Genomic DNA, 230,686 nt, shown 5'->3' on the forward strand with positions numbered 1-230,686 from the left:
AAAAAATCTGCTTCATTTTTTAAATAGATATCACCGATCAGCCGTTCATCTAAAGTGTGCACAACTGCTAAATTTTTGCCTTCAGAAAAACTTTTTGTATGCAGCAATTCTTTGATATACGCAGCTTTTTCCATGTTTTTGAAACCTTGGTACTTCATCCACTCTAAATCATTTCTATAGGTCATAACTGTTGGGATATCTTCGATCCTAAAATCACGGATAAAACAACGTGGTGTGCAAAAATACATGATACCCCTCCTCATTGCATCTTGACCCTTATCTCAAGTAGAGAGTCAACTGACGTTTTGCTTATTGAAAATAAACTCGCTAGTTCCTTGATCTTGGGTGAACAAAAATTTTTTCGTAAGAAAGAACCTTGACTTTCTTTTGATTCATTTGAGCAATGGTTTCTTTAGTGGGCCGAAAACCTAACGATCGCCAAAATTTACCCGCTGGTTGATTATTCAATAAAACGGCCAAGGCTAGTTTCGTCATCCCTTCAGAAAGAAGAATTTCTTCTAATTTATGAACGATTGCTTTCCCGTGTCCTTGCCTCTTTTCATTGATCAGCAATAATCCAATATAAGCGGTTTGCTCTTCTGGATAGTCAACTAAGTAGTCAAGGATCGCCACCGGCTTTGTATCCTTTCTAACTAAAAAAAAGCGTTTATTTTCTTTCTTTACTGATTCAGGCTTATCTACCATATCTTGTTTTAATAACTGCAAGGAAGCCACATCATCCGTTAAAGAAAAATACGGCTGATTATTTAAATAGATGGAAACAGCTTCCTGTTCATTTGCGTCAGTCACTCTCTCGAAAGTAAACATTGGTCAACTCCTTTAAAACTTTTTCTTTTGTGATTGTCTCAAGTCATTTTCTTGTCTGTTCTATGCTTGATGTGCTGCAGTCTGCTGCGGTTGGCAGCCAGCAACGAAATACATTTCAATGGGATTTTTCCGTAACTTCTTTCTCTCTTTTTAGGATTACTGTCAAATCTGCGAGATATTTCTCCTGTTGCTTCTTCAAATATCTTTTAGCAAATGGTTTCAAATAAAACTTCTTCAGCGTTACCTCTTCCGTAAAGATCATATCTGTCTGAGCACCTGATTTGGTGAATTTTCCTTGCCAACGCCCTCGCATATTTGTGTTTTCCATCGTAAATGAATACAACGTGAAAGGCTCTTTGTCGATAATCGTAAATGTTGTGGGATACCCGCTTTTTGTGTATTCGATAAACTGCCTTTCATTGATCACCTCAATTTTACTTAAATCACTTCGCCAAGAATAGTCCTGAAGATTGGTGACAATTTGCCAGATCTTTTGGATATCCTGATCAATACTGGCACGAATCGTTGCCTTGACCATAGAGTTCCTCCGTTATCATTAATTTGTGTTGGTATCTGTCCAAGAAATGCTCATTCGTTCAACGTTCTTTTAAGAAGATTCTCATGGAACGCAGTCGCCGCTCCTTTCCATTCGTCCCTTCAATAAGTGAAGGGCTCAGACTATCTCTGTCAGGACAAATGGCTTCACATACGTTTCTACAAAGTCGACCCGATCAAGGACCGTAGGTTTGAAATACGCGGTTACAGCAATAACCAGTTTGTTTTTCGAATCAACGTAAATGACATTGCCGCTATTGCCAATTGCTGAATAGACATTCTGCTTTGGGTCTAGTATCCACCATAAATACCCATAGTGCATCTGCTGAAATTGGATTAGAGCTGGCTGCGTTGGTGTACTCATTTCTGCGATCCATTCAGCAGAGACAATTTGTTTTCCTTTGTGTCGGCCTTGGTTCAAGCAGAGTTCGCCAATTTTCGCCATATCGCTGGCTGACAAGCACAAACCATAACCAGCTGTACCAACACCCAATGGATCACAAAACCAAACCGGCTCCTTTGGCTCTTTTCCGATAGTGAACTGCTTGTGTTCTGCTGCTGTTTCGGCATGGTAATTGTGATGTCGACTAACGCCGATGGGTTCAAATAAATAGCTGTTTGCAAAATCAACCGTGGTCATTTTTGTTGCTTGGCATAATAAACCAGTCAAAATATGCAGACAAACTGTTCGATAATCAAATTGATTCGTCAACCCTTTTCTTCCACCCAAAAAGTCTAAAGAAGCTTTCGTCCAATCTTGGCTAGTACAGACTTTTGTCCAAGGATCTCCTTTTCCTTTATAAGGTGCCTGCATGGTGAGTAAGTGTTTGATGGTCACGTCATAGATCGTTTTTTCTCCTCGTTTCACGCTATAATCAGGAAAATAATCAAGGACTTTATCTTCAATACTATAAATTTTTCCCTGATCGATGGCGATTCCTATCAACAACGATACTACGCTTTTTGTCGCCGACATCACATGGCAAGTATCATTTCTCTGATAATGATTCCATTCATCTGAATAGACTTCTTCGTGGTTCTTGTAAGCAACAATTTGACAAATATTTGGCTGGGTACTCGTAATCAACTCATGCAATTCTGCTTTTTTCATCATCATTCTCCTTTCAAGAATAAGCATAAATCCATTAAAAATAGATTACAAGGCTCCTTCTTCGGAGAATTAAAATTTTCAGAATAGTTTTGCATTCAATTGATTTCTTCCATGCTTTGAAAAAAGCGACACTCAAAGTCAATTTATGACCAATAAAACCCAGTAATTAGAGAACACTACCTAAACCTTTCACAATGAGTTTAAGAGCGGAATCAGCCAATAATTGACAGGACTTTCTTTGATCACATGTCAACAATTTTTCTTACAGTATTGGCTGTTCGGATGGTCAGTTGATCCTTTACCTTTGGCTTTGCGGTCTTTGCCCACCAATTTGTTTTTTGATGTTCTTTGCGAATAAAGGACCAAAAGACAATGTCTTTATAAGGATACACTCTTTCAAAGTCCGCTTTTGGTTCACCAATCTCAGTCAGTAAAACTTCAAAAGACAATGGCTTCATCATAAATATGACGTTGTCATAAATTTCTTTGTTCTCATCTCCCCACCATTCAGGAGCATTTGCTAATAATTCTTTTAGTTCGGCTTGTAAAATCACATGAATGGGAATGTCTAACTCAAAGCCGAGCTTGATCCTTGTTCTCATTTTATTGGCTAAAATCTGTGGGTCCTCTCTGTTACTGGAAAAGATAACATTGCCACTGTTTAGATAAGTGACAACATCTGTAAATTCGTCTTTCTTTAATTCTTCTTTTAATTCAGACATACTCAACTTATTTTTCCCGCCGACATTGATTCCCCTTAATAAAGCAACATATCGATCCATTCTTCTGACTCCTTTACCAGGTTCACTTTCGTTTCTGCACCAAGAACACTTTTAAAGAAAAGTTCTTTTCGTCTCTAGTCCACTTCAACACACCTATTTACTTCTAGATAAAAAGCATAGTTTTCGTAACTGCCTTGCTTTTCAACATTCATTCTGAAAGATCTTTGAAATAAAGCCCAGTTCCTTCATCCAATTCAAAGCCGTTTTTTTCCAACACAGCGATTGAAACTTGATTTTCTGGCACTGGATCTGCAATGATTCGACGAGCCTGTTCATGGCTCATGATATGGATGACGAGTGCTTTGATCAGCATATTTCCAAATCCTTTTTTGAGATACGTCTCTTCCCCAATGAAATAATCAATGCCAAATGTTCCAGCCGGCTCATGTTCCCATGGATACCCTTTAACGGTCTTTTCACACACGTAATATTGGCAGAATCCGATGGGCTTATCATCAAGAAGGACGATAAAATGATGGATATAATCAAATTCTCCTGTTTCATTTCTGATTTCCGTCAACCAATCTTCTGCCGAACCAAGCCATTTCTTGATATACTCTTTTCTTAACCAGCGATCGACTAGTTCGATCTCATTGGTCAATGGACGAAGTGTCAAACAAGTTTCTGTCATTTTCTTGCCTCCTGTTCTGCTGAATTGCCAAAAATGCTATGCTAAGTTGGTTAATATTTCTTGATAACGTTTCGTTGCTAATTGACTGGCCTGTCCCTTTTTACAAAAATTCATCTTTCCTAACTTCGGCACAACACGTTCTACAATGACTTTGCCCTCTACTAATTTTGTTTCAAATTGGTGTAACGCTTCCAAAAAGCGCTCATCTCGTTTCGCATAAGGGTAAAAGGACAAAACATACAGATAATAAAAGAGATTATATCCCCTAAAAGGATATTCCGTCTGCATAAACAGCGTGCCAATGCCATAATGACAAGGACTGATTGGCTTTTTCAGTCTCCAATGCGTCAACAGAAACTCGATCGCAGGATGGATAACCGCTTGATTCTTTGCGAATGGACTATAGCGAAAGGCATCTAATACCGTTAAAGTCGTCATCGGTGTAGAATACTCCGTTTCAGGTCCTCGACCAAAGCTATACTTGTTGCATTTCCAACCCCCATCTTCTTGCTGTGTGGAAATAAAATAGTCGAAGGTCTTAAGAAGCCGTTGATCTTCCGCATAACCGAGAGCACAAAGGTTCCTTAGGGCTAACGCCGTATGGCAAGGATACAGCCCACCAGATGGGGAAGTTTTGAAACGGCCATCTTCTCTCCAAGTGCTGAAAATCAGCTCCGCTGTTTCTGTTAGGATCGCATCCTGGGGAGACACTCCCAGTTCAAGTAAGTACATTGGACTTTCTAACGTGGTAAACGGAGCCCCTTTCAATAATTTTCGGTCCTCAGTCGTCCAGTAATCGGCGCCATTGTCGTATCGATGTGCGATAATCTCTTCTATGTCTTCCAAATAAAGTTTATCCATAGCCTTCTCCTCTGCCTAAATTAGACTGCAAGCAAATATAAACTGGATTTCCTGTAAAAAAACTTAGTAGCACGTCTCTAGCAACTCTCCTTGTTTCTCTGGTCAATCCTGTTCGAAGAAAACCCGATAAGCATTCGTTTTGCAGGATTTTTGTCATTTTTTCAACCGAATGTCTTGAACGGTGAGTGAAAAACTATCGCATTGATTTTCCTCAAGTTTACTATTTCCCTGTTTGAAAGTAAAATGGAGAATGAATCAATCATCTACTTCAGAAGTTACCAATTTTGATTAAATTGGTTTGCCTTTGAAAACAAAAAGACGACTCTTTTGTAGAGACGTCTTTAACAATCCATTCAATCCACATGTAAGATGAATCATCCACCTCATTAAGTATATGATTTTATCGGTTTAACTTTCCTTCTCAACTAACTTTCTTACATAAGCTACCAACGGTTCAATAGCGGTTCTATCACTAAAATCGACCGTCTGTCCATATGTTTCAATCAATGCTTTGTTTTCCGAAGTAAGTTCAGCATCAGGTACTTTTTTTAACGAGTTTATTATCATTTTTAACAGCAGTTTATTTGCCATGCTTAATTGTGTATAATCGATTCCGCCTCGAAAATGAAACATACCTTCGGGAATGCTTTTTAATTTTTGAAGACTCTTATCTAAATCAGCATAATCCGTACCGACGGGATCGCTCAGACCAACTGTAAATACAACCAGATGATCGAAAAGGTTTCGTTTCAGTAAATCAACACCAGTGATTTTCCCAGCATAAATAGGACCGCCAAAAATGACAAATGAATATTTACGCAATTCTACGTCTTTGACTTTTTTCCCGTCGATAAGTGCTGCGTTCAACTCTTCTGCAATCCATCTGGCATATTTTTCTGTCATCCCATGTTTAGAAAAGTATACAACCGCTAGGTTATCCTTCATCATGATCCATCTCCTTGATTATGCGTTCCAGATTCTCTATCATCTTTAGTGTGACTTGAGAAGCAATTGCCAATTCATTGTCTGTTATTCCTGTAAAAACTTTATCTCGAAAATCTTGACTTTCTTTTTCACTTTGTTTTGCCAACTGTTGTCCTTTTTTTGTCACGAAAACTTCTTTGACCCGCTTATCCTGGGCACTTTGATTAACTGATACAAGTCCTTCTTTTTCCATTGTGTCGAGCATCTTGGCAATATTTTGTCTTGTTGTATTCATCGTACTCGCTAATTCATTGACGCTAGGTACACTCACTTTAGAAAGTTCTCTAAGATTCATTAGTAAAAACCATTGTTTCGTGGTTAATCCAGTGACAGATTTGTCTCCTGCAAATTGGAGCTTGTTCGCTAGGATAAATGTTCCGCCAAATAATAGATGTCTAGGATTTTCTGGGGCCTTCATCAGCATTTCCCTTTCATAATAGGTAATAGGTTACCTATATTATATGCACCCTATTGCTTATTATCAAGATTAAGTTGTCGCGTTTAGTTTATTACATTAAAATGCGCCTTCTTCTCGTAATCGCTAGCTTTTGTTCATCTACTTAAAAAGAACGGCTCAGGATATTTCCTGAGTCGTTCTGATATTTGTTTAATCTTACTTGGTCAACAAGACCACACATTCCACATGAGTGGTTTGTGGGAATAGATCAACTGGCTGGACTTGTTTTGTCACATAGCCTTCTTCTGCAAATAGCGCTAGGTCACGTGCTAGTGTGGCTGGGTTGCAAGAAATATAGACAATGCGCTCTGGCTTAACCGCAGCCGTTGTCTCGATAAAGCTAGCTTCTAGACCTTTTCTTGGCGGATCGACAAAGACAACAGTTGGCTGAATGCCTTCACGTAACCATTGAGGCATAATCTTCTCCGCTTTGCCTACAAAGTAATGAACATTTTCTAAGCCATTTCTCGCAGCATTTGCTTTGGCATCTTCGACCGCTTCAGCAACAACTTCCATTCCGAGAACTTCTTGGACACGATCAGCTAAACTGATTCCGATGGTTCCGATTCCGGCATATGCATCCACGACAATGTCATCCGGCTGTAGATCTGCTAATTCAAACGCTTTTTGATACAGCACTTCTGTTTGGGCCGTATTGACTTGGTAGAAAGATTTGGCAGAGATTTGGAACGTCTTATCGAACAATTGGTCATCAATCGAAGCTTTTCCATAAAGGACTTTCTCTGCATCACCCATGATGACATTGGTTTTTTCTTCATTGATATTTTGGATCACCGATACTACTTCAGGAAGCTCTTCATGAATGACTTCAGCAATCTCTTCTCCTTTGAAAAACTTCGCTTTTCGTGTGACTAAAACGACCATCATTTCACCTGAGTGGTGTCCGCGACGGATCACAACGTGTCGTAAAAAGCCTTCGTGAGCTTCTTCGTTGTAGGCTTTGACGTTAAAACGCTGCAAAATGTTCCGCACGGTTACGATCGCTTGATCGATCGCCGGATCTTGGATATAGAAATCTTCGATTGGCACCAAGGTATGACTATTTTTGCGGTAAAAACCAGTAGTCAACTGCCCTTTGATTTTTTGTACGGGAATCTGCGCTTTGTTACGGTAGCCAAAAGGTTGTTCCATGCCGATCGTAGGCAATACCTCAACTTGCGGCATTTTCGCGACTTTTGCTAAAACATTCTCTACTTGTTGTTGTTTGAATACCAATTGCTTTTCGTACTTCAGATGACTCAAAGGTGCGATACCGGTTCGCAATAAATCTTCATTTGGCAACTCTTGACGATCTGGACTCGTTTGTAACAGTTTCATCACTTTGGCAAAACCAAATTTGTTGCCAACTTTCAAGACTTTGACTAGCGCACGTTCGCCGGGTAATGTGTTTTCAATAAAAAGTAAATAGCCATCGACTTTGGCGATGCCGTTTCCTTCATGGGAAAGATCTAAAATATCGACCTCAAGCTCCTGGTTCTTCTTAACAGGATAATTTTTCATAGGTTTCTCCTTTGTGCTTGCTTTTCTCATTTTAAAAAGGAATCGCTGAAATTGCAAGCGCTGTTTATTTTGATGATGGCTCTTCGCCAACATTTTGAACAAAAAACAGCCGAAGGACAGAATCGGCTGATTGCTTTTAGGCTCTGCGGCGAAGAGCCGCTGCACCACAAGAGCAATTCCTTTTCTATCCTTCGGAAAATCATCTACACGAGAAGTCTTAGACTTCCTTAGGTGTTTTATTTATCAGCTGTTTTTCTTTTTCTGTGATTTTTCCCGTTCGCTCTTGTTCAAGATTTGTTTTCTCAAACGAATGCTTTCTGGGGTTACTTCACAGTATTCATCATCGTTCAAGAATTCCAATGATTCTTCCAAAGAAAGAATACGAGGTTTCTTGATAACGGATGTTTGGTCTTTGTTTGCTGAACGAACGTTAGTCATTTGTTTTGCTTTCGTGATATTAACGGTTAAGTCTTTGTCACGAGAGTTTTCACCAATGATCATTCCTTCGTATACTTCGGTACCTGGTTCAACAAAAACAGTTCCCCGTTCTTCAATACTCATGATCGAGTAAGTCGTTGCTTTACCTGTATCGATAGAAACCAGTGCCCCTTGATGACGACCACCGATTTGACCTTGGATCATTGGCAAATATTGATCGAAGGTGTGGTGCATGATGCCGTAACCGCGAGTCATAGATAAGAATTCTGTCGTATAACCGATCAATCCTCGAGCAGGTGCCAAGAAAATGATCCGCACTTGTCCATTTCCTGTATTGATCATGTCTTGCATTTCTGCTTTACGCATGCCCAATGATTCGATGACTGATCCCATGTATTCTTCCGGTGTATCGATTTGAACACGTTCAAATGGTTCACATTTCACACCATCAATTTCACGTTCAATGACTTCTGGACGAGAAACTTGCAATTCAAAGCCTTCACGACGCATATTTTCGATCAAGATCGACAAATGAAGTTCTCCACGGCCAGAAACGATCCATGAGTCAGGTCCAATTGGATCAACACGCAATGACACGTCTGTTTGCAATTGAGCCATCAAGCGCTCTTCGATTTTACGTGCTGTAACGAATTTTCCTTCACGACCAGCAAAAGGAGAATTGTTCACGATGAATGTCATTTGCAATGTTGGTTCATCAATATGCAGCACAGGTAATGAATCTTGGTGATCAATTGGTGTCACTGTTTCACCAACGAAGATATCTTCCATTCCGGAAACCGCGATCAAATCACCGGCTTTGGCTTCTTGGATCTCTAAACGTTTCAAACCAAAGAAACCGAAAAGTTTCGTTACACGGAATTTTTTGACTTCTCCATTTAATTTCATCAATGCAACTTGGTCGCCGACTTTGATTGATCCGCGGAAGACACGACCAATTCCGATACGTCCAACATAATCATTATAATCAAGCAATGATACTTGGAATTGCAAAGGTTCGTCACTGTTGTCGATTGGTGCTGGAATGTGTTCAATGATCGTATCGAACAATGGCGCCATCGTTTTTTGCTGATCAGCTGGATCGTCTGATGCACTAGATGTACCGTTGATTGCAGAAGCGTAAATGACTGGGAAATCTAATTGGTCGTCATCTGCCCCTAATTCAATAAATAATTCCAACACTTCATCGACAACGTGTTCTGGACGAGCAGATGGTTTATCAATTTTGTTTACAACAACGATCGGCACTAAATGTTGTTCCAACGCTTTTTTCAATACAAAACGTGTTTGCGGCATCGTTCCTTCATACGCATCAACAACTAAGACAACACCGTCGACCATTTTCATGATTCGTTCCACTTCTCCACCGAAGTCCGCGTGTCCTGGGGTATCCATGATGTTGATTTTTGTGCCATTGTATTCAACAGCCGTATTTTTTGCTAAGATCGTGATACCACGTTCTTTCTCGATCGCATTTGAATCCATCGCCCGTTCTTGTAATTGGGTATGGCTATCTAACGTTTGGGATTGTTTCAATAATTCATCAACTAATGTAGTTTTTCCGTGGTCAACGTGGGCAATAATAGCGACGTTGCGGATATCATTTCTAATATTCAATTTATAAACTCCTTTTTTGGTGACATTGCACTCGACAAGCCATTATACCAGAATTTCTTTCTGAAATATAGTGCAAAGTTTTCATTTTTACAGAAAAAAACAGATACCCGTAGATATCTGCTCGTCATTTATTGATTTGCGATCGTCAATAATTCTTGAAATGCTGTTGGTGTGCCACCAATAAACAATTCCCGACCATCTAGAGCAAGTTCCTCTCCGGTGATATTCGCCATCTTCAAACCTAATGTTTCCATTAAGATACCGCCAGGGGCATAGTCCCATGGCGCTAGGTTGGAAATATAGCCTGCGCGCTGACCTAAGACCAGCGCAATCAATTCGATGCCCGCACAACCGGTCATCCGTACACCTAGTGCCCGTTCACTCATTTCGACTTCATGATGACGATTATGCATCAACATGGGCGCATTTAATCCGATCAATCCTTCCTCTAAAGCGATATCTTTCGGCGGATCGATTTTTTTTCCGTTGCAAAAGACCCCAATTTCCGGACCACCCCAAAGAAATTCATTTTTCATGACATTATAAACAAAGCCAAAACGTCCTTGGCCTTCTTCATATACAGCAATCATGATACAGAAATTCTCTTTTTCCAACACGAAATTCATGGTTCCGTCAATAGGATCAATGATAAATACTCGTCCACTAAAATCTGAAAGTCGATCTAAACCATTTTCTTCCCCTAGAATTTTTGCTTCTGGGTCAAAGGCTTGAATCTTCTCAATTAGAAAATCCTGCGTCGCCTTATCCAGTTCAGTCACCAAATCTTTCCGACCTGATTTTGTTTCAACGATCAGAGACTCTTTATTTAGGTTTTCTTTGATTTTTTCCCCTGCTGCAATCATCCAGCTATGGATTTCACTAACGATTTCTTGCATGGTTGATTTCTACTCCTTCATTTTCAGTTTACCGCTTGTCGTCTTGGCCGCTTGAACCGTTCGATACAATGAGTATCCGCTCAAGTCTTCGAAATCTCTGCCTAAACGGCGCTCTTCCCCAATACTTGGCACAACTTTCTTAAACTGCTGATAAGCTTCTAAAAACTCCGCTGCCGGGATCCCTTTCTCGTAGGCTTGTTCTAAGCGATCCCATAGATTCATTACAATAACCATTTCATCTGTTGACCAGTCCAGATCTAGAGGATATTGATAATCACGCATTTTAATCACCCCTATTCGTCCTATTCAGTGTACCATAAAAATACAAATTGGTCAGAGACTCTGTCGCAAAATAAAAGAGGACACCTCTCAATGAGAGATGCACCCCCTATTTAAAAAAATGAACGAATGTTTTGAAGAAGACCCCATGATGCCTAGGCCATATCGCCTTTTACAGACTTAATCGAGCTTAGTCCTAGCTCTAACTAAAATACGAGATACCTTAACTCATTCTACGTTGGTTCATTTAGATAGTTGTGCTAGAACTTCAGTAAAGTCTTTAACATAATAGCGTAGGTTTTTTCTTCCCTTAATAAGGATCGTATGTCCCTCGTTTTCCAAAGCGCTTTTTTGTTTCTCGATTCCGCCTGGATACTTAGGGTTTAACTCCCCATTCGCTTTTAATGTCCGCCAGAAAGGAATTTTATCTGTTTTTCTTTGTTCACTAGCCCATGCTGCGATGGAGACAAAAATACCCGCGGTGATTGGATCTGTGAAATCGGCACCATACCTTTCTGCCAGATACTCGCGAATCTTACTAATCGTCATCACTTGGCCTAATGGGATACGCCCCATGATTTGATTGTAATCCACTGGAGGAGCCAAAAGCATTCTCTTTCCCCCATATTTCTCAATACTCTTTTCATCTGTGATTTGCTTGATTTTCGGCATTCCTTTCGTTTCATGGAGCATCTTATTGAAATCTTTCTTTTTTTCATCGACCATACTAGTCCCTCCTTTACTTTCAAAGTACCGCCTCCTAAATCAAACTGCAATGAGAAGCTTCAAATTATTTTGAAAAAGCATGCAAAAATAAAAAGTTCTTGATGATCTGAACGGATTTCCACCAATTCACGCTGATATAAAACTCTGTATATTCTGTGCCCTATTGCCATGGAATAGGGAAAGAACCATCTTCTAGCTGGTTCTCAGAGATTTTAGCGGCTTCTTGCTGACAAAGTTCTTTATCAAAAATGGTGAGCAGTTGTTCTTTCGAGAAAAAAAGTCCGATGGTTTGCTGGTGTAAGAAGTAAACCATTCTTCTGGGGCTTTCGAGACGGTTTGACGAATTTGTTGGCACAACACTTCTTGAAAATTTATGTTCTCCAAAAGAGGTTGATCATGTGTTTTTTTACAATAGTTTAGCATTTCCAAATAAACGACTAACGTATGCCTATCATCGTTGTCTCATTGAGAAAGCTATCAATGGCGGTTTGAAGGATTCCCTCCGCTTGTTGAGATAAACCAGTATCTTCCACACGGATGATCATACCAGCAAAACTCACGGTGGGATTATTAGCCGGCACACCTACAGGACTCTCCTATCAGATGGCATGGGAGTAAAAAGCAGTCGAAGGTACTTGGTTCCGCCATTTCCCTTCAGAAAAATCTTTCCCACTGGACAAGCACCTCAAGATCCCCTGTATTATAGGATTTTTAGCATCAAGGCAATTGATCTCTCGTAAAATACTGCAGGCAGCTCACGCCGCAATCGGGGTGCTGTTGGGTTTCCAATTGTCTGGCTCTAAGCCGTGACCAAAGCCGCCATCCTCGTTTTGATAGACCTCTAACATCTGTATAACATTCTCCCGGCTACCGTCTTCAAAATGAATCTGCCAGCGTGCAAGTTCCAATGGACGTGCATTTTGATAAATAGATTGTCTAGCTTTTTCAAAAGGTTCCTTATTTTCACGCTCTTATTCAGTCTTGTTCAGATCTGTTCAGACTTGTTAAGGCTTGCTAAGACTTGCTAAGACTTATTGGTTACTTTGATTATGACCTAATTTATTATTCGTTACAACGCTGACACTACTAGAACTATCCCTTACAGATAAATGCTAGTCGTCTTTCTTGAAAAGCATTCTTTTGGTGTTTCCTTTTCCTTGATGTTACAGTAAGAATAGCAAGAATAAAGGAGGATTTCATTTGCGCTTAGAAAATAAAAAAATCATCGCGTTAGTCGACAATGATTTCGAGGATTTAGAGCTTTGGTACCCTGTTCACCGTTTGCGAGAAGAAGGCGCTCAAGTGTATTTAGTTGGCGAAGAAGCCCATAAAAGCTATAAAGGAAAATACGGAGTTCCTGCAGAATCTGCGTTTGCTTTTGACGACATCCATGTGGCTGATTATGATGCCATCTTAGTCCCAGGCGGTTGGGCACCGGATAAACTGCGCCGATTCCCACAAGTCATTTCTTTTGTTCAAGCAATGGACAAAGAAGAAAAAGTCATTGGTCAAATATGTCATGCCGGCTGGGTCTTGATTTCCGCGAATATATTGCAAGGAAGAAAAGTGACTAGCACCCCTGGCATAAAAGACGACATGACAAACGCCGGAGCTACTTGGATGGATACACCAGTTATCACCGACGGTCACATCGTTTCTAGCCGTAGACCACCTGACCTGCCCGATTATATGCGGGAATTCATCGCTGTTTTAGAAAAGAAATAACCCGGCTAGGCTGATTCACTTTAACGAAAAAGAGTGGCGATGATTGTTCGCCACTCTTTTTCGTTATCATTTTTGAACATTGCTCTAGCTATTTTTGTCATTCCTTGTCTGCTATTCGGAAAGATCGGAAACAACAGAGGCCTTTGGCAGCTTACGGATCCCCCATAGCGTCAATAACGCTCCAATCAAAGCAAAGCACGTGCCGCACAATAACATCTGCCAGACACCGAAGTTCTGTAAAAGGCTGCCGCCTAAGATATTCCCCAGCACACCGCCTAATGTCGTCGCAATAATGATCAGCGTTTGTCCAAATACCCGATCTTCATCTGCCAATACGTGATTGAAGAGATAAGCAGACGCTGGGATAAATAAAGCAAAACTAAAGCCCTGCAATAGGTGTGTCATTTCCATCATAACAATCGTGCTGGTAAGCAACATCATTACTCCTCTGACTGCAAATGCGATACTAGAAAACAAAAGCCAAAACTTGCTGGACTTTCTTTTGACCAAACGTTCGAAGAATATCATTCCTGGCAACTCGCATAATGCAGCAATCATTAATGAAATTCCTACTTCTTTGCTGCCGCCTCCGATCGAAGCAAAAATCTGTGCCAAGAAGCTATTGATCATTGTGTGAAAGCTGAACAGAAAACTGAATCCTATGAATAACAAAAGTAAAAATGGATATTTTTTTCCTAACCCACCCGAATGCTTCTCTTCTATCTTCAACGGCAGAACCCTTGTTTTCACTGTGGGCAGCAAAAGTAAGAGGACAAAAAACAGTCCTGCTTCTACTAATGCCATTATTGGGAGAAGCGCAGCCGAATAGCTCGCCAACAACTGCCCTAATAAGAAAGAGGTTGCGGCATATCCTAGTGAACCACCTGCTCTCGAAAAACCAAAATTAATCCCATAGCCGGTGTTCACATACTCAAATGCAAGAGCATTGATAAATGACTGCATGGAAACTAGCACGATTGCACCAATGATAAAACTGATAATCGTCAGTGCTGGCAGTAATAACCCTACTAGAAGAGCGATAATCAGGCTCAGTGTCATCCCTTTTAGGACAGCAATCAAGGGAATCCTTTTTCTTTTAATGATCACTTGACTGATGAAAGGCTGAAGCGCGGCTGAAAAAATATTGATAAGTGCTAAGATCCCACCGATTTTTGCTGGATCGATCTTAAAATAAATCAGAAATAATGTGGCAAATCCATAAATTGAACAAAACATCATCCAATAAAGAAATTGCAGACTTGTATAATAGAGACGAATCGTTTTCCCACCCAATTGTTTACGCATACAATCCCCGCCTTCATCCGTTTTAGATAGCAACTTAATATAGCATAATTCAGACAGATTTGCTACAGCAATCAAGTAGGCAACCGTCAGTATTTTATGCCTTTCACTGATACTTGATCCCATAAAAAAACTCGCTCATCGAAAGGATGAACGAGTCTTCTATCATTAAATATGGATTGGTAAGCCTAATGCCAACTCAGCAGCATCCATGGTGATCTCACCTAAAGATGGATGTGGGTGGATCGTTAACGCGATATCTTCTGCGTTCATACCTGATTCGATTGCAAGAGCCAATTCTGAAACCATGTCACTTGCACCTAAACCAGCGATTTGCGCACCGATGATCACATTGTCTTCTACTGTTGTTACTAAGCGGATAAATCCTTCGGTTTTACCAAGAGACAATGCACGACCATTTCCAGAGAATGGGAATTTGTAAGCTTTCGCTTCAATTCCAGCATCTTTTGCATCTTTGATCGTCATACCGACAGAAGCTAATTCTGGATCAGTAAAGGCAACCGCTGGCATTGCTTTATAATCAACAGCAACTTTTTTACCAGAAATGGCTTCAGCAGCAATTTTTGCTTCATAACTTGCTTTATGAGCAAGTGCTGCACCAGGTACGATATCTCCGATTGCAAAGATGTTTGATACGTTCGTACGGCCTTGTTTGTCAACTGTGATCAATCCACGTTCGCCAACTTCAACACCGGCTTGCTCTAAGCCCATGTCATCTGTATTCGGACGTCGACCAACTGTAACCATCACATAGTCAGCTGTCACTGATTCTTCTTTGCCATCAACAGCGTATTTAACCGTTACACTATCGCCATTATCAACAGCTTCTTTAGCCATTGCATTAGTAACGATCGTTACGCCTTTTTTAGCGAAGTCTTCTTCAACTAATTTAACCATATCTTTTTCATAAGTTGGCAAAATTTGAGGAGAACCTTCAAGAATCGTTACTTCTGCTCCAAGGTTTGCATAAGCAGCACCAAGTTCAGAACCGATGACACCGCCACCGATAACAACGAATTTTTTAGGCACTTCTTTCAATGCCAATCCGCCAGTAGAATCAAGCACACGTCCACCGAATTTGAAACCAGGGATTTCAATTGGGCGAGAACCTGTCGCGATGATTGCATTGTTGAAAGAATAAGTTTGAGCTGAATCAGGATGAATCACACGTAATGTGTGATCATCAACAAAGAAAGCTTCCCCTTCAATTGTTTCAACTTTGTGTTTTTTCAATAGGAAGCCAACACCTGAAGTCAATGTTTTCACAACTTTGTTGTCTTTCCATTCTTGTGTTTTAGCAAAATCAAGAGATACGTTTTCGCTTGTTACACCAAACATTGTCGAATCTAGTGATTCTTGGTAATGATGTCCTGCTGCAATCAATGCTTTTGAAGGGATACAACCAACGTTCAAACAAACACCGCCAATGTATTCTCTTTCAATGATCGCAACTTTTTGTCCCATTTCCGCTGCGCGGATGGCAGCTACATAGCCGCCAGGTCCCGCACCGATTACAACTGTATCTAATTCAACAGCAAAATCTCCAACTACCATTTGTTAATCATCCTTCCATCATTAATAGCTCTGGATCAGCTAATAGACGTTTGATATTATTCATTGCTTGTTGCGCTGTTGCACCATCAACGATTCGGTGGTCAAAGCTCAATGAAAGTTTCATTACGCGGCCGACAACGATTTCGCCCTCAGCATTGACGATTGGTTGTTGCGCGATTGTACCAACACCCAAGATAGCTACTTCAGGGTAGTTGATTACTGGTGTGAACCAGCCACCGCCTACAGAACCAATGTTACTGATAGTGATCGTTCCGTTGCGCATGTCATCTGCAGAAAGTTTGCCGTCATGAGCAAGTTTAGCTTTTTCGTTGATTTCATCAGCGATAGCAAACATTCCTTTGCGGTCTGCATCTTTGACATTTGGTACATATAACCCATGATCCGTATCCGTAGCAATACCGATATTGTAGTAGTTTTTGTACACAATTTCTTGTTTTGCATCATCGATTGAAGCATTCAAGATAGGGAATTTTTTGACTGTAGCAGTCAATGCTTTTACAACATATGGCAAGAAAGTAAGTTTTGTGCCATTGGCAGCAGCAACTTCTTTAAATTTCTTACGATTATCCCAAAGATTTGTTACTTCTACTTCATCATGCAATGTTACATGAGGTGCTGTATGTTTGCTGTTGACCATTGCTTTCGCAATTGCTTTACGTGTCGGAGTTAATGCTACACGTTCTTCTAAATCACCCAAGTTAGACTTGAAGGCTTTAGCTGGTGCTGCTGGTTTGCTTTCAGCTGCTGGTGCTTGCGCTTCTTCTTTTGCTGGAGCTGCTGCTTCTGCAGTTGCTGAAGCTCCGCCACCAGATAGGAAGTTCTCAATGTCTTCTTTTGTCACGCGGCCACCTTTGCCAGTTGCAGTTACTTGTGTGATGTCGACATCTTTTTCACGAGCAAATTGACGGACAGAAGGCATTGCTAATACACGTTTGTTTGGATCAGCAGCTTCAACGACACTTGCTGAGCCAGAAGTTTCAACTTTTTCTGGCGCTGCAGTTGGCGCTGCAGAACTAGCAGCTGGTGCACTGTTGTGTCCTGGAGCATCGATTTCTACTAATACATCACCAACATTGGCAACTGTTCCTTCTGATACAAGGATATTTTTTACAGTACCTGTGACTGGAGATGGGATTTCTTCAACTGATTTGTCGTTTTGAACTTCCAATAAAGTATCATCTTCATTGATGGTGTCGCCAGCTTTAACGAACCATTTTACGATTTCGCCTTCTGCAATTCCTTCACCGATATCTGGTAATTTGAATTGGAATACGCCTTCGCCTTCTGAAGAACCAGCAGATGCAGCTTCCGTTGTTGGAACAGCAGCTGGTTGTGCAGGAGTTTGGGCTTGCGCTGCCACACCTGCATCTCCTTCATTGTCTTCATGGCCAGGTGCATCGATTTCTACTAATACATCACCAACATTGGCAACTGTTCCTTCTGATACAAGGATATTTTTTACAGTACCTGTGACTGGAGATGGGATTTCTTCAACTGATTTGTCATTTTGAACTTCCAATAAAGTGTCATCTTCATTGATGGTATCGCCGGGTTTAACGAACCATTTTACGATTTCGCCTTCTGCGATCCCTTCACCGATATCCGGTAATTTAAATTGAAATGCCATTTTCTATTCTTCCCTTCTTCAACTATTAAAAGTTCACGATTTCTTTCACTTTGTCTTCGATATCTTTAGCATTTGGCAACCAGATATTTTCTGCTTGACCGAATGGGAAGATTGTATCTGGAGCAGATACACGTCCAATTGGTGCTTCTAATGAAAGAACCGCACGTTCAGAAATTTCAGAAACGACTTGAGCGCCTACGCCTGCTTGTTTTTGAGCTTCTTGAACAACAACCACACGACCTGTTTTTTCAACAGATTTAATGATTGTTTCCACATCAAGAGGAGCAACTGTACGCAAATCGATAATTTCAGCATTGATGTTTTCTTTTGCTAAGTTATCCGCTGCTTTGATTGCTTCACGAACCATTGCACCATAAGTGATGATCGATACGTCTGTTCCTTCACGAGTCACCGCTGCTTTATCCAATGGAACTTCATACGCTTCTTCTGGCACTTCTTCACGGAATGAACGGTAAAGTTTCATATGTTCTAAGAAAACAACAGGATCATTGCTGCGAATAGAAGCAATTAACAATCCTTTTGCATCGTATGGGTTTGATGGAATCACGACACGGATACCTGGTGATTGAGCAATCAATCCTTCCAAGTTATCTGAGTGCAATTCTGGTGTATGCACACCACCACCAAATGGTGAACGAATCGTAATTGGCAAGTTGCGTGTGCCGCCCATACGGTAGCGAGTACGTGCCATTTGTCCAACGATTTCATCAAATGTTTCAAAAACGAATCCGAAGAATTGAATTTCTGGAACTGGACGGAAACCTTCTAGTGCTAAACCAAAAGCTAAACCGCCGATACCAGATTCAGCAAGAGGGGTATCGAAAACACGATCTTCACCGAATTTTTCTTGTAAACCTTCTGTTGCCCGGAAAACCCCGCCGTTTTTACCGACGTCTTCACCAAAGACTAAAATTTCTTTGTCGTTTTCCATTTCAACAGCTAAGGCATCTGTAATTGCTTGAATCATTGTTTTTTGTGCCATGACTATTTCGACTCCTTCGCTTCGTAAGTTGCAATTTGTTCTTTAATGTTTTGAGGTTGTACTTCAAACATATTTTTCAAGAAATCAGAAACTTTTTGTTTAGGTACACGGTCAGCTTCAGCGATTGCAGCTTTGATTTCTTCTTTAGTTTGTTCAATGATTTGTTCTTCTTTTTCTTCAGACCATAGTCCTTTTTCAGTCAAGTACGTACGGAAGCGAACCAATGGGTCTTTTTGTTGCCATTCGCTGTCCATATCTTTTGAACGGTAACGCGTTGGGTCATCCCCTGATAATGTGTGTGGACCATAACGGTAAGTCAATGTTTCAATCAAAACTGGTCCATTGCCGTTTGCTGCCCATTCACGAGCTGCTTTTGATACAGTGTAAACTGCTAATGGATCCATACCATCCACTTGGATTCCTGGGATACCAGCTGCAGCTGCTTTTTGAGCTAATGTTGGCGCAGCACTTTGAACTTCACGAGGTGTTGAAATCGCAAAACCGTTGTTTTGGATGTAGAATACAGCGTTTGCATGGTAAGCACCAGCAAAGTTGATTGCTTCATAGAAGTCCCCTTGTGAAGAACCGCCATCACCTGTATAAGTGAAGACAACATTTTTCTTGTTGCGCTTTTTCAGACCAAGAGCTACACCAGCAGCTTGCACGTATTGCGCACCGATAATGATTTGTGGTGGTAAAGCTTGCAAGTCTTCTGGATAAAGGTTTCCAGCTACGTGTCCGCGAGACCATAAGAACGCTTCTTTCAATGGAAGGCCGTGTTGGATCAATTGAGGGACATCACGGTAACCAGGTAAAAGCACATCTTCTTTTTCAAATGCAAAATGACTTGCTAATTGACTTGCTTCTTGACCAGCTGTTGGCGCGAAGAAACCTAGACGACCTTGACGGTTTAACGCAGTAGAGCGTTGGTCTAATACACGGGACCATACCATGCGAGTCATCAACTCGACTAATTCGTCGTCACTTAGATCAGGTACTAAATCTGGATTTACGATTTTTCCGTCTTTATCTAATGCTTGATAAGTTGGAAAATCTGCATTGACTTGCTCCAAAATTGCTTGGAAATCAAGTGCTTTTTGTTTTTTTGCCATCTTGACACACTTTCCTCTCTGATATAAAAATTCACTTTCGAATGTAACAGGGATAAAATCTGTATCATCGAAAAATCATTTACTACTATAAATTATCATTTAAACGAGAATAAGACAAGTGAAAAGGTATTTTTTTTTAATAAAACGATTCCCATTAGACCAACTCTTAAGAAACGATTAGTGAAAACAATCACATTTAAGCAATCGCTTTCTTGCTTTGCTCCTTATTAAATTCTTTTTTTCTTTTAAGAATAGTACAGACTTCGCCTTTTAACTAAACAGAAACGTAACACCTCGAGGACTTTCCCTTGTGAATGTTCCGACTTAGTAAAATTAGTTTTTTTGATAATGAGAAAAAAATAATACAGAAGAGAATAAAAAAGAAACAGATAGCATAAAAGTTAAAATCTTTTATGACTATCCGTTTCTTTTCTCAGATCCACTCTTTTGTATAATGAATATAGATTCTCTTAGCTACTTCTACGCTTACCAGGTAGGCAAGAATAATGCCGACAAACCATGGCCAGTAAGAAGATGGTAGCGCTGCAAAATCAAAGACTGTGTGCAGCGGCGACAAGATAATACCGAAACCTACCAAAATCGCAAGAACGCTTGACAGTAAGACTGCTGGCGATGCGATACTTTGGAAAAATGGCAGTTTACGCGTCCGGACCATATGCACGACTAATGTTTGCGTCACAAGACCGATCATGAACCAGCCGGCTTGGAACAGCGCTTGTTCTTGAATGGTATTTGCTTGGAACACATGCCACATCACGAAGAATGTCAAGATATCAAAAATACTGCTGACTGGTCCAATGCTTACGGTGAATTTCAATAAGCCTCTGACTTGCCACTTGACTGGTTTTTCTAGTTCTTCCACATCCACATTATCCCAAGGAATAGTCAACTGTGCCATATCATAGACTAGATTTTGCACCAGCAATTGAATAGAAAGCATTGGCAAGAAAGGCAAGAATGCACTAGCGACAAGGATCGAAAAAACATTCCCAAAGTTTGAACTCAATGTCATCTTGATGTATTTCATCATGTTTGTGAAAACTTTACGGCCTTCAATGACCCCTTTATCTAACACATTCAAGCTTTTTTCTAATAAAATGATCGAACTTGCGTCTTTGGTAATGTCTGCGGCCGTATCTACAGAAATACCGACATCAGCAGCCCGCAGTGCAGGCGCATCATTGATTCCATCTCCCATAAATCCGACAGTATGACCATCGGCTTGCAGCGACTGAATGATGCGTGACTTTTGCATAGGATTCAACTTAGCAAATAGATTGACCGCTTCTGCTTTTTCAGCCAATTCTTCATCAGAGAGACGATCAACGTCTATCCCTAGAAGATAGTCGTTCACTTCGATCCCCACATCTTTACACACCTTTTGCGCCACGATCGCATTGTCACCAGTCAAAACTTTCACGTTGACACCATGACCATGTAATGAAGCAATAGCTGTTTTTGCGGACTCTTTCGCTGGGTCTAAAAAGCCCATGAATCCGATCATGATCATATCTTGTTCATCTTCAACTGAGTAGACGGCTTCTGCGTGAGCATCTCGCTTGATTGCTACTGTTAGGACACGCATGCCCTGTTTGTTCAAGCGGTGATTTACCTCACGAAGTTTTTCTCTTAATTCATCTGTCAATTCCAGAACTTGTCCGTTGACTTCCACGTATTTGCAGACTTTCTCCATTTCCTCAGCAGCACCTTTTGTGACCATGATCTGGTGCCCATCTGCTTTGACAACCACTGTTAAACGCCGGCGGGAAAAGTCAAAGGGGATTTCATCCACTTTGATGACTTCTTGATAAGGCGCTTGGCGCTCTGTATCTTCGAAGTAGTTCAATACCGCAATATCCATCAAATTTTTCCAACCTGTTTGATAGTAGGAATTCAAATAGGTCATATCCAACACTTGTTGGTCTTCTTTACCAAACGGATTCAGATGCTGCACTAATACGACGCGATCTTCAGTGATCGTGCCGGTTTTATCCGTACATAAAACGTCCATACTGCCCAAGTTTTGAATCGAAGGCAATTCTTTGACGATCACTTTTTCTTTAGCTAACGACATGGCACCTTTTGCTAAATTACTTGTGACGATCATTGGCAACATTTCCGGAGTCAAGCCAACAGCTACAGCGATTGCGAAGAAAAGGGCTTCTCCCCAGTCGCCTTTTGTCAATCCATTGATCAAAAAGACGATGGGAAACAAAACCATTACCATTCGCAGCAACAATTTACTGACTTTCGTCAAACCATCCTCAAAAGTAGTCTTTCCTCGTTTTGACGTTGCATTTTTGGCAATATCACCAAAAAAAGTACTTTGACCGGTTTTTAAAATAATTGCTTTACCTTGTCCACTAAGGACATCCGTTCCCATGAAAACCAAATCTTGCATATCTAATGCGGAAATCGTTTCTTTAGAATCTTTGATCCCAGCATCGACAAATTTTTCCACCGGCATAGATTCTCCGGTCAGAGAAGATTGATTGATAAATAAATCTTTTGTCCAAATCAAAATAGCATCTGCCGGAATCATATCCCCGGTTGCCAATGTCACGATGTCTCCTGGTACGACTTCATCCATCGGAATCTCGATCGTTTCGCCGTCTCGAGTGACAGAACATGTATTTTCAATTAATTCTTTTAAGGCCAAACTTGCTTTTTGCGAACGATATTCTTGCACGAATGTGATCGTAACACTTGCTAAGATCATGATTCCCATCACGACCACTGCTTCATAATCACCTGTGAAAAAAGAAATGACCATCAGCAAAGCCAAAACTAATACAAAAGGATCTTTGAAAGCACTTAAAAACATCAGCCAAGCAGGTGTTGGTTTTTGTGCATCTACTTGGTTTGGTCCATATTCGTCCAGACGTTCTGCTGCATCCTCTTTTGATAGTCCATTAAACGAAGTCCGCATTTCCATCAGTAACTCTCTTTCCGAAAGTTGTGCAAGTAATTTTAATTCTTGGTCTTTAGATAATTTTTTTAACATCTTCTTTTCCTCCTATAACTAGGAGTTGCATTTGCTACCCCTAGCATTCTTTTTATTGTTCATCTGGGGACTGGGGTATTCCATGTTCATCTTCCTCTCTGTTTATCAAGCAAGAAACTCTGGATCATGCAGAAGTGTTGGTCAAAAATAAAGGCAGTCAGCAATTGTCTTGCAGCACCTCATAAAGGTCTGTATGTATCAGCTAAAATAAAGGCATCAGTGACCATTAACACAAAAAAACGCATGCTCCCAATAAGCATGCGTAAAAAACTCATGATCATTGTAGAGCTTTAGCACTATAGGGCGTAGATAACTTGACGTTATCAGCTGCTTTGGGTTTAACCTTCACGATTAGACCTGTCCTACCAACTAAGCATCTCTCGATACTTTTGCGGCAGCAGCTTGTGTCCATATAGGAGCCTCACCTAACAATTATTTATTTCTATCCTCACTATAGTCTATCTAATTATATAGGTCAACCATTATGTGAAAATACTTTTGTTATTTTTCAATTCCATTTTCAGTTTTTGGATCATTGGATCGAAGGATCTGCCATTCCGGACAGACGGTAATATTGAGCCAACACTTCTTTGATTCGCTGACTTGCTTTACCATCACCATAAGGATTTTCAGCATGCGCCATTGCGGTATATGCAGCGTGATCCTGCAACAACTGCTTCGTTGCTTGATACACATCCTCTTCCCCTGTACCGACCAATTTCAACGTTCCTGCCGCAATGCCTTCTGGACGTTCAGTTGTGTCCCGCAACACCAATACAGGAACACCGAGAGAAGGGGCTTCTTCCTGGACACCGCCGGAATCAGTTAGAATCAATGTGCTTTGGTTGGCAAAATTGTGAAAATCGATGACATCTAAAGGTTCAATCAATGTAACATTCTCTAAAGCACCCAGAGTTTCTTGGGCAATTTCTCGAACTTTGGGATTTTTATGCATCGGAAAAACGACTGAGACTTCTGGAAACTCGCCTGCAATTCGAGCCAATGCCTGAAAAACATTCTTCATCGGCTGACCTAAATTCTCTCTGCGGTGCATCGTCAACAAAATCTTTCGCTGTTTTTTGTCTGTTAGTGTAGGATGCTGATAGTCTTGAGAAACAGTGTAGCGCATGGCATCAATCGCGGTATTGCCAGTGACAAAGATGGCTTCTGGATCATGATTTTCCGCAAGTAGATTTTCTTTACTTTGAAGCGTTGGAGCAAAGTAAAGATCCGTTAGCACATCGATGAGTTGCCGGTTGGCTTCTTCCGGATAGGGTGATCGTTTATTCCACGTCCGCAAACCAGCTTCAACATGACCGATCGGGATCTGAGCGTAAAAAGCTGCGGTTGCTGCGGCATATGCCGTTGTTGTGTCACCATGAACAAGCACAATTGACGGTTTTTCTTGGTGGAGAATCGGTTCTAATTCCAGCAAGACTTTTGTAGTGATGCCGGTCAACGTCTGTCCCAATGTCATGATATCCAAGTCGTAATCAGGTTCGATCGCAAAAACCTCTAATACTTGATCTAACATCTCGCGATGTTGGGCTGTCACCACGACAATTGATTGAAATCGAGGATCAGCCTCTAATTCTTTTACCAAAGGCGCCATCTTGATGGCTTCCGGTCTTGTCCCAAAAACGGACATTACTTTGATAGTCAAACACTCACCTGCTTCTTTCTGCATGTTTACTTTATTGTTATTGCTCTTACTCACTTAGTCAACTGAATATCCGCTTTTAGCTCAGAATATTTTTTAGTTTTTTTCATCATTTCTTCTATTATAACGAAAGATTAAGAAAAACCAAATAGTCGATAAAGATGATTCCACAAAAAGCAGAAGGTCAGCGCTGAAAATAAAAAAAACAAAAGACTTGTTGCCCTCAGCAGCAAGTGATAAGAATGTTTTCCTATCGCTTGCTGCAAGACCAAGAAATCTTTTGGATCGAACTTTTATTCATGCCACTGTCAATTCTACAGCCGAAGCAACTTAAATTGTATCGCCATTGAAAATCGAGTTTTTCACGATCACATAATCAACTTTTCGAATCGATTCGAGGTCTTTGCCACCGGCATAGGAGATCGATGATTGTAGATCTTGCTGCATCTCAACCAAAGTATCTTTCAAAGAACCTTTGTAAGGGATCCAGATTTTTTTCCCTTCGACGTTTTTCTTTTCCCCTTTTTGGAATTCAGAAGCAGAGCCAAAGTATTCTTTTAAAACGACACCATTTTCGACTTTTGTTTCCCCGGGAGATTCTTCATGTCCAGCAAACAATGAACCAATCATGACCATCGTTGCCCCAAAACGAACAGATTTTGCGATATCTCCATGGGTGCGGATTCCCCCATCGGCGATAATCGGCTTGCGAGCTGCTTTTGCACACCAGCGTAATGCAGCTAATTGCCACCCACCAGTTCCAAAACCAGTTTTGATTTTAGTGATACAAACTTTCCCTGGTCCGATCCCGACTTTCGTTGCATCCGCGCCGGCATTTTCCAATTCTCGGACCGCTTCAGGTGTACCAACGTTCCCTGCGATCACAAAAGCATCTGGTAAATGTTTTTTGATATGTTGGATCATATTGATGACAGCATTGGAATGTCCATGGGCAATATCGATCGTAATATAATCAGGCACCAGTCCTTCAGCAGCCAATGTTTCGACAAAAGTATACTCATAATCTTTGACACCGACACTGATCGAAGAGATCAGGCCTTTTTCCTTCATTTTTTTGATAAAAGGAATGCGGGCTGCTTCGTCAAAGCGATGCATAATATAAAAATAGCCATTTTCAGCTAAAAATTCTGCGATTGATTCATCAATGATCGTTTGCATATTTGCAGGAACGACCGGCATTTTAAATGAATGTTTGCCTAAAGTAACCGTCGTATCACATTCTGAACGGCTATTCACGATACATTTGTTAGGGATCAATTGTATATCTTCGTAATCAAAAACTTTCATGTCAAACATAAAAATATCCTCCAAATCTTGATAAGAGTGAAGCAAGCATCAAATGGCTGTCGCCTATTTTTAATGCCCACAACAATTTAAACCAGCTCACTCATAAATACAAGTGTTTTAGAATCTTTTTTAAAAAAAGCAACAGGAATGTTCGTCTTTTACGAACATTCCTGAGATAGTTTCCATTAAATAAAGGGTTTCTTCTTTTTTTTAAGGTAAAATATTGCCAGCTGCCAAATATACTTCATACCATTCTTGGCGTGTCAACACAATCGTAGATGCCTTAGCGATCTCTTCGATACGATGCGGCGTCATCGTGCCTGCGATCACCTGCATATTTGCTGGGTGCCGTAGAATCCAAGCAGATGCGATTCCTGTCGCAGTCGTTTGATACTTCTCAGCCAATTCTTCCAGTTTTGCATTCAGTTCTGGGAATTTCTCATTTCCGATGAAGACACCTTCAAAGAATCCATATTGGTATGGCGACCACGCTTGGATCGTCATATCATTCAGCCGAGAATACTCAAGAATGCCGCCATCATGATCGACACTGCCGCTATCCGTCATATTGACATGGATGCCTCGATCGATCATTCCAGTATGCATGATGCCAAATTGCAATTGATTGGCCAGCAATGGTTGAGAGACATATTTTTTCAACAATTCGATTTGACCAGGATTTTGATTGCTGACTCCAAAATACTTAACTTTTCCCGCTTTTTCCAGCTCGTCGAAAGCAGCAGCGACTTCTTCGGGCTCCACTAACGTATCCGGGCGATGCAACAGCAACGCGTCAAGATAATCCATTTTCAAGCGTTTCAAACTGCCTTCAACGGATTTAATAATGTGTTCTTTCGAAAAATCGAACATTTTCCCTGGGACGATACCACATTTCGATTGAATGAAAAGATCTTCCCTTTTATATTCGGTTTGTGCAAGGGCATCTGCAAAAATACTTTCGCATTCGCCACCGCCATAGATATCTGCATGATCAAAGAAAGTAATACCATTATCGATTGCTGTCGTCAGTACAGCTACAGGATCTTTTGCATTATTGATTCGCATCAATCCCAAAATGACACTTGAAACTTCTAAATCGGTTGAACCAAATTTAATTTTTTTCACGTATTTTTCCTCCTCTGTTTGCTCTTCTATTTTAGCATATCCGTTTGAAAACGCTACCTCTTTTTAAGAAAAAAAGATCGCTGTTCTCTCATCAGCGATCTTTTGTTTAAACGATGGAACCAAAGAGAAGTTACGGTTACTTTAATGCTTTGGCACCAATATCTTTTCGATAAAACATCTTGTTCAAAGGCATTTTTGCTAGCGCTTGGTAAACTTTCTTTTGCGCTTCCTCCAAAGAAGCACCTTGCCCTTCCGCTAAAAATACTCGCCCGCCTGCTGCCACCAATTCTCCTGCTCTTTCAGCAACCCCTGCATAAAACAGTTGAACATCTTCAGCCGCTTTTTGCGGAATGATCATTCCCTGTTGATAGGTTTCTGGATACCCTTCAGCCGCCACGACCACACCAACAGAAAACTGCTGATTCCAAGTAATCTCCGGCTGTCTTCCATTGAGCAATGCATCAATAATCTGAGCTAACCCACTCGTTAGCCGACTCAAAACGACTTGCGTCTCTGGATCTCCAAAACGAGCATTGAATTCAATCACTTTAGGTCCTTCAACTGTAGCAATCAGCCCCGCATATAAAATACCCGTAAAGGGTGTTCCTTGATCAATCATTCCTGTAGCAGCCGGGATCAAAACCGTCTCGATTGCTTGATCGATCATTGACTGAGGAATTTGCGGAACAGGAGAGTAAGCTCCCATTCCACCAGTATTCGGTCCTTCATCCCCATCAAACGCTCGTTTATGATCTTGCGCAATCACCATGGGATAAACTTGCTCTTCATGAACAAAAGCCAGCAGCGAAAACTCTTCTCCTTCCAGAAAATCTTCGATCACAACTTTGGCACCACTTTGACCAAATTTTTGTTCTTCCAACATTTCTTCTACCGCAGCCAGTGCCTGATCCACTGTTGCTGCGACAACGACCCCTTTTCCAGCAGCTAAACCGTCTGCTTTGATTACGATTGGGGCACCTTTTTCTTGGATATACGCTTTCGCTTTTTCACTATCTACAAAAGACTGGTATTCAGCGGTTGGAATCTGATATTTTGCCATCAATTCTTTGGCAAATTCCTTCGAACCTTCAATCATCGCCGCTGCTTTATTTGGGCCAAAAATGTTCAATCCTGCAGCTTGGAAATCATCAACGATGCCATTAAGCAAAGGAACTTCAGGGCCTACAAAGGTCCAATCGATGGCCATCTCTTTTGCAAACGCGATCAAGCTTTGATGGTCTGTTTCAGGGATAGCAACTACCTGAATGCCATCGCTGACCATGCCCGGATTCCCTTTCGCGCAGTAGACTGTTTCTACGATCGGATCTGCGAGTAATTTCTTGGCGATTGCATGTTCCCTACCACCACTACCAATAACTAAAAGCTTCATCTGCTCCTCCTGAATTTAATGTCTTTTAATGTCTAAAATGCCGAACGCCAGTAAAGATCATCGCTACTCCGTATTGATCTGCCATTTCGATAGACGCTTGGTCTTTAATACTGCCTCCAGGTTGAATGATCGCCTTGATTCCCCGTTTTGCAGCATATTCCACGCTATCATCCATTGGGAAGAACGCATCGCTAGCTAAAACTGCATCCGTTAATTTTCCAGCTTCAGCAGCTTGTTCAATGGCGATTTTTACAGAACCCACGCGATTCATTTGGCCAGCACCAATTCCAACTGTTTGATATTGGTTCGCTAAAACGATGGCATTTGATTTGACATGTTTTACCGCTTTCCAAGCAAAAGCCATTGCTTCCAACTCATTCTTGCTAGGCTGACGTTTCGTTACGACCGTCCAATCCTTAGGAGATTCTGCTAATGTATCTTGTTCTTGAACTAATAAACCACCTAATACAGAGACCATTTCTGTTTCGACAGGATTTGCTACAAAATCTAACGTCATCAAGCGAATGTTTTTCTTCTTCGTCAAAATATCCAGCGCCGCTGGTTCAAAAGCAGGCGCAATCACGATCTCAAGAAATATTTGATGCAGTGCCGCAGCTGTTGCTTCATCAACGGGGCGATTCAATACGATGATTCCTCCAAAAATCGAAACTGGATCTGCTTCGTATGCCCGTTCAAAAGCGTCAAAAATCGTCGTCGCTGTTCCGATACCACAAGGATTCATATGTTTAAGAGCGACTGCAGTGGGTTCCGTAAATTCTTTTGCGATTCGCAAAGCGGCATCCGCATCTTTGATGTTGTTGTAGGACAATTCTTTGCCGTGAAGTTGTTTTGCACTAGCGATCGAATAAGGAACTGGCAATGCATCTTGATAAAAAGCAGCAGTTTGATGGCTATTTTCTCCGTAGCGCAACGTTTGTTTCAATTCATACGTCAGTGTCAACTTCTCCGGTTCAGATTCTTCAACTGCTTTTGTCAAATAATCGGCGATCAAGGCATCATAAGCTGCTGTATGGCGAAATACTTTAGCCGCTAAGCGTTTGCGCGTGGCAAGCTGCGTCTGACCGGTTTCCGTCAATTCATCTAGAATGAGGGGATAATCTTTAGGATCAACGATCACTGTCACTGCAGCAAAGTTTTTTGCAGCGGAGCGCAGCATGCTTGGTCCACCAATATCGATATTCTCAATGGCTTGCTCTTCTGTCACATCCGCTTGGGCAATCGTTTCCTTAAAAGGATAAAGGTTGACAACAACCAGATCGATCGGCGCAATGTCATGTTTTTCCATTGCTGCTAAATGTTCAGGCAGGTCCCGGCGACCCAGCAAACCACCGTGGATCTTTGGATGCAATGTTTTGACACGTCCGTCCATCATTTCGGGAAATCCTGTGACCGTTTCTATCGCAATCGGTTCAAGACCAGCCGCTTCCAAAGCAGATTTTGTCCCTCCTGTCGAAATGATTTCGTAGCCGTTTTGTACTAAATTTTTGGCAAAAGATACGATCCCTTGTTTATCTGACACACTGATCAACGCTCTTTTTTTCACGATTGATGGTCTCCTTTATGAATGATTTCAGCTATGACCGCTGGATAGACTCGATGCTCTAATTGATGGATCTTTGCTTCTAAGCTTTCTAATGTATCTTCCGATTCGATACGTACCACTTCTTGCGCAATGATCGGCCCCGTATCGATACCACTGTCAACGTAATGAATGGTGATCCCAGTCACCTTCACTCCATAATGAAAGGCATCGGCAATACCGGATTTTCCAGGAAAACTAGGCAGCAATGAGGGATGCAGATTGATGATTCTATTGGGAAAAGCGGCTAGCAACGTAGGTCCAACGATCCGCATATAGCCTGCCAAAACGATCAGCTCTATCGAATGTTCCGCCAACTCGTTCAACAGTGCAGCTTCGAACGCTGCTTTCGAAGGAAATTTCTGCGGGGATAACTGCAATGTCGGTACCCCCGCGTCTTTAGCCCGTTCCAAGACAAATGCGGCGGCATTATCTGAGAACAGCAGCGCTAATGTAGCCCCTTTGAGTTCTTCTCCTCTAATCGCATCGGCAATTGCGGTAAAATTACTGCCGTTTCCTGATGCAAAAACAGCGATCCTCATAGCGGATCTCCTTGTAAAAGAACCGCATGTTCTTGAGCCTCCGTTACTTTACCAATAACGTAAGCCGCTTCATTCTGCTCGTTTAACAAAGCTAGCACTTGTTCTTTCTTCTCTGGTGCAACAGCAAGAACCATCCCTATCCCCATATTGAAGATCTCATACATTTCATGGGCCGGGATTTTTCCATAAGAAGCTAGAGCCTCAAAAATCGGCAGTTGCGGCCACGTTCCCAGTGTGATTTCTGCTGTTGTCTGCGGCGGCAACATCCGGGGAATATTCTCGATAAAGCCGCCACCCGTGATATGCGAGATACCGTCAATTAATTGTTTTTCAAGTAACGGCAGTACAGCGGATACGTAGATTCTCGTTGGTGTTAACAATTCTTCTCCGAGAGTTTTTCCGCCTAATTCCGGCAACTTCTCTGCCATTTGAAAACCTTGCTGTTCAAAAAAGATCTTGCGAACCAATGAATACCCGTTTGAATGGATACCAGAAGCAGGCAGCCCGATCAGAAAATGTCCCGGTTCAATCGATGCTCCCGTGATCAGACGAGATTTTTCAACAATTCCCACCGCAAAACCAGCCAAGTCATAGTCCTCTTCCGAGTACATCCCTGGCATTTCTGCTGTTTCACCGCCTATCAGAGCCGCTCCCGACTGAACGCAGCCCTCTGCAACCCCGGCGATAATTTGTTCGATTTTTTCGGGATCATTCTTGCCCACTGCGACATAATCCAAAAAATAGATCGGTTCTGCTCCTTGAGCGACAATATCATTGACACACATCGCAACACAATCGATTCCAATCGTTTGGTGTTGATTTTGTTGGATCGCTACTAATAATTTCGTTCCTACACCATCAGTACCGGATACCAGCACTGGTTCTTTCAGCGGATAGTTTGACAAGTCAAAACAGCCGCCAAAACCACCGATGGCACCCATTACACCTAACCGTTCTGTTCTTTTGACATGTTTTTTGATTCGATCAACGACTTCATACCCGGCGTTCACATCAACACCAGCCTTTGCATAAGCATTTGCCACTTTGAGTTCCTCCTGTACCATTTATTCGAGCGACGCTAAATAGCTTTCTTCATAATCATAAAGCGGTGTAGGATAATCACCATTGAAATAGGCCATGCACAATCCAGAATAGGGGGCATCTAAATCTAACCCGATTGCTTCGATCAAGCCAGTCTCACTGAGAAAAGCCAACGAATCGGCACCGATCGTTTGGCGAATTTCTTCGACACTTTGCCGAGCAGCGATCAGTTCTTTCCGCGTCTGAATATCGATTCCGTAAAAACAAGGATATCTTAATGGCGGTGAAGCAATCCGAACGTGAACTTCTTTGGCACCGGCTTCTTTTAACAATTGAACGATTCGTCGGCTAGTAGTGCCGCGAACGATCGAGTCATCCACCATGATCACTTTTTTTCCTTCAACCACACCGCGGACGGCAGAAAGCTTCATCCGAACGCCTTGTTCCCGTAATTCTTGAGTGGGCTGGATAAATGTTCGTGCAATGTATTGATTTTTGACTAATCCTAATTCGTAAGGAATGCCAGATTCTTCTGCAAACCCGCTGGCGGCCGATAAGGATGAGTTCGGTACACCGATCACCATATCTGCTTCGATCGGTGCTTCTTGGGCAAGATTACGTCCCATATTTTTTCGTGCAGTATGGACATTGACGCCGGCAATATTCGAATCTGGTCGTGCAAAATAAATGAATTCCATTGAGCAAATCGCTGGTTGGACTTCTTCCGTATATGTCTCAACACGGTAGCCCGCTTGATCCACAATGACAACTTCCCCAGGACAGATATCTCGAACAAATTCAGCTCCGATCACTTCTAAAGCACAAGTCTCTGAAGCAATCACATAAGCACCATTGACCATTTTTCCTAACGAGAGTGGCCGAAATCCATTTGGATCAAGAGCAGCGATCATCGCATCTTCTGTCAGCAAAAGATAGGCAAATCCACCTTTCACTTGATTCAGCGCTTCTTTGATGCGATCCAGCAAATTCGCTTGACCACTGCGGCGAATCAGATGCATCAAAATTTCGGTATCTGAATTTGAATGAAAAATGGCTCCTTCAGACTCAAGTGATTTCCGCAAACTCTTGGCATTGGTTAAGTTCCCGTTGTGCGCCAACCCAATCTGCTGATCAAAAAACTTAAAAAGAAAAGGTTGGATATTATCGACGCTGCCATTGCCTGCAGTAGCATAGCGAACATGTCCGATTGCTGCTTCACCTGTCAATCGTTGAAGAAGTCGTTCATCGGAAAAAACTTCTGCTAATAAGCCAAGATCCCGATGTCCGGCAAGTTTGCCTTGCTGATTTGCGACGATCCCAGCGCCTTCTTGTCCCCGATGCTGTAAACTGTGCAAGCCAAAATAAGTAACTCGGGCAGCATCTGGGTGACCCCAGACACCAAAAACCCCGCATTCTTCATTCAAGCTTTTTACTTCAATAGACATGGAATTGCTTCCTCCCATTTCTTACGTGCTAAGGCTGTTTCCACTACGATCATTCCATCGCTACCTTGGATTTTTAGTTGCGGTTCTGCTGTAACTTTTCCGATGAGACAAGCGCTATCACCTGCCAAAGCTTCAAAAGCGGTTTGATTTTCTGGAGCAATGGACAGCACAAATCGCGATTGTGTTTCTGAAAAAAGCCAAGATTGCGGCAAATCTAGTTGAACAGATATACCGACATTCTTCTTAAACGCAGATTCAGCTAATGCAACAGCTAATCCGCCTTCTGCACAGTCATGGGCACTTTTTACAAGTCCAGCCTGGATCGCAGATAAGACGATTGCCTGATTCTGTTTTTCTTCTAATAGATCAAATGCCATCAAACGGCCATTGATCGACCCATTTTGTAATTTTTGGAGTTCACTGCCGTTAAAGTCGGCCTTCGTTTCTCCAATCAAATAAATCAAATCCTCCGGTGTCTGGAAATGTTGTGTGGTGATATGTTCGACCTTTTCAATCAGCCCTACCATACCAATCACTGGTGTTGGATAGATTGCCTGCCCGTTGGTTTCATTGTACAGCGAAACATTACCTGAAATAACAGGAGTTTCTAGAATTTCACAAGCTTTGGCAATCCCTTCTGCCGATGTCCATAACTCCCAAAAGCCTTCTGGTTTATCCGGCGAGCCATAGTTGAGACAGTCTGTGATCGCTAGTGGTCGTCCCCCAGAAGCAACAATATTGCGAGCTGCTTCTGCTACAGCAATCTGTCCGCCTTGTTCAGGATCAAGGTACAAGTAGCGAGCATTACAGTCCGTGGTCATAGCTAAAGCTTTGTTGGTCCCTTTGATCCGCAGGACTGCAGCGTCACTTCCTGGGCCAACAACGGTATTGGTTCTCACTTGAGAATCATAGGTTTCAAAAATCGATTTTTTTGAAGCAATCGTGGGTTGCTGCAACAATTGTAAAAGTATGGCTGTTGCATCATCAATGACTGGTTCAAAATCAGGCTGTTGACGAAATGCTTGGATTCTAGCAGGTTCTGCTTTTTCTTTATGATAAGTTGGCGCATCTTCTGCCAAAGCATCAACAGGTAAATTGGCAACTTCTTTTCCCTGATGGTACAAGCGATACGCACCATCATCGGTTACTTCACCAATCACTACCGCTTCCAATCCGTATTTTTGAAACAACGCTTCAACTTCTGCTTCATGTCCTTGTTTCACACAGATCAGCATCCGCTCCTGGGATTCTGATAGCATCATTTCATAAGGTGTCATACCAGTTTCTCGTTGCGGTACATCATCTAAATAAAGTTTTAATCCTGAACCAGCTTTTGAAGCCATTTCAGAACTGGAAGAAACGAGACCGGCTGCCCCCATGTCCTGAATACCGATCAAACTGTCTGAATGTTCAAGGATCAGCTCAAGACAAGCTTCTAATAACAATTTTTCCATGAAGGGGTCTCCTACTTGGACAGCCGAGCGCTGCTGTTCTTCTCCCTCCACGAACTCCTCGGAAGCAAATGTTGCACCATGGATCCCGTCTCTACCTGTTTTTGCTCCCACATACATGATTATGTTACCAACGCCTTTGGCCTGTCCTTTTTGAATATCTTTGTGGTCGATCAAACCGACACACATCGCATTGACCAATGGATTCCCTTCGTAACAGGCATCGAAGGCAACTTCACCACCGACTGTAGGGATTCCGATACAATTTCCATAGCCGCTGATTCCTGCCACGACTTCTTCTAAAAGGTATTTGGTCCGCTCATTCGTCAATTCGCCAAAACGCAACGAATCTAGGATCGCGATGGGCCGCGCCCCCATACTGAAAATATCACGAATAATCCCACCGACGCCGGTTGCGGCGCCTTCATAAGGCTCCACGGCCGAAGGATGGTTATGACTTTCTGCTTTAAAGACAACTGCTTGGCCATCACCAATATCGACGATTCCCGCTCCTTCGCCTGGTCCTTGTAAAACTTGCGGGCCTTCGGTTGGAAATTTGCGCAAGACCGGCTTGGAATTTTTATAGGAACAATGTTCGCTCCACATTACTGAAAAGAGACCCGTTTCTGTATAATTAGGTAGTCGACCTAATATTTCTTCTGAAATCATTTGGTATTCTTCATCAGTGAGCCCCCATTGTTGATAAAGCTTGGTTTCTTTGATTTCCTGTGGTGTTGGCTCTGCTATGATTGCTTTATTCATGTACTGGCACCTTCCCGAAATTTTTCAATAAAGACGCAAAGAACTTCTTGCCATCCTTTGAGCCAAGCAACTCTTCCATTGCCCGCTCAGGATGGGGCATCATCCCTAAAACATTGCCTGCCTTGTTGCAAATGCCGGCAATACCATGTAAACTCCCGTTAACGTTATCCACATAACGGAAGACAATCTGGTTATTGGCTTCCAGTTCCTGGTAGGTTTGTTCGTCGCAATAGTAATTTCCTTCTCCATGAGCGACAGGGATCGTGATCCGTTCATCTTGCTGGTATTCAGAGGTAAAAGGCGTCTGGTTATTGACTTGCAACTGTACCGGCTTGCAAATAAAGTGCAGCGATTCATTTCTGCGTAAAACCCCTGGCAGCAAGCCAGCTTCTGTCAAGATCTGGAAGCCATTGCACGTACCAAAGACCGGTTTTCCTTCTTCTGCAAAACGAATGACTTCTGCCATAATATTCGAGAAACGTGCGATGGCTCCGCAGCGAAGGTAATCCCCGTAGGAGAAACCTCCTGGAAGCAATACACCATCAAAGCCAGCTAACGAGGTCTCGTCATGCCACACATATTCGGCTTCTGCGCCCATCACATCTTTGATGGCATACATTAAATCGACATCACAATTCGAACCAGGAAAAACGATTACTGCAAATTTCATTGTTCCTTGTCCTCCATCTCAATGATTTCATAACGATAAGTCTCCATATTGACATTTGCCAGTAACTTGTCACAAACTTCTTCAATTTCTGCCGCTACCGATTCTTTGTTGCTGTCTGTAACTTTGATCTCAAAATATTTCCCAATACGTATTTCAGAGACATTTTGATACCCCAAACGATGAACCGCTCCTTTGACTGCTTCTCCTTGAGGATCCAAGACCGACTCTTTATAAGTGACATAAACTTTGACTAAATACATGAACTATACTCCTTTTCTAAGCGATTTAATACTTCTTGATAAACAGGAATCAGATCCCCGATTTCACGACGATAGACATCTTTATCCAAATGTTCTTTCGTTGTCAGATCCCATAAGCGACAAGTATCCGGCGAAATCTCATCCGCTAAAAGAATTTTCCCATCACTTTTTCCGACTTCAATTTTAAAGTCGACCAAGTGGATCTTAATTTTCTCAAAGAGTTGGCACAATGCGGTGTTGATTTGTCGAGCAAGCATTTTGATTTGAGCAACTTCCTCAGGGGTGGCGATTCCCAAATAACGAATGTGATCTTCATTGATGAAAGGATCGTCTAAGCGGTCTTCTTTGTAATAAAATTCAATAATCGGAAAAGGCAGCTGCTCCCCTTCAGCAATTCCCAGGCGCTTAGAAAAGCTGCCGGCAGCCGTATTACGGACGACGATTTCCAACGGGATCATTTCAACTTCACAAACTAATTGTTCGTGTTTAGACAATATTTTGATAAAATGACTTGGAATACCCTGCTTTTCTAATTCTTGAAAAATAAGACTGGTAATCTGATTATTCAGCGCTCCTTTTCCTGAAACTGCATCTTTCTTCAATCCATTCAACGCGGTAGCCTGATCGAGATACTCCACACGGAGCTCTTCATCTTTGTTAGTCTTGAAGAGTTTCTTTGCTTTCCCTTCGTAAATCAATTCTTCTTGCACCACCGGACACCTCACAAAAGTTAGTTTTTTCACATAGATTTTTAGTCTCTTCTTGTTGTTTTCTATTCTAACAACGCAAAGAATAAGGGTCAACAAAATAATGTACATTAACAACTAATTTTTCTTTAAACGTTCGTGTTTAACTTAAAATCATTTTTTGTTCTGCTGATTTCCGACTTGTTCACACGCTATAAAGCGTTTACATTTATTTTTTTTCATGTTATATTGATTTTGTGAATACTGGTATCTCCAAGGAGGAATTGATTCATGTGGTCACTGAAAAATCAAGCGCAACGATTTATCGCTCATTTATCGGACAGCGACAGAAAACAGCTACATAATGAACTACTTGCCGTTCAACAAGTGTTGACCGCAAATCAAATGACATCTTTTTATTTATTCAGTCCATTCAAAAAACATGCCCGGCCTCATTATTCCGAACATCGAAAACGGGTACTCCAATATAAAAACGGATTAAACGAAGAATTGATTATCCATCAAATCCATCAGCAGACTTTCTTTAAACACACCTATTGTTTCCGTATTTATTTCAATATGGAAGAAATGCAAACTGCCTTTTTGGATGTCTTGCTAAACTTACTCAATGAGGAAAAGACTTTCACTCCTTTAAAACCTAATTTTATAAATAGTTAAACACACTCTTAAAAAACGCCTAAATTGCGATTTTAAGGGTGTTTTTTTGCTATACTATCTCTTAGAATACAAGAAAGGAATTTTACTCTATGTTATTTACTAATAAAAGCTTTCACGTCTTCCAAGCTTCGAGCTTGGAAGAACGAATGCAGGAAATTCGTAAAGAGATCCAACCGATTTTTCAGCAAATTGGTGAAAAAGTCTGCCCTTTTTTCACAGAAAAGCTAGACACTCCTTTTTATCTGCATATCGCACAGCACCGACGGCGAAGTGTCTATCCTCCAGAAGAAACTTGGGCAGCTTTTGGACCAAACAAGCGAGGTTATAAGATGGATGCCCACTTCCAGATCGGTATTACTCGTGAGTATGCTTTTGTCTGGTTAAGTGTGATTGATCAGCCGAAAAACCAACAGCAAATCGCTCGCTGCTGGTCAGAGAAACCGGCACTGTTTGAAACTCTACCTCAAGATTTTGTCCTCTCTCTGGATCATACGCAATATGGCTATCAGCCGATCCGAGAATGGCCCGCTGCTCTAGAGCGGCTGACTACTGTAAAAAAAAGCGAATTACAGATTGGCAAAGTCTATCTCAAAGATCAGATTTCTACGCTCACTATGGAGCAACTGTTAGCAGATTATTGCTTGCTGCTGCCGCTTTATCGGAATCGCGAAGAGTTACCGATACTTAACCAAGAAGGGAATTAAGAAAAATGGAACGACAAAATCGCCGCTCTCAAAATCAACCACCAAAAAAACGGAAGACTTTACTGATTGTTCTTCCTCTGCTCTTATTGCTTGTAGTAGGTGGCTTTTTCGGCTATCGCTATTATGACAAACAGCAACGACAAAATCAGGCAGAGAAAGTCGTCCACTCATTCATTGAGAACCTTTCAAAAAACAAATTCGACAAATTACCATCCTTGATTCTTTCTGATAGCGCAGAAAGAAATGGTTATACCAATGATCAAGTAGCAGAAAAATATCAAACAATTTTCAGCGGAATTGATGCTGCCAACATCAAGGGTTCCAAAATCACTTTAAGCGATGATGTCAAAGATGCAGATTATCAGTTTACGTATCAGTTATCTCTCACTACTAGCTTGGGGGAAATCAAAGATCTGAATTATTCCGGAACCATCAAATTTGAAAAAGATCAGCCAAAAATCGATTGGGCTCCAAACCTGATTTTCCCTGACATGGCTGGACAAGATAAAGTAAGTATTTCTGTTGATGAGGCTGTTCGAGGTGAAATAGTGGATCGCAACAAAACACCACTGGCTGCTAATGGCACCTTGTACCAGCTTGGGGTGATTCCCGGACAATTAGGAGATGGAGAGGATAAAGAGTCAAGAATCAAAGCGATCGCTAAGCAGTTTGACCTGACTGAGAAAGCGATCCAGCAAGCATTGGATCAATCTTGGGTGCAAGACGATTACTTTGTTCCTTTGAAAATCGTGGAACCCACAGCTGATCTCCCAACCGGTGCAAGCATTCAAGAAACCGCGGGCAGAACCTATCCATTAGGTGAAGCCGCTGCACAATTGATTGGTTATGTAGGAGACATTACGGCTGAAGATGTTGAAAAAGATGATACATTAGCCAGCAATGGAAAAATTGGCCGCTCTGGTCTCGAGGCAGCTTTTGACAAAGAACTTCGAGGAAAAAACGGTGGTAAGATAGCGATCACCGATGAAAAAGGCACAGAGCGAAAAGCATTGATCGAAACGAAAAAAACTGACGGCAAAACGATTCAACTCACGATCGATGCCAAAGCACAGAAAATCGCTTTTGATTCCCTTAAGGATCAGGCTGGTTCTACCGTGGTCACTGAACCAACCACAGGGGATCTGCTCGTTCTAGCTAGTTCTCCAAGTTTTGATCCCAATAAAATGACCAACGGAATTTCACAAGAGGACTATGATGCTTACCAAAACAACAAAGATCTACCATTTATCAGCCGCTTTGCAACTGGTTATGCTCCCGGTTCAACCTTCAAAACAATCACAGCAGCCATCGGTTTAGACAATGGAACGATCAATCCAGAAACCATCCTTTCAATCAACGGATTGAAATGGCAAAAAGATAGCTCTTGGGGAGATTACTTCGTGACTCGGGTCAGCGATGTCGCATCCGTTAACTTGCGTAACGCTCTCGTCTATTCGGATAATATCTATATGGCTCAACAAACATTGGCGATGGGTGAAGACAAATTCCGTGCTGGTTTGGAGAAATTTATTTTCGGTGAAGAATTGGACTTGCCGATTGCCATGAACCCTGCACAAATCAGCAATGACAAATCCTTCAATTCTGAGATTTTGCTGGCAGACACTGGCTATGGCCAGGGAGAATTGTTGATCAATCCAATTCAACAAGCAGCGATGTACTCTGTTTTCGCCAATCAAGGATCTCTGGTTTATCCACGATTAGTGATGGGTGCAGAAACAAAGACGAAAAAAGAGTTGATTTCACCAGAGACGATTTCACTGATCAATGAGGATTTGAAAGCTGTCGTTACCGATGAGAATGGGACAGCCCATTCCCTAGCAGCTCTCGGTTTGCCTCTTGCTGCCAAAACTGGAACAGCTGAGATCAAGGAGAAACAAGATGAGAAAGGACAGGAAAATAGCTTCTTATTTGCTTTCGATGCCCAGAATCAAAAGTATTTGATGGTGTCCATGCTAGAAGATCGGCAAGAAAACTCTTCTGCTACAGCATTAGCCCCAGATCTTTTGTCTTATCTTTCCGAAAACTATAACTAAATAATAAAACTACCCCAAAAGGCACGCTGCTTACTGAAGCAGCGTGCCTTTTGTTTTTTCGGGGTTTATTCCCTATTCACCTAAACCTACGCGCGCAAAAATCGTATCCACTTGCTTTAAATGATGATGATAATCAAATGCATCATCCAAGTCTTTTTCACTTAACGTAGACATAATGGTTTGGTCAGCTTCTAACAATGGTCGAAAATCCCGCTGTTCGTCCCAAGCTTGTGCCGTCTTCGGCTGAACAAGATCATATGCCTGTTCTCGAGTCATGCCATGATCGATCAATTTCAACATAACACGTTGACTATAGATCAAGCCAAAAGTCGCATTCATATTACGTTTCATATTTTCTGGGAAAACAGTCAGATTTTTGACGATCGTTCCAAAACGATTGAGCATATAATCAATCAAAATCGTTGTATCCGGGATAATAATCCGTTCAGCAGAAGAGTGAGAGATATCTCGTTCATGCCAAAGAGAAACATTTTCATACGCCGTCACCATATGGCCGCGGATCACTCGTGCTAATCCCGCCATATTTTCTGAACCAATAGGATTGCGTTTGTGCGGCATTGCGGAAGACCCTTTTTGCCCTTTAGCAAAAAACTCTTCAACTTCTCTTGTTTCTGATTTTTGCAATCCACGGATTTCTGTCGCAAATTTTTCAATGCTTGTTGCAATCAGTGCCATGGAAGCAAAATATTCTGCATGGAGATCTCGCGGCAATACTTGCGTAGAGATTTCTTGAGGACGAATCCCCAACTTGTTACATACATATTCTTCAACAAATGGCGGAATGTTGGCAAATGTTCCTACTGCACCGCTGATTTTCCCAGCTTCAACTCCAGCCGCCGCTCGTTCGAAACGTTCAATATTGCGTTTCATTTCAGAATACCACAAGGCAAGCTTCAACCCAAATGTCGTCGGTTCGGCATGCACCCCATGGGTCCGTCCCATCATGACAGTATATTTGTGTTCTTTTGCTTTTTCACCAATGATAGCTGTGAATGTTTCTAGATCTTTACGGATTAAGTCATTCGCTTGCTTCATCAAGTAACCATAAGCCGTATCTACCACATCAGTAGAAGTCAGCCCATAGTGGACCCACTTACTTTCGTCACCAAGCGATTCAGAGACAGCCCGGGTGAATGCGACCACATCATGACGCGTCTGTGCTTCGATCTCTAAGATACGGTCGATATCGAAAGTTGCCTTCTCTCTAATTTTTTCCACATCTTCTTTGGGAATCTCACCAAGCTCGGCCCACGCCTCATCAGCTAAGATTTCGACTTCTAGCCATGCTTGGTATCGATTTTGATCTGTCCAAATTTTGCCCATCTCAGGTCTTGTATAACGTTCTAACATGCGTTACTCTCCTTTAATCCCAAATATTCGTTTGATAGATTTCTTCCAATGAAGCAGTAATGTCTTCGGTCAACAACGTAATGTGTCCCATTTTCCGACCGCTCTTTGCTTCTTCTTTGCCATAATAATGGAATTGCCAATCTGGCTTATGAGCAATCAGGTCATATGTTTCAATGAGTTCATCACCTAAGATGTTCACCATGACCGCATCACTCAACAGTTTAACCTCTGCAAGCGGCCAACCGCAGATCCCACGTACATGGGCATCAAACTGGCTCATAGAACAAGCTTCAATCGAGTAATGACCTGAATTATGTGGGCGTGGTGCCAACTCATTCACATATAGTCCGCCGCTTTTCGTTAAGAACAGCTCGATCGCTAAAACACCGCGTAAATCAAGGGCTTGCGCAATCACACGCGCGATCCGTTCTGCTTCCTCCGCTACCTCAGAATCGATTCGAGCAGGTGCAATCGTTTGATGCAAGATATTGTTGCGGTGGATATTTTCAACCACTGGGAAAGTGGTGATTTCACGACCATTCCCTGCCACCATGATCGAGAGTTCTTTTTCGTAAGGGATCCATGCTTCTAATTCACAAGTTCCTTCTCGCAAAAGATTCATCGAAGGCGCTAAATCAGCTGTGCTGTATAAAACATATTGCCCTTTGCCATCATAGCCTCCTCGAGTCGTTTTCAATACACAAGGATAGCCGATACTCTCGATGGCATCTTGAATATCGGTAGGACTGATGATTGTCGCATAAGGTGCAATAACAATATTATTGGCTTCTAAAAAAGATTTTTCTAACAAGCGATCTTGGGTGATTGCCAATAGATCAGTTCCCTGAGGAATATTTGCATAGGGCAAAATCGAATTCAAAGCCTCTACGCTGACATTCTCAAATTCATAAGTAATCACATCAGAACGCCGCGCCATTTCTTCCAGTGCAAAGACATCGTCATAAGCAGCAACAATATGCCAGTCAGCTACTTGTGCTGTCGGACAATTGGCTGTTGGATCCAGCACGCCGACACGGAAACCCATTTTTTTGGCACTCATTGCCATCATACGCCCCAATTGTCCGCCGCCAACGATTCCGATCGTCGCATTGGGCATCAAAGGTTTAATCAAGTTGATCACTACTTTCCACTACTTTTTCTTTCAACGTCTTTCTTCGTTGATCCAACTTTTCCGCTATTCCTAAATCATACATGGAAAGCATCTGAGCTGCAAGTAGTCCCGCGTTGATTGCACCAGCTTTTCCAATCGCTGTCGTTGCCACAGGAACGCCTCCCGGCATCTGTACGATGGAAAGTAACGAATCCAATCCATTTAATGTTCGTGATTGAACGGGTACGCCAATCACGGGTAACGTTGTTTTTGCAGCGACCATACCTGGCAGATGAGCGGCACCGCCAGCACCAGCAATGATTACTTTCAGCCCTTTTTCTCTTGCATTTTCGGCAAAGGAAAACATCAAGTCCGGTGTCCGATGAGCCGAAACAACCTTTTTGATATAGGGAATCCCAAGCTCCTCTAAAATCTCACAACTGTGTTTCATCGTCTCCCAATCCGACGTACTGCCCATAATGACTGCTACTTGTTCCATAAGACAACTCCCTTCGATTATTCACTTAAATACTAGCAAGTGACATCCATAAAGTCAAAAGAAAATCGAACTATAGAAAAAATACGAGACATATTGTTCGTCTTTTAACAAAAGATCATTTCTTCTCTCTAAAACAAAAAAGCATCCTGTTGACCAGAATGCTTTCGTAAATCAAACTTCGTTAAATTCTCCTGATTCGACCGCTTCTTTTTTTGGTAAGCCATTGAATAAAAGATTCAAGATAATCGCAGTCATGCTGCTCATAACAATTCCGTTACCAGTAAACATTTGCAAGGTTTCAGGTAAGCGGCTAAATAAAGTTGGCATAATGTTGAACCCTAAGCCGAATCCCAGTGAAACAGCGATAATCAGCAAATTTTTGTCATTTGAATAGTCGACTTTCGACAACATTCTCATCCCTTGGACAGCTACCATGCCGAACATGACTAACATCCCGCCACCCAATACAGCTTCAGGAATGATTTGCGCCAAAGCACCAACTTTCGGAAACAAACCTAATATAATCAAAAAGACCGCAGAGAAATAAATCGGTTTACGGGTTTTGATACCAGATAACTGTACGAGCCCTACATTTTGTGAGAAGCCCGTATAAGGGAATGTGTTGAAGATTCCGCCCAGAATCACTGCTAACCCTTCAGCCCGATAACCTTTTTTCAATGATTCTGATGAAACAGGTTGTCCTGTAATATCTCCCAGTGCAAAATAGACCCCCGTAGACTCCACCATACTAACGATTGAAATAATGATCATCAATAAAATCGACCAAATATCAAAGGTTGGTAACCCAAAGTAAAACGGCTGCGGCAAATGAAAGACAGGCGCGTGAGAAATCGCGGATAAATCAACTAACCCTAAGACAGCTGCTAGCAAAGTTCCGCCGATCAAACCGATCAAAACAGCAATCGAACGAAGGAATCCTTTGGCAAAAATCTGAATACCAATAATTAATGCAATCGTGACAAAACCTAAGAGTAAATTGTCTGGTGCGCCAAAGGAAGCTGCGGCAGCATCCCCACCACCGATTTTGGTAATGGCAACGGGGATCAACGTCAAACCAATCACTGTAATGACAGTTCCCGTAACCAATGGCGGAAACAAGACTTTGATTTTTGAGAAGACACCGGAGATCAAAACAACAAAAATACCAGAAGCAATAATGGCTCCATAAATGGCACCGATCCCTGACTTAGTTCCGATCAAAATCAATGGTGAAACAGCTTGGATGGCACAGCCCAAGACAACCGGCAATCCGATCCCGAAGAAACGGGTGACGGTCAATTGCAGCAATGTTGCTACCCCGCACATAAAAATATCAATGGAAATCAAATAAGTCATTTGGGCTTCATTAAATCCTAACCCGGTTCCAATCAATAGTGGTACTGCGACAGCACCCGCATACATCGCGAGCAAGTGCTGCAACCCTAAGACAGCAGAGCGTCCATTTTGTTCGTTCATTAAGCGTCACCCTCCAAGAAAGTTGCTTTACCCTCGGATAAGGAAGCGATCCGCGCGAGAGAAACAACAGGAATCGACATTCCTTCAAGCAATGCTCGCCCAGATTGGAAAGATTTTTCAATGACGATTCCGATACCAGCAACCGTTGCACCGGCTTGCTGGCACAATTCGATCAATCCTTTTGCTGCTTGGCCATTTGCTAAAAAGTCATCGATGATCAATACATTGTCTTCCGCAGACAAAAATTTCCGAGAAATCGATACTTGACTCGTGACTTGCTTGGTAAAGGAATAAACCGAGGCTGTCAATAATTCTTCGTCCATTGTCAGACTTTTGGCTTTACGGGCAAAAATCATTGGCACACCTAATGTTTGTGCCGTAAATAAAGCTGGTGCAATCCCTGAAGCTTCGATAGTCACTACTTTAGTAATCTGCTCTGCTTGAAATCGTTTGGCAAATGTCGTGCCGATTTCCTGCATTAATTCCGGATCCACTTGGTGCGTTAAAAAACTATCAACTTTCAGAACGCCATCACCTAAAACATTTCCGTCTTTTTCGATCCGTTCGATCAACTTTTTCATCCTATACCTCTTTCCTTTCCATTTAGACCTATCAACAAAAAAACACCTTTTTTGCTAAAGCAAAAAAGGTGCATCAATGGCACTTTTTTTACTTATAGTCCGATATTTACGGTATCGGGTAGAGACTGTCGACCTTATTACGACGATATACAAGTTAAATTTTATGAATGATAGGTTCGATTATGCCGAAGATTGATTAAAAAGGCAAGTTTAGAAAACTCTTCCAAAATAAGAATGTTCTCATTTTATTTCTCAACGCTCACTAATCAGGTTTTTCCATTTCCCGATAGTGCTGCATTTTTTTGCTGAATAACTCTCCATTGGAAGGTGGTGTATAGGTGATTGCATTGGCGCCTGCTTCGATCGTTTCTAAAATACTTTCATCTGTAGGGCCTCCAGTAGCGATGATTGGCAATTCAGGATACCGCTCGCGAAAATAACGAACAGTCTCAGCGGTTTTTTTCCCAGCACTGATATTGATCACTTTGACACCTAACTTCAATTTTTCATCAATTTTGGTATATTTACTAGTTACGGTACTGATCACAGGAATATCAATGACCTTACAGACCTGCTCCACAGTTTTCAGTGGTGTCGGACCATTTAGCACCACACCAATGGAACCTTGCGCTTCTGCAAACATGCTCATATAAGAAGAACGAAATCCTTGAGTCAAACCTCCTCCGACCCCCGAAAATACGGGAATATCAGCTGCCTCGATAATCGCTTTGGTAATCGCAGGGTGCGGGGTAAAGGGATAGACGGCAATCACCGCATCTGCATTGGTATTGCGGATGATTGCAATATCTGTAGTAAAAATGATCGAGCGGATCTGTTTGCCAAAAATTTGAATCCCGCTTGCTTGTCTGATAACTTTAGGAACTTTCACGATATCTTTTCGCAGTTCCGTTGTGATCTTTGGCATGTATTTTTCTTCCATGGGCACCCACTTCTTTCCGTCTATTGGTCGTATTGATTTAAATGATAGGTTTCAATTACACGAATGATTTTCTCTGCATAATCCGGATCTGTGGCATAACCAGCTTCTTGCAATGCTTTGGCAGCTGTTTTGTAGTCTGTTGCCGACAAAACATTTACATAGAGCGCTGGATTCCAGTCTACGCCATTGACAAAGAGCATCGTGTGGTCATCCATGGACTCTTCCCACGAATCATAGACTCGAAAATCGCCTTGGATCGTTACCCACTGCTCATTATAAAACTCTTGGGTATCTAATGTCACTTTTTTACTATGTCCAAATGCTTTGATTCCAAAAAGATTATTGTATTCACTAGCTAGTGTACTTTTGCCCCAATCAGACTCCAAGATGGCTTGCCCTAAAATAATGCTCGGTAAAATACCGTACCCCTTTTGCAATTCCTGTGCATGAGGTGCAATGCGATCAATAAATTCTTGCTGAGTCATTTCTTCACTATCCTCTTGTTTCGGCAAGGGATCGGCTAAACTGTTCATTGAAAAAATAAAAGCAAGTCCAATCAAGAGGATACCTAAAAAGACAAACGGCAGTCGAGTCTTCGTTGTTTTGCGTCGTTTACTCATTTTCTTCCTCCTGTTCTTTTACTTGCTCTAGAAATTCTTCCAGAGTCAGTTGATGTTTTTCAATATATGTAGCAGTTTCTACACCAACATAGCGTAAATGCCAAGGTTCATAATCGATCTGAGTAATGGCCTGCTTTCCTTCTGGGTAACGAATGATAAAGCCGTATTCCCGGGCATGCGCTTGCAGCCACTTGCCGCCATCTGTCTCACCAAATCGGTGGTCCAATACGGTTTCTGGATAAGAATCATACCATTGTCGATCAACTACGTCTACGGCTAAACCCGTATGGTGTTCACTGTAACCTGGTTCTGTCATCGTTCGTTTGGTTGTTTCGATTGCCTTCTCTTTGCTTTGTCCTTGACTCATCAGCATCGTGACATTCTGATCAAAAACAGCCTTTTGCGAGGCGATGGAGCGAAAGGCGGAGATCATCACTAAAGGATGACCAGCTTTTTCTGCGGCAGCTTTTAATTTTTCATAGTCAGAAACGATTCGTTTGTCCACGAGATAGCCATTGGTTAATTTTGCTAATCCCCCCGTATCGATTTCAGTTCCTTTATTCAGGGGGCCCACTAAAACAAGCGCCCAATCATCTAAAGATATTTTGGGAAAATCTTTACTCTTCTGAGAGACTCTTGCTTGTTCTTTTTCACTGCTAGACGCCACTGTCTGACTACTTGCGATTGTTTCGCTGCTCGCTGAATGTTCCTGCTGCAGACTAGCTACCAAACTAATTAATAGAAAGCCAGCAGCAGCTAAGATACCTAAATATTTTTTCAAAAAAACCCTACCTTTAATTATATGTCTCTTCTAAATTCTCTTTGACCCATGCCAACAACTCAATTTTCTCATTCTTGATTTGTTGTTGGACAAAAGCAGGCAGACGGAAGTTCAAAATGTCGTCATAGCCCCATTCATCATACGTAATACTGACTCTTAAATCAAGGTATTGGGTACTTTCTTCAGATTGTGTTAATAATTCCACTTTTGCCAAATCATTTGAAAGCCACGTGCGTGCAATCTGTGTCTTCATTTTCTTGAATTCAGCTACCGCACTTGTTCTCTTTTCGGGATAGATCACCGTTTGACGAACAATTTTTTGAATCAGCATCCATTCATAATCAGAGAACAGCAATTTGATTTTCTGATTTTCAGCAGGTGTCAAACTCGCTGTCCCATTTTTCCAAGCCTCCCATTGTTCTCGATCGATTCCAAGCTGCGTTTCATAGAAACGAGCTTCCGTAGAATATTGTTCAATAACTGTACTTAAAATAATTGCAATAGACACGTTATGCATCATACATCCCTCCTGTATCTATTTTACTGAAAGCTGGACATAAATGGAACTTTTAACTTTGGCTTTGCAATATTTTTAAGATTCACTAAGTTTTGTTATACTAAAAACGAAGGAGCTGATAGAAAATGAAAAAATATCGTTGGGGCATAATTGGCCTTGGAGACATCGCCACACAATTTGCCGCTGGATTTGCAAGCGATGCTAGCGATTTGTACGGTGTCTGTGCCCGCCGTTACTCAAAAGTCAAAGCATTTGCGGAACGTTTCTCGATTCCTCAGGCTTATGAATCTGCTGAAGCAATGTTGGCTGATCCATCGATCGATATCGTCTATATTGCGGTACCAAATGATATCCACCATCACTACATCATGGCAGCACTGGCAGCAGGGAAACACGTTCTTTGCGAAAAAGCGATCACTACAAGTGGCGATGAACTTGCTGAAGAACTGGCCTTAGCCAAAGAAAAAGGATTGGTTTTAGAAGAGGCGATGACCATCTACAACATGCCGCTTTATCACCGTCTAAAAGAAATCGTAGCCTCTGGCAAACTAGGAAAATTAAAAATGATTCAAGCACCTTTTGGCAGTTACAAGGATCCTGATCCTCAAAATCGTTTTTTCAATCCTGATTTAGGCGGCGGTGCACTGCTTGACATTGGTACTTATGCCGTCTCTTTTGCCCGCTTTTTCATGAGTGAGTCACCAAAGGTAGAATTCAGCAGCATGAAGCCTTTTGAAACCGGCGTTGACGAACAATCCGTGACGATTTTGCGTAACCCAGCTGATGAAATGGCCAGTGTGACCCTAACTTTCCAAGCTAAAATGCCAAAAACAGGAATCGTTGCTTTTGAAGAAGGCTATATCACAGTCGAAGAATATCCGCGGGCTGATAAAGCAACCATCCACTATCGTGATGGCTCCAATGAGTTTATTGAAACAGGCGATACGACCCAAGCACTAAATTACGAAATCGCCAATATGATTAAAACTATTGAAGGGACTTCTAAAGGATCGATCCATCTAACAAGCGACGTCATTGCCGTCTTAGACCAGATGCAACAATTTTGGAAGCAAACAAAATAAAACAATTGACTGCCCAGCGAATCAAATCGCTGGGCAGTCGTATTCTTTCCTTTTCTTAATGATCCCGTTCAGCAAATTCGGCTTTGATTTCAATAAAACGTTTAAACGACTGCAAAAATTGAAACAATTGCGCGCGATTTTCAAACTCCTCGCGATTTCTAGGCAGCGGTTTTTGTCGATAATCTTGATACAACTCTTCGATCCTTAGCAAAAGGTCTTCGCCGTCGTTAGCTTCATCAAATGTTTCTGCGGTATACAGCAGCAAGGCACGAAATTTCTCTGTATAAACTTCTTCTACCCAAATGGATCGCAAGAGACCAATCATTTCTGTCAACAAACGAACTTGCGCACGCCGCATCGCAAAATACGCTTCATAGTAACTATTCTTTTGGCTCCATTGGTTTTCTTGATGAACCTGTGCTTTTTCTTGTCCTTGTCGAATCTTTGCCAATAATGATTGACATTGCCCTTGCAAGGTCAATCGAGAAGGTTGATTTAAGTGTTCAGACATATCTTTTAAAAGTCTTTTAAACGTCTTTTCTGTTTCTTGCTGCAATTCTTTCAGTTCTTTTTCTCCATCTGGCATATAAAGATTAAATACTAATGCAAAGCCAACTCCGAGAATCATGAGCAAGAATTCATTGACGATCAAGCGCCAAGCAAAGGATTCTTCCAGTAAATAGTGCGTTACTAAGACTGAATTGACCACGATGCCATCTGTCAATGAAAAACGGACAGCCATTGGGATGAACAAAAACAAAAAGAGCACAAACCCTAATGGATTATATCCGAGAAGCGAAAAACTGCAAAATGCCAGAATTGTCGCCAGTGCCAGTGAGATCAAGCGTCCAATGCCCGTATAAAGCGATGTTTTCTTTGTGTTGCCTACGCTCAAAATCGCAATGATCCCTGCGGCTGGCGCATATAATAACCCAATCGCTTGAGCCACTGCCATCGATAAACCCGAAGCAATCGCTGTCTTGACTGTTCTCATTCCAATTTTCATTCTGCACCTCCTTTCAAAGTATACTAAACAAAAAAGGATTTCACTAGAATTTATCGGTTATTTTGGTTATGATTAAAGAAAAGGAGGAAATCGATCATGCAATTTGGCCGCTTTCGTCTAGGGATGCGAACGATAAAAACCGCAATTGCTGTCATGTTGTGTATCTTGCTGTTTCGATTTTTGAATCGCGGACAGCCTTTGATCGCTGCCCTTTCCGCTGTCTTCTCACTACGTCAAGATTTAACAACGACCCTTTCTTTTGGGAAATCACGAGTTTTAGGAAATTCGATTGGTGGGGCTACTGCCATCATCTACTTCTTCATGAAACAATATTTCCACAATGATTTTTTGATCGAGTTATTGGTGCTCCCTGCTTTAGTGGCCTTCATTATCGTTCTTTCGGATGGGATCAATAATAATTCCGGTATTATTTCTGGGATTGCTACGATGTTATTGATCACTCTTAGTGTTCCACAAGGAGAGTCTTTTATTTTTGCATTAGATCGCGTGTTAGACACTTTTATTGGTACGCTGATTGCGATCTTCATCAATTTTGTCTTGAGGCCTCCCGAAAAAGAAAAACAAGCAGAAATCAAAGAAGACTTGGTTGTATTGAAGGAAAGAGAAACGGAATTGAAAACTATGCTGGAAGATGTTCAAGAAGAAATCTCCAAGCAGCAAGAACAAAAATAAACGCCCTCTCACTACTTAGCTTTTTACGTATCAAGACAGCTTGTGAGGAAGGCGTTTTTGCTGTTTTCTTTTGTTGGGCAAGAAAAATTTGATCTACCTTCCAGCTATTGATGAAAATCGATAAAACAATTAAACGTTTTTACAAAAAAAGCACAGATCACCAATTGGCGATCTGTGTCTTTTTTCTGCTTAAGCTTCGTACCGGCAAACACCATCTAAAAATGTCGCTTGCAGATTCATTTGAGGGTCCAACACGATAAAGTCAGCTGCCCGACCTTTCTTGATCATGCCGCATTTGTCGTCGATTTTACAACTGATTGCTGGCACTAGACTTGCCATCATGATTGCTTCTTGCGGGGTAGCAATCTCCCACTCAACAACATTTTTGATGGCTTCTTTTAATTTCAAAATACTTCCGGCCAAGTTTCCTTCTTTTAGACGAGCTGTTCCATCTTTTACGACAACAGGGAATTCTCCAAGAATATAATCTCCATCCGGCATACCTCCTGCCATCATACAGTCGGTGATCAAAGCAACATGGTCATGCCCGGCTTTTTCCATCAAGATCTCAGCCGCTTGCGGATGAACATGATGTCCATCACAGATCAATTCAGAGAATACTTCTTTTAATGATAGCAATGCTCCTACCATCCCTGGTTCACGGTGATTTAGTCCTCTCATTCCGTTATAGGCATGAACAAAAACACTGGCTCCTGCTTCAACAGCAGCTTCAGCTTCCTGTAAAGTCCCATTACTATGACCTAAGGCAACCACAACACCTTCTTCTGTCACTTGAGACACAAAATCGGTAACGCCTTTACGTTCAGGAGCTAAGGCAATTTTTTTGATAATCCCACCAGAAGCTTCCTGCCATTCGTGGAATGTATCGATGTCTGGATCACCAAAATAGATTGGATTTTGAGCGCCTTTGTGTTCTTCAGTAAAGAAAGGTCCTTCAAAATAAATCCCTTGGATTTTCGCACCGGTAACAGAATCTTTCACTTGTCCGACAGTTTCTGCTACATCTCTTAGACGTTCTTTGCTGGAAGTCAATGTCGTCGGCAAGAAAGAAGTTACACCACAAGACAATAAGCCTTCTGACATAGCTTTCATCCCTTCTGCATCGTTGTCCATGACATCGTGGTTCATGAACCCATGGATATGGGTATCTACGAGTCCTGGAGCTATCCATTGCCCAGAATAATCAGTTACTTCCGCATCTTCCGGTACTTCATTGACGATATCGCCAAATTTGCCGTCAATGATCTCCAGATAACCTGCCCCATGAACAGCTGACTTCAAAAAGAATTTGTCCGCATAAATATATGTTTTCATCTTGATCGCTCCTTATTTCTTTTCTTCCTTAAAATTACTCTTATTTGAGTAAGAAGTCAAGAAAGGTCTACACCATTTCTCGATAAATTTCGAATATCGACGACCGCTTGATAAAGAGCAAAACTTTCATCGGCTGCTTGCTGATTGTCAAGAGCGACAAAGACATGGCCTTTCAGTTCAAATAATTCTTCTAAAAAATAGAAACTGTTCTTTTCTCTGGCAAGATCGATACCTTCTTCTAGAATTTGTAAAGCAGTGGTGAATTCTTCTTGTTTCGCTAAAAAAACTGCATAGTTGTAGAATACTTTGGTCAAGGTTGTGGTCATCCGTTCTGCCGGCAGCACTTGCACCCCATGGTAACTTTTTTCTAGATGAAAACGTGCTTCTTCTAATTGCTGCATATCATTATACACTCGCCCCATACAACTTAAGAGTCGAATCTCCATCACAGAGATATTGATTTTATCTTGCTGATAAGAGTAGGATAAGCCTTTTTTAAGGCTTTCAATCGCTGCTTCATAATCTTGGAACAAGAAATATTCGCAACTCCCTAAAAAGTAATAGTACATTTGCATGTCTGCGTCCAAATATAGATAGTCCATGATCGTTTTATCCTGCAGTTTGGTCAATAACTCTTGGTACTCTTTATGAACAAAATGGCTTTCCATTTGAGCGAACACTTGATTCGTTCGATTGATCTCTTCAGCATGGAGCATCATTACTTGATCTAAGGTAACGCCTAATCGTTGACAGATTTGATGCATGACCAATACATTCGGTAATTCTTCATTATTTTCGATCCGGCTCAAAACACTTTGTGAACAGATATCTTCTGCCAACATCTTTTGTGTCATCTTGCGCTTTTTGCGGAACGTGCGAATGATTTGGCCAAAGGATTCTTGTGAATTTGCCATGACTCTCCTCCAACTTTTTCAACATTAAAAAAAATGCGAATTCGCATTTTTAATTTTCTTCATTTTAGCACATAATAGCAAAAAGGAAAGCAATTCAAACAATATCTTGGTATTTTTTAACAATTTAAAACGAGGTGTTTCTATGACGATTAACAGCACCATTACCTTCACTTGGGAAGGCAAGGTCTATGCAGGAAAAGTCGAAAGAGAATATGAAAATTCGGTTCTTGTGCAAGTGACAGACCCTAGCGAAGAAATGCTGGAAAAATTCAATGATCGAATGATCATCAGTAAAAAAAAATGTCAGCAGACTGCTGACTAAGCATATGCAATAAGCGCTATGATTTTAAGATATTCGATCAATCAAAAAAACGAGCAGTTGGATCTGGTCCGATGCCTTGCTACAAGGTACAGGATAAGGAGCCAACTGTTCGTTTTTTTTACTATTGTTCATTCCTACTATTGCTTACTTATTTTTGCTGATAAGTGGCTAAAAACTCCCGCATCTTTTCGGTCGTTGCTTTCAAATCATCCATATTCGGTAAATAAACGATTCGGAAATGATCTGGTTCTTGCCAATTAAATCCGCCCCCGTGCACTAATAGCACATGGTGCTCATGCAGAAAATCCAACACAAACTGTTCATCATTCTTAATATTGAAGCGTTTGACATCGATCTTAGGGAAAATATAAAATGCCGCTTTAGGTTTAACAGCTGATAAACCAGGAATGTCATTCAATGCTTGATAAATATACTCTCTTTGCTCATAGATCCTTCCTCCTGGAAGCAGCAGTTCATCCGAACTTTGATAGCCACCTAACGCCGTCTGAATGATCTGCTGAGAAAGAACATTTGAACAAAGCCTCATAGAGGAAAGCATATTCAAGCCCTCAATATAATCTTTAACGTTTCTCTTATCCCCGCTAAGGACCATCCAGCCAACCCGGAATCCGGCTACACGATGTGATTTAGACAATCCACCAAGAGTCACAACAAAGCGATCCGGAGCTAATGTAGCGATTGGGACGTGAACATAATCATCCATCACTAACCGATCATAAATTTCGTCAGAAAAAATAATCAAGTCATGGTCGCGAGCCACATCAACAATTTGCTGCAATACTTCTTTTGGATAGACAGCACCTGTAGGATTATTAGGGTTGATGATCACGATGGCTTTCGTTTTACTTGTGATTTTTGAACGAATATCTTCAATATCTGGGTTCCAGTCAGATTGTTCATCGCAAATGTAGTGTACAGGTTTTCCACCAGCTAAAGAGATCGATGCCGTCCATAAAGGATAATCAGGCATCGGCACCAACACTTCATCACCATTATTACATAGCCCTTGCATACACATGGTGATCAGTTCTGATACACCATTTCCGGTATAAATATCATTGATCGTCACATTTGGAAACTTTTGTAATTGATAATATTGCTCGATGGCTTTGCGGGCTGAAAAAATCCCTTTAGAATCAGAGTAGCCTTCAGACTCCCGCACATTCATAATCAAGTCACGGACGATCTCATTTGGCGCTTCAAAACCAAATGGTGCCGGATTACCTGTATTCAATTTCAAGATGCTGATGCCTTCTTCTTGCATCCGTTCTGCTTCTTCTAGGACTGGTCCCCGGACATCATAACTTACGCCTTCTAGTTTTGATGACTTTTCAAATTTTCTCATTCGAATTCTCCTTTGACAGTAGAATCAATGCAAATTACCTTGGTTCTAGTGATATTCTTTTTTAAAAGATTGCATTTATTATAGCAAAAAGTTTAGAAAAAAAACGGTCAAATTGACAGAACTTTACGACTTTTAAATAAATTCTTTTCTAAAAGAAACGAATGAACGCTCTTTTATTGCCTAGCCGTTCATTCGTTTTTGTTCAGTCATTCTCTGGAAAGAATTTTAAATAGCGTTCAGCTAATGCGAGATGGCCAATTGAAAATTCTGTAAAACCAGCTTCAATAAAGCGTTGCGGCAGCTGAGGATCACTGATTTCGATTAAATAGACTTGTTCTTGAAGATCGATTGTCAATGTTGTTAATTCGGGAAATGAAACCAAAAACTCTGGATCTTTTGCTTTTAAATAAATTGGTTCATCTACTAAAGAATTCTTTCCCAGGTATTCATGGATAATCTTGCCATCTTTCAAAAACAAAACGCGATCTGCATAACTATCCAAATTGGTCAAAATATGGGAAGCAATCAGGATCGATTTCTTTTTCTCCCGCAACCCTTTTAAAACGTTAGAAATCAATTCCACATTGGTCGGATCCAACCCATTCATGACTTCGTCCATCAACATATAGGGCGTGTCTGTCACGATCTGCATCGCAAAACACAGTCTTTGACGCATCCCCAACGAATAGGTTCCAACCGGCCGCTTGATATAGTCAGTCATTCTTAATTGATTCACGGTTTGATCAATCAGCGCTTCCTCTGATCGCCACATTCGTTGATAAAGTTTTAAATGTTCTAATCCGCTGAGATCATTATATAGATCGTTCTGATCAGGGAAAAAAGAGATTTTCTGGTGAGCTGCCATTTCTGACTTCTTGGACGTGTAAAGCTGTGTTTGATCGAGAAAGATCTCCCCACTAGTCGGCTGAACAAAATTCATCAATACATTGAGTAGTGTTGATTTTCCAGTACCGTTCGGCGCCACTAAGCCGACGATTTCTCCAGGATGAAAGGCCATCGTTAAATCATCCAAAACATTTCGTTTAAATGTCACAGTTACGTTTTTCATTGCTAACATTTCCAAACCTCCTAAACAAGCTTAAATTGCTTCTGCTGTACACGAACAAAAAGACCGATCTCGATCAGCAGCCACACTACACCAAAAAGCAGCAGTCCTTTCGCAAGGACAAACTCAGAGGACCCAAAATAAAAACGGCTGAATCCTGAAAGGATCTGACCATAATTTTGATACAAATAGGCATCATTTGATTTATCCAAGAATGCACTAAACCAGCGTCTCTGAAAAATAAGTGGACTAATCAAGCCAAAACCAGCAAGAAAGAGATTGGCTAATTCTGAGCGCCAAAGTGTGCTCAGCAAAAGAATGCCTCGGATATAGATCAATTGCAGCACGATTCCTACCCCCATACACTGAAGTAAGAAAACTCCAACAGGACGTGTATAAAAAACATCGGCAGAAGAAATAGGATAACGGGCATCAAAGGATGAAGACAAGATACTGACGGGTAGGTCCAATGAGCCAAAGCCGAATTGGCAGCCGACACCGATCCAAATCAAAACGAGTGTACTGATCATCATCAGTGTTGACACAATAAACAGTGCCGCTGTCTTCGCCCAAAGAATCTCATCTACCGTCACCGGCAAAGATAAGAATAAGCTTTTGTGTCGACGATCCTTGGTCAGACTATCGATTGCCAAAAAGATCGTCACGCCAAGAAAGAGAAACGGCAAGTAATTCGTAAATGCCCGCTGAACAGATTGGATACCCGTTTTTTGTTCCAACACATACTTGGAAAGCTTTTTGTTTGGTAATTGGCTGGCACTTTCCATCCATTTTGCAGTGGAGGCATAGCCGTATTTCCCATCATAAGCCGCATAATAGTTCTGATAAGTATAATAGTCAGGCGTGAAGAAAATTGTTTCATCATCGGTATATTGGAGACTCAGCTGATACCATTGGCTCGTTGCTTTGGCATACTTTTGCCAATCATTGGCAGCTAGGGAAGTTAATCGTAAGCTATCTGCTTGATTCCATGGCTCGAACATCGCTACTGCCATGGCGGCGGACCAATGATCTGAGGGATTTTCTGCTTGTTCATCCAAAAAGGATTGTCTAGTCAAATACCGCTGTTCAATTTCATTTTTGTCTATTCGCTCAATTGGCCGATAGGTGCGATCACGAAAACTGTATACGCCAGCAACGATTACTAACAAGCACCATAGCCCGATCGTTTTTTTACTTTTGATTAATTGCTGTAGTTCAAAGAGAAAATAATTTTTCATTATATGACTCCTTTCGCTAGCCAGTTTTTCTTATCTGCGATCAACAAGAAGGCGACCGCTCCCACCCCCCATAAGAAAAGAAGGATGAAAGCTGTCCCTAACCCGACTGTCGATTGCGATCTGACTGCAAACTCACCTGTGAGGATCTTTTGCAAATCAAAAACAGCAAAAGGGGAATATTTACTGAATGGTGTACTAGCTATTGTACCGAGACCATAGCAAAGACAAAGGAGAAAAAAAGAAACATAGCGATTTGGAATCAAAACATTGGCCACAAAGCCCAGTAATTCTGTCACAATAATCAAACTTGTCAAAAGCACGAGTACCAATAGAAAGTATTGCCAGAAAGGTACGGCATGCCAAGTATGATGATAATAGACAGCCGTTGGATAGTGCCAATCCCCCCATCGTCCGATCACCGACATGGCCGCAGTGATTCCTAGAAGCAACAGGCTGATCGTTGCCAGATGACCAATCATCTTTACCCCGACTTTACTGATCATCCTTATAGGGAAGACTTGTGGATAGGAATGGATCAGAGAAAAATGGCGCTTTTCTTCCAGCAAATTATCGCTAGCAAAAAATGCCAGGAATAAAAAGCCAAATCCCAATAACACTTGAATAGTCAACGCAACAGCAGTCTGCGCATTGTCAACAGTAAGAAAAGGAGCTTTTTCCTGTTCTTCTAATTGCGCTGCTACCACTTTATTTTGCTGCAATTGCCAGATCGATGGTAAAAAGGCTTTATCTGGTAAAGCGGTTTCCCATAATTGCAGCTGAATTGTTGCAATCTCTTCACTGGTCCGATTGAAACGAGGAAATTCTTCCATGATTAGATTCGAGGCTTGCCGATTAGATAATGTGTTGTTTGCCAGCAGCAGTTGATAGGTTTCTTGCTTGTCCTGAGATTCATTTGGATAATTCTGATAATTGTCTACAAGCCGTAATGCTTGCGCTTTTTGCATAGTGATTTCTGCCTGTACATTCACTGGTTCCATGAATGTAAGATAAAAAGCGAGCCCCACACCAATCAAGAACGCTGCCATCATCGTAAACAAAAAACGGCGCTGCCGAATCGATTTAGCCAGCAGATTTTTAAAGTAGTTCATTTATCAATCTCCTTAAAGCTCCAAAGTTATTTTCTCATTATACCAGATTCTGCCACTTAAATATTTTTTTTCAATAAAAAGCGAGAAAAATGCCCTTTTATAAATCCCTAAAATAGCATTGACAAACGTGAAGATAATCGGTAACATGTTTTTTAGACGTGATGGCTGCAATCAGCTGTCAGTCTACAAAAACAATAAGCAGACGTGGTGGAACGGCAGACACGCACGCTTGAGGGGCGTGTGAGCTTAGCTCGTGTGGGTTCAAATCCCATCGTCTGCATCGTACCGGCAAATTACTTCGGTAATTTGCTTTTTTTGTATTTCCAGTTCAATTAGTTGTATGCAATTGTTATTTATAAATCTATGACAAAAACACAACTAGGACGAAATTGCCGTCCTAGTTATGTGGTTTTGTCATTTTCGGTTATACTGTTTCTAAGTATTTCTTCTATTTGTCTATACGTTGAGTCAAACACATAGAAGATTGCATGGAAATTCTATCTTGATCAAAGGAGCGAGAACATGTCTGATGAACGATGGCTGCAATTGAGGAGACGCCGAAAAATCGAATTGTATCTTTGCTTGATCGTGGTTATGCCGATGGTCTACGGATTATGGTTCAATCTAATTTTTCTTATCAGATATACGACTTTACTTTTTTGCATTGCAGTACTCACGGCTCTCTATGAGTTGCTCAAACTTCTCTATGATAAAAGAAACCAAAAAAAAGAAACTAGAGTCAGCAAATAATTGCTTTTCATTTAGACCGTCGTTAGTCAGGTCTCACTAATTAACAGCACTCGATTGACCAGTAAAAAAGAATGAACTTGTCTATAAAAAGACACAGACAACCGAGCTGTTTTGGTTTAAACATTGTTTAGTAAATACGTGCAGGACACTTTCTTGATCCTTTAGTATTTTTACACCATTCTCATCGATCTCCCCCTTAACATATACGTACGAATAAAATCATAAAAAAGGAGAAATAAGATGAAAAAAATCTGTTTCGTTTTGACTGCAAGTAATGGGCTCAGTTATACCACATTGTCACCAGCGTTCTTTTTTGCAGATTATTCTGAGCTTAAGAATTATTTCGCCAATGATTATGATGTCTCAATCAATTATTTCCGCGATAAAGACCAAGTGGATTATTTGGTTGTACCTGATCCATTTGTCCCGTTTGACAACGAAAATGATCTGCCGATCATCAATGTCCCAGCCAACTATTTTGTTACAAAAGACTATGAACAAATAAAAAACACACTAGCTGCGTTTTTTATTAACAATCCCTAACTATCCCAGTACAATAGCTACGGCTTTGAGCCAATCAATCGATTACAGGAGTTCATATTGAAAAATCAAATAAAGCTACATTATTACCCAAAAGTTTGGGCATCTTTACTCTATTTACTACTGATTTTTTTGGCACTATTTGCCTATTTATCAAAATATCTAGATATAACCTTTTTTACAGCGATTTACCCCGACTTTTATTTACACATTTCCAATTTCTCTATTAGCTTGATCATTGGTCTGCTAGGGTATTTTTTGTTATTGATGGGCGTCAAATTCACCTATACTCTCGGATTGACTATTTTCTTGCTGATTGCCAATTTATTAAGCGAAACGGTATTAGGCGTTATGAATACCCCCGATCCCCTAGACATGTTTTTTGGATTTGTTGGTACCCTGATTGCTGCTGTTCTACTGTGGGTGATCTCTAAATTTGGTCTCAAACTTGCAGCCGAAGAATCTCAGTAACTTTCTGCTTATGAATCTTTGGAAAAATAATTTGGTAACGAGACGCTTACTTGCTCTTTATCAAGCAAAAGGGGTTATTTTGACAACTAATGGCAGAATCAGCCTGTAAAAAGCAGCTTCTGCTCACTGACAGACGCTCGATCCATGCGCATGACGAAAGCTCTTTGCTCCTCAATTCTTTATGAGAAATTTTTTCAGATCTGTTTTCAGATTTCGATCACTAAAGTTAACGACCTAACGACCTACACTAGCAGCTACGCTGCTTTTTTGTTACTCTCTCTATCTTTCATGCGATTGAATAGGCATTTTAAAACTTATACTTATGATATAGTAATAAAAAAGAGACTAGGAGTTGATCGTATTGGATCCTTTTGAATCTGTTGCTGCAAGACTGACCGACTTGAACATTTCCTTTGAAGTGATCGAACACCCGCCTGCAAGTACAACTGCGGAAGCAGACAGCTTTATTGCTGGAATTGATGGGGTTCGAACAAAATCGATGTTTTTAACCAATAAAAAAAAGACCGCCTATTATCTCCTAATAATGGACGATCAAAAACGGCTTGATCTAAATCTGCTCAAAGAAATCACTGGTGAATCACGAGTCAAATTAGCTTCTCCTGATCTTTTGTGGAAAAAAATGCACTTACCACCTGGCGTTGTCTCCATATTTGGGCTCTTAAACAATCCAGAGCGAGATATTCAGATTTTCTTTGAGCGCGAAATCACTAAAAAACCACGAATGAGTTTCCATCCTAATACAAATACCAAGACGATCTTCCTTGCTACCAAGGATGTATTCAACTTTTTAACGGTCAATGGCTTTTCTTATCAGATCATAGATATCTCCTGATTTTCATGGGGTTGTGCTGGAATCAGTCCGCACAGCCCTGATACTTTTTACTGGCATCTATTTTGTCAAACCCGCCAGTCACCCCTCATCAATGTGCACAAAACTTGCTGCCCGGCAAACTATCATCTAAAAGGTATTTTTTGCTTCACATCCGCAACTGACTTTCAAAAACAAAAAAGGACCCGCTGGCGGGTCCCCGCTTATTTTTTTGTCATTGATACTTTCATTAATTGATGTTTCCAGACGGATTGGACGCCATATAATCCAATCGCAAGAATACCAATCAATGCCAAGTAAGCAAATTTCGCCATTGGATCGATGCCATAATTAGTCATAAATGGGTCTTGAACAAATAGTACCAGCAAACTAGTTAAAATCAATGAAACCCATAGCGTATTCATCAGATGCCACCATTTCATGTTCCTGCACTCCTTTTTTGATATGCCAAGTATCTCATAAAGCCGATCTTTCCCCATCCGTCTTTAGACTGAAACTGCTATCAAGGATTCAAAAACATCAAAAGCTATCATTTTTACCTAGTATTCCATTTTGACTTGGATACCATTTGGATCCAATAAAGCCAAACGCCTACTTGATTCAAGAGTAAAGGATACATTTTCCTTCTCAAGATGCGTGAGCAATGACTCAAAGGCTTCTTTGTCTGGGAGCACAAAGGTATAATAAGCCAATCCTAGATCATTGTCTGCCATAGGAGTCACACCTTTGCCCATCCAAGTATTCGAGCCAATATGGTGATGATAATCTCCTGCCGCAAAAAATTTTGCTTGGTTCCCAAAATTATTTTTTAAGCTCAGTCCTACGACTTGGGTATAAAAAGTTTCTGTCTGGGCTAAATCAGCAACTTTTAAATGAACATGTCCCACAATAGTACCTGTGGGGAAACTTGATTGTTGGCTGTCTGCTGCTGCGACAACCCCCTCTGCATCCATTTCTTTTGTAATTCCAACAATTTCGCCATCTTCTCGAATATCCCATTCAGATTTTGGTTTATCACGATACACTTCAATCCCATTCCCCTCGGGATCTGTTAAGTACAATGCTTCGCTGTAGCCATGATCACTGGCGCCATCGATCGGTGCATTGCTTTGCAAATAATGGATCAGTGTATTGCCTAAATCTTTGCGAGTCGGCAAAAGGAAAGCGACATGAAACAGTCCTGTTTTCCTTGTGAGAGGCAATGGATTTTCGACTTTGATCAATTCAAGCAGTATTTTCTCTGTCGTACCTAAGCGAGCTGTCTGCTGATTTTTTTCGATCAATGATAGTCCGATCACTTGAGTATAAAAAGCAATCATTTTTTCTAAGTTGGCTACTTTTAAGACAACTTTCCCAATTTGAGTCTGTTCATGAAGTTGAAATTCTGGAATAATCACCGTCATTGTTTCTGCTCCTTTTCTCATCTCGAATGGATGACTTGTTACTTTAATAATAACACTAACTTAAAGTAAGTAAAGAGATTTGCTTGACTAGCAGAATTCTTCATTTTTTGCCAAAACACGCATCCTTCTCCCAAAGCGATCGGTGGCTGTCTCAATTTGTTGATAGCCCAATTTTTCATACAAACCTGTCAGCTGAGTGACAATATAGATCGTATCAAAACCGATCTGATGCAAGCGCCGTTCTGCAGCAGATACCAATTGCTGACTAAGATGATTGCCGCGATAGCTGGGAGCAACATACACGGTCGCAATAAAAGGAGCGACTTGAAGAGGGACAATATCCTCTTTGACGATCGTACAAAATCCAGCTAATTGATTGTGGGCAACAGCCACAAAAACGCCTTCCCAGTCGTTATAGCTTCTCTGACGCATCTTATTTGCTACAAATGTAGCAGCTTTCCAATCGACGCTGGCAATTTGATCCGCATAAGCCAACCAGTTTGGTTGATCTTTTTGCAAAAATTTAATTTCCATTTCAAAAACCCTTCCTTATTGAAATTAAGCAGCATTCGCATTATTTTACCACTTTCGGCTTGATAATTGTTTATTCGGAAACCCCTTTTGGCGTAGTTGGCTTCTCTAATATAATAAGTTCTTATAAAGCACAGACGATATAAAACGGCTGGCAAGCCCCCTCTAGGCTGCCAGCCGTTTTTATATCTGATTTACTTTCTGATCCATCAATACGCTTCATTGTAGATTCAGAACTGTTGATTGTTATTGAGTATGGTGGTCCAGAGTGGTTTGTTCTATGAACTAAAATTTTAAAACACCGTACTTTCACCATGTTTTCTCTCACCAAATTCCCAAATATCGATTGCTCCACCTGCATAGCCCTCAGCGATCAATGTTTCTAGAAAACTTTCTGGCTGCAAATAATGACTGCTACTGCGTAATTCTTCTTTGTCAATAGAAAAACTGCCTCCATGAGAGTGGTTGAAAAGAACAAAAGGCACTAGCTTTTTCTCATAAGGATAGGCAAAAATAAGCCGACACTGGTTCTTGTTAATTGAGTTCTAACAAAAACTTTTCGAGACAATCGTTTTCTCATAAAAGAACTTTCTTACAAGAACTATTGGTTCCTTTCTATGAAATGATCCAAACCTTTGCAACGTTTGCCGCTGTTTCACGAAAAATCACCATGAAGCACGAGAGGCTTACCATTTTCTTGGGAACGGTCAACTTCAATCCCCTGGCTATTCTCGATATGGAAGGCATGTTCAACATCGACTAATTCTAAACGGTCAAAATGAACATTTTTAGCACAGCCAATATAGAATCCTTGACTGGTCATCTCTTCCATTCCAGTCATCATAGCTGGTTTTCCGGGTATGGGCTCTTTTGCCATGGAAATTGCTACTTCATGAAACGAGATATCTGAAATGAATTGTTCAGATAAACCATAAATAAAACCAGCAGCAGCATGAACATTTCGCGCGGAGATATTGGCAAAATGAATTCTCCTAAACTGAGGAGTCTCCTCAGAGATTGGGTAAGGATTTTTATCCCAAACATACTTTTCTTTTCCTTTGGGACCACAAAAATAATACAAATTCAGCGTAAATGGGCAAATCACATTGTCCATAATTAGGTTGTTCACTCGAATATCCTCAATAACCCCGCCGCGTCCTCTACGAGATTTCAAACGAATGCCGCGATCGGTGTCTTGGAATATACAATTTGAGATGGTCACATTGCGAATATCTCCGCTCATTTCGCTTCCTAAAACGACCCCACCATGACCATGGAGCATTTGACAGTTGCTGATCGTGATATTTTCACAGGAAACGCGTTCTTTTGTCTCTTCTGTTCCTGATTTAATGGCAATACAATCATCCCCTACATCGATCAAACAATTGCTGATACGAACATTTTTGCAAGACTCCGGATCAATGCCATCAGTATTTGGCGAGTCTGCAGGATTTTTGATCTTAATATTATCCACAGTGATGTCTTGGCATAAGATTGGATTGACTGTCCAGCTAGGAGAATTAACCAAACTAACATCTCGCAATGTGATTTGCTGACAGGAATCAAAACTGATCAGTTTTGGTCGCGGATATTCTAACTGCTCTGGATGATTGCGAAAGACATCCCACCATTTCTGACCTTGACCATCTATCGTGCCAAAACCTGTGATTGCAATATTTTCGGCACCGTCGGCATAGATACAAGAAGCATAGACTTCCCGTTTCACCCCTTCCCAACGCGAAACCACCACTGGATACTCTTTGGGATCATCCGAGAATCGAAGAACAGCTCCCGGTTGTAGATGGAGTTCAACATTACTTTTTAACATCAGTGAACCTGTTGGATACACACCCGAGGCAAACATCAGCCTCCCTCCTCCTGCCTGATGAAGCTGATCGATATACCCTTGGATTGTTGCTGTCACTGACTTTTCATTTAAATAATCGTTGATGTCAATACTAATTTCCATTCTTTTCCCCTTCCTTCTTTAAAGGTTCTATTAAAAGGCTAGTTTGCACAGCTGTGCAAATCCTTTAAAGCGATCTGAATTTTTTGATCGAGATTTCCTTTGACTTGCTGAACGAAATTTTGCTGATTTTGGACCAATGTTTTCTGAATATCCTTATACGTGCGATGATAAATGAAACTTCCAAACCCTATTATTAAAACGTTTCCAATTATAGAAAATGGAAGGAAAATGTTATAAAAAAGGTTGAATGTTTCTGAATAGCCCCTACCCTTTTCATGGGATTCCTCCTGTAATTACTGACAAAATCATTTCTTAAGATATGTCCATTCTAGCATAAAAAAATTCACATGAACACAGGTCTATAGAAAAAAGTTAACGTGTGCATTATTGATATATTGACATTCCTCTCTTTAGGATATATGCTAAAACCAATGAGAAAGTCGAGGGATACATATGGTCACTATCAAAGATATTGCAAAAATCGCAGGCGTCTCCCATACCACGGTTTCAAGAGCGTTAAATGACAGTCCACTAATCAAGCCAGCCACAAAAAAGAAAATTGGTGACATTGCGCGTTCTTTAAATTATACGCCGAATGTCAATGCCAAAAGTCTAGTCAATCAGAAGTCGTATATTATTGGCCTTTACTTTTCTAATTTATCGGCAGGTACATCGGATCGCTTTTTGGTTGAAGTGATCAAGGGGATCAATACCACCCTACCGCCAGAGTATCGCTTAGCGGTCCACGATATGACGACCCTCACCAGTCCAGTTGAGGACTTGCCAAGGATGGATGGCATCATCGTTATGAGTCAAAGCGATCAAGATGACACTTTCATCGAAGAAATCAGTCACTTAGATTTGCCGGTGGTCGTTCTCAATCGGCAAATTGATAAGCCATCATTTTTAAATGTCACAAGCAATGATGCGCAAGGCGTTTATCAAGCCATAGACTACGCGATTCAGTTAGGCTATAAAAAAGTTGCGATCATTGAAGGCAAGCCAACTTTTCGTTCCAGTATAGAGCGTAAGAAAGGTTTCATGCGGGCTCTTACTGAGCACGGGCTAGCGTTTCCAACAGAATACGCTGTCACTGGAGACTATTCTATCGAGAGCGGTCGAAAATGTGCCAAACAATTACTGGAACTTGCAGAGCCGCCAGAAGTGATTTTCTGTTCCAACGATGACATGGCCATTGGCGCAATCAACACTTGTCTTGAATATGGCCTTGCAATCCCTGCCGATATCGCCATTATTGGATTTGACAATGTCCCGTTTTCAAAATATACGAATCCCCCGTTGACAACCATTAGCAAGCCCGTTTTTGAAATGAGTCAGCTTGGGGCACAACTGCTTCTAGATTCAATCAACGGCTCTGTTTCACAAAAACAATACCTTTTAGATACAGAACTAACAATCAGAGATTCCCTCTAGCATTCGCTTCTTGAATGCTTTTGGCTGTTGCCAAAAATGTTAACGTGTGCAAAAATGGCAGACGTTCATTATAAATCAATGAATATTGGAGGTTACAATGAAAAAAATAACTGAAATGACTCATCCTACTCGCAAGTCGGAAAAAGTGATTCAATTCGGCGAAGGAGACTTTATGCGAGGCTTTTTTAACTGGCAGCTACAGCAGATGAATAAGCAAGGTCTCTTCAATGGCAGCGCTGTAGTAGTCCAACCAATTCAACAAGGTCTAGGATCTCTATTGGCGGAGCAGAATCATTTGTATACGGTAATTTTAGAAGGATTAGCAGACGGCCGTCCTGTCCAAACCTCTGAGATCATCACGACGATTAGCCGCGTATTGAATCCCTATGAACAATGGCAGGATTATTTAGCTCTAGCTGAAATTGATGACTTGGACATCATTGTTTCCAATACGACTGAAGCAGGAATTGCCTTTGATCCTCAAGATAAATGGACAGATATGCCGCCAAAAAGTTTTCCGGCTAAATTAACTGCGCTGCTCTATCAACGATACCAAGCGAATAAATCAGGTTACACGATCATTCCCTGTGAGTTGATCGATCGAAATGGAGAAAAATTAAAAGCGTGTATCCAACAATATTGCTCACTGTGGCAACTAGAGGACAGCTTTCATACTTGGTTAGAAAATGAAAACACTTTCTGCTGTAGTTTAGTCGATCGAATCGTTCCTGGTTACCCCCAATCAAAAGCAGAGAAGTTGAATCAATTACACGGGTATGAGGACCGTTTGATGGTCACTGCCGAACCATTCATGTTGTGGGTGATCGAAGACCCATCGCATACCGTATCTCAGAAACTTCCATTGCCAGCTGCGAGTTTGAATGTAATCTTTACTGAAGACCTAACCCCCTATCGTGAACGGAAGGTGCATCTTTTGAATGGCCCTCATACAGCCATGGTCCCTCTGGCCCTTCTAGCTGGTTTGGCAACGGTTGAAGAGGTGATGCTTGATCCTGATTTTACATGCTTCATTGATGAGCTATTCAATGAAGAACTGATTCCTATGCTAGACCTGCCGCAAGAAGAATTGATCCAGTATGCGGAACAGATCAAAGAACGGTTTAAAAATCCTTATGTTCATCATCAACTGCAGTCGATCGCCTTGAATAGCGTCTCAAAATTTAAAGCACGTCTCTTGCCGTTGTTGCTCCGTCATCATCAGCAACAGTTACTGCCGCCAAGAATCATTGCATCATTAGCCGGACTGATTTACTTGTATTTAACGACCGATTGTCAAGACGATGAAGCTGTGCTAGCTCTCTTTGAAAAGGCACGGGCCCTCGACTCTTCTGAACAAGTCAGTTTTATTCTAGGACAAGAAAAGTTATGGGGAGTGGACTTGAGCGTGTTCAACAAAGAAGTTTCACAAATGGTAGTGCTACTTTCAAACAAGGGTTCTCGACACCTCGTTGACTCATTAAAAAATGAGCCGACTCAAAAAAAGGCGGAATGATTATGACAGAAATAAAAAACAAAACCGATTTTCTCAAATTGCATCCAAAAGACAATGTTGCGGTTGCTCTGCATGCAATCACGAAAGAGACACAGCTTACATTTGAAGGGCGATCCTATAGTTTTACAGAGGAGATTCCTCAAGGTCACAAGATCGCACTTATTGATTTGAATAAAGGCGATCACGTCATCAAGTATGGTTACCCTATTGGTCATCTTTTGTCCGATGTAAAAGCTGGACAGTGGCTACATACTCACAATGTCAAGACCAATCTTTCAGGAACGCTGGCTTATACCTATGAGCCGAACCTACAACCAGTAGTGTATCCAAAAAGTCAATTGACTTTTAAAGGCTACCGGAGAAAAAATGGCAAAGTCGGGATTCGTAATGATTTGTATGTCGTACCCACAGTGGGCTGTATCAATGGAATCGCTGAGATCATCGTCGAAAATTTCAAACAAAGTCATCCCGACTTAGGAACCTTTGACTCGGTCACGATTCTCAAACATCCTTATGGGTGTTCGCAATTAGGGCAAGATCACCAAAACACCCGGCAAATTTTGATTGATGCTGTGCAACACCCAAATGCTGGTGGAGTGCTCGTTTTCGGACTCGGATGTGAGAACAATACGGTCGCTGAATTTAAAGAAAAGCTAGGTGATTATGACACAGATCGTGTCAAATTCTTAGTCGCTCAAGAAAGCCAAGATGAAATCGAAGCGGGTGAAGCATTATTGCACGAATTGCTGCAAGCTACCAAAGACGACCGGCGGGAAGATGTGCCTTTAAGTGAATTAAAAGTTGGCTTAAAATGCGGCGGCTCAGATGGATTTTCTGGTATCACTGCCAACCCGTTATTAGGAGCATTTTCAGATTTCTTGGTTTCTCAAGGTGGCAGCACTGTGTTGACGGAAGTACCGGAAATGTTTGGTGCCGAGCAAGTATTGATGTCTCGTGCCAAAGACCAAGCAACTTTTGAAAAGATTCTTCATCTGATCAATGACTTTAAAGATTATTTTCTTTCGTATGGCGAACCTGTTTATGAGAATCCTTCTCCAGGCAATAAAGCGGGTGGAATCACCACATTGGAAGATAAGTCTTTAGGCTGCACGCAAAAATCCGGCACCTCTGCGGTCGTCGACGTCTTGAAATACGGAGATAAAATCCGCGAAAGCGGTCTCAGTCTTCTTGAAGGACCTGGTAATGACCTAGTGGCTGCTTCTGCTCTCGCTTCGGCTGATTGTCAGTTGGTCTTATTTACGACAGGACGAGGAACCCCCTTTGGTGCGTTTGTCCCTACGATGAAAGTTGCCACCAACCAAGAATTATTCGAGAAGAAACCCCATTGGATGGATTTCAATGCAGGTCGGTTATTATATGAACCAATGGAAGACGTTCTCGCTGATTTTATTCAAGCGATCATTGCGGTCGCTAGTGGGACCAAAACCCGTAATGAAGCAAATAATGTTCGAGAAATCGCCATCTTCAAGAATGGTGTCACTTTATAAACGAAGAAAAGAGGAAGCCAATGTTTTTAAATGATGATTTTTTACTAACGAATGACTTTGCCAAAGATTTGTATCATCAATACGCCAAGAAAATGCCTATCATTGACTACCACTGCCATTTAGATCCCCAAGAGATTTATGATGATCATCCTTTCCGAAATATCACCGAAGCTTGGTTGGCCGGTGACCACTACAAATGGCGGTTGATGCGGGCATGTGGAGTAGATGAATCGTTGATTACTGGCGAAGCAGCGGATTATGACAAATTTATTGCTTGGTGCCAGACAGTTCCTAAAATTATCGGCAACCCCCTTTACGTCTGGACCCACTTGGAGTTAAAACGTTTCTTTGGTGTCGATCTTATGATTAATGAAGAAAACGCGCCAGAAATCTGGCAAATCGTCAACCAAAAATTGCAATCAAAGACCTTTAGCAGAAGAGAAATCATCGCCAACAGCAATGTGCAACTCATTTGTACTACCGATGATCCGACAGATTCACTAGCATTTCATCGCAAATTGGCTAACGAAGAAAGCCGCTTTCGGGTATTACCAACCTTTCGTCCTGATAAAGCCTTAAATATCCAACAAAGTGGGTTTAACCACTATATCGATCAATTGGCAACAGTTGTTGGCCACAGGATCGATAGCTATGAAGACTTGTTAACAGCACTTGACTGCCGAATTACTTTTTTTCACCAAATGAATTGTCGCTTATCCGATCACGCATTGGATCACTTGCATTTCCTAGAAAACAGCGTGTCTCCTCAAGCTATCTTTGAAAAAGCGAGAAATCAGGAAATCATTACAGAAGCAGAAGCAGCAGTCTATCGCTCTGCCCTCTTGCTTCATTTATTTGAACAATATCACAACCATGGCTGGACAATACAACTGCATCTTCATGCTTATAGAAACTGCAACACGAATATGCTCAATCAATTGGGACCTGACACAGGTTATGACGGCATCAACGATCAGCCGATCACTAGCCCACTTCAAGCATTACTGGATGCTGCGGAGAGGAAAGAGGCTCTTCCGCAAACGATTTTGTATTCATTGAATCCAAATGATTATGATGTGCTGGTAGCGCTGATGGGCTGTTATCAAAAAGAAGGCAACAACAAACTTCAACTCGGTTCTGGCTGGTGGTACAACGATACCCGTGCCGGCATGCGTCGGCAATTGACGAAGTTTGCAGATGGTAGCGTGTTAACAAATTTTGTTGGTATGCTGACTGATTCCCGTAGTTTTCTTTCGTATACCAGACATGAATATTTCCGAAGAGTTTTTTGTGAATGGTTGGGAGAACTCATTCTTCGCGGCGAAGCACCAAGTGATACCAGACAGTTAAAAGAATTTGTTGAAGGCATCTGTTACCAAAATGCAGCGGATTATTTTGATTTTTAGAGGTGGATGATGATTAAACTAATTATTGCCGGTGATTCAACTGCTGCAACTAAAATGACTGACAAGCGTTCTGAAACTGGCTGGGGTGAAAAATACCAACCTTCCTCTCCCCAGAGGTTACGGTCATTAATTTAGCTATGAATGGACGTTCAACCAAAAGCTTCATTCAAGAAAAACGCCTCTTAGCAGCCGACGAGCAGCTTATACCCGGAGACTATTTCTTGATTCGGTTTGGCCACAACGACCAGAAAACAGATCCTGAACGAGGAACGACGCCAAAAGAACATCAAGAAAATTTAACACAGTTTATTGCTGTTGCACAAAAAAGCAAGCAAATCCAGTTTTACTGACTTCTATCACTCGCTTGAAGTTCCATCAGCATAATGACTTGGATCCCCTAACCGTGGGACCTTATCCAGAAGCTATGAGAGATTTTGCTGCTGCCTTTGAGATTCCTTGTCTGGATATATTCACGATGACGCAAAACTATTTTTCCACATTTGCAACTAGGCAAGCTCGCCAGTATTTTTTGCATCTTTCAAAAAACGAATATCCGAATTATCCCGAAGGTATCAGTGACAATACTCACTTGAATGATCAAGGGGCTTTAATCGTTGCTCGCTTGATTTGTCAAGCAATCAAAGAAGCGAATCTTTCTCTCAGCAGTGAGATATTGCTGTAATTCGGTTAGAATTCTTTGTTTACCAATCAACAACAAGCAACGTGTTTCCACAGGGAGAAAAACACGTTGCTTGTTTATTTCAGCTATGTGAATGCCGCAGCCTTAGTGAATTAAGGGCTTGTTTCTTACTTTGTTTTATTATGAAAAAAGGTTGAACTTTACGGATAGAAAATTTTTTTACTGAGGCGCATCTTCAAACATCCAAACCAGCGAGCCGTGATACTCCCCGACATGATCCGTTGGTCGCAATAACAGCTTCAATCGATTCTCAGCTAATGTGGCGGATCCACTGCCTTCCCAGACCGGCTGTGCTTTGTCCGACAAGAGAATATCCCCTGTTTTATCAACAAAAATCAGCGCATCTCGCAGCTCTTGTTGCTGACTGTTTTTAAGCGGCGTATCGATTTTTACTTTCACTGTCCATTTGCTTTTTTCTAAGCGACTGTTATCTTCCACTTTGATTGGCTGACTTTCAGCAAAAAGATACTGATTAAAAGCTGGAATAGGGTGTGTTCCAAAAGATAAGACTGCCGGCACTTGCAGCCTTGGTCCTGACTCAGGAACAAACACGCGAGTTTCTGCTGCTGATTGATCCCCCTCTTTATTCTCTAGATATAATTTTACCTCTTTATTAAGCCATTCTTCTGGTACTTCGAAAACGACCGAGTCTTCCGTTTGTGTATTTCCCACATCATAGTTTCTTAGCACCTGTTTTTTCTCTCCATATTGGGCAACAACTTGGACGCTTTGATGGCTGTCATGGGAAAGGTCATAAGATAACTTGACTTCTTTAGAAAAGCGTGGAATCACGATTCTTTGTTGTCGGTCTTTTAATGTAAAGAGTAGTGGGACACCTTTTTTGTAATGATGGAAAACTTCTTGAGAACCTGGCATGACAATGATGTGGTCTTTTTCTTCTCGGATCGGATAGTAACCAGTAATGGTGGGATAGAACGAAGATAAATCAACAGAATGGGTGATCAGCCCTCTGATTTCCCCCGAATCTAAGAGTGGTTGATTGTTTTCATCAACAAAATTGATCTTCACTTCGTTATAGTAGTAAATGGACGCAGAAAGTTTTCCGATTAACTGTTCACCATCACCAATATCTTCATAAAGAATTGGTTGAAGTTGAAAACAGTCATTCTCGATCAGTGCAGGATCGACCGGTTGTTCTGCACTTCCAGTGAAGGTGTGGTGAATGATAAACTGATAACTATTGTCATAAAAGGCCCGGTTTTTTAGTGTAGAAGCTTTTGCATGAACAAGCAAATTCCCCTCATCATCGATGGTCTGGTCAAACCAATTTGTTCGATCCGTTCCAGAAAAATCTTTGATCTCGACTCCTTTTAATTGAAACTGATTTTGATCTGGATTTTCGATTCTGTAAGATAAAGTTGTTCGAGAATTGTTTGTTTCAGTGTAAGGAACTGTTTGTTGGAAACGAGTGATCACTTCATTGTTTTCAATGTTCTGAGTGGCTAGTGTTTGTGGATAGGCATAAGGAAATTCAACTGCTGGGAAAAAAACGGATAAATACTTTAATTCAGATATCCCAGCGATAGAAGATCTTGAGTCATTATTTTTGACAATAAACTGAAACTTCGAGATAGATTTTGTTGTGATTGCCAGTTTACAAGCATCATCTGACCAATTATCTGCGTTTCCTTGTCCTTTTAACGTCAAAGTGCCTTGCTCGTCTTCGCTGTATTGGATCGTGGAATCGGGAGCAGCAAAGATATGTTCTATGGCAGTAGCAGCCTGAGGAATTCGTATGTCTTTCCATTTGTTCAAACCCATTTCATTAAAAGTCGTCTTTAGTTGAATTGGCTGCATCTTATCGTCTAAAAATTCATAGGTGATTTCTGAGGTACCATTTGCCCATATTTTCAATCTTAGAAATTCGTTTTTCGTGATAAGCATATCCGCACCTGAAGGTTCCAACATCTTGACAGTCACCTTGACATTGACCGGATGCCCTTGATAATACCCAACATTTCTTATCAGAGCAGCGCTCTCTTTTACAGAATTAATCCCAGTAACTATTCTTTCACTATTCACGACTCCAGACACTTTTTCTATCGTGGTTGATTCACCATTTCTCATAATAAAAGCATTATCTGCAGGAATCTTCTCGGTTAAAGCGTTGCGATAATAAGAGGAATCTGTGATCGAGCCCTCCGTTTGGGCAGCTGCCTTTTGCGTACTAACAAAGACACTACAAATAAATAGCATTGCTACTAGAAACCATTTTTTCATCTTAATCCTCCTAATTTAATTTGTTCTTTCTATCAATTGATTTAGTGGAAAATCGATAGAACCCCTAATTTATTTACTCATATCCACTGACAATTGAATAGTCTAAAAAATTTATCAAATAAAGAAAAAAACTAGAGCAAAGCTGCAAGAAAACTAACTGTTTGTTCTTTAGTAAGCGGCTCCCCCCCTTCTTCTTGATCGAACTTGGCTAGAACCACGATCCGCCTTCTCAGAGAAGAGGTTCTTCCATTCATTTTTTTATCGGAAAATTCGACAAAGAAAACCCCTACTCTTTGCAAAATCCATTGAGGATGTGCGAAGAATAGGAGCTTTTTTGATTGCTAAGTTCGCCTGTTTTAGAAATCAGGAACTTAGGAGGATTACTCAGGCTGTTTGCCAATATAAGCCAAAATACCACCGTCCACATAGAGAACATGTCCGTTGACAAAATTAGAAGCGTCAGAAGCCAAGAAGACAGCAGGACCGGCTAAGTCTACGGGCTCTCCCCAACGCGCTGCTGGCGTTTTTGCCACAATGAACTGATCAAAGGGATGACGAGATCCATCTGGTTGGATCTCTCTTAAGGGTGCAGTTTGCGGTGTCGCGATATAACCAGGGCCAATGCCGTTACACTGAATGTTTGCTTCACCAAACTCAGAACAGATGTTTTTGGTTAGCATTTTAAGCCCACCTTTAGCAGCTGCATAACCAGCAACGGTTTCGCGGCCAAGTTCACTCATCATAGAACAAATATTGATAATTTTGCCATGTCCTTTTTTGATCATGGAAGGCAAAACGGCTTTAGAAACGATGAATGGCGCATTCAAATCAACATCAACTACCTGACGGAAATCAGCGGCTGACATCTCCAACATTGGGATCCGTTTGATGATCCCTGCATTGTTGACTAAGATATCAATGACACCTACTTCTTCCTCTATGGTTTTGACCATTTCATTGACTGCTGCTTCATCGGTGACATCACAGACATAGCCATGGGCTTTGATGCCGGCTGCTTGATAATTTTTTAAGCCTTCATCGACTGATTCTTGTGTTAAATTATTAAAGACGATCGTTGCACCAGCTGCTGCCAAAGATTGGGCGATCGTAAAGCCAATCCCATAAACTGCGCCGGTAACTAATGCAATCTTGCCATCTAAACGAAAGTGATCCATTGAAAAATCCATCTTCATCCTTCTTTCTTTTATTATTTCAACTCATCCATGGGAACCATGTCCATATCTGTGTATGTGATGTTCTCCCCGCACATTGCCCAAATAAAGGAATAGTTGCTTGTTCCGACTCCAGAATGGATCGACCAACTTGGGGAAATGACTGCTTGCTCTTCTGCGACTACTAAATGTTTGGTTTCATCTGGTTTACCCATCATATGGAAAACTTTTGTGTCCTCATTGGCGAAATCAAAATAAACATAGGCTTCCATACGGCGTTCATGGGTATGACAAGGCATCGTATTCCAAGCGCTACCTGGTTCTAAAATCGTATACCCCATTTGCAGCTGGCAACTTTCACACACATTCGGATGAATATACTGATAAATCTTCCGTTCATTCAGCGTCAAGCCTTCACCTGTTTCCATTGGTTTGACCTGATCGATACTGATTTTTACATTCGGGTATTTATGATGTGCCGGTACACTGGATACATAGAATTTCGCCGGATCATTTGGATCTTTTGAAGAAAAGACTACATGTTTCGTTTCTTTTCCGATATAGTATCCGTCTTGCTTTTTCATGTCTTCTTTGGTGCCGTCAATTTCAATGGTTCCTGCACCGCCAATATTGATCACACCTAGTTCACGGCGTTCCAAAAAGTATTCTACGCCTAACTCTTTGCTCAATTGAATCTCTAATGGTTGATCCGTAGGCGTTACTCCGCCAAAGATCATGCGATCATTATGGGTATAAGTCAACTGGATCGTTCCGGGTACAAAAATTTTCTCTACCAAAAATTCATTGCGTAATTGTTCGGTACTATAGTATCGAATATCTGCTGGGCTGTGTGTATAACGGGTTTCCATTTCTTGCATGCTGGTTCCTCCTAGCGAATGATTTTTCCAGATCCGGCTGCTAAAAATTCAGCTACTTCCGCTTCTGTAAATTGATTACAATCTCCATGAATCGTGTGCTTTAATGCAGATGCTGCGGTAGCAAAGTCAATGGTTTCCTGAGAGGAATACCCACTTAGAATGCCATGCAGGACGCCTGCACAAAAAGCATCCCCTCCGCCTACTCGATCAACAATAGGATCGATGCGGTGTTCTTGAGAAGCTGCATATTGGCCGTTATGCCAAAGAGTACCCATCAATGTATTAGCACTGGCGGAAAGCACTTCTCGTTTTGTCGAATAAAACAGTTCAATATTCGGATAACGCTGGTTCATTTGTTGGTAATAATACAGCAACTCATTTCCTTGCCCTGTATAGGCTGGAATCTCCATAAAAACTTGTGCATCCAACTTGCCCGCCGAACAATAATCGACCAAAGGAAGGATTTCCTTTAGAAAGGCGGCGGCTTCATTTGTCGTCCACAGTTTGCCACGATAATTGATATCGAAACTGATTTTGCAACCTGCTTTTTTCGCACGCTTAACAAGTGAAAGGGTCAAATCCCGCCACGTCTCGGATAACGCTGGTGTAATGCCGGATACATGGAAAAGTGCGACATCTTTAAAGATCGCTTCTGACCATTCATTGGTCTTGATTTCCGCAAAACTTGACCCTGCACGGTCATAAATGACTTTTGCTGCACGTTCTCCTACACCAGATTCCATATAGTAAGTACCCAGCCGGGGACCACCGCTTAGAAGCAGACTGCAATCCACTCCGTAATTGCGTAAATGATGGGTAACAGCTTTTCCGAGATCATTTGCCGGGACTTTACTTGCAAAAGAGACGTCGTGCCCATAGTTAGCTAAAGAGATAGCAACATTTGCTTCACCACCGCCATAGTGTGCAGCAAAATGTCCGCTTTGCTCCAAGCGTACACCAGAACTAGTCGATAAGCGCAACATAATCTCGCCTAAGGTAATAATTCTAGTCATCTCAGTTACCTCGAATGTCATTTAACTTGGCCACATATTGTGAAGCAACCGCTGTCACTTTCTCGAAATCACCACTAGCAGCTGGCGCTAACAAATTACCACCGACACCAACAGCGACCACTCCGGCATTGAACCACTCAGACATATTTTCCAAGCTGACTCCGCCAGTAGGCATAAGATTCAATTGGGGCAATGGTGCTTTGAAAGCGGAAATGATACTAGGACCATAGGCACTTCCTGGAAACAGCTTGATGATGTCTGCGCCTGATTTCAAGGCTTCTTTCATTTCAGTGATCGTCATACAGCCTGGCAAATAAGGTACTTGATACAAATTACAAATCTCAGCTGTATCGCGATCAAATGTCGGACTGACGATATACTCTGCGCCAGCCATAATCGCTAAGCGGGCAGTCACTGCGTCAAGTACCGTGCCAGCTCCTATGATCACTTCTTGGTCCTCTTGATAGTCATTGACTAACTCTGCAATCACTTCAGCAGCTTGCGGAACCGTGAAGGTCAATTCAATTCCTTTAATACCGCCTCGGACGATGGCACGACTAGCTTCCAGCGCTTCTTGCCTTGTAGTGCCTCGAACGACTGCAACGATTCCACAGGCTTTTAACTTTGATAATCGCTCTACTTTTTTCATAAACCCCTCCATCCTTAATTTCCTATTTGGAAATTAAGTTTTATTATAAAGAAATCTTATCTTTATTATACCTGGTCTTTTTTCTTTTGCAAGGGGTTTCCAAAAGTATTTCAAATAGCTGCTTCGATTTTATCTTTTGTGGCACGTATTTCTTGAAGCAATGTTTGTTTATAGCTCTCGGTCAATCGGTATTTTGGCAGACTGACTGAGAAAGCACCGACAATTTCCTCATCTTTCAAAAGAGCCGCGCCGATACAAAAAATCTCTTTCTCCATTTCTTCATCATCAAAAGCGATCTTCAGCTGACGCACTTCTCTTAACTCTTGATTTAATTTAAGAACATTCGTGATGGTGTTCTCAGTATAAGGTTGTAAAGGTGTTTCATCTAAATAAGCTTCATAGCTTGTCTCATCGAATTCTGCCAATACAGCTTTCCCCATCGCTGAGCTATATAAAGGTCTTGAAATTCCCACCTTCGACGACATGCGAATAGTTTGATTTTGAGGTTCCAGTTTATTGACATACAAGATTTCATTCGCTGTCAAAACCCCCAAATGGATGGTCTCATCGGCTTTTTCCTGCAATTCTTCCAAAAATGGCAGACTGATCTCTACCAAGTCAAGTTCTTGAATATTTTTATTGGCATATTTGACGAGTTTAGATCCTAAGCGGTATTCTTTTTGCTTGTCCTTTGCAACATAGCCGATCAGCTGTAATGTTTCGAGAATCTTTAACGCGGTTGAATTGGTTAAGTCTGTAGCAGCTGCAATCTCTTGCAACGATTTGTTGGGTTCTTCCGCAAGATAATCCATGATTTTCGCGGCTTTAATCAAAACAGTCCCATAGGGTTTCGTCATTTGTATTCCACCTTTGTTTTTTCTATATAAGAAATTATAATCTCTTATAATGAAATAAACAACCAAACTTATCCATCTTCTCTTGCGAAGACGGTATAAGAAGGTTGTTTAAAAAAAGGATAAAGAAAAAAGTTTTACTTTCTGTTTCTCTTCATTGTATGATGATATTACCACGAAAAGGAGCAATAGCATGGACTTAAATGTATTGACCAAAGGAAAAAAAATTTCCGAAAGCGAGCAGCACATCCTCACTTATTTGGTGTCTCATACGGACAAAATCGAAGGCGTCCCTTTGCGAAAAATCGCGCAAGAGCTTTATACTTCTCCAGCAACACTGGTGCGATTAGCACAAAAATTAGGTTTTTCCGGCTATTTGGAATTACTTTATTTCTTAAAAAATCGGCTGAATCGTCAAATGACCACTGAAGCAGCCATTGACTATCAGATCAACACAGAAGGCATTGCAGCCTCTATTGATGCGATCAAAGAAATTTATGCTCAAAACAATGATAAATTCATTACCATTTATGCCACTGGCTTTTCTGGTATCATAGCAGAATACCTTCATAAAAAAATGTTGGTTAATGGTATTAAAACTTTACTGGTGAGTGCTTCTGATTCCGGCGGTATCATTAGTAATAATATCGACAACATCAGTATGCTGATTACGATTTCTAAATCGGGGGAGACACAGAAAGTGCTAGAAAAAATGCAACTAGCGAATGACCATCAAATCCCCACTGTCCTTTTTTGCGGCAATGGTGAACACCGAGCCCATCAACTAGCAAATTTTTCTTTTGGTGTCACTGATGAACGACCATATGATACGCAGAACATCCAATATACGAGTTTTTACGGAAAGCTTTTACTGCTAATGGAGTACCTCGTAGAGGCATTTACTGCCGAAATCAACTAAAAGAGTCCAGGGCTTCAACATATGGAATAGCCAAAAAACTCTAGGATCACCCCTGCTATCTGGCTTTCCCGCTTCGCATCTACTCGATAAATGAAGCCATTCAGTTGCTTTCAGGTCGTTCAATCTTGTTGTTCAATCTCGCTGATACTTCAGCCGCAACCTTTTCTGCTAGTCAAAATAATGTTCAGCGAGCGACGCGTAGGCAGCGCTCGTTTTTTGATTCGGCGTAATGGTCTGCAAGTGGTCTCTTGCTGCCAAACGATGACCAAAATAAAGATCATAAAGACCAAAAATTGGTTCGTTTGCCGGTGACAAATAACATGTCACGCCCAAGATATCAGCTGTTAATTGTGCAATGGCTTTCGATTGGAAAACGCCACCGCTGATCGTCACTTCATCAGTAATTGCTGCCATTTCTTTTAAAACACCAATATTCAACAACATCCCCTCAATTGCTCCACGAATCATATCTGCCCGAGTATGTTGAATCGTCAAACCATGATAAGACGCCTTGATATCAGATGTCCAATAAGGAGCCCGTTCCCCATTGATAAACGGAAAAAAGCGCAGACCATGGCTACCGATTGTGGTTTCTTCAATGATTCTTGGGAGACTCTCATAGAAAGTGTCAGGATCTTGTGCCAATGTTTCTTTGATCCAAGCAAGGACGCACCCCCCATTATTCGACGGAGCACCAATGACATATTGACCCTCTTTAAGGTAATAACAAAAATTTTGCCGCTGATCGAACACCGGTTGATCCGTCACCTTTCGAACAGCAGCACTAGTGCCGATCGTCAAACTATTTTTGATTCCAGTCGATACATACCCTGCATAAGCCGCCAAACAGCCATCACTGGCGCCGCACATGATCTCTACTGTTTCATTCAATCCATAGCGAGCGGCAGCGGACGCAGCAATAGGAAACCGATCGGTCGTGTCACAGATTGGCGCAAACTGTTCAATGGAAAGGTCCAAATAGTGAAGAATCTCTTGACTCCAATTTTTTTCTTCAAGAGAGTAGAGGCCTGTTGCCGATGCAGTACTTCGGTCGATCCAAGGAGCTCCGGTAAATAAAAGCATCACCAATTCTTTCAGCCCATACCATTTTGTCTTGCCATCAAAACCGCCAGCGGATTTGAAGTGAAGCAACTTAGCAAATGGCGACATCGCATGGATCGGTGTCCCAGTCTGCCGATAAAACGATTCTGACAATGAGGATTGACGAAACTCTGCAATCACTTGGCTAGCCTGATTATCTGACCAAATATAGATTTCTTCAAATTTCTCATTTATCACTGGCATTAGACTATGCATCGCTGTACTGAACCCAATCACTGTTATTTGCTCTCGTAAAGAGGAGGGAATCTCCGTGATCCCTTTCAAAAGTACAGCTATAATTTCTGACGCAGACTGTGTGCGACCTTTTTCTGTTTTGGTATAAATAGGGAAAGAACGTTGATAAATGATTTTCCGTTCTTCCAACAAACCGATTTTTATTGCCGTCGTTCCAATATCAATCCCTAAAAACATTCCTCTCGCTCCCTTATCTCTGCTAATTCATTTCTATTTTAGCATACTTAAAAAAGATCCCCGCAAAAAGACCATTGCTCATCTCCCTTTGGATTCTTGATAAACATTTAGAATGTCAGTGATTCCAGCAAAAAAATCCGAATGATTGACAAGAGGGTTGGCAAACATCCAGCTTGCAGCCATCAACTACTGCACCACAGATGCACTCCCTCTCGTTTATCATTCAGATCCTCTATCTCCTCTGTCATCCTCAGACTTTTTAGCGAACACTAATTGTTGTAAGGTTTTTCAAAGTGAAATCTTTTGATCAGAAATGTTTCTCAGCATGTGAAACATTTTAGTGGAGTCCCGGCCAATAATCACCATTTTCTGAGACCAGATCATCTAAGAGATCTTTGGCTACTTTTGCGCTAGGAATGGTTTTGGAAAGGGTTAACGCCTGCCACATTTTTTGGTAACTCTTTTCCACATATGCCTCCACCACTAATTTTTCCACAGTGACTTGTTGGAACATCAAGGCTTGTTGGAAAGATGGTATCTTGCCTTGTGCCAAAGCTTCTGGTCCATCAGAGCCAACAATACAAGGAACTTCCACCATGGCATCATCAGGAAAGTTAGCGATTGCCCCGTTATTCTCAACAATCATGACCATTCGTTCATGCGTATTGAACGCAATTGCTCGTGCCAGATCCACAATAAAGGTTGCATGAGCATCGATTTCAAATGCGATACCCTCTGCCGATCCTTGTTCGATGATTTTTTTCGCATGGTCGAAGACTCGCTTTTCTCTTCCTTCCATGACCTCATTCGAACGCGTATATTCGGGATGCTCTTTCATATGATCATAAACGTAATCTGGGTATAAGTAATATTTTAAATACGTATTTGGCAAATACTCTGGTGTCAGAGCCAAAAGATCTTTGGCTTTTTTGTGGGTTTCTTGCCAACTAGGATCTGTATGTTGGGTGTCCACTTCAACTTGAGTAAGATAGCCATTCTGTGCAACATATTCCCTGATTTGTTGGATGTATTCGTTGCCTTCTTTGTCCTTGATGCTGGTCCACCAGCCAAAATGATTCAAGCCAAAATAACGAACTTCTAAGTCTGCTGGATTTTTATCAATAATTTGCGACATCCGTCGCAAGGTGCCCACTGGCATATCGCAAATATTCAATACTTTTGCGTCAGGTCGCAACACACGACAGGCTTCTGCTACAATCGCTGCCGGATTCGAATAATTTAACATCCAGCAATCTGGCGAATACGTTTCCATATAATCAATGATTTCCAACATTCCGGTGATACTGCGCATACCATAAGCGATACCGCCAGGTCCGCAAGTCTCTTGACCGAACACACCATGGCGTAGAGGAACCTTCTCGTCTTTTTCCCGCATGTCATATTTGCCTACTCGAATATGAGCCATACAAAAGTCAGCACCAGTAAAAGCTGCTTGCGGATCCGTCGTATAAGAAAATTCGATCTGTGGTGCCTGTTCTTTTAATAAGATCGTCAATGCTTCACCTAAAGTTCTTTGTCGCGCTTCATCATTATCATAAAGTGTCAGCTTTCTCAATGGGAAGCGGTTTTGATTATCTAACAGCATCATCACGATCCCTGGTGTGAAGGTACTTCCTCCACCGGCAATCACTACTGAAAAATTCTTCATCATTCAATCTCTCCTTCTCGTCCAAGAAACTTTTCTAATTCTTCTCGTACTTTTGGTACAGTCAATCCATAAACAACATGGACATTCTCACCATTCTTGATAACGCCTTTGGCTTGGGTTTCTTCTTTTAGCAATGTCTCATCCACTAGTTCTGGATTTTTTAGTTTCAAACGCAATCGTGTGTAACAGTTGTCAATCGTTTTAATATTACTGTCTCCACCTAAACCTTTCGTGATCAATGCTGAAATCGAGTCCGTTGGTACAGATGAAGGGATTACTTCTGCCGTCACTCCAACACCAGCTCCTGCTAACCGTTTCTCTTTGTACTCTTTTTTTGAATACAATTTTGTTTCATTCCCTTCATCTTCCCGACCGACTGTTTTCAAATTCATTTTGGTAATCAAAAAGCGGAAAAGAGCATAATAGAGAAAGAAAAATACTACGCCAACGGCGATATAGATGGGCCAGCGAGTCTTTTCAATCCCTAACGGCAAGTTATACAAAAGGAAATCAATAAAGCCATTCGGACCAATCGCTCTTGAGCCAAAAATATTCAAAGCAACCATACTCAGTCCACTTAATGCGGAATGGATCACGAACAAAACTGGCGCAACGAACATAAACGAAAATTCGATCGGTTCCGTTACCCCAGCAATAAAGGAAGTCACCACTGCTGGGATCAAAATAGCTTTGACCTTGACTCTATTCTCTGGTTTTGCGGTCTGATACATAGCTAGACAGGCACCAAGCAAGCCAAACATTTTTGAAATTCCTCGTGCATCCCAGATGACACTTTGCGAGAGAACCTTTACTGCCGGATCCGCAATTTCTGCAAAGTAAATGTTACGGGCTCCTTCAAAGACTTGACCACCGACTTCAGCGACTCCTCCAAGTGATGTATAGAGAAATGGCGTATAGATCAGATGATGGAGTCCAGTTGGAATCAATAATCTTTCTAGCGTCCCATACAAGAAGATGCCGAAGTTTCCTGTTTCTTGAATGATTCCACCTAAGCCATCAATACCCGTTTGAATCACTGGCCATACGATCGAAGACAGAATGGCCAACAAAACGACGACTGGAATCAAAATGATAAACACAAAACGAGCACCACCATATACCTGAAAGGCGTTATTGAACGTGGTATCGATGAAACGATTATGAATCAATGCAACAATAATTCCTAAAATGATTCCTAAAAAAACACCCATGTCTAAAACTTGAATCCCTAAGACCAGTGCTTGTCCTGATCCTTGAAGTGCATCTGCCGCTACTAGCATCCCTCGAAGTTCCAAGAATTTATTCATGGCATATAAGAATACCAGATAGCCTAATAACGCTGTAAAACCGGCTTCTGCCTTTTTCTTTTTGGCAAGACCAAGAGCGATCCCTACACAAAATATGATGCCGAGATTCGTCAAAATCGGTAGGAGCGAAGCAGATAATATACTCCCAAAACCAGTTGTGATCGGATTATCCAAAAATGGGAAACGCTCAATCAAACGAACGTTTGTGAAAACATTACCAATTGCGATCAAGATTCCGGCAATCGGCAATATCAGTACCGGAACAAACATGGCTTTCGAAAACTTCTGCATCGCATCCATCACTTTTTCTTTCATTGATGAAACTCCTTTACTTTTTTATCGGTAGGTTTATTATAGGGAAGTTTGGCGTCCATTGGAACAGGAACCGCTTTCAAATCAACCTGTTGCAAAGTTTGGAATGCGTTTCAGCATTCTAACAAACTCCGCACAAGAAAAATAAAAAAGCGAACCTCGAATTGGCTCGCTTGAGATAACGTGATAGACGATTTTTTGATCATAACGGCTTCACAAAAAACAATTCCAACGGCTGTTCAAAACCTGGTACGTCCATAAGCAACCCACCGGCATCTTTGTAGCCACATTTTCGATAGAAATGCTGACCGCTCTCATCAGACTGAGTAGAGGTCATACACATCCCATACCTTTGTTTCCGCATTTCTGCTTCCCAAAGGCGGAGGAAGTGCCTTCCTCTCCCTTTTCTCTGCTGGGATTCGTTGACCACCAGCAGGGTACAAAAGGGAATGGTATCCCAAAACAATTGGTAGCGAAGAATCCCCACAGGTTCTTCCTCATCGGTTAAGATCAACGCCTGTTGATCTTGGAACTTTTTTGCTAATCCTGCTTTTGACAAATGATTATCTAGCTCTAGCCAGAATGTCGTATCCCTTTTTTGCGCATAACGAATCTTCAGCATCTTGGTTTCTCCTTGTTTTTTCCTGAATCGTAAAGCAGCACTATTTTTCTGTTGTTTCTCGGTATTCTTTCAACACAGCCAGAAACGCATCACCGTATTTATCTAACTTGTTTTGACCAACACCTTTGATCTGTAGAAATTCGATAGGAGTTTTAGGCTGCTGCTCCGCAAGTTCCCGCAATGTCTTGTCCGAAAAGACGACATACGGCGGCAAGTTTTGTTCTTGTGCGAGCGTCAATCGCAGGGAACGTAATTGGTCAAACAATTCGTCATCGACGACCAATTGACGTACTTTGGCTTGTTTTCGGTAAACCTTTGCCTTGCCTAAAAGAACCTCTACACCGGCAGCTGACACACTGAGCAGGGGGTATTGTCCTTCCGAAGGGACTAAATAGCCTGATGCGGTTAAGTAGTCAATGAGTTGATTGACTTCTTTTTGTGACCAATCTTTCAACAAACCATAGGTTGGCAATTTTTCAAATCCCCATTGGGTGACTTTCTGATCTGCTGATCCGGTCAACACTTTCCCCACTAACGCTTTGCCAAAACGTTCACCCATTCGTTTCACACAGGACAACACTTTTTGCGTCTCAACGGTGATATCTACCTGTTCTCGTTCATCTAAGCAATTGCTGCAGCGGCCACAATCGGGACCGTCTTCCCCAAAATACCGCAATATGTAACGTTGAAGACACATTTGTGTATGCCCATACTGACTCATTTCTCTCAACTTGAGGTATTCATTTTGACGATACTGAATATCGGACTCAGATTGATCGATAAAAAACTGCTGAATCTGTAAATCCTGCGGAGCGTATAATAAAATGGCTTCGCTAGGTTCACCATCTCGTCCGGCACGTCCGGCTTCTTGATAATAAGATTCTAAATTACCGGGGATCTGGGCGTGGATCACAAAGCGCACATTGCTCTTGTTGATTCCCATACCAAAAGCATTGGTTGCTACCATCACTTGAAGACGATCAAAAAGAAAATCTTCTTGGTTTTGCGTACGTTCTTCTTCAGTTAATCCGCCATGATAGCGTCCAGCATTGATAGATTGTTGTTTCAATAAACGATAGATTCGTTCGACTTCTTTGCGTGTGCTGGCATAAATAATCCCTGATTGCCCTTTGTTCATCTTTAAATAGGTCAGCAAATAAGTATCTTTCTGCTCTTTGATAACTTCAAAAGATAGATTTTCGCGAGCAAAACCCGTTTTCACTTGGTTCTCTGGTGGAATCAGCAACAGTCGTTCAATATCTTGGGCAACTTTTGGCGTTGCTGTAGCTGTCAATGCCACCACCGTTGGCCGCTGATCAAAACTATGGATCGTTTCCGCTAAGCGTAAATAGCTAGGACGAAAATCATGTCCCCATTGTGAAATACAGTGGGCTTCATCAACAGCGAGTAGGGATATAGGAACATAGCGCAGCAATTCGCGAAAATGATCTGATTCCAAACGCTCTGGAGCGACATACAGGAGTTTGATTTCTCCTTTCGATGCTTGCCTTAACCGTTGGTTGATTTCCGGAGCTGATAAGGTACTATTGATATAAGCGGCCGGGATACCCATGTCATTCAATGCATCTACTTGATCTTTCATCAATGAAATCAATGGTGAAATAACTAATGTCAGACCGTCTAACAATAAAGCCGGGAGCTGATAACATACAGATTTTCCTCCGCCAGTCGGCATGATGCCTAAAACATTTTGATGAGAAAGAATGGCATTGATGATTGATTCTTGACCTTCCCGAAAGCTGGTATAACCGAATTTATCTCTTAAAACTTGATTGATTGATTGCATAATATCCTCTTTTCCATGTCCATTATACGAGAAAATCCAGTCATTTGAAATGGAAACAGTTTGGGAATCACTTTCGACAGGAACTTTCAGTCTTTGATTTTTTGAGAAGAATATGGAACAATGATTGAAACAAAAAAGGAGTTTGCAATTTTATGGAAAAAATCGTAATTATCGGTGGCGGCATCATTGGGATGACCTTAGCAAATTATCTAGATACGACGAAGTACCAAGTGACCGTGGTTGACGACCCTACGGGACAAGCTACTAAAGCGAGTGCCGGGATCATTTCCCCCTGGCTTTCGAAACGGCGAAACAAACGATGGTATCAATTAGCTAAAGATGGGGCTGCTTTTTTCGAAAAATTGGCACAAGATTTCTCACTGACCACAGATATTTATCAACGCTCAGGTACATTGATCATTCGCCCAGAAAATCAGTTGGCAGCATTAGCGGAACTGGCGGAGGAACGGCGCAAAGAGGCACCGGAAATCGGTCAAATCACCTGTCTTTCTCCTGCTGAAACGCAGCAAGCTTTACCTTTACTCAAACCACTACCGGCTTTGAAAATTTCCGGAGGAGGTCGACTAGATGGCGCTGCTTATCTAGCGTTCCTAGAAGAACGGGCCCGTACCAATGGGGTCGTTTTCATCCAAGGGAAGGCTAGACTTTATAAAGAAAAAAATTGGGTCGTTTCTACTACATACGCAGAAATTCCAGCGGATCATGTTTGTTTAACCGCCGGACCAGGATTAGGCCAACTGTTAGAACACTTGAACTACCACGTCGATGTTCGTCCCCAAAAAGGACAGCTACTCTCCTTCGAAACGACAGCGTCAGCAAAAGATTGGCCAGTGGCGATGTTAGAAGGCGAAGGCGATTTGATTCCTTTTGCGAATGGGAAGATCCTTTTAGGAGCAACTCACGAAAATGATGGCGGTTGGGATCTGACTCCCACTGAAGCAGCAAAGCAACAATTGCTGACTGGCATCGGTTCATTTTTGGCAGCCCCAGAGAAATTGTTTGCTGCGCCAATGACAGTTCGCGTAGGAACACGGGCCTATACTTCTGACTTTGCGCCATTTTTTGGACTGCTTCCCAGTGAGCCAGGATTAGTGGTCGCCAGCGGACTGGGTTCTTCTGGATTAACCACAGGTCCCTATATCGGTTATTTACTGGCTGAATATTTTAATCAAGGTCAGAACCCTTCTGAAAAGCAAAAACTTTTTGAGAAATATAGTAAACCTATAGCTGCCTATATTACTCAACGTCACTGATGGTAAAAAAAGGAGCTGTGACAAAAGTCTTGTCGCAGCTCTTTCTTTCGAACAATTGGACAGAATATACCGCAGCTGCTTTTGCCAGGTGCATCTCCCCTCTTGTTAAACCTCTTTTTTTTTGAATTTAAGCGTTTAAAATTACCTTTTCTAATAGGGCACCGGCTTGATGATTTCCTTCAAGACCGATCGTTCCTGAAAATTGTTGGACACGTTCCATGTTCGTGATTAGGACGATGACCATCGTTTCTTTGCCTTGTTGTTCGATATAAGACAAGTCCATCGCTGCTAGTTTCGATTGTGGGGTTACTTGCTCTCCTACTTTTACGAATACTTCAAAGCCTTTGCCATCAAGAGAAACTGTATCGATTCCCATATGGACTAGAACTTCCACACCATTCGATGTGGTGACTCCCACCGCATGTTTGGAAGGGAAAACCGAAGTGACTTCACCACTGACTGGCGAATAGATTTGGCCGTCTTTAGAGTGAATGGCATACCCTTCACCCATCATTTTTGTTGAAAACACTTCGTCGGGTACATCTTCCAATGGAATGTATTCTCCTTGCGTTACAGCATGCAAATCAAGTTCGTTGGTGAAGGTTTCTGTTTCTGCTTGATTAGGGACTAGGAAATAAGTCAGAGCAAAAGAGGAACCGATCGCCAAGACAATGCCTAGGACCGCATAGATAAAGTATTCACCAATATAAGCCGGCAAACTAAAGATACTGGATAAAATATAGCCATAGATCCTTACGCCAAAAAAGCTGATGAACGCTGATGCAATCGAACTACCGATGGTAGCTGCTAAAAATGCTTTTTTATATTTTGATAAAATCCCAAACAATGCTGGCTCAGTGATGCCCAGCAATCCTGACACAGCTGAGGACAAAATGATTGATTTTTCTTCTTTTGATCTTACTTTAAAGTAGATCGCTGCGGTTGCGCCGGTGATCGCCATATTTGCCATGAACATCATTGGCATCAACATATCATACCCTTGATTGGCAAAGTTTTGTAATGCGATTGGCGTCATTGCATGGTGTAATCCGGTAAAGATCGCAATTGGACGAATAGCACCTACAACAATTCCTGCCAATACAGGAGAAATCGTAAACAAGCCAGCTACACCATCTGCAAGCAAATTGCCTAAATGAATACTGATTGGACCAATAACTGTCAGTGTAATCAGTCCAGCCACAAACAAGGAAATCGTCGGTGTAAAGACGGTCCGCAGAACTTGCGGCAATACCTTGTCTACCCAGCGATAAATGTAGCTTAATGCTAAAACAGCAAAAATGATTGGAATAACGGTACCCGCATAATTGAAAACGGGAACTGGTAAAACCCCAAACAGTCGAAAGGCCGAAATATTGCCTTCAGCAACTGCATTCGTCATCGTTGGAAATTGTAATGTTGCAGCAATGGCGATCGCCAAGTATTGATTCGTTTTAAAGATGCGCGCAGCAGAAGCAGCAACAAAAAATGGCAAGAAGGTAAATACGCCGCTGGCGATCATATCAATGACTAAATACGTATCTGTTTGATTGGAAATCACATTTAAGGCAACCAATCCTGCCATCAACCCTTTAATCATTCCTGCCCCAGCGATTGCTGGAACAATTGGTCCAAATACACCGGAGACTGTATCCATAAACAACGAGACAGCGCCTTTTTTCTCTGAAGACTCTTGACTCTTTTCATCCAAACCAAGTTCTTTGGCTAATGGAGCATAATAATCCGCTACATCTGTACCGATCACCACTTGGAGCTGATTGCTTTGATATTTCGTTCCCACCACTTTAGGTATTTTTTCTAAAGCAGTATAGTCAACTTTCTTTTCATCCTTCAAATCAAAACGAAGCCGCGTCATACAATGCCAAGCATTATTGATATTCTCGGATCCACCAACATCTTTTATGATCTGTTTTACGATGTCTTCTTTCATCATCATTTTTTCCTCCTGTTGTTTGCTAACGGACTTGAATCTTGAGGCGCCTTTTCAAGTGGGTCCGTTTTCACACACATAGTAGCATGGCTGCACCCGCTTGTAAAACCAGTCCTTTTATTAAAAAAACCGACCAAAAAGGCTATGTATCAACAAATAAATAAGAATCTATCTAAAATTGGACTGGTTTTATGAGCCATAGCCATCTTTTTTTGGACCAAATTGACAGCGGTTGCTCTGCGTGTTTCAATGGCTATATCAACTAGATACAAAAATTGGAGTGAATAAAATGACACCAACGATCATCACCGACGTCAAATCCTTTGCGATCAAACCTGATCGCCATAACCTTGTTGTCGTTAAAGTAGAAACCAATAAAGGAATTTCCGGACTAGGCTGTAGTACGTTTCAATTTCGTCCTTTAGCAGTCAAAACAGTCGTTGACGAATATTTACGTCCCCTTCTGATGGGTAGAGACGCGAATGAAATCGAAGACATCTGGCAAGTCATGAATGTCAATTCCTATTGGCGCAACGGTCCAATCACAAACAATGCCATCTCTGGTGTTGATATGGCATTATGGGATATCAAGGGACAGTTAGCTGATATGCCTCTGTATCAACTGCTGGGGGGAAAAGCAAGAACCGCGATCCCTGCTTATACTCATGCGGTAGCAGATAATTTAGACGATCTCTATCACGAAATCGATCGTTTTTTGGCAGCCGGCTATCGCTATATTCGTTGCCAGCTCGGGTTCTATGGCGGGAATCCAAGCCAGTTGCAAACACCCGAAGAACCAATCTCCGGCTCTTACTTTGATCAGACAGATTATATGGAAACGACTTTGAAGATGTTCGCAGCGATCAAAGAAAAATATGGCAACCAATTTCAAATGCTGCATGATGTTCATGAACGCCTCCATCCGAATCAAGCCATTCAGTTTGCCAAAGCAGCAGAACCTTATCAGCTCTTTTTCTTGGAAGATATTCTGCCGCCTGACCAAAATCACTGGCTGACACAATTACGCAGTCAGTCAGCAACCCCCATTGCAACAGGTGAATTGTTCAATAATCCAATGGAATGGCAAGAACTAGTCAAAAATCGGCAGATCGATTTCATGCGGGCCCATGTATCACAGATTGGCGGCATTACGCCAGCATTGAAGCTAGCTCATTTTTGCGATGCGATGGGGGTTCGAATTGCCTGGCATACGCCTTCTGATATCAGTCCAGTCGGCTTGGCAGTCAATACGCATTTGAATATCCATCTGCACAATGCCGCGATCCAAGAAACGATCGAGTTGCCGGCAAATACCCAATCCGTGTTTGTTGGCAGTCCCCAACCCAAAGGCGGCTTCTTCTATCCAATGGAAAAAAGCGGGATCGGTATTACATTTGATGAAGAAGCTGCGGCTGATTTTCCGGTCGTTTACCGCCCCCATGAGTGGACACAAAGCAGAACGCCGGATGGTACACTAATCACACCTTAAATAATAATCCTAAAAAACTCAGCAGCCTGACTCAAATTGTTGAATCAGAGCTCTGAGTTTTTTTGATTTATCGTCTAGGAAATTTGTGGCTCTTCCTCTGCCGATCAATCGATGCGTGAACGATGGATTTCTCGATCGAAAGGTCGAATATAGGTGACTGCATAGTCGATGGCGACGATGTTGCTGAATTCATAGACCCGCCCATCTTCCAAAATTGCCCGATTCGTGATTTGCATCGCTGGGGTCCCCCGTTTGCACAGCAAGATTGCCGACTGGGCCATTGAAGTCGCAATCGGGGTATAACTGCTGATGTAGTGGGAAATCCGATATCCGCAACTCTCAACATAGCGCTGAATTGAATGTTCTACTACCTCTTGAGTGACATTAGGAAATAATCCTACCGGTAGCTTCGACGTTTCTAGCTGTTCAATCTTATAATTGACGATTCGCACCCGTTCAAAGGTCCAAACTTCTTCATTGTCTGCTAACTGAAAGATTTTTTGTTCATCTGGGGTAGCGGGTGCTTTACTCAAAGAAATCATTTTGGAGTGGATCCGATCGTAAGGAGTCCGTGTCAAGGAATTAAAGATCATGGGATTTTTGACCCACTTCTCATGGATAAAGATTCCCGATCCTTGGACCACACGAACGATGCCGATTTCTTCTAAATTTTTGATTGCTTGTTGAATCGTAAAGCGGGAAACGCCATAATTTCTGGCAAGTTCTCTTTGATTCGGTAATTTTCCTTCAATAAATTCTTCCTGATAAATTTTACTAAGCAAATCTTGAACGATAAATTCTCGTTTTTTCATAAAAACTCCCCTCACTTGCTCTCAGCTGTCGCCAGAACAGATAGCCCATCTTCTAGAGCGATTGAAAGATGCACCTCACAGCAGATAGAGCATCGTCGCTTGTCCAGTATCATTACGAACTATTGTACTCGAATGTACTCGAAAATCAATCTGCTGAATCATTGGCTCTAGAGTTAAAAAATTAGAATCTGTATCAAACCAGGCGTGTCGCCACAGAAATGAGTATTTCTATATCAGCTAGCTTGATGTAGTTCATGAATGGTCAACACCTTAATCAAACAAGGATCAATCAAAAAAGATGTCACGAACTGTTAAACAGATTCGTCACACCATCGTATGAATCGATTATTGCACTTATTCCGAGAAAAAAATTAGTCGGACGGATCAGATTCCCAGTAATCCCGGAGTTCTTCATTGATTGTTTCAACATTCACTGATTCTCTTTGTTCCTCTGGTTGCTCTTCGTTTGGCACATCACCAACCGCTTTTAGACAATCAGGCGTGACTGTTTCACCTGCTTCAGCAGCCGTCAGTATTTTCTCGATTTTTATTTTGTGGGTCCAGTCAGCACCCATGTCATAAATGTAGGTCAGTGTTTGGCAGGTTTGGAAATCATGGTCGATCACTAATGCATTTGTAGGTTCCGTGTTCGGCACATCGATTGAATTATTGCCGGCAAGAAAAAGGTAGAGCTGTGAATCCTGCCATTGAAAAGCAATTTGGATCATATTATGGAGTTGTTCATAACTAATGCCTGCAGGAATGAGCATCCTTCGCCAAATCGGCGGCTTGAAACCTTCCAAATCAATACGGATTTGATATGCAGCGATTCTTTCTTCGCTAGCTTCAGGAACTTTTTTTATTGGAAAAGGGACGATTTTTGGCGATCGTTGATTTTCATAGGGATGTTCGATCGGAACCAAATCATGATCTTCCGGTTCGACATCATGAAGCATCTCTAGCATTGCCGCTTTCTTCTCTGAAGACCAGAAATGCGGTTTTGACATGCGAGAGTAAAACACAGGCTGTTTTTCTGCAAGAACAAAGATAATCTCTTGGTATTGTTCTTTTGTAATGTGCTGTTCTTTATACATGCAATAATAAAAATCTTCAATAGCTAATTTAGCAAAGGGGAGGAAATTCAAATCATAAGGAATCTCTTGAGGCATCATTTCCGTATAGACCCATTCGACAAACTCTTTGTCTGTCAGCATTCTTTTATTCGTCTTTTGTTCTGCACAAAAAATCAAATAAAAAACCGGATCTAAGTAATGATCTAAATCATCATTACTGACAACACTCGGACCGCCGAACAACGCGACATGATCCATCATGTGATCGATTACTTTTGCTAATTTTTTCAATGTTTTTTCCAAAAAAATACCGCTCCTTTCTATCAGTTTAACTTTGACGAAAAGAGCAGTAATTGTCAATCTTTTTTTTAATGAGCAAGCATTTCCTGTGCAATTTCTAATCCAGACAGATCAGTCGGATAGAACGTTGGCCAATGATCCATTTCCGACAATAATGCTTCTTGACTTTCATTGCCAAAATAAAGGTGAAAATGATGGGAATCAGTTGGTGCAATCGAGTGATCGCTAAATTGAATATATTTGAAGGCTGCATCGTTATCTTTTGATTCAAACAAATAACGGACGCCGCGATTCCCTGCTTGGTAATTCAAGATCTTTTTGCCTACATATTGATAGGTTGCTTTCTTGGTTGTGCCATCTTCAAAGGTAAATGCCATCGTATCTCCTGTGATCGTAATTTCTGCAACATCTGTTTGGTAGCCAGTTGTATAATAGTCTTTGTATTCCTCGGCCGTCATGCTTTTATTCTGTTTTGCTTTGTAGTCAAAAACTTGATCCAGCGTGCCGTCTTTCAAATAAGGATAGACCGATTGCCACTGTCCCTTCCAGTCCGTGAGTGAGCGGTCTTGAACATCTGCGTCGTCGAAATACCCATTATAAACGGTTTTTTCTTTCTCTGCTTCTTTCACTTCTTTCTCATTGGCTTGTGAAGTAGTCAGCATCAATGCGTCTCGGTTTTGTTCCATGATGGAAATGTAATCTTCCCCACGATCCATTTGTTCCTGTGTCAATCCTTCCAGCGGATTCAAAACGGATAAATCGACACCAGCTTCTGTTGCCAGTGTTTTGGCAATACTGTCTTTGGCATTTTCTTCAAAGTAAATCGTCTTGATCCCGGTATCTTCTACAAAATGCTTCAACTCAGCAATACGTGCCGCTGAAGGCTCTTCATTGGGAGACAGTCCGGCAATCGGAACTTGTGTCAGTCCGTATTCCAAAGCGAGGTAGCCAAAAGCAGCATGCTGGGTGACAAAATGCGTTTGCTTGGCATTCTTAAATGCTGACTGATAAGAATCATCCAATGACTGCAATTTTTCTAAATAGGCCGCAGCATTCTTTTCAAAAGCAGCTTTCTTTTCTGGATAAGCCCTGCTTAGCTGATCACGAATGCTTGCTACTTGTTTGATTGCAAGGCTTGGTGCTAGCCAGACATGAGGATCTAATTCATGAGAGTGCCCTTCTTCATGATCGTGCTCGTGATCGTGGTCATGCTCTTCATCACCCGGCAGCAACACCATCCCCTCCGTAGCTTTCACAACGGTGACATCTCCTTCTTTCAATGTAGATTCAATGGCAGGAACCCACATTTCCATGTTCTCATTATTGTAAACAAAGACATCCGCTTCTTGGATTTTTGCCATATCTTTAGCCGATGGTTCATAGTCATGTGAGTCTGTCCCTGCCGGCATCAACAATTCGACATTGCCTTCATTTCCCACCACATTGCGAGTAAAATCATACATAGGATAAAAACTAGCGAGGACTTGAATCGTTGGATCACTTGATTGTTCTGTCTGTTCATTCGCTGATTCCTTTGTCACACTGCAAGCAGCCAACCCTAGAGCCAAAATCGAAATACCTGTTATTTTTAAAAATTTCCTCATCTCTTTACCAGCACCCCTTTTTGATTTAGCAAAACGATCATTTCTCCTAAAAAAAAACCAGAGAGCCTGTTACGATTTGCTTTACACAAATCGTAACATTTACGTTTTACTTTCGATTATTTACTTTACACAAGGGAAAACAATCTGTCAACATCTAAAAAGATGTTTTTTTATATGTCTATTCTTTCATATCTGCAGTGATTCATTTGTCTTTTTGCTCGCGCTGTCTGACTTGTTCTTTCAAATCGTCTGTGCTACACTCAGAAAGTAATTGAATCGAATTATCCACTAGGGGCGCTTTATGCTGAGATAGACAGTTTGTCTGGTCCCTTTGAACCTGATTTGGTTAATACCAACGTAGGGAAGTGGTTGCGCAGCTTATTTCGCGTTCCCATTTTTCTGTCTACCCGTGGATAGAAAAGGAGGAACGCTTTTTTTGTAGACAGAAAATCATTCGAAAGGAAGAATACTATGGAAAATTGTTCAATGAATCAAATCGATATCACGGGATGCCGCATCAGTCTTTATCCAATGAAAGATGATTTTGCCTCCCACATTCTTCGAAGCATCAAAGAGACCGATACCACAGTCGTTTGGCAGCAGACAGATCTTTTCAGTACACTCTACCGTGGTGAAGCTGCCAGTGTGATTGATGCGGCAGCAGCTCTTTTTGTCAATGCCTATGACCCAAAAACACATTTGGTCGGTGAGTTCACTTTTTCGAAAGGCTGTCCAGGAGATCTGGCTGGTGATGCCTTTCTCAGCGGCAAGCATGAACGGCCAAATCATCAGCAAATTACTGCAAAAGGTACGTTCATCGTTCAGTGCAAATATTCTTTTTATGTCTTTGGACGTGAAGATTATATGGAAGAAATTGCGCATATCGTCTCGTTGGCGGATGCCATGGGCTTACAACCGCAATCGGCCCATTACGTGACGCTACTATCTGGCACAGCCGCTCAATTATTCGCCTATTTTGAACAAGCACTGGCCTATGCACACGAAAAGCTGCCTCATTATGTTCTTGAAGGAACCGTTTCAGTCAATAGTCCCTCGTTGAAGGAGGCCTCTTTGCATGAGTAAGTGGCAATTAAAGGATGTGATCATGGTAGGCATCGTTTCTCTCGTATTCGGTGTCGTTTATTTAGGGGCCGTTCACTTGGGGGTTTTACTCAGCACCTTGTTAACTCCATTTGGCCTCGCCATTCTAGCGAATGAATTTCTCTTTGGGATTTGGTTTATGGCATCTGCATTTGCCGGTTACGTACTAAGAAAACCAGGTGCAGCCACGATTACTGAAATGATCGCCGCTTTGTTGGAGGTTTTCATGGGTAACTTTTATGGTCCAATTATCTTTGTCAGCGGCTTTCTTCAAGGAATCGGCACAGAGGCTGGCTTTGCCGCTTTTCGCTATCGAAAATTCGGCTGGTCTTCTTTGATCCTGGGAGCTTTGGGAGCGACTGTCACCAGTTTTATTTGGGGCATGATCCGTTCCAGCTTTCTTGATTTAAAGTGGCAATTACTGCTGACTATTTTCGTGATCCGTCTGCTTTCCGCGCTCCTTTTTTCAGCTGTCCTTGTTAAAGTGGTTTGTGATCACTTAGCAAAAATGGGGGTTTTGAATAGCTATCCGATTGCTCAACATACTCGCTTCAAACAAAGCCGTGTGAAAGAATGAGTTTAGCACTAGACTCCTGTGTCTTTACGATTGATGAGCAAAAGCTTACCGCTACCTTTGAATTAGCTCCTGGGGAAATCAAAGGGATCTATGGTCCTTCTGGTTCAGGAAAAAGTACGTTTTTTCGCTTATTAGCCGGTTTGTCGGATCAAGGGTTCGAATCTGGACACTATGTGATCGATGAGAAAGATTTTACTGATTTATCCCCTGTACAACGGATTGCGTCCGTTAGTTTGATGTTTCAAAATCCCGATACGCAGTTTTGTATGCGAACTCCCCGAGAAGAGCTGTTATTTTGTTTGGAAAACAGAGCCATTCCATTAAACGAAATGACTCGTCGTATTGAGACGGCACTCGATTTTTGCGAGATTCGTCATTTAGAAGATCGAGTGCTGACAACCCTCTCAGGTGGGGAGAAACAACTAGTAGCGTTAGCATGCTGTCTTGTTTTAGAAAGCCGCTATCTTCTATTAGATGAACCTTTCGCTAATCTCGATTCGCTGACCGCCCAATCATTGATTGAAAAATTAACAGAAATTCAACAAAAAAAGAAAATCGGAATTCTTTTAATCGACCATCAAGTAGCACCGGTCGCTGACTGGGTGCAGGAATGGCTCCTATTAACAGATGCTTTTCAGTCGGTTCCTTCTCAGTTGCTTTTAGAGCAAGAAGAGCAGCTAAGACAAACTATGATTAAACCGTCCCCCATTCCTATTGAGCCGCAGCCCCTCTTGCGGTTTGAAAATTTTCGTTTGCCAATTGGCAGACATTCTCTGCTGATCAAAGACGAAGTCTTTTCGACCGGAGAACGAATAGGCATCACAGGAAAAAGCGGGATAGGAAAATCAACCTTTTTTAAAGCTCTGTTGCAGCAAGTTCCCTATGATGGAACGATCTATTACCAAGAGCAATGCTTGACCTCTCGCAGTCATCCTTTCGATCGGATGAGCTGGGTCATGCAAAACCCGCAGGATCAGTTTCTAGCTTCCTCCGTGGCACAAGAATTAGCCAATGGTCAAGAAAGAGAGGATCTCTCTGAAAAGCTGAACCAATTGGGACTATGGGAGAAACAGGAAGATTCTCCTTTCCTATTAAGCCAAGGACAACAACGGCGATTAGCTGTTGCCTGTTTGATCGATCGTGAGATCCCGATTTTGCTTGTTGATGAGCCAACCTATGGACAAGATTTGCGGCAGTCTTGGCAATTGATGTCGTTATTGGCAGACAAAGCGGCCAGCGGTACACTGGTCTTCATCATTAGCCATGATTTGCGTCTTCTGTCAGATTTTTGTGACCGAACATTCGATTTCAATTATTTTGTAAAGGAGTCTTCCAATGAAGTACCGAAACCCAACAGTCAAGCTGCTGACTTTATCCGCGCTGGCTTTGCTCGTCTCTTTTCAAGATAATTTATTGCTAAATAGCAGTTTGACTTTATTTTTCTTGTTGCTGCTCTTGGTTTATCTGCCTCTGAAAAAATTGCTCAAGTTACTTTTTCTCTTGTCTTTAAGTGCAGTCGGGATCTTTTTTACCGGGCTATTATTTTTCCAACAAGGTCAAAACGGCAGCACGACAGCGGCATATGCCTATGGCATTCGTCTCGCCAGTCGCGTTTATTGTTTTGGGACATTAGGAAGTGTCTTTGCCGCTACGACCTCACTAACAGAGCTGATCTATTCTTTGCAACAGCAACTTCGCTTGCCTCCTGTTTTTGCTTATGGCTTAATGGCAGCCTTTCATATGGCACCTATGATTCCTAAAGAGTACCGCAACATCCAGTTTAGTCTGAAATCTCGAGGAATCACTTATTCCAAACTATCCTTAAAACCACTGATTCCACTGATGGTCAAATCGATCCGCTGGTCAGAACTTCTAGCTGCAGCCATGGAATCTCGCGGATTTGTCGGTGATGCACCTCGAACCTATGCAGTGAATTATTCAGTCACCCTTAAGGATTGGTTGTTTGGACTTGGACTTCTTGGCGCTGGATTGATCCTTACTTTGCTTCCAGTATGAAGCTAAAAAAAGGGATAGAATAAACAACAAATCTGATTCTAAACAAAAAGATACCGCAAACAGGACAGCACTTGCTGAACTTGTTTGCGGTATTTGTTATTGATTAGTGGAACTTACATTACCATTCGTTTCCCTTGTTTGATCTGAGAAATCATCACCAAAAAAGTGGTTGCTGTAATATAAATGGTGAAAACCAAATAAAGCTTTTTTACAATAGAAACAGTTTCGCTCGTGACTAAATGACCGATTCGAGGCAAATGGAACAAAGGTTGGCCAAGTAATTGACTTTTTCTGATTTTGGTCGTTTCCATGTGGTCTTGATTGTCTCCGATCGTATACATCACTTGCTCATTTTGATCAATTGCAGCAATTCGCCGCGTGTATATTTGTTCCCCTTGATTCACAAAATAAGTGATTGCATCGCCGACAATCAAATTTTCTGCATCCACACTTTTAACAAATAATAAACTTCCAGAGGAATATGTTGGTTCCATTGCATCACTCTTCACAATAGCGATGCGTAACCCTAACATTTTTGGAATAACAATCATGAGTAAAGAAAGAAGCATAATAATTAATGTTGTAAAAGAAAGAAGGATACTTGTTTTAGAAATTTTTTTCATCACAGTTCTCCTTTATTTTTGATATTTTTGTATATTACGTTTATATTATAACGATTAATGATTTTTTTCAAATAATATGAGTCCGCTTTTTTAAATGATTTTTTTATTAGTTATTTTATTATTTCTGGTATAACACCCATTATCATTTGACTTAATCAATTGTTTTGTTTTATTCTAGACGTGAATAAAAAACAGGAGAATTCATATATGTTTAAAAAAATAACAAACTAAACTTGAAGAATGCAATTCCCTTCTTAACGATTTCTGCTTTTTCTCTGGGAATTATCTTGTTCTATATTTCTGCTCTGATTAATCCAGTGATCAGTCTTCCTTCTATTGAAAAACAGGAAGATTGGATGTATTATTCTGCAGCAGAACCAGAAACAACTTTCGACAGTAACTATGTGAATTTTTTGCCTAATATTCCTACCAATGAAAATTTGGTAATGGAACGTAAAATCACCAATGAGCACTACTACCCGACATTGCTGTTGGTGGGCGATCATCAGAAAATGACGGTTTATTTAAATGATAAACTTTTATATACCAATAAAAAAGAAGTAGCAGATGGTCTTGTGAATCCTGGGAAAACCCTCTCTTTTGTCACCTTGCCAGAAAATTACCAAGGCCAAACACTACGTATCTATGTATCTAGTCCTTTCAAAAATTATTCAGGATATCCCGCTGAGGTCTTTCTTGGTTCTTCAAACGCTTTAGTCAGTTATGTCTTTCGTCATTCGATTCCCAATATTTTCATGCTTCTTCTGACAGGTTTTATCAGCTTGCTTAATTTGATTTATGTAGGGATTAAATTAGTTAAGAAACGAAAATTACTCGTTTCGAAATTATTATTCAGTGCTTTTGCACTGTCAGCTGGACTAGAAGCCGGTTTTGGCGATATTCTTGGAGGGTTGCTCTTTAACCCCACCATAAATTCAGTGATGTTGAATGTCTTATCGATCATTACCCCAATGTTCTTGATCGGCTTTTATTTATCGAAAATGGAAGTTCTTCAACAGAAGTACAAGATTTGGGTGATCTTCCATGGCATTTGTGGTGCAGCAGCCATTTTATCTGTCTTTTCCCATCAACTCCACTTGCCGGAGATTATGGATTATATCCATTTACTGAATATTTTTAGCACTTTTGTGACATCCTTTGCTGCCATCTATGAAGCGGTTAAAAAGAATCAATTTTTTGTTCTTTGTTCTCCCTGGATCGTTTTATCCGCGATTGGTCACTGCTTTATCTACATTCAAGATGTCCTAAACAGCGATCAATCAAAAATCAATTGGAATACGATTTTCTTCGTACTCTTGATTATTGTCTGCTGGTGCTATGATTTGCTGCGTTTGTTTTTCTATAATGAGGGGAAAACAAAAAAACAGGATATCGCAGGACTCAAGATTCGCTTGTATGAAGAACAACAACCGATAATTCAACAACAAATCAATCAATGGCAACAAGCTTTTCTCGGTTTTCGCAAACAGTTGAATACTGCAAAAGTCATGCTGGAAGACAACAGTTTGCTGGGAGCTTTTGATCAAATCAACCTAATCGAGCAGACGCTAGAAGAATCCTGTCCAATCAAAAGTGAAGATCATTCTCTAACAACCCTGCTATTGACAAGTTATCAGCAATTGACTCAGCAAAAAAGCATTGAATTCTCTTATGATGTGGATATTCCCGCAATCAAAGAACTAGCTGAAGAAGATTTTCTACAATTATTTGCTCATTTAATGGACTATGCAATTCGGGAAACGTATCTACTCAAAGATCGCGCCCTGCGGAAGATTCATCTAAGTGCTATCAAACAGCAGAATCAGTTGTTCGTCAGCTGTCAGTTTCCAACTTTGGCTACTTCGGAAAAAGAAGCCATACCGAATATTGAAACCTTTGAAGAAGAAAACTATTTTGATCTTCAGATTATTGAAAAACTGACCCAGCAAAATTTTGGGTCTTGCTCGGTCTTACATGAGGAACAAGCCACTCGTTTTTCTCTGACATTTTCTTCAGATGGGTTGCCAGATTTCCTAGAGCTAGTCAGTAATGAATAACAAAATGACAAAAAAAGCTTGCTTTTTTCCGAGTTTCGATTTAGCATGAATGTAAGATTTGGATCAGTATTCTTATGATGGTTAAAGAGAGTTGGAGCAAGCTGGAAATCCAATACCCGCTAATAAGAAGAACCTGCCAATGGTAGTGACCGCAAAACGGTCGGTGTGAAGACCTTATCCTTCATGAGTTGGACTAGCAATAGTCAACAAAGGTGGTACCGCGAAATCCAAGCATTTCGTCCTTTTTATAGGACGGAATGCTTTTTTATTTTTTAAGGAGGAAAAACAATGACACAAAAAAATGATTTTACAGAATGGTACATTCAGACCATTCAAAAAGCCGAATTGATGGCTTATTCGCCAGTTAAAGGATCAATCATCTTCCGTCCTGATGGCTTTGAGCTATGGGAACATATTCAAGAAGAATTTAATCGCTTTTTAAAAGCAGAAGGCATTCGCAATGCGTATTTCCCAATGCTGATCCCCCAAAGTTTTTTCATGAAAGAAGCGGATCACATTGAAGGATTTGCTCCTGAATTGCCTTGGGTGACAGAAGTCGGTAATGAAAAATTAGAAGAACCATTAGCATTGCGTCCTACTTCTGAAACTATGATCGGTTCAGCCTTTTCTGATTGGATCAATTCTTACCGTGATCTACCATATGAAATCAATCAATGGGCCAATGTTTTTCGTTGGGAAAAGAAAACACTGCCTTTTCTCCGCACTTCTGAATTCTTATGGCAAGAAGGACATACCGCCCATGAAGATGAATCAGATGCAAGAAAGCGGACGTTAGGAATTTTGGATGAATATGCACGTCTTTGCGAAGAATTTTTAGCCATTCCAGTGTACAAAGGACAAAAAACACCTTCTGAACGTTTTGCTGGCGCGGTGGATACCTACTCCATCGAAGCCATGATGAAAGATGGAAAAGCTGTCCAAGCCGGTACGAGCCATTATATGGGGACGAAATTTGCGGAAGCTTTCGATATTACTTATTTATCGAAAGAAAACAAACATACCTATGCACATACAACTTCTTGGGGTGTTTCTACACGTTTGTTAGGCGCATTGATCATGACTCACGGTGATGAAAATGGATTGGTTTTCCCACCAACGATCGCCCCTACGCAAATCGTCTTGATGCCAGTCGGACCTTGGAAGAAAAATCCTGCCATTTTAGAAAAATTGGAAGAGTTGTTTGCATCTTTCAAAGCCAAAGGTATTCGTGTTCGCTTAGATGATTCTGACAATTCGCCAGGTTACAAATTTAATGAGTGGGAATTAAAGGGCGCTTGCTTACGAATCGAATGTGGTCCAAGAGATTTAGAAAATGGGCATGTAATGGTCAAAGTCCGTGATCTTGCCGAAAAACAAACCGTAGCATTTGATGACCTTGCTGATTTCGTGGATCAGCAATTGGCTGCGATGACACCACGTTTGATTGAAGCAGCTCGTAACAGAAACAAAGAGAACGAGTATTACGATATCGAAACACTGGAAGAGTTAAAAGCACATATCGAAACCTGCAAAAAAGAAGATAAAGTCACTGGTTTTGTCTTAATTGGTTGGGACGGGACAGAAGAAACTGAAGCCAAGATCAAAGAAGAAACTGGCTTTACTACCAGAAATATCCCATTTGAAGCTCCTATGGAAAAAACAGTTGACATCGTCAGCGGGAAACCTGCTAAACACACCGTTTGGATTGCCCGAGCTTACTAAGCAAAGAGCAAAAAGAAAAAAGCGCAACCCGTAAAAAAGGCATGTTCACTAAGAGAAAAAGCAGCCACAGATTCTACGATCTGTGGCTGCTTTTTCTTAGTGCATTTCAGTTATTCTATAGATTTTCGTTATATCCACATCTTTTTTTGATTTGCTGGAAAATCAATAAACTAATTCCAACAAATCCTCAGGGGTAATATTGCCAAAATATTTTTTGACATCAATTTGATCAATCACATCTTTCAATGCAGATTTATCATAGCGGGTGCCGATAAAAGCTTGTTCAACGTCAGCAATATCTCCTAATCCAAAGAAATCTCCATAAATCTTTGCTTCTGTAATCTTGCCTTCTTGAACGTTAACGCGAACTTCGATCGATCCAATTGGAAATCGTTTGCGGCGTTCAATATCAAACGCAGGAGATTTCCCGTAATTCCAATCCCAGTTTCGATAATACTTGTCGGAAATTTCATTGATTTTGACCCAATCTTCCTCAGTCAATGTATAGGTCTTGACTTGGTCGACTGAATCCACACCAAAAATCTTCAAAAGAATCTCTTCACGAAACGCTTCGGTCGTCATATCTTGTTTGTCTTTTGGTAAGAAAGGTTTGATATTCGTCACGCGAGAACGAATCGATTTAATCCCTTTTGATTCGATTTTATCTTTGCGCACTTTCAACGCATTGACCACTTCATTAATGTCACTGTCAAACATGATGGTCCCATGAGCAAACATTCGACCATTGGTGGCGTACATTGCATTCCCAGAGAACTTCATATCATCAATGACTAGGTCGTTGCGGCCTTTTAATTGTGCCCCTTCGACACCCATTTCATGAAGCGCCTGAACAATTGGTTTCGTCAATTTTTCGAAATCACGGAATGAATTACCGTCATCCGGCATGATAAAGCTAAAATTCAAGTTTCCAAAATCATGATAGACAGCCCCACCGCCACTAAAACGGCGAACCACATGGATTCCATGAGCATCGACATAGTCTTTATTGATTTCTTCGATCGTATTTTGATTTCGTCCAATAATAATCGACGGCTCATTGATATAAAACAGCAGGATCGGTTCATCCACCTTCATTTCCTGCAGCAAAAAGATCTCAATGGCTAGGTTGATTCTTGGGTCGTTGTTTTCATTTGGTACAAAAAGCATCTGCTACTCCTCCTCGGGTTTAAATCTCAAAGATTTTTTGAACTGCTGCCAATTCAACCGGTATCCCGTTGGCCGCCGCTGCTGCCTCTTCTTTCAGTTGCTCCAGATCACCATGCTGTGGCAGATGAGTCAAAACCAGTTTTTTGACCTTCGCTGCGGCAGCAATTTCTCCAGACTCTTGAGAAGTAAAATGAGCTTTGTGGCGTTCATTCCCTGCAAAGAGGTAGGTATCTGCTAAAAATAAGTCGGCATCTTTGGCAAAATCGACAAAACTTTCTAAGTAGCCGGAATCGCCTGTGAATACAAATATTTTACCTGTACTATTCTCCACAAAGCGCATGGCATAACAAGTTACAGGATGAATCGTCTTCATAAATGTAACAGAAAACGGTCCCAATTCCAACTGTTTTGTTTGTAAATAATCATGCCCTTCTGTAACTCCCGCCATGGTCAACTCATTGAAATGAATACTGTCTTCTCCATGCCCATAAATGGGCAATACGTTCCGCTCTGCTTGCTTAGGAAATAGCTGCCAATAATACTGTAAGACACCCAGATCTGCGATATGATCGTGATGGTAATGACTCAAAATCACAGCATCCAATGCTAACGGATCCAAGATTTTTTCCAATTGAATCAGTGTCGTGCTGCCAGCATCCAGCAACAAATGATATCCCTCAGACTCTAATAAATAGCCAGTAGTTCCCTCACCCTTATAGGGATATGCGCCTAAACATCCTAAAACTGTTAGTTTCATACTTCCGCCTCCTTATCCCTATGCTATCACAAAAGCATTGGATTACTCAAAAATAAACAGCAAAAACGGCTGCGACAGCTGGAGCTCATTAGCAAAAGAAATCGATGATTTTCTCTCTCATTGCTGCATTGAGTCACCCAACGTCACAACCGTGGATCATATCTTTACAAGAGGTGTTCTTTAGCTAAGAACTCGATCATTTTCTTTTTCGATCAACGCTTGATAAAAGGCGGCATTCGCAGTGTTTGCGTAGGCCAGCGCCCAAAATAGACCGATAACAAAAGCAAACAAACCTAAAACCATCCATCCTAATAAAGAAATCTGCAGCAAAATATACTGACCGATATGATTCTTCATTAAATGCCAAGCTCCTTTTATCGCTTGTAGCGTCGTCATTTCTGGATGGTCGTATCGTACATAGATCGCAAACTGAAATAATCCGCTTATGATCTGGGAGACAAATAAGAAAAGGACCACAGAAATAAGAAAACTGATGATGAAGGAAATCGACGAACGGAAGAGACTCCAGTCAACAGTGATCCGACTGTTGACATTCAAGACTAAATCAAGGTACTGATTCATTCCGCCAACAACTAAATGGGGTAAAAACGTCACAAAACTAATCAGATAATTTACGAGAGCATTCACCAAATTCAGCAATAGAAAAGGTACGTAATAACGCTTGTCATAAACAAGAAAAATATCCGACACATGGATCTCCCGCTGACGAATCAAGAACAGTGCCATGATATTTAAACTTATCGTCAATGCGAAAAAAACAAAGTATTCCAAAATATAATCAATGATTGTTTCTCGTGTCTGTTGAAAGGTATGGTTTGTCAATGACAGCACCAAACTGCTAACCATGCTTTGAATGGCTATCGTAGCAATAAAGGCTAAAATATACCGCCCCCACATGCCCTTTAATGCACGTGATGCCATGGAGCGGATCTCACTATTTTTTCTCATCCTCTACTCCTTCTAATAGCTTCGTAATTCTTTCACGGTTTTGTCATCTAAGCGACGAACAACTTCTGTTACTAATTTTACTGTATTTAAGTAGTCATCTTCATGAATGACAGAAGTATGGGAATGCAAGTAGCGCACTGGAACTGTAATCGCGATCGATGGTACACCATCACGGGTCAGATGCATTTGACCGGCATCTGTTCCCCCACCGGTGATCACCGTATATTGGAAAGGAATCTCTAATTCTTCCGCAACATTGATCACAAAATTCAAGAGTTTCTTATGAGGGATCATCGATGCATCAAAAATCAAAACTTGCGGCCCCTTGCCCAAGACAGAATCTGCTTCTTTTGGAGTCATTCCTGGCGTATCACCAGCTGTCCCCGTATCAAGAGCAATCGCGATGTCTGGATTCACTAGGTGCGTACTTGTTCGTGCGCCACGCAATCCTACTTCTTCCATGACATCACTGCCAGCAAACAAGCAATTTGGATGCCCTTCAGCAGCCAACGTTTCCAACACACGCAAAGAAACTGCTGTTCCAATACGATTATCCCACGCTTTAGCTAGCAAAAACTTACTGTCATTCATCCGTTTGTATTGGATATATGGCGTAATCATATCTCCAGGACGTACGCCCCAATCTTTTGCTTCTTCCTCACTAGAAGCACCGATATCAATGAACATGTCTTTGATATCATAAGGCTTGTTGCGAACTTCCGGCGTCAACACATGAGGTGGTTTAGAACCGATTACACCATGAACCAATTTGCCAGCTTGCGTTTTGATTTCTACTTCTTGTGCCAGCATCACTTGGCCCCACCAGCCGCCTAATGTTTGAAACTCGATGAAACCTTTATCGGTGATCTTTGTCACCATAAAGCCAACTTCATCCATATGTCCGGAAATAAAAACTTTAGGTCCGCCGCCATCCCCTACATGTTTGGCAATCACGCTTCCTAACCCATCGTAAAAAATATCTTCGGCAAAGTCTTTCGCATATGCTTTGAAGACTTCCCGTACTTCTTCTTCATTCCCCGGAACACCACGGGCAGTTGTCAGATCAATCAGTAATTGCTCTTCTTTTTTATCCATCCTATCTACTCCTCTACTCATTTATCCCTTAAATTATACCATTCCTCGTGTCTTGTACCAGCTCAAAATTGAAAAAAATCTGACAGCTTACTCTTCAATGATCCGTAAGCATAACTTAACTGTAATCAAATAAGCAATAAAGAATACGACGGCTGCAACACCTGCAAACAGATGTGCCACCCAATACCCTGGACTCACGATGATTTGCGTCAGCGTGTTGATTGCGAATGCGGCATGTAAAATCGCGAGTAATGTACCTGGCATGAAAACCCAAAAATTCTGCCAGTAGACGATCGAACGAATTTCTTTTTTGCTATAACCGAGTGTACGCAATAAACGATAATTTCTTTTTTCCCGCTCCGTATTAGAAAATTGCCGTACAATCAAACTGCTAGACGTAGTGATCAAAACGATCACCCCGACGAATAAAGAAACGAACAAAATAATACCGCCTTGCCGTCTAATGGCCCGCATATTCGGATAGCGATTGGCGAAGTTCAAGCGATAACCAGTAATAAACTCCTTCGATGATTGTTGCTTCTCTGAGATCTCCGTTTGCAGCTGATACTTGACTTGGCCTTTGTCCTGTGTTCGCTTGTAATAAAACGGATAGGTCCATTCGACTGAAAGTCGATCATCTAACGTCCGAGTTAATTGCTCTTGATTCTCCGTTTGAACATTGAAATAAGTCAATCGATAGTCAAATCCCGACATGTCCTGAAAATCCTTGTCATTGACGACTAATACATTGGGTAAGGTGTAACGCAACGCAATATCACCAAAATAATCTTGATACGTGTTGTCTAAGAGGAGTTTTTTACCATTTTCCAGCGCAATATTTTTTTGGTAAGTTCTCAAGTTGTATGCAATATCATAATCATCATCAAACAAAACAGCAGTATTTTCTCCTAAAGAAACCGCAGGTGCATCCGGCACCAATCGACGAAATGCTCGGTAATCGGATAAAGAAAGCGCATTGACCAATACGGTTTCTTGTCCTGTATTTATCGGATTGGCCAAGTATTTCGCGTTGATGTTTAACGGCACGATACGAAAAGTGAGCGTCTGCTCCGCGACGACCTGACTCTGATTTTCCAGAATCACTTGCTTTAACTCTTCCGCATTTTCTGCTGCGACTTGAAAATCGACGGGATAATCACGATTGGTCGCCTGATAATTCAAGGAAATCACCCCCATCGTGCCACCAATCAAAGAAATCGCGATCGCAGTAATGATCGTCAGTAATGAAAAACTTTTCCATGTCCGCTGCAAATAAGCCCGGATATTGTTGAATGCAATCAAGCGTGTGCCTTTGCTGATTTTTTTGCGGGGGAGCGTTAAGACATGCAACAACATTGGCAATGTGCAGTCAAAGAACAAATACGTCGCTGTGATACAGCAAAATAAAATCAGCAATGGAATCCATAAAACAGCAGTATAATCTTCTGTATAATTAATATAGCGCTCCAGTGTCGTTCGTAGCGTCAGAGCTAAGTAATAGCCGATCCCTAACAGAAGCAAACCGATGATCCCCATTGCCATCCGAAATGGGCGACACTTCATTTTGCTCACTGGCAGTGTATAGTTGTTCTTCATTAGATCGATCAAAGGATTCTGCCAGACAAACAAAACCACTTGACCACTCAAAACTACCATGGCAAGCAAAAATACCCACACGGTAGTCAAAATCGAACGAGGCGAATTAAAAAAATGACTAGTGATGGATAGTCCCATCACTCGAATCAAGATCATTGAGAAAAATTTCGAAAATATAATCCCCATGAAAATGCCCACAACAAGGGAAAAAAGATTTAGGAGGAACGTTTCTCTCAGCAGCAGCCAGCTTAACCTTGCTCTGCGCAAACCCAGGAGCTGATAAACACTGATCTCTTTTTGCCGTTGATTCAAGAAGAAATGATTGGCACTTAGCATAAAAAAAAGCACCACAACAGCAACGATCGTACTACCAAAACCTAATACGCCATCGATGCGAATGTCTTGCTGCACTCGTTGAGTCAGCAAACGGTCATTCATCATAGCACTAAATGAATAAAAAATCATGACTGCCGTCATCATGCACACAAAGTAAACGACATAATTGCGAAACTGCTGCAAAAAACTGCGCCAGCCAATTTTATAGAGCATGGCGATCCCCGCCTCCAATCGTCGCTTGCATATCGATGATTTTTTCGAAAAATTCTTTGCGGGACCCTTTTTTGACTACCTCTGCAAAAAAGACACCATCTCTAATAAACAAAATCCGATTGCAATAACTTGCAGTGAAAGGATCGTGAGTCACCATGAGAATCGTCATATCTTCTTGCAGATTGATTTCAGCTAAATAACGCAACAGCTCTGTCGCCGCTTTTGAGTCTAAGGATCCCGTGGGTTCATCTGCAAACAACACGGAAGGACGGCTGATGATTGCTCTGGCGGCGGCCACCCGTTGCTTTTGACCGACCGATAGTTCTTCTGGGTAGCGGTCTAACAAATGAGCGATTCCCAATAAGTTCGCCAGATGTGCCAATCGCCGGTCAACTTCATTGACCGAAAGACGGTCGATCGCCAGTGGCAAGATAATGTTGTCTTTGGCAGTCAACGTGTCTAGTAAATTAAAATCTTGAAAAATAAAGCCGATTTCTTTTCGGCGAAAATCGCTTAGCTCATTTTCTGACAAGCGGGTGATTTCTTGTCCTCCGATTGCAACAGAACCTAGACTCGGACGTAAGATGGAGGAAAGGATATTCATCAGTGTCGTCTTTCCAGCACCACTTGGTCCCATGATCCCCACAAATTCCCCTTGATCAACGGAAAAAGAAAGATTGTCTAGGACTTTGGTTTGATTGAAGCGGGTTCCATAGGTTTTTGTCAGGTGCTTCACATCGATCATTTTTTTCATGCAAATTCTCCTTGATCTATTTCTACTTTTCTTCATATTTTCTTTATGGTAGCATATTTTCTTCTCTATCGCCCCTGCTTCGTTTTTACACATAAAAATTTTTTACAATTTTTATTCATTTTGTGAAACGTGAAACATGCAAGTCCTTGTTATCATCAAGTTTTTATTGAAAACCGCTTTTGAATATACACTACATATTGTGCATACTGAATTATTTAGCGAATAAAAGCCACTATATATAGTTGCCGAAAACCATATTTTGTTTTATGATATTGGAGAAGATAAGGAGTGATAGTAATGATGGACTTAAAGAGAAATACTGAACAAAGCGGGGGTAGCCATCCTCAATTAACCCAATTGAAGATCGTGAAACGTGATGGTCGCTTAGTAGATTTCGATGACCAAAAAATTTACGATGCATTAGTAAAAGCCCAAAGAAAAGTTAAAGGAGAACTATCTCCCCTCGATCATGAACGGATTTTAGAAATCGTAGAAGGAATCGATCATGAGATCGCCGAACGGTTTACCAAAAACGTTAAAATTTATGAAATCCAAAATATCGTTGAGCATATTTTATTAGCAAAAAATGAATATGCATTGGCCGAAGAGTATATCAACTATCGGACACGTCGCGATTTTGAACGCAGCAAAGCGACGGATATCAACTTTACGATCAATAAATTAATGAATAAAGATCAAACAGTGGTCAACGAAAATGCCAATAAAGACAGCAATGTCTTCAATACTCAAAGAGACTTGACTGCAGGGATCGTAGGGAAATCCATCGGCTTGAAAATGCTGCCCCCTCATGTGGCGAACGCCCATCAAAAAGGTGATATCCATTATCATGATTTAGATTATCATCCTTATACTCCGATGACTAACTGCTGTCTAATCGATTTCAAAGGCATGCTGAACAATGGTTTCAAAATCGGAAACGCAGAAGTCGAATCACCAAAATCGATTCAAACGGCGACAGCTCAGATCTCTCAAATCATTGCCAATGTGGCATCTAGTCAATATGGCGGTTGTTCTGCAGACCGGACGGATGAATTACTTGCACCTTTTGCTGAATTGAACTATCAAAAACACTTGCAAGATGCGCGTGAATGGATCGACGGCGAGGATCGCCAAGAAGCTTACGCGAAGAACAAGACAAGAAAAGACATTTACGATGCGATGCAAAGCTTGGAATATGAGATCAATACTTTGTTTACTTCAAATGGACAGACACCTTTCACTTCCTTAGGCTTTGGTCTGGGAACAAACTGGTTTGAGCGAGAAATCCAACGTGCAATCTTACAGATCCGGATCAACGGACTTGGCAGCGAAAAACGGACAGCAATCTTTCCGAAGTTGATTTTCAGTATCAAACGCGGCGTAAATCTGGAACCCACAGATCCAAACTACGACATCAAAGAATTGGCTCTGGAATGCGCAACGAAACGGATGTATCCAGATGTCTTGAATTATGACAAGTTGATTGAATTGACGGGTAGTTTCAAAGTACCGATGGGCTGCCGTTCTTTCTTGCAAGGCTGGAAAGATGAACATGGCGAAGAAGTCAATGTAGGACGGATGAACCTTGGGGTCGTAACATTGAATATTCCCCGCATTGCCCTAGAAGCTAACGGAGATCGCGACAAATTCTGGTCTCTTCTGGAGCAGCGTCTGCAAATCGTCAAAGATGCGCTTGTTTACCGAGTAGAACGTTGCAAAGAAGCGAGTCCGGCAAATGCACCAATCCTATATATGTATGGCGCATTCGGCAAACGCCTCGATCGCAAAGACAGTGTCAACGAGTTGTTCAAAAATAAACGTGCTACTGTTTCCTTAGGGTATATTGGATTGTATGAAGCAGCTGCTGCTTTCTTTGGTGGTGAGTGGGAAAATGATCCTGAAGCAAAAGAATTCACGTTAGCCATCGTGAAAGAGTTAAAAGCCCATGCAGATGCTTGGGGCGATGAATACGGCTATCATTTTAGCGTCTATTCCACACCAAGCGAAAGCTTGACCGATCGCTTCTGTCGTTTAGATACAGAAAAATTCGGCATCGTTGAAGACATCACAGATAAAGAATATTACACAAATAGCTTCCACTATGATGTCCGCAAAAATCCAACGCCATTTGAAAAGTTGGATTTTGAAAAAGACTATCCAAAGTATTGTTCGGGCGGCTTTATTCATTATTGTGAATACCCAGTTCTGCAACAAAATCCCAAAGCTCTTGAAGCAGTTTGGAATTATGCGTATGATCGTGTCGCTTATCTAGGAACCAACACTCCGATCGATCATTGTTATGAATGCGGATATGAAGGTGATTTCAATCCAACTGAACGCGGCTTCGAATGTCCACAATGTGGCAATCACGATCCAAAGAGTTGTGACGTCGTCAAACGAACATGCGGTTACCTAGGAAATCCTCAAGCTCGACCAATGGTTCACGGTCGTCACAAAGAAATTTCCGCTCGTGTCAAACATATGAAACATAATGACTGAAACAAGTGTCCCCTACGCGACTAAAGCGTAAGCAAATTCTGCTTCTTTCTAACTGACAACTGTTGGTCAGGAGTCCGCAGAAAACGAGTGCTGGAATTGCTCGCGCATTTGTGCTTTCTAATGGTTTTTGCTACAGTCGCGAAGGACATTTTTATCGAATAATCGAATAGTTAGAAAGAAGTTTTGCAAATGAGAAATCCTCGCCCCAAAGAATGGCAAGCAAAAGAGTATAGTCAAAATCATATTGCAGATTATAAAGCCTTCAACTTTGTTGACGGCGAAGGTATCCGCAATAGCCTGTATGTCAGTGGTTGTTTATTTGCTTGCGAAGGCTGTTTCAATAAAGCAGTCCAAAATTTCCGCTATGGCACCCCATTCACAGCAGAACTCGAAGAACAGATCATTGAAGATTTGCGGCACGATTATGTTCAGGGACTAACACTATTGGGCGGCGAACCTTTTTTGAATACTGAAGTATGTCTGCAAGTGGTAAACAGAGTCCGTTCCGAGTTCGGTCATGGCAAAGATATTTGGAGCTGGTCTGGTTACACCTTCGAGGAACTACTGTTGGAAACAGAAGATAAGCTTGAGTTGCTGTCTCGCATCGATATCCTAGTTGATGGCCATTTCGAATTGAGCAAACGCAACTTGAATCTGCAATTTCGCGGTAGCAGCAATCAACGGATCATTGATGTTCCTAAATCCCTAGCACTAGGCGAAGCGGTGATTTGGGACAAATGCAAAGACGCAGAAAAAAGCTATGAACAAATCAAAAAGAGTATTTGACGACTTGAATAAACTTCAGATTTCAAACTGATACAAAAGATAAAAGGGACTGTGACATAAGTCATCATCCAACAAGTTTAACCGAATAATAGTCTATTGCTAGGATAGATTCCTCTGACTTTTGCGACGAGGAGTCCCTGCACCGCAGGAGCAATAATCATTAATGTTCGGATAGTGTTACTTGTAGGAGACTTATGGCACAGTCCCTTTTATTTTGATCATAAAACACACCATCATTACAAATGTTTGCTTGCTTCTTTGATACTTAACGGAGCTAACTGATCTTTGTGCGTTAACAGAAAAGCCTGCACCCACTCAGGGTTTGTTTTAGCATAATCGCGCAAACTCCAGCCAATCGCTTTATTGATAAAGAATTCATCGCTACCTAAATTATTTAAAAGGATCGTCTCTAAAAGCTCGCGATCGGTTTTTTCTTTTCTAAGCAGTTGGTGGTCAATGGCGATGCGCCGGAGCCATAAATTTTCTGCTTTGCTCCAAGCAAGCATCTTTTGGCTCAATTCCGGGTAGGTCATAGTCAGCCCACCAACAACTTTATTCAAGCCATCCACAGTATCCCACCAAGACTTATGAAGGACTAATTCACTTATTTTCTCCAGTTCGTCTGGTTGGAGGACCGACTGCATCGTTACCAGATAGTCGATAGCTACATATTGCATTTCACGATAAGGTAGTTGCCAACAGGTTTCAACAAATGCCCAATCGATGGCGGCCTTTTTCATTGCAGCAAAATAAGGTCTTTGTATTTGTTTGCGTACAGGTGACGGAATCCCTAAAAAGTCAAATTGGTTCCGCATGTACGCCCGCATTTGAACTCCTCGTGCTGGATTTTCTTGCGCCATGAATTCCTCTAGTAACGCTTTCCATTGACTGTTTGTCGTCATTATGCGCCTCCATATATTTTATTCGGTTTCCCACAAAGGCAATACGATATTTTCATAAGCTAATGGATCAAGATTCGTAACTGTGATCCCCAATAAGCGGATCCCTTTTTCGATTCCTAGAATCTCCTCCCAAATCAAACTAGCTTGTGAAAAAATAGCTTCTTTCTTGTGCATATACTCTGGCAACGTGACCCGTTTTGTGATGGTGGAGTAATCGGCATAACGCACTTTCAACACCACAGTCTTTCCGTGTTTTTGCGTACGTTTCAATGATCTTTCTACTTCTTCTGCCAGGTTTCTTAGCTGACTGATGACTTGATCTTCTGTGGTTAACGCATTGCCATACGTATGTTCTTTTCCGACTGATTTGCGTTCTCTCGTCACACTGACCGGAGAATCATGGATTCCTCGAACTTTCCGGTATAATGAGTAGCCCATTTTTCCAAATTCTTGGATCAATGCCATTTCGCTCCACTCATAAAGGTCAGATCCTTTATAAATCCCTAATTCGTGCATTCTCGGCACTGTCTTCTTACCGATACCATGAAATTTGTCAATTGGTAATTTTTTTAAAAAGACCACGGCATCTTCCGGCATCACTACCGTCAACCCCCGGGGTTTGTGAAAATCCGAAGATAATTTGGCTAAAAACTTATTGTAGCTGACGCCTGCTGAACAAGTAAGCTGGGTCGTCTGCCAAATGTCTTGCTGGATCATGCGAGCAATTTTGATCGCTGAAGGACAGTTGATCTTGTTGACGGTCACATCCAGATAAGCCTCATCGATAGAAACCGGTTCAATCACATCGGTATAGCGTCCAAAGATCTCTCGGACTTGCTGAGAAATTTCGCGGTATTTCTGATGGTTGCCAGGTATAAAGACGGCATGAGGACACAATTCAAAGGCTTTTTGCGCACTCATTGCAGAATGGATCCCATACTGACGTGCTTTATAATTGGCAGTCGTGACGACACCTCTACCCCCAGTATCACTTGGGTGGCGGGCAATCACTAAGGGATGCTTAGCCAATTCAGGATTGTCTCTTTCTTCTACTGATGCAAAAAAGGCATCCATATCGATATGGATGATTTTCCGAGACGTATCGTTTTTTAACGGAAAACGCAACTCAGCCATCTTCACCACTCCATTCTCCTCTATTATAAACGAACAGAAGTTCCCTATCAAGAGGCTCATTCTAAGCATCGGCGATTGTTGCAAACAAAAAGAATCCCTGTAAAAAAGACAGAAATTCTTTTTGCTTCCTGTTATGATTTAAGACTTCAAATTTGGTTCGCTTCGTTAAAAACGTCTAGACTTACAGCGCCGATGGGCCTCGTTCATTGGTTCGGATTCGTACTGCTTCTTCGATTGGGTAAATAAAAATTTTACCATCACCTACTTCACCTGTATGGCAGATAGACAAAATCAGTTCAATGATTGCTTCAACCTCTTCATCTGCTACAACAAAACTCGCCTTTACTTTAGGCAAAAGTGTCGTAATCACTGCTTGTCCCCGAACAAATTCTTTGACCCCTTTTTGATTACCACAGCCCAATACTTGACTCACCGTCATTCCAGCCATATCTATTTGATCAAGAGCTGCCTTTAATTCTTCTAATTTTTCTTGTCGAATGATCGCTTCTACTTTTTTCATCTGCATTCCTCCATCTATGAATCCAGCCCCATGAACGTTGGATAAGCTGTTTCATCATGTTCACTGCGATCCATTCCAATAGCTTCTTCTTGTTCTGTGACCCGGATCGGTAGCACGCGTTTGATCACATGGATCAATAGAAAGGATATGCCCCCTGCAAAAAGAATCGTAAATACGATACTAATGATCTGCGCAATGAACAATTCTGTTCCACCATAGAGCAACCCAGTTTGATGATTGACAGCAGGATCAGCGAAAATCCCCGTCATGATTCCACCAAAGATTCCGCCAATCCCATGACAACCAAAAGCATCCAAAGCGTCATCCAGACCTAAGCGATGCTTGATGACCGAAATAAAGTAATAACAAAACGGACTCACTAATGCCCCGATCACAAAGGATGACCAAAGGGAAACAAAACCTGCGCCAGGAGTAATTGCTACCAGACCCACGACAGCTCCGGTACAAGCTCCGACAATGGTTGGCTTCCCTAATAGAACTTTTTCAATCAACATCCAGGAGAGCATCGCAGCTGCGGCTGCCGTATTGGTCGTTAACAACGCTTGAATGGCGATCCCGTCAGCAGCTAATGCAGATCCAGCATTGAAGCCAAACCAGCCAAACCATAGCAACCCTGCACCTAATACGACAAATGGAATATTATGGGGACGATACTCCGTTTGATGAAACTCGCGTCTCTTACCCACGACTAATGCTAGCACGAGACCGCTGATTCCTGAACTAATATGGACAACGTTGCCTCCTGCAAAATCAATCGAACCGATAGCATCTAAGAAGCCGTCACCCCAAACCATATGGGCCATCGGAAAGTAAACCAAAAACAGCCAGCAGCCAATAAATAAGAAAATAGCTGAAAAACGCATTCGTCCTACGACTGATCCGGTAATGATCGCTGTTGTGATTAGTGCAAACATCATTTGAAAAGCCGCAAACAATCCTTCAGGAATCCCTTCTCCGTCCGTCATGGAAACTTGCTGGAAAAATAACTTATCGATGTTGCCGATAAACGCACCGGTACCACTGAAAGAAAGCGAATACCCAGCCGCCACCCACAGAACTGAAGCTAGTCCCATGGTGCAAATCACCATCATCATTGTGTTCAAGATATTTTTTCGCCTTTCCAATCCACCATAAAAAAAAGCTAGCGCAGGAGTCATTAAAAAGACCATCCCACTGCAAACCAAAATAAACCCACTATTGCCTGTTTCCATTCCAATCACTCCCTTTTATGTTAGATATCCTACCATCATACTCAGGAGTTTGCTAGTGTTTTTTTTAATTTTTGCAATTATTCTGAAAAAAGCTCACTTTATATGTTACGAAATCTGACATTTGCAATTCGAGTGATGGCTTTCTTGGGTAATGGCGATCAAAACGACGCATAAAAAGTCACATTATCCGTCAAAGGCTTAAAGCCATTCTTTTTATAAAAATCGGCAGCTGGCATCTTTTCTTCTGTATCTAATAGTATCGTGGGAATGCCTTTTTTGACCAACTCTTCTTTGATCATTTCTAAAAAAGCAGAGCCGAAACCTTTCCCTTGATGCTTGCCAGCAATTAAAAAGGTATCAATGACATATTCTTTTCCTTGGTACCACGGCTTAATAAAGCCTAACGAGTACCCTATTTTTTCATTGGTCAATGAGTCCGTTAGAAAATAGCCAATATAAGTATTTATCGCCATCATGGATGACACATATTCTGTAATTTGAGGAACGGTCAGTTGATCATTCCATGGCTCCGCTGAAAAGACTGCAATATACATTTCAACAGCTTCCTTTAAATCTTTTTCTGTTAGCTCACGCATGCTTAAGTTGGTTGTCATTTCGTTTCCCACTTCCTTTAACAATTCATTGTCAGTTCAATCGAATGACGAACCATCATTCATCGATTCGTTTTGCATACCCATTGCCATAACTGGTATAGCGGCGGGCTTGGTTGATTTTCATTTTTTTCTGAATCTCTCCGTCTAGATCAATCGATAAGATCTCCGCTAAACCGAGAAGGTAGATGGCTACATCTGCCAATTCTTCCCCCACATTTTGTTTTTTTCGATAAGCATCAAAAGCTTCAGCCACTTCACCATATAATGACAAAAATTCCTTTTCAATATTGGTGACATTAAATTGATGATCGATTTTGTTTTGATAGATCGCTTTTTGCATGTCTCGTATGTTCATCTTTTTCTCCTTTTTAAACTAGTATATCATGTCCTTTTGTGACGGTTTCACCCAATCATCCATGCCACTAAAAATGAAACTCATTATTCAAAAAAACCGATGCACAGGCATCGGTTAAGCGTCTAAGTGATAGGCATGATAGACCGTTTGTTTTTTTACTTGATTGCGTTTCGCCACTTCCTTGATAGCCTCCTTAGAAGACATCCCGGTCTCCATCAGAGCTGTTACTTGCTCTTTAAGGCTTCCGTCATAAACGATTTCGACAGAGTCCGTCGATCCCTCAACCAAAAGGCAGCACTCTCCTTTGACTGTATTTTCCCCTAGATAGTCCAACAGTTCCTTTAAAGAACCTCGCAAGTATTCCTCGTGGATTTTTGTCAACTCTCGACAGATGACTGCAGAACGTTCTGCACCAAAAACAGTAATCATATTTTCGATCGTCGCTGCCAAGCGGTAAGGTGATTCATAAAAGATCATCGTAGCCGGCTGGTTCGCCAGCTCAGCCAATGCTTCTTTTTGCTCTTTCTTTTTTCGAGGTAAGAAGCCATAAAAAAGATTGGGCTGCGGAGACAAACCAGAAGCGATCAAAGCAGTCAATCCTGCTGTAGGACCAGGCAAGGCAATCACTGGAATATCAGCTGCAATGCACGCTTTGACTAATTCATGACCAGGGTCACTGATCGATGGCATCCCTGCGTCACTACATTGTGCAATTATTTTTCCAGCTAGCAATTGATCGATGAGTTGCGGCACACGTTCCTTGAAATTGTGTTCATGCAAACTTCGTTGCGGTGTCGTTATTTCAAAATGGTTCAATAATTTCTGGGTATTCCTAGTATCTTCGCTGGCAATCAAATCGGCTTCCCCTAAAATTTTGACACAACGAACGGTCATGTCTTCCAAATTTCCGATTGGTGTAGGCACTAAATAAAGCGTTCCATTCGATTGTTTATAGCTTTGTTGTTTCTGCATACTTTCCCTACTTTCAAAAAAAGACCAGCCACCTGCGCTGGTCATTTCCTATTATCGTCCGCTTTCTCGATAGATCACTTCAAGACAAAAAGCACACGGTTCATCATGTTCTCTTCTAGATCCATATAAGTCATAACAAACATGGAATCCTTCTTCGTATATCTTTTCCAAATTCATTCGCGATTTGGACAATTCTTGTTTGACCGATTCTGCGGGCGCTTCGGCCACTTGATTCAATTCACGGATATGTTCCCGTAAACGTTGATTTTCTAATTCTAGCGTCGTATTTTTTTCAACGATTTCTTGCAAAGACTGTTTCATCTCTGCTAAGTTATTCAACGAATTTTGCAGTTCATTTTCTAACTGATTCAATCCATCATAAATCGATCGCTTGTCCATGCTCATTATGGTCACCTACTTATTTTGTCACTAGTTCTTCATATTCATAGTCTATGGGCGTTTGTCGATCGTACAAACGGACTTTGATAATGCGCTGCAATAAATCCAGACCGACTACTTTTCCTTTTCCATCCGGAGTCTCAACTTCTTTGCCGCGATCCGGTAATTCTCGTTTTGCTTGTTCATATTCATCATTCTCATACTTCAAACAGCACATCAAACGACCACACAACCCGGAAATTTTCGTCGGATTCAAAGACAGCCCTTGATCTTTGGCCATTTTGATCGAGACAGGGATAAAATCGCCTAAGAACGTCGAACAGCAGAGCTTGCGGCCGCATGGACCAATTCCGCCGATCGCCTTTGCTTCATCTCGTACACCGATTTGTCGCAACTCGATCCTTGTATGAAAATGACTCGCCAAATCTTTGACTAGTTCGCGGAAATCAACTCGACCATCCGCTGTAAAATAATACAGCATCTTTGACCGCTCAAATGTATATTCTGCCCTAACAAGTTTCATAGGTAAATTGTGCGCTCGAATCTTCTGCTTGCCAATGATCAGCGCTTCTTCAGCATCTTGACGATTTTTCTTTTCTTTCTCGATATCTTTAGGCGTGGCCTGTCTAATGATTGGCTTTATGTCATAAGGCAAATCTTGCGAATCGATCAACTGCTTAGGAATCGCGACGGTCGCCATAAACTTTGCTTCTTGTGATTCAACGATCACTCGTTCCCCCGACGTGTAATCTCGCTTCTCAGGCGCATAAAAATAGATTTGTCCCGCAGCGCGAAAGCGTACACCGACTACTTCTATCATAACATTGCTCCCCCTTTAGGGTACTGTTATGCCATAGATGATCTTCACTGAAAATTGTTCAGCAACGCCTTGAAAAGCTACATTCGCTTGCAGTTTCTTTTGGGCTTGCAAGGCAGCTTCGATGGCAAGATTGATCTCTTTTCCCCATAAGCCTTGTGCCAATAACTGGTCTCGTTCTTCCTGCAAATAAAATAACAGAATCGAAAAAATAACTCTCTGCTGTTCTTTTTCTTTTGCTAAAGCGAGCAGCTTTTTTTGAACGAAAATAAACGCTTGCGGATCTTTCTTCAAGAGATACTTCACCCATTGTGCAACAGCATCCTTAGTTTCATTAAACCATTCCTCTTGGGAGATTTCAACTGCTTTATGATAACTATTTGTCAAGTAACTCAAAAGACGGCTACTCTCTTGAGAAAGTCCTTCTTTTTGCAGCTTTGTCTGCAATTTTTCTTTCGCCAATGGTGAAAAATGAATGATTTGACAACGGGACTGGATCGTCGGCAAGATACGTCCAACACTTTCCGTTTCTAAAATCGCTAAGAAATTCCCTACAGGTTCTTCCAAAAATTTCAGTAAACTATTTGCTGCACTTGTATTCATTTTTTCTGATTGAGAAAGAATAAAGATTTTCAAGCGACTTTCGAAGCCGCTCTTAGAAAATTCTTCTTGCAATTGACGAATTTGATCCACTTTGATCGTCTGTCCATCTGGTTCCACCATGAGTACGTCCGGGTGCTCCCCTTGAGCGATCCGCAAACAATTACTGCAAGATCCGCAAGGTTCATCTGATTGAACATTCGTACAAAAGAGACGTTTCGCCAGCCACAAACTCATCTCATGTTTGCCCGTTCCTGCATCGCCTTCAAAAAGATAAGCATGGGCAATCCGCCCATGCTCGACACTTTTCTTCAGTTGGGCAAAAACCAGAGGTTGATATTCTTGTAAAAAAAGTTCCTCCATGGTCTGCTCCTTTTTAGTATTGATGGAAGCCATCGACTGGTAGAACAAAAACCGTTGCACCGCCAACTTCTACTTCCACTGGATAAGGTACTTGCCCATCAAGCGAGATGTCTAACGACATTGGTGTGGAAACATATTGTTTTCTAGACTGACAGGTTTTCTTGATCAGTTCCAATGCGTCTTGGACCCGCTCATCCTCAAGACCAATAATAAATGTACTGTTGCCGGCTTTTAAGAATCCGCCGGTAGATGAAAGTTTCGTAGCGCGAATGTTGGCATCGATGAATTCATTTGCTAATCGGTTGCTGTCTTTGTCTTGCACGATTGCCATAATCAATTTCATGAGATCATCTCCTTATTATTGTCGTCAGCGATCACATTGTTTTGAAGTAGGAAGGATATGCTTCAACGATTGCTGAAAAACTTGTCTCAACGACATCTTGTAATCCCATTCTAGCATCAACCTTATGGATGCGTACAGGATTTTCTTCTGCCAGCTTCAAATAAGCATGACGAACTCGTTGGTGAAATTCTAATCCTTCCGCGTCCAAGCGATCCAACTGATGAGCCCGATGCTCTTGAATCCTTCTTAAACCTGTATCCGAATCGACATCCAAATACAAGGTGAAGTCAGGCTCCGTGCCTTCGGTGGCAAATTCATTGATACGTGCAATCTCAGGAATACCGATCCGGCGCCCTGCCCCTTGATAAGCTAAAGAACTATCTACAAATCGATCACAGATCACGATTTTGCCTTCATTCAATGCTGGTAAAATCACTTGGATCAAATGTTGGCGTCTTGCAGCAGCATACAGCAATGCTTCAGTCCGTTCATCCATCTCAGAATTTTTGGGATCCAGTATGATCCGCCGAATTTTTTCTGCGATTTTTACACCGCCTGGTTCTCTCGTTTTGACAATGTCTCGTTTGGCTTCTAGCTGCAAACGAGGATATAGTTCTTCTAAAACACTGGTTTTGCCAGCGCCATCTGGTCCTTCAATGGTTATGAACAGTCCACTCACCCTTGTTGCCTCCAATTTCTTATAATTCACGTCTTCCTTCCACTGCTTTAAGCAATGTCACTTCGTCCGCATATTCAATATCGCTGCCGACAGATAAACCGTGAGCCAACCGCGTCACTTTGATCCCCGCTGGTTTGATCAGTCGGGAAAGATAGATCGCGGTAGCTTCGCCTTCTGTCGTGGCGTTCGTAGCAATGATCACTTCTTTCACTTGGTCATCATGCAGGCGCTGAATCAAAGGAGCAATATTGATATCTTCTGGTCCAGTACCTTCCATTGGAGACAGAACACCATGCAAAACATGATAGAGCCCATGGTACTCACGAACTTTTTCTAACGCCATGACATCCTTTGGTTCTTCTACTACTAAGATCGTGCCTTTATCTCGTGAAGGGTCACTGCAGATCTCACAGGGATCTCCTTCTGTAATGTTTCCGCAAATACTGCAAAAATGCAGATCACGTTTGACGCTCAACAGTGATTTAGCAAACTCATTGACGACTTCATCTTTCATATCGATCGTATAAAAAGCCAATCTAGTTGCTGTTTTTTGTCCGATACCTGGCAGCTTCATGTAGCTGTCGATTAATCGTGCGATCGGTTCTGGATACTGCACGCCACATTTCTCCTTTTATAAACCGGGGATTCCTTTAGTGTATTTACCCATAGTCCGTTCGGTTTCTTTTTCAATTTTAGTTAATCCATCATTTACTGCCAAGATCAGCATATCTTGTAACATGTCGACATCTTCCGGATCGACGATTGCTTGATCGATCGAAAGATCGCGTAATTTTTTATCACCTGTAAAAGTTGCCTTCACATAGCCATTTGTTGACTCGCCGATAAATTCTTTACTGTTTAGGGCTTCTTGTTCTTTTACCATCTCTTTTTGCATTTTTTGTACTTGCTTCATCATGCCTTGCATATTTCCCATGCCTCGCATCATTGTTCTTCACTCCAATTCTCTCAATTTTCTTCGATGCTCGCCAATTCACCAAAAAGCTCTTGGGCTTTGGTAACGACGACTTCATTTTCAGGTTCTTCCGTAGTTGGTTCTGGTTCAGCTTCCCCTTCATCTAATTCGCCTGTATTGAAGGTTTGTCCGCCAGCAATAAATTCTTGTCGTAAGATTGGCCAGCTTTCTTTCGTGATAAACACGGCTTGCGGTGCATAATCAGAAATCATTCGTGAAATTTGATTATGCAACGTCAGCTGCAAGTCTTGGTCATTAGCTGCCCGTTGACAGACAATCTCATAATCAAAGGCAATCACTACACCAGATGCACTGGCTGCTTTTGCTTCGCTCGCGTGGAGCATTGCTCGTTGTGTCACCGACAATGACATCAACAGATCATCCCAAATATTCCGCACATTTGCGAGATCTTTTTTTGTGGCTTCTTTCAAGACTTGAAAGACCCGTTCTTTCGGCACTCGGAAAGTGCTGCTATTTTTGGTCTTCTTGGCAGGTGGATTGACCGGTTCACTGCTGGCCGCCGATGGGTTTTCTTGTAGTTTTCGTACTTCTGACTGCAGCTTCTGAATTTCTTGACGAAGCTGCTGAACTTCTTGATTCGACACCGAAACTTCTCCTGAAGCTGGCAATCTCCTCTGATTTGCTAGTTTAACAACTGCTACTTCCAAATAAATGGTCGGATTATTGGTGAATCGCACCTCGTTTTGCGTCTCATTCAAAACAGTGATCCAATGGTAGATTTGATCTGCAGTAGCTGCCTGAGCTAAAGTTTTGAAGCCTGGTGTGATCTGCAGTGATTTTTCTTCTAATAATTGTGGTGCTTGCTGATATAAGAGCAAGTCACGACAATAGACCAGCAAGTTCTCCAACAACCGCCGTGCTTCTTTGCCCGAAGACAGCAGCTGGCGCAATGTCTCTAATGCATCTGGTACTGCTTGGTCTTCGCAAAATTGCATCAAACGGTCCATCATCTCATAAGACAAACTGCCGGTTACTTCTAATGCGTCTTGAGTCGTGACTTTGCCATCACTAAAGGCAATAGCTTGGTCAGCAATGCTTAACGCATCCCGCATCCCACCTTCTGCGGCTCGTGCGATCACTTGCAGCGCCTCTTCTTCATAGGCAATTTGACTGCCGTCTAAAACTGTCTTTAGATGATCAACGATATCTTGCGTATTGATTCGCTTAAAATCAAATCGTTGCGTTCGAGAAATGATCGTTGCAGGAATCTTGTGCGGCTCTGTCGTCGCCAAAATAAACACTACATTTTTTCGTGGTTCTTCTAACGTCTTCAGTAACGCGTTGAAGGCGCCGGTCGACAACATATGAACTTCATCCACGATATATACTTTATATTCAGCTTGTGTTGGTGCATAATTTGCACGGTCTCGGATAAAGCGGATCTCTTCGACCCCATTGTTGCTGGCTGCGTCGATTTCGATAACGTCTTCTTGCGTACCAGCTGTGATCGAACGGCACATCTCGCATTCATTGCAGGGCTCTCCATTGACTTGGTTTGGACAATTGATTGCTTTTGCAAAGATTTTGGCAGCACTCGTTTTTCCCGTTCCCCGAGGACCGGTAAATAAATAAGCATGCGAAATTTGATTTTGCTCGATCGCATTTTTCAAGGTTTGCGTAATTGCTTTTTGTCCAACGACATCCTCGAACCGTTGGGATCGCCATACACGGTACAATGCTTGATAGGCCATATTTTTCCTCACTCTTTTCAAAATTCGCTATTATCTATTATACGTAATATTTACAAAAAAAACTACCTTGAGTTGCCTATCTGCTGAAAAAGAAATGATTTTTTAAGGGAGCAATCTTTTAATAAAAATCCGCACATCCTAGAGAACGATACTTTGAAAAAAGTATTGCTTTATAGACGATTTTTTATTCAACTTTTGCCTACACTTCTACAACTTTGGTCTAATACATAGAAAATACGGAGCTATGGTATAATGAATGTACATTCATCCATTGGATGATGAAAATTTGTAAGGAGGACTGAAAATGGGTATTATCAAAGCTGCAACAAGCACGATTGGCGGAGGTCTTGCCGACCAATGGCTAGAGGTCTTCGAACCTGACAATATGGGCGACACGACAGTGATGACTAAAGGTGTGAAGGTACGGCGCAATGACAAACGCGGTTCGAACCGAAAAGGAACGGAGGATGTCATAACAGATGGCTCTGTAATCCACGTCTACCCTAATATGATGATGCTGCTGGTCGATGGTGGAAAAATCATTGATTATACAGCAGAGGAAGGCTACTATACCGTCAAAAATGACTTGGCTCCTTCCATGTTCAACGGTTCCTTAAAGGATGCCATCTCTGAAACGTTTAATCGCTTCAAATTTGGTGGCGTAACACCTCAAAAACAACAAGTTTTCTATATCAATTTGCAAGAAATCAAAGGAATCCGCTTCGGGACTTCTTCTCCATTAAATTATTTTGACAACTTTTATAATGCAGAATTATTCCTAAGAGCCCATGGAAATTACTCATTGCGAATTACTGATCCGATCTTATTCTACACCAACGCGATTCCAAAAAATAAAACACAAGTTGACATCAATGACATTAACGAACAATATTTAGCAGAGTTTCTGACTGCTTTACAGACAGCCATCAACAAAATGTCAGCGGATGGCGAGCGCATCTCCTATGTTCCATCAAAAAGTATGGAATTAAGCAAATACATGGGTGAGGTTTTAGACGACAGTTGGCGCGAACTGCGAGGAATGGAAATCGTTTCAGTCGCTGTTGCAAGCATCTCTTATACGGATGATTCAGTGAAACTGATCAACATGCGTAATCAAGGTGCCATGTTGGGTGACCCAAATGTTCGTGAAGGGTATGTTCAAGGTTCGATCGCACGTGGGATGGAATCCGCAGGTAGTAATGCTGCCGGTGCAACAACCGGATTTGTTGGTATGGGCATGGGGATGAACACAACTGGCGGTTACTTGAATCAAGCAGCTCAAAACAATCAGCAACAAATCCAGCAAAACCAAGAAAATCAGCAGAAACAAAACAATGGCGATAGTTGGGACTGCCCTCAGTGTGGAACAAGCAATACGGGTAAGTTCTGCAGCAATTGCGGTACAGCAAAACCTACAGGAACCCCAAGTTTACAAATGAAATGTTCAGAATGTAGTGAAATAATTGATTTAGCAAATGGAATCCCGAAATTCTGTCCCAACTGTGGCAAGCCATTTAAGGGAGTTCCTTTAGACTAAATGAAGGAGGAACTTAAATGGATGTCATTACGCATAAATGCCCCAACTGCGGCGGTGCGCTAACCTTTGATCCTGGTGATCAAAAATTCCACTGCCCCTTCTGTTTGAGTATTTTTACAGAAGCAGAAGTAACAGCCTTTGAACAAAAACAAAAAGAAGCCCAACTTGCAGATGGGACTGCGCCGGAAAATCAGCCGATCACTGATGATACGGAACCGGCGCTAAAAGAAGCTATCACAGAAAAAACCGAAGAAAAGGCGGCCCAAATGGACTTGTTCCTTTGTCCTAACTGCGGTGCAGAGATCGTCACTGATGCTACGACAGCAGCTACTTACTGTTATTTCTGCCACAATCCAGTCGTCCTTTCCGGCCGTCTTTCTGGAGAATTCTTACCTAACAAAGTTTTACCTTTTGCAATCGAAAAAGAAGAAGCAACCGCTAAATTTCTGGAATGGGCACAAAAAAAATGGTTCGTACCAAGAGACTTCTTCGATCAAGCGCAAGTTGAAAAATTGACCGGTGTTTATTTCCCTTACTGGAGGATCGATGCCGAACTAGATGGCCAACTATCTGGAACTGGAACTTCTTTAAGAATTTGGCGTGTCGGCGAGATCGAATATACAGAACACAAACAATTTGCTGTTTCCAGACGCGGAAAAATGCGTATCAATGAACTGATCAAAAACGCTTTATCCAAGAATGTCCAACAAAAAATGGTTACCGGGGTCCAGCCTTTCCCATTGGATAAGGCCGTTGACTTTCGCAGCCAGTATCTGGCAGGATTTCAAGCAGAAAAACGCGACATTGAGTATCAAGCACTTAAGAATGAAGTACAACAGGAACTTTCCGGTTATGCTGAAAACCTCCTAAGCAGTACCGTTAATGGGTACACTAGCTTCAATCGGACACAGCGGAACATTGAGATTACGAAAGAGACCAATCATTACGTACTGCTGCCGGTCTGGCTTGTCACCTATCGCGCTGATGATCCAAATAAGAACGTCTTTTATTATGCGATGAACGGCCAAACCGGTAAAGTCAGCGGTGTCTTGCCCATCAGTTACAAACGCTTAGGATTTACGAGTGCAGCGATTTTTGCTGTGATTGCGATTCTAGGGATGATTGGAGGATATTTCCTATGAGAAAATTTTCCTGTTTTTTCCTAATGGTTGCCGGATTTCTGCTGACGACGGTCACTGGCGTGGCAGCAGAAAACACTGTTTCCGACGACGCTGGGCTTTTTACTCCCTCTGAAATCCAGAGTTTAAGCGAACAAGCCGATCAGTTGAATGAAAAAATCAAAGGTGAAGTCTTTATCGCAACGACAAATAACGGCATTGATGATATTGAATACACCACCGACCGTTTTCTCGCGGATCGTATCGGGAATGATCAGAATGGCTCAGCATTGATGATCGATATGGGGAACCGTAATCTTCATGTGTCCACCTCAGGAAATATGCTCGATTATATCAACGACGCTCGTCTTGATGATATGTTGGATAATATTTATGATCAGATGACGGCGGGTAATTACTATCAAGCCGCCCGGGTCTACTTGGAGAATGCAGCCAGCTATGTAGAAGCGGGGGTTCCCGGCGGTCACTATCATGTGGATCGTGAGACAGGCAAGATCACTTATTATAAAGTGCTGACCCCTTTAGAAATCGGCATTAGCTTATTGGTAGCTGCAGTGATCAGTATTGCTTTTTTCATCATTGTCAAATCAAGATACCAATTAAAAATGGGTGGATACAAATACCCTTACAGAGAAAAATCCAGCATCAAATTGACTCAAAAAGAAGATCGTCTGGTCAACTCCTTCGTAACGACTCGCCGAATCCCACGTCCACCTAAAAATAATGGCGGCGGCGGTTTTGGCGGTGGCACCACTACTCATTCTTCCGGCGGCGGAACATTTGGCGGCGGCGGTCGCAGTTTTTAGTAAACGTTTCTTCTCCTCTGAAAACTGGATCGAAAACGGACTAAAAAAGATGATCTTCAGACGACTAGTTGGTCTGAGATCATCTTTTTTTAAATGATTTCTTTAAAAACAGAGAAATCGATATTCCCGCCTGAAACGATTGCGACTGTTCGTTTGCCTTTCAGCAAATGATCGATTTGTCCGCTTAGGATAGCAGCCGTACTCAGAGCACCTGCCCCTTCAGCAATCACTTTTTCTTTTAAAGCCAAATAATGGATAGCAGTTTCGATATCTTTCTCTTCAACTAAAACGGTTTCATCTATGCGCGAGCGCAACGTTTCATAAGTCAATTCTCCAGCCAAAGCCACATCGCACCCATCTGCCAATGTCTTACTGCTGCGATTGGCTATCAGTTCTTGTCGCCATATAGAGGAAATCATCCCATGCACTTGATAAGATTGAACACCAATAATATTAGTTTCCGAGCGTAATTGTTTGATTGCTAACGCAATGCCTGCGATCAAGCCGCCTCCACCGATCGGTACGATGACATTATCCACATTAGGCAAATCTTGTAAAATCTCTAACCCAATCGTTCCTTGCCCTTCCATTACCGCTCGATCATCAAAGGGGGAGACAAAGACCTCACCGCTACGTGACATCGCTTCCAAAGTAATTTGTTTTGTATCGTCGAATGTCTCTCCTGCTAAGATCACTTCAGCGCCATAATTTCTCGTTGCTTCTATTTTTGTCTTCGCTGCTTGAAGCGGCATAAAGATCCGTACATGTATCCCTAGCAGGGCGCCTGCTAGTGCAACACCTTGCGCATGATTACCTGCTGAACAAGCAATTACCCCTCTTTTTTTCTCTTCCTCTGTCAATGTTGCTAATTTGTTGTAGGCCCCTCGCGCCTTAAAGGATCCTGTACGCTGCAGATTCTCTAGTTTCAGATAAATTTCTCCTGTCTTTTCTGCGCTAAGAATATTGCTTGGTGCGGCAGGTGTATGGATCATGATTGGTGCCAGTCGCTGATAAGCATCCAGGACACCTTGGATTTCAGAAACCGCTTCTTTGATCACCGAAAGTCCTCCTAATCGATTTTTTTCTACCCTTATTGAAGCATATCTGTTCCGTAAATACAATCTAAAGTGCTCGACGTTCTGCCAAAATCCTTCCCCCTTTTTATCAACAACTGCAGAGCTCCAGATAGGCTTGAAAAAAATTCTGTGAATATAAAGCCTCTAGTAATAAGCTTTCATCATGATGTTAGAAATGAAAATCATTGCGATGAATTTTCAGAAAATAATGACTTGATGGGCGTTCCATGCTATACTAGGAAAAATTAAAAAAGGAAGTGACTCTATGCAAATCGATTGGGAAAATTTAGGGTTTTCGTATATTAAAACCCCTTGGCGCTTTGTCGCAAAATGGAAAAATGGCTCTTGGGAACAAGGAGCATTGACTGAAGATAATATTCTGCATATTCATGAAGGTTCTCCAGCATTGCATTACGGTCAACAATGCTTTGAAGGCTTGAAGGCGTATCGACGACCAGATGGCGGGATCAACTTGTTTCGTCCAGATGAGAATAGTAAACGATTGAATCGAAGCGCTCGTCGCTTGCGTATGCCGTTCGTTCCCGAAGAGATGTTCCTCGATGCGGTCAATCAAGTGGTCAAAGCAAACCAAGAATTTGTACCGCCTTACGGTACCGGGGCTACTCTATATTTACGGCCGCTATTGATTGGTGTAGGCGAGAATATCGGCGTTGCACCTGCGCCAGAATACTTGTTTATTATTTTTTGCATGCCGGTCGGATCATATTTCAAAGGCGAGCTGGCCCCAACGAACTTTATTGTTTCAGATTATGATCGTGCAGCACCAAATGGTACCGGCGCTGCAAAAGTAGGCGGAAATTATGCTGCCAGCTTATTACCAGGATACGAAGCCCATGAACGGAATTTTTCAGATTGCATTTATTTAGACCCTGAAACACATACAAAAATTGAGGAAGTGGGGTCCGCTAACTTCTTTGGGATCACGGCCGAAAATGAATTCGTGACACCAAAATCGCCATCAATTTTGCCAAGTATCACCAAATATTCTCTCCTTTATCTTGCAGAACATGCTTTAGGATTAATACCTGTCGAAGGAGATGTGTATGTGGATCAACTGGATCGCTTTGTTGAAGCAGGCGCTTGTGGAACCGCTGCGGTTATTTCACCTATTGGCGGAATCCAAAATGGAGAGTCTTTCCATGTGTTTTACAGTGAAACGGAGGTCGGTCCTAAAACTCGTGCGCTATACGATGAATTGACGGGTATCCAATTTGGTGAGCGCAAGGCTCCAGCTGGCTGGATTTTTGATGTTCCTCTTGATTAATCAATGAACTGATTGGGAGAATCAAAAAAATTTATAGAGCTCCCCTCTTTGCTCTCACGCCTGAAAGCACCCAAAACAATTAAAGAATGGCGCATCTTTTTTTCGTTTTGACAGGAGCCTTTTCTTAAAATAATTGCTCTCTCGTCAGTCAATTGTTACAATCAAAGGCAAGGGGGAATTATGATGGCAAAACGCTTAATTTTTTCATTGATTGCTACGGTCATCTATTTGGTCGTATCCAATATTGGGAATCTTTTTTTTGGGATCAGTCGTACCTTTAGTTGGACAACTACTTTATGGGAAGCATTATTCTTTTTTATCTTCATTTTTCTTGTTCAGCAATTTCGAAAAAAATAAACAAGCCTAAGTCAGTGGCGCTCAGCGCTAGTCTTAGGCTTGTTTTTTTATAAAAAGTCCTCGACGCCTCAACAAAAATACGGATCACTAATAGTAAGACAGCGTCATTTTCTCAAACTGAAATTAGAATCATAAACAAAAAAAGAGCTAGAACCCTTACTTAAAAGGAATTCTAGCTCAAAAAAATCAAAAATGATTATTTAACTGTTACTGAAGCGCCAACTTCTTCTAAAGCAGCTTTCAATGCTTCAGCTTCGTCTTTAGAGATGCCTTCTTTAACTGCTGAAGGAGCTCCGTCAACTACAGCTTTAGCTTCTTTCAAGCCTAAACCAGTTGCTTCACGAACTGCTTTGATAACTTTAACTTTTTGGTCGCCAGCTGCAGTCAATTCTACAGTGAATTCAGTTTGTTCTTCAGCAGCACCAGCGTCGCCAGCTCCACCAGCTACAGCTACAGGAGCAGCAGCAGATACGCCAAATTCTTCTTCGATAGCTTTAATTAAGTCGTTTAATTCTAAGATTGTCGCGCCTTTTAGCTCTTCGACAATGTTTTCAATGTTCAATGCCATTTTGTTTTCCTCCATTTAATTAGATAGTTTAGTTTATAGTGTGATTATGCGGCAATTAAGCTGCATCTTCTTCTTTTTCGGCCACTGCTTTGACAGCGTAAGCCACGTTGCGGATAGGTGCTTGTAGCACAGATAGCAACATTGAAAGAAGTCCTTCGCGGTTTGGCAATTTTGCCAATGCTGTGATTTCTTCCAAAGAAGAAACTTTGCCTTCGATGATACCGCCTTTGATTTCTAATGCTTTAGCCTCTTTAGCAAAATCGTTCATGATTTTTGCAGGTGCGACAACGTCTTCGTTACTGAACGCTACAGCAGTTGGACCAGTGAATACTTCACCAAGACCTTCTAGACCAGCTTGTTCAGCAGCACGTGAAAGGATAGAATTTTTGATAACTTTCATTTCAACGTTTGCGTCGCGTAATTGTTTACGTAGACGAGTTACTTCGTCAACAGTCAATCCACGGTAGTCAACGACTACTACAGATGCGGCTGCTTTGAATTTTTCACTCACTTCATCCACAATTGCGGCTTTTTTAGCGATAGCTGCTTCACTCATTTTAAATTTCACCTCCTGATTTTGATGGAAGAGTTTCAAGAAAACATTTCTGTCTTCATTTGTCTTTATCAAGAGATAAAAACAAAAAAACTCTATGCCACCGTAGACATAGAGGGACTATTGAAGTTTCTCAATAAACGTCCTCGGTAGGAAATTAAGACTGACGTCACCTACTGTCTTCGGTACAGTTAAACTTTTAACCTTGACTACCTTACCATAGATAAGGCAGCCAAGTCAACAAAAGTTTTGTTTTTTATTCAAATTAGAAAGAAGCTTGATCTACATGGATACCAGGTCCGAAAGTTGTCGTTACAGAAATGTTTTTCATGTATTGACCTTTCGCTGCAGATGGTTTAGCTTTTACTAAAGTTTCGTGGATTGTTTTGAAGTTTTCAACTAATTTGTCATCTTCAAATGAAACTTTACCGATTGGTACATGAACGTTACCAGCTTTGTCAACACGGTAAGTCACTTTACCAGCTTTTACTTCGTTAACAGCTTTTGTTACGTCCATTGTAACTGTACCAGTTTTAGGGTTTGGCATTAAACCTTTAGGACCTAAAACACGACCAAGTTTACCGACAGTTGCCATCATATCTGGTGTTGCAACAACAACATCAAAATCGAACCATCCGCCTTGGATTTTTTGAACCATGTCGTCGTCTCCAACGAAATCAGCACCAGCTGCTTCTGCTTCTTTGGCTTTTTCACCTTTCGCAAAAACTAACACTGTTTGTGTTTTACCAGTACCATTTGGTAGTACGACCGCACCACGGATTTGTTGGTCCGCTTTTTTAGGATCGACATTTAGTTTGTAAGCAACTTCAACCGTTGCGTCGAATTTTGCAATATTTGTTTCTTTTGCCAAAGCTACTGCTTCTTCAACTGAATAAGCTTTTGCAGCGTCAACTTTTTTCAATGCTTCTTGCATTTTTTTGCTTTTTTTAGCCATTTTGTTTCCTCCTTGATGTGGTTATAACGGTAGAACCTCCCACGTGTCCCATATTTTTCAATATAGAGCCGACTGAGAAGCTACTTCCTTAGGGTCTGTAAAAATTATTCTACAGTGATCCCCATGCTTCGTGCAGTTCCTTCAACCATGCGCATAGCTGCTTCAACGTCAGCTGCGTTTAGGTCTTCCATTTTCAATTCAGCGATTTCTTTTACTTGATCGCGTGAAACTTTTGCAACTTTGTTTTTGTTTGGTTCGCCTGAACCTTTTTCAACGTTTGCTGCTTTTTTCAACAATACTGCTGCTGGTGGTGTTTTTGTAACGAATGTGAATGAACGGTCTTCGTATACAGAGATCACTACTGGAATGATCAAGCCTGCTTGATCAGCTGTACGTGCATTGAATTCTTTTGTGAATCCCATGATATTGATACCCGCTTGACCTAGTGCAGGACCTACTGGCGGAGCTGGTGTTGCTTTACCTGCAGGAATTTGCAATTTAACGATTTTTTCTACTTTTTTTGCCACGAGACATACCTCCTTGAGTCCGTGATGTGGTTAATTGGAGATCCATATTTCTCCTCCCACTTTAGTGAATCATGTGCGCACACAAAAAACGTGTGAATAATGCACACTGAGATATTATAGCATCTCAAAAGAAATTTGCAAGAACTCTTGGCGAATTTTTTTGCTTTTTATGGAGAAAATCGGTAAAACAAAAAAAAGATTAAAAAAATCCCATACAGTTCCACTCATTGCTCTATTTCTCCATATTTTATGCTAAACTACATCTGGATTTCTCCCATCAATTAAATGAGGTGAATAGAATGGAACCTTTAAAATACCGAAGTGTCTTTGATATTATTGGACCAATTATGGTTGGACCCAGCAGTTCCCATACCGCAGGTGCTGCTCGAATTGGCAAAATCGTGCGCCACATCTTTGGCGAACAGCCTGACAGTGTCGATATCCTTTTGTATGAGTCCTTCGCGAAAACTTATCGCGGCCACGGAACAGATATTGCACTTGTCGGCGGTTTGTTAGGAATGGAGCCCGATGATCAGCGCCTTGCTGACTCATTAAAGTTAGCCTATGAGCAAGGTCTAGAAGTACTCTTTGTTCCGAAAAACGAAAAAGCCGAACATCCGAATATGGTCAAAATGATTTTAAAAAAAGGTGACCGCAAAATGTCCGTTACCGGCATTTCAATCGGCGGTGGGAATATACAAATTTCTGAATTGAATGGTTTTAAAATCTCATTGACTTTAGGTACCCCTACCTATGTCATCGTTCATCAAGATGTTCCCGGAATGGTCGCACGTGTCACGAATCTACTTTCTGAGGCACAAATCAATATTGGTACGATGACTGTTACCCGAGAGTCCAAAGGAGAAAAAGCCATTATGATCATTGAAGTGGATGAACGAAATGATCAATTGGCACAACAAATCAAAGCACTGCCCCACGTTTATAGTGCGGCTTATTTCGATTAAAGGAGGATTCGTCATGTTTTATACGATTGAAGATCTTGTTCTTCAAAGCAAAAATTATGCATCGATTGCAGAGATGATGATTGCGGTCGAATGCGAAAACTCAGGGCGCACTCGCGAGCAAGTCATTGCACTAATGGACAAAAACCTGACGGTCATGGAACAATCCGTTGCCGAGGGCGTTGCTGGAGTGACCTCTGTGACGGGATTAACCGGTGGCGATGCCACACGAATGAATGATTATATACAGGCTGGTGATTTTCTAAGTGGTGAGACGATCTTGCAAGCCGTTCAAAATGCCATTGCTGTCAATGAAGTCAATGCCAAAATGGGATTGATTTGTGCCACTCCTACAGCTGGGAGTGCCGGTGTTGTCTCTGGTGTGCTGATGGCTGTTCGCGATCGTTTGCAGCTGTCTCGTTCTCAACAAATCGATTTCCTCTTTACTGCCGGAGCCTTCGGACTAGTCATTGCGAACAATGCTTCGATATCCGGAGCAGAAGGCGGTTGTCAAGCAGAGGTTGGTTCTGCCAGTGCCATGGCAGCAGCAGCCCTCGTCTGTGCTAAGGGTGGGAGCGGACATCAAGCTGCTCAAGCAGTAGCCATTACACTAAAGAATATGATGGGATTGATTTGTGATCCTGTCGCTGGGTTAGTCGAAGTTCCTTGCGTGAAGCGAAATGCTCTCGGTTCCTCACAAGCATTTATTTCTGCTGATATGGCTTTAGCAGGAATCGAAAGTGTGATTCCTCCGGATGAAGTCGTCCACGCGATGTACCAAGTAGGACGGCAAATGCCAAGTATTTTTAAAGAAACAGCCGAGGGCGGGTTGGCCACAACGCCTACAGCACAACGTCTACAAGCGCAAATTTTAGATGCCGCTGAACACTAAAAGATGTAAGAGTCTCAATAAATAACATATCCGAATGATCATTAGATAGCTCCCGCGGCTCTGCAGGTCCTCGTTACCTATGCACGAGAAGAATAAGCGATCTCCGATCATTCGGATATTTTTGTCTATTTGCTACTACTAAAAAAAACAGATAGAACTTATATCAAAGTTATTCTTACAGCCTTTTGACGACTATCAGTTATTTCTCCCATAAAAAAGCAGCAATATCTTCATCTACTTCTTGATTTTCATGCAGCTGACTATGCTGTGCCTGTGATCCTTTAATGATTTTTTCAGTCACAGAATAGCCATTCGCTGCCAATAAGTGGTTGATCGCCAAGGCACTTGTGGTCGGCACAGTGCCGTCCGATAGCTCTTCATCAGATAATTGCCCAGCAATCAGCTCAATCGGGAGTCGATGCCCCCCTTGCTTCAATAGTCCTTGAAATTCCTGGTAGCGTGGAGAAGCCTCCGTTGGTCCGTTTGTCACTAAATCAGTGATAGTCTGCCGTGAACTCGTATCAATAAATTCATTGAAAGGCGCCCCGATCGCTATAAATTTAGCTACTTTTGGCAATGCGGGATCCAGTGCTTCAGCCCCAGCTGCACTCAGCTCTCCAAATGTTGTGAGATAGCGAAAACCACTAACTCCCCCCATGGAATGTCCGACTAAATTTACTTGCTCTATTCCTTCCTTTTTCAGATAAAGCAACGCTTGTCGGATCCATTCTGCTTGATTCCATTCATTATTTTGATTGTCAGCGAACAAGACCTGAATGGTTGGATTTACAGCTTTTTTAGAAAGCACTCCTTCCGTTGAAACTGTCCCATCTGGTGAAATTGTTAGAACCATTTCATTGCTCACCCAATCTTTTTGGGCAAAACGCTGTATCATCCCTCCAAATGATGCGGGACCTCCTTGATAACCATGAATAAAGAGTGTTGGCGTGGTCGTTTTCTGAACGGGTTCGGTGGTTGATGTTTCTGCCGAAGCAGTCGTTGTCTCCGTTGGCTTCTGTGTACTTTTTTGTGCTGAAACATTTGAGTGAGTTGCTGCTTGACAGCCGCTAAGCAAAACAACCAGACATAGAAATAGCCATTTTTTCATTTACAGTCCCTCCAAATCGGGTCTAGTATAATCCCTTTTGAAACAAGAAACAAGCAATAGCTAATGTTTACTCTTTATTCAAGAACACTTCATTCTTTACTCGTTGCTTGGTAGGTTACCTTTTCTTTGCCTCCGGACTGTTTCTTCCGTTTAAAAATCGAGGTGTCCGCGATTTGTGAAAAAAAATCGAGCAATGGAATGATCATCATCGCAACGAGCCCTCCGGAAAAGCCATTATTGTACAGATTCAATCCACCATGAAGCACATCGATATTCAAAACCATCGACGTATGAATGAATCCCACGATCATCCCTCCTTTCCACCCGTAAGCATTAGTCACCGCACAGAGCATCATTGCAAAAATAGCCGCTGTAACGGTTACTGTTTCAGTCATTGCGTAGATATTCATTGTATTTGCTAATAGCACACCGGCAAATAAGGGCAGCGCGTTAAAGACATGGGCACCACAAGCAGAAAAACCAATGACACAAAACATCGCACCTGCAATGGGACCATTGAGGTTGACACCTAGCATACTCACATAACTCATTAACAGCAATCCCATTAACCCCATATTAATCATCGTATTATAAACGCCACTTTCACGTAAAATATCGTATTCGATTTTGCCGCTATGAGACCATATTGCCCGCATGTTCAACCGCTTGCGTTTAACAGCCATTGCTAACCCATAGCCAATCATTAATAAAGACAGCGACACCATCATAATAACCAGTGGAAGATTGGAGCCTTTAGAAACGATTGCTCGCAATTCGATATCAAAACCAAACATTCGGCAAATTCCTGCGACCATCGTACACAACATGCCAGAAGTAAAGCCGGCACTATAGATACTGACTTTTTTAAATAATGCTTGAAAATGCAGTGCTAAAGGAACCATGATCAATCCAGTCAAAACACCGATCAAATAACCGATGAAGCTACCGAAATAAGCGGGAAGTGAGTCATTGAATGCAAAAAAACTAACGATGGGTGAAACGGAGGAACCGTACAAAGCAATGAGAAGATATTTTTTGAGGGGTTGATTCATTAAATAGGAGTAGAGACGAACACCTAAGAAGATTGGAATAAAATTGAACAGATTTTTGCCAAACAAACCATACCCCGTAACCATAAAGACGGCTGATATCATTCCTCCAGTAACCGGAACTCGGTAATGGTAACAGACCGCGATCGCAACAAAAGTCATGATCGACGCATTGAACAGTGCGCCACCTACAGAAGTCAGCGCAACGTAATCCGTTACTAAATGGCTTTCCGAGAACATGATTGTAAGCATTTCACGAAACACTTTTTGAGGTTCCATAAAGATCACGGCAGAAAGCAGCAAAAACAAATTAAAAGCAAACAACAAACTATAACCATTATGTACGGAAATCACACCTCTTTTTTCCAAATGTTGGTCAAAAAAATGGCGTTGACAAATCGATGCGAGAATTTTCTTCATAGGACCCCCTTTTTATAAAACGCTTTCTTTTCGTGAGATAAAAACAGCGGGCCAATAACGGTCCGCTATCACCAATTTTCAATTTTATTTTACCTTATTTTGACAAAAAACACTACAGTTTTATACTTAGATTTTATCTACTTGTTCAAAATCCAATTCTGTACTTGTTTCTCGACCAAACATATCAATATTGACTTTTAATTTTTGTTTTTCTTCGTCGATCTCAGCGACTTGTCCTTCTAATCCAGAGAATGCACCTTCGATGATTTTAACTGTTTCACCAATCTCCACTTCCAATTCAACTGTTCGAGTGCTCATACCGATTGAACGTAAGATAGAGTTGATTTCTTCTTGTAAAAGCGGAGCTGGTTTGCTTCCTGCTCCATGAGAGCCGACAAACCCAGTCACTCCTGGTGTATTACGAACAACATACCATGATTGATCCGTCATGACCATTTCGACGAGGACATAACCTGGAAAAGTTTTGTGAACGATCTCTTTCTTTTTCCCATTCTTTTCTTCCGTTTCGACTTCTTCTGGTACGACAACACGAAAGATGTAATCGCCCATCCCCATGCTTTGCGCCCGTGATTCCAAGTTCGCTTTCACCTTGTTTTCATAGCCGGAGTAAGTATGCAAGACATACCAATTTTTTTCAAAAGATTCCATTGTATTCGGTCTCCCTATCTTTTTGTAAAATAAAAAAACCTCAGTTGCACCGAAGTTTTTCCTCGAATCAATTATACCACGATTTGTTTTACTTGACTAGTTGCTGATAATCCAGCAGCATTTATTTCAAAATCAAATCAAAAACAGTTTGAATCAGCGTATCCATCACAAAAAACATCACTGCAAAAATAATTGTCGTTTGGATCACAACAAAAGTATCTCTGCGTAATTGCTTTCTTGATGGCCAAGAAACATTTTTCATTTCAGCAAAAACATTTTTCATAAAGTTCATCAAGATTCCTCCTTACTTCGTTTCACGATGTAGCGTGTATTGATTGCAGTATTTGCAAAATTTTTTAATTTCAAGGCGATCGCCTTTTTTTCCTTCACTGACTGATTTCGAATAGTTGCGGGATCCGCAGACAGAACAAGCCAAAGCTGCTTTTTTTGTTGCCATTTCTGATGTCCTCCCCCTTTATACAAAGTTTTCCAAAGTTAAAAATACCATTTTTCAGTGAAAGTGTCAATTTTAGATTTTGACACGCAAAAATATAGTTTCCGCTGATTTTATGGTATTATAGAGATGTGAATTGGGTATTTGGGAGGGAATTGTTATGTTACTAAAAACAATGGTTTACAAAAAACGCGACTTAACTACGATCAAAGAAACAGCTACTTTAGAAGAAGCCTTGGAAATTTTAGAAGATTCTGGCTATCGCTGTGTACCGATCTTAGATGAATCCGGCAAAATCTTCCGGGGAAACATCTATAAAATGCACATCTATCGTCACAAATCGAATGGTGGAGATATGACATTACCAGTGACACACCTGCTTAAAAACGCGACAAAATTTATTTATGTCAATTCTTCATTTTTTAAAGTCTTTTTCACGATCAAAGAGTTGCCATACATTGCCGTATTAGATGAAAACAATGAGTTCTATGGGATTTTGACCCACAGTTCATTATTGAATATGCTGTCTCAATCTTGGAATGTCGAACAAGGAAGCTACGTGCTGACTATCGCATCAACTGGCACACAAGGCGATTTAGCGATCATTTCAAAAATCATCGCGAAATACAGCAGTATTGCCAGCTGTATCACATTGGACATCGGCAAGGATGAATTTATTCGTCGGACATTGATTACTTTACCGGCGAATACGTCAAAAGAGCTGTGCGATAAGATCATTTATCAGTTAGAGGCAAAAAACTTCAAAGTTGTTGAAATTGAAGATTTGAATGCAGAATAACAAAAAAGATCATCTCTACCAAAACCTACGGTAGAGATGATCTTTTTTTATTTGTTTTTTGGGAACCATCAAAGCAAAAAACAAATGATTGATTAAAATCGCTTATCGAAGCGAACACCTGTATTCACGATATACATTATAGGCGCTGTGATTGTCATGATAATCAACTCACTTAGCGCTGTTGTACCAAAGGTCGCCCAAAATGGTAATGCGAGAGTCAGATGCAGCATGATTGCAATCAAGAACATGCTCAACGAGAAGAAAATCGTATTAAGCGCTAAACGGACAAAGACATTCGGAACTTTCTTCTGCAATAGCGCCGTTGCTGACAATGCAAGCAAGGTTTGGCCTCCACCAAAGACGACGTCCAAAATTCCCATACCAAAAAATAAATTGTACAATACAACTCCGCCAAAAACACCCCACATCAGTTTTCTGTTAAAGACTACCAGATGATTCAGCCCTTCTGAGACACGAAATTGAATGGCACCAGAAGCCACTGGGGCGACTAAGACTGTCACTGCAACATACAGTGCCATGATCAAACCGTTCGCGACGACAACTCGCAACCGCTGGTTTGATAAAGTGGATGATTTATCCATTTGATCCCTTCTTTCTCCGAGTTTTGATTACGCGGGATGGTTGATGAACCGCGATGCGTTACGCACAAATAATTATTATACAGAAGATTACTGATTTATCAAGCTTACATTATTGATTTGGTTCTTATTGATTTCCATTGTCCAATTAAATTGGAGAATTCATGTGGATGTTTTGTGGATGAAAGTCTAAAAACCTATTTTCCCCCAAGCTGTTCTTCAGTAACAAGGTCGTACAATCTCCTTCTAAAGCAACCCACTTGTCAAATAGCAAAGTGTTAAAATCAACAAAAAAAGAAAGAGGAACGATCTATCTATCAGCGAGGCTAAAAAAGATACCGGAAATGACTAGAATATTTTAAATACATAACCATTAAAACGGTGGTTCTGCTTTGAATAGGAATCTTCCAGCAAAACAGGCCAAAGACGAGCATTGAGTATTTATTTGCTCGCAATTCATTCTGTTCTTCCTCTCCTACTAATTCTCATTGTCCTCCTTACAATTTTGTTTGCTTATTCTCAGCCTTTAGATTGATTTATTTCATTATTCATAGATGTAATCTATTCCTCGAAAGGAATGATTTTATATGAAAAAACTATTATCTTTTACTGTAGTAACCCTTCTTCTGATGGGTGGAGGCTGGTTCTGGTATGAGCAATCTTATGGAACGACAGATTACTACACTAAGATAACTTCGAAAGGGGAACGCGTTTCGATTGGTAGAGGTAGCGGGAGAGAACACTTTAGATACAAGTACAACTTAGCTAGCTATACATCAGACAATAATGAAAAAGATGTGTCTTTTAATTCCTATGGAGACAAGCCGCTAAAAGAGAATGCATACCTTGTATTACATGTAAATAATCATAAAGGAGTAATGGGATGGGAAGAAGTCTCGCCTAATGATGTTCCATCAGCTATATTGAATAAACTTGGATAAAGAACTCAAAGAGACGGACATCCGTCTCTTTATTCGTCAAACCAACTTCATGTAAACTTGATGTCTGCGAATCGTTCAATTGTTCATTTTCCTCTAAGTACCTGTTTGCTTATGAGGGGAATCGTACACCTTCATTGTTCATCGACTTAATGGCTAATAAGTTCAAAAGTGCTATCTTTTGATATCTTTAAATTTATCTAAAGATAGTGACAAAGACCATGTAAGCGGTTGCTTCTATCCGTTTTCGTGCTATACTATAAGTGTAAGGAGCAAGGATTCCCAGTAAAGCAGACGATGAAGGATCTGCAAGAAAAGAATTGTTGTCAACTTAGAAAAACAGACAAAGGATGTGGGAATTTGAGTTACTCCTTACTAATTGAATAGGATTCGGCGAATGTGAGCAATACGGATGTGATCATAGTGGACATAAGAACCTTAGATCACAAAAACAACAGCGAAAATAGTAGCTTGTTGTTACGTACCTTTCGTCGAATCTATTTTTTTGTCAAAAAATAGTTAAGCATCACTAGCCAAACTTGTCAGCAATCGTGCTATAATAAACAGCATTGATTTTAGATTAGATGGAGCATTTATTGTATGAAATATTATTATCATTTTGTTGTTAACCCTGAAGCAGGCAGTGGACGTGGCCTAAAAGTAGCCAAAAAAATTGAAGCAATCGTCAAGAAGCGGCGTTTTCCCCATCAGTTCTACTATACAGAATATGCTGGGCAAGAACAGGAACTTACTACTTCTTTACTGGCACAAGTATTGTTGCCATGGGATGACATCTATCGAGAAAATTCAGAAATGCTTTACCCCTTACTGGTGGTGATCGGTGGCGATGGCACCTTACATCAAGTAGTTTCCTCCCTTCAAGAATCAGAAAAAAATATTCCACTAGGCTACATTCCGGCAGGATCAGGGAATGACTTTGCCAGAGGAATGCGTTTACCTAAAGAACCAGAGCAAGTATTTTGGAAAATCGCTGGGACCGCTACTCCTCAATCGGTTACGATCATCAAGTATCATGATCAAATCCAAGATGAAACTGGGTTCGCAATCAACAATATCGGTATTGGATTAGATGCATCGATCGTTTACGCAGCAAATCATTCTGCTGCGAAATCAAACTTAAACAAGTTCAATTTAGGTTCATTTGCCTACTTGTCTGCAGTAGTGAATGTCTTGTTCCGGCAAAAAGGATTTCCCATCCTGGTAGAAACCAATGGGAAACAATTGAATTTTACAAAGGCTTTCTTGTGCACAACGACAAATCACCCCTACTTCGGTGGCGGTGTGGCGATCGCACCTACAGCAAACCTCAACGAAGATAAGATCGATTTCGTTCTCGTTGAGCGAGTCGCTTTGTTCAAAATTTTTTGGCTTTTAGCCTTACTAACCCGCAAGAAACAAATGAGATCTCGCTACTTCCATCATTTATCTACGAATAAGCTCCGAATCGTCTCCACAGTACCACAGCATGGTCAAGAAGACGGCGAAGAAATGGGTAAGCGGCCATTTGATATCACCATAACCACTACCAAACAATTGATATGGAGTTAGAATAGTGAGAGAAGAAAAATGATGCAGCTGTTGTGTCAGCGGCATCATTTTTTTATGACTCATGCAACCCTTTTTTGATTAAACCAGCGGCTGTCTTTTTTCAAAACGAACTGTATTATCAAAAAGGCACAGGCAAATAAGACCAATATCAAGCAGTTCAACCAGAATTTCGTAATGAAATCCGCATTCACTGAGAGGGTGTTCCCAATCAATTGATTGTTTTGTACAAACCAATAAGTCGGTGTAAAAGAAGCGATCTTACTAATAAAGTCTGGTAAAAAATCTGATGAAACAAAAACTCCCCCTAAAAAACAGCTTCCCATAATATACACATTCGAAATTCCATTCAACGCCTCACTATTTTTGACAAATGAGGTAACACACGTTGAAAATGTGACAATTGGCAAGAAAAAACACAAAAGATTAATCACTAGATAGCCGGTCATGACGGACCACGTGCTACGAGTAAATAGGAGTAATCCCGCTGTAAAACAACTAGTCAGAAGCAGTGAATACCCCAACATACCAATAGAAACGGCTCGGTTCAACCGCCGTGTTGATAAAGGAGATACTTGATTGCGATTCCGGATTTCTTTCCGATTGAACACTAGATTGACCACTCCATAGCCACTAAAAATAGAAAGAAACAAACCGTAAGCAAGTGCATTGAATACTAAGCTGCCGAATTGCTGGTTCATCCGTTCACTGTATCCACGACTAATCGTTACTTCGCCATTTGCGGCCAAAGTAGATTGCGTATTTTTCAATGCCTCTTCCCTATTGCCAGTTACATGATAAAAAGCCGTATAAGTCGACAAAAAGGTATCTACTTGCCCTTCAATCAATGTTTTAGCAAAAGCATCGGGACGAGATTGTGCATCGATTGCTGACGGTACACCTGCTTCAATATTCGTAGTAAAATCTTTAGGCAAAAATAAAACATAGTCGATTTTTCCAAAATACAGCGCATCATCAATCGATTTTTGGCTCTTATCAGACAATTCCACAACCGTTTGTTCTTCTTTTAAATAGTCAATCAGTGCTTTACTTAATGCGGAGTTGTCTTCTGTAACAATGGTCATTGTCCCCCGATCCAATTTTGCATCCGGTGCTGCTGTATTTTGCGCATAGAAGAAGGTGATGATCACAGTTACAATGACTGCAATCAACAAATTTGTTTTGTTCGCTTTTAAAATTTTCAAAACGGCTTTATACAGCGACATATTGAACCCTCCTTTCAAACATTAGATTACTAAAGGCTAAGATAACCATAAAGGCTACTAACCAGAAAAGATTCAAATAGAAATCCTCTAGTGAGCGATAAAAATAGAGCTGATAGAAACTCTCACTAATTAAGTTGACAAGATTCAGTTTTCCTAGCACCGGAATGTGCAGATCGATCCAGTATTTGATGTCTTGGGAGCCCATCATACCAGCAAAAAAACTCATCGCCATTGTAACAGCCACACCCAATCCTTCTTTTTGTGCCAGCCCCATATTAGGAAACAAATTCCCAACCAAATTCCCTAATAATAATGCATTCAATGCACCCAAAGCGGATAGGACGAATAACCACTGCCAGCGGTTTCCGAAGTCGACTTGATAAATAAAATGAAAAACACTTAGAATCACTAAAACTTCTAAGAAAAATATCGTGAATCCAGCAAGGATATTTGCTGAAAAAACCAGCAATCGGTTTCGAGGGATGATCGAAAGGCGAATCCCTTTGGAAGACTGATTTGCTTGCTGGTCTTGGGCGTTTCTGACCCCCCACATGAATCCATACAAAATAGCCATTCCCACCAAGGTAAAGAAATAAAAACTTTTGATACTCATGTTTCTAGTCTGATTTTCTTGCTGAACAAAAGATTCTCCAACTAGAAAAGATGTGAGCTGGTCTTCTGTCAAAGTAGAGTCAATTGCCACCAACTTATTGGCCAGGTCAGTATTTTGTAAAAATCGGTCCATCATGTTTTTTAGAATGGTTTGAGAAAGACCGGTACGTGCAATAGCCAATTGGATCGATGACTGTTCAAAGGAATAATATCCAGCAAGATCCCCTGCATCTAATCGTTTTTCAGCCTCTTGAGGAGAGACTTCTTGTAGTGAAAACAATGGTTCTCCACCAGACTTTGTTTGCTTCAAAACATTCATAAATGCGACTTGCTGAGTCAGTTGTCCCTCATTTGTTTTCTGATTTTGTTCTTCTTTGATAATCCCAACGGGAATCGTCTCGATCGTTCCAGCTTGATCAATCTCGCTAAATGCTACAGAAAACATCAACCCTAATAAAATCGGGAAGATCAATGTCCAAAATAGTAAGGAATTATTACGAACTAAAACGTTCAAGCGATACCGATATAAGTGTCCAAACATAATCTCCCTCCTAGTCTCTTAATTCTTTACCGGTAATTTCCAGAAACACATCGTTTAATGTTGCTTCTCCTGTGTGAATCTTAGTAAATGCGATATGTTCATCCTCCAAATAGCTTAGTACTGGTAAAAGAATCTCTTTCATCTTTTTGGCTGTGATCGTCAAACGCTCTTTATCATAGGCAGTTTCAAGAACTTGAGGCAATGACTTGATAAATTCGATCGCTGTATCTGGAAGTAAAGGGATATCAATCACAAGATTTTCCGTACTTCGAACCATGTCCTTCAACTCTTCTTTTGTTCCTTTCGCGATGACTTGTCCCTGATCCATGATCACAATCTGATCACAAAGTATTTCGACTTCCTCCATATAATGAGTCGTATAAACAATTGTTGCACCTTGCTGATTCAACTTTTTGATACTGTCCAAAATTTTGTTCCGACTTTGGGGATCCACGGCAACAGTTGGTTCATCAAGAAAAATCAGTTGTGGTTTATGGGCAATGCCGCAAGCAATGTTTAAACGCCGTTTCAAGCCACCACTTAATTGTTTTGGATAGAATCCTTTGAACTCTTCTAATCCCACAAGCGAAATGACTTCCTCGATCAATAGTATCCGCTTCTTCTTGTCAGCAACATACAGACCACAGAAGTAATCAACATTGTCGTAGACAGTCAACTCTTCAAATACAGCGATATCTTGCGGAACGACGCCAATTTTTTGCTTTATTTCATAACTTGTCGGTGTCATTTTATTTCCAAACAATTTAATAGTCCCTTTATCAAAAGATAATAAGGACAACATACAGTTGATAGCTGTTGATTTGCCGCTTCCATTAGGTCCTAAAAGCCCGAGAACTTCACCTTCCCTGACTTGCAAATTAAAATGATTCAATGCGAGAAAATCACCATAACGTTTTACCAAGTTATCAATTTCAATAATCATCGAAAAAACTCCTTTCCAAACACTTCTTATTCTGACTATAATAAAAAGCGAAAAGAATAACTAGTGAGGATACGCCAAAACAAAAATGACATTTGTCATTATTTAGGAGCCAGATATGAATAAACCATTGTCGATTAATGAGGTTGTTTTTTATTTTCTTCTCTGTGGAGGGCTAATGTCCCTGAATGGCTTCCAAGCCCTAGACTTAATCTATCTTTTGACGACAATCATCTTAAGTGGTCTCTGTCTGCTGTTCAAAAAAGGAACGTGGCTGGCATTGGGCATTTTGATAGGTCTTAGTTTGGTTTGGCCAATTTATAGCTATTTTTTCCCATGCGTCTTTCGTTCAGCCCAGATTGGTGAAAAGCAAGAAAAGATCCTCCTGCTCATTCTTTGTATACTCTTATTTTCCTTGGTTCCTTCTTGGCCGATACGGATTATACTGATGCTTTTGGTCTACTCTGCTTCTTACTTGCGAAACGATAGTTTTGAATTTCATTCGTTACAAAAAAAATTCAACTCGACTCAAGATGCCAATTGGGAAAATGAGAGCCGATTGCGTGAGCAAAACGACTACCTTAAAAGCTCTCAAGAAACAGAAGTCGCCTTACAGATCGCTGAAGAGCGGAATCGAATCGCTCGTGATATCCATGATAATGTTGGTCATCTGCTTTCAAGTGCCATCTTACAATTAGGTGCCATTCAAGCAATTAATCAAAATAAGCAACTTCACTTACCATTGGATCAATTGAACCGAACCATGAACTTGGGTATGGACCGCATCCGAGAAAGTGTTCACGATTTACATCATCACTCGCTTCCTTTTCCACAAGCATTAGATCTTTTGCTATCAGACTTTCAATTTTGTACAGTTGAGGTAATAGGAACACCGCCAAGTATTCTCTCTCAAACACAACAAACTGTCCTAATCACGATCATAAAAGAAGCCTTGACCAACGTCATGAAGCACAGTCAAGCAACAAAAGTGACTTGCGATTTTAAACAACTACCTGCTTTTCATCGATTACAAATCAAGAATGACAAACCAAAGGATAGGCTCAATCACACCCACGGGATCGGTTTGCAGACGATGCGCCAGCGAATCAACCAGGTAAACGGACAACTCCATGCCCTTGAAAAAGAGAATTTATTTCAACTTACGATTATTTTACCTAAGGAGGAGGACCAATGATCCAAGTAGTAATCATCGATGACGATCCCCTAGTTACCGCATCATTAAAAACCATCTTGGAAGTTTCAAACGAAATTGAGGTAACAGGCATTGGTCATTGTGCCAAAGAAGCAGTTGCATTGTACGAAGAAAGAAAACCTGCGATTATACTAACAGATATTCGGATGCCCGATGGGACTGGATTAGATGCTGCTCGCAAGATTTTAACCCAGGATCCGAATGCCGTCATTTTACTCTTAACTACTTTTGATGATGATGCCTATATACGAGAAGCTTTGGATCTCGGAGTCAAAGGCTATCTCATCAAGCAAAATCTTTCGGCTATTGTTCCCTCTATCAAAGCTGCATACAATGGCCAAGCAGTGTTTGGCGCTGAAATCGTCACGAAGTTTCCTACACTGTTAAAAAATAATGACTCTTATTTGACTACTCATTTCTCAGAACGAGAAAAAATGATCTTGAAGGAAATTGCCACTGGAAAAAACAATAAAGAAATTGCGCAAGCGTTGTTTCTCAGCGAAGGAACGGTCCGCAATTATATCAGTAAGTTATTAGAAAAATTAGAACTTCGGGATCGTACCCAGTTAGCCATTTATTATTACCAGCATTTACAATAAAAAACACGTAAGAGGCAATCTCCTCTTACGCGTTTTTTTGATTTCAGCCTTAAATGCTTCCTGAACTATTCGGATTGGTTGGGTTAGTCGGATTTGTGTTTGGTGCCCAAACTGGCGGAACTTTGTCTAATTTTTTCTCTAAACCGGTTTCCTCTCCTTGCTCGTTTTCGGCATCTGGACTTTCATCAAGTTTGTATTCTTTCTCCAACTCATCCAATTTCTTGAAGTTATTGCTGGATTCTTTTGCTAATTTTTCTAATTTGTCATCTGTTTCTTTCGCCATTTGAAAACGCCTCCTTTTGGTATTAGCTTAGCATGTTTCGCTAAAAAACCAAAAGAAAGCGCTCATTTTCATTAACTGTAAAAAATTCTTTTTTAAGAGACGAGAAAATCATATGGAGAAAGATTTTCCATCCCAATCATTGGATCAACCACATTTTTTTGAACCATTTCGATTGTCAATTCTCTCGAAAGCGGTTCTTTTGAGATAGTTCCTTCCGGTAGTGTTTCTTCGATGATGGATTCACTCGGTGTTGTGGCAAACAAATCAAGTTCCTGTTTCTGAACCGACTGCTTACTGCTCACCGGCTCACGGGCAGTATCTGTTTTCTTTTCACTTTTCATTGTGGCTGTTGTCCGTGAGTTAGACTCTGAGAAAGGATCATCTGCTTCTTCAAACTGTGCCAACCTTTGACGTTGCAAAGGTGTCATCTCGTCGCTGCCGTTGATCCGCTCTTGCAAGGTAGTCAGTCGAGTGGCGGACTCATGTGTCACACATGTTTGATAAGCTTGGGGTTCTCCTAATAAAATCAACAGCTCTTTGCTGCGGGTCACTGCTGTATAGAGTAAATTTCGTTGCAGCATTCGTTGGTATTGATGAACCATCGGCATGATCACCATTTTGAACTCGCTTCCTTGCGCTTTATGGATCGAGCAGCAATAGGATAATGTGATTTTATTCCATTCATTTCGCTTATAGGTAACTTCTGTGGCATCGAATTGGATCACTAATTCGTCCACTTTGTCTTCCGACTGTTTGGCAGGAATAATGCCGACGATTTGTCCCATATCCCCATTGAAAACATTGTCTTCTGGTGAATTGACCAGCTGCAAAACTTTATCTCCGATCCGATAGACTGTTTCATTCCAAGTGACTTCTTTTTTGGTCCCATCGTTTGGATTAAAGATTTCCTGCATCATCTTGTTTAGTGCATCGATCCCTGCTGCTCCGCGGTACATTGGCGCTAGAACTTGAATGTCTTGCGGTGTGAAGCCTTTCGCTTTCGCCCGTTGCACGATTTGTGCGATCAACGGTTCAATTTTGTAAGCATCACAAGCAAAGAAAGAGCGATCTCTTTGATTTTGGGTAAAGTCTGCAGGCAGTTGCCCATTTTTTATCGCATGAGCCAATGGAATGATGCTTGACCCATCTCCTTGACGATAGATCTCGGTCAATTCTTGTTTTGGAATCTGTTCGATTTCTAAAAGATCATGCAGCACTTGTCCCGGTCCTACTGAAGGCAGTTGGTCTTTGTCGCCAACAAAAATAACTTGCATATTTGTAGGGATCGATTTGAACAATGTATTAGCCAACCACGTATCCACCATCGACATTTCATCAACAATCAACAAACCGCCTTCAAGTTCTTTCGCAGCGACACTAGGCGTCTTCTCACGGCCGTTAAGCCCAAGCAAACGATGAATCGTCCCACTGGGAAGTCCCGTCGTCTCATTCATCCGTTTGGCTGCCCTACCTGTAGGAGCTGCCAACAAGATGGGGAACATTTCTTCCGTGTATTTTGCGGGATCTAAATCAAGATCATTCAATTCAGCAAATAATTGAACGATCCCATTGATTACTGTCGTTTTCCCTGTTCCAGGTCCGCCAGTCAAAATAAATAATGGGGAATGGATGGCTTCTTTGATGGCTTCTTCTTGGGAAGATCCATAGACGATCCCTAATCGCTTCTCGATTTTTCGCAGTGTTTTTTCAACTGTTTTTTTGGGGTAGTTGATTTCTTTTTTGCGAGCTAATAATCGTTGGATCGAATTGGCGATCCCCCACTCTGAAAAATAGAGACTGTTTTCATACAACTTCGTTTCTTCTTGTTGGATCTTGCCTTCTTCTACCAATCCAATAATCGTATTTGCCAAGTCATCCGGTGGAATTTCGATGGGTCGACTCGTTTCCAACAACCGAAGTGTTTGCTCGAGCAAATCTTGTGCGTGAATATACGTGTTCCCAGTCTGTAAAGATTGGGCAAAAATCTGGTGCAAAACTGCCGCACGATAGCGCTGGGGCGAGGTGGCTTCAATTCCTAATTGATCGGCGATGTTATCTGCCCGTTTGAAGCCAATCCCTTCAATATCTTCGACTAATTGATAAGGATTTTCTTGGATGATCTCTAATGCTTCATTTTTGTATGCTTGGTAAATGGCAAAAGAAAGCTGACTACCAAATCCATAGCGGCTTAACCCAACGATCACTTGATCCATCCCATGATTGAGTCGAACCGTATCAAGAATCATTTTTCGCTTGCTTTCATTCAATCCAGGAATTTGCTCCAACAATTCCGGGTCCTCTAACATGCGATCGATCGCCTGGTCTCCTAGAAGCCCCACAATTTTTTCAGCCGTCTTCTTACCGATACCAGGAAACTTCTCTCCTGAAAGATAATTGATCAGACCTTGCTCTGATGTAGGTTGTTCTTGCTGATAGCTGTCCACTTTTAATTGGACGCCATATTTGGGATGATTGACTAACTCACCGTAGAATCGGTAACTCTCCTCTTCTTGGATCTCACCGAAGCTTCCAGTGACGACGATCTCAGATTCTTTGTAATCCGCATTATTTTCTGTCACTTTGACTAAAAGTACCTTATAGAAATTGCTAGGATTTTGAAAAAAGATCGCGGCAACATGGCCGACAAAAAATGTTCTTTCTGGATTCACGACGCCGCTCCTTTCACCTATAGTAAGGCATCTAAACTGTCTTGATTTTCTAGAAAACTTGCATCATTCCAACAGGTCATCTCAAAAGGCAATTGTTTATCTGCTCCTGTCTCTAAAATGGTCAAGCTATTATTAACAAGACCACCTTGTTCCCGCAATTGTGCCAATTCTTTTCCGGCCAACCATTGGATAGCTGCCGTCAATGAGGCCCCATGACCGACAAAAAGTAACGGACCATTGTGGGCTTGCACAGCAGTCATCACCACTGTTTCAATGCGCTTCAGGGCATCTTCGATGGGCTCTCCTTGAAATATCGTTGGGTCATAACGGTCAAGATGGTGGCGCAAATCAGCCAGCTCTTGCGGGTATTTTGCCTGCATTTCATCAATGAACTGCCCTTCTAAATCGCCTAGTCCAAGTTCACGTAATCCTTCTGTATAAACAATCTCGACTGGTTGCTTTAATCTTTCCACAATCCCTTGTGCGGTTGTACGGGCACGTAACGAGGTACTTGAATAGATTTTTTCAAAAGGAACATTTGCGATTGCGTCACCCAAAAGCTGGATCTCCTGATAACTTTCAGGCAACAATGGTGAATCGCCCATCATTCCTTGAAATCGTCGTGCTTGATTCCATTCTGTTTTGCCATGACGAGTAAAATATAATTGCATCGAACAAGTCTCTCCTATCGATTGTATCTAATCTAATTTGTCATTGTCGTAGTGATGAGTCAATTCTAGCTCTGGAAACCCTTGTTGCCGTAAAGCTTCATAAATAATCAACGCGGCAGTGTTAGATAAATTCAATGATCGGACATGGGCATCATTCATTGGAATTCGTAAACATTTGTCCGCATGTTCGCGCATGAATGTTTCAGGCAATCCAGTTGTTTCCTTCCCAAAAAGGAAAAATTGTTCTTCATGAGTCGTATAATCTACTTCAGAATAGACACGATTGGCAAACTTAGAGATCAGGTACAGTGGACGATCACCTAAAAAGGACATAAATGCCGCTAAATCTTTGTGATAAGTAATATGAACATCATGCCAGTAATCAAGTCCAGCACGCTTCAAATGCTTGTCATCTGTTGAAAAGCCTAATGGTTCAATTAGGTGTAAATGTGTATTGGTGGCCGCGCAAGTCCGAGCGATATTGCCGGTATTGGCAGGAATTTGTGGTTCAAATAAAACAATGTGATTCATCTGGTAAGACTCCTTTCAATTGGTTCGAGCCAATTGTCTCTCAATAGATTCTATAGTACCATATTTTAACGAAAATCGTTTTGCGAACTTCTATCTGATTTACTGAAACTTTGAGCATAAAAAAAAACGTACCAACTCGGTGTCAATCACTGCGAGTCGTTACGTTAGTGAAGCTCTTTTCACTAACTTTTATCAGAACAGGAACCTGATAAAAACCAATGAAAAATGACTTGAGAACAATATATCACTCCCATGACATGATTGCAAGGGTAAATAACAAAAAAGTTCAAAAATTTTTCAAGAAACTTTCGCGACTAACAACTCAATATCGACTGTTATTTCGTGTAACGGGTTTTCCCGAACTTTTGCTATTTGCTCGTTTGACGCACCCCACTCCAATGGCGACATCGCCAACAAGTCCAGTCGCCGGTCTTCTGGGATTGAGAATGGATAACAAATCCGTTCTCGGCTCGCTTGCGGATATTTTGCAAAAAATTTATCAACGACACGTTCATTAGAATAGACTTGTTTTGCAGAATCATCTGGATAAAAAGCTTGCCGCAGCTCTTTAAGGTAGCCTGTTGCTGGCACAACTTTGATCACTTGTCCGCCCGGCTTCAAGATGCGGTCGAATTCCTGATAATTGGAAGGCGAAAATAAATTCAAAATCGTATCAAAACTAGCGGGGGCAAAAGGAAGATTCGTGAGATCTGCGACACACCAAAAGGCAGAAGCAGCATGATTGGTTGCCAAATAGACGCCTTCCTTGGCAATGTCAAATCCTACTGCCGTTTTTTCTTGTCCGGCTAATAATTGGGCAAAAAAGCTGCCTTCCCCACAACCAATATCTAAAATGTTTTCAGATTGTTCAATCTGGTGGGAGATGGCCTCTAAGACTGGACGATACATCCCACTTTGGATCATCCGACTTCGAGGAACAAACATTCCTTGATCATACTCCGTTTTCACAGGATGATCCAAAAAAAATAAAGTACCCTTTTTTGAAAGATCAAAACGATGACGATTCAGACAAATCAGTCCACTCTCATTGGCAAAGACCTGCTGATGACACAATGGACACTCAAATAAGTCGCTATGGGCCTCAAGAAAAAGTCGCCCACGATCGATTTTTTTTAACATATCAAATCCCTCTTCTCTTTCTTACTTTAGCATAGACTTATGGTAAAATGCTAGTATAGAATAACAGCTGAAAAACGGAGGGAAACAGATGTTAAAAGAATTTTGTGCCGAAAATTATACGATGATCCCATTAGCGATCGGCCGAGGAGCAAAACGGATCGAGTTATGCGACAATTTGGCTGTCGGCGGGACCACACCTAGCACGGGTGTGATTGAAGAAGCACTGAGTTACGCTGGTGAAAAAAGTGTACCGATCATGACAATGATTCGACCAAGAGGCGGTGATTTTGTTTATAATGACATCGAGTTAAAAATCATGCACACCGATTTGATCGAAGCCAAGAAATTAGGAACTGATGGTGTGGTCTTTGGCTGTCTGACACCGAACGGCTGGCTCGATGAGGAAGCACTGGAACTTCTGATTGATACAGCTGAAGGATTACAGATCACTTTTCACATGGCATATGATGCCATTCCGGAATCTCGCCAATTTGAAGCCATTGATTGGCTTGCTAATCACGGCGTCCACCGCATCCTCACACATGGCGGGCCAGCAGGAACAGCTATCGAAGAGAACTTAGAACGGTTAAAAGCATTGATCGACTATGCAGGAGACCGCTTGATTATTTTACCAGGTGCAGGTATTTCATACAAGAATGCCCAGTCAATTGCCGATCAGCTTGGTGTCTCTGAACTCCACGGAACGAAAATCGTTGATTTGACAGATCATTAAGCAAAAAAGACATTCGCTGATAAACGAATGTCTTTTTTGCGCAAAGCCTACTACCATTTATCATATCGCCTGCAACAAATCGTACTGTGATTGGTACAAGTGATGATAGAGCCCTTTTAAGGCCATCAGCTGGTCGTGATTGCCCGATTCAGCAATTTTTCCTCCAGCGACATAAAAAATACGGTCGGAATTTTTGATCGTTGACAGGCGATGGGCAATAATGAAGGACGTCCTGCCTTCCAGAAGTTTTAAAAGCCCTTCTTGCAGCAGCTCTTCAGTCTTTGTATCAATACTTGAAGTTGCTTCGTCTAGAATCAATATCTTTGGATCTGCCAGTAATGCTCGGGCAAAGGAAATTAACTGGCGTTGCCCTGCGGATAACGTACTTCCTCGCTCTTCAACAACTGTGTGGTAACCATCTTTCAACTCCTTGATAAACTCGTGGGCTCGAACGATTTTTGCAGCTTCGATGATTTCTTCTTCGGTTGCTGCCAGATTTCCATAACGAATATTTTCCATGATCGTCCCCGAGAAAATAAAAGTATCCTGCAGCATGACACCCATTTGTGAGCGCAATGATTCCAAGGTCACATCCCGAACGTCATAACCGTCAACTTTGACACTGCCTTCATTCACATCATAAAACCGACTTAACAAGTTGATGATCGTCGTTTTACCTGCGCCGGTAGGACCAACTAACGCAATACTTTCTCCTGCCTGAATCTGGAAGTTAACATCAGACAAGATATTTTTGCCTTCTTCGTAACGGAAAGTCACATGATCGAAAGCCACTTCCCCTTTGATGCTCGGCAATTCTATCGCATCAGCTTTATCTTCAATATCCGGTACTTCATCCATCGTCTCAAAGATCCGTTCAAGGTACGCCGTTGCCGTAATCAGTGAATTATAAAAATTTCCGATATTGATTACTGGATTCCAAAAATTATTGATGTAACTAATAAAAGCAATCAACGTGCCAGTACTGACATCAACACCGATTTGACGAATACCAACAAAGTAAATCAGACAAGTAGTGATCACAGAGATGTTTTGCACCCCTGGCCACATCAAAAATTGGACTCTGACAGCTTTCATCCAAGATGTACGGTAATCATTGCTGACTTCTTCAAAAATTTGGGCATTTTCTTCTTCACGGGCGAAGGATTGAGTGATCTTGATACCAGCGATACTTTCGTGAATATACGCATTTAGATTCGACTGTTTGTTGCTTAAAACTTGATAAGCTTTGCGCTGTTTATTTTTAATCACCATGACCATCACGAACAAGATCGGTAAGAGTGCCAATGAATACAATGTCAGTTTGACGTCGATGACTAACATGAAAATCAGTGTGATCACTACATTGAAAACATCGGAGATCAGATTGATCAGTCCATTGCTTAATAGATCGCTCAGTGTATTGATATAGTTGACCACACGGATCAAAATCTTTCCATGAGGCCGCGTATCAAAATAGGAAAAAGGCAAGCGCTGTAAATGTTCAAAGATATCGTAACGCATGTCTTTCAAGACGTCTTGGCCAATATTCGTAATATGATAAATCCGGTAACGCATGCACAGTCCAATGATCAGCAGTGTCACAACAAACGCAGCACCGATCAAAAACAGCTGCATTTTATTCTGGTCAGGAATAGCTGAATCGATCGCAATTTTTGTAAATACCGGAGCAAGCATTCCCGCCAAATTGGCTAAGATGATCGTAAAGAGGACTTTACCGATACTCGCTTTATAAGGGACGACATAGCGGGCCAATCGTTTAAAGTCTTTCCAACTGAACTCCTGTTCCAGTTCTTCATCCACATCAAATTTATTGCGCGCCATTGTCGTCACCTCCAGTCAATCCCAATTGTTTTTGGTATACCTCGAAGTATCTGCCTTTTTTGGCAACTAGTTCTTCGTGGGTTCCCTGCTCGATCACGCGTCCTTTTTCCATCATCAGAATTTGATCTGCTTCACGGACAGAAGAGATCCGATGAGCAATGATGAAAGTCGTTTTTTCTCCAGTTAGTTTGGTTAGCTCTTGTTGGATCTTGGATTCTGTCTCCATGTCAACCGCTGAAGTGGTATCATCAAGAATCAAGATCGATGGATCTTTCGCCAAAGCCCGTGCCAATGAAATACGTTGTTTTTGGCCACCGGATAAGCCTACTCCCCGCTCACCGACGATGGTTTCATAACCTTGAGGCATTCGGGAAATAAAGGTGTCGGCATCCGCTACCACCGCCATTTGCCGGATAAAGTTTTCGTCTGCCAACGGATTTCCAAAAGCGATATTGTCAGAGATCGTGTTAGAAAACAAGAATACATCTTGCATGACCATTGAAATGTTCTCCCGCATTTGGCGGACCGGATATTCTTTCGCATTTTTGCCATCAATCAGCACTTCACCCTCAGTAGGATCATAAAACCGGCCTACAAGATTGACCAATGTTGTTTTACCAGAGCCGGTTTCACCTAAAATCCCTAACGTTTGCCCAGGTCCTATTTTAAAGCTAACATCTTCCAAAACATTTTGATCCGGATCATCGGAAAAATGAAAGGAAACATGTTTAAATTCCACAAAGCCTTTGATTGGTTCCAAGGCTTTCTTTTCATGGACAGGAATTTTTGACTCTTGTGCGAGCATTTGACGAATCTTGATACAGGCGGCAGAAAAACGTTGAACATCATTGATCAGCCAGCCACTCATTCGCATCGGGTTATTCAACATCCATAGGTACCCGTTGAATGCCACTAGATCACCTAATGTCATGTCTCCATTGATCACAAAGATTCCTCCTAAGACCAAAGCAATGACATTCAAACTTCCGGCTAATCCATCCAACCAAGGCAAATAGGTTCGGGATACTTCGGCAGAAGCCATGTTGCGGGTCTTGAAATCTTGGTTGTACGCTTTAAACTTGTCGATCTCATAATTTTCTCTGGCAAATGCTTTGACGACGCGATTACCACCAATATTTTCTTCTACCATCGAATTCAACCGAGAAAAGCTTTCCCGAATCTCAAAGAACAATGGATGAGCTTTTTTTGACATTTGATTCGTTAATAGAAAGATGATTGGCGTCACAGCGACTAAAGCAAGCATCAATTTCCAGTCAATAAAACTCATGACCACTACGGCTGAGAAAAACCACAAAAAACATTCGGCTATATTATAGGTCACCCAAGAAACAAAGTGTCGAATAGCATCGGTATCCCCTGTCATACGCGCCATAATATCCCCAACTCGCGTATGATTAAAGAAGTCAAAATCCAGTTCTTGCAGTTTGTGATATAAATCTTCTCGTAAATGATAGAGCGTGTTTTGTCCAACTCGTTCAAATAATAGTTGATACGCATAGCGGACAATGGTTCGGATCACTGTCGTTGCGATCATAATCAGTAATAATGGAATCAATAAGTGCGTTTGCTGCTGATTGATCACATCATCGATCACCATTCCCCCTAGATATGGATTGACGACGATCAACGCAGCATTAATAAGTAAAAACAGGATTGCTAAAATGATTCGGCCACGATTTTTTTCGCATATCGCCAGATCCATTGTGTGTTACTCATCTAATTCCCCCTCTCGTTGTTAAGCTTAGCGATTTACTAGGCGATTAAAATGGTTTTTCTTACTCATTTTGATGTAAAATATTACTAAGAAGCCGTCGACCTGAAATTACCAGGTTCTGACACCATTGGAGTGATAAATGAATGAATCTAGTAAATCCCAGAACCTTTAATCCCGAAATCATCTACTTGTTTGATCCTTGGACACAGTCTGAAAGTCATGGAGAAATGCATCACCATGATTTCTTGGAAATCAGTATCGTTTTGGAAGGAGAAAGCAATTATTATTTTGAAGAGGCGCCAGCTACTAAAATCAAGGCAGGCAGTATCATGTTGTTTAACCCTGGTGTCAATCATTGTGAGTTTCAGGAGTCAGGGACTTGTTCCCACCAACTGCATATTGGCTTAAAGAATATTTCTTTAGAAGGATTCAAACGCAACTTTTTCCCCAACAAGCAACCGTTACTGGATTTAGGAAAATACCACCACCAAGTTTTAGATAAAGCGTGGCAGCTCGTTCGGGAGAGTAATGAGGAGCAAGATGAATTCCAATTAATGCAAAAAGCATTGATCATCGAGATGCTGGTCTATATATTAAGAGGCTTAAACGACAAACGTCTGAATGTGGTGCCCTATCTCACGAAAAGCCAACGCCGCCACCAACAAATCGTTAACTACACCATCTACTTTTTAGAGAACCACTATAAAGAAGAAATCACTTTAGAAAAGCTCGCACAAGATCAGTTTCTCAGTCCAACCTATCTTTCAAAAGTTTTTAAAGAGGCTACTGGAGTCAGCCCAATCAATTATTTAATCGAGATCCGGCTAAAACGTGCGAGAGATATGCTGACAAACGAGAAACTCACGATCAAAGAAGTCGCTTCTGCTGTTGGTTATCAAGACGCGTATCACTTTAGCAAGTCTTTTAAAAAACTTTTTGGCGTTTCTCCTTCGTCAGTCATTCCCAAGTTGCAAAAATAAATTTACCATCATGGTCCCATCATCGATACGAATAAGACAAAAAAGCGAGGCGTCTCTTATAGAAAAGAGGCGCCTCGCTTTTGATGAATGGATCTACTTTGATTGAAAGAAATACCTAGTTTCTTCAACGAATAAAATAGTTCATAAATAAGCTAGCAATGTTGAAATAAATCAAGACACTAGTCAAATCACTAAGTGTCGTAATGAATGGACCACTGGCAACGGCTGGATCAAAGCCTAATTTATCCATTAACATTGGAATCAGACTTCCTGCGAGATTCGCTACCGTAATGGCACACATCATCGCCATTCCAATAACAAAACCTAAGATCGGGTTTTGTTTCCAGACAGCCACGATCGCAAAAATCGTTAAACCGGTGACAGCACCAGTCACTAACCCTGTGAGGACTTCACCGATCACCGTTCGCATAAAGCTTTTTTCTTTATCATCTGAGATGGCCAAACGGCGGACCGCAACCGCTAAAGATTGCGTACCGGCATTCCCTGCTGTACCAGTGATCAATGAAATAAAAACGGCTAAAATACTTGCTTCACTTACAAGCTCTTCATAATGACTGATCAAGCTTGCTGTTGCCATCCCCAAGAAAAGCAATGTGATCAGCCATGGCAAGCGTCGTGAAGAGGCTTTGAGGGGATTTTCACTGACTTCTTCCACGTTGACCCCGGCTAATCCGGAATAGTCACTGGCAGCTTCATCATCGATTACGTCAATGATGTCATCGACAGTTACGATCCCTAATAAATGGTCATCGTAATCTGTAACTGGCAAAGCTAGAAAGTCATAATCCCGAAATGTCTGAGCTACATCTTCCTGATCATCCCCCACATGCACGGACATGACCCGTTCATTCAAAATATCTGCAATCATCGTATCATCATCATTGATGATCAAATCCCGCAAAGAGATTACTCCGACCAGTTTGTTGTCCGTATCGACGACATAAATATAGTAAATCGTTTCGGCGACATCTGCTGCATTTTTTAGGACATACATTGCGGATCGTACCGTTTGATTGGCCACGATCGAAACAAACTCTGTCGTCATCAATGAACCAGCTGTCTCATCTTCATAATGCAGGAGCTCTTTGATTTCACTAGCATCTTCTGCCGGCATCAAACTCAAATATTTTGCTACTTGCTTCTTATCTAACGTATTCAGAAGATCGACGGCATTGTCGGTATACATCTCTGCTAGCATGTCAGCCGCATAGCCGGGACGCATTTCCGAAAGATACTCTGTCATATGTTCATCATCTTCTTCGATCACGTCAAACATATCCGCCAACTCTTTGGGTGAAAGGTACGTATAAACGATTTGGCGCTGCGACTCATCGAGAGATTGGTAGAATTGTCCCTGCTCATAAATATGCAGATCCAAAAACACTTCACGAAATTTTTGGATATCTGTTTCATTCAACGCCTGAGTCAGCTGCTCAAAGCGCTCATTAAGTTCTTGATTTTCATCCAATCTCTTCACCTCTTTTATTCACTCATTGCTTGTTTGATTGATGCCATATCTGCCGGCAAGTCTGCTTTAAAATGCAGCGATTTGCCGCTGAAAGGATGGGTAAAAGCCAATTCGCAACAATGAAGGGCCTGACGATCAATGCCAAGATCCATCGCACCGCCATAAAGTTCATCTCCCAGTAATGGACAATGGATGGCAGCAAAATGAACGCGAATCTGATGGGTACGACCGGTATGAAGAAGAATCGTAACCACAGCAACTTGCTGATCCTTTTTCGTCAACCAATATTCCGTACGTGCGGATTTCCCTTCCAAACTTGTTTTTCGTTTTAATAATGAACTGAGATCTCGTGCAATCGGATAAGTGATTTCTCCGTGAGAAGCCAATTCTTGAATCTGTCCCGCAACGATTGCTTGATATTTTTTTATCAATTGCTTTTGCCGCAGCTGAACATCTAACTTCGCATGGGCAAAACCATGCTTGGCAAACAACATCAATCCAGATGTATCCCGATCTAAGCGAGTGACCACATGAATGACCTGATCTTGATAACCTTGCTGTTTATAATAAGCTTTGACACGATTAGCCATCGTCCCATTAGGATGATATTGAGCCGGGATCGAGGCAATGCCTGCTGGTTTGTTTACAATCAAAAGATGCTGGTCTTCATAAACGATCTCGATTGGCGTCTCATCTAATAAGACCGTTTCATGTTCACCTTCGTCTGGGATCACAATGGTTACCGTATCATTTTGCACCAAAGAATACAAGACATTTTGTCTTTGGTCATTAACAAAAATCTTGCCTCCTTGAAACTTGATTTTTGCCAACAATCCTTTAGAAATCCCTTGCTCTTTCAAAAAGTATTTTAACTGTTGCGGCTCTTGCCGCTCATAATGATAAGTAAATTCCATAACTGTTAAATTTCTCCAATAAACGCATCTTTGACACGGTTCCAAAAGTGCATATGCCGATAGGAGGCAAAGTGGATCCGTTCGTCTGCAATACGATAATAAATCGCATCGATTTCTTCCTGTTCAATCGTAAATTGATCAATGGTCACTAGATAGTCCGTACTAGCTTGTAGTTTGACTTTGACCCACTCATGATCTCCGACAATGATCGGTGACCCTAACGTTCGGAAAACACGATTGTTTAAAGAAGCGATTTCTGCTAGTTGAAAAGCATTGATACTTGGATGCAATACTGCCCCTCCCACGCTTTTGTTGTAAGCTGTTGAGCCTGTAGGTGTCGAAATCGATAAGCCATCTCCACGAAATTTCTCAAAAAGATCTTCTTTGATTGAAATATCAGCTACCATTGTCCGATTTCCCCGCTTGATCGTTGATTCATTCAATGCAAGAAAATGTTTGTCTGATTTCCCATTGGTATAAGTGATGCGGACATCAAGCAAAGGATAGCTCACACTCTTTTGACGATCATTGCACAACGTATCGACCAGTTCTTCCAATTCATAGTCTCGCCAGTCGGTATAAAACCCAAGGTGTCCTGTATGGACCCCCAAAAAACGAACCTCTGCTAAGCGATGACTGAACAAGTGAAACGCAGACAACAGTGTCCCGTCTCCGCCCACTGAAATAACCAATTCTGGGTTCTCTTGGTCAATCGTATTGTCAGACTGGGCCAACAATTCTGTTAATCGCTTTGTGACAAGCATCGACTTTTCTTCTTGATTGTTGATAATTGCTACTTTGATCCCTGTCATGCTTCATCCCCCTGCCGCTGTTCCTTATGATTGCCTTTCCCATGTGAAAACAGCCGTTGCGCTTCTTGGATTTCTTCGCGAATATTCGACATCTCCTCATCTAATTGATAGGCAGCTTCTGCAGACCGACGCAGGCGCTCGCTGATTTCATCTGGAAATTCTCCTTGATATTTATAATTCAGTGAATGCTCGATCGTTGCCCAGAAGTTCATCGCTAATGTACGAATCTGGATCTCTGCTAAAATGATCTTTTCACCATCGATCAATTGGACAGGATACTCGATCACTAAATGATAGGAACGATAGCCGCTCGCTTTTTTATTTGTAATATAATCTCTTTCAATAATTACCTTCATATCATGTCGGGTGCGCAAAAGATCAACTACTTGATGGATGTCTTCAACAAACTGACACATGATCCTCAAGCCGGCAATATCTGACATTTCTTCTTCTAAACGATCCAAAGGGATTCCCCGCAATTTGCTTTTAGTTAAAATACTATCGACTGGTTTTACACGACCCGTGACAAATTCGATCGGCACGTGTTTATTTTGTTCTCGATATTGTTTGCGGATTCCCCGCAACTTTACTTTTAGTTCTGAGACGGCTTGTTCATATGGTGCCAAAAAATCTTCCCAATCTCGAATCATTTCTATCCCTCGATTCTTTTCATAACATACGGTTCTATTTTACCACAATCTTAAAGGAAAACAGAATGTTCAATCGGTGCCACCTGCAAGAAAAATAACAGAGCTCTTTTTTGCTTCAACTCTCCCAAGGGTTTTCATTTGACTTATTGCCCATCGTTATGTAAACTTGATGGACTGTAAGGAAAGAGGAAAACAATGACACATCAAGTAGAAATCGAATTTAAAACATTGTTGACTCGTGAAGAATATCAGAGAGTCATTGCCTTCTATCAGCTTGATCGCTCCGCCTTTCATACCCAAACAAATCTTTATTTTGATACATTGGATCATCAATTAAAACAAAAAAAGTTTGGTTTGCGGATTCGGACGACGGAAGATAAAGCAGAATTAACGCTTAAATCACCTCTTAAAGAAGGGTTATTGGAAACGACCGATATCCTTTCGTTAGATGAAGCAGCTGATTTGCGTGAGAATCAAAGAATCTTATTTACCGGTGCGGTTGCCGATCGCTTGATCCAAGAGCAAATTGATCCGGCAGCTGTGAAACCTTTTGCTGAGTTGACGACTCGTCGAGCAGAATTCAGCGTAACAGAAGGTTTACTTGCTTTAGACGAAAGCTGGTATGGCCAATCCCATGACTATGAGCTCGAACTGGAAGTCTCAGAGGTTTCTTCAGGAAAACGAGCATTTTTGTCTTTGCTTGATCGCCTGCATATCAGTTATCGTCCAGCAAAAAATAAAATTATTCGTGCCTTAGAAGAGAAGTTGTCAAAAAAAGAGTATGAATAGTTCTCATTAGGCATTTCTCATTTATAATAATTTCTGTTATATTTAATATATACAAAAGAAAAAGAATCTTAATTGGGGAGAGATTCAGATGATCGAGATTTATTTGTTTGTGAATCCGATAGGTCCAATTTGTTATCAATCCGAGTTGACCTTGTTGGACGCACTGAGTGATCAAAGAAAAAAAATACAATTGCATATATTACCAATCATGAATTTACACACTGTGGGGATTTCAATGGATTACCTTTCAATGGATCGATCCGATCTAGGATTGCGTAATCAACAAACCAGTCAAATCTATGAGGCTTCATTGGACTACAAAGCAGCTCAGCTTCAAGGTCGAAAAATCGCCCGCGACTTTTTACTTAAACTTCAATGTCAAGTAGGTGTAAATAAAGAACCTTATTCCTTCGAATTAGTCAAACAGATTTTCGCTGAAACAAACGGCGATCTTGACATGTTTTTAGAAGATCGCAAGTCTGATTTGATCAAGCAGAATTTCGCATCCGACCAAAGTGTTGCTCGCGAAATGGGCATTACGATGTCTCCTTCGGCTGTAGTGTATAATTTCGGTTGTGAACGAGATTATGGTGTCTTATTAGAAGGAATGGAAGCTCTTAGAAATATTCCACACCTTTGCCGAACAGATCAGGAAAACTATCGTTTATTCTATCAAAAGAAAGATATCAGGGATGCTGATGTTCCTCGTATCGACTCGTTGAATCGACGACTTGTCTTGCTTTAAACAATCAATAAAACATCCAAACGCTGATCGAGTCACCCTCGTTTTGGTGGTCTCCTATTAATAAGAGACCGTCAAAGGGTGGATCCATCGTTTGGATGTTTTTTCTATTCAGTCCTATCAGAATTTTTCTTTGAAGGATCTTTTTTAGAAAGCTCTTTTTTATCTGTAGGGTCTTGATCCGGCAATTCGGTCTGCTTCTCTTTGTGGGCAGATACAGCTTCTTTCGTGACAACTTCCCGTTTTTTCTTGCTATTATCCAAGCGACGGGCAAAAATTTCTTCCTTGTCCATTCCAAAGGCCCCCTTTCCTCTTTCATTTCTATCGTAACATGGAAATACTTTTGCTTCTTGCAATTTGCTTACTCATAAAAAAAGATTTTCTCACTTTAAAGTTTAAATTGAGGTTTCTGTTGACAAGCAAATCCTTCCTATACTTACTTTTTTTCTAGGCGTCACCATCAAAATAAGGCAATCAACCTGTTGCTTAAAAAAGCCACTGACGATCGATCAACGATCCTTCAGTGGCTAAGACAGTCTTGCTTATGCTTCTAATTCCTTGACTAATGCTTCCAATTCATCCAACCGTTGTTCAAAGACTTTCATCGCGTCTTTGATATAATCTGCTTTAGTCATATCAACTCCAGCTTTTTTCATCACTTCAATTGGATAATCGCTGTTGCCTGCTTTTAGATAGGTCAAATATTTCGTTAAGGCATCAGGCTCTCCTGTTAAAATTTTCTTAGCTAGTGCAGAAGCTGCCGAAAAGCCTGTTGCGTATTGATAGACATAGTAATTGTAGTAAAAATGCGGGATACGTGACCACTCTAGACTGATCTCAGGATCTTTTTCTACAGAAGGACCGTAGTATTTAGCATTCAGCTCACCATAGCTGTCACTCAAAAATTCACTAGTCAATGGCGTTCCTTTGGCATCTTCTACGTGCATAAAGTGTTCAAACTCAGCAAATTGTGTCTGACGGAAAATCGTTCCTTTAAATCCATCCAGAAAATGATTCAAGACATAGGCTTTTACGCGAGGATCAGTTTCGGTTTGCAACATGTATTCTGTCAAGATGTTCTCGTTAGTTGTTGAAGCAATTTCCGCCAAGAAAATAGAATAATCGCCATAAACATAAGGTTGATTGTTGCGAGTAAAATAACTGTGGACACTGTGACCCATCTCATGCACCAATGTGAACAATTGATCCAAACGATCATTCCAGTTCATCAAAATATAGGGTAATGTGTCGTACGCGCCAGATGAATAGGCGCCACTGCGTTTGCCTTTATTTTCGACAACATCGATCCAGCGATTTTCAAACGCTTCGTTTACCACGGCTAAATATTCTTCACCTAGAGGTTTTAAAGCATCTTTGGCTTTTGCGACAGCTTCTTCATAGCTATAGCGAATCGGAGCTTCTCCTAGAATTGGTGTATAGACATCATACATATGCAAAGTATCAACAGCCAATAAGCGTTTTCTTAACTCCATGTAACGATGCAGCAGCGGCAAATGTTCATTCACGACAGCTACCAAGGTGTCATAGACACTTTCCGGGATGTGGTTGGCACTTAATGCAGCTTGTCGAGCAGACTCATAGTGGCGTGCTTTAGCTTTAAAGTTATGGGCTTTGATATTGGTACTTAATGTTTGGGCAAATGTATTACGGAACTGCTCATAGACACCATACAACCCTTTAAAGGCAGCTTCCCGTACGGAACGGTCGGTATTTTCCATCAATTGACCATAAACACCATGAGATAATTGAACTTTCTCTCCATTCTCGTCTTCAACGATCGGAAATTCTAAATCGGCATTGTTTAATACTGAAAAAATATTTCCAGAAGCGCCGAATATTTCTCCTGCACCTGCTAGTAAAGCTTCTTGTTCAGCCGGCAAAACATGGGGACGGTTATTGACAGTTTTTTCAATAAGATGGCGGTAAATGGCCAATTCCGGCTCTTGGTCGAAATAACCCCAAATAGTTGCATCATCCATTGAAAGCAATTCAGGATCAAACCAGGCAATCGCTTCACTTACTTGAGCAACAAGGTTGCTGGCTTTTGCATAAAGCCCTTGATAGGTTGTGTTGGCTGTATCTTGATCATTTTTCAGATGACTGTATACATAGAGTTTTTCCAGTTTACGGGAGATCGCTAACACATATTCTAATGCTTCCTTGAAAGCTGCTGGTCCTTGTGATAATGTCCCTTTGAAATCGTCAGCCTGCTTCAACTCAGCCACGATCTCTTGGAACGCTTCTTCAAATGCCCCATCATCGGCATGTATCTTTGTAAGGTCCCATGTTAATGCTTCCGGTAGATCCGCACGATCTGGTAATTGTTTTGTTTCTGACATATTCTTCACTCCTTTACATACTAAAATAATCTTAACATACTTTTGGCGGGAACCAAGCTAAGAGAATCAAAAAGGTTGAATTTTCTGGAAATCAGAACATTCTTGATAAATACGTTTCAATAGTTGCCCTTGATCAATCATAGGAAACAACCAGTTCCAATTCATTTTGCGCAACTGATTCAGCCAGTGAGAAAAATTCCGGTTTGCGTTTTGATGAAATAAAAAGCGCAGGACTAAAATTCGATGTTCCAACAAAAAACCATAATCACTGGGTTGATAGCACCAATGCGGCAGATTGCCGATATGTCCTCCGAGAGGGTAAAGGAGTGCTTGAAGACTGAGGATCTGCTTTTGCTGTTGCATCAGCTTGTGTAATACCCAGACTCGGTAAGCTTCCGGCTGCCACCTTTGATGGTATGTTCGACAGGACTTTCTAGAATAATTGTTTAGCGATGGGCAGCAGCCGATAGGTTCTCCTTTTCGAAAATAACGTCTACGAAAAGAAACACCCCACTTATAATGCCAATTGATCTCGTATATGAGACCAACGCGTTGCTCTTGCGTATCTATGATCCACAAATAAAACCCCGGTTGCTCCGCAAAACGGCAACAGGCCTTTTGCAAAACGGTCCATCGATGGTGGAGTTGCGGTTGTAGATGTTTGCCTAGAAGCCACCAAGGAGAATAGTTATAGGCAAGATACTTCTCTGTTCGTTGGACAAAGCGGCTCCAAGACAAAGCCGAACACTGTACTTCAATCGCTGTTTTGCCCACAAGAAGATCCGGTCGCTGCTGCAAATCCGGCAAGTAAGCTTCTATTTCGATCGTTTCATCTGTTAGCCATTCGTAGAGGAGCTCCTTTGCTGACAAATGTTCCTCCGTCTCTCCTTCACTAAACACTTCGCAGTTAGCCGCAGCATAATGAGCGAAATGATGGCGTTTCAGGAGGCCTTTCCTTAAGTGCACCGGTTCATGACATCCTGGACAATAAAAGGGTTCTGAATCTTTCTTCGCCTGATCAGCTTTGATCCGCTGCTGCTGGTTGTCATACGCAATAATCATCTTCTCACCTCAAAAAGAAATACGCAAAAAAGCGAGAAAATGATTGTAGCCATTTTCTCGCTTTTACGATTATAAGTGAACATTAGACATTTTTGAAGTAGTAACGGGTCAATTCCAATGCGTCATGCTCCATAATGATTTTTCCATACTCTGCCAAAACCTCTGAAGTGACTTGTGTCCGGTTAGCAAATTCCATTAAATAAGCCAGTGCATTCTCAACTTCGATGTCTGTCGTATCGTTATCCATAAATTGGACTTCTAGATAGTAACGGTCATTCATTTGATAAAGATTCGTGGTCACTGAATCCAAATACACTTCGGACGCTAATTGAACCATTGCTTCAAAGCTGTTCAATTCAAAAATAAAACGATTGCCTAACTCCGGCTGGGACTCTGTCTCTTGTAATTGTGACGCGACATGCTTCTTCAACATATCCGTAATGTCCTCAGTTGAACCATCGCTCATATCATCAAAGTTTTCCATTCCTTCAGGCGGTAGATTTTTGCTGATAAACAATTCTAAGCCATCCCCTTTAGGTAAGACTTGAAAGGTCACCGCTTCACTGCCTTTAAATTCTTCATCAATATCTACTTCTTCTAATATGCTATAAAAAAAGTTTTCAATCTCATTGTGATTTCCAAGAAGGTCAAGAAAAGTGATGCCCCTAGCAGCTAAATCTTCGCTCTTGATCAGTACACGGATCGTATTTTCATTGATATGTTCCATTTCCATATTAGCTACACCTCACTTTTGCTAATCACTATAGGTTCATTTTAACGAAACCTGTTGAAAAGTAAAGAGAAAACGCATATCCTCTTAAGAAAATCCTAAAATGCCAAAAAAAGAGATCAGCTTTTCATTCACTGATCTCATAACTATTTGATTTTTATAAGCCTGCCATCAATTGTGCTTGACGTAGTTCTAGTTGACGAACATCTCTTGGCAAGAAACGACGGATTTCATCTTCATTAAAACCAACTTGGAGTCGTTTTTCATCAATCATGATCGGACGACGCAATAATCCTGGGTTTTCTTGTACAAGTGTCAATAAATCTTTTAGCGGCAGGTCATCTAGATCCATGTTCAATTTTTGAAAAACTTTGGATCTTGTAGAGATAATTTCTTCTGTACCATCTTCTGTCATTTGTAAGATTGCTTTTAATTCAGAAATATTTAAAGGTTCTGAGAAAATATTTCTTTCAACAAAAGGAATCTCATGCTCTTGCAACCACGCACGAGCTTTGCGACAAGATGTGCAACTTGGGGAAGTATATAGTGTCAACAACGTGCATCTCTCCTTTTTTAAATTCCATTCGCAAGTTCTGTTGTCTTGCTTGATTTTAATTATACAGAACTATTTTAAAAAAATCTAGTGTAAATTTTGTATTTTTTAATAAAACTCTCAAGTTATATTAAAAGAGAAACCTCTCAAACAAAAGCTTTCACAAACTTTACATCAATTTAAATGAGAAAAATCAAATTTTTTTTTAATTTCATTTCTTTTGTATAACAGTGTGTCAAAATTGTATCATGAACCATAGATTTATTTAAATCACTCTAGTGATTTAATTCTATCGTTTTTTAGTTTTGATAAAATATTCGATAATATCTGACTCCTCTATACAAGTTTCTTTCTATAATACTAGTACTCTCTCATTGGTCTTTACCAATCTTTTTTTACACCTAAAACTCGTTAAAAACTTACAAACAAAGAAAAGAACTTGTTATTAAAAGATTTCAAAAAAGCGGAAATCTGTATTATCACGTATTCTATTCCAAGTCATTAGTTGCTCATTATGAGTGAAAAATCATTTCATCGGCAACGAATATGACAAATGTTACAAACAAAGAAAGCGTTTGATAAGTAAATCCTAACAAATCTCTTTGAAGAAATCAGCGATATCCACTGAATATGTTTATTTGCATATAAACGAAAAAAGCGATCGAAGTCGCTTTTTTCGTCTAATTTTTGAACTGGGCATCATATAATGCTTTGTAATGTCCCCCTGTTGCTAACAGTTGCTCGTGGGTTCCTTCTTCCAAGATCCCTTTATCGCTGACAACAATGATCCTTGTCGCATGTTTGATGGTAGCCAAACGATGGGCAATAATCAATGTGGTCCGTCCATCAGCTAATGAGTTCAATGATTCTTGAATCACTTGTTCTGTTTCTGTATCCAACGCAGAGGTCGCTTCATCTAAGATCAAGATTGGCGGATTTTTTAGAAACATTCGGGCAATCGCTACCCGTTGCTTTTGACCACCAGAAAGTTTGACCCCGCGTTCTCCAATGACTGTTTCCAATCCTTCAGGCATTTGGTCGATTACTTGTTCTAAATGAGCGAGTTTCACGGCTTGAGCAATTTCTTCTTCTGACGCATCCAATTTCCCATAAGCAATGTTTTCTCGAATCGTTCCCGGGAACAAGAAAACATCTTGCTGAACAGTTCCGATCTGGCCCCGTAGTGAGGCAAGCGTCATGTCTTGGATATTGATTCCGTCAATCGTGATCTGACCCTCAGTTACTTCATAAAACCGCGGCAGTAAATTGCAAAGCGTTGTTTTTCCAGAACCGCTTTGTCCCACAAAAGCGACAGTCTCGCCGGATTGAATCGTTAGATCAATATGGTTCAATACCTTCGTCGCATCTGCATAAGCAAAGGAAACATCTTGATAAACGATATCGCCTTTTAGTGCGTGTACATCGATGGCATTTGGCTTATCTTGAATCGCCGGTCTCTTGTCCAGCTCTTCTGTCAGGCGTTTGAAGCCAGCAAATCCTTTCGGATAGCTTTCAATCATGGTATTGACCTTTTCGATTGGCCGAACAAAGACATTGGATAACAAGATAAATCCAACAAACTGTCCATTCGTCAATTCCCCTTTGATCACGTAATAGGCCCCAAAAATCAAGGCAAACAAATTGATCAGTCGAATCAGAAAGTAATTATAGGCAGAACTGATTGCCATCACTTTATAAAAGACGATTTTTGAACGACGATAAAGGCCGCTCAGACCGTCAAATCGTTGATGTTCAAACGTCTCATTGGCAAAAGACTGAGTCACGCGAATGCCGCTGACTGCTGCTTCTACCCCAGCATTGAATTCACCTAGATTGTCATAGATCTCTGTATTGACTTTCGTCATTTTCTTATTGAAGAAAACCAGTGCAATCGTAATCAATGGAATCAGTGCAAAAGTAGCAAGTGCAAGTTGAACATGCATATTGAGCATCAGCAAGAATGAACCGATCAATGTCATGATCGTAATAAAGACGTCCTCGGGACCATGGTGAGCAACTTCTGATATTTCAAACAAGTCAGTCGTTAGCCGACTGATCAAACGTCCAGTTTTTTGATTGTCATAATATTCAAAAGACTGTGTCTGTAAGTGTCGGAATAATTCTTGACGCATATCTGTCTCGATATTGACACCCAATTTATGGCCATAAAAGACCACGATATATTGCAAGATCGTATTGACCAGATAAAATAAAAATAGCCCCAAACAAGCGAGCAAAATCAGCCGAAAATTGTTCTGCGGCATAATCTTGTCGATCACTTGATTCACGGCAACTGGAAAAACCAATTCAAGCAGCCCTGCAAAGACAGCACAAGTAAAATCTAAGACAAACAATGACCGGTATGGCCGATAATAGCTAAAAAACCTTTTTAACACACTTCCTCCTCCTTTTCATTAATCTACATTATAAGCAAGTCTTTCTGGAAAAGCAAAATGAGAAATCGATTGAAAAGGGTAAAATTCACTCAAATTTGAAAAAGCGATGAGACCAAGGATTTCTAAAATTAGTAAATAAAACCTTTATTTATCAAGCTTTAAGCCCTTTTTTTCTCTCAAGATATCCGCTATTATATGTTCGAAAACAAAATGAAAATTTTCACTACATTTGAAAGGCGTGTCTCTTTTGCTTAATGCGGTAATCTTTGATGTCGATGATACTTTATACGATCAACAACAACCATTTCGAAATGCGGTTACAACCATCATACCTGAAGTAGCAACAACAGATCTCCATCCTCTTTATATTCGTTTTCGCGTACATAGCGATGACCATTTTGGAAAAGTCATCTCAAAAGAATGGACATTAGAAGAATTTCGTACCTTTAGACTATGTCAGTCGCTGATTGATTTAGGCTACTCTCCTTTATCAAATGATGCTAGCCGATTGTTTCAAGCGACTTACGAGACAGAGCTAGACAACATCCAACTTCATCCAGCCGTAGAAGAAACTCTCAATACCTTGGCTTCATTACCTATCAAGCTTGGAATCATTACCAATGGCCCAACAGATCACCAACAAAAGAAAATCGATCAATTGGAATTGACTCGCTGGATCCATCCAGAATACATGCTGATTTCTCAAGCAACAGGGTACCAAAAACCGGATATTGAACTTTTTCAGCTTGCTGAAGAACGATTTGATTTAGATCCCTCACGGACATTATACGTGGGAGATAACTTTGACAATGATGTCTTTGGCTGTAAACAAGCGGGATGGCAAGCCCTTTGGCTGAATCATCGCCGACGCCAAGCTCCCGAAATCAAAAATTGTCACCCTGACTGTACGTTAACTGCTTTTGAAGAGCTGACAGAGGGTATCTTATCCTTTACAGATGCAGTTGTGATGGCTCGCTAAAAACTAAGAGACAGCTATAGATGCAAATCTTCGCATCCTAGCTGTCTCTTGCTTTTGTATCAAGGGTTTTGTTTTCGCTGAATCTATTCTTCACCAATGCTTAAAATCAAGCGAATATCTTCTTCCGTCATTTGGTTCAGCTGGGCTTCATTCCCTTGGATGACTTTTTGGAATAGTTCCCGCTTTTCTTGTTGCAAAGCATCCATTCGTTCTTCAATGGTTCCTTCAGCGATCATTCGCCAAACTTCCACAACCTTTTTCTGACCGATTCGATGTGCCCGGCCAGCGGCTTGTTCTTCCACTGCAGGATTCCACCATAAGTCATATAAAATGACCGTATCCGCCCCTGTCAGATTCAATCCAGTTCCGCCGGCTTTTAATGAGATCAAAAAGACATCTTTTTCTCCACTATTGAAAGCATCGACCATACTCAAACGGTCTTGAGGAGGAGTGCTTCCTCGTAAATAGAAGGTTTCAATTTCTTCTTGAGCAAGTTCTTCTTCAATGATCGAAAGCATGCTTGTAAACTGTGAGAATAAGAGCACACGGCGGCCGTTTTCTTTTGCTGCTTGAATCAGGTCCTTGACCTGTTCTAGCTTGCCTGATGTGCCTTCGTAATCTTCCACAAACAATCGCGGATCGCAGCAGATTTGACGCAAACGAGTAAGGCCAGCCAAGATGCTGATACGATTTTTGCGAAATGCTGCTGTATCCATTTGTGCGATTTCTTTCCGCATTTGGCGCAAATACGCAAGGTAGATTTTTTTCTGCTCTTCTGTCAGTACACTATAATAATTCGTTTCTAACTTCTCTGGCAGATCTTGAAGAACGGATTTTTTATCGCGTCGCAATATGAATGGCTTGATCATTTTTGCGATCTCTTGTGTCTTCAATTCTTTGTAGCGTTGTTTATTTGGGAAAAATCCCGGCATGATCATCTCAAATAAGGACCACAACTCTTCAAGATTATTCTCGATGGGTGTCCCACTCAATGCAAATCGATGGGGAACATTTAAAGAACGCAATGCTTGTGCTGTTTTGGTTCCGCTGTTTTTGACCATTTGCGCCTCATCCAAGATCAAATACGCTAAACCTAATTCTTGGTACTGGTCGATGTCCTGCCGTAAGCTGGCATAAGATGTGATGCGGACATCTGCCGGCAGCTGTAATTGGCTGCCGCGTTCCTCCCGAGAACCACTGATCACCACCGACTGGATCGTTGGTGCAAAGCGTTTGATTTCTTGCTGCCAATTATACGTCAAACTCGCAGGTGCAACGATCAGAGCATTCAACTGTTGCTTCTCTTGCTTTTCAGACAACAAGTAGCTGATGGTTTGAACGGTCTTCCCTAATCCCATTTCGTCTGCAAGTATGCCGCCAAATTGATACTGACTCAGCATCTTCAGCCAACGAAATCCGACTTCCTGATAGTGTCTTAATTGCGCTTGGAGCTGATGAGGCAATGGTGCAGAAAATTTTTCTGGATGAATCAAATCTGTCGTCATTTGTTTGAATCCTTGACTAAAAGTTGCTTGGTCAGCTAGTTCTTCTTGCAAATACAATCCTTGATTCAACGGAACTTGTAACGTACCTGACTGAGATACAAAGGCTGTCCGTAATTTTTTCAGCGCGGCGCTTGCTTCTTGAAAGGCTTCTGTTTCCAGTGAAAGAACTTGCCCATTTTCTGTCGTGTAAAAACGATCAGCCTGCAACAAACTCCGCAAGACAGCATCGATCTCCGATTCAGCGATCCCGCTGACATCAAAGTGAATATCCAGCCAGGAACCATTTTCTTCAATTTCGATCGTTGGACGGTGCTGCTGTGCATCTAAGTAAAGTTCCCGCAATTTTTTGCCGATACGTACTTCTCCTAGTTGGCGCAGTAAAGGAATTTCACGAGTGAAAAAGGCAAACAATTCTTCCCCTTCCGGTAGCGCTTTGAACCAATTTTTGGTACTTTTTTGATACTTCATTCTTTCAACTACTTGTTCGATCCGCTTTTCCTGAGGGTAATCCCTTAAAATCTCTGGATGAGCCTCAGGAATCACTTGATGCTTTTCGTCAGTCGAAAAAGTCACTTCGCCATAATTGAAATCAATTTGCAAATCGATCTGACCTTTGATTTTACGCAGTGAAAAAACAACGGCTAACGGACTCTCTTGGATCTCTGCTCCGACCTCTTTTGTGATCTCTACCGTGCCGATCTTGCGTAAATGAGGCAAAACTTGCATAAACAAGTTGGACAGTTCCGCTTTTGGATAAATGATCGTTGGTTCTTCAAAGCGTTTGAATAATTGCTGCATCGTCAAATAGACTTCTTTTTGGTCCATCGTCAATTCAACGATCGTATCGCCTTGAAGGCCCCAATTGTAATAGCTCAGCAAGTGATCAAAATCCCTCGTCAAAGATAACGGAAATTGACCGTGTTCTTTTTGAACACGAAAATGCAGCGGCTTGCCTTCAGAAAAAGTCACTTGACGAAGTTTAGCGTTGCCAATCGTTAACTGCATATAAGCAGCGTTCATTTTCTCTAATAGTTCTTTCCCGTATTCAACTGGCAATAGCAAATACTTTTTGTCTAGTTTGCCTTTCACTTGGATGCCAGCTTGTCCAATCAGCTGCTGTGTCTGAGCAATGCCTAGTAAGCGGATCAGAATATCATTGTTGGTTTGGTCAAATGCTTCACTCGTTAAAAGAAACTCTGTTTGTTTGTTCGCCAGATAGCTCTTTTTTTCTTGATAGACTTGCAAAAATTTATAGATATTTTTGACGACATATGTCTTTGAAGTTCCCCGTTGACCGACTTTTAGTGAAATCCCTAGAACATCCATCTCCTGGTGGTAAGGGTTCGTGGTCAGATTTTCGACACGATATTCAATTTGCAAAGGAGTGATCGTCCGCTGTCCAGACTGCAATCGATTGAATCCCTGAGAAAACATCTCCGAAGCCGAAAATGCGGCTTTTGCTGGCTTTTTTTCTTCTGTGATTTGTCTTGTTTTACCTTGCTTTCGTAAATAAAGTTCAACAGCTATAGTGTGTTTACAATAGTGATGTTCTTCCCAATAGGGGCATTGGCAATAATCGATCTCTTTAGCCGTCGCATCAAGATCGACTAAATATAGCTCACTTCCCAAGACTTCCGCATGCCATACCTTTCTCTCTGGATCTGGAATAACCGATAGGACGCGACCTTCATTTAGATAGGTCCGACCTCTTTCAATGACTTTTTCTGGAATACTCCATTTCATATGCTTCTGATTCCTCCTTTCTCTAAAGTTTTGTACGAATTTTGCTTTGTCCGCTGCCATCTGTTTGAACAACGACTTGCTGCAAGATTCGCTCTCTTAATTCTCTTACATGACTAATGATCCCAATCATCCGCCCTTCATTTTCAATCATTTCTAATGCTTCCATCGCCATTTCCAACGATTCTTCATCTAATGAGCCAAATCCTTCGTCAATAAACAACGCCTCGATCTCGATGCCTCCCGAACGATTTTGGATCACATCAGCTAATGAGATAGCCAATGCCAGTGCGGCAATAAAACTTTCACCACCCGATAAGGTATGTGCTCGCCGCAGACTGCCAGCATTATCATCATAGATATCGATCTCCAACCCTGTCGAGCTTCGATAGCTCCCCACTTTGTCTGCCAACTCGAATTGATAACGTCCTCTTGTCAACCGAGCTAGGCGAACATTCGCCACTTCTAAGATCTCAGTTAAAAATCGTTGCAGAACATAGCGTTCCAAACTGGTCTTCTTTTCATTTTCTCCATTGATGACTTCTGATAGTTGCTGTAAATGGCTGATTTTTTCTAATTGCTTGGTGTTTTGTTGATAGATTATCTGCAATTCTTCAAGTAATCGCTGATTTTGCTTGATTTGTTCTTTTCCTCGGATTACTTGTTCTTGTAATTGTTCTACCGCTGTTTCAGACTGGTCTACTTGTTCTTGCAAGACTTCCAAGTCAGGCACAGCTTTGTTTTGCAAAAATTGTGCCAGTTCAAGCTGTCGCTGTTGAACAAAACGTTGTTGTTGTTCATAGGTTTTTATCGTACTGCGTAGCTCCTGGCGTTCCTCAAGATCATTGAGCAGACTGCGCATCTGTTGTTCGGTACATGCCGCAGGCAAGACTTCTTCCAAGCGTTCTTGGGCTAGCTGAGCAGCTTGTTGCTTGTCGGCTAGAAACTGTTGCAGATTTCGTTGCTGCTCTGTCAGGATCGTATACTGTTCCTTCAAACGTTGCTCTTCCAACTGATCCGCTTCAATCAGAGCTGCTAAACGAGACGATTGTGCTGCTAGTTGCTTCTGTTCCTCGTTCAACTGCTCCAGAGATACTCCCTCCGTTTGCTCTTTTAGTGAGGACAGTTTTCCTTCTTCCAAACGTAAAGCGTCACTAGCAGTCTTGAGACTTGCTTCAAGTGCTGTCAATTCTTCTGTAAGATGTTGGCTGTTTGCTTGGACCTCTGTCAATTTCTGACTGTCTAGAGCAAATTGCTCTTTCAACTGCTGATTGATTTGTTGGCATTTGAAATAGGTAGTGGCAATTTCCTTTTCAGTCAATCCTTCTGCCAGCAATGGATCAGCTGGTTCCTTGCCAGCTCCTTCTTTCAGGACTGTTTGACTTAGCATATTTTCCACCAACGGCTGGAGGATTTCTCGTAGTGTCTGATACGTTGTCTGTTGTTTTTCCTTCAACGCGCTCATTTTTTGTTTAATTGTTTGAAACTGGTCATTGACTTGTTCTAGCAGCAGCAAGTTCGTCGAACGGTCTTCACCAACTTGTTGCAGCTGATTCTCCAAAGATTCAAGTTGCTGCTCGCTATCAATGATTTCTTCATTACTATACTCTGTATGTTTTTGAGCAGCGGGGTGTTCAAAAGAGCCACAGACCGGACAAGGTTCCCCCTCCACCAATAAGAGACTTAAACGAGCAATCTGCATCTTGGCATTTCGACTTTTTTCTTGCACCAATTTTTCAGTTAACTCATCATATTTACTTACTAACTGCTGCTGCTCCTCTTGCAATTTTCGCTGCTGGTCTGTTAGTTGCTGTTGGGTATCAGTCAGCTGCTGCTCCTCTTTTTTCAACATCTGCCATTGGTACAATAGATTTTCTCCACGAACCAGTTGGACTTCCTGTACTTGGTAGATCGAATGCTTTTGGATTTCTTCTTTTAATCCTTGCTCCTGGTTCATAGTAAGATTTTGCTGTTCTTTCAGATGCTGCGCTTGTTTTTCCTGTTGAGTCACCGTTTCCTGCAAAGAAGCGACCTGTTTTTCTTGTTGCTGAACTTGCTCGGCTAATGGTTTTAACTGTGCCAGTATTTGTAAACGTTGCTTAGCTGCCGTATGTTCGTCCTTTCGATCTACCTGAACTTCTCGGCTTTTGTCCCATATCTCTTGAGACTCTTGCCATTGTTCTAATGATTGCTGATTGAATGTAAGTTGTTGAATAGCCTGTGCTACTTCAGCTGTCCGCTCATCTTTTTGGCGTAAGATTTCTTGATGCTCACTCGCCCAGTCTAGCTGCTGCAGCCGCAGTTTATCGTCTAAAATTTGACTTTCTTTCGCAGCTAGATTCGCTGCCTGTTGGCTGAGTTCCTGTTGCTCGGCAAGTGCTTTATGGATTTCTTTTGCCAAATAAAAAGCTTCCTGTGCGGTCTTTTTCTCTTGCTCCGCTTGGGATTTTTTTGCTTCAATTGTTTGCTGATGACTTCGTTGTTTCTCAAGATCTGTCTGCCAGTACGCTAATGTCTCAACCAACGAAACCGGAGTTGCCGGTTCGGTCCACTCAAAGCGTGTGACCAAATGATCCGCTGCCGTTTGTTGTTTTTCAATTTGTTTGGTTTGCTTTTTGACCTGTTCTTTCAGCCATTCATTGAAGCGCTGATACATTTCCGTTCCAAAAATATTCCGCAAAACTTTTTCTTTCTCATTACTACTGGCGATCAAAAAATTGCGAAATTCTCCTTGAGGCAGCAAAATGATTTGGAAAAATTGTTTGGCATCCAATTGCAGCAGATCTTTGATGAAGATATCTACTTCATTTTTTTTGCTGATTTGTTTGCGCTCTTTTCCTTGCTGATCATAGATCGTCAACCGTACCTTAGCTGCTTGATTCGTGACTCCATCGCCGCGTTTTTTGGCTAAGACTTGTTCGGGACGTCGTTCGATCTCATAGTGCAAATGTTGATGGTCAAAGGAAAAACGGACACTCGTCTCTTCTGTGGGGGAAGCGAATGTCGAACGCATTTCTTTACCGGACCGCAAATTTCCGGAAGTTTCTCCAAATAATGCAAATGTCATTCCATCAAAGATCGTCGTCTTGCCAGCCCCGGTTTTCCCGCTGACTAGAAACAAACCACCTTCTTGAAAGTCGCCAAAATCCAGTTCCTCATGAATGTAGGGACCAAAGTTTTTCATGATTAATTTTCTTGGCTGCATGACTGCTCTCGCTCCTTCTCTCCACCCGCTGTCAAACCTGTGAGCCATTTTTGCTGCTGCTCATTTAACGGTTCTCCAGTCATTTCTTTATAAAAATGGGCGATCACCCGTTGCGGATCCTCCTCATCGGCTAATGTCAAATTTTTCTTGCTGACGATTCGCCCACTTTGCCGCTCCACAGATAAAATTCGAGGATAGACCCGCCGTAATTGATTCATCATATTAGGAATTACGGCTCGATCCGTTAACGTGAAGTGTAAGAAGGCCTCTCGATCCACTTGCCGATAAAAGGCAGGATCAAGCAATGTTTCAAAAGAAGCAGTGTATTGCTGAAGATCTCTTTTCGGCCGCAACGGATAAAAATGCCGCTGGTCCTTTTGAGTATCTACGATATAAACACCTTTCTCATTGGTTATTTCAGACAATGAAAATTTCAACGGAGACCCGCTATAACGGATTCGTTCATGATTTAGCGCAGTATTTGCATGAAGATGTCCTAAGGCGACATAGTCAAACCCTTCAAAAGCCGTTGTCGGTACACTATCCAATCCGCCTACTTGAATTTTGGTTTCCGAATCCGTCTGGCTTGAACCAGCTACAAAAAAGTGAGTCACCAAGACTTGTTTTTTCGTAGAATCAAAATACTGCTTCATCTCTTGAAGGACCCGAGTCACCCCTTCTGCGATCGTTGTGATTTTTTCATCAAAAAACAAACGCGCTTCGATCGGTTCAAAATAAGGTAACAAGAAAAACTGGGTGTCAGAAAATTCAATCGGCTCAATACTTTCTTCAATGGAGGTCGTTAGGTAAAATTGCGTATTTTTGAACCATGGACTGCCAGTTTCAAGTCGTGTCGGACTATCGTGATTACCAGAAATCGCTAGTAAAGGAAACTTTTTTTCTAAATTGATTTTCGCTATTTTCTCATTTAAACATTTCACTGCGTCAACGGCTGGCACCGTGCGATCATAAAGATCCCCAGCAATGATAATTGCATCTACTGATTGTTCTTCCGCCAGATCAATTATCTGGTCAATAATGTAACTTTGATCTTCGAGAAGATCATAGCCGTGTAATTTTTTACCTATGTGCCAATCTGCTGTATGTAAAAACCGCATATACCCACCCTCTTAAAAATATCCTTCCCATCATTATACCACTTTACGATTATGAATTGAATGTATCAACGTGATCTTCTCGTTCCCAGACAGTTGAGTTCTTCTTTTTCCAAACGGGTTCTCACACTGATTTGTCAAATTAATGAAATTAAATTTCCTTTTACAAAAAAATCATTGAAATGCAATTACACATACACTACAATAAAGACGAGGTTGAAACCGAATACATTTCCGCCCAAGTTCATCTAATTTGGTTTCGACAAACACAAAAGAAAGGAGGAGAAACAATGCTTGGAATTGGACTCATGTCTGGAACTAGTTTAGATGGTGTTGATGCCGCATTAGTAGAAATCGATAATCATTCACAGCCATCTATTCGTCTGTTGCATCTGACGACTACTGCTTTTTCCCCCGAGCTGCGCCAAAGAATAAAACAAGCCTGTGACCCGGAGGACTCTTCTGTTTCCTTGATCTGTCAGTTAAATGTTGAGCTAGGCTATGCCTTTCTCGCTGCTTGTCGTCAGGTCTGCCAAGAAACAGCAGTAACCGAAACTAGCATTGACTTTGTTGCTAGCCACGGACAAACTATTTGGCATGCACCCTCGGAAAACCCGCTTGTTTCCAGTACGTTTCAAATTGGAGAGCCGTCAATCATTGCCTACGGACTCGGAACAACTGTGGTTGCCGATTTCCGCGCAATGGATATGGCTGCTGGTGGACAAGGAGCACCGCTTGTACCTTATACTGATTATCTCTTGTATCGTTCCCCTGATAAAACCCGCTTATTGCAAAATATCGGTGGGATTGGAAATGTGACGGTCCTGCCGAAAAATGGCACATTAAGTGATCTTGTCGCCTTCGATACTGGTCCTGGAAATATGATCATCGATGAACTGATGCATCAATTATTCCAACTTCCTTACGATGCTGAAGGAAGGATTGCTCAACAGGGAACCATTATTCCTAAATTGCAAACACAATTAAGAAATCATTCCTATTTCGATCAAGCACCCCCTAAGAGCACTGGACGGGAACTATTTGGTCAAGCATTCAGTGATCAACTATTAGCAGATTTTTCTGCAGAAAAACCAGCAGACTTAATAGCAACAGTGACCGATTTTACTGCCTACTCGATTGCCGAGAGCTATCGGCGCTTCGTTTTCCCACTTGTTGAAAGCGGACCCATTGAAGTGATTTTAGCAGGCGGCGGCGCGCATAATTCAACACTAAAAAAAATGCTGGTCAACTACTTACCCGTTGAGATTACAGTGATTACCCAAAATGATTTAGGTTGGTCCAATGATGCGAAAGAAGCTATGGCATTTGCCCTTTTAGGATACGAGACCTTACAGGGACATAAAAATAATGCTCCTGCCGCGACTGGTGCCAAACAATCCGTGATTCTGGGAAAGATCATCCCAAATCCATTTGGTCCCATAGGAGAGCGGAATCACCCAACATAACTTTATCAATTCAACCATACGAACGTTTTCACAGGAGGTTAAAAAATGTTAGATAAATTTACACAGTTCATTGAACGTCACCTGGCTGGACCAATGGAAAAACTGGGGAGTCAACGGCATTTACGGGCGGTCCGCGATGGGATCGTCTCTACTTTGCCACTGATTATCGTCAGCTCATTTTTTATGATTTTAGCTTTTCCTCCCCTGCCACAAGACTGGGGAATCTATCAATTTCTTTCGAGCCATGCGACCACGATCTTGCTTCCTTACCGCATGACAATGTACATTATGAGTTTATATGCCGCATTCGGGATCGGCTTTAGCTTAGCCCGTTCCTATAAACTCGATGGTCTCTCTGGTGGTATCTTAGCCACCACAGCTTTTTTATTGACTTTCACGCCAATAAATATTCCCCCCGAAGCTTTGGAGGCTGCTGGTACAGCCGGATTTGTTTTACCAATGGCAAACTTGGGCAGTGCCGGGATGTTCGTAGCGATCATTACATCGATTTTAGCTGTCGAGATTTATCGTTTGACGGATAAATCTAAATTTAAAATCACGATGCCGGAACAAGTCCCTCCTGCTGTTGCTCGATCTTTTGAAGCATTAACGCCAACATTAATCATTATTTTAGGTATGGGGGCAATCACCTATTACATTGGCTTTGACTGGCATACCATCGTAGCAAAAGTTGTTGATCCTCTAGTTAGCGCAGCCGATAGCTTGCCAAGTGTCTTATTGATCACTTTCTTAACGACATTCTTTTGGTCCTTTGGGATCCATGGTGCCTCGATCGTTGGTTCACTGGCACGGCCGTTATGGCTGCAATTATTGGAAGGCAACACCACTGCGTTAGCTTCTGGCGATGTGATTCCCAACATTGCTGCTGAGCCATTCTACCAATGGTTCATTTGGATCGGCGGCGCAGGGTCAACCATCGGTCTGGCGATCTTGCTTGCTTTTCGTACAAAATCCGAATTCGGATCAAAACTAGGAAAAACCGCATTGATCCCTGCTATTTTCAATATCAATGAGCCGCTGATTTTTGGGACGCCTATCGTCTTGAATCCAATTTTGATTCCGCCATTTATCATTGCACCATTAGTCAATGGTGTAATTGCCTGGGTAGCCACCTCGGCTGGTTTAGTCAACAAAGTGACCGTCAATGCCCCTTGGACATTGCCAGGACCAATTGGTGCCTTTCTTGCAACAGGCGGTGACTGGCGAGCAATCGTCTTAAACATTCTTTTGATTGTACTTTCCATCCTCATTTATTATCCATTTGTAAAAATCTATGACAAAAATGAATTGGAAAAGGAAAATCAACCAGTCACTGAATAACTCTTGATGAGCTAAAAAAGGAGCCTCTGTTTAACAGAGACTCCTTTTTAAAATTTTTTTGAGCATACCAATAAGGAGCTGCTTTTCCTAAGTAAGAAGCACGAAGCAACCTTACTTTAGAAATTAGAAATAAGACTATGTTTTAACGCAGTGTTACTATTCTAACAATCATTAAGGGAAATTATTATCCTCCCCTTAATGCACCTTTTAAGGAATTCACAAACTATTTATATAAGATATCTATTCATTTTATTCAATAGGCAAATTGTGCTGTTTCAAGAAAGATAGCTTATCCCAGTAGCCTCTTTGAAATAAAATTTTATTATTTACTATTTGAAAAAAACCGCAACCTCTCAAACCTAATGGGTCACGCCACTCTAAAATTGCCCATTGTCCATCTTCGAAAATGTTTTCAACGATACACACCATTTCTGCGTTAGAGAAGTCTTGTTCAAACATTTTCTTTATAGCCTCTTTTCCAATAACTGGCTCATTGGCAACCTGATGGTTTATTGCATTGTCATCATATAATTCTGAAATAATTTCTACATCCGCATGATTAAATGCGTCAACCCATTGGCAAAGTATTTCTTTTGGCTTCATATCATTTTACCTCCTCGATGTGTAAAAATCTTCATTTTAATTTGCACTATAAAACAAGTATCTAATTGTATTTAAATATTCTACTTTCACAAATAATTTTTGAACATCTGAAATCAAAGAATTACTATTTGCCCTAATAGGCCCTCTAAACCTGTAACTAAACCCTTGTTATTGATTATCTTATAGCATATCCTCAAAAAATTATCAAGTTCAATATTTATTTAAAACACAGTCAAAAATAAAAGAAGAAACGCATCAACGTTTCTTCTCTTCTACTTCATAAACAAAATTCGGATCTATTTCTTGGTCGAGCTTTGTAAAAGCACCTTGAATGCGGCGTTCCACTTCTGCTAACCCTTCTTTATCCATTTTCTTGATATCACTGATATCGATCGCCTCCCCAAAACGAACGGTTACTCGTCGACGTTTAAATAAATCTTTTAGCGTTAAGGGACCTTGATAAACAGAAGGAACGATTTTTACCTTCGCCATTTTGGCAATCAGTGCCATGCCACCCTTCAGCGCGGTCGAATGTCTTGTTCCGCTAGGAAACATAATGAGACTCAGATCTGTATCTTTTAAGATTTTCACCGGTGTTTTGACAGCACTCGGCCCTGGTTTGTCACGCTTTACCGGAAAAGCATTCGCATGAATCAAAATAAAGCGCAAGATTGGATTCTTAAACAATTCTTCTTTTGCCATAAAGCTGAACTTTTTGGGACGAGCAGCCACCGCCAGATACAACGGATCCCACCAGGTACGGTGAGGTGCAACCAATATGTAATTTTCATTTTGCGGCAAAGCCTCTTTGTTTTGATATCGGGCGTTCCCGTTGATCAAAAACAAAATGACCCGAACCACGCCTCGCATAAAGCTAAAAAACATACTCACTTTCCTTTCCAGTTTCTTTTATAAGTATGCAAAAAAACGCTTCAAATGACAAGCCTTTTTTGTCGTTTCCGATTATTCTTAATCGTAGTATAATACAAAGGAAATGAATTAGAACAGGAGTATGCTTTCATGTTGCAATCAAACGAACGCATAGATCAATTATATGCGGAAGATATCAAAATCATCCAAAGCAGCGAGGTCTTTTCTTTCTCCCTCGATGCCGTCTTGCTAGCTAACTTCCCAACGATTCCCAAACGGGGACGAATCGTTGATCTGTGTGCTGGAAATGGTGCAGTCGGCTTGTTTATCAGCCGTAAAACTTCGGCTCATATTTACCAGATCGAGCTGCAGGATCGGCTGGCTGATATGGCCCAACGCAGTGTAAGCTTGAATGGGCTTGAGGAACAAATAACGGTTTACCCAATGGATTTAAAAAACATCTTTACCAAAATCAAACCGGATTCGGTGGATCTTTTGGTCTGTAATCCGCCCTATTTCAAAAATGTTCCCACTGCTGTTAAAAATCCCAATCCTTATCTGGCGATTGCTCGCCATGAAATCGAGACCACATTAGACGAGGTGGTCCACACAGCCAGTAAAGCGCTGAAAATGAATGGGCGCTTTGCTATGGTTCACCGACCTGATCGTTTTTTGGATATTTTAGACTGCATGAGAAAATATCGGATCGCCCCCAAACGTGTCCGTTTCGTCTATCCCAAAGCAGGGAAAGACGCGAATATCCTATTGATCGAGGGCATCAAGGATGGTAAAGCTGATGGTTTCAAGATTGCCTCACCGCTGATCACTTATCATGCGGATGGAAGCTACAGTGAGGAAGTGAGTCGGATGCTTTATGGCAGCTGATACGCATTACTTCTATGTATTGCTCTGTAAAGACAATACCTTTTACGGTGGTTATACCACAGATTTGATACGCCGCCTGCATCAACACAATCAAGGCATTGGAGCAAAGTACACTCATCCAGCTAGTCGTCGCCCCTTACAAATGATCCATGCGGAAAGTTTTGCTACCCGTAGTGAAGCCACAAAAGCGGAAGCTGCCTTTAAAAAACTGGTGCGCAAACACAAAGAACGTTATTTGACTGAACAGAAAGAAAAAAATGTTTTGAATGCTCAATCTTCAATGGGAAGTAAAGACATCACAAAAGGATAGATGAATCGGATGATTCACCTATCCTTTTGTCTCATGTAATGACATTTTTTATTGGTTTCCAGGGACTGCCCAAGCTGTTTGACTTTTGCCAAACTCTTTTGGCAAGATCCCATCAATGGATTCATAGACTAACTCTTTTTTGCTCTCAGGCAAAACGATGGCTGTTAAATAATTGTTTGTTTCTGTAAAAAAACCGATGTCTGCAAAAGCGGACTCAATCAGATGGTATTGGACACCTTGCAGCTCAGCTTGTTCTTGTTTCGCAAAGATTGGCTCTTGGCGCAAATAGTAATACTGTTCTCCTAGTTTGAAATACACAGAGTTGTGCGCAATACCCAGAAATTGGATTTCTCGGCTAACTGGTTTTGCTTGATAGATCCCCAGAGAAGGAATGGCTTCACTTTGGATTCGCTGATAAGCCGCCAACGTGCTCTGATCATAATATTTATATCCGATAAAGCGTTTTTCCCGATCGCGGATATTTGGCGTAATTTGTGCATTGTCATTTTTAAAGTCGTGAAAAAAATGATCTCCTAACAAGAAACCGCCGCCGCAAAGCAACAAAACTACGACAGGCAGCCTGATCAAACCCTGCCGCCGGTTCTCCCGATACAACAAAAGGATCAGCAAAAGTAAAAGCGCCACTAATCCAACGACTAATAAAACCGGAACGATTGAATAATAAAAAAACTCACTTTTAAGCCACATTTCTGCTGACATGAATGCAATCATCGTCTACTCCTTTTCAGTTCAAATAAGCACCTATCATCAACCCAATAAAACTAGCCGTCAATCCTATAATGTACGTACTGAAAAAATAAAGATAAAAGTACTGGCGATTGGTCTTTAGCAATGTAAATAATTCAATCGTCATTGTTGAAAAAGTAGTATAACCGCCCATGATCCCTGTTCCAAGCAAAAGATACAAGTGTTGATCAATCTGAAGACCGGCAAGAATCCCTAGTATCAACGCACCAGATAAATTAATCAGCAAAGTGGCTTTGGGAAAAGGATGTGGTCTTCGTTCAAAATAACGATTGATACCATAACGCAGGACAGCGCCCATGGCTGCACCAATTCCTACAACGATATATGCCATACTTACACCTGCTTTCTAACGAGGGCTTCGCCTAACCAGACAAAAAATAACCCGCCGCAAATCGACAGGATCAAATACCCCGCCGCTAATCCATAGGCTTGCTTTTGCAGCAACTGCACCGTGTCAAGTGCAAAGGATGAAAAAGTCGTCAAAGCACCGCAAAATCCGGTCCCCATGCCCAAGATCAAACGTCCATTCAATTGTCTTTTCGTCATGATCTGCTTGACTAAAAAGCTAAAAATAAAACAGCCAATAAAATTAGCCAGTAATGTGCCTAAAGGGAAGATGCCCCAAGACGGCAATTCCGAAGCAAGAAAATAGCGTGCCATGCCGCCAAAAAATGCAAAAAATGCCACAACAAGTACATTCATGTTGATCCTTCTTTCTAAAAGAAAAAGAACCAAGTTCATAAAACCTTGGCTCTTCTAGAAAATGATTATTTCGCGCGTTTGATGTACGTACCTTCAGAAGTATTGATTTCTAGAGATTCGCCTTCTTCGATAAAGTCAGGTACGTTGACGACCAAACCTGTTTCCATCGTTGCTGGTTTACCTGAGCCAGTCACAGTCGCACCTTTGATCGACGGTTGTGTTTCAACAACTTTCAAGATGACTGATGATGGTAATTGAACCCCAATCACTTCACTGCCGAAGAATTGGATCTTCACTTCCATGTTTTCCAGAATGTATTTCATTTCTTCTTCTACAACTTCAACCGGAATTTCATATTGTTCATAGGTTTCCAAGTCCATGAAGAACGCTGTATCGTCCATTGTATACAAATATTGAACAGCTTTCGTATCAATATGAGCTTTTTCAAATTTTTCTTCTGGACGGAATGTTGTATCATAGGTTGAACCTGAACGAACATCGCGCAATTTCATACGCATGACTGTATTCCCTTTACCAGGTTTGTGATGGCTGGCTTCTAATACCTTGATTAGTTTGCCGTCTTGCACGAATGTCATTCCTGCTCTTAAATCACTTGCATTGATCATAATGGTTTATTCTCCTTCGTCTTAGATAATCCTTGTCTATTGTATCAAAAAAAATGGCTTTGTTCTACAAAAATCAGTCTTGTGATCGGACAAGTTTTCGCCGTTTCTCCATATAATGAGGATCATACTCATCCGTTTCAATATAAATATACATTTTTTTATCCGGCATGAAGCTGCGGATCTTTGCTTCGATCTCGTTAATGATTTGATAACCGATCTCCTCTTGTTTTGCTGTGATATCAATTTTGGCAGCGACTAAGATTTCCGCAGGACCTAAATGGACGGTTTTGATATCCAATAATCGATCGACATCTGGACGATCAAAGGCTTCTTTGATCAGTACAAGATCTCTTTTCGTCACGCTTTCGCCAATCAATAAACTGTAAAATTCTCGTGCCAAAAAGATAGCAGCAATCATCAACAAAATACCGATCAGCAAGCCACTGAAAGCATCAAAAAACGCATTGCCAGTGACCATTGTCAAGATCGTTCCACCCATTGCCAACATCAAGCCAATCACTGCACAAAAGTCTTCGGTAAAGATAATCAAGATCTCACTATGGCGACTTTCTTTCAAAAAACGATAAATAGGCTGCTTTTCTACGTTCAAGGTCCGAATTTCTTTGATCGCGATCCACAAAGAACTACCTTCTACAACTAAACCGAAAAGCAAAATACCAATCACTAGCCAAGTATTACCAACTTCATGAGCAGGATGCAGCAGCTTTTCAAAAGCTTCCATTACACCTAGAGCGCCCCCACCAAAAAACAGCATCATCGCTACGATCGTACTAAAGAAGTATTTCGCGCGTCCTTCGCCAAATTGGTGAAGTTCACTTTGCCCTTTCGTTGCTCGTTTATCACCGATCAACAGAAAGATTTGATTGCTGCAATCGACCACGCTGTGAATACTTTCATTCAACATCGCCGCACTGCCGCTCAATGCGTAGCCGACAAACTTGCTGATGGCAACTAAAATATTCGAGATGAGTGCTGCTATCACCGCCATCATGCCGTTTGCTTGTTTTTCCATTCAAATTCGCTTCCTTCCAAACCAAATTCTTGCCTATTATATCTCAAAAAAGGACCGTCGCACAGGAGAGAAAAAGAGCTATTCCTTTTTTTGTTCTTTTTTGACCCGAGCTTCTCTCCGACTGATTTTCTTCGTCCAAAAGCCGCCAGAAATATATTTGGGCTCATAGCTAATGATAAAGGCCCGTTCTTCGATTTGTTTGATTTTTTGAAACAGTTTCTTCTCGCTTTTGCGTTGTGAGAGAATTTCAAGGATCAATCGCGGACCTTCTAATCCTTCTCCATAACTTTGAGTAACACCATATCCTTCTTGGCGTAAAATTTTTGGCAAATTCTTTTCTTCATCTGTATTCGTCGGTAAAATCACCGTGACCATCGTATAGCCTAGAGCTAGCTGATCTTCGATTTTGATTCCAACACTAACTCCTGCGGCGTAACCTAATGCATAAAACAGTAGGTTCAATGGATTGTCTAAGCGATCCAATACCATCGACAATCCTAATATATAAATCGTGATCTCGACCATACTGACCAGCGGTGCAATCAGCCGATACCCTTTCATCGTCAATAAAAAACGAATTGTATTCAATGTGACATAAGCCATATTGATAAAGAAGATCATCGCTAACATTTGCAAATCAATTTCCATCCCGTATCCCTCCTATTTTAAGAATAGCAAATGCTTCTCAAAAGTGAAAATAATTGAGAAGTTGCCATCTGTTAGTCACCGTTTTCTTTCAACAAATAAAAACAAGGAGGACAGCTGCCGCTTCTTTAACGGAAATTGTCGCTTCAGCTTTCTTGATATTTATTGAAAAGACTAGCGGTATTCTGAAGCACAAAACAACTATCCAAATCACAGATGATAGCGACTGGTTTTGTCAGCTTACTTCATCCAGCAAGCTAGCGCCATAGCTTCATCTACAATTCAGATAGTTGCTTTCTTTGTTGTTTAAATCATTATCCTTGTTTTATTAACGAATAACTCTCAACTGCTTGTTGAGCGAGAGATTCTCACGAGTGCCTTTGCTTATTTCAGTTGTCCTACTCATCAAGAGCGAAAGTAGCCATTTTTATTGCTTTCTGACTGCCCCTCTTCGATCATTCCTTCTAAGGAACGATCCAAAACAGCTCGCTTATCGCCGTTTTTTTTGTTCATGCCGCGAAATTCCCGCCGTGTCATGCCTACAGATTGCGGTCGATTGAACTTTCTGACCGTGGGATCATCGCCTTCTTTTACTTGGTAGGCTGCTGGCTCAGTATCAAAGAGCAAATAGGATTCGCGGGGTTTCTCCATTGAATCCATCAGTTCTTGTGAAGTGATCTCTTCTTTTTCTTGCTCAGGGATGATCGATGCAGGAATGTATTTGGGAACAAAATAAGATCGCCCAGAATACTCTTTCTTGGTCGGTGTTGGCGTTTCAGCCCGTTCTGCTTTACTCGTCACTTTATAAGAAGCACGTCGTTGATCATTGCCAAAAAGATTTGTTTTGCCGGTAGGTGTACTTTCCTGCAAAGGTCGTTTTCCATAGCTTGGTAAATTTGCCCGATGTTGCGCTAATTCTTCTTTTTGCCGCACACTATGACCGTAATTGGGGTGACTGGAAGGAACTTTCCGACGCAATGAGTGAGCAGAATCCTTTTCTTTGCTGCTCGTGCTAGGTTGATCCTTGATTTCTGTCAAAATCCAATCATCAGACTGACTGAAAACTTCCTTGTGTTCGGACTGCAGCTTTACACCTTCTTGATCATCATATGCTGGAAAACGGAAATGTTTGCGTTTCACATCTAAATAATTTGCCAATTCACTCATCCTCTGGTTGCGATTTTTTATAATCATATCATATTTCAGTGAATAATTCACGAAAGCTGTGGTGCCTTTTGGGAATATTCAATGACCAAATGCAATAGATTATTACGTCAGACTAGCTGAATTTGGCTCTTTGACATGTGCATACAATGGTTCGATCTGCCAAATGTCATCAGCATAATTTTGAACCGTATAATCTGCGGAAAATTTGCCGGCATTCGCAATATTCATCAAGCTGATCGCTTGCCAGCGCTGTTGGTCTTTATAAGCTAAATCCACGCGATATTGGGCATCGCAATAAGATTTGAAGTCTTTCAACAAGAAGTATTCATCATTATATTTTAACAGTGAATCAAACACTTCCCGACCTTCTCTTTCTATATTTGGGATCGTTCCGTCAATAAATGCATTCACAACTCGTTGCAGCACAGGATCTTCTTCATAAAACGCATACGCAGAATAGTTTTGTTGGGCATAATAAGCATAGACCTCTTCTTCTGTTAATCCAAAAATGGCAATGTTCTCATCTCCGATTGCATCTCGAATCTCAATGTTCGCACCATCCAATGTCGCGATCGTGACTGCCCCATTCAACATCAGCTTCATGTTGCTAGTACCGGAAGCTTCTTTTGATGCTAAGGAAATTTGCTCACTGACATCTGCTGCGGGAATGATCCGCTCAGCCAATGTGACATTGTAGTTTTCCAAAAAGACGACTTTCAGCTTATCATTGATTGTCGGATCATGATTGATCAGGTTAGCTACTTCATTGATCACTTTAATAATGGCTTTCGCATAATGATAACTAGGTGCGGCCTTCGCTCCAAAAATAAATACCCGCGGATGAATCGGTGCTTGAGGGTCATCTTTCAAGTCAAAGTAAAGTTTCAAAATATGCATCACATTCAGCAATTGTCGTTTATACGCATGGAGCCGCTTGATTTGGACATCAAATATCGCGGTTGGATCAACTTCGATCCCGGTTGTCTGCTGAATATATTCAGCTAACGCTTGTTTGTTGGTCAGTTTTGCATCTGCTAGACGTTGCAATACTGTTGGATCTTCTTGGTAATTTTTCAATAATTGCAAGTCTTGTGGGTTATGGCGCCAACTTTTGCCGATAGTCATATCAAGCACCTTTGATAAAGGTTGATTGGCTAACTGCATCCAACGACGTTGTGCGATCCCATTGGTTTTATTATTGAAACGTTCTGGGAATATCAAATAAAAATCATGTAGGACAACGGATTTCAACAGATCAGAATGGAGCTTTGCGACACCATTGACACTATGGCTGCCAATAATCGCTAAATGCGCCATATGGACTTGGCCATCAATAATAATACGCGTCCGATTAAGAAGGCCAGCTTCGTGAACCTCTGCATACTCTTCAAGATAACGACGATCAATTTCTTCAATGATTTGGTAATTCCGAGGAATAACTTCTTTGAATAGATCAATCGGCCATTTTTCTAAAGCTTCAGCCATAATCGTATGGTTGGTATAGCTCATGACTTTCACTGTGATTGCCCATGCTTGTTCCCATGGCAAATCATGATCATCTAACAATAACCGCATCAACTCGGATACACATAATGCAGGGTGGGTATCATTGATATGGATAGCAATTTTTTCACTCATCATCGTTAGCGGATGATTCAATTTTAAATAGTAGCGAACAATACTTTGAATGCCTGCTGAGACAAAGAAATATTCTTGCATAAGTCGAGTCTTCTTGCCTCGTTCATTAGAATCATCTGGATATAAGACAGCGGTCAGATCTTCTAGAGAACGACGAGATTCAATGGTTGCATAGTTGGCTTCTTCCGCTGCAGGAACCTCAACGCTCCACAAACGTAATGTATTGATCATATCATTTTGATAGCCAACCATTCCGGTATCATAAGGAACCGCACGCCAAACATACCCACCATGCCGTTCAGGACGCAGCCTCCCATTCTCGTCTTCAATCAAGTACACTTCGCCGCCATATTGGATATCCACGGCTTTACTCTCCTTTCGAACCTCCCAGACATTTCCGGCACGTAACCAGTCGTCAGGCAGCTCTACTTGATGCCCATCTACAAACTTTTGTTTAAAAAGGCCATAATTATAACGGATGCCGTTCCCATTTCCTGGCAACCCTAATGAAGCCAAAGAATCCATGAAACAAGAAGCTAATCGTCCTAGTCCACCATTTCCTAATGCCATATCTTTTTCAACTTCAGCAACTTCATCTAATGAAAAGGATAACTCTTCGAAGAGCTCTTCCGCAGTATCCAGCAACCCTAAATTCAGTAGATTACTTTTCAACAGTTTTCCAGGTAAAAATTCGATTGAGAAATAATACGCCTGTTTCTGCTGTTCAACGAGCAGATTTTTTCGTGTCTGGCTCCAATCATTCGCGTAGCAGCTCTTGACCACGTTAGCTAAAGCTAAAAACAATTCTTGCGGTGAAGCTTCTGCGATCTCGATCGAAAAAATATCTTTCAACCGGGTTTCTAATAATTCTTGCAAGGTAGCTTTCTCCATTACAATTCACTCCTTTATGACTATCAATTTGTATGAAAAAGGACAGAAGCACCAATCGCCCTTGTCGCTAGGTCGTTCTGTCAAACCCGCTCTACTTTCAGACTAATGAATACTTCTGTCTTATACTTGATTATACTTTGATCGCTTGGTAGAGATCAATATATTGATTGGAACTAATGTCCCAGCTAAAATCTTTATTCATGGCTTGTGCTTGCAAAGATTTCCACGTCTGCTGGTCGTCTTGATAAAGCAGGATTCCTTGTTTCACTGCATTCATCAAATAAAATGACGTGAACTCTTGGAAACCAAATCCGGTGCCTTGATGAGTGATTGGATTGTATGAATCTACCGTATCTTTTAGACCGCCAATCTCATGCACGACTGGCAATGTCCCGTAACGCATGGCGATCATTTGTGAAAGCCCGCAAGGTTCAAAAGCAGAAGGCATCAAGAACAGATCCGCTCCGGCATACATTTTTTGCGCCAGTCCAATATCAAAAGAAATCACCGCAGCACATTTTTCTGGATATTTTGCAGCAAAGTAACGGAATCCTTCTTCAAATTCCGGTTCTCCCGTTCCTAACAGCGCAAATTGAACATCAAATTGCAATAAGTTTTCCATTTCCGGCATTACAAGATGAAAGCCTTTTTGTGTAGTCAAGCGGCTGACCACTGTGATAAGAGGAACATCACGCGCTGGCAGCCCCAGCATCTTTTGCAATTCTTGCTTGTTTGCAGCTTTACCGGACATTTCATCGGAAGTAAAATGATAGGGCAGCAATGGATCTGTTGCGGGATCGTTGGTTTCATAATCGATTCCGTTCAATATTCCTTGCAGTTTCCCAGATTCCATTCTTAGAATGACTTCAAGTCCGCAACCAAATTCTGGTGTTTTGATTTCCTCACTATAAGAAGGACTGACTGTTGTGATACGATCTGCGTATAAAATACCTGCTTTCATGAAATTCAAACAGTCATTTAATCGTAATGTCCCGTCATCGTAACGCTCTGTCCCCATGCCAAACAAGTCCGGTAAAATATCTTTGCTGTACCATCCTTGAAAGCCAATGTTATGAATCGTCAAAACGGTGCGGATATTCTGATAAGCATTGATCCAATGATATTTTTCTTTCAGAAGAAAAGGAATCATTGCTGTATGGTAATCATTCACATGAATCACGTCAGGAATAAAATCGATTCTCTCCATCATTTCGATAGTTGCTAGTTGAAAGAAGGCAAAACGTTCGCCATCATCATAATAATCGTATAAATTATCACGACCAAAATAGTACAGATTATCGATAAAATAGTAGGTAACACGATTGAGAACTAGTTTCTTCAACCCACAATATTGCTTACGCCAACCCACATTGACTTCAAATGAAAAACAATCTTCCAGCTGTTCTTGATAGTCGGCTGACATTTTAGTAAAGAATGGCAGAACCACGACTGTTTCTACCCCTTTTTTGACAAGTTCTTTGGGCAATGCACCCACGACATCCCCTAGTCCACCTGTCTTGAAAAATGGCGCGCATTCTGCTGCGGCAAATAGTACCTTCATGCCGTTGCTCCTCCAATTAGATCTTCAGTGACATGGGTATTTTTTTTGACGACGATCGGTGCGTCACTGGTTCCTCTAACTTTGACACCTTCTGCGATCACAACATTTTTATCGAGAATAGCATAGGAAACTTCAGCACCTTCCTTGATTTCATTATTCCCAAAAATGATCGTGTCTTTGACATGGGCATTCGGATGAATCGTTGTTCTGCGGGCAACAAGTGACCGTTCGACAGATCCTTCTACGATACAACCAGAAGCAAAGTGACTATTTTTGACATCCGAAGTTTCAGCGTAATAGGTTGGCACTTCATTCTTCAGCTTGGTGTAGATCTTTTGATTTGAGTAAAGCAATGAGGTAAATTTGTGGACATCTAACATATCCATGTTGGTTTGGTAATAGGATTGAATATCATAAATATTGCTTAAATAACCAGTATATTCATACAAGCTAGTATTTTCGATAGAGATTCGTTCCCGCAAGAAACGACCTAGGTCTGGAGTAGCTCCTACAGCTTGTCCTTCTTTTAAAGCTTGGATCAGGCGGTCTGTTTTGATGATGAAGATATCAGTGCAAAGATTGACCATACTTTCTGTCTCGCATTTCTTCGCTTGGACAGCTTCATTCAAATGGCCTTCTTCGTCAACTGAAAAGATCAAGTCGTTGTCACTTACGTTATCACTGCTGATTCGTTTATAAACGACCGTCATTTCTTTATTCTGTAACTGGTGGATTTTCAGCAACGCCCGCAAATCGATGTTGCACAAAATATTGCTGCCCATATAAACCGTATGCTCTGATTTAGATTTTTCCAAATAATCGATCACGTTATAGTAATACTCTTGACCAGCAGCTTGCTGTTTTAATGAGTCTTGGAACAAATGAATGAAGAAACGGTTTTGAACACCATCTAGATTCCATTCTTTCCCGCCACCGATATGGTCAAATACGGATTGTGTTTCTCCTTCATTAAAAATCATATACACTTGTTTGATATTTGCATTTTCAATACTTGACAAGTTGAAATCAAGCAAACGATATTTACAATCAAACAATAGCGTCGACAACGGACGACTTTCCGTTAAGGGCATCAGTTCTTTGTAGCGGTGCAGATTGCCTAAAATGGCACACATTTTATTAGTTCTCATCAATCGTCACTCCTATCACTTCAGAATAACCAACAACAGCAATTTCATCTGTTCCGTCTATGACTGCATCATCACCGATCACTGCATTTTCTCCAATGATCGCGCGTTTTAGTGTTACATTTTTCCCAATGACTGCTCCAGGCATGACCACACTATCTGTGATCTTGGTTCCTTCTTTGACTTGAACATTTTCTGATAAAATACTATGTTCAATATCTCCAGCAACATAGCAACCATCCATGATCAACGAATTTTTTGCAGAACCTGTTTCTGTAATGAAATGAGGAGGAGCAATCGGATTTTTTGAGAAGACTTGCCAATTTTTATCACGGATTCCCAGTTCCATCTGTGGATCGATAAATTCCATATTAGCTTCCCAAAGAGAATCAATGGTACCCACGTCTTTCCAATAGCCTGAAAAACGATAAGCAAATACATTGTCGCCACTTTCCAAGTAAGATGGAATCACGTGTTTCCCAAAGTCGACCATTTCGCCGTCTTTTGTATAATTGCTTAACAGTACGCTGCGTAAGCGAGCCCAGTCAAAGATATAGATTCCCATTGAAGCTAAGTTACTTTTTGGCTCTGCTGGTTTTTCATCAAATTCAATGATCCGGTCATTTTTATCTGTGTTCATGATACCAAAGCGGGAAGCGTCTTTCATTGGCACTTCTAGCACTGCAACAGTAAGAGACGCATCGTTTTCTTTGTGTTTTTCCAGCATTTCTTCGTAATCCATCTTGTAGATATGGTCACCGGATAATACTAATACATATTGAGGGTCCATTTCATCAATGTAGGCAATGTTTTGATAGATCGCATGAGCTGTTCCTTCAAACCATTTTCCACCTTCAGAATTTGAGTAGGGTTGTAAAATCGTCACTCCGGTATTGATACCATCTAACCCCCAACTTGATCCGTTTCCAATGTGACTGTTCAATGCCAAAGGTTGATACTGTGTCACCACACCAACATTCTTAATCCCTGAATTGACACAATTACTTAATGTAAAATCGATAATACGATACCGACCACCAAAAGGTACTGCAGGTTTCGCAATATTTTTGGTCAACTTCCCTAAACGTGTGCCTTGTCCTCCTGCGAGGATCATCGCTAACATCTCTGTTTTCATTTTCTTGAGCCGCTAAAAAGCCAATCTCTTTCACGATGCCGGTGTTATTTTCGATATGAATGCTTTTCTTTCAAAAAGCCTTCTTTTCGATATCACCTTTCACGTTGTCACTTCGATTGGACTTTCGAGCCAGCTCCTCCCCCCTTTCATTTTTTCCTGCGTTTGATTTGAATCTTTTCTGGTTTTATAATCAATGCCCCAAGTGCTGGCAAAATTGTTTTGATTTGATAAGGATATTCTTTGAATGGAATCGCTTCTGTTTGTTGGTCTTGATTATTCTGGGTCCAAGTCCCGCCAAAACTATCGCGTTCGGTATTCAATACTTCACGGTAGGTCCCTTCATACGGAACGCCAATGGCGAAATCGTGGCGTTCAACAGGTGTCAAATTCAATACAACGATCACGAAATCTTTTTTGGTTTTACCTTGTCGCAAATAGGTCAATGTTGTTTCCGCTAAGTTATCAGCATCAATGACTACCAGCGATTCTTCTTTATCTTCGATTTCCCACAATGAGCGCTCCTGTTTATACAGTTCATTTAGTGTCTTTGTAAATTGCTGCATACGCTGATTTAGTTCATCTGATAAATCGACCCATTCAAGCCCGTGATCATATTTCCATTCCAAAAATTGTCCCCACTCACTGCCCATAAACAGCAGTTTCTTCCCTGGATGGGTCATCATGTAGGTATACAAATTTCTTAATTGTGAAAATTGCTTGTAACGATCTCCCCACATTTTGTGCATTAAGCTACGTTTGCCATGGACGACTTCGTCATGGGAAAGGGGTAATATATAGTTTTCATTCATGCGGTACATGAATGAAAACGACAACAAACTCAAATGATCCTTACGGAAGATTGGATCCATTTGGTAAAAACGCAGGACATCGTTCATCCAGCCCAGATTCCATTTATAATCAAATCCAAGAGCCCCTTCTTCAATCAGGCCTGTAACTTTCGTTTCTGAGGTACTTTCCTCAGCGATCATCATCACTTCTGGATGCGCCAGTTTCACGACTGCATTTAGTTTCTGCAAGAAGTAATAACCTTCATAATTTCGATTGCCCCCCTCATGATTTGGTTGCCAAACACCCTGGTCGTAGTCTCGGTAGATCATGTTCGAAACCGCATCCACGCGAATCCCATCGATGTGATAAAATTCGATCCAAAAAAGGGCACTGGATAGCAAGAAACTTTGTACTTGTGGTTTGCCTAAATCAAAATTGATTGCTCCCCAACGAACATTTTTTGCACGATCGGCATCTTGATATTCAAATGTCGGCGTTCCATCATAGTAAGCCAAACAATCATCATTGACACAAAAATGGCCCGGCACCCAGTCAACTAGGACACCGATATTTTCCAAGTGACAGGCTTCAACAAAATCTTGAAATTCTTCTGGTGTGCCGTAATAAGCGCTGAGCGCAAAATAGCCAATCAATTGATAACCCCACGATGTGCCTAATGGATGTTCCATCAATGGCATAAATTCAATATGGGTGTAGCCCATTTGTTTGAGGTAAGGAATGAGTTCATCTTTTAATTCAGAAAAACGATAAGGGGTTCCATCTGCGTGGTGTTTCCAAGAACTTGCATGGACTTCATAAATATTAAGTGGTCGTTTAAATTGATTTTGACGCTTTTTGCGGCCTTGCCACAAACCATCACGCCATTTTTTTGCCGGCACGGTGTACAAGACAGCAGCCGTTCCAGGACGTTCTTCGAAATAAATTGCATATGGATCAATTTTCATGATTTCACGGCCGTCGGCTTGCTTGACCTTGAATTTATAATGCTGTCCTTCTTGAGGCTGATTGGTGGTAATTTCCCAAATCCCCGATTCGGAGCGTTTCGTCATCGGCAAAGAGTCATCCCATTGATTGAAGTCACCTACTAGCCAGACATTTTGCGCATTTGGCGCCCAGACACGAAAAACATAGCCTGCTTTCATACGATGTGCACCTAAAAGATGCTGTGAATAAAAATTTTCACCGGTCGTAAACTGCTTCTCTGCTGTAATCATTTGCTCATTTTCCACTCGTATGTCAAACCTCCTCTTAGATCAACCCTATTTTTTCAGCCAATCAACCTTCCATCTAAAAAACAGAATATTAGGAAGATCACTGGGAAAATAGTTCAGGGCAGTTGGCTTTAATTTAGCATTGCTGCTCCTATATGTAGAATAGCATAAATTAAAGATCTCGTAACGTAAAAGCCTTGGCGATTGCCGGAATAGAACAATTCCTATTCCTGATTCGTTGTATTTCGATCCTCTGCTTATAATCAAAAGATTTAAGGCAGAAAAAAAACAGCTTGAACACGATTGGTTCAACCTGTTTCAGTGCTGCTTCTTTTTTTGGAAACAAAAGCGACAGAAGAAGCGACACTTACTTGAAACAAACCGACGATCAAAAATAAAGCAAACAAAAATGGATGGAATTGAACTTTCATCTGGAAAGCCGTTATGACCGCAGCGATCCCAATTCCGGCTGAAAGATAAGGCCAAGAACGAAAAGACCAGAAGCTGGCAACTGTTGTATATAAACTACAGATGCCCAATAAAAAAAGCCTTGTGACCACATCAAAGACTGTGTCTGAAAAATGTATATTCTCTGAAAAAATTTGATTTGCATTAAATGTGTTAGGAACTTTTAAAATAAATAAAAGTGCCGACACCATACTTAGAATAAAAATAAACACATGGCTACTTGCAAAGACGATTCTTTGATTTGATTTCACCTGAGACTCACAACCTTTGATTAATCCATTCAGAGACAGGCATGACCTTTCTCTCGATCCTAAAAAGGATCATGCCCGCCAAAGTTCTTTCACTTGTCCATCTGTATATACTTTATACACTTTTTCATATTGCTTATTCATTGATTGACAGGCAATCAAAAAGTATTTTCCATCCCCGTCAAACTCAAGATCTCCTAATGCTTTCAAAGATACTGATTCTGTCTGTCCTAATTTATTCGTCAAAAAACGAACAGCTTGGGCCGGAGTCAATAAATAGTTTTTCATTAACAACCAGTCGATCACGATTGGTACGATTGTATTTGCTTGACATTCATTTTTTTGTTTAAGTGCAAAAATTAATTCTCCATCAGAAAAGCGGCTTTCTTCAATACCGGCTTCGCAAAGTTCTTTTCGTGCATGCTCAATTTCCGCCATCGAAACAAAAGTGATCATCTCTGCTTTGCTTCTTGTTTCTTCAATCACTTCTGTATGAAATGCTTTGATTCCTTCCAATTTTTACGCCCCCTTTCAAAATTCTAAAGTTATCATACCACCTCAAATGAGAACAATCAATTAATACGCTCGTTATTTTCTAATCATTTTCAAATAATAAAAAATGCAAAAAAAGAAAGAAAACGTTATCCCAAAGAGGGTTTTAACGAATTCTTTCTTTTTTATCTTTTGTGTTTCTGAACGTTTATTAAAATTTTATCATTTCCGTGATGAGAATTGTTTGCGGATTAGATGTTTTTCCAAGATAATCTGCTAAAAATGTACGCCGATCAAATTCGGACAATCCTTCCATCGATGACCCATTCTGCTCAGTGAGAAACGCAGGATCAACAACAGGAAGATCAAAACGCTGTTCTGACTGAAGAATATTTCCTTCTATGAGTGATGTCAGAAAAATACTTGGCCGGATTTTTCGCTGTTTTGCCACCCGTTCAAAGATGACACTGATTTGATCCAAGTAATAGACCTCATCAACATCCCCTAACAAATACAAAAGCTTCTGATAGATTGGCAATGACAGTAGTTGTCGATTTGCTGCAAAAAAAGCGGGAATCGTTGCCGGCCATTTTTCTTGGGAAAGAGAAATAAGCTGGAAAGACTCATGGATTAGCCGATAAATGAATCCTTGTACCACCCCTTCCTCACAAGCATAGAAAAAGCGTTGGTCACTCATGAGTTCCGCTTGTAAAATGAACGCCAACTGTTCTGAAATTATCGTATTAGGTAGTTGCCAACGTTCACGACTCTTCTGCTGATCTTGTGTGGAATAGATAGGAAATGCCACTTGATAGCGACGATCCTTTCGGTTAATGATCCCAGCATCGATCAACTGATCAAGTATTTTTTCAAAATTTTTCTCTGGAAAATTTTGTTTTAATTCTCTTAAGATTGGTGGTTTTTGTTGTTTTTTCAAGAAAAGAATCAGTTTTAAGAACAACTCTGAATCAATAATTTTCTGAATTCCTTGATAATGACTACTATAAAAAAATTCCATGTCTTTCGCTCTCTTTCCATTCCCACTAGAAGGGCCGTCTTCCCATTCAAAAATAGCCGGACAATCTTAAGCTTCCCTGCTAGCCAAAAACCTTTCATTATTACAGTGAAAGGACTGCAGTTGCTGATTGTCCGACAAATTCAAATGTTCATCTTTTTTGCCCGTATTATCCTGTCAGCTATTAGTTATTAAAGCTTTCAGTTAATTGCGGCACAACTTGTTTTTTACGAGAAACAACCCCAGGTAAGAATGCACGATTTGCTGTCAAGACAACGTTAAACGCCGCTTCAACCGGTGCAGTTGGCTCTCCAATCACTAGCAATTCAGAATTGCTGTTCAAAATATCAGTAACGACTAATAAGTACAAGTCATAGCCTTTTGCCTGATTTTCGGCCTTCATTGCTGTTTCTAGCTCTTCTTGGCGGCTAAACACTTCATTCAAATCCACTGTATTTACTTGACCGATACGAATGTTTTTTCCACCCATCGGAAAACTTTTTGCATCTAGATCCAACAACTCAGCAGCCGTTTTGGTTGTTAAATTTGTTCCAGCTTTCAACATATCCAGACCATACGCATCTAAATCCACATTAGCAATTGCTGCTAACTCTTTTGCAGCGGCGATATCTTCCTCAGTACATGTAGGTGACTTGAACAACAATGTATCTGAAACGATCGCTGACAACATGATTCCGGCAATAGCTGCGGGAATCTCTACATTTGCCTCACGGTATAATTTCAACACGATCGTACTCGTACAGCCAACAGGTTCTGCACGGTAGTAGAGAGGGTTTGCAGTTTCAAAATTGGCGATACGATGATGGTCAACTACAGCTAAAATGGCAGCTTCTGCTATCCCTTCTGCACTTTGTTGAAACTCATTATGATCCACAAGCATCACTTCTGAACCAGCCTCAATCTGCTCAATCACACGCGGGGCTTCAAGTTCAAAATGAGACAAAGCAAATTGCGTTTCTTCGTTTGGTGTTCCCAGAGCAACTGCTTCGGTATCTTTTCCTAATTCCTTTTGCAAGTGCGCAAAAGCAATCGCTGCTCCAATAGCATCTGTATCAGGATTTTGGTGTCCAAATACTAATATTTTCGACATAATGATCGCTCCTAATTCATTCATTTTCCACTTTCTAATGATAGCAAAAAATAGGAAAGAATCAATAGTTATCTTCTCTACGCTTGTTAACGGGTAAGATAACCTTTATAGTCATCGACATGAAGCAACTCTTTTGCATTTTTCACGCGATCTTGTGTTGGCGGCTCAATTCCTTCCAGTGGATACTTCAGCCCTAATTCATCCCATTTATATTTACCCATTGTGTGATAAGGTAAAATCTCTACTTTATCTACATTATTCAACGTCTTGATAAACGCATCTAAACGGATCAAAAACTCATCATAATCACTTCTGAATGGCACCAGCACGTGGCGGATCCAGACTGGCTTATTGATTTCTGAAAGATATTTTGCCATTTCTAAGATGTTGTCGTTGGATTGTGTGGTCAGCTTCTTATGAGCATCATTATCAATATGCTTGATATCAAATAATAGCAAATCAGTGACAGTCATCAACTCTTGAAATTTGCTAAAAAAAGGTTCTTCCCGAGTAAAAGGTTTTCCGCACGTATCTAAGGTGGTGTTCACCCCTGCAGCTTTGGCTTTCCGGAAAAGATCGATCAAGAAGTCCAACTGAAGCAATGGTTCTCCGCCACTAACAGTCAGCCCACCTTTTTCTCCCCAAAATTCTCGATATTTGAGTGCTTCTTCCAGTACGTCATCTGTCGTCCGTTCGATACCGGCACCGATTTTCCAAGTATCTGGATTATGACAAAACTCACAACGCATCCGGCATCCTTGCATAAAGACAATAAAACGAATACCTGGTCCGTCCACTGATCCGAAACTTTCTGTTGAATGAATATGTCCTGTTACTGACATGTTGCTCTTCCTTTCTTGAAGAAACTAAAAATAAAGTTGCATCGTTTTATTCCATTGATTCCTCGCCCATACTCGCAGTGAGGCAATAGTTTGATGAACAAACTACGCTTGTCATCATCTGCTCTGCTTCGCAGTCGCAGTGATTTCCTTCGGCTTTGTTACTACGGTCTCTTCGTTCCCCGTATTCATCATCTGCTCTGCTTCGCAGTCGCAGTGATTCCCTTCGGATTTTGGTTACTACGGTCTCTTCGTTCCCCGTATTCATCATCTGCTCTGCTTCGCAGTCGCAGTGATTCCCTTCGGACTTTGACTACTACGGTCTCTTCGTTCCCCGTATTCATCATCTGCTCTGCTTCACAGTCGCAGTGATCCCCTTCGGACTTCGGTTACTACGGTCTCTTCGTTCCCCGTATTCATCATCTGCTCTGCTTCGCAGTCGCAGTGATTCCCTTCGGACTTTGATTACTACGGTCTCTTCGTTCCCCGTATTCATCATCTGCTCTGCTTCGCAGTCGCAGTGATTCCCTTCGGACTTCGGTTACTACGGTCTCTTCGTTCCTCGTATTCATCATCTGCTCTGCTTCGCAGTCGCAGTGATTCATAACAATAGCGGCGGAATGTTCCATCCGCCGCCTTTTTTTGTGCTATTACATTGCTTCGTGCATGGTACGAGCGATAACGTCATCTTGTTGTTCTTTTGTCAACTTGATGAAGTTAACTGCATAACCTGATACACGAATCGTTAATTGTGGGTATTTTTCTGGATGCGCTTGTGCATCAAGCAATGTGTCGCGGTTGAATACGTTGATATTCAAGTGGTGACCACCTTTTGCTGCATAACCATCCAACATAGTTGCTAGGTTTTCTTGCTGTGTTTCGTCGTCACGTCCTAATGCTTTAGGTACGATTGAGAATGTATTTGAAATACCATCTAATGAATAGTCATATGGCAATTTCGCAACAGATGAAAGACTAGCCAACGCACCGTGTGTATCGCGGCCGTGCATTGGGTTCGCACCTGGGGCAAATGGCGCACCAGCGCGGCGTCCGTCAGGAGTGTTCCCTGTTTTCTTACCATAAACGACGTTTGAAGTGATCGTTAAGATCGATGTTGTATGTTTTGAGTTACGGTAAGTTTTTGTGCGTTTTACTTTCTTCATGAAGGTTTTCAATAGGTTAACAGCAATATCGTCTACGCGATCATCGTTGTTTCCATATTTAGGATAGTCGCCTTCGATTTCGTAATCTTCAACGATGCCGTTTTCGTCACGAATTGTGCGGACTTTCGCATATTTGATAGCAGATAATGAGTCAACTGCTACAGAGAATCCTGCGATACCAGTAGCCATCGTACGCAAGATATCTGTATCTTGTAAGGCCATTTCAATTCGTTCATAAGAATATTTATCATGCATGTAGTGGATAATGTTCAATGTATTGACATACAAATCACAAATCCAGTCCATCATTGTGTCGTATTTTTCCATTACTTCATTGTAATCAAGATATTCTGAAGTGATTGGTTGGAATTTAGGTCCCACTTGCGCTTTTGATTTTTCGTCGACCCCGCCATTGATTGCATACAACAACGTTTTCGCCAAGTTCGCACGAGCACCGAAGAATTGCATTTGTTTACCAATGCGCATAGCAGATACACAACATGCGATTCCATAGTCATCGCCCCAATGTCCACGCATTACATCATCGTTTTCATATTGGATTGCTGATGTTTGGATAGACATTTTCGCACAGAATGTTTTGAAGTTGTGTGGCAAGCGTGTTGACCACAAAACAGTCAAGTTTGGTTCTGGAGCTGGTCCCAAGTTTGCTAGTGTGTGCAAGAAACGGAAGCTGTTTTTAGTTACCATGTGGCGTCCGTCTTCACCCATCCCGGCGATTGATTCTGTAACCCATGTTGGGTCACCAGAGAATAATGCATTGTATTCAGGTGTACGAGCAAATTTCACTAGACGAAGTTTCATTACGAAATGGTCAACGATTTCTTGTGCTTCTTCTTCTGTGATCACGCCATTTTTAAGGTCGCGTTCTACATAGATATCCAAGAAAGTTGACGTACGTCCTAGAGACATTGCTGCTCCGTTTTGTTCTTTGATGGCTGCTAGATAGCCTAAATATAACCATTGGAATGCTTCTCTTGCAGTTTGTGCAGGTTGAGAAATATCAAACCCGTAGATTGTACCAAGTTCTTTCAATTCGCTTAATGCGCGAATTTGTTCACTTAATTCTTCACGTTGGCGAATGATATCGTCTGACATCGTGCCATTGCCGCAATACAACAAGTCTTGTTGTTTTTCTTTGATCAAGTAATCCACACCATACAATGCTACGCGACGGTAGTCACCGATGATACGACCACGACCATAAGCATCAGGAAGTCCAGTAATAACACCAGAACGGCGTGCAGCTCTGATTTCAGGAGTGTACGCATCAAATACACCTTGGTTGTGTGTTTTACGGTAGTCACGGAAGATGTGAGAAACTTCAGAATCAATTTCATACCCATAAGATTCTGCTGATTGTTCTGACATTCGGATACCGCCGAACGGTTGCAAGCTGCGTTTGAAAGGTTTGTCTGTTTGGAACCCGACAACTGTTTCTAACTCTTTGTTCAAATAGCCCGGGCCGTGAGAAGTAATCGTTGAAACGATTTTTGTATCCATGTCTAAAACGCCGCCAGCGTCACGTTCTTGCTTGTTCAAGTCCATAACTTGATCCCAAAGCTTTGTAGTTGCTTCAGTTGGGCCAGCTAAAAATTCGTCTGTTCCGTCATAAGGTGTGTAGTTTTCTTGGATGAAGTCGCGTACGTTAACTTCTTCTTTCCAAGTTTTTCCTTTAAATCCATTCCATTGTTCCATTTGATGGACCTCCTTAAATTTTCTGTTCACTAAGTGTAACAGCTTTACGTGAATAGTATAACACAAAGGGTTTGCATTGCAAGCATTTACAAGAATTATTTTTAACAAAATTAGCTATTAAAACATAAAATGCAACGAAACAGCTTTTAAATCAACGTTTTTCAAATGTGAATTTTTTATTAAAGTCCATTTTTTGAAAATGTGAAAAATTAATTATATAGAAAAAAACACGCGTCTGTATTGGTACAGATGCGTGTTTTACATTTAACTTATAGTACAGAATCTTCTTGAATCGCAGGATTAATCACTCGAGCAACTTCATGGATCAAGCCACCGGATTTTTCATCGGTAACAAAGGACCCATTCGATGTCCGGTCATTGATTGGGATTTGATTCGTCTCGATCTCGATCATTTGCCCCTTTTGAGTAGTCAAAATCAGGGATTGGTTTTCACCGCTTCCCATATAAACAATCCGATGAGGATTTTTCTTTAACTCTCTGAGAACCATCAGTCCTCGTTTCGCTCGTCCTAACTGACTGATTTCTTGAGCCAGCATTCGTTTGACCGCCCCTCGCTGAGTGACCATGATTACAGGCGTATCTCCTTCCGAGTAAACCAATGATCCATTGACGATCTGATCATCTTCTTTAAGATTCATCGCTTTGACTCCAGCAGCTTTTGGTCCTACAACAGGCACTTCGGCTAATGGATAGCGTAGGCCAAAAGCACGATAACTAACTAGAAAGACATCCAACGGCTCATTTTGATCCGCTAAATACACGTTGACAAGTTCATCGGCCTCATCTTTTAGTTTCATCATAGTCAATGGCCGACTCTTGTACGTACGCCAAGGTTCAAATTCTGTCATTCTTGTTTGTTTAATCATACCGTTTTTGCTAATCAGCACGAAATTCTTTTGCGGATCAAGTTCTTGATAGGTGAATACAGCTAAAATGGTTTCTTCGGTAGCTAGATTCATTACCGTTTGCGAAATATGTTCCCCTAGATCTTTCCATTTGAGATCCGGCAACTCATGAATGGGGCGATAAATGACGTTCCCTTTATTGGTCACCAGCAACAAATGATCCAATGTGCTTGCTTGCCCGCTATAAAGCAGTGCATCGCCTTCTTTCATGCCTAACTCTTCTGGCTTAGAAGCGCCATAAGACCGCAAGCTGCTGCGTTTGACATAGCCATCTGTCGTAACAGTTACCACAACATCTTCTTGGGCGACAAGTACTTGGGTCTCGATTTTGATTTCTTGGATCTCTGCTTCAATCTCGGTCATCCGATCAGAGTGGTATTTCTTCTTGATTTCTCTTAGCTCTTTTTTGATGACTTTTAATAATTCCGTTTCTTCATTCAAAATTTTCGTCAATTCGCGAATCGTTTCAGCTAATTCTTGGGCTTCTGCCTGTAATTGCGTGATATCTGTATTAGTCAAGCGATACAATTGCAATGTTACAATGGCTTCTGCCTGTTCTTCTGTAAACCCATGCTGAACGACCAGATTATTTTTTGCATCTTTTTTGTCTTTACTGCTGCGGATTGTCGCGATCACTTCATCGAGGATCGAAAGAGCCTTCATCAACCCATCAACGATGTGCTGACGTTTCTGCGCTTTCTTCAGCTCATAGCGGCTCCGCTTAGCAATGACTTCCCGACGGTGTTTCACATAACTTTCTAAGATATGTTTCAACCCGACTTGCTGCGGCCGCATTTCATCGATGGCTACCATGTTGAAATTGTAGTTGATTTGCAGTTCCGTATTTTTAAATAGATAGTTCAAAATTCCTTGAGCATTGGCATCTTTTTTCAGCTCAACCACAATTTGCAAACCGGTACGGTCCGTTTCGTCCCGGACCTCGGCAATCCCATCGATTTTTTTGTTTAAACGAATCTCATCCATTTTTTTGACCAGATTCGCTTTATTGACTTCGTAAGGAATCTCATTGATGACAATTTGCTGTTTGCCCCCTTTGATATCTTCGATTCTAGTCTTTGAACGTAAGATCACTTTCCCGCGACCTGTTTCATATGCCTTCTTGATTTCTTCTTTTCCTTGTAAGATGCCGCCAGTTGGAAAATCTGGACCTGGAATGAATTCCATCAATTTATCCAATGAGGCGTTCGGGTGATCAATCAAATAAATCGTTCCGTCAATGACTTCACTTAAATTGTGTGTGGGAATTTCAGTTGCATAACCGGCAGAGATCCCTGTCGACCCGTTGACCAGCAGATTGGGATATTTTGCTGGCAAAACAGTTGGTTCCTTTTCGGTATCGTCAAAATTCCAAACTAACTCAACGGTATCTTTTTCAATATCCTTCAATAATTCTCCGCTTAATTCAGACAAACGGGCTTCTGTATAACGCATAGCTGCTGGCGGATCACCATCCATACTCCCGTTGTTCCCGTGCATTTCGATCAGGATTTGTCTTAATTTCCAGTCTTGACTCATACGGACCATGGCTTCATAAATACTGGAATCTCCATGGGGATGAAAATTCCCCATGATATTCCCTACAGATTTTGCGGACTTACGAAATCCTTTGTCATAAGTATTTCCATCTTGATTCATGGCAAACAAAATTCGTCGCTGAACGGGCTTTAGGCCATCTCGAATATCCGGTAATGCCCGTTCTTGGATAATATATTTAGAGTATCTGCCGAAACGGTCCCCCATCACTTCTTCTAATGTTAATTCTTGTATATTGTTTTTATGTTCCAAGAGATCCCCTCCTAATCCTCAGACAAGCTGATTGCTGAAATTTGCTCAGCTTCTTGTAATTTTTCTTCGACCAATCCAGGGATCGTCTCTTCTTTTTTCTCTAAAATACTGCCGTCTTCTTCCAAGCTGAATTGGACATGGCTTTCGATCCACTTCCGCCGCGGTTCTACTTTATCACCCATCAATGTAGTAACCCGTCGTTCCGCTTGTGCCGCATCATCGATTCGAACACGGATCAATGTTCTTGTTTCTGGGTCCATCGTTGTCTCCCAAAGTTGATCTGCATTCATCTCACCTAACCCTTTGTACCGTTGCAGCATATAGCCTTTACCAATTTTTTTGGTCACCGCGTTTAATTCGTCATCTGTCCAGGCATATTCAACTACGGCTTTTTTGCCTAGGCCTTTTGAAACTTTGTACAAAGGCGGCAATGCAATATAAACTTTGCCAGCTTCGATCAATGGTTTCATATAGCGATAAAAGAAGGTCAGCAACAAGACTTGGATATGAGCACCATCTGTATCTGCATCGGTCATGATGATCACTTTGTCATAATTGCAGTCTTCGATCGAAAATTCTGGACCGACACCTGCGCCGATCGTGTAGATCATAGTATTGATTTCTTCATTTTTCAAAATGTCTTGCATTTTGGCTTTCTCGGTATTGATGACTTTTCCACGTAACGGAAGAATTGCTTGAAACTTACGGTCTCGGCCTTGTTTGGCTGATCCACCAGCTGAGTCTCCTTCGACTAAGTACAACTCATTTTTTTTCGGATTACGAGACTGGGCTGGTGTCAATTTTCCAGATAACAACGATTCGCCCTTTTTGCGTTTTTTCCCACTGCGGCTTTCTTCTCGTGCTTTCCGAGCAGCTTCCCGCGCTTCCCGAGCCTTGATGGCTTTACGGACAAGCATTTGGCTCATCTCGCTATTTTCTTGCAAGTAATAACCCAGTTGTTCACCAATCACATTGTCTACCGCATTTCGTGCGATCGGCGTTCCTAGTTTTTCTTTTGTTTGACCTTCAAATTGAAGCAGATTCTCTGGTACCCGAATCGACAGAACTGCCGCTAAACCTTCCCGAAAATCACTGCCTTCCAGATTTTTGTCCTTTTCTTTCAGCAGGCCGACCTTTCGAGCATATTCATTGAAAGCTTTAGTCATAGAGATCTTCATTCCCACTTCATGGGTACCGCCGTCTTTCGTACGCACGTTATTTACAAATGATAGGACATTTTCGGAATACCCATCATTATATTGGAAAGCAACTTCCACTTCGATTGCTTCTTTTGTGCCAGAAAAATACACAACAGGCGTCAATGTATCTTTTTCTTCGTTTAAATAATCAACAAACTCTTTGATTCCTTCTTCAAATAAAAAGACCTCTTGCTGCAATTCAGCCCGCTCATCTGTTAGGGTGATTTTCACTCCTCTTAATAAGAAAGCTGATTCTCGCAATCGTTCTGCTAACGTGTCATAAGAAAATTTCGTTGTTGTAAAAATCGTGTCATCCGGCTTGAAACGTACGGTTGTTCCAGTTGCTTTCCGCGTCTTTCCGATTTTTTTCAATGTACCGTCAGGTTTGCCACCATCTTTGAATTTCTCTTGGTATTCGATACCATCTCGTACGATAGAAACTTCTAGCCAGCTTGATAGCGCATTTACGACACTGGCACCCACTCCGTGGAGTCCGCCTGATGTCTTATAGCCCCCTTGGCCAAATTTGCCGCCAGCATGCAGTACAGTAAAGATGACTTCGACTGTTGGGATTCCTGAAGCATGCATTCCCACCGGCATTCCACGACCATTGTCTCGCACACTGATACTATTGTCTTTGTGGATAGTGACATCAATTTCATTCCCGAATCCTGATAGTGCTTCGTCGACCGCATTATCAACGATTTCGTAGACCAAATGGTGCAAGCCTCGGCCGTCAGTCGATCCGATATACATACCAGGTCGCTTTCTCACTGCCTCCAAGCCTTCTAGGACTTGTATCGAGGCATCATTATACTCTGTGGTTTTCTTTGCCAAAGCCACCGCTCCTTTAACTAAATTAAGTGGGTTTCCGCGGAAACCCAACATGAATGATTCGCAAAAAAAATCTTAACATAAAATCGGCTTTTTTCAAGCGAACATTTTTCTAAACTATCTTATCCTTTTTCCCACCGTTCGACAAGGCAAAGTCACTTTTAGCTTTTGGATGATCCATCTATCATTGCTCGTTTATCCATAGCTTCAGTATTTTCTTATTGTTGCTGCGACGGTTTCATGCTAAAATTGCTCTAGACTTTCAAGGAAAGTGGGTTATCATGAAGACGATTCTGTTACTATTTATTGCTTATTTGCTCGGTTCGATTCCCTCTGGTGTCTGGATCGGTCAGCTATTCTTCAAAAAAGACATTCGCCAATTTGGCAGCGGGAATACAGGAACTACGAATACCTTTCGTGTTCTTGGCAAATCAGCTGGCGTCATTGTTTTATTGATGGATATTCTGAAAGGTACCTTGGCTACTTGTTTGCCGGCGATCTTTTCAGTCACAACAATCAATCCTCTTTGGTTTGGTGTTTGTGCTATTCTAGGTCACACGTTTCCAATTTTTGCCAAGTTCAAAGGCGGGAAAGCGGTGGCGACCAGCGCAGGCATGCTTTTAGGCTACAATCCAATTTTCTTCATTTATTCAGCGCTTATTTTTGTGATTTGTTTGTTCATAACCAGCATGGTCAGCCTGACAAGTATGATTGCAGCCTGCTTGATCACTTTGTCGACAATCCTATTGCCTTATGTCGCACCAATGATTTTACCAAAACAAAATTGGTTATTGACGTGTATCGCAATTGGTGTCACCTGTTTTATTTTTATCCGTCATCGTGAAAATATCAAGCGGATCAAAGACGGCACAGAGAGCCGTATCTCTTTTGGTCTTAATAAAAAAGAATAGGAGAAGCTGGGAAAAGTCATTCATGACTTTCGTCCCAGCTTCTTTTTTTCTTATTCACATAGGCTTACTTAACTGTGATCGAATATTTCGTTTCAAATTGCTCGTTGGCTGCCAAGCGTTGGATTCCTGTTTTTTCATGTAGTTCGCCACTAGTCTCTAAGGTATCTGCAATACCTACCCATGGCTCAATACATAAAAAAGGAGATTCTACTGGATAAGTCGTCCAAAAGCCAACGTAAGGCATATTATTATAGCTCAATGTCACACTGTGAGGAGATTTTTCACTGCGGATCGAAAATGAATTCAACCCTTTCGTTTCATAAATCAAGGCATCGTTCTTAAACATCTCATGAGTCAACCGTAGATCAGTGTTCGTTTGTCCCAATGTCCGCTGCTCCAGATCGATATAATTGCCTACCAACGGCAATTTTACACGAGATTTCTTAGGTGAGAATGTGAGATAAAAATCTTCAAATACATTATCCTCTCCTAACGGTACATTGAATGCAGGATGACCACCGATAGAGAAGAACATGTCTTCCTGACTATCATTTACGACTTGATACTTGACTACAAGACCGTCTCCACCTAATTCGTAACTAACAAACAACTGAAAATCAAAGGGATAGTTGCTCTTTGTCTCCTCACTGCTAGCTAGTAGTAAACGAACATAATCTACTTTGTGCTCCACAACTTCAAACATCATGTCTCGAGCAAAACCATGCCGTGGCAGATGATACGTTTCACCTTTGTAGCGGTATTGATTGTCCTTCAACGCACCCACTATCGGAAATAAGATTGGTGCATGCTTTCCCCAATGTGCAGGATCAGCTTGCCAAATATACTCTAAGTTGGTATTCACATCAATCAAACTTTGCAGTTCGGCTCCTTTTTCGGCAATTGTTGCCTGCAAATGCCCTGCGCTGATCGTAACTGTCATATCGCCATCTCCTAATATTGATGTTTGTTCAATTCCTCTTTGAAACGACTATTCAACACTTTTAAATAAGTTCCTTTCATTCCCAAGGAACGTGACTCAATAATACCTGCTGATTCCAGTTTGCGCAATGCATTTACAATAACAGAACGTGTAATACCGATTCGATCCGCAATACTAGAAGCGGTCAAACGTCCTTCATCCCCTTCTAATGCTTCAAAAATCGCTTGGACAGCTTTCAATTCGCTGTATGACAGTGTATTGATCGCCATTTGTACGGCAGTCGCACTACGAACGTCTTCTTCGATATTGCGGGATTTTTGATAAAGAAACTGCATGCCAACTACAGTTGCACTGTATTCTGCTAAGACTAGATCATCGTCATCGAACGTTTTTTCGATCCGAGACAAAATGATCGTGCCCAACCGTTCGCCTGCACCATAAATGGGCACGATTGTTGTTAAACCATTCGGATATAACTCCCGCATCTCAATAGGAAAAGCAGTCATATCGTTGCTGATGGGAACATTTGCTTCTGTCGAAGATAAATTATCTACTAAACTTGTATAATTTTTAGGAAACTGTTTTTCTACAAACATCTTTTTGATACGTTCATTGTTGACATCATGCGTCTCAACGAATCCCAACACACTACCGTCACTACTGATAATATAAGCATTGCTATCGAGTATGTCACCTAAAATAACCGCCATTTTATCATAAGGCAAATCAGATGCCAGATTGAAGGTATTTTTTTGTTGCAGTAATTCATTGATTTGTCGTGTCTTTTCTAAAAGTGTTTTCATTGGTTCTCTCCCTTTATAAAATATACCGGCTTAGGTCTTCATCTTTGGCAATAGAAGCAAGTTTGTCTTCAACGTACGCTTCTGTAATAGTGATTTCTCCCATTTGCATGTCGGATGCTTCAAACAATAAGTCTTCAAGTAACTTTTCTAGAATTGTGTGTAAGCGACGGGCGCCAATGTTATCTGTATCGCGATTCACTTGAAAGGCAATTTCCGCAATTTTTTGGATTGCTTCCAGCGTAAAAGTGACTGTCACATTCTCTGTCCCCAACAAGGCAATATACTGCTTGATCAAAGCATTGTTTGGCTCCGTCAGGATCTTGACAAAGTCTTCTTTCGTTAAATCATCAAGTTCTACACGAATCGGGAAGCGTCCTTGTAATTCAGGGATCAAATCACTTGGTTTTGACAAATGAAAGGCACCTGAAGCAATGAATAGGATATGGTCAGTTTGTAAAGGGCCGTATTTCGTGTTGACTTGTGATCCTTCTACGATCGGTAAAATATCCCGTTGCACACCTTCACGAGAAACTTCGCCTGATTGTTGCGATTTTGATGTGATCTTATCGATTTCATCAAGGAAGATGATCCCGCTAGATTCGGCTAAACGCAATGCCGCACTATGGATATCCGCATCATTCACTAATTTTGAAGATTCCTCTTGGATCAATAATTCTCGAGCTTCTTTTACCATTACTGTCCGTTCGATTTTCTTTTGCGGTTTCAATGCACCTAATGTTTCATTCAAATCGATCCCCATTTGTTCCAATCCATTGTTCATCATTGGTGACTGTGTTTTTGGTTCATCCACCTGGATCGTTACTTCACGATTATCCAATAAGCCTTTTTCTAATTGCTCATAAATGGCTTGACGGTTGCTGCGGATTTCGTCCGTCAGTTCTTCTTTTGGTTCTTCTGCCTGCTGCCCAGGATTGAACATATTCATCATTTGTTCATATGGATTCGCAGATTTCTTTTGCTCTTTTTTGATTCCAGGTACCAGTACTTTAACCAGTCGACGATTGGCTTTCTTTTCTGCCTGCAGCCGAACGTTTTTGTATTGCTCTTTTTTTACGATCTGGATGGCATTTTCCACAAGATCCCGAATCATTGATTCCACGTCACGTCCGACATAACCGACTTCGGTGAACTTAGTTGCTTCTAATTTAACGAAAGGCGCATCAACGATCTTCGCTAATCGACGAGCAATTTCTGTTTTTCCGACACCAGTCGGTCCGATCATTAAAATATTCTTCGGCGTCACATCTTGCTGCATTTTCTCATCCAACTGGAGACGACGGTAGCGATTACGTAAAGCTACTGCAACAGATTTCTTGGCACTAGTTTGGCCAACAATGTATTGATCTAATTCTTTGACGATTTCTTTTGGTGATATATTTTGATTTGTCATAGCTTCATCCCTCTTTAAAACTCTTCAACAATAATGTTGTGATTGGTAAAGACACAAATATCAGCGGCGATATTCAATGCTCCTTCAGCAATTTCTTTTGCAGAAAGATCACCGCCGTAACGTTTCATCGCTCTAGCTGCAGCGAGTGCATAATTGCCGCCAGAACCGATAGCCAAAATCCCTTCATCTGGTGAAATGACTTCTCCTGTCCCAGAAACCAAGAGCATTTCTTCCTGATTCATCACGATCAGCATTGCTTCTAGTTTCTGCATCGATTGCTGTGTCCGCCATTCTTGTGCTAACTCAACAGCAGCACGTTGTAAGTTGCCGTTGTATTCATTGAGTTTTCCTTCAAATTTTTCTTCCAGTGTGAAAGCATCTGCCACACTTCCAGCAAATCCAACTACGACTTCACCGTTATAGATTCGGCGTACTTTGCGTGCCGTCCCCTTCATGACGACTTGTTCTCCCATTGTTACTTGACCATCTCCGGCCATTGCGAATTTGCCATCTTTTTCAACAGCACAAATCGTTGTTGAATGAAAAGGTGATTTCATAATTCTTTCCTCCTGTCGCCAATTTTTAAGCTCTTGGATGAAATTGGCGGTAATTTTTTTGCAAGCTATCTTTTGTGACATGGGCATAGATCTGCGTCGTAGATAAGTTGGCATGGCCTAACAATTCTTGAACGGTCCGCATATCAGCCCCGTGATTTAATAAGTGAGTGGCAAATGTGTGCCTCAACATGTGGGGGTGGATCTTGCTGTCCAAACTACTTTTGCGAATGATTTGATTCAACACATACTCAATCCCCGTCGCTGTGATTCCGTCACCTAAATGATTGACGAAAACAATCTCATGCCGTTTGTGGTGTTTCTCCATCAACTGTTGGCGTCCAGCTGAGACATAGTCTCGCAACGCTTCTTGCGCATAGCTGCCAAAAGGAACATAACGATCCTTGTTTCCTTTCCCATGGATCAACAATACACCATTCTCCCAATCAACGTCTGACAAGGTTAGGTTGCTGCATTCGCTGACCCGCAGTCCGGATCCATACAGGATCTCCAACAAAGCTCGATTTCGTTGCTGCAAAGGTTCGTGCCCTTTTACACTTTCAAAAAGTGCCTCCATTTCTTTTTCATAAAAAAAACGCGGTAATTTTGCGTTCTTTTTCTTTAAGTGAATATAAGCGAATGGATTTTCTTTAATGACTTCGTGTTTCGTTAAAAAGTGATAGAACGACCGCAAACTGGCCATTTTACGGCTGATCGAATTGCGACTGTAATTGCGCTCATTCAAAAAACTAAGGTATACTCTGACGTCACGGTGATCAATGGCAAGAAAGTCTTCATTGCCAGACTCTTTTAAAAAACGAAAGAAATCCTCCATGTCTTCTTGGTAAGCAGACTTGGTCTTATCAGAATAGCCTCGTTCAACAATTAGATAACGAAAAAAATCATTTTGAAGTTCGTTCTCCGGCAAACTAATCCCCCATTTCATGACTCGAAATAACTGTATCATAGAGTTTTAAAAAAAACAAACGAATTGTCAGAATTTAACCAATATTTCAAAGTTTAGACATAATTATGAAAATTCTTTAAGGGAGAATTTAGAAAAGATCCGCAGGTTTCTCGAAGCTTTTTTTGATTGTTATGATTTACACGAAAACTTGCGAAGGACTTGCCCCAAATTCAACTTGGCATATGCTTTGCCTACAGTAGCTTCTCACTGTGAACTAAGTAGAACTTGCGTTCCACTCTTTCCAGAGTCAGCCGTAGAAAATTCTTTCAAGGTTGCTACCCTCGCTTTGCTCCCCGCTGCTCATCATCTGCTCTGCCGCTCTTTCGAGTGTCAGTCGCAGTGATTCATACGAAGGTTACTACGCTCGCTTTGCTCGCCGCTGCTCATCATCAACTCTGCCTTGCTTCGCAAGCCACTCGTTGTGATTCGCAGCAAAAACGCACTCGTTTGAGTGCGTTGTTTGGGTTATTCGATTGGTTGGGTGTCATTGTCTGTGTTTGGTTGATTTTCTACTGGCTTTTGGCTTTCGATGGCTGCTACTAACTCTTTGTTTCCTTGTTTAGTAGACATGGTTTGATTAATGAGATTGACTAAATCGAGGCCAGTTGTTTCTTTGATAGTATCAAATGTCCGTGCCAAACCGGCTTCTCCCATGTCGTGGAGTCCGTCGTTGCCTCCAAAGCTGACCACTTTATCGATGTTGCTAAGTGGCGCATTAACTTCTTTGGCAATTTCAGGCAATACTTTGATGAATTCCATCAAAATACCTGCTTCATTCAGTTTAGTTAAAGCAATCGCCATTTTTTCGCGACTTTCGGCTTCTGCTTGACCGACTTTAGCGATTCTTTCAGCATCTGCCGAACCGAGTTTTTCGATTCTCTCTGCTTCTGCTTGGGCAGCTAGTTTCACTTTTTCAGCCTCTGCTTGGGCACGAGCAATTTCTCTTGCTTTATCTGCCAAGGCATTTTGTTCTACAACATATTTATCGGCTTCTGCTTTTTTACGGACTGTAGCATTCAATTCTTTTTCCGTCAGTTCAGCTTGCTTTTCTTGGATCTCGATGTTCTTTTCTTGTTCGATCAATTGGACTTTCATTTTTTCGCCCACAGCAATCTGTTCTGCTTTAGCATCTGCTACTTCCCGTTCTTGTTTGTATTGTGCTTGTTTCAATGCCATATCTTTCGTTGCTTCTGCGATTTCCGTTTGGCGACGAATTTCCTCGTGCTGTGCCAACTGTTCATTTTCGGCTTGCTTGATTCGTGTTTCTCTTAATGCATTTGACTCTGCAACTTCTGCATTCTTCTTCACTTCAGCAATCTGCGGTCGTCCTAAGGCATCTAAGTAGCCGTTACTGTCACTAACATCTTTGATCGTAAATGAAACGATCTCTAATCCCATTTTTTTCAAGTCGGTAGATGCGACTTCTTGCACTTGTTCCGCAAAATCATCTCGATTTTTGTAAATTGCTTCAACGGTCATTGTCCCTAGAATCGCCCGCAAGTGGCCTTCCAGTACTTCTTGTGCTTCATCTTCCAACTCGCCGGTTGATTTGCCTAAGTATTGTTCTGCAGCTGTTTTGATCGATTCCGTACTGTTACCAACTTTAACTAAAACCGTCGCACTTGCTTTGATCGGTACCCCTTGTTCGGTATAAACTTCTGGTGTGCCAATTTCAAGTTTATGCGTCAGTAAACTCAATTTATGTGCTTTTTGAACAATTGGGATCACGAATGTTCCGCTATTTTTTAAAATCTTGATGCCTTCTTTACCTAAAAATGACCCCGTTACGATCAACGCTTCATCTGGCTTGCCGATTCGGTAACGAATCATTAAAAATGCGATCAATAACACGACTAAAACGATGATCCATAAAATTGGATTACTTAAAAAATCTAATGCATTCCCTGTATCTAACATTTTCCAACACTCCCTATTCAATAAAATTGTGGTTTTCTACCACTAAAGCAATACCTTTTTTGTCAAAATCAACAATAATCACTTTGGTTCCGACTGGTAATTCTCGCTTTTCCCGAATATCCTCTTCTTTATAGAACTTTGCCGGATAAACAGAACGCGCTGTCTTACTGCCAATCTCCATCACTTCACCGAGGGTATTTCCGACGATCTTTTCTGTCAATTCACCAATCAAAAAATCTTCATGACCAAGAACATTGCTACGATTTTTATCTGTCAAGCGATTGAAAAGCCACATAAACGGGCCTAGCAACAAACTGAAAAGCAGAAAAACGGCAAATATCAAAACAAATAGTACAATCAGCCAGCCCACTATTTGAATATAAGATGGAAACTGCTGCAGATACTCTTGAAGCAATGTGACCCATTCCCCAATCACGATCGTCACCACCTTCGCTATTGTTACTGTTAATCATATGATAACCGCTACCAAGTTTCAAGACAATTCAAAAAAAAACTTTCTCAACAATTTCTCGTGAGAAAGTTTTCGACAATTAATTTGCAACTGTTTCTTTGGCAGCCTCTAAAGCTGTAAGCGCACGATTAGCCAATGCCTCATAACGGGATTTTTTATCTTTGATTCGTTCGGGCAGTTCAGGAAGCAAGCCAAAATTGGCATTCATTGGTTGGAAATGTTTGCCTTCTGCATGCGTAATGTAATACGCCATGCTGCCGATTGTTGTTTCCTGCGGAAAGATGATTGGTTCTTCCCCTTTTGCAAGTTTTGCTGCATTGATTCCAGCTACTAGACCGCTAGCCGCACTTTCAACATACCCTTCTACTCCTGTCATTTGACCAGCAAAAAACAAGTCATCACGTTTGCGAGATTGATAGGTTTGTTGCAGAAGTTCTGGCGAGTTCATGAAACTATTCCGATGCATTACACCATAGCGGACAAATTCAGCTTGCTCTAATCCAGGGATCATCCGAAAGACCCGTTTTTGTTCTCCCCATTTTAGATGCGTTTGGAAACCTACAATGTTGTACAACGAGGCAGCAGCGTTATCTTGACGCAATTGGATCACTGCATAAGGCCGTTTGCCTGTCTTAGGATCTTCCAAACCAACAGGTTTCATTGGTCCAAACAACATCGTCTTTGGACCACGAGAGGCCATCACTTCAATTGGCATACAGCCTTCAAAGAATTTCTCTTTTTCAAACTCTTTCAAAGGAGCGACTTCGGCATTTACCAAGGCTTCACGAAAGGCATAAAATTCTTCTTCGTTCATCGGACAATTCAGGTATGCTGCTTCTCCTTTGTCGTATCGTGATTTCAAGTAAACTTTATCCATATCAATAGTTGATTTATCAATGATTGGCGCTGCGGCATCATAGAAATAGAAGCCTTCCGACCCATTGAATGCTTGAATCGCCTTGGATAACGGTTCTGAAGTCAATGGTCCAGTAGCGATTACCGTAATTCCTTCTGGGATTTCGGTGATCTCTTCTTCGATCACTGTTACCAACGGATGTTCTTTCACCCGCTTTGTAACTAATTCAGAAAAATCGTCCCGATCAACGGCTAGTGCACCACCAGCCGGAACCGCTGTCTGATCGGCCGAAGAGATAATAACCGAATTCAAGCGGCGCATTTCTTCTTTCAAAACACCTACTGCATTGGTTAAATTGTTTCCTCTAAGAGAATTTGTACAAACAAGTTCCGCAAAATTATTCGTATGATGGGCTTTTGTCGTTTTCTTAGGACGCATTTCATACAAATTGACAGCCACTCCTGCCTCAGCAGCTTGCCAAGCAGCTTCGCTTCCTGCTAATCCAGCACCAATTACATTGATTTTTTTCATACTTCGTCTCCTTTATAGTAAAAGAGTCTGTGCCAAAAGTCATCAAAACAAAAAATAACCCTTACATTGGCAGATGCTGATCTTCAGATCACCGTTTGTCTCTGCTTATTTTTTATTCTATTCCTTGTGTCACAGCTCTGTTTTTTGAAAAGGAACGCAGAAGTCTGCTGTCTCTCAGCAGATACTTCTTGCGCTCACTTCATTTTTTTATTGAGAGGTCAAAAACGATCGATAGCTTACTTTTGAACATCTTCCTCATAATCACCTTTGATACAAACGACTTGCTTGCCGCCTTTGACTTTCTTTTCAACCAAATAGTTGTCACATTTTGGACAGTTTCTGCCTACTGGTTTATCCCATGACGTAAAGTCACATTCTGGATAGCGTGTGCAGCCAAAGAAAATTCGGTTCTTCTTGGATTTTCTTTCAACAACTTGTCCTTGGTGACAAACTGGACATTCCACTCCGATTTCTTTGACGATCGGTTTTGTATTTCGACAATCTGGAAAATTGCTACAAGCATAAAATTTTCCATAACGACCTAGCTTGATGACCATTGGATGACCGCAAATATCGCAATCGAAGCCAGCGGGTTCATCTTTTATCTGGATTTTCTCAATATTTTCTTCCGCATTGGATAATTCTTTTTCAAATGGTCGATAGAATTGGTCCACGACTTTGATCCATTCTTGTTTGCCCGCTTCAATACTGTCTAAGCTGCTTTCCATCTCGGCTGTGAAATGGGTATCGACGATTTGAGGGAAGAATTCCTCGATCAACGAATTAACGATTTCTCCCAATTCAGTTGGTTCAAAACGTTTTTGAGTTAATTTAACGTAATAGCGCCGTTGGATCGTTTCTAAAGTTGGTGCATAAGTCGATGGACGCCCTACACCATTTTCTTCTAAAGTTTTGATCAACGTTGCTTCGCTAAAACGAGCAGGTGGTTGTGTGAAGTGTTGTTTTGGTTCGATAGAGATCGACTGAACAACGTCCCCTTCGTTTAATTCCGGCAAAATATTCTCTTTGTCTTCTTTGCCGTCATCTCGTCCCTCAACATACACTTGCATGAATCCTTTAAATTTGATTTTGGATCCGTTAGCTATGAATATGACGCCATTCTGCTGTAGCGTCACTTTCATTGTATCCAAAATCGCAGGAGTCATTTGGCTGGCTACAAAACGAGACCAAATCAAGCGATAGAGTTTCAACTGATCTTTGTCCAAGTACTTTTCCATTTCTTCTGGTGTACGCATGACGCTTGTAGGACGTACAGCCTCGTGGGCATCTTGCGCCCCTTGCGCATTCTTGATTTTCTTGCCACCATGAGCTGAAAAAGCTGAGCCATAGGTTGTTTCGATGAATTCCGCCGCTTCTCCTTTAGCTGTATCCGCGATCCGTGTAGAATCGGTACGCATATAGGTGATCAACCCCACCGTTCCTTGCTTGCCTAATGGGATTCCTTCATAAAGCTGTTGGGCTACCATCATTGTTTTACGTGTACGGAAATTCAGTTTGCGGGCTGCCTCTTGTTGAAGACTGCTGGTTGTAAAAGGAGCCGAAGGATTGCGTTTTCGTTCTTTCTTTTCTACCTTGGTCACTTGGTAATCTTTGCCATCTAAACGATCGGTCACTTCTTTGATGCTTTCAGCGTTTGGTAGTTTTTTCTTTTTACCATCTAGCCCCCAGAAAGCCGCCTTGAACTTTTTCGTTGCTTTTTTAAAGTTGCCATCGATACTCCAGTATTCTTCAGGTATAAACTCGCGGATTTCTTTTTCGCGATCAATGATGATTTTCAATGCTACTGACTGAACACGGCCCGCACTCAATCCTTTTTTGACTTTGCGCCATAAAATTGGACTGATCGAATAACCTACCAGACGGTCCAACACCCGACGAGCTTGCTGCGCATCTACTAAATCGACATCAATCGTACGAGGTTCTTTGAACGCAGCTTTAACTGCATCTTTTGTGATTTCATTAAAAACGACCCGGTTCTTTTCTTTTAAATCTAGTCCTAGCAAGAAAGCTAAATGCCAAGCAATAGCTTCCCCTTCTCTATCCGGGTCACTTGCGAGATAAACTTTTTCTGCTTTTTTAGCTGCAGAACGAAGGCTCTTGATGACATCGCCTTTGCCGCGAATCGAGATGTAATGAGGTTCATAGTCATTTTCGACATCAATGCCCATTTTGCTTTTCGGCAAATCACGAATATGTCCAACACTCGCAACAACTTTATAGTTGCGCCCGAGGTATTTTTCAATGGTTTTCGCCTTTGCTGGCGACTCCACGATCACTAGATATTTATATGCCATATAAAAAATGGCTCCTTCCTTCATTTTTTCCTACTATAATATATTCGGCAAACAATCCACTTGCTTTCCAAACATCCAAATCGTAGCTTATCATAGCTTTCAGAAAAAGTTTTGTCAAGAAAGGATCATCATAAGTTCAAAAGCCTAAGGCAATTCTTCTAAGATATCTTCTGCTGTCAGCGTGCATTTTGCTCCATCTTGAATCAACTGATGACACCCCTTTGATCGATCGGTCAAAGCTTCTCCAGGCACGGCAAAAACATCCTTCCCATTTTCTAAAGCCAACTGTGCAGTAATCAAAGAGCCACTCTTTTCTTTGGCTTCAATCACACAAACTGCCTGTGCGATTCCCGCAATCAGTCGATTCCGCATGGGAAAATGATGTTTATGCGGCAATGTTCCTCGCGAATATTCGCTAACCAGCAAATGTTCCTGCTTGATCTGAGAATAAAGACGTTGCGAACTCTTAGGATAACACTGATCCAGTCCCGTTCCTATAACTGCAATGGTTTGTCCACCACTTTCAATCGCTGCTTCATGGGCGAAACTATCTAATCCCTGGGCAAGGCCGCTAATGATCAAGTACTTCTTTTTCACTAGTTCCGGAATGATTTTTCTACAAATCTGCTGACCGTAGTTTGTCGCTTGTCTAGCACCGACAACAGCCAGTGAAGGCTTTTGGAGTAATGACAGATTCCCTTCGTAAAAGAGGATCAATGGTGGATCAGCGATTTTTCTCAGTGCAGGTGGGTAGTCTTTTGAAAAAAAGGTGATAAATGACTGGTCGGCCATTTTTTCCGCTAAGTCACTCTCTGTCAACTGATGCCACGACTGTTGAAAACGACGAATATTGCGTGTGATCCCTGTCATTTGAATAACTTCTTCAGCCGTTATAGTCCAATTTTCTTGTGCGAGGCAGCCTTTGACCACCCGCCACTGACTTTGAATACCGACTCCTTGTACAAATGACAAGCGAAGGAGGATTTTATCGAAGGGCGTACATTCCTGATAGTACATAAAACAACCTCATTTCTAAAGAATCTCACTAATAAGATTCGTAAAAATGAGGCTGTTTGATGAATTATTTTACATACTGTTTTACTGGTGCAAACGTTTTGCGATGGATAGGACAAATCCCATGGGCAGCTAATCCTTCTAAATGGGTTTTCGTACCGTAACCAGCATTTTGATCAAATCCATAATGAGGAAAAACACCATGATAATCTTTCATTAAATTATCCCGAAATACCTTAGCCATGATACTTGCAGCAGCGATAGAGATCGACCGGGCATCCCCTTTGATCAGACTGGTCTGAGGAATATCGGTATCAAGCGTCATAGCGTCCACCAATAAATGCTCTGGTGTAATCGATAAGTCAGCTAGCGCTCGTTTCATCGCATTCTTACTGGCTTGATAAATGTTCACACGATCAATTTCCTCATGATCTGCAATACCGATGCCAATTGCTACCGCTTTATTTTGGATCTCAATAAATAATTCTTCTCTTTTTTTCGCAGAAAGTTGTTTCGAATCATTCAAGCCAATGATCCCGCAATTCTTCGGTAAAACCACTGCCGCGGCAACTACAGGCCCAGCTAACGGTCCCCGGCCGACTTCATCTAAACCGGCAACAAACCGAAGCCCTTTCTGATAGAGTTCTTGTTCAAATACAGACATTTCTGCATATTTTTCTTGCATTTGTCGCTGTTTACGCTGCTGATTTTGATACTTGGTAATCAGCTTTTGGACACCAGAGCGTTCGTCTGCCATCAGTTGAGCCACATAAGCCGGGTCAACCTCCTCGGCAAATAGTCGCTCTTTGATAGTTTTAATCGGCTCTTTCATCTTTTTCACCTAACTCCTCGTAACGATCTAATGTGTACCTTCCCAGCTTCCCTTGTCGAATATCAAAAACGACTAATTCACTACCGCGATCATAATTGTCTTTGTAGCCACGTTTTTCAGTGATCTTCATCAATAGTTCTGGTGCTAGACATTGTTCTTCTTCCGCAGAAAGTGAATAACGCTGAGCAATTCTTCCTTCATAGTAGCGAGCAAAAAAGTCTAACCCAAACAAAGCAATATCATCTAAATGGATGAGTTGATCTTTGATAGCGCCAGTCAAAGCTAATTTTTTGCCAATCTCAGGATCTTCAAATTTAGGCCAGAGAATTCCTGGTGTATCCAACAATTCCAATTCTGTACCAAAACGCAACCATTGTTGCCCTTTGGTAACACCTGGTTTATTCCCAGTCTGAGCAATTTTTTTGCCGACTAAGCGATTCATCAATGTTGATTTTCCTACATTAGGAATCCCAATGACCATTGCTCTTATCGGACGTGGTTTGAGCCCACGAGCTTTGTCACGAGCAATTTTTTCTTGCAGAACTTCCTTTGCTTTAGGAACGATCATTTTGATTCCTTGACTATCCTGAGCATTGATCGCCATGGCTAAGAAACCTTGTTTTCTAAAATAGCCTTCCCAGAGTTTTGTTTGCTGAGGGTCAGCCAAGTCTGCTTTATTGATCAAGATCAAGCGTGGCTTTTGTTGTAAAATTTGATCCAGCATGGGGTTTCTTGAAGAAATGGGGAGACGAGCATCTACAAGTTCAAACACGATGTCGACAAATTTTAGTTTTTCGCTTACTTCACGTTTTGCTTTGGCCATGTGGCCTGGAAACCATTGAATGGTACTCATAATTAATTTCCTTTCATACCAGTCTTTTTCAGACATTGTTTTGGCTTTCTCTTAAAAGTATCGGACGAATCGAGAAAATTTCCTGATTGCCGAGTATCCTACGCATTTTAACACGAATTGGTTTAATTGGAAATACTACCTGCCAATCACCTGCAACTATACCTATGAGACGCGTATTGTAGTGGTGATTTGCTCATTCAACCTGCTCTTACAGTCCAGCAAATATCCAAAGAATGGCCAAAAACTGCCCAACTACGCTGACTATTCTGTTATATGCCATTATTTGGCTGATTCCACAGCCTTTCCTTGTTAATTCATTCACTAGAATCACTTGGCAGACTAATTTAAAAATGCCATAAGGGGATTTGGCCCACGGCTCAATTCATTCTGTCACTCAGTGTCAGTCCAAGAGAACTTGCTGGCTTGTGAAAGTAGCTAAAATTAGGAAAAAGTAGCCAAAAGTAGTCAAAAGTAGCTAAAATTAGCTAGCTGAGTGTCAGGATATAGGAAGTCAACTTTTTTTGAGAAAAAGACCAATTTTCCGCCTAGTTAAAATTATACTTCATTTTACGTCTTTTACTCAAATCATCTTATCAATTTTGAAGAAAAAAATGCCAAAAGTCTGACAGAATTACAACACTGTAAAAAATTTTATCGTTATTTCTAGAACATTTTTTTCACATTGCTCAAGCAAGCGGCTACCTCGTTTGAATATATAAGTAATAGAAATAAAACGAAATGCAGCTATGTATCGTAGCTAAGTACTAAGATCAACAAAATCGAAAAGATCAAATTTTTTTGAAACCAAGAGGTTCTCATCGCTCATACTGATTTATGAAAACAATAAAAACAAAAAAATCTAGAAAGAATTTACTTCTTTCTAGATCGCCATCATTTCTTATTAAAGTGCGTATCGATACAAGTTTTGATGAAAAAAAATACAAATGAAATGAATAGAAAACTAATTTTTACTCATGATTCTCCCTTTTGATACTCTCACCGTTGGAGTTAATGACTTGCCGATACCACTCAAAGGAATCTTTTTTCTTACGCATATAGGACCCTGTTCCATCATCTTGTTTGTCGACATAGATAAATCCATAGCGTTTTTTCATCTCACCTGTCGTAGCACTGACTAAATCGATCGGCGCCCACGTTAGATAACCGATACAGTCTACCTGATCCTCTTCAACTGACAGCAACAATTGCTCGACATGTCTGTGCAAGTAATCAATGCGATACGCATCGTGAACATGCCCATCTTCTGCGATTTCATCCACTGCACCTAGTCCGTTTTCAGTAATCATGATTGGTAATCCGTATTTTCGATAAGTGTAATTTAACAAATACCGCATGCCAATCGGATCAATCGTCCATCCCCACTTACTGCTTTCCAAATAAGGATTTTGCAGACCGCCAAATAAAGCACTTTTCCCTTCCGATGCACCTTCATATTCTGCGACAGAAGACGCATAGTAATTCATGCCAATAAAATCAATTTTGCCCTCAGCAAACACTTTTTTATCTGACTCAGAGATCACGATTTTTATGCCTTGATCTGCATATTCTTCCAGTTTGTATTGGGGAAACAGACCATTGCACATTGCATCGATCTGATAGAAGTCACGATCCATTTGTTTATAGGCATTTAGAACATTGACGGGATCACAATTTGCTGGATAGACTGGCTCGATACCAAAAACACAGCCAATTTGGAAGTTTTCATCAATTTCATGTCCCATTTTGACAGCAGCACAACTTGCAAGCGTCATATTGTAGCCAATCATGGCTAATGTCTGGGCCTTAGCATCGATTTCAGAGTACTTTAATCCGGCAATGATATAGGTAAAGATATCACTAGCCTCACTTTGAGGATCGATATGGTTCATCTCATTAAATGTGGCCCAGTATCTGACTTTTCCTTTGAATGCTTCAAACATCGTGCGACAAAAGCGCAAATAGAAATCAACGACTTTGCGATTTGTCCATGAACCATATTCTGTCACTAGATGAATCGGCATTTCGAAGTGATAGAGCGTAATGATCGGTTCGATACCATGTTTTAATAGCGTGTCAACGACTCGATGATAAAAATCGATACCGGCTTGATTTGGTTCTGCTTCGTCCCCTTTAGGATAAATTCTTGACCAATCGATAGAAATCCGTAATGCCTTGAATCCCATTTCTGCAAACAAAGCAATATCTTCTTGATAACGATGATAAAAATCGATGCCTGTATGAGAAGGATAAACCTTGTTAGCAAGAAGTTCTTTATCGATCTCACGAGGCTGTTCATAGCTGCCTACTGTGACATAGTCCATAATAGCTGGGCCTTTGCCATCTTCCTGCCAAGCACCTTCACATTGATGAGCGGCAATGCTGCCGCCCCATAAAAAATCATTTCTTAACTTCATCTGCTCACCTTTTCTATCTTCTTTATTACGGTTTCTATTGCAAGACAATATTTAGTAAATCATCCGACTTTACCAACTGGTTATTGGATGTTGGGATCACATCAAGAAAATCATTCGTATTCGTAATGACCACAATAGTCGTTGGATCATACCCGGCTTCACGAACTTTTTCAAAATCTACTTCACCGATTGGTTGTCCTGTCCTCACACGATCACCTTGCTTCACATTCATCGTAAAATACTTGCCTTCTAACGAAACAGTGTCGATACCAATATGGATCAAGACCTCAACGCCTTGGTCACTGCGAAGACCAATCGCGTGTTTGGTAGGAAAGACTGTTAGCACTTCCCCATCGATTGGCGAATGAATCACATGACTTATAGGTTTGATACCGATTCCTTTCCCTAAAGCACCAGTTGAAAAAGCTTGGTCATTGATTTCATTGAGGGGAACCACTTCTCCTTCCACTACACTTTTTAAAGCAGTAGAACGAATCATTTCAGAAGATACAGGTTGTTCTTTCTCTTTAACCGCCGGTACTTCATCACTTTCTACTGGAATCCCTAACATATAGGCTGCGATAGTCGCACCAATAAAACTGATCGCAACCGCTGCCACCATTAACCAAAGATTCATGAAGTCGCCTTCGCCAATATAGGCAGGTAATCCAAATAATCCCCAAGCAATTGAATAAGCTTTGACACCTGTTAAACCGGCGAACAGTCCCCCTAAACCTCCGCCGATCATCACAGCAATAAACGGACGACGGAATTTAACGAATACACCATAGATGGCTGGTTCGGTAACTCCTAAAATGGCGGATAAAGTCACGGTCCCAAATAGTTGTTTTTGTTTCAAGTTGCGAGCACGCAAGAAGTATCCAAGCATTGCTCCGCCGACAGCGATGTCAGAGATTGTACATGATGAGATAAACGCTGGATCATATCCATTCGCTGCAATCAATGAAGCCACAACAGGCATAATGAAATTGCCGGCGCCTAACATAATGATGAATGGCTGTAATGCAGAATAGAGCATCATCACAAACCAGCTACCTATCGTGTCCATCAATAGATTGAAGAAGCCAATGATGCCTTCCCCAATATAAAACCCTAATGGACCAAAAACCAGGAGTGTGGCTGGCAAAGTAATCAGCATGATCACTAAAGGAGACATAAAGTACTGCAAACTTTTAGGAATGACTTTTTTGGCAAACTTTGTTACATAGCCCATGAACCATACTGCTAATAAAATCGGGATAAAGCTATTTGAATAAGTGATCTGTGGTAACCCAATACCAAATAAACTCAATCCCGAAACATTGTTGATCGGTTCAGATAAAATGGTTGCTGCTAAAGCCACTGCTAGATAAGGGCTGGCGCCTAATCGTTTGGCACAGCTCATCGCCATCAAAATAGGTAAGAAATAAAAAACAGCCGACCGTAATGCATCAAAAATTTGATACGTTGAGCTATCTGTCGAAATCAAACCGGTTAATGAAATAATTGAAAGAAATGCGGCTAATAAACCTGCACAGATGATTGGTTCTAAAATGGGATTCATTGATTCCGAAATCACATCTAGCATCGCCTTGATCGGATTTTTCTTCGTTTTTGACTGGTCTGCTTCGTCTCCTGACATTCCCAGTTGGTCAATTAAATCTTTGTAAACATCGTTTACATGGGTTCCTACGATAATTTGATAAGCAACATTATTGCTTACCACATCAATAACCCCTTCCAGCTCTTGCAATTTTTTTGTATCTGCTTTTGAGCGATCTTTTAAAGTAAAACGAAGACGAGTCATGCAGTGCACAACAGCTTGAATATTGGCTTTTCCGCCAACTAATTTGATGATTTGCTCGTTGAAATCATGGTATTGATTCATGTCATTCTCCTCTTTCTGTTACACGATTGATGTGGATCATTAAGTAGGTATACTCTTCTTGTGTCAGGTAACTGTTGAACTTTCCTTTGACATAGATCTCAATTTTTTCAACCGCGGCAAATGCTTCCGGATACATTACTTTCACTTGTTTATAAAGTTGAGACTCATTGTCGGAATAGGTTTGGTTGTTCCGCAATCGTTCGATGAAATACTGGAGATGGGTCACAAGACGCATATAATTCATGCTGTTTTCATCTAAAGTAATCGTAAAATGATATTTGATAATATTCAGCATATCCCGCAACGTTTCCATATCAGCTAATTGTTCATCAAACTTTGCTTTCGTTTCCTGCAAGTTAACAAAATGTAAGGCAATGGCAACGGCTTCATCTTCAGGAAAATCGACTTGAAAGGTTTGATTGATCCTTTCCAAGGCTTCTAACCCAATTTTGTAATAACTGGGATAGAATTTTTTTACCTCCCAAGTCAATGGACTCCTCAAATATTGATCTTTTTTTGCCCGTTTCAATGCAAAGGATAAATGATCTAACAAAGCTAAATAAAGATAATCATTGGCACTTTTGCCGATTTCTTTTTCTCCATATTGTACGAGCTCGTTTACAAGCAGGATCAATTGATCATCGGCGCGAGATAAGAGGTAGCTAAAATGCTCTAATCGATCTTGGCTATCTAAGACAAAGGTCTTCTCTACTTCAGAGTCAGAAATATGTTGGCCAACTTTTTTCTTGAATGCGACTCCTGTTAAGTAGATGATCGACTCATGCCCTCCTCTATCCACTAAGGCAACATTATTATTGATAATCTTTTTAACTTTCATTCGTTTCTCCTTTCCAGAAAAAAGAACTCAGAATAAATATCAAATAAACTTTACAAAAGAAAGTGTACTTGATATATATTCTGAGTTCTGCCTGATCGTCTCAGTAACATAACTCAAGAAACAGCTGCGGCGCTATTTCTCGTTCCTTTTTCTAACTTACAGCCAAAGTATATCAGCTTAAAATGGCACTGTCAACGCTTACTTATAAAATTATTTCTTGCTTGTTCGTTTCAATAGAATAACGAAAAACAACAAAGGAAGTGTTAAATAATTATGTAAAGGACATGACACAACAACAGCATTTTATTATCAAGCAAAGGATCCAACAACATTGATTTCTGCAGAAAAATACTAGCTGCTATTAAAAACATCATCTACTCATATTTTTTGAAAGTAGCGATACCTACGCAAAAATATGAATAAATGATGTTTTTGTTTTTCATTATATAAAGCGCATATGGGTTAGTGGGTAATAAACAAAACGAGCACTTCCTAAAATCGCATCTCCAGAAATGGCACCAAATGATCGGCTGTCTTTAGAGGCACGACGATTGTCACCTATCACGAAATAGCTGTCTTTCCCCAGCTTTTCAACGCCCA

At 41.3% G+C, this 230,686-nt stretch carries 213 protein-coding genes, 1 tRNA gene, 1 pseudogene, 3 riboswitches and 2 other annotated features (2 of these 220 only partly in view); of the genes and pseudogenes, 50 read left to right on the plus strand and 165 right to left on the minus strand.

The genetic code is table 11. The features are described from left to right. From ACTFWY_RS00270 to ACTFWY_RS00340, 15 genes are all read right to left on the minus strand, one after another. Positions 1 to 248, minus strand: the 5' end (the start) of a protein-coding gene (locus ACTFWY_RS00270; RefSeq protein ID WP_228073945.1) for a GNAT family N-acetyltransferase. The gene continues 256 nt to the left of window position 1, outside the view; 248 of the gene's 504 nt are visible here — the first part of the coding sequence; its start codon is at positions 246 to 248; its stop codon lies beyond the left edge, outside the window. A gap of 79 nt (positions 249 to 327) precedes the next feature. After that, entirely contained in the window at positions 328 to 828 is a 501-nt protein-coding gene (locus ACTFWY_RS00275) for a GNAT family N-acetyltransferase (RefSeq protein ID WP_003127245.1), read from the minus strand. Between the two features lie 115 nt (positions 829 to 943). Beyond that, positions 944 to 1,366, minus strand: coding sequence for an SRPBCC family protein (locus ACTFWY_RS00280; protein WP_311811085.1), 423 nt, complete (start codon positions 1,364 to 1,366; stop codon positions 944 to 946). Positions 1,367 to 1,501: 135 nt separating this feature from the next. Next, positions 1,502 to 2,494 (minus strand): serine hydrolase domain-containing protein, encoded by a 993-nt coding sequence (locus ACTFWY_RS00285; RefSeq protein WP_005472538.1) that lies wholly within the window; start codon positions 2,492 to 2,494, stop codon positions 1,502 to 1,504. 242 nt (positions 2,495 to 2,736) lie between these two features. Continuing rightward, positions 2,737 to 3,276, minus strand: coding sequence for a DUF1697 domain-containing protein (locus ACTFWY_RS00290; protein WP_003127242.1), 540 nt, complete (start codon positions 3,274 to 3,276; stop codon positions 2,737 to 2,739). A 148-nt stretch (positions 3,277 to 3,424) separates the two neighbouring features. Beyond that, complete coding sequence (locus tag ACTFWY_RS00295) at positions 3,425 to 3,907, minus strand: GNAT family N-acetyltransferase (protein ID WP_113849782.1); 483 nt, start codon at positions 3,905 to 3,907, stop codon at positions 3,425 to 3,427. Between the two features lie 36 nt (positions 3,908 to 3,943). Next, entirely contained in the window at positions 3,944 to 4,768 is an 825-nt protein-coding gene (locus ACTFWY_RS00300) for a prenyltransferase (RefSeq protein ID WP_156247358.1), read from the minus strand. 408 nt (positions 4,769 to 5,176) lie between these two features. Next, positions 5,177 to 5,716 carry a flavodoxin domain-containing protein gene (locus ACTFWY_RS00305; protein ID WP_311811084.1) on the minus strand — a complete coding sequence of 180 codons (540 nt, stop codon included), beginning with the start codon at positions 5,714 to 5,716 and terminating at the stop codon, positions 5,177 to 5,179. Beyond that, positions 5,703 to 6,170, minus strand: a complete 468-nt coding sequence (locus ACTFWY_RS00310) for a MarR family winged helix-turn-helix transcriptional regulator (RefSeq protein ID WP_225585947.1) — start codon at positions 6,168 to 6,170, stop codon at positions 5,703 to 5,705. The genes ACTFWY_RS00305 and ACTFWY_RS00310 overlap by 14 nt, the downstream gene beginning before the upstream one ends. Positions 6,171 to 6,365: 195 nt before the next feature. After that, a complete protein-coding gene (rlmD, locus tag ACTFWY_RS00315; protein WP_311811083.1) occupies positions 6,366 to 7,730 on the minus strand; it encodes a 23S rRNA (uracil(1939)-C(5))-methyltransferase RlmD in 1,365 nt (454 codons plus the stop codon). Positions 7,731 to 7,973: 243 nt separating this feature from the next. After that, positions 7,974 to 9,803: a translational GTPase TypA gene (gene typA, locus ACTFWY_RS00320; RefSeq protein ID WP_003127228.1), complete on the minus strand. Its 1,830-nt coding sequence runs from the start codon at positions 9,801 to 9,803 to the stop codon at positions 7,974 to 7,976. Between the two features lie 128 nt (positions 9,804 to 9,931). Continuing rightward, positions 9,932 to 10,699: an inositol monophosphatase family protein gene (locus tag ACTFWY_RS00325; RefSeq protein WP_003127227.1), complete on the minus strand. Its 768-nt coding sequence runs from the start codon at positions 10,697 to 10,699 to the stop codon at positions 9,932 to 9,934. A 9-nt stretch (positions 10,700 to 10,708) separates the two neighbouring features. After that, the gene (locus ACTFWY_RS00330; protein ID WP_029486895.1) at positions 10,709 to 10,981 is read right to left on the minus strand and encodes a UPF0223 family protein; all 273 of its coding nucleotides are present in this window, start codon (positions 10,979 to 10,981) and stop codon (positions 10,709 to 10,711) included. 240 nt (positions 10,982 to 11,221) lie between these two features. Further along, on the minus strand, positions 11,222 to 11,704 hold the full coding sequence (locus ACTFWY_RS00335) for an MGMT family protein (RefSeq protein WP_060814866.1): 483 nt from the start codon (positions 11,702 to 11,704) through the stop codon (positions 11,222 to 11,224). Positions 11,705 to 11,864: 160 nt separating this feature from the next. Next, on the minus strand, positions 11,865 to 12,017 hold the full coding sequence (locus ACTFWY_RS00340; protein ID WP_311811082.1) for a hypothetical protein: 153 nt from the start codon (positions 12,015 to 12,017) through the stop codon (positions 11,865 to 11,867). An 887-nt stretch (positions 12,018 to 12,904) separates the two neighbouring features. Between ACTFWY_RS00340 and ACTFWY_RS00345 the strand changes: the two genes are divergently transcribed. After that, entirely contained in the window at positions 12,905 to 13,429 is a 525-nt protein-coding gene (locus ACTFWY_RS00345; RefSeq protein ID WP_311811081.1) for a type 1 glutamine amidotransferase domain-containing protein, read from the plus strand. Between the two features lie 111 nt (positions 13,430 to 13,540). Here the strand turns inward: ACTFWY_RS00345 and ACTFWY_RS00350 are convergent, their stop codons facing one another. The 18 genes from ACTFWY_RS00350 to purC all read right to left on the minus strand — a co-directional run bounded on the left by ACTFWY_RS00350 (position 13,541) and on the right by purC (position 37,061). After that, a complete protein-coding gene (locus ACTFWY_RS00350) occupies positions 13,541 to 14,734 on the minus strand; it encodes an MFS transporter (RefSeq protein WP_311811095.1) in 1,194 nt (397 codons plus the stop codon). Positions 14,735 to 14,899: 165 nt separating this feature from the next. Next, positions 14,900 to 16,306 carry a dihydrolipoyl dehydrogenase gene (gene lpdA / locus ACTFWY_RS00355; protein WP_003127217.1) on the minus strand — a complete coding sequence of 469 codons (1,407 nt, stop codon included), beginning with the start codon at positions 16,304 to 16,306 and terminating at the stop codon, positions 14,900 to 14,902. Positions 16,307 to 16,313: 7 nt separating this feature from the next. Further along, on the minus strand, positions 16,314 to 17,954 hold the full coding sequence (locus ACTFWY_RS00360) for a dihydrolipoyllysine-residue acetyltransferase (RefSeq protein ID WP_005472521.1): 1,641 nt from the start codon (positions 17,952 to 17,954) through the stop codon (positions 16,314 to 16,316). 25 nt (positions 17,955 to 17,979) lie between these two features. After that, complete coding sequence (locus ACTFWY_RS00365; protein ID WP_003127215.1) at positions 17,980 to 18,957, minus strand: alpha-ketoacid dehydrogenase subunit beta; 978 nt, start codon at positions 18,955 to 18,957, stop codon at positions 17,980 to 17,982. A 2-nt stretch (positions 18,958 to 18,959) separates the two neighbouring features. Further along, positions 18,960 to 20,069 carry a pyruvate dehydrogenase (acetyl-transferring) E1 component subunit alpha gene (gene pdhA, locus ACTFWY_RS00370; RefSeq protein WP_003127214.1) on the minus strand — a complete coding sequence of 370 codons (1,110 nt, stop codon included), beginning with the start codon at positions 20,067 to 20,069 and terminating at the stop codon, positions 18,960 to 18,962. Positions 20,070 to 20,502: 433 nt separating this feature from the next. Next, on the minus strand, positions 20,503 to 23,094 hold the full coding sequence (gene mgtA / locus ACTFWY_RS00375; protein ID WP_439926745.1) for a magnesium-translocating P-type ATPase: 2,592 nt from the start codon (positions 23,092 to 23,094) through the stop codon (positions 20,503 to 20,505). A gap of 269 nt (positions 23,095 to 23,363) precedes the next feature. Then, a riboswitch (M-box (ykoK) riboswitch) is annotated at positions 23,364 to 23,534 on the minus strand. A gap of 92 nt (positions 23,535 to 23,626) precedes the next feature. After that, positions 23,627 to 24,757 carry a non-hydrolyzing UDP-N-acetylglucosamine 2-epimerase gene (gene wecB, locus ACTFWY_RS00380; RefSeq protein ID WP_060814877.1) on the minus strand — a complete coding sequence of 377 codons (1,131 nt, stop codon included), beginning with the start codon at positions 24,755 to 24,757 and terminating at the stop codon, positions 23,627 to 23,629. A gap of 327 nt (positions 24,758 to 25,084) precedes the next feature. Beyond that, positions 25,085 to 26,062: a GMP reductase gene (gene guaC / locus ACTFWY_RS00385; protein WP_003127210.1), complete on the minus strand. Its 978-nt coding sequence runs from the start codon at positions 26,060 to 26,062 to the stop codon at positions 25,085 to 25,087. Positions 26,063 to 26,272: 210 nt separating this feature from the next. Then, positions 26,273 to 27,187, minus strand: coding sequence for an aldo/keto reductase (locus ACTFWY_RS00390; protein ID WP_171917732.1), 915 nt, complete (start codon positions 27,185 to 27,187; stop codon positions 26,273 to 26,275). Positions 27,188 to 27,323: 136 nt separating this feature from the next. Continuing rightward, complete coding sequence (gene purD, locus ACTFWY_RS00395; protein WP_060814868.1) at positions 27,324 to 28,577, minus strand: phosphoribosylamine--glycine ligase; 1,254 nt, start codon at positions 28,575 to 28,577, stop codon at positions 27,324 to 27,326. Between the two features lie 25 nt (positions 28,578 to 28,602). After that, on the minus strand, positions 28,603 to 30,141 hold the full coding sequence (gene purH / locus ACTFWY_RS00400) for a bifunctional phosphoribosylaminoimidazolecarboxamide formyltransferase/IMP cyclohydrolase (protein WP_060814869.1): 1,539 nt from the start codon (positions 30,139 to 30,141) through the stop codon (positions 28,603 to 28,605). After that, the gene (gene purN, locus ACTFWY_RS00405; RefSeq protein WP_021150959.1) at positions 30,138 to 30,719 is read right to left on the minus strand and encodes a phosphoribosylglycinamide formyltransferase; all 582 of its coding nucleotides are present in this window, start codon (positions 30,717 to 30,719) and stop codon (positions 30,138 to 30,140) included. Before purN ends, purH begins: the two co-directional genes overlap by 4 nt. Then, positions 30,716 to 31,762, minus strand: a complete 1,047-nt coding sequence (gene purM, locus ACTFWY_RS00410) for a phosphoribosylformylglycinamidine cyclo-ligase (protein ID WP_005472505.1) — start codon at positions 31,760 to 31,762, stop codon at positions 30,716 to 30,718. Before purM ends, purN begins: the two co-directional genes overlap by 4 nt. Before the next feature lie 21 nt (positions 31,763 to 31,783). Then, a complete protein-coding gene (purF, locus tag ACTFWY_RS00415; RefSeq protein ID WP_060814870.1) occupies positions 31,784 to 33,205 on the minus strand; it encodes an amidophosphoribosyltransferase in 1,422 nt (473 codons plus the stop codon). Beyond that, positions 33,190 to 35,418 (minus strand): phosphoribosylformylglycinamidine synthase subunit PurL, encoded by a 2,229-nt coding sequence (gene purL, locus ACTFWY_RS00420; protein WP_060814871.1) that lies wholly within the window; start codon positions 35,416 to 35,418, stop codon positions 33,190 to 33,192. The genes purF and purL overlap by 16 nt, the downstream gene beginning before the upstream one ends. Beyond that, positions 35,411 to 36,088: a phosphoribosylformylglycinamidine synthase subunit PurQ gene (purQ, locus tag ACTFWY_RS00425; RefSeq protein WP_060814872.1), complete on the minus strand. Its 678-nt coding sequence runs from the start codon at positions 36,086 to 36,088 to the stop codon at positions 35,411 to 35,413. Before purQ ends, purL begins: the two co-directional genes overlap by 8 nt. Then, on the minus strand, positions 36,085 to 36,348 hold the full coding sequence (purS, locus tag ACTFWY_RS00430; RefSeq protein ID WP_003127200.1) for a phosphoribosylformylglycinamidine synthase subunit PurS: 264 nt from the start codon (positions 36,346 to 36,348) through the stop codon (positions 36,085 to 36,087). The genes purQ and purS overlap by 4 nt, the downstream gene beginning before the upstream one ends. Continuing rightward, positions 36,339 to 37,061, minus strand: a complete 723-nt coding sequence (gene purC, locus ACTFWY_RS00435) for a phosphoribosylaminoimidazolesuccinocarboxamide synthase (protein WP_219645234.1) — start codon at positions 37,059 to 37,061, stop codon at positions 36,339 to 36,341. Before purC ends, purS begins: the two co-directional genes overlap by 10 nt. 264 nt (positions 37,062 to 37,325) lie before the next feature. Here purC and ACTFWY_RS00440 point away from each other — a divergent pair, with 264 nt between their 5' ends. From ACTFWY_RS00440 to pbp4, 3 genes are all read left to right on the plus strand, one after another. Then, a complete protein-coding gene (locus tag ACTFWY_RS00440) occupies positions 37,326 to 37,712 on the plus strand; it encodes a hypothetical protein (protein WP_147735630.1) in 387 nt (128 codons plus the stop codon). Positions 37,713 to 37,801: 89 nt separating this feature from the next. Continuing rightward, a complete protein-coding gene (locus ACTFWY_RS00445; RefSeq protein WP_147735629.1) occupies positions 37,802 to 38,416 on the plus strand; it encodes a DUF1054 family protein in 615 nt (204 codons plus the stop codon). Positions 38,417 to 38,421: 5 nt separating this feature from the next. After that, positions 38,422 to 40,470 (plus strand): penicillin-binding protein PBP4(5), encoded by a 2,049-nt coding sequence (gene pbp4 / locus ACTFWY_RS00450; protein ID WP_439926744.1) that lies wholly within the window; start codon positions 38,422 to 38,424, stop codon positions 40,468 to 40,470. A 72-nt stretch (positions 40,471 to 40,542) separates the two neighbouring features. Here the strand turns inward: pbp4 and purB are convergent, their stop codons facing one another. The 9 genes from purB to ACTFWY_RS00495 all read right to left on the minus strand — a co-directional run bounded on the left by purB (position 40,543) and on the right by ACTFWY_RS00495 (position 48,366). After that, on the minus strand, positions 40,543 to 41,841 hold the full coding sequence (gene purB / locus ACTFWY_RS00455) for an adenylosuccinate lyase (RefSeq protein WP_041119285.1): 1,299 nt from the start codon (positions 41,839 to 41,841) through the stop codon (positions 40,543 to 40,545). A 13-nt stretch (positions 41,842 to 41,854) separates the two neighbouring features. Next, positions 41,855 to 42,973, minus strand: a complete 1,119-nt coding sequence (purK, locus tag ACTFWY_RS00460) for a 5-(carboxyamino)imidazole ribonucleotide synthase (protein ID WP_171917740.1) — start codon at positions 42,971 to 42,973, stop codon at positions 41,855 to 41,857. Further along, positions 42,966 to 43,451: a 5-(carboxyamino)imidazole ribonucleotide mutase gene (purE, locus tag ACTFWY_RS00465; RefSeq protein WP_003127192.1), complete on the minus strand. Its 486-nt coding sequence runs from the start codon at positions 43,449 to 43,451 to the stop codon at positions 42,966 to 42,968. Before purE ends, purK begins: the two co-directional genes overlap by 8 nt. A 171-nt stretch (positions 43,452 to 43,622) precedes the next feature. Further along, on the minus strand, positions 43,623 to 44,927 hold the full coding sequence (locus tag ACTFWY_RS00470) for a nucleobase:cation symporter-2 family protein (RefSeq protein WP_060814165.1): 1,305 nt from the start codon (positions 44,925 to 44,927) through the stop codon (positions 43,623 to 43,625). After that, positions 44,927 to 45,508 (minus strand): xanthine phosphoribosyltransferase, encoded by a 582-nt coding sequence (locus ACTFWY_RS00475; RefSeq protein ID WP_311811079.1) that lies wholly within the window; start codon positions 45,506 to 45,508, stop codon positions 44,927 to 44,929. The genes ACTFWY_RS00470 and ACTFWY_RS00475 overlap by 1 nt, the downstream gene beginning before the upstream one ends. Before the next feature lie 75 nt (positions 45,509 to 45,583). After that, positions 45,584 to 45,681: riboswitch (purine riboswitch) on the minus strand. A gap of 89 nt (positions 45,682 to 45,770) precedes the next feature. Then, positions 45,771 to 46,448 carry a hydrolase gene (locus ACTFWY_RS00480; RefSeq protein ID WP_029486902.1) on the minus strand — a complete coding sequence of 226 codons (678 nt, stop codon included), beginning with the start codon at positions 46,446 to 46,448 and terminating at the stop codon, positions 45,771 to 45,773. Between the two features lie 20 nt (positions 46,449 to 46,468). Beyond that, complete coding sequence (locus tag ACTFWY_RS00485; RefSeq protein ID WP_003127188.1) at positions 46,469 to 47,068, minus strand: glycoside hydrolase family 73 protein; 600 nt, start codon at positions 47,066 to 47,068, stop codon at positions 46,469 to 46,471. Then, positions 47,061 to 47,849, minus strand: coding sequence for a M15 family metallopeptidase (locus ACTFWY_RS00490; RefSeq protein ID WP_156247350.1), 789 nt, complete (start codon positions 47,847 to 47,849; stop codon positions 47,061 to 47,063). The genes ACTFWY_RS00485 and ACTFWY_RS00490 overlap by 8 nt, the downstream gene beginning before the upstream one ends. A gap of 13 nt (positions 47,850 to 47,862) precedes the next feature. Continuing rightward, positions 47,863 to 48,366, minus strand: a complete 504-nt coding sequence (locus ACTFWY_RS00495) for a hypothetical protein (protein WP_034704725.1) — start codon at positions 48,364 to 48,366, stop codon at positions 47,863 to 47,865. A 125-nt stretch (positions 48,367 to 48,491) separates the two neighbouring features. Here ACTFWY_RS00495 and ACTFWY_RS00500 point away from each other — a divergent pair, with 125 nt between their 5' ends. After that, complete coding sequence (locus tag ACTFWY_RS00500) at positions 48,492 to 49,448, plus strand: Gfo/Idh/MocA family protein (RefSeq protein WP_103300053.1); 957 nt, start codon at positions 48,492 to 48,494, stop codon at positions 49,446 to 49,448. Between the two features lie 55 nt (positions 49,449 to 49,503). Here ACTFWY_RS00500 and ACTFWY_RS00505 read toward each other — a convergent pair whose 3' ends face one another. Next, on the minus strand, positions 49,504 to 50,454 hold the full coding sequence (locus ACTFWY_RS00505; RefSeq protein WP_005472481.1) for an aromatic acid exporter family protein: 951 nt from the start codon (positions 50,452 to 50,454) through the stop codon (positions 49,504 to 49,506). Between the two features lie 96 nt (positions 50,455 to 50,550). Here ACTFWY_RS00505 and ACTFWY_RS00510 point away from each other — a divergent pair, with 96 nt between their 5' ends. Beyond that, a complete protein-coding gene (locus ACTFWY_RS00510; RefSeq protein WP_003127183.1) occupies positions 50,551 to 51,147 on the plus strand; it encodes an FUSC family protein in 597 nt (198 codons plus the stop codon). A 189-nt stretch (positions 51,148 to 51,336) separates the two neighbouring features. Here the strand turns inward: ACTFWY_RS00510 and nagA are convergent, their stop codons facing one another. Beyond that, positions 51,337 to 52,482 carry an N-acetylglucosamine-6-phosphate deacetylase gene (gene nagA, locus ACTFWY_RS00515; RefSeq protein WP_311810667.1) on the minus strand — a complete coding sequence of 382 codons (1,146 nt, stop codon included), beginning with the start codon at positions 52,480 to 52,482 and terminating at the stop codon, positions 51,337 to 51,339. 56 nt (positions 52,483 to 52,538) lie between these two features. After that, entirely contained in the window at positions 52,539 to 53,396 is an 858-nt protein-coding gene (locus ACTFWY_RS00520; protein WP_311810668.1) for a helix-turn-helix transcriptional regulator, read from the minus strand. 142 nt (positions 53,397 to 53,538) lie between these two features. Between ACTFWY_RS00520 and ACTFWY_RS00525 the strand changes: the two genes are divergently transcribed. Beyond that, positions 53,539 to 53,718, plus strand: coding sequence for a DUF2187 domain-containing protein (locus ACTFWY_RS00525; protein ID WP_003127178.1), 180 nt, complete (start codon positions 53,539 to 53,541; stop codon positions 53,716 to 53,718). A 148-nt stretch (positions 53,719 to 53,866) separates the two neighbouring features. On the opposite strand, the gene ACTFWY_RS00530 is transcribed toward ACTFWY_RS00525, so the two are convergent. From ACTFWY_RS00530 to ACTFWY_RS00545, 4 genes are all read right to left on the minus strand, one after another. Beyond that, positions 53,867 to 55,084, minus strand: a complete 1,218-nt coding sequence (locus tag ACTFWY_RS00530; protein ID WP_003127177.1) for a pyridoxal phosphate-dependent aminotransferase — start codon at positions 55,082 to 55,084, stop codon at positions 53,867 to 53,869. A gap of 202 nt (positions 55,085 to 55,286) precedes the next feature. Further along, positions 55,287 to 56,162: an ABC transporter ATP-binding protein gene (locus tag ACTFWY_RS00535; RefSeq protein WP_311810669.1), complete on the minus strand. Its 876-nt coding sequence runs from the start codon at positions 56,160 to 56,162 to the stop codon at positions 55,287 to 55,289. 11 nt (positions 56,163 to 56,173) lie between these two features. After that, entirely contained in the window at positions 56,174 to 57,388 is a 1,215-nt protein-coding gene (locus tag ACTFWY_RS00540) for an ABC transporter permease (protein WP_103300051.1), read from the minus strand. Beyond that, positions 57,388 to 58,497 (minus strand): hypothetical protein, encoded by a 1,110-nt coding sequence (locus ACTFWY_RS00545; protein WP_060814171.1) that lies wholly within the window; start codon positions 58,495 to 58,497, stop codon positions 57,388 to 57,390. The genes ACTFWY_RS00540 and ACTFWY_RS00545 overlap by 1 nt, the downstream gene beginning before the upstream one ends. 198 nt (positions 58,498 to 58,695) lie before the next feature. Here ACTFWY_RS00545 and ACTFWY_RS00550 point away from each other — a divergent pair. The 4 genes from ACTFWY_RS00550 to ACTFWY_RS00565 all read left to right on the plus strand — a co-directional run bounded on the left by ACTFWY_RS00550 (position 58,696) and on the right by ACTFWY_RS00565 (position 61,111). Then, a tRNA-Leu gene (locus ACTFWY_RS00550) sits at positions 58,696 to 58,777 on the plus strand. 710 nt (positions 58,778 to 59,487) lie between these two features. Next, positions 59,488 to 59,790, plus strand: coding sequence for a hypothetical protein (locus tag ACTFWY_RS00555; RefSeq protein ID WP_060814173.1), 303 nt, complete (start codon positions 59,488 to 59,490; stop codon positions 59,788 to 59,790). A gap of 57 nt (positions 59,791 to 59,847) precedes the next feature. Next, a complete protein-coding gene (locus tag ACTFWY_RS00560) occupies positions 59,848 to 60,258 on the plus strand; it encodes a hypothetical protein (RefSeq protein ID WP_311810670.1) in 411 nt (136 codons plus the stop codon). Between the two features lie 361 nt (positions 60,259 to 60,619). Next, on the plus strand, positions 60,620 to 61,111 hold the full coding sequence (locus ACTFWY_RS00565; protein ID WP_060814174.1) for a prolyl-tRNA synthetase associated domain-containing protein: 492 nt from the start codon (positions 60,620 to 60,622) through the stop codon (positions 61,109 to 61,111). 200 nt (positions 61,112 to 61,311) lie between these two features. Here the strand turns inward: ACTFWY_RS00565 and ACTFWY_RS00570 are convergent, their stop codons facing one another. From ACTFWY_RS00570 to ACTFWY_RS00590, 5 genes are all read right to left on the minus strand, one after another. After that, the gene (locus ACTFWY_RS00570; RefSeq protein ID WP_005472469.1) at positions 61,312 to 61,530 is read right to left on the minus strand and encodes a hypothetical protein; all 219 of its coding nucleotides are present in this window, start codon (positions 61,528 to 61,530) and stop codon (positions 61,312 to 61,314) included. A 117-nt stretch (positions 61,531 to 61,647) separates the two neighbouring features. Beyond that, entirely contained in the window at positions 61,648 to 62,511 is an 864-nt protein-coding gene (locus ACTFWY_RS00575; protein ID WP_113849842.1) for a VOC family protein, read from the minus strand. Between the two features lie 87 nt (positions 62,512 to 62,598). Further along, the gene (locus ACTFWY_RS00580; RefSeq protein ID WP_113849843.1) at positions 62,599 to 63,045 is read right to left on the minus strand and encodes a GNAT family N-acetyltransferase; all 447 of its coding nucleotides are present in this window, start codon (positions 63,043 to 63,045) and stop codon (positions 62,599 to 62,601) included. Between the two features lie 290 nt (positions 63,046 to 63,335). Continuing rightward, positions 63,336 to 63,527, minus strand: a complete 192-nt coding sequence (locus ACTFWY_RS00585) for a hypothetical protein (RefSeq protein ID WP_138371793.1) — start codon at positions 63,525 to 63,527, stop codon at positions 63,336 to 63,338. A gap of 170 nt (positions 63,528 to 63,697) precedes the next feature. Continuing rightward, positions 63,698 to 65,011: a glycoside hydrolase family 28 protein gene (locus tag ACTFWY_RS00590; protein WP_081131354.1), complete on the minus strand. Its 1,314-nt coding sequence runs from the start codon at positions 65,009 to 65,011 to the stop codon at positions 63,698 to 63,700. Positions 65,012 to 65,464: 453 nt separating this feature from the next. On the opposite strand from ACTFWY_RS00590, the gene ACTFWY_RS00595 reads away from it, so the two are divergent. From ACTFWY_RS00595 to ACTFWY_RS00620, 6 genes are all read left to right on the plus strand, one after another. Next, positions 65,465 to 66,445: a LacI family DNA-binding transcriptional regulator gene (locus ACTFWY_RS00595; protein ID WP_113849845.1), complete on the plus strand. Its 981-nt coding sequence runs from the start codon at positions 65,465 to 65,467 to the stop codon at positions 66,443 to 66,445. Between the two features lie 97 nt (positions 66,446 to 66,542). Then, entirely contained in the window at positions 66,543 to 67,958 is a 1,416-nt protein-coding gene (locus ACTFWY_RS00600) for a tagaturonate reductase (protein ID WP_311810671.1), read from the plus strand. Between the two features lie 2 nt (positions 67,959 to 67,960). Next, entirely contained in the window at positions 67,961 to 69,466 is a 1,506-nt protein-coding gene (locus tag ACTFWY_RS00605; protein ID WP_147735611.1) for a UxaA family hydrolase, read from the plus strand. A gap of 20 nt (positions 69,467 to 69,486) precedes the next feature. After that, positions 69,487 to 70,872 (plus strand): glucuronate isomerase, encoded by a 1,386-nt coding sequence (gene uxaC, locus ACTFWY_RS00610; RefSeq protein WP_311810672.1) that lies wholly within the window; start codon positions 69,487 to 69,489, stop codon positions 70,870 to 70,872. 137 nt (positions 70,873 to 71,009) lie between these two features. Further along, positions 71,010 to 71,222, plus strand: a complete 213-nt coding sequence (locus ACTFWY_RS00615; RefSeq protein WP_225585945.1) for a hypothetical protein — start codon at positions 71,010 to 71,012, stop codon at positions 71,220 to 71,222. A gap of 53 nt (positions 71,223 to 71,275) precedes the next feature. Next, a complete protein-coding gene (locus ACTFWY_RS00620; RefSeq protein WP_021151001.1) occupies positions 71,276 to 71,554 on the plus strand; it encodes a rhamnogalacturonan acetylesterase in 279 nt (92 codons plus the stop codon). A 177-nt stretch (positions 71,555 to 71,731) separates the two neighbouring features. Here the strand turns inward: ACTFWY_RS00620 and ACTFWY_RS00625 are convergent, their stop codons facing one another. From ACTFWY_RS00625 to ACTFWY_RS00650, 6 genes are all read right to left on the minus strand, one after another. Then, positions 71,732 to 73,813, minus strand: a complete 2,082-nt coding sequence (locus ACTFWY_RS00625; RefSeq protein ID WP_195957677.1) for a hypothetical protein — start codon at positions 73,811 to 73,813, stop codon at positions 71,732 to 71,734. Positions 73,814 to 74,193: 380 nt separating this feature from the next. Next, a complete protein-coding gene (locus tag ACTFWY_RS00630; protein ID WP_034704712.1) occupies positions 74,194 to 75,000 on the minus strand; it encodes a gluconate 5-dehydrogenase in 807 nt (268 codons plus the stop codon). A 20-nt stretch (positions 75,001 to 75,020) separates the two neighbouring features. Then, positions 75,021 to 75,863, minus strand: coding sequence for a 5-dehydro-4-deoxy-D-glucuronate isomerase (kduI, locus tag ACTFWY_RS00635; RefSeq protein WP_311810674.1), 843 nt, complete (start codon positions 75,861 to 75,863; stop codon positions 75,021 to 75,023). Positions 75,864 to 75,874: 11 nt separating this feature from the next. Beyond that, positions 75,875 to 76,876 (minus strand): sugar kinase, encoded by a 1,002-nt coding sequence (locus ACTFWY_RS00640; protein WP_103300039.1) that lies wholly within the window; start codon positions 76,874 to 76,876, stop codon positions 75,875 to 75,877. Position 76,877: 1 nt separating this feature from the next. Continuing rightward, positions 76,878 to 77,525, minus strand: coding sequence for a bifunctional 4-hydroxy-2-oxoglutarate aldolase/2-dehydro-3-deoxy-phosphogluconate aldolase (locus ACTFWY_RS00645; protein WP_113849850.1), 648 nt, complete (start codon positions 77,523 to 77,525; stop codon positions 76,878 to 76,880). A gap of 110 nt (positions 77,526 to 77,635) precedes the next feature. Continuing rightward, positions 77,636 to 78,388 (minus strand): IclR family transcriptional regulator, encoded by a 753-nt coding sequence (locus ACTFWY_RS00650; RefSeq protein ID WP_029486913.1) that lies wholly within the window; start codon positions 78,386 to 78,388, stop codon positions 77,636 to 77,638. Positions 78,389 to 78,572: 184 nt separating this feature from the next. Here ACTFWY_RS00650 and ACTFWY_RS00655 point away from each other — a divergent pair, with 184 nt between their 5' ends. Further along, positions 78,573 to 79,298 carry a MurR/RpiR family transcriptional regulator gene (locus ACTFWY_RS00655; protein WP_086269236.1) on the plus strand — a complete coding sequence of 242 codons (726 nt, stop codon included), beginning with the start codon at positions 78,573 to 78,575 and terminating at the stop codon, positions 79,296 to 79,298. A 168-nt stretch (positions 79,299 to 79,466) separates the two neighbouring features. Here the strand turns inward: ACTFWY_RS00655 and ACTFWY_RS00660 are convergent, their stop codons facing one another. The 5 genes from ACTFWY_RS00660 to recQ form a co-directional block, all read right to left on the minus strand. Beyond that, positions 79,467 to 80,831, minus strand: coding sequence for a gluconokinase (locus ACTFWY_RS00660; RefSeq protein WP_113849851.1), 1,365 nt, complete (start codon positions 80,829 to 80,831; stop codon positions 79,467 to 79,469). Between the two features lie 337 nt (positions 80,832 to 81,168). Continuing rightward, positions 81,169 to 82,500, minus strand: coding sequence for a 6-phospho-alpha-glucosidase (locus ACTFWY_RS00665; RefSeq protein WP_003127146.1), 1,332 nt, complete (start codon positions 82,498 to 82,500; stop codon positions 81,169 to 81,171). Further along, entirely contained in the window at positions 82,500 to 84,122 is a 1,623-nt protein-coding gene (locus tag ACTFWY_RS00670; protein ID WP_103300036.1) for a PTS transporter subunit EIIC, read from the minus strand. Before ACTFWY_RS00670 ends, ACTFWY_RS00665 begins: the two co-directional genes overlap by 1 nt. A 199-nt stretch (positions 84,123 to 84,321) precedes the next feature. After that, positions 84,322 to 84,741 (minus strand): GNAT family N-acetyltransferase, encoded by a 420-nt coding sequence (locus tag ACTFWY_RS00675; protein ID WP_311810675.1) that lies wholly within the window; start codon positions 84,739 to 84,741, stop codon positions 84,322 to 84,324. A 40-nt stretch (positions 84,742 to 84,781) separates the two neighbouring features. After that, on the minus strand, positions 84,782 to 86,548 hold the full coding sequence (recQ, locus tag ACTFWY_RS00680) for a DNA helicase RecQ (protein ID WP_003127130.1): 1,767 nt from the start codon (positions 86,546 to 86,548) through the stop codon (positions 84,782 to 84,784). Positions 86,549 to 86,700: 152 nt separating this feature from the next. Between recQ and ACTFWY_RS00685 the strand changes: the two genes are divergently transcribed. Beyond that, on the plus strand, positions 86,701 to 87,822 hold the full coding sequence (locus tag ACTFWY_RS00685; RefSeq protein WP_103300034.1) for an NAD(P)/FAD-dependent oxidoreductase: 1,122 nt from the start codon (positions 86,701 to 86,703) through the stop codon (positions 87,820 to 87,822). Positions 87,823 to 87,949: 127 nt separating this feature from the next. Here ACTFWY_RS00685 and ACTFWY_RS00690 read toward each other — a convergent pair whose 3' ends face one another. Beyond that, positions 87,950 to 89,773 carry a glucose PTS transporter subunit IIA gene (locus ACTFWY_RS00690; RefSeq protein ID WP_311810677.1) on the minus strand — a complete coding sequence of 608 codons (1,824 nt, stop codon included), beginning with the start codon at positions 89,771 to 89,773 and terminating at the stop codon, positions 87,950 to 87,952. A gap of 286 nt (positions 89,774 to 90,059) precedes the next feature. Between ACTFWY_RS00690 and ACTFWY_RS00695 the strand changes: the two genes are divergently transcribed. Continuing rightward, complete coding sequence (locus ACTFWY_RS00695; RefSeq protein ID WP_103300033.1) at positions 90,060 to 91,259, plus strand: enolase C-terminal domain-like protein; 1,200 nt, start codon at positions 90,060 to 90,062, stop codon at positions 91,257 to 91,259. 104 nt (positions 91,260 to 91,363) lie between these two features. On the opposite strand, the gene ACTFWY_RS00700 is transcribed toward ACTFWY_RS00695, so the two are convergent. The 3 genes from ACTFWY_RS00700 to ACTFWY_RS00710 all read right to left on the minus strand — a co-directional run bounded on the left by ACTFWY_RS00700 (position 91,364) and on the right by ACTFWY_RS00710 (position 95,048). After that, positions 91,364 to 92,071: a GntR family transcriptional regulator gene (locus tag ACTFWY_RS00700; protein WP_005472428.1), complete on the minus strand. Its 708-nt coding sequence runs from the start codon at positions 92,069 to 92,071 to the stop codon at positions 91,364 to 91,366. Positions 92,072 to 92,442: 371 nt separating this feature from the next. Beyond that, positions 92,443 to 93,447 carry a plasmid pRiA4b ORF-3 family protein gene (locus tag ACTFWY_RS00705; RefSeq protein WP_005472426.1) on the minus strand — a complete coding sequence of 335 codons (1,005 nt, stop codon included), beginning with the start codon at positions 93,445 to 93,447 and terminating at the stop codon, positions 92,443 to 92,445. Positions 93,448 to 93,512: 65 nt separating this feature from the next. Beyond that, positions 93,513 to 95,048, minus strand: a complete 1,536-nt coding sequence (locus tag ACTFWY_RS00710) for a zinc ABC transporter substrate-binding protein AdcA (RefSeq protein WP_311810678.1) — start codon at positions 95,046 to 95,048, stop codon at positions 93,513 to 93,515. Between the two features lie 280 nt (positions 95,049 to 95,328). After that, positions 95,329 to 95,429: riboswitch (TPP riboswitch) on the plus strand. 90 nt (positions 95,430 to 95,519) lie between these two features. On the opposite strand from ACTFWY_RS00710, the gene ACTFWY_RS00715 reads away from it, so the two are divergent. Genes ACTFWY_RS00715 through ACTFWY_RS00730 form a run of 4 tightly spaced genes read left to right on the plus strand, consistent with a single transcriptional unit; the run spans position 95,520 to position 98,742 of the window. Then, entirely contained in the window at positions 95,520 to 96,131 is a 612-nt protein-coding gene (locus ACTFWY_RS00715) for a YkoF family thiamine/hydroxymethylpyrimidine-binding protein (RefSeq protein WP_176333628.1), read from the plus strand. Next, a complete protein-coding gene (locus tag ACTFWY_RS00720; protein WP_103300031.1) occupies positions 96,124 to 96,726 on the plus strand; it encodes an ECF transporter S component in 603 nt (200 codons plus the stop codon). Before ACTFWY_RS00715 ends, ACTFWY_RS00720 begins: the two co-directional genes overlap by 8 nt. Then, on the plus strand, positions 96,723 to 98,135 hold the full coding sequence (locus tag ACTFWY_RS00725) for an ATP-binding cassette domain-containing protein (protein ID WP_242387422.1): 1,413 nt from the start codon (positions 96,723 to 96,725) through the stop codon (positions 98,133 to 98,135). Before ACTFWY_RS00720 ends, ACTFWY_RS00725 begins: the two co-directional genes overlap by 4 nt. Beyond that, the gene (locus ACTFWY_RS00730) at positions 98,062 to 98,742 is read left to right on the plus strand and encodes an energy-coupling factor transporter transmembrane component T (protein ID WP_311810679.1); all 681 of its coding nucleotides are present in this window, start codon (positions 98,062 to 98,064) and stop codon (positions 98,740 to 98,742) included. The genes ACTFWY_RS00725 and ACTFWY_RS00730 overlap by 74 nt, the downstream gene beginning before the upstream one ends. A 113-nt stretch (positions 98,743 to 98,855) precedes the next feature. On the opposite strand, the gene ACTFWY_RS00735 is transcribed toward ACTFWY_RS00730, so the two are convergent. Continuing rightward, a complete protein-coding gene (locus tag ACTFWY_RS00735; RefSeq protein WP_103300029.1) occupies positions 98,856 to 99,365 on the minus strand; it encodes a signal peptidase I in 510 nt (169 codons plus the stop codon). Between the two features lie 356 nt (positions 99,366 to 99,721). On the opposite strand from ACTFWY_RS00735, the gene ACTFWY_RS00740 reads away from it, so the two are divergent. Both ACTFWY_RS00740 and proS read left to right on the plus strand, forming a co-directional pair. Beyond that, complete coding sequence (locus tag ACTFWY_RS00740) at positions 99,722 to 101,422, plus strand: hypothetical protein (protein ID WP_311810680.1); 1,701 nt, start codon at positions 99,722 to 99,724, stop codon at positions 101,420 to 101,422. 44 nt (positions 101,423 to 101,466) lie between these two features. Continuing rightward, positions 101,467 to 101,669: a binding site (T-box leader), on the plus strand. Positions 101,670 to 101,710: 41 nt separating this feature from the next. Then, complete coding sequence (proS, locus tag ACTFWY_RS00745; RefSeq protein ID WP_311810681.1) at positions 101,711 to 103,144, plus strand: proline--tRNA ligase; 1,434 nt, start codon at positions 101,711 to 101,713, stop codon at positions 103,142 to 103,144. A gap of 162 nt (positions 103,145 to 103,306) precedes the next feature. On the opposite strand, the gene ACTFWY_RS00750 is transcribed toward proS, so the two are convergent. The 6 genes from ACTFWY_RS00750 to ACTFWY_RS00775 all read right to left on the minus strand — a co-directional run bounded on the left by ACTFWY_RS00750 (position 103,307) and on the right by ACTFWY_RS00775 (position 110,031). Further along, the gene (locus ACTFWY_RS00750) at positions 103,307 to 104,311 is read right to left on the minus strand and encodes a lipoate--protein ligase (RefSeq protein WP_242387425.1); all 1,005 of its coding nucleotides are present in this window, start codon (positions 104,309 to 104,311) and stop codon (positions 103,307 to 103,309) included. 19 nt (positions 104,312 to 104,330) lie between these two features. Then, the gene (locus ACTFWY_RS00755; protein ID WP_003127111.1) at positions 104,331 to 105,068 is read right to left on the minus strand and encodes an MBL fold metallo-hydrolase; all 738 of its coding nucleotides are present in this window, start codon (positions 105,066 to 105,068) and stop codon (positions 104,331 to 104,333) included. Between the two features lie 180 nt (positions 105,069 to 105,248). Beyond that, complete coding sequence (locus ACTFWY_RS00760; protein WP_003127110.1) at positions 105,249 to 106,037, minus strand: DUF975 family protein; 789 nt, start codon at positions 106,035 to 106,037, stop codon at positions 105,249 to 105,251. Positions 106,038 to 106,049: 12 nt separating this feature from the next. Beyond that, a complete protein-coding gene (locus ACTFWY_RS00765) occupies positions 106,050 to 107,132 on the minus strand; it encodes a M42 family metallopeptidase (protein ID WP_003127109.1) in 1,083 nt (360 codons plus the stop codon). An 87-nt stretch (positions 107,133 to 107,219) separates the two neighbouring features. Then, positions 107,220 to 109,277, minus strand: coding sequence for an FtsX-like permease family protein (locus ACTFWY_RS00770; RefSeq protein WP_137264582.1), 2,058 nt, complete (start codon positions 109,275 to 109,277; stop codon positions 107,220 to 107,222). Continuing rightward, a complete protein-coding gene (locus tag ACTFWY_RS00775; protein ID WP_003127107.1) occupies positions 109,267 to 110,031 on the minus strand; it encodes an ABC transporter ATP-binding protein in 765 nt (254 codons plus the stop codon). The genes ACTFWY_RS00770 and ACTFWY_RS00775 overlap by 11 nt, the downstream gene beginning before the upstream one ends. Before the next feature lie 297 nt (positions 110,032 to 110,328). Between ACTFWY_RS00775 and nrdD the strand changes: the two genes are divergently transcribed. Together nrdD and nrdG are read left to right on the plus strand one after the other, a co-directional pair. After that, on the plus strand, positions 110,329 to 112,530 hold the full coding sequence (gene nrdD, locus ACTFWY_RS00780; protein WP_138371776.1) for an anaerobic ribonucleoside-triphosphate reductase: 2,202 nt from the start codon (positions 110,329 to 110,331) through the stop codon (positions 112,528 to 112,530). 189 nt (positions 112,531 to 112,719) lie between these two features. Beyond that, positions 112,720 to 113,316 (plus strand): anaerobic ribonucleoside-triphosphate reductase activating protein, encoded by a 597-nt coding sequence (nrdG, locus tag ACTFWY_RS00785; protein WP_311810682.1) that lies wholly within the window; start codon positions 112,720 to 112,722, stop codon positions 113,314 to 113,316. Positions 113,317 to 113,552: 236 nt separating this feature from the next. On the opposite strand, the gene ACTFWY_RS00790 is transcribed toward nrdG, so the two are convergent. The 15 genes from ACTFWY_RS00790 to dnaX all read right to left on the minus strand — a co-directional run bounded on the left by ACTFWY_RS00790 (position 113,553) and on the right by dnaX (position 124,931). Then, positions 113,553 to 114,218: a DNA alkylation repair protein gene (locus ACTFWY_RS00790; protein WP_376715987.1), complete on the minus strand. Its 666-nt coding sequence runs from the start codon at positions 114,216 to 114,218 to the stop codon at positions 113,553 to 113,555. An 18-nt stretch (positions 114,219 to 114,236) separates the two neighbouring features. Continuing rightward, complete coding sequence (gene dinB, locus ACTFWY_RS00795) at positions 114,237 to 115,352, minus strand: DNA polymerase IV (protein WP_005472399.1); 1,116 nt, start codon at positions 115,350 to 115,352, stop codon at positions 114,237 to 114,239. A gap of 181 nt (positions 115,353 to 115,533) precedes the next feature. Beyond that, positions 115,534 to 115,872, minus strand: coding sequence for a P-II family nitrogen regulator (locus tag ACTFWY_RS00800; protein WP_103300023.1), 339 nt, complete (start codon positions 115,870 to 115,872; stop codon positions 115,534 to 115,536). Positions 115,873 to 115,886: 14 nt separating this feature from the next. Further along, the gene (locus ACTFWY_RS00805; protein ID WP_311810683.1) at positions 115,887 to 117,104 is read right to left on the minus strand and encodes an ammonium transporter; all 1,218 of its coding nucleotides are present in this window, start codon (positions 117,102 to 117,104) and stop codon (positions 115,887 to 115,889) included. A gap of 158 nt (positions 117,105 to 117,262) precedes the next feature. Next, a complete protein-coding gene (locus ACTFWY_RS00810) occupies positions 117,263 to 117,718 on the minus strand; it encodes a GNAT family N-acetyltransferase (RefSeq protein WP_311810684.1) in 456 nt (151 codons plus the stop codon). A 55-nt stretch (positions 117,719 to 117,773) separates the two neighbouring features. Further along, a complete protein-coding gene (locus ACTFWY_RS00815) occupies positions 117,774 to 118,073 on the minus strand; it encodes a MazG-like family protein (protein ID WP_003127098.1) in 300 nt (99 codons plus the stop codon). Between the two features lie 114 nt (positions 118,074 to 118,187). Beyond that, positions 118,188 to 119,045 (minus strand): 16S rRNA (cytidine(1402)-2'-O)-methyltransferase, encoded by an 858-nt coding sequence (rsmI, locus tag ACTFWY_RS00820; RefSeq protein ID WP_003127097.1) that lies wholly within the window; start codon positions 119,043 to 119,045, stop codon positions 118,188 to 118,190. Positions 119,046 to 119,096: 51 nt separating this feature from the next. Continuing rightward, positions 119,097 to 119,444 carry a DNA replication initiation control protein YabA gene (locus ACTFWY_RS00825; protein ID WP_003127096.1) on the minus strand — a complete coding sequence of 116 codons (348 nt, stop codon included), beginning with the start codon at positions 119,442 to 119,444 and terminating at the stop codon, positions 119,097 to 119,099. 19 nt (positions 119,445 to 119,463) lie between these two features. Continuing rightward, positions 119,464 to 120,264, minus strand: coding sequence for a PSP1 domain-containing protein (locus ACTFWY_RS00830; RefSeq protein ID WP_003127095.1), 801 nt, complete (start codon positions 120,262 to 120,264; stop codon positions 119,464 to 119,466). A gap of 15 nt (positions 120,265 to 120,279) precedes the next feature. Continuing rightward, on the minus strand, positions 120,280 to 121,224 hold the full coding sequence (holB, locus tag ACTFWY_RS00835) for a DNA polymerase III subunit delta' (protein WP_103300018.1): 945 nt from the start codon (positions 121,222 to 121,224) through the stop codon (positions 120,280 to 120,282). Between the two features lie 13 nt (positions 121,225 to 121,237). Beyond that, entirely contained in the window at positions 121,238 to 121,567 is a 330-nt protein-coding gene (locus tag ACTFWY_RS00840; protein ID WP_003127092.1) for a cyclic-di-AMP receptor, read from the minus strand. A 31-nt stretch (positions 121,568 to 121,598) separates the two neighbouring features. Then, entirely contained in the window at positions 121,599 to 122,246 is a 648-nt protein-coding gene (gene tmk, locus ACTFWY_RS00845; protein ID WP_003127091.1) for a dTMP kinase, read from the minus strand. A 19-nt stretch (positions 122,247 to 122,265) separates the two neighbouring features. Continuing rightward, complete coding sequence (gene recR, locus ACTFWY_RS00850; RefSeq protein WP_003127090.1) at positions 122,266 to 122,862, minus strand: recombination mediator RecR; 597 nt, start codon at positions 122,860 to 122,862, stop codon at positions 122,266 to 122,268. A gap of 15 nt (positions 122,863 to 122,877) precedes the next feature. Next, a complete protein-coding gene (locus tag ACTFWY_RS00855; protein ID WP_003127089.1) occupies positions 122,878 to 123,192 on the minus strand; it encodes a YbaB/EbfC family nucleoid-associated protein in 315 nt (104 codons plus the stop codon). A gap of 20 nt (positions 123,193 to 123,212) precedes the next feature. Then, positions 123,213 to 124,931 (minus strand): DNA polymerase III subunit gamma/tau, encoded by a 1,719-nt coding sequence (gene dnaX, locus ACTFWY_RS00860; RefSeq protein ID WP_005472384.1) that lies wholly within the window; start codon positions 124,929 to 124,931, stop codon positions 123,213 to 123,215. 304 nt (positions 124,932 to 125,235) lie between these two features. Between dnaX and ACTFWY_RS00865 the strand changes: the two genes are divergently transcribed. Genes ACTFWY_RS00865 through ACTFWY_RS00875 form a run of 3 tightly spaced genes read left to right on the plus strand, consistent with a single transcriptional unit; the run spans position 125,236 to position 128,413 of the window. Beyond that, positions 125,236 to 126,468: an SPFH domain-containing protein gene (locus ACTFWY_RS00865; RefSeq protein ID WP_005472382.1), complete on the plus strand. Its 1,233-nt coding sequence runs from the start codon at positions 125,236 to 125,238 to the stop codon at positions 126,466 to 126,468. 17 nt (positions 126,469 to 126,485) lie between these two features. Continuing rightward, positions 126,486 to 127,610, plus strand: a complete 1,125-nt coding sequence (locus ACTFWY_RS00870) for a TFIIB-type zinc ribbon-containing protein (protein ID WP_113849864.1) — start codon at positions 126,486 to 126,488, stop codon at positions 127,608 to 127,610. Further along, complete coding sequence (locus tag ACTFWY_RS00875) at positions 127,607 to 128,413, plus strand: TPM domain-containing protein (protein ID WP_171917706.1); 807 nt, start codon at positions 127,607 to 127,609, stop codon at positions 128,411 to 128,413. Before ACTFWY_RS00870 ends, ACTFWY_RS00875 begins: the two co-directional genes overlap by 4 nt. A gap of 89 nt (positions 128,414 to 128,502) precedes the next feature. Here the strand turns inward: ACTFWY_RS00875 and ACTFWY_RS00880 are convergent, their stop codons facing one another. Continuing rightward, positions 128,503 to 129,471 (minus strand): pyridoxal-phosphate dependent enzyme, encoded by a 969-nt coding sequence (locus ACTFWY_RS00880; protein WP_138371772.1) that lies wholly within the window; start codon positions 129,469 to 129,471, stop codon positions 128,503 to 128,505. A 283-nt stretch (positions 129,472 to 129,754) separates the two neighbouring features. Between ACTFWY_RS00880 and ACTFWY_RS00885 the strand changes: the two genes are divergently transcribed. Further along, on the plus strand, positions 129,755 to 130,774 hold the full coding sequence (locus ACTFWY_RS00885) for a branched-chain amino acid aminotransferase (RefSeq protein WP_195957664.1): 1,020 nt from the start codon (positions 129,755 to 129,757) through the stop codon (positions 130,772 to 130,774). A 183-nt stretch (positions 130,775 to 130,957) separates the two neighbouring features. After that, a complete protein-coding gene (locus ACTFWY_RS00890) occupies positions 130,958 to 131,131 on the plus strand; it encodes a hypothetical protein (RefSeq protein ID WP_005472376.1) in 174 nt (57 codons plus the stop codon). Positions 131,132 to 131,327: 196 nt separating this feature from the next. Here the strand turns inward: ACTFWY_RS00890 and rplL are convergent, their stop codons facing one another. From rplL to rplK, 4 genes are all read right to left on the minus strand, one after another. Further along, on the minus strand, positions 131,328 to 131,699 hold the full coding sequence (gene rplL, locus ACTFWY_RS00895) for a 50S ribosomal protein L7/L12 (protein ID WP_003127081.1): 372 nt from the start codon (positions 131,697 to 131,699) through the stop codon (positions 131,328 to 131,330). A gap of 55 nt (positions 131,700 to 131,754) precedes the next feature. Next, positions 131,755 to 132,255: a 50S ribosomal protein L10 gene (rplJ, locus tag ACTFWY_RS00900; RefSeq protein WP_003127079.1), complete on the minus strand. Its 501-nt coding sequence runs from the start codon at positions 132,253 to 132,255 to the stop codon at positions 131,755 to 131,757. 74 nt (positions 132,256 to 132,329) lie between these two features. Further along, positions 132,330 to 132,456, minus strand: a sequence feature (ribosomal protein L10 leader region). Positions 132,457 to 132,517: 61 nt separating this feature from the next. Continuing rightward, positions 132,518 to 133,207 carry a 50S ribosomal protein L1 gene (rplA, locus tag ACTFWY_RS00905; protein WP_003127078.1) on the minus strand — a complete coding sequence of 230 codons (690 nt, stop codon included), beginning with the start codon at positions 133,205 to 133,207 and terminating at the stop codon, positions 132,518 to 132,520. A 104-nt stretch (positions 133,208 to 133,311) separates the two neighbouring features. Then, complete coding sequence (gene rplK / locus ACTFWY_RS00910; protein WP_003127077.1) at positions 133,312 to 133,734, minus strand: 50S ribosomal protein L11; 423 nt, start codon at positions 133,732 to 133,734, stop codon at positions 133,312 to 133,314. 299 nt (positions 133,735 to 134,033) lie between these two features. On the opposite strand from rplK, the gene sdaAB reads away from it, so the two are divergent. Beyond that, on the plus strand, positions 134,034 to 134,699 hold the full coding sequence (gene sdaAB / locus ACTFWY_RS00915) for an L-serine ammonia-lyase, iron-sulfur-dependent subunit beta (RefSeq protein WP_003127076.1): 666 nt from the start codon (positions 134,034 to 134,036) through the stop codon (positions 134,697 to 134,699). A gap of 13 nt (positions 134,700 to 134,712) precedes the next feature. Next, on the plus strand, positions 134,713 to 135,588 hold the full coding sequence (gene sdaAA, locus ACTFWY_RS00920; protein ID WP_003127075.1) for an L-serine ammonia-lyase, iron-sulfur-dependent, subunit alpha: 876 nt from the start codon (positions 134,713 to 134,715) through the stop codon (positions 135,586 to 135,588). 199 nt (positions 135,589 to 135,787) lie between these two features. Here sdaAA and ACTFWY_RS00925 read toward each other — a convergent pair whose 3' ends face one another. From ACTFWY_RS00925 to rpmG, 5 genes are all read right to left on the minus strand, one after another. After that, the gene (locus ACTFWY_RS00925) at positions 135,788 to 136,696 is read right to left on the minus strand and encodes an alpha/beta hydrolase (protein ID WP_005472371.1); all 909 of its coding nucleotides are present in this window, start codon (positions 136,694 to 136,696) and stop codon (positions 135,788 to 135,790) included. An 89-nt stretch (positions 136,697 to 136,785) separates the two neighbouring features. Continuing rightward, positions 136,786 to 138,165, minus strand: coding sequence for a DUF1576 domain-containing protein (locus ACTFWY_RS00930; protein WP_086269247.1), 1,380 nt, complete (start codon positions 138,163 to 138,165; stop codon positions 136,786 to 136,788). 126 nt (positions 138,166 to 138,291) lie between these two features. Continuing rightward, the gene (gene nusG / locus ACTFWY_RS00935; protein WP_003127071.1) at positions 138,292 to 138,834 is read right to left on the minus strand and encodes a transcription termination/antitermination protein NusG; all 543 of its coding nucleotides are present in this window, start codon (positions 138,832 to 138,834) and stop codon (positions 138,292 to 138,294) included. 121 nt (positions 138,835 to 138,955) lie between these two features. Continuing rightward, positions 138,956 to 139,126 carry a preprotein translocase subunit SecE gene (gene secE / locus ACTFWY_RS00940; protein ID WP_003127070.1) on the minus strand — a complete coding sequence of 57 codons (171 nt, stop codon included), beginning with the start codon at positions 139,124 to 139,126 and terminating at the stop codon, positions 138,956 to 138,958. Positions 139,127 to 139,138: 12 nt separating this feature from the next. Further along, positions 139,139 to 139,291, minus strand: coding sequence for a 50S ribosomal protein L33 (gene rpmG / locus ACTFWY_RS00945; RefSeq protein ID WP_311810686.1), 153 nt, complete (start codon positions 139,289 to 139,291; stop codon positions 139,139 to 139,141). Positions 139,292 to 139,448: 157 nt separating this feature from the next. Between rpmG and cbpA the strand changes: the two genes are divergently transcribed. Further along, positions 139,449 to 140,087, plus strand: a complete 639-nt coding sequence (cbpA, locus tag ACTFWY_RS00950) for a cyclic di-AMP binding protein CbpA (protein WP_003127068.1) — start codon at positions 139,449 to 139,451, stop codon at positions 140,085 to 140,087. Positions 140,088 to 140,179: 92 nt separating this feature from the next. On the opposite strand, the gene ACTFWY_RS00955 is transcribed toward cbpA, so the two are convergent. Next, complete coding sequence (locus tag ACTFWY_RS00955) at positions 140,180 to 140,689, minus strand: QueT transporter family protein (protein WP_103300006.1); 510 nt, start codon at positions 140,687 to 140,689, stop codon at positions 140,180 to 140,182. Positions 140,690 to 141,273: 584 nt separating this feature from the next. Here ACTFWY_RS00955 and ACTFWY_RS00960 point away from each other — a divergent pair. Beyond that, entirely contained in the window at positions 141,274 to 141,627 is a 354-nt protein-coding gene (locus ACTFWY_RS00960) for a YxeA family protein (RefSeq protein ID WP_103299946.1), read from the plus strand. A gap of 597 nt (positions 141,628 to 142,224) precedes the next feature. After that, a complete protein-coding gene (locus ACTFWY_RS00965) occupies positions 142,225 to 143,193 on the plus strand; it encodes a diacylglycerol/lipid kinase family protein (RefSeq protein ID WP_003127064.1) in 969 nt (322 codons plus the stop codon). A gap of 59 nt (positions 143,194 to 143,252) precedes the next feature. Here the strand turns inward: ACTFWY_RS00965 and ACTFWY_RS00970 are convergent, their stop codons facing one another. The 3 genes from ACTFWY_RS00970 to ACTFWY_RS00980 are packed head-to-tail and all read right to left on the minus strand — an operon-like array spanning position 143,253 to position 146,512. Beyond that, positions 143,253 to 144,416, minus strand: a complete 1,164-nt coding sequence (locus tag ACTFWY_RS00970) for an ABC transporter permease (RefSeq protein WP_005472361.1) — start codon at positions 144,414 to 144,416, stop codon at positions 143,253 to 143,255. After that, positions 144,403 to 145,569 carry an ABC transporter permease gene (locus ACTFWY_RS00975; RefSeq protein WP_060814259.1) on the minus strand — a complete coding sequence of 389 codons (1,167 nt, stop codon included), beginning with the start codon at positions 145,567 to 145,569 and terminating at the stop codon, positions 144,403 to 144,405. Before ACTFWY_RS00975 ends, ACTFWY_RS00970 begins: the two co-directional genes overlap by 14 nt. A 10-nt stretch (positions 145,570 to 145,579) precedes the next feature. After that, positions 145,580 to 146,512: an ABC transporter ATP-binding protein gene (locus ACTFWY_RS00980; protein WP_311810687.1), complete on the minus strand. Its 933-nt coding sequence runs from the start codon at positions 146,510 to 146,512 to the stop codon at positions 145,580 to 145,582. A 115-nt stretch (positions 146,513 to 146,627) separates the two neighbouring features. On the opposite strand from ACTFWY_RS00980, the gene ACTFWY_RS00985 reads away from it, so the two are divergent. Then, a complete protein-coding gene (locus ACTFWY_RS00985; RefSeq protein ID WP_060814260.1) occupies positions 146,628 to 147,704 on the plus strand; it encodes a sensor histidine kinase in 1,077 nt (358 codons plus the stop codon). Further along, positions 147,701 to 148,321 carry a response regulator transcription factor gene (locus tag ACTFWY_RS00990; protein ID WP_195957661.1) on the plus strand — a complete coding sequence of 207 codons (621 nt, stop codon included), beginning with the start codon at positions 147,701 to 147,703 and terminating at the stop codon, positions 148,319 to 148,321. The genes ACTFWY_RS00985 and ACTFWY_RS00990 overlap by 4 nt, the downstream gene beginning before the upstream one ends. Positions 148,322 to 148,370: 49 nt before the next feature. Here ACTFWY_RS00990 and ACTFWY_RS00995 read toward each other — a convergent pair whose 3' ends face one another. From ACTFWY_RS00995 to ACTFWY_RS01015, 5 genes are all read right to left on the minus strand, one after another. After that, on the minus strand, positions 148,371 to 148,604 hold the full coding sequence (locus tag ACTFWY_RS00995) for a hypothetical protein (protein WP_041119103.1): 234 nt from the start codon (positions 148,602 to 148,604) through the stop codon (positions 148,371 to 148,373). A gap of 92 nt (positions 148,605 to 148,696) precedes the next feature. Beyond that, positions 148,697 to 151,273, minus strand: coding sequence for an SF1B family DNA helicase RecD2 (gene recD2, locus ACTFWY_RS01000; protein ID WP_311810689.1), 2,577 nt, complete (start codon positions 151,271 to 151,273; stop codon positions 148,697 to 148,699). Positions 151,274 to 151,290: 17 nt separating this feature from the next. Next, entirely contained in the window at positions 151,291 to 151,944 is a 654-nt protein-coding gene (locus ACTFWY_RS01005) for a histidine phosphatase family protein (RefSeq protein WP_086269250.1), read from the minus strand. Positions 151,945 to 151,971: 27 nt separating this feature from the next. Further along, positions 151,972 to 152,475: a tRNA (uridine(34)/cytosine(34)/5-carboxymethylaminomethyluridine(34)-2'-O)-methyltransferase TrmL gene (trmL, locus tag ACTFWY_RS01010; protein WP_103299938.1), complete on the minus strand. Its 504-nt coding sequence runs from the start codon at positions 152,473 to 152,475 to the stop codon at positions 151,972 to 151,974. Between the two features lie 297 nt (positions 152,476 to 152,772). Beyond that, entirely contained in the window at positions 152,773 to 153,615 is an 843-nt protein-coding gene (locus tag ACTFWY_RS01015) for a methyltransferase domain-containing protein (RefSeq protein ID WP_311810690.1), read from the minus strand. 88 nt (positions 153,616 to 153,703) lie between these two features. On the opposite strand from ACTFWY_RS01015, the gene ACTFWY_RS01020 reads away from it, so the two are divergent. Next, positions 153,704 to 154,348: a copper homeostasis protein CutC gene (locus tag ACTFWY_RS01020; protein WP_311810691.1), complete on the plus strand. Its 645-nt coding sequence runs from the start codon at positions 153,704 to 153,706 to the stop codon at positions 154,346 to 154,348. 60 nt (positions 154,349 to 154,408) lie between these two features. On the opposite strand, the gene ACTFWY_RS01025 is transcribed toward ACTFWY_RS01020, so the two are convergent. Both ACTFWY_RS01025 and ACTFWY_RS01030 read right to left on the minus strand, forming a co-directional pair. After that, positions 154,409 to 156,190 carry an ABC transporter ATP-binding protein gene (locus ACTFWY_RS01025; protein WP_003127044.1) on the minus strand — a complete coding sequence of 594 codons (1,782 nt, stop codon included), beginning with the start codon at positions 156,188 to 156,190 and terminating at the stop codon, positions 154,409 to 154,411. Then, positions 156,177 to 157,927: pseudogene (locus ACTFWY_RS01030) on the minus strand (ABC transporter ATP-binding protein). The gene ACTFWY_RS01025 and the pseudogene ACTFWY_RS01030 overlap by 14 nt, the downstream one beginning before the upstream one ends. Positions 157,928 to 158,068: 141 nt before the next feature. On the opposite strand from ACTFWY_RS01030, the gene ACTFWY_RS01035 reads away from it, so the two are divergent. Beyond that, a complete protein-coding gene (locus tag ACTFWY_RS01035; protein ID WP_003127042.1) occupies positions 158,069 to 158,905 on the plus strand; it encodes an AraC family transcriptional regulator in 837 nt (278 codons plus the stop codon). Positions 158,906 to 159,029: 124 nt separating this feature from the next. Here the strand turns inward: ACTFWY_RS01035 and mgtE are convergent, their stop codons facing one another. The 4 genes from mgtE to ACTFWY_RS01055 are packed head-to-tail and all read right to left on the minus strand — an operon-like array spanning position 159,030 to position 162,770. Continuing rightward, entirely contained in the window at positions 159,030 to 160,394 is a 1,365-nt protein-coding gene (mgtE, locus tag ACTFWY_RS01040) for a magnesium transporter (protein ID WP_060815539.1), read from the minus strand. A 14-nt stretch (positions 160,395 to 160,408) separates the two neighbouring features. Continuing rightward, the gene (locus ACTFWY_RS01045; protein WP_003127040.1) at positions 160,409 to 161,308 is read right to left on the minus strand and encodes an RluA family pseudouridine synthase; all 900 of its coding nucleotides are present in this window, start codon (positions 161,306 to 161,308) and stop codon (positions 160,409 to 160,411) included. Between the two features lie 5 nt (positions 161,309 to 161,313). Next, positions 161,314 to 162,111: an NAD kinase gene (locus ACTFWY_RS01050; RefSeq protein ID WP_029486937.1), complete on the minus strand. Its 798-nt coding sequence runs from the start codon at positions 162,109 to 162,111 to the stop codon at positions 161,314 to 161,316. A gap of 5 nt (positions 162,112 to 162,116) precedes the next feature. Then, positions 162,117 to 162,770 carry a GTP pyrophosphokinase gene (locus tag ACTFWY_RS01055; protein WP_021151082.1) on the minus strand — a complete coding sequence of 218 codons (654 nt, stop codon included), beginning with the start codon at positions 162,768 to 162,770 and terminating at the stop codon, positions 162,117 to 162,119. Positions 162,771 to 162,965: 195 nt separating this feature from the next. Here ACTFWY_RS01055 and ACTFWY_RS01060 point away from each other — a divergent pair, with 195 nt between their 5' ends. Then, complete coding sequence (locus ACTFWY_RS01060) at positions 162,966 to 163,559, plus strand: CYTH domain-containing protein (protein ID WP_311828210.1); 594 nt, start codon at positions 162,966 to 162,968, stop codon at positions 163,557 to 163,559. Positions 163,560 to 163,647: 88 nt separating this feature from the next. Next, on the plus strand, positions 163,648 to 164,304 hold the full coding sequence (locus ACTFWY_RS01065) for a DsbA family protein (RefSeq protein WP_103299933.1): 657 nt from the start codon (positions 163,648 to 163,650) through the stop codon (positions 164,302 to 164,304). 104 nt (positions 164,305 to 164,408) lie between these two features. Here ACTFWY_RS01065 and ACTFWY_RS01070 read toward each other — a convergent pair whose 3' ends face one another. From ACTFWY_RS01070 to ACTFWY_RS01095, 6 genes are all read right to left on the minus strand, one after another. Continuing rightward, the gene (locus tag ACTFWY_RS01070) at positions 164,409 to 164,657 is read right to left on the minus strand and encodes a hypothetical protein (RefSeq protein WP_113849878.1); all 249 of its coding nucleotides are present in this window, start codon (positions 164,655 to 164,657) and stop codon (positions 164,409 to 164,411) included. A 186-nt stretch (positions 164,658 to 164,843) separates the two neighbouring features. Further along, the gene (pepF, locus tag ACTFWY_RS01075) at positions 164,844 to 166,661 is read right to left on the minus strand and encodes an oligoendopeptidase F (RefSeq protein WP_439926575.1); all 1,818 of its coding nucleotides are present in this window, start codon (positions 166,659 to 166,661) and stop codon (positions 164,844 to 164,846) included. A 66-nt stretch (positions 166,662 to 166,727) separates the two neighbouring features. Continuing rightward, complete coding sequence (locus tag ACTFWY_RS01080) at positions 166,728 to 167,723, minus strand: competence protein CoiA (protein ID WP_156247312.1); 996 nt, start codon at positions 167,721 to 167,723, stop codon at positions 166,728 to 166,730. Positions 167,724 to 167,805: 82 nt separating this feature from the next. Continuing rightward, positions 167,806 to 168,456, minus strand: a complete 651-nt coding sequence (locus tag ACTFWY_RS01085; RefSeq protein ID WP_003127031.1) for an adaptor protein MecA — start codon at positions 168,454 to 168,456, stop codon at positions 167,806 to 167,808. 154 nt (positions 168,457 to 168,610) lie between these two features. Further along, positions 168,611 to 169,009: a transcriptional regulator SpxA gene (spxA, locus tag ACTFWY_RS01090; protein WP_003127030.1), complete on the minus strand. Its 399-nt coding sequence runs from the start codon at positions 169,007 to 169,009 to the stop codon at positions 168,611 to 168,613. Positions 169,010 to 169,686: 677 nt separating this feature from the next. Continuing rightward, positions 169,687 to 171,402 carry an ABC transporter ATP-binding protein gene (locus ACTFWY_RS01095; RefSeq protein WP_005472341.1) on the minus strand — a complete coding sequence of 572 codons (1,716 nt, stop codon included), beginning with the start codon at positions 171,400 to 171,402 and terminating at the stop codon, positions 169,687 to 169,689. Positions 171,403 to 171,649: 247 nt separating this feature from the next. Here ACTFWY_RS01095 and ACTFWY_RS01100 point away from each other — a divergent pair, with 247 nt between their 5' ends. Next, entirely contained in the window at positions 171,650 to 172,381 is a 732-nt protein-coding gene (locus tag ACTFWY_RS01100; protein ID WP_103299930.1) for an HAD family hydrolase, read from the plus strand. An 83-nt stretch (positions 172,382 to 172,464) separates the two neighbouring features. On the opposite strand, the gene ACTFWY_RS01105 is transcribed toward ACTFWY_RS01100, so the two are convergent. Genes ACTFWY_RS01105 through ACTFWY_RS01115 form a run of 3 tightly spaced genes read right to left on the minus strand, consistent with a single transcriptional unit; the run spans position 172,465 to position 179,949 of the window. After that, a complete protein-coding gene (locus tag ACTFWY_RS01105) occupies positions 172,465 to 175,629 on the minus strand; it encodes a DEAD/DEAH box helicase (protein ID WP_311810693.1) in 3,165 nt (1,054 codons plus the stop codon). Positions 175,630 to 175,651: 22 nt separating this feature from the next. Next, positions 175,652 to 178,831, minus strand: coding sequence for an AAA family ATPase (locus ACTFWY_RS01110; protein WP_195957713.1), 3,180 nt, complete (start codon positions 178,829 to 178,831; stop codon positions 175,652 to 175,654). Next, positions 178,813 to 179,949, minus strand: a complete 1,137-nt coding sequence (locus tag ACTFWY_RS01115; RefSeq protein WP_219645270.1) for an exonuclease SbcCD subunit D — start codon at positions 179,947 to 179,949, stop codon at positions 178,813 to 178,815. Before ACTFWY_RS01115 ends, ACTFWY_RS01110 begins: the two co-directional genes overlap by 19 nt. Positions 179,950 to 180,236: 287 nt before the next feature. Here ACTFWY_RS01115 and anmK point away from each other — a divergent pair, with 287 nt between their 5' ends. Both anmK and ACTFWY_RS01125 read left to right on the plus strand, forming a co-directional pair. Continuing rightward, positions 180,237 to 181,412 carry an anhydro-N-acetylmuramic acid kinase AnmK gene (gene anmK / locus ACTFWY_RS01120; protein WP_003127023.1) on the plus strand — a complete coding sequence of 392 codons (1,176 nt, stop codon included), beginning with the start codon at positions 180,237 to 180,239 and terminating at the stop codon, positions 181,410 to 181,412. Positions 181,413 to 181,457: 45 nt separating this feature from the next. Beyond that, positions 181,458 to 182,753, plus strand: a complete 1,296-nt coding sequence (locus tag ACTFWY_RS01125) for a PTS sugar transporter subunit IIC (protein ID WP_003127022.1) — start codon at positions 181,458 to 181,460, stop codon at positions 182,751 to 182,753. A 249-nt stretch (positions 182,754 to 183,002) separates the two neighbouring features. On the opposite strand, the gene ACTFWY_RS01130 is transcribed toward ACTFWY_RS01125, so the two are convergent. Together ACTFWY_RS01130 and ACTFWY_RS01135 are read right to left on the minus strand one after the other, a co-directional pair. Beyond that, the gene (locus ACTFWY_RS01130) at positions 183,003 to 183,356 is read right to left on the minus strand and encodes a nuclear transport factor 2 family protein (RefSeq protein WP_003127021.1); all 354 of its coding nucleotides are present in this window, start codon (positions 183,354 to 183,356) and stop codon (positions 183,003 to 183,005) included. Between the two features lie 255 nt (positions 183,357 to 183,611). After that, complete coding sequence (locus ACTFWY_RS01135) at positions 183,612 to 184,241, minus strand: lysophospholipid acyltransferase family protein (protein WP_003127020.1); 630 nt, start codon at positions 184,239 to 184,241, stop codon at positions 183,612 to 183,614. A gap of 135 nt (positions 184,242 to 184,376) precedes the next feature. Between ACTFWY_RS01135 and ACTFWY_RS01140 the strand changes: the two genes are divergently transcribed. Beyond that, positions 184,377 to 185,111 carry a tRNA1(Val) (adenine(37)-N6)-methyltransferase gene (locus ACTFWY_RS01140; protein ID WP_021151099.1) on the plus strand — a complete coding sequence of 245 codons (735 nt, stop codon included), beginning with the start codon at positions 184,377 to 184,379 and terminating at the stop codon, positions 185,109 to 185,111. Beyond that, positions 185,101 to 185,421 carry a GIY-YIG nuclease family protein gene (locus ACTFWY_RS01145; protein ID WP_103299926.1) on the plus strand — a complete coding sequence of 107 codons (321 nt, stop codon included), beginning with the start codon at positions 185,101 to 185,103 and terminating at the stop codon, positions 185,419 to 185,421. The genes ACTFWY_RS01140 and ACTFWY_RS01145 overlap by 11 nt, the downstream gene beginning before the upstream one ends. Positions 185,422 to 185,469: 48 nt before the next feature. Here ACTFWY_RS01145 and ACTFWY_RS01150 read toward each other — a convergent pair whose 3' ends face one another. From ACTFWY_RS01150 to parE, 22 genes are all read right to left on the minus strand, one after another. Continuing rightward, on the minus strand, positions 185,470 to 186,153 hold the full coding sequence (locus ACTFWY_RS01150; RefSeq protein ID WP_311810694.1) for a hypothetical protein: 684 nt from the start codon (positions 186,151 to 186,153) through the stop codon (positions 185,470 to 185,472). A gap of 13 nt (positions 186,154 to 186,166) precedes the next feature. Continuing rightward, positions 186,167 to 186,520, minus strand: a complete 354-nt coding sequence (locus tag ACTFWY_RS01155) for a fluoride efflux transporter FluC (RefSeq protein ID WP_311810695.1) — start codon at positions 186,518 to 186,520, stop codon at positions 186,167 to 186,169. A 2-nt stretch (positions 186,521 to 186,522) separates the two neighbouring features. Beyond that, positions 186,523 to 186,891 (minus strand): fluoride efflux transporter CrcB, encoded by a 369-nt coding sequence (crcB, locus tag ACTFWY_RS01160; RefSeq protein ID WP_156247308.1) that lies wholly within the window; start codon positions 186,889 to 186,891, stop codon positions 186,523 to 186,525. Between the two features lie 65 nt (positions 186,892 to 186,956). Further along, positions 186,957 to 187,517 (minus strand): elongation factor P, encoded by a 561-nt coding sequence (gene efp / locus ACTFWY_RS01165; protein WP_003127013.1) that lies wholly within the window; start codon positions 187,515 to 187,517, stop codon positions 186,957 to 186,959. Positions 187,518 to 187,590: 73 nt separating this feature from the next. After that, a complete protein-coding gene (locus ACTFWY_RS01170) occupies positions 187,591 to 188,550 on the minus strand; it encodes a cation diffusion facilitator family transporter (RefSeq protein WP_003127012.1) in 960 nt (319 codons plus the stop codon). Between the two features lie 78 nt (positions 188,551 to 188,628). Continuing rightward, entirely contained in the window at positions 188,629 to 189,198 is a 570-nt protein-coding gene (locus ACTFWY_RS01175) for a DUF2179 domain-containing protein (RefSeq protein ID WP_003127011.1), read from the minus strand. A 402-nt stretch (positions 189,199 to 189,600) separates the two neighbouring features. Continuing rightward, positions 189,601 to 190,362 carry a hypothetical protein gene (locus ACTFWY_RS01180; RefSeq protein WP_029486949.1) on the minus strand — a complete coding sequence of 254 codons (762 nt, stop codon included), beginning with the start codon at positions 190,360 to 190,362 and terminating at the stop codon, positions 189,601 to 189,603. Between the two features lie 102 nt (positions 190,363 to 190,464). After that, complete coding sequence (locus ACTFWY_RS01185) at positions 190,465 to 192,891, minus strand: glycogen/starch/alpha-glucan phosphorylase (protein ID WP_311810696.1); 2,427 nt, start codon at positions 192,889 to 192,891, stop codon at positions 190,465 to 190,467. A 130-nt stretch (positions 192,892 to 193,021) separates the two neighbouring features. Then, positions 193,022 to 194,452: a glycogen synthase GlgA gene (glgA, locus tag ACTFWY_RS01190; RefSeq protein WP_005472317.1), complete on the minus strand. Its 1,431-nt coding sequence runs from the start codon at positions 194,450 to 194,452 to the stop codon at positions 193,022 to 193,024. Continuing rightward, positions 194,449 to 195,600 carry a glucose-1-phosphate adenylyltransferase subunit GlgD gene (gene glgD, locus ACTFWY_RS01195; protein ID WP_005472316.1) on the minus strand — a complete coding sequence of 384 codons (1,152 nt, stop codon included), beginning with the start codon at positions 195,598 to 195,600 and terminating at the stop codon, positions 194,449 to 194,451. Before glgD ends, glgA begins: the two co-directional genes overlap by 4 nt. Then, positions 195,590 to 196,732 carry a glucose-1-phosphate adenylyltransferase gene (locus ACTFWY_RS01200; protein ID WP_003127006.1) on the minus strand — a complete coding sequence of 381 codons (1,143 nt, stop codon included), beginning with the start codon at positions 196,730 to 196,732 and terminating at the stop codon, positions 195,590 to 195,592. Before ACTFWY_RS01200 ends, glgD begins: the two co-directional genes overlap by 11 nt. Positions 196,733 to 196,878: 146 nt before the next feature. Beyond that, entirely contained in the window at positions 196,879 to 198,756 is a 1,878-nt protein-coding gene (gene glgB, locus ACTFWY_RS01205) for a 1,4-alpha-glucan branching protein GlgB (RefSeq protein WP_029486951.1), read from the minus strand. A gap of 305 nt (positions 198,757 to 199,061) precedes the next feature. Further along, positions 199,062 to 199,472 (minus strand): hypothetical protein, encoded by a 411-nt coding sequence (locus ACTFWY_RS01210; RefSeq protein WP_311810698.1) that lies wholly within the window; start codon positions 199,470 to 199,472, stop codon positions 199,062 to 199,064. Between the two features lie 69 nt (positions 199,473 to 199,541). Next, positions 199,542 to 199,985 (minus strand): hypothetical protein, encoded by a 444-nt coding sequence (locus ACTFWY_RS01215; RefSeq protein ID WP_103299922.1) that lies wholly within the window; start codon positions 199,983 to 199,985, stop codon positions 199,542 to 199,544. 187 nt (positions 199,986 to 200,172) lie between these two features. Then, a complete protein-coding gene (locus ACTFWY_RS01220) occupies positions 200,173 to 200,979 on the minus strand; it encodes a DUF1803 domain-containing protein (RefSeq protein WP_195957648.1) in 807 nt (268 codons plus the stop codon). A gap of 181 nt (positions 200,980 to 201,160) precedes the next feature. Continuing rightward, positions 201,161 to 202,087, minus strand: a complete 927-nt coding sequence (locus ACTFWY_RS01225) for a manganese-dependent inorganic pyrophosphatase (RefSeq protein ID WP_103299920.1) — start codon at positions 202,085 to 202,087, stop codon at positions 201,161 to 201,163. 86 nt (positions 202,088 to 202,173) lie between these two features. Continuing rightward, positions 202,174 to 202,929: a pyruvate formate-lyase-activating protein gene (gene pflA / locus ACTFWY_RS01230; RefSeq protein ID WP_003126995.1), complete on the minus strand. Its 756-nt coding sequence runs from the start codon at positions 202,927 to 202,929 to the stop codon at positions 202,174 to 202,176. A 46-nt stretch (positions 202,930 to 202,975) separates the two neighbouring features. Further along, positions 202,976 to 203,197 carry a hypothetical protein gene (locus ACTFWY_RS01235; protein WP_311810699.1) on the minus strand — a complete coding sequence of 74 codons (222 nt, stop codon included), beginning with the start codon at positions 203,195 to 203,197 and terminating at the stop codon, positions 202,976 to 202,978. Between the two features lie 148 nt (positions 203,198 to 203,345). After that, a complete protein-coding gene (locus ACTFWY_RS01240; RefSeq protein ID WP_439926566.1) occupies positions 203,346 to 203,555 on the minus strand; it encodes a hypothetical protein in 210 nt (69 codons plus the stop codon). Between the two features lie 21 nt (positions 203,556 to 203,576). After that, a complete protein-coding gene (pflB, locus tag ACTFWY_RS01245; RefSeq protein WP_003126991.1) occupies positions 203,577 to 205,805 on the minus strand; it encodes a formate C-acetyltransferase in 2,229 nt (742 codons plus the stop codon). Between the two features lie 269 nt (positions 205,806 to 206,074). Beyond that, on the minus strand, positions 206,075 to 208,537 hold the full coding sequence (gene parC, locus ACTFWY_RS01250; RefSeq protein WP_439926564.1) for a DNA topoisomerase IV subunit A: 2,463 nt from the start codon (positions 208,535 to 208,537) through the stop codon (positions 206,075 to 206,077). An 11-nt stretch (positions 208,538 to 208,548) separates the two neighbouring features. Further along, the gene (gene parE, locus ACTFWY_RS01255; protein WP_003126988.1) at positions 208,549 to 210,573 is read right to left on the minus strand and encodes a DNA topoisomerase IV subunit B; all 2,025 of its coding nucleotides are present in this window, start codon (positions 210,571 to 210,573) and stop codon (positions 208,549 to 208,551) included. 278 nt (positions 210,574 to 210,851) lie between these two features. On the opposite strand from parE, the gene plsY reads away from it, so the two are divergent. Next, positions 210,852 to 211,481: a glycerol-3-phosphate 1-O-acyltransferase PlsY gene (gene plsY, locus ACTFWY_RS01260; protein ID WP_003126987.1), complete on the plus strand. Its 630-nt coding sequence runs from the start codon at positions 210,852 to 210,854 to the stop codon at positions 211,479 to 211,481. Positions 211,482 to 211,545: 64 nt separating this feature from the next. On the opposite strand, the gene ACTFWY_RS01265 is transcribed toward plsY, so the two are convergent. The 16 genes from ACTFWY_RS01265 to lepB all read right to left on the minus strand — a co-directional run. Then, positions 211,546 to 212,421 (minus strand): aldose 1-epimerase family protein, encoded by an 876-nt coding sequence (locus ACTFWY_RS01265; protein ID WP_113849898.1) that lies wholly within the window; start codon positions 212,419 to 212,421, stop codon positions 211,546 to 211,548. A gap of 11 nt (positions 212,422 to 212,432) precedes the next feature. Beyond that, positions 212,433 to 213,224 carry a GTP-sensing pleiotropic transcriptional regulator CodY gene (codY, locus tag ACTFWY_RS01270; protein ID WP_003126985.1) on the minus strand — a complete coding sequence of 264 codons (792 nt, stop codon included), beginning with the start codon at positions 213,222 to 213,224 and terminating at the stop codon, positions 212,433 to 212,435. Positions 213,225 to 213,237: 13 nt separating this feature from the next. Then, a complete protein-coding gene (hslU, locus tag ACTFWY_RS01275) occupies positions 213,238 to 214,635 on the minus strand; it encodes an ATP-dependent protease ATPase subunit HslU (protein ID WP_311810702.1) in 1,398 nt (465 codons plus the stop codon). 14 nt (positions 214,636 to 214,649) lie between these two features. Continuing rightward, positions 214,650 to 215,192, minus strand: coding sequence for an ATP-dependent protease subunit HslV (hslV, locus tag ACTFWY_RS01280; RefSeq protein WP_003126982.1), 543 nt, complete (start codon positions 215,190 to 215,192; stop codon positions 214,650 to 214,652). Positions 215,193 to 215,217: 25 nt separating this feature from the next. Further along, a complete protein-coding gene (gene xerC / locus ACTFWY_RS01285) occupies positions 215,218 to 216,135 on the minus strand; it encodes a tyrosine recombinase XerC (protein WP_005472287.1) in 918 nt (305 codons plus the stop codon). Positions 216,136 to 216,621: 486 nt separating this feature from the next. Continuing rightward, positions 216,622 to 218,073: a flotillin family protein gene (locus ACTFWY_RS01290; protein WP_113849899.1), complete on the minus strand. Its 1,452-nt coding sequence runs from the start codon at positions 218,071 to 218,073 to the stop codon at positions 216,622 to 216,624. 13 nt (positions 218,074 to 218,086) lie between these two features. Then, entirely contained in the window at positions 218,087 to 218,512 is a 426-nt protein-coding gene (locus ACTFWY_RS01295) for a hypothetical protein (protein WP_029486957.1), read from the minus strand. A gap of 112 nt (positions 218,513 to 218,624) precedes the next feature. Continuing rightward, entirely contained in the window at positions 218,625 to 219,932 is a 1,308-nt protein-coding gene (trmFO, locus tag ACTFWY_RS01300) for an FADH(2)-oxidizing methylenetetrahydrofolate--tRNA-(uracil(54)-C(5))-methyltransferase TrmFO (protein WP_439926561.1), read from the minus strand. 236 nt (positions 219,933 to 220,168) lie between these two features. After that, the gene (gene topA / locus ACTFWY_RS01305; protein WP_103299915.1) at positions 220,169 to 222,247 is read right to left on the minus strand and encodes a type I DNA topoisomerase; all 2,079 of its coding nucleotides are present in this window, start codon (positions 222,245 to 222,247) and stop codon (positions 220,169 to 220,171) included. A gap of 144 nt (positions 222,248 to 222,391) precedes the next feature. Beyond that, positions 222,392 to 223,264 carry a DNA-processing protein DprA gene (dprA, locus tag ACTFWY_RS01310; protein ID WP_311810703.1) on the minus strand — a complete coding sequence of 291 codons (873 nt, stop codon included), beginning with the start codon at positions 223,262 to 223,264 and terminating at the stop codon, positions 222,392 to 222,394. 64 nt (positions 223,265 to 223,328) lie between these two features. Further along, positions 223,329 to 224,093, minus strand: coding sequence for a ribonuclease HII (locus ACTFWY_RS01315; RefSeq protein WP_029486958.1), 765 nt, complete (start codon positions 224,091 to 224,093; stop codon positions 223,329 to 223,331). Then, complete coding sequence (gene ylqF / locus ACTFWY_RS01320; RefSeq protein ID WP_003126974.1) at positions 224,077 to 224,946, minus strand: ribosome biogenesis GTPase YlqF; 870 nt, start codon at positions 224,944 to 224,946, stop codon at positions 224,077 to 224,079. Before ylqF ends, ACTFWY_RS01315 begins: the two co-directional genes overlap by 17 nt. Positions 224,947 to 225,914: 968 nt before the next feature. Next, complete coding sequence (locus tag ACTFWY_RS01325) at positions 225,915 to 227,360, minus strand: family 1 glycosylhydrolase (protein WP_103299913.1); 1,446 nt, start codon at positions 227,358 to 227,360, stop codon at positions 225,915 to 225,917. Between the two features lie 34 nt (positions 227,361 to 227,394). Next, positions 227,395 to 229,248: a PTS beta-glucoside transporter subunit IIBCA gene (locus ACTFWY_RS01330; protein ID WP_003126972.1), complete on the minus strand. Its 1,854-nt coding sequence runs from the start codon at positions 229,246 to 229,248 to the stop codon at positions 227,395 to 227,397. A 1-nt stretch (position 229,249) separates the two neighbouring features. After that, positions 229,250 to 230,086 carry a PRD domain-containing protein gene (locus ACTFWY_RS01335; protein WP_311810704.1) on the minus strand — a complete coding sequence of 279 codons (837 nt, stop codon included), beginning with the start codon at positions 230,084 to 230,086 and terminating at the stop codon, positions 229,250 to 229,252. Positions 230,087 to 230,528: 442 nt separating this feature from the next. Next, positions 230,529 to 230,686: the 3' end of a signal peptidase I gene (lepB, locus tag ACTFWY_RS01340; RefSeq protein ID WP_311810705.1), read on the minus strand. The gene runs 391 nt beyond the window's last position; the window shows 158 of its 549 coding nt (coding positions 392-549); its start codon lies off the right edge, out of view; its stop codon occupies positions 230,529 to 230,531.

The sequence above is a fragment of the Enterococcus sp. 125944 genome (assembly GCF_051909435.1).
Lineage (GTDB): Bacteria > Bacillota > Bacilli > Lactobacillales > Enterococcaceae > Enterococcus_D > Enterococcus_D gallinarum.

Excerpts from the sequence above, each read along its gene's own strand:
- ACTFWY_RS00275 (WP_003127245.1), bottom strand. The coding sequence starts at position 828 with ATGTTTACTTTCGAGAGAGTGACTGACGCAAATGAACAGGAAGCTGTT.
- ACTFWY_RS00280 (WP_311811085.1), bottom strand. The coding sequence starts at position 1,366 with ATGGTCAAGGCAACGATTCGTGCCAGTATTGATCAGGATATCCAAAAG.
- ACTFWY_RS00285 (WP_005472538.1), bottom strand. The coding sequence starts at position 2,494 with ATGAAAAAAGCAGAATTGCATGAGTTGATTACGAGTACCCAGCCAAAT.
- ACTFWY_RS00290 (WP_003127242.1), bottom strand. The coding sequence starts at position 3,276 with ATGGATCGATATGTTGCTTTATTAAGGGGAATCAATGTCGGCGGGAAA.
- ACTFWY_RS00295 (WP_113849782.1), bottom strand. The coding sequence starts at position 3,907 with ATGACAGAAACTTGTTTGACACTTCGTCCATTGACCAATGAGATCGAA.
- ACTFWY_RS00300 (WP_156247358.1), bottom strand. The coding sequence starts at position 4,768 with ATGGATAAACTTTATTTGGAAGACATAGAAGAGATTATCGCACATCGA.
- ACTFWY_RS00305 (WP_311811084.1), bottom strand. The coding sequence starts at position 5,716 with ATGATGAAGGATAACCTAGCGGTTGTATACTTTTCTAAACATGGGATG.
- ACTFWY_RS00310 (WP_225585947.1), bottom strand. The coding sequence starts at position 6,170 with ATGAAGGCCCCAGAAAATCCTAGACATCTATTATTTGGCGGAACATTT.
- rlmD (WP_311811083.1), bottom strand. The coding sequence starts at position 7,730 with ATGAAAAATTATCCTGTTAAGAAGAACCAGGAGCTTGAGGTCGATATT.
- ACTFWY_RS00325 (WP_003127227.1), bottom strand. The coding sequence starts at position 10,699 with ATGCAAGAAATCGTTAGTGAAATCCATAGCTGGATGATTGCAGCAGGG.
- ACTFWY_RS00330 (WP_029486895.1), bottom strand. The coding sequence starts at position 10,981 with ATGCGTGATTATCAATATCCTCTAGATCTGGACTGGTCAACAGATGAA.
- ACTFWY_RS00335 (WP_060814866.1), bottom strand. The coding sequence starts at position 11,704 with ATGGTCGATGAAAAAAAGAAAGATTTCAATAAGATGCTCCATGAAACG.
- ACTFWY_RS00340 (WP_311811082.1), bottom strand. The coding sequence starts at position 12,017 with ATGGTTTACTTCTTACACCAGCAAACCATCGGACTTTTTTTCTCGAAA.
- ACTFWY_RS00350 (WP_311811095.1), bottom strand. The coding sequence starts at position 14,734 with ATGCGTAAACAATTGGGTGGGAAAACGATTCGTCTCTATTATACAAGT.
- lpdA (WP_003127217.1), bottom strand. The coding sequence starts at position 16,306 with ATGGTAGTTGGAGATTTTGCTGTTGAATTAGATACAGTTGTAATCGGT.
- ACTFWY_RS00360 (WP_005472521.1), bottom strand. The coding sequence starts at position 17,954 with ATGGCATTTCAATTTAAATTACCGGATATCGGTGAAGGGATCGCAGAA.
- ACTFWY_RS00365 (WP_003127215.1), bottom strand. The coding sequence starts at position 18,957 with ATGGCACAAAAAACAATGATTCAAGCAATTACAGATGCCTTAGCTGTT.
- pdhA (WP_003127214.1), bottom strand. The coding sequence starts at position 20,069 with ATGGCAAAAAAACAAAAAGCACTTGATTTCCAAGCAATTTTGGAGCAA.
- mgtA (WP_439926745.1), bottom strand. The coding sequence starts at position 23,094 with ATGTTAAAAAAATTATCTAAAGACCAAGAATTAAAATTACTTGCACAA.
- guaC (WP_003127210.1), bottom strand. The coding sequence starts at position 26,062 with ATGAAAGTTTTTGATTACGAAGATATACAATTGATCCCTAACAAATGT.
- purD (WP_060814868.1), bottom strand. The coding sequence starts at position 28,577 with ATGAAGCTTTTAGTTATTGGTAGTGGTGGTAGGGAACATGCAATCGCC.
- purN (WP_021150959.1), bottom strand. The coding sequence starts at position 30,719 with ATGAGGATCGCTGTTTTTGCATCAGGAAACGGCAGTAATTTTACCGCA.
- purF (WP_060814870.1), bottom strand. The coding sequence starts at position 33,205 with ATGTCTATTGAAGTAAAAAGCTTGAATGAAGAATGCGGGGTTTTTGGT.
- purL (WP_060814871.1), bottom strand. The coding sequence starts at position 35,418 with ATGAATAAAGCAATCATAGCAGAGCCAACACCACAGGAAATCAAAGAA.
- purQ (WP_060814872.1), bottom strand. The coding sequence starts at position 36,088 with ATGAAATTTGCAGTAATCGTTTTTCCTGGTTCGAATTGTGATGTCGAT.
- purS (WP_003127200.1), bottom strand. The coding sequence starts at position 36,348 with ATGTATTTAGTCAAAGTTTATGTCACTTATAAAGAGTCGGTCTTGGAT.
- ACTFWY_RS00440 (WP_147735630.1), top strand. The coding sequence starts at position 37,326 with ATGTGGTCACTGAAAAATCAAGCGCAACGATTTATCGCTCATTTATCG.
- ACTFWY_RS00445 (WP_147735629.1), top strand. The coding sequence starts at position 37,802 with ATGTTATTTACTAATAAAAGCTTTCACGTCTTCCAAGCTTCGAGCTTG.
- pbp4 (WP_439926744.1), top strand. The coding sequence starts at position 38,422 with ATGGAACGACAAAATCGCCGCTCTCAAAATCAACCACCAAAAAAACGG.
- purB (WP_041119285.1), bottom strand. The coding sequence starts at position 41,841 with ATGTTAGAACGTTATACAAGACCTGAGATGGGCAAAATTTGGACAGAT.
- purE (WP_003127192.1), bottom strand. The coding sequence starts at position 43,451 with ATGGAACAAGTAGCAGTCATTATGGGCAGTACGTCGGATTGGGAGACG.
- ACTFWY_RS00470 (WP_060814165.1), bottom strand. The coding sequence starts at position 44,927 with ATGAACGAACAAAATGGACGCTCTGCTGTCTTAGGGTTGCAGCACTTG.
- ACTFWY_RS00475 (WP_311811079.1), bottom strand. The coding sequence starts at position 45,508 with ATGAAAAAGTTGATCGAACGGATCGAAAAAGACGGAAATGTTTTAGGT.
- ACTFWY_RS00480 (WP_029486902.1), bottom strand. The coding sequence starts at position 46,448 with ATGGAAGAAAAATACATGCCAAAGATCACAACGGAACTGCGAAAAGAT.
- ACTFWY_RS00485 (WP_003127188.1), bottom strand. The coding sequence starts at position 47,068 with ATGAGTAAACGACGCAAAACAACGAAGACTCGACTGCCGTTTGTCTTT.
- ACTFWY_RS00495 (WP_034704725.1), bottom strand. The coding sequence starts at position 48,366 with ATGCATAACGTGTCTATTGCAATTATTTTAAGTACAGTTATTGAACAA.
- ACTFWY_RS00500 (WP_103300053.1), top strand. The coding sequence starts at position 48,492 with ATGAAAAAATATCGTTGGGGCATAATTGGCCTTGGAGACATCGCCACA.
- ACTFWY_RS00505 (WP_005472481.1), bottom strand. The coding sequence starts at position 50,454 with ATGAAAATTGGAATGAGAACAGTCAAGACAGCGATTGCTTCGGGTTTA.
- ACTFWY_RS00510 (WP_003127183.1), top strand. The coding sequence starts at position 50,551 with ATGCAATTTGGCCGCTTTCGTCTAGGGATGCGAACGATAAAAACCGCA.
- nagA (WP_311810667.1), bottom strand. The coding sequence starts at position 52,482 with ATGAAAACATATATTTATGCGGACAAATTCTTTTTGAAGTCAGCTGTT.
- ACTFWY_RS00520 (WP_311810668.1), bottom strand. The coding sequence starts at position 53,396 with ATGGCAAATTCACAAGAATCCTTTGGCCAAATCATTCGCACGTTCCGC.
- ACTFWY_RS00525 (WP_003127178.1), top strand. The coding sequence starts at position 53,539 with ATGACGATTAACAGCACCATTACCTTCACTTGGGAAGGCAAGGTCTAT.
- ACTFWY_RS00530 (WP_003127177.1), bottom strand. The coding sequence starts at position 55,084 with ATGAGAAAATTTGAAAAGTCATCAAAACTAGAAGGCGTAAGTTATGAT.
- ACTFWY_RS00535 (WP_311810669.1), bottom strand. The coding sequence starts at position 56,162 with ATGTTAGCAATGAAAAACGTAACTGTGACATTTAAACGAAATGTTTTG.
- ACTFWY_RS00540 (WP_103300051.1), bottom strand. The coding sequence starts at position 57,388 with ATGAAAAATTATTTTCTCTTTGAACTACAGCAATTAATCAAAAGTAAA.
- ACTFWY_RS00545 (WP_060814171.1), bottom strand. The coding sequence starts at position 58,497 with ATGAACTACTTTAAAAATCTGCTGGCTAAATCGATTCGGCAGCGCCGT.
- ACTFWY_RS00555 (WP_060814173.1), top strand. The coding sequence starts at position 59,488 with ATGAAAAAAATCTGTTTCGTTTTGACTGCAAGTAATGGGCTCAGTTAT.
- ACTFWY_RS00570 (WP_005472469.1), bottom strand. The coding sequence starts at position 61,530 with ATGAAATGGTGGCATCTGATGAATACGCTATGGGTTTCATTGATTTTA.
- ACTFWY_RS00575 (WP_113849842.1), bottom strand. The coding sequence starts at position 62,511 with ATGACGGTGATTATTCCAGAATTTCAACTTCATGAACAGACTCAAATT.
- ACTFWY_RS00580 (WP_113849843.1), bottom strand. The coding sequence starts at position 63,045 with ATGGAAATTAAATTTTTGCAAAAAGATCAACCAAACTGGTTGGCTTAT.
- ACTFWY_RS00590 (WP_081131354.1), bottom strand. The coding sequence starts at position 65,011 with ATGGAAATTAGTATTGACATCAACGATTATTTAAATGAAAAGTCAGTG.
- ACTFWY_RS00595 (WP_113849845.1), top strand. The coding sequence starts at position 65,465 with ATGGTCACTATCAAAGATATTGCAAAAATCGCAGGCGTCTCCCATACC.
- ACTFWY_RS00600 (WP_311810671.1), top strand. The coding sequence starts at position 66,543 with ATGAAAAAAATAACTGAAATGACTCATCCTACTCGCAAGTCGGAAAAA.
- ACTFWY_RS00605 (WP_147735611.1), top strand. The coding sequence starts at position 67,961 with ATGACAGAAATAAAAAACAAAACCGATTTTCTCAAATTGCATCCAAAA.
- uxaC (WP_311810672.1), top strand. The coding sequence starts at position 69,487 with ATGTTTTTAAATGATGATTTTTTACTAACGAATGACTTTGCCAAAGAT.
- ACTFWY_RS00615 (WP_225585945.1), top strand. The coding sequence starts at position 71,010 with ATGAATGGACGTTCAACCAAAAGCTTCATTCAAGAAAAACGCCTCTTA.
- ACTFWY_RS00625 (WP_195957677.1), bottom strand. The coding sequence starts at position 73,813 with ATGAAAAAATGGTTTCTAGTAGCAATGCTATTTATTTGTAGTGTCTTT.
- ACTFWY_RS00630 (WP_034704712.1), bottom strand. The coding sequence starts at position 75,000 with ATGGATTTTTCAATGGATCACTTTCGTTTAGATGGCAAGATTGCATTA.
- kduI (WP_311810674.1), bottom strand. The coding sequence starts at position 75,863 with ATGCAAGAAATGGAAACCCGTTATACACACAGCCCAGCAGATATTCGA.
- ACTFWY_RS00640 (WP_103300039.1), bottom strand. The coding sequence starts at position 76,876 with ATGACTAGAATTATTACCTTAGGCGAGATTATGTTGCGCTTATCGACT.
- ACTFWY_RS00645 (WP_113849850.1), bottom strand. The coding sequence starts at position 77,525 with ATGAAAAAAGTAGAGCGATTATCAAAGTTAAAAGCCTGTGGAATCGTT.
- ACTFWY_RS00655 (WP_086269236.1), top strand. The coding sequence starts at position 78,573 with ATGGACTTAAATGTATTGACCAAAGGAAAAAAAATTTCCGAAAGCGAG.
- ACTFWY_RS00660 (WP_113849851.1), bottom strand. The coding sequence starts at position 80,831 with ATGTTTTTAGGGATTGATATTGGAACGACGGCAATAAAAATCGGTTTG.
- ACTFWY_RS00665 (WP_003127146.1), bottom strand. The coding sequence starts at position 82,500 with ATGAAGAATTTTTCAGTAGTGATTGCCGGTGGAGGAAGTACCTTCACA.
- ACTFWY_RS00670 (WP_103300036.1), bottom strand. The coding sequence starts at position 84,122 with ATGAAAGAAAAAGTGATGGATGCGATGCAGAAGTTTTCGAAAGCCATG.
- ACTFWY_RS00675 (WP_311810675.1), bottom strand. The coding sequence starts at position 84,741 with ATGCTGAAGATTCGTTATGCGCAAAAAAGGGATACGACATTCTGGCTA.
- recQ (WP_003127130.1), bottom strand. The coding sequence starts at position 86,548 with ATGCAATCAATCAATCAAGTTTTAAGAGATAAATTCGGTTATACCAGC.
- ACTFWY_RS00685 (WP_103300034.1), top strand. The coding sequence starts at position 86,701 with ATGGAAAAAATCGTAATTATCGGTGGCGGCATCATTGGGATGACCTTA.
- ACTFWY_RS00690 (WP_311810677.1), bottom strand. The coding sequence starts at position 89,773 with ATGATGAAAGAAGACATCGTAAAACAGATCATAAAAGATGTTGGTGGA.
- ACTFWY_RS00695 (WP_103300033.1), top strand. The coding sequence starts at position 90,060 with ATGACACCAACGATCATCACCGACGTCAAATCCTTTGCGATCAAACCT.
- ACTFWY_RS00700 (WP_005472428.1), bottom strand. The coding sequence starts at position 92,071 with ATGAAAAAACGAGAATTTATCGTTCAAGATTTGCTTAGTAAAATTTAT.
- ACTFWY_RS00710 (WP_311810678.1), bottom strand. The coding sequence starts at position 95,048 with ATGAGGAAATTTTTAAAAATAACAGGTATTTCGATTTTGGCTCTAGGG.
- ACTFWY_RS00715 (WP_176333628.1), top strand. The coding sequence starts at position 95,520 with ATGGAAAATTGTTCAATGAATCAAATCGATATCACGGGATGCCGCATC.
- ACTFWY_RS00720 (WP_103300031.1), top strand. The coding sequence starts at position 96,124 with ATGAGTAAGTGGCAATTAAAGGATGTGATCATGGTAGGCATCGTTTCT.
- ACTFWY_RS00725 (WP_242387422.1), top strand. The coding sequence starts at position 96,723 with ATGAGTTTAGCACTAGACTCCTGTGTCTTTACGATTGATGAGCAAAAG.
- ACTFWY_RS00730 (WP_311810679.1), top strand. The coding sequence starts at position 98,062 with ATGAAGTACCGAAACCCAACAGTCAAGCTGCTGACTTTATCCGCGCTG.
- ACTFWY_RS00735 (WP_103300029.1), bottom strand. The coding sequence starts at position 99,365 with ATGAAAAAAATTTCTAAAACAAGTATCCTTCTTTCTTTTACAACATTA.
- ACTFWY_RS00740 (WP_311810680.1), top strand. The coding sequence starts at position 99,722 with ATGTATTATTCTGCAGCAGAACCAGAAACAACTTTCGACAGTAACTAT.
- proS (WP_311810681.1), top strand. The coding sequence starts at position 101,711 with ATGACACAAAAAAATGATTTTACAGAATGGTACATTCAGACCATTCAA.
- ACTFWY_RS00750 (WP_242387425.1), bottom strand. The coding sequence starts at position 104,311 with ATGCTTTTTGTACCAAATGAAAACAACGACCCAAGAATCAACCTAGCC.
- ACTFWY_RS00755 (WP_003127111.1), bottom strand. The coding sequence starts at position 105,068 with ATGAAACTAACAGTTTTAGGATGTTTAGGCGCATATCCCTATAAGGGT.
- ACTFWY_RS00760 (WP_003127110.1), bottom strand. The coding sequence starts at position 106,037 with ATGAGAAAAAATAGTGAGATCCGCTCCATGGCATCACGTGCATTAAAG.
- ACTFWY_RS00765 (WP_003127109.1), bottom strand. The coding sequence starts at position 107,132 with ATGGATAAAAAAGAAGAGCAATTACTGATTGATCTGACAACTGCCCGT.
- ACTFWY_RS00770 (WP_137264582.1), bottom strand. The coding sequence starts at position 109,277 with ATGCTCTATAAAATTGGCTGGCGCAGTTTTTTGCAGCAGTTTCGCAAT.
- ACTFWY_RS00775 (WP_003127107.1), bottom strand. The coding sequence starts at position 110,031 with ATGAAAAAAATGATCGATGTGAAGCACCTGACAAAAACCTATGGAACC.
- nrdD (WP_138371776.1), top strand. The coding sequence starts at position 110,329 with ATGATGGACTTAAAGAGAAATACTGAACAAAGCGGGGGTAGCCATCCT.
- nrdG (WP_311810682.1), top strand. The coding sequence starts at position 112,720 with ATGAGAAATCCTCGCCCCAAAGAATGGCAAGCAAAAGAGTATAGTCAA.
- ACTFWY_RS00790 (WP_376715987.1), bottom strand. The coding sequence starts at position 114,218 with ATGACGACAAACAGTCAATGGAAAGCGTTACTAGAGGAATTCATGGCG.
- dinB (WP_005472399.1), bottom strand. The coding sequence starts at position 115,352 with ATGGCTGAGTTGCGTTTTCCGTTAAAAAACGATACGTCTCGGAAAATC.
- ACTFWY_RS00800 (WP_103300023.1), bottom strand. The coding sequence starts at position 115,872 with ATGAAAAAAGTAGAAGCGATCATTCGACAAGAAAAATTAGAAGAATTA.
- ACTFWY_RS00805 (WP_311810683.1), bottom strand. The coding sequence starts at position 117,104 with ATGGAAACAGGCAATAGTGGGTTTATTTTGGTTTGCAGTGGGATGGTC.
- ACTFWY_RS00810 (WP_311810684.1), bottom strand. The coding sequence starts at position 117,718 with ATGACAACCAACTTAAGCATGCGTGAGCTAACAGAAAAAGATTTAAAG.
- ACTFWY_RS00815 (WP_003127098.1), bottom strand. The coding sequence starts at position 118,073 with ATGAACATACGAGACATGCAAAAAGCGATCTATCAAAACAAAATCGAT.
- rsmI (WP_003127097.1), bottom strand. The coding sequence starts at position 119,045 with ATGCAGAAACAACAAAGCTATAAACAATCGAATGGAACGCTTTATTTA.
- ACTFWY_RS00825 (WP_003127096.1), bottom strand. The coding sequence starts at position 119,444 with ATGGACAAGCGATCGATTTATGATGGATTGAATCAGTTAGAAAATGAA.
- ACTFWY_RS00830 (WP_003127095.1), bottom strand. The coding sequence starts at position 120,264 with ATGATAGAAGTAGTCGGTGTACGCTTTCGCGCTGCGGGACAAATCTAT.
- holB (WP_103300018.1), bottom strand. The coding sequence starts at position 121,224 with ATGGAGGAACTTTTTTTACAAGAATATCAACCTCTGGTTTTTGCCCAA.
- ACTFWY_RS00840 (WP_003127092.1), bottom strand. The coding sequence starts at position 121,567 with ATGAAATTGATTATGGCAATCGTGCAAGACAAAGACAGCAACCGATTA.
- ACTFWY_RS00855 (WP_003127089.1), bottom strand. The coding sequence starts at position 123,192 with ATGATGCGAGGCATGGGAAATATGCAAGGCATGATGAAGCAAGTACAA.
- dnaX (WP_005472384.1), bottom strand. The coding sequence starts at position 124,931 with ATGGCCTATCAAGCATTGTACCGTGTATGGCGATCCCAACGGTTCGAG.
- ACTFWY_RS00865 (WP_005472382.1), top strand. The coding sequence starts at position 125,236 with ATGGGTATTATCAAAGCTGCAACAAGCACGATTGGCGGAGGTCTTGCC.
- ACTFWY_RS00870 (WP_113849864.1), top strand. The coding sequence starts at position 126,486 with ATGGATGTCATTACGCATAAATGCCCCAACTGCGGCGGTGCGCTAACC.
- ACTFWY_RS00875 (WP_171917706.1), top strand. The coding sequence starts at position 127,607 with ATGAGAAAATTTTCCTGTTTTTTCCTAATGGTTGCCGGATTTCTGCTG.
- ACTFWY_RS00885 (WP_195957664.1), top strand. The coding sequence starts at position 129,755 with ATGCAAATCGATTGGGAAAATTTAGGGTTTTCGTATATTAAAACCCCT.
- ACTFWY_RS00890 (WP_005472376.1), top strand. The coding sequence starts at position 130,958 with ATGGCAAAACGCTTAATTTTTTCATTGATTGCTACGGTCATCTATTTG.
- rplL (WP_003127081.1), bottom strand. The coding sequence starts at position 131,699 with ATGGCATTGAACATTGAAAACATTGTCGAAGAGCTAAAAGGCGCGACA.
- rplJ (WP_003127079.1), bottom strand. The coding sequence starts at position 132,255 with ATGAGTGAAGCAGCTATCGCTAAAAAAGCCGCAATTGTGGATGAAGTG.
- rplA (WP_003127078.1), bottom strand. The coding sequence starts at position 133,207 with ATGGCTAAAAAAAGCAAAAAAATGCAAGAAGCATTGAAAAAAGTTGAC.
- sdaAB (WP_003127076.1), top strand. The coding sequence starts at position 134,034 with ATGGAACCTTTAAAATACCGAAGTGTCTTTGATATTATTGGACCAATT.
- sdaAA (WP_003127075.1), top strand. The coding sequence starts at position 134,713 with ATGTTTTATACGATTGAAGATCTTGTTCTTCAAAGCAAAAATTATGCA.
- ACTFWY_RS00925 (WP_005472371.1), bottom strand. The coding sequence starts at position 136,696 with ATGAAAAAATGGCTATTTCTATGTCTGGTTGTTTTGCTTAGCGGCTGT.
- ACTFWY_RS00930 (WP_086269247.1), bottom strand. The coding sequence starts at position 138,165 with ATGAAGAAAATTCTCGCATCGATTTGTCAACGCCATTTTTTTGACCAA.
- nusG (WP_003127071.1), bottom strand. The coding sequence starts at position 138,834 with ATGGAATCTTTTGAAAAAAATTGGTATGTCTTGCATACTTACTCCGGC.
- secE (WP_003127070.1), bottom strand. The coding sequence starts at position 139,126 with ATGAACTTTATGAAAAATGTTTTTGCTGAAATGAAAAATGTTTCTTGG.
- rpmG (WP_311810686.1), bottom strand. The coding sequence starts at position 139,291 with ATGGCAACAAAAAAAGCAGCTTTGGCTTGTTCTGTCTGCGGATCCCGC.
- cbpA (WP_003127068.1), top strand. The coding sequence starts at position 139,449 with ATGTTACTAAAAACAATGGTTTACAAAAAACGCGACTTAACTACGATC.
- ACTFWY_RS00955 (WP_103300006.1), bottom strand. The coding sequence starts at position 140,689 with ATGGATAAATCATCCACTTTATCAAACCAGCGGTTGCGAGTTGTCGTC.
- ACTFWY_RS00960 (WP_103299946.1), top strand. The coding sequence starts at position 141,274 with ATGAAAAAACTATTATCTTTTACTGTAGTAACCCTTCTTCTGATGGGT.
- ACTFWY_RS00965 (WP_003127064.1), top strand. The coding sequence starts at position 142,225 with ATGAAATATTATTATCATTTTGTTGTTAACCCTGAAGCAGGCAGTGGA.
- ACTFWY_RS00970 (WP_005472361.1), bottom strand. The coding sequence starts at position 144,416 with ATGTCGCTGTATAAAGCCGTTTTGAAAATTTTAAAAGCGAACAAAACA.
- ACTFWY_RS00975 (WP_060814259.1), bottom strand. The coding sequence starts at position 145,569 with ATGTTTGGACACTTATATCGGTATCGCTTGAACGTTTTAGTTCGTAAT.
- ACTFWY_RS00980 (WP_311810687.1), bottom strand. The coding sequence starts at position 146,512 with ATGATTATTGAAATTGATAACTTGGTAAAACGTTATGGTGATTTTCTC.
- ACTFWY_RS00985 (WP_060814260.1), top strand. The coding sequence starts at position 146,628 with ATGAATAAACCATTGTCGATTAATGAGGTTGTTTTTTATTTTCTTCTC.
- ACTFWY_RS00990 (WP_195957661.1), top strand. The coding sequence starts at position 147,701 with ATGATCCAAGTAGTAATCATCGATGACGATCCCCTAGTTACCGCATCA.
- ACTFWY_RS00995 (WP_041119103.1), bottom strand. The coding sequence starts at position 148,604 with ATGGCGAAAGAAACAGATGACAAATTAGAAAAATTAGCAAAAGAATCC.
- ACTFWY_RS01005 (WP_086269250.1), bottom strand. The coding sequence starts at position 151,944 with ATGCAATTATATTTTACTCGTCATGGCAAAACAGAATGGAATCAAGCA.
- trmL (WP_103299938.1), bottom strand. The coding sequence starts at position 152,475 with ATGAATCACATTGTTTTATTTGAACCACAAATTCCTGCCAATACCGGC.
- ACTFWY_RS01015 (WP_311810690.1), bottom strand. The coding sequence starts at position 153,615 with ATGTTAAAAAAAATCGATCGTGGGCGACTTTTTCTTGAGGCCCATAGC.
- ACTFWY_RS01020 (WP_311810691.1), top strand. The coding sequence starts at position 153,704 with ATGTTAAAAGAATTTTGTGCCGAAAATTATACGATGATCCCATTAGCG.
- ACTFWY_RS01025 (WP_003127044.1), bottom strand. The coding sequence starts at position 156,190 with ATGGCGCGCAATAAATTTGATGTGGATGAAGAACTGGAACAGGAGTTC.
- ACTFWY_RS01035 (WP_003127042.1), top strand. The coding sequence starts at position 158,069 with ATGAATCTAGTAAATCCCAGAACCTTTAATCCCGAAATCATCTACTTG.
- ACTFWY_RS01045 (WP_003127040.1), bottom strand. The coding sequence starts at position 161,308 with ATGGAATTTACTTATCATTATGAGCGGCAAGAGCCGCAACAGTTAAAA.
- ACTFWY_RS01055 (WP_021151082.1), bottom strand. The coding sequence starts at position 162,770 with ATGATTCGAGATTGGGAAGATTTTTTGGCACCATATGAACAAGCCGTC.
- ACTFWY_RS01060 (WP_311828210.1), top strand. The coding sequence starts at position 162,966 with ATGACACATCAAGTAGAAATCGAATTTAAAACATTGTTGACTCGTGAA.
- ACTFWY_RS01065 (WP_103299933.1), top strand. The coding sequence starts at position 163,648 with ATGATCGAGATTTATTTGTTTGTGAATCCGATAGGTCCAATTTGTTAT.
- pepF (WP_439926575.1), bottom strand. The coding sequence starts at position 166,661 with ATGTCAGAAACAAAACAATTACCAGATCGTGCGGATCTACCGGAAGCA.
- ACTFWY_RS01080 (WP_156247312.1), bottom strand. The coding sequence starts at position 167,723 with ATGATTATTGCGTATGACAACCAGCAGCAGCGGATCAAAGCTGATCAG.
- ACTFWY_RS01085 (WP_003127031.1), bottom strand. The coding sequence starts at position 168,456 with ATGGAAATGGAACATATCAATGAAAATACGATCCGTGTACTGATCAAG.
- ACTFWY_RS01105 (WP_311810693.1), bottom strand. The coding sequence starts at position 175,629 with ATGAAATGGAGTATTCCAGAAAAAGTCATTGAAAGAGGTCGGACCTAT.
- ACTFWY_RS01110 (WP_195957713.1), bottom strand. The coding sequence starts at position 178,831 with ATGCAGCCAAGAAAATTAATCATGAAAAACTTTGGTCCCTACATTCAT.
- ACTFWY_RS01115 (WP_219645270.1), bottom strand. The coding sequence starts at position 179,949 with ATGCGGTTTTTACATACAGCAGATTGGCACATAGGTAAAAAATTACAC.
- anmK (WP_003127023.1), top strand. The coding sequence starts at position 180,237 with ATGCTTGGAATTGGACTCATGTCTGGAACTAGTTTAGATGGTGTTGAT.
- ACTFWY_RS01125 (WP_003127022.1), top strand. The coding sequence starts at position 181,458 with ATGTTAGATAAATTTACACAGTTCATTGAACGTCACCTGGCTGGACCA.
- ACTFWY_RS01130 (WP_003127021.1), bottom strand. The coding sequence starts at position 183,356 with ATGAAGCCAAAAGAAATACTTTGCCAATGGGTTGACGCATTTAATCAT.
- ACTFWY_RS01135 (WP_003127020.1), bottom strand. The coding sequence starts at position 184,241 with ATGTTTTTTAGCTTTATGCGAGGCGTGGTTCGGGTCATTTTGTTTTTG.
- ACTFWY_RS01140 (WP_021151099.1), top strand. The coding sequence starts at position 184,377 with ATGTTGCAATCAAACGAACGCATAGATCAATTATATGCGGAAGATATC.
- ACTFWY_RS01145 (WP_103299926.1), top strand. The coding sequence starts at position 185,101 with ATGGCAGCTGATACGCATTACTTCTATGTATTGCTCTGTAAAGACAAT.
- ACTFWY_RS01150 (WP_311810694.1), bottom strand. The coding sequence starts at position 186,153 with ATGATTGCATTCATGTCAGCAGAAATGTGGCTTAAAAGTGAGTTTTTT.
- ACTFWY_RS01155 (WP_311810695.1), bottom strand. The coding sequence starts at position 186,520 with ATGGCATATATCGTTGTAGGAATTGGTGCAGCCATGGGCGCTGTCCTG.
- crcB (WP_156247308.1), bottom strand. The coding sequence starts at position 186,891 with ATGAATGTACTTGTTGTGGCATTTTTTGCATTTTTTGGCGGCATGGCA.
- efp (WP_003127013.1), bottom strand. The coding sequence starts at position 187,517 with ATGATCAATGCAAGTGATTTAAGAGCAGGAATGACATTCGTGCAAGAC.
- ACTFWY_RS01170 (WP_003127012.1), bottom strand. The coding sequence starts at position 188,550 with ATGGAAAAACAAGCAAACGGCATGATGGCGGTGATAGCAGCACTCATC.
- ACTFWY_RS01175 (WP_003127011.1), bottom strand. The coding sequence starts at position 189,198 with ATGGAAATTGATTTGCAAATGTTAGCGATGATCTTCTTTATCAATATG.
- ACTFWY_RS01180 (WP_029486949.1), bottom strand. The coding sequence starts at position 190,362 with ATGAGTGAATTGGCAAATTATTTAGATGTGAAACGCAAACATTTCCGT.
- ACTFWY_RS01185 (WP_311810696.1), bottom strand. The coding sequence starts at position 192,891 with ATGGAGAAAGCTACCTTGCAAGAATTATTAGAAACCCGGTTGAAAGAT.
- glgA (WP_005472317.1), bottom strand. The coding sequence starts at position 194,452 with ATGAAGGTACTATTTGCCGCAGCAGAATGCGCGCCATTTTTCAAGACA.
- glgD (WP_005472316.1), bottom strand. The coding sequence starts at position 195,600 with ATGAGAACTAATAAAATGTGTGCCATTTTAGGCAATCTGCACCGCTAC.
- ACTFWY_RS01200 (WP_003127006.1), bottom strand. The coding sequence starts at position 196,732 with ATGAAAACAGAGATGTTAGCGATGATCCTCGCAGGAGGACAAGGCACA.
- glgB (WP_029486951.1), bottom strand. The coding sequence starts at position 198,756 with ATGATTACAGCAGAGAAGCAGTTTACGACCGGTGAAAATTTTTATTCA.
- ACTFWY_RS01220 (WP_195957648.1), bottom strand. The coding sequence starts at position 200,979 with ATGGAATTTTTTTATAGTAGTCATTATCAAGGAATTCAGAAAATTATT.
- ACTFWY_RS01225 (WP_103299920.1), bottom strand. The coding sequence starts at position 202,087 with ATGTCGAAAATATTAGTATTTGGACACCAAAATCCTGATACAGATGCT.
- pflA (WP_003126995.1), bottom strand. The coding sequence starts at position 202,929 with ATGTCAGTAACAGGACATATTCATTCAACAGAAAGTTTCGGATCAGTG.
- ACTFWY_RS01235 (WP_311810699.1), bottom strand. The coding sequence starts at position 203,197 with ATGATGAATACGGGGAACGAAGAGACCGTAGTAACCAAAATCCGAAGG.
- ACTFWY_RS01240 (WP_439926566.1), bottom strand. The coding sequence starts at position 203,555 with ATGGAACATTCCGCCGCTATTGTTATGAATCACTGCGACTGCGAAGCA.
- pflB (WP_003126991.1), bottom strand. The coding sequence starts at position 205,805 with ATGGAACAATGGAATGGATTTAAAGGAAAAACTTGGAAAGAAGAAGTT.
- plsY (WP_003126987.1), top strand. The coding sequence starts at position 210,852 with ATGAAGACGATTCTGTTACTATTTATTGCTTATTTGCTCGGTTCGATT.
- ACTFWY_RS01265 (WP_113849898.1), bottom strand. The coding sequence starts at position 212,421 with ATGACAGTTACGATCAGCGCAGGGCATTTGCAGGCAACAATTGCCGAA.
- codY (WP_003126985.1), bottom strand. The coding sequence starts at position 213,224 with ATGAAAACACTTTTAGAAAAGACACGACAAATCAATGAATTACTGCAA.
- hslU (WP_311810702.1), bottom strand. The coding sequence starts at position 214,635 with ATGACAAATCAAAATATATCACCAAAAGAAATCGTCAAAGAATTAGAT.
- hslV (WP_003126982.1), bottom strand. The coding sequence starts at position 215,192 with ATGAAATCACCTTTTCATTCAACAACGATTTGTGCTGTTGAAAAAGAT.
- xerC (WP_005472287.1), bottom strand. The coding sequence starts at position 216,135 with ATGAAATGGGGGATTAGTTTGCCGGAGAACGAACTTCAAAATGATTTT.
- ACTFWY_RS01290 (WP_113849899.1), bottom strand. The coding sequence starts at position 218,073 with ATGTTAGATACAGGGAATGCATTAGATTTTTTAAGTAATCCAATTTTA.
- trmFO (WP_439926561.1), bottom strand. The coding sequence starts at position 219,932 with ATGAAAAAAATCAATGTAATTGGTGCTGGATTAGCAGGAAGCGAAGCT.
- topA (WP_103299915.1), bottom strand. The coding sequence starts at position 222,247 with ATGGCATATAAATATCTAGTGATCGTGGAGTCGCCAGCAAAGGCGAAA.
- dprA (WP_311810703.1), bottom strand. The coding sequence starts at position 223,264 with ATGTACTATCAGGAATGTACGCCCTTCGATAAAATCCTCCTTCGCTTG.
- ACTFWY_RS01315 (WP_029486958.1), bottom strand. The coding sequence starts at position 224,093 with ATGAAAGAGCCGATTAAAACTATCAAAGAGCGACTATTTGCCGAGGAG.
- ylqF (WP_003126974.1), bottom strand. The coding sequence starts at position 224,946 with ATGAGTACCATTCAATGGTTTCCAGGCCACATGGCCAAAGCAAAACGT.
- ACTFWY_RS01325 (WP_103299913.1), bottom strand. The coding sequence starts at position 227,360 with ATGAAGTTAAGAAATGATTTTTTATGGGGCGGCAGCATTGCCGCTCAT.
- ACTFWY_RS01330 (WP_003126972.1), bottom strand. The coding sequence starts at position 229,248 with ATGAATCAATACCATGATTTCAACGAGCAAATCATCAAATTAGTTGGC.
- ACTFWY_RS01335 (WP_311810704.1), bottom strand. The coding sequence starts at position 230,086 with ATGAAAGTTAAAAAGATTATCAATAATAATGTTGCCTTAGTGGATAGA.